The following is a 226331-nucleotide window of genomic DNA, read 5'->3' as shown; positions in this document are numbered from 1 at the left end:
CCGTTCTTCACGTCGGTCGTCTACTCGTTCCAGCGCTACCGGCTGAGCCAGCCCTGGGCGCGGCAGTTCAACTGGGGCGACAACTACATCTCGTTTTTCACCGACCCGAGGTTCTGGAACACGCTGGAGATATCGCTGCTCTATGCCGGCATCACCGTGCTGCTTGAACTGCTTCTCGGTCTCGGCATCGCCATGCTGCTGCAGAAGCGCTCGACGCTGAACAACTTCATCTCGATCATGCTGTTGATGCCGCTGATGACGGCGCCGGCGCTTGCCGCGCTGATGTGGAAGCTGATGACCAATCCCGGCTTTGGCGTCCTGAGCTACCTCGCCAGCCTGATCGGATTGCAGGATTTCCGCTGGGCTTCGTCGCCGTCGACCGCGCTTTTCACGGTGGTGCTTGTCGATATCTGGGTCTACACGCCCTTCATCATGATCCTGCTGCTTGCCGGCCTGCGCAGCCTGCCGACGCAGCCCTTCGAGGCGGCGGCACTTGACGGCGTGCCGCGGAGTTTTGTGTTCTTCCGCATCACCTTGCCGATGCTGACGCCCTACATCCTGACGGCGACGCTGTTTCGCCTGCTGGATTCCATCCAGCAGTTCGACATCATCTATGCCATGACCCAAGGCGGTCCGGGCGACACGCTGACCGTCTTCCAGGTCGAGGCCTACCTCAACTTCTTCCAGTCGACCAATGTCGGCCGCTCGGCGGCGCTGATGATCATCCTGTGGGCGATCACCTATTTCCTCTCGAACATCTTCATCAAGAACTGGCTGCGGCTGCGCGAACGCGCCCGCGGCCTGGCATAGGAGGCCGGGATGGAACACACCTCGCTTCTCGAACGCATCCTGCGTGGCATAGCGCTGACGCTGGTCGTGATCTTCTTCATGTTCCCGATCGTCTGGATCCTCATGATGTCGTTCCAGACCAACGAGACCATCCTGCGGATTCCGCCGCAGCTTGTCTTCAAGCCGACGCTGGCCAACTACACCGCGCTGATCACCGGCAAGCTGACCACGGCGGCCGGCACGCTCGACATCGCCTTCATGCGCAACCTGTGGAATTCGGTGTTCCTGTCGGTCACCTCGGTCGCCGTCGCGCTGCTGCTCGGCGTCCCCGCCGCTTACGCCTTTGCCCGGCACAAATTCCGCGGCTCGGAGGACATCGCCTTCACGCTGCTGTCGTTCCGGTTCGCGCCGGCGCTGCTGGTGCTGCTGCCGCTCACCCTCTATTTCCAGAAGCTTGGACTGGCCAACACCTATATCGGGCTGATCTGGGTCTATCAGCTGATCTGCCTGCCGCTGATCCTGTGGATCGTGCGCGGCTATTTCGAGGACATCCCGGCCGATATCGAATACGCCTATCGCATTGCCGGCCATTCCTGGTTCGCCACCTTCCGCAAGATCGCGCTGCCGCTCGCCGGCCCCGGCATCGCGGCTGCCGGCCTGCTCGCCTTCATCTTCGCCTGGAACAATTTCATCTTCGCGCTCGTGCTCGCTTCGGCCGACAAGCAGCCGGTGACGGTCGGCGCGCTCGCCTTCATCACCTCCTCCGGCATCCAGTACGGCCAGATCTCGGCAGCGATCGTGCTGTCGATCACCCCGACGCTGGCGCTCGCCCTTTACGCGCAGCGCTATCTCGTCGAAGGCCTGTCGCTCGGCGCGGTGAAAGGATAGCTCCCGATGGCCAGCCTCGAATTGCGAAATGTCGTCAAGCGCTACAAGAGCCAGACTGTGCTCGACAATCTGTCGTTGAGCGTCGCCGACGGCGAAACCCTGGTCCTGTTCGGACCGTCCGGCGCCGGCAAGACGGTGCTGCTGCGGCTCGTCGCCGGCGTCATCGACCCTGATGAGGGAAAAATCTTCATCGGCGGCGAGGACATGACCGAGCTTGACGCCGAGTTCCGCGGCGTCGGCATGGCATTCCAGAATTTCGCGCTGTTTCCGCACATGACCGCCTTCGACAACATCGCCACGCCGCTTCAGGCCAAGCGATCGTCGCAAAGCGCGATGAAGGCGGGTGTCGAGAGCGTCGCCAAGCTGCTGAAGATCGGCCACGTGCTCAGCCACAAGCCACGGGCGCTGTCCAACGGCCAGAAGCAGCGCACCGCGCTCGCCCGCGCTCTGGTCGGCTCGCCGCCGGTGCTGCTGCTCGACGATCCGCTGCGCAACGTTGATGCCAAACTGCGCTTCGAGATGCGGCTCGAACTGCCGAGGCTGCTGGCAGATCGCGGTGCGACCGTCGTCTACGTCACCCAGGACTACAAGGAGGCCATGGCGCTCGGCGATCGCATCGCGGTGATGTCGCAAGGCGTCATCAAGCAGCTCGGCACGCCCGAGCAGATCTATCGCGAGCCGGCCAACATCGAGATCGCGCGGCTGTTCGGCGATCCGACAATCAACCTGCTCGACGTCAAGCCGTCGCGGGATGCCAAGGGCATCTATGTCGGTCTGTCGAATGTCCAGGTCCATCTGACCGGCGCCTATGACGCCACGGTCGGCCGCGATTGCGTGATCGGCTTGCGGCCCGAAGCGCTGCGCTTCGTCGACGAAGGAACACCCGCGGCCATTCCGGTGACCGTCGAGGCGGAGACGCCGCTCAACGAAAAGATCGTCACGCTGGTGCGCACCGTGCGCGGTCGCGAAATCCTGGTCTCCCGGCCGGCCGGAACAGCGGGTCAAACCGAGGGCAGGGCCCATATCGCCGTCGACGGCAAAAGCGCCCTGCTGTTCGATCGTGCCAGTGGCGACCGCATCGGCTCGAAAAACGTCGTCAATTTGCGCAGCGGAGAAGCGGCATGAGCCAGAGCGCACTCACCATTTCCGGCGTCGACAAATTCTACGGCCCGATCGACCGAGGTGTGCACGCCGTTCAGAATCTGACGATGGAAATCGACAAGGGCGAGATCGTCGCACTGCTCGGCTCGTCCGGCTGCGGCAAGACTTCGACATTGCGCATGATCGCCGGCTTCGAAGAGGTCTCGCGCGGCAGCATTTCGGTTGCCGGCCGCAAGGTGCACACGCTGCCGCCGGTCAAGCGCAATGTGGCGATGGCGTTCGAGGGCTATTCGCTGTATCCGCCGCTGACCGTGCGCGAGAACATGGCGTTTGCGCTGAAGGCGGCCAGGCTGCCGAAAAGTCAGGTCGACGCGAAAGTTGCCAGCATCGCCAAGCTGCTCGAGATCGAGGACATTCTTGAGCGCTATCCGAGTTCCATCTCCGGCGGCCAGCAGCAGCGCGCCAGCCTCGGCCGGGCACTGATCCGCGAGGCCGACCTGCATCTGCTGGACGAACCGATGGGCCAACTCGAGCCGCAGCTTCGCGCGGTGCTGCGCGGCCGCATCAAGCACTTCATCAAGGAGCGCGGCTTGACGGCGATCCTGGTCACCCACGACCAGACCGAGGCCAACGCGTTGGCCGACCGGATCGCGGTAATGGAAGGCGGCGTGCTGCAGCAGTTCGATACGCCCGATATGCTCAAGCAGCGGCCGGCCAACCTGTTCACCGGCACGTTCGTCGGCGAGCCCCCGATGAATGTCTTCGAGGCCTATGTCGGCACGGCCGCCGACAAGATCAATCTGCGGCTGCCCGACGGACTTTCACTCGACTATGACAAGGACGCGTTCAGCGGCTCGGTTCGCGACGAATTGCTCAAACGGCAGCGGGTCGTCATCGGTGTCAGGCCCTATGCGGTTCGCCGCTCGAAGGACGGCGTGCCGGCGACGGTTTCGGCCAACCAATGGCTCGGCGACCAGACCCATATCGCGGCGGATTTCGCCGGCGGCTCGCTGGTCCTGGTCGAACATGACCGGACCCGGCTGGAGCTTGGCGCGCCGATCAACATAAGCATCGATCCGAAAAATCTGCACGTCTTCGATCAGTCCAGCGGCATGGCCATTTCGCACGGCATGGAGCTTGCCTGATGCGGGATGTGCTGATCGGCATCGACGCCGGCACGTCTGTCATCAAATCCGTCGCCTTCGACACGGCGGGCCGGCAGCTCGCGGCCGCGGCGGTACCGAACCGGTACGAGACCTTGCCGGGCGGCGGCGCCGAGCAGGATCTGGCACGCACCTGGACCGATACGGCGACCACATTGCGACAGCTTGCCGACAAGGTGCCGGACCTCGCCAGCCGCATCATTGCGATCGCCGTGACCGGGCAGGGCGACGGCACCTGGCTGATCGACAAGGACGGTGAGCCGGTCGCCAAGGGCTGGCTGTGGCTCGACGCGCGCGCTGCCGCCATCGTCGAGGAGATCCGCGCGCGCCCCGATGACCGGCTTCGTTTCGAAAAGACCGGCAGCGGGCTCGCCGCCTGCCAGCAGGGGCCGCAGCTTGCCTTCATGAAGCGCAACGCGCCTGACAGGCTTGCCGGCGCCGCGACAGCGTTCCATTGCAAGGACTGGCTCTATTTCAACCTGACCGGCGAACGCGCCACCGATCCTTCCGAGGGCACCTTCACCTTTGGCGACTTCCGCACCCGCGGCTATTGCGACGAGGTGCTTGAGGTGCTCGGCGTCGCCGACCTCAGGCATCTGCTGCCGCCGATCGTCGACGGCACCAGGCATAGCGCCGGCCTGTCGGCGGCGGCTGCTGAAGCGACCGGGCTGCTTTCCGGTACGCCGGTGGTGCTGGCGTATGTCGACGTGGCCTGCACCGCGCTCGGCGCCGGCCTGCTCGACCGCGAGCGCAAGCCTGGCTGCTCGATCATCGGCTCCACCGGCATGCATATGCGGCTTGCTCAGACGCCGGACGAGGTGCTGCTCAACGAGGCCCGGACCGGCTACACGATGACGATGCCGGCGCCCGGCGTCTTTGCGCAGATGCAGTCGAACATGGCAGCGACGCTCAACATCGATTGGATCCTTAGCCTCGCCTCCGGCATACTCGCCTCGCAAGGCATCACCCGCAGCAATGGCGAGATGATCGCGCTGGTCGACGAATGGATATCGTCATCGGAGCCGGCCTCGCTGCTCTATCAGCCCTATGTGTCGGAGGCCGGCGAGCGCGGGCCGTTCGTCGATGCCAGTGCCAGGGCCGGTTTCGTCGGCATTTCGTCGCGGCACGGTTATGCCGATATGGTTCGCGCTGTTTTTGAGGGGCTGGCATTCGCGTCGCGCGATTGCTACGCCGCCATGGGGCCGCTGCCGAGCGAAATCCGGCTGACCGGCGGCGCCGCCAGAAGCCCGGCTCTGCGCAAGATCCTCGGCGCTGTCGTCGGCGCCGACATTCGCACCAGCCAACGCGAGGAAGCCGGTGCCGCGGGCGCCGCAATGATCGCTGCGGTCTGCGTCGGCCAATACAGTTCGATGGACGAATGCGTCGGCGAATGGGTCACGCCGCTGCTGGGCGCGGCGGAACCGAGCGACCGAAAACTTGCCGCGATCTATGAGCGGGCGGTTCCGTCCTACACATTGGCGCATGAGGCGCTGCGGCCGGTCTGGCGGTCGATGGCCGCATCCAGGGCAAACTGAGAAGTCGAGCATGCGTAAGAAGATTGCAATCATTGGCGACCGCTTCATGCTTCCCGAGGTCTTTCGCGAGAAAATCGAGAAGGCCTGCGGCGCCGATCTCGACATTCGCACCCTTGAGGCGGCCTGGCCCGACGAGCCGATGGAATTCGGCAATGCAGCGCTCGGCCTCGACAAGGTGAAGGAGTATTTTGGCGATCCGGACGAGGTGGTCGATTTCATTGGCGACGCCGAGATCTTCGTCACCCAGCTTGCGCCGCTGTCCGAGACCATGATGCAGCGTCTGCCTGCGCTGAAGCTGGTTGCGGTCTCGCGCGGCGGCCCGATCAACATCGACATGGTTGCCGCCAGGGCCCACGGCATCACCGTCGTCAACGTGCCCGGCCGCAATGCAAGTGCTGTGGCCGAGTTCACCATCGGCGCGATCCTTGCCGAGACGCGGCTGATCCGGGTCGGGCACGAGGCCTTGCGCAAAGGGGAATGGCGCGGCGATCTCTACCGGGCCGACCGCACCGGCCGCGAGCTCAACGAAATGACCGTCGGCGTCATCGGCTACGGCAATATCGGCACCAAGGTTGTCCGCCTGCTGCGCGCCTTCGGTTGCCGCATCCTGGTCACCGATCCCTATGTGCAATTGAGCGCCGAAGACCGCAATGCCGGCGCCGAACTAGTCGCACTGGACGATCTCCTGTCCCGCTCCGACGTGGTCACGCTTCATCCCCGGGTGACCGAAGAGACCCGCGGCCTGATCAACAAGGACACCATCGCTCGGATGAAGCCGGGGGTGATTTTCGTCAACACCGCGCGCGGGCCGCTGGTCGACTACGACGCGCTCTACGATGCGCTGGTCCCTGGCCATATCGGCAGCGCCATGCTGGAGACGTTTGCGGTCGAGCCGGTGCCTGCCGACTGGCCGCTGCTGCAGCTTCCGAATGTCACCTTGACGCCGCATATCGCCGGCGCTTCCGTGCGCACGGTGACCTATGCGGCCGAGCAAGCGGCCGAAGAGGTGCGCCGCTTCATCGTCGGGCTCCCGCCGGTCAACCCGTGCTGAAGGTCGCGGCAGCCATGAAACGCAATCTAGGCATAGAGGATCCGGCGAGATGAGCGGCGCCACTGAAATCGTCGATCTGTTCGTCATCGGCGGTGGCGTCAATGGCGCCGGCATCGCGCGCGACGCAGTCGGCCGCGGGCTTTCCGTCATCCTGTGCGAAAAAGACGATCTCGCCGAAGGCACCAGTTCGCGATCGGGAAAGCTCGTCCATGGCGGCCTGCGCTATCTCGAATACTACGAATTCCGGCTGGTGCGCGAGGCGCTGATCGAACGCGAAGTGCTGCTTGAATCGGCGCCACATATCATCTGGCCGATGCGCTTCGTGCTGCCGCACAGCCGGGACGACCGGCCGGCCTGGCTGGTCAGGCTCGGTCTGTTCCTCTACGATCATCTTGGCGGCCGCAAGCGGCTGCCGGGCACCCGCACGCTCAACCTGCGCACCGCGCCCGAAGGCGCGCCGATCAAGGATGCGTTCAAGCGCGGTTTCGAATATTCCGATTGCTGGGTCGACGACGCCCGTCTCGTCATCATCAATGCGCTCGACGCTGCGGAACGGGGAGCCAGGATCTTCACCCGGACCGCCTGCACCGCCGCCCGCCGTGAAAACGGCCTGTGGTCGGTCGAGATGCGCGACAGCCGAACCGGCGTCAGGACCACGGTTCGGGCGCGTGCGCTGATCAACGCCGCCGGTCCCTGGGTCAACGACATCATCAACCGCGTGGCTGGCCAGAACTCCAAGCGGAATGTCCGGCTGGTCAAGGGCAGCCACATCGTCGTGCCGAAATTCTGGGAAGGGCGGCAGGCCTATCTGGTCCAGAACAGCGACAAGCGCGTGATCTTCATCAATCCCTACCAGAACGATCTGGCCCTGATCGGCACTACCGATATTCCCTATGAGGGGCGGCCGGAAGACGTGGCGGCGGATGCCAGCGAGGTCGACTACCTGATCAAGGTGGTCAACCGCTACTTCAAGCGCGAACTTGCCCGCGACGATGTCATCTACTCGTTCTCGGGTGTCAGGCCGCTCTATGACGACAACGCCGACAATCCGAGCGCGGTGACGCGCGACTATATTTTCGAACTCGACGCATCATCCGGGCAGGCGCCGCTGCTCTCCGTCTTCGGCGGCAAGATCACCACCTTCCGCAAGCTGGCCGAGCATGCGCTGGACCGGATCGCGCCGTTCTTTCCGAAAATGGGCAAGCCGTGGACGTCGAAAGGACATCTGCCGGGCGGCGATATCGCCAACGCCGACTTCGAGCAGTTTCTCGGCGACCTCGGCCGCGAATATCCCTGGATGCCGGCATCGCTGGTCAAGCAGTATGGCCGGCTCTACGGCACCAGGACGCGCGTTCTGGTCGGTGCGTCCAGGTCGCTCACCGAACTGGGCCGGTGCTTCGGCAAGGATTTTTTCGAACGCGAAGCCAGTTATTTGTTCGAGCATGAATGGGCGCTGACCGCTGCCGATATTCTCGAACGGCGCACCAAGCACGGCCTGCGTCTGTCCGCCGCGGAAAGAGCCGCCTTCGAGGACTGGTGCGTTGGCCGACTGGTGAGGGCAGGCTGATGACTTTTACGCTTTCCCTCAACACCAATCCGCTGGTCAACCGTTTTGCCGAACCGGACGATCTGATCGACGCGATCGCCTACGACATCGGCATCCGGGACGTGCAGCTCACGCATGAATTCGTCAATCCCGGCTGGCCGGCGGCGACGATCTCGAAATTCGTCCGCCTGTTCCGCACGGCGCTCGACCGCACCGGCGTGCGCGTGACGTCCGGGATGACCGGCCCTTACGGGCGGCTCAACCATTTCGGCCATCCCGACGCCGACGTGCGCCGCTACTACGTCGATTGGTTCAAGACCTTTGCCGACATTTCGGCCGAGCTCGGCGCCAGCGGCATGGGCACGCAGTTCGCGATCTTCACGCACCGGGATTTTGACGATCCCGAGCGTCGCGCGCGGCTTTTCGACATCGCGCTGGAATGCTGGCGCGACGTCGCCGAGCACGCCAGGGCGGCCGGTTTGACCTATCTGTTCTGGGAGCCGATGTCGGTCGGCCGCGAATTCGGCCATACGATCGAGTGCTGCCGGTCCCTGCACAACGAGATCGAAGCGGCCGGCATGGCCATCCCGTTGAAGATGATGGTCGATATCGACCATGGCGACGTCACCTCGAGCAACCCGGCCGACATCGATCCCTATGCCTGGGCCGAAGCCTTTCCCACGGTATCGCCGATCATCCACATCAAGCAGTCGTCGATGAACAAGGGCGGCCATTGGCCGTTCATCGCCGCCTACAACAAGGACGGCCGCATCACGCCGGAAAAATTGTTGGAGACGGTTCGCCGCGGCGGCGGCGTCGACAACGAGATCTGCCTCGAACTGTCGTTCCGCGAACGCGAGCCGGTCGACCACCAGGTCGTCGCCATGATCCGCGAGTCGGTCGACTACTGGGCGCCGTTTATCGAGACCGGCAGGGCGGCGATTTTGCCGCGAACAGGATAGAACCGGCGGCGAGTCCCCCTCACCCGGATTGCCAACCGAATTGCAAAGGGCAATTCGGGGCAATCCGAACTCTCCCCGAGGGGAGAGGAGATCGCCAGCGTTGGCGCTAAGCCTCTTCTCCCCAGGGGGAGAAGGTGGCCGCGAAGCGGCCGGATGAGGGGGAGCCTCACTCAGCCGAATTTCGGGTCGAGACTGCCCGACTTGTAGCGCTTGGCCATTTCCGAGACCGGCAGCGGCTTGATCCTGGGGGCGTTGCCGGCGGTGCCGAACTGCTCGAAGCGCTCCTTGCACAGCTTCCTCATCGCGGCCATTGCCGGCATCAGATATTTGCGCGGGTCGAACTCGCTCGGGTTCTCGGTCAGCACCTTGCGGATCGCGCCGGTCAGCGCCATGCGGTTGTCGGTGTCGATGTTGATCTTGCGCACACCGTGCTTGATGCCGCGCTGGATCTCCTCGACCGGCACGCCCCATGTCGGCTTCATCTGGCCGCCATATTTGTTGATGATCTCCTGCAGCTCTTCCGGCACCGAGGACGAGCCGTGCATGACCAGGTGCATGTTCGGCAGGCGGCGGTGGATCTCCTCGATCACGTTCATGGCGAGCACCGCGCCGTCCGGCTTGCGCGAGAACTTGTAGGCGCCGTGGCTGGTGCCCATTGCGACGGCCAGCGCATCGACATGCGTGTCCTTGACGAACTGCACCGCCTGCTCCGGATCGGTCAGCAGTTGGTCGTGGCTGACGGTGCCCTCGACGCCGTGGCCGTCTTCCTGTTCGCCGCCCCCCATCTCCAGGGATCCGAGAACGCCGATCTCGCCTTCCACCGACACGCCGCCCCAATGCGCCATGTCGACGACGCGTCGCGTGATGCCGGAATTATAGTCGTAATCGGCCGGCGACTTGCCGTCCTCCTTCAGCGATCCGTCCATCATCACCGAGGTGAAGCCGTACTGAATCGCGGTCACGCAGGTGGCTTCGTTGTTGCCATGGTCGAGATGCATGCAGACCGGGATATCGGGATGGATCTCGACCAGCGCGTCGATCAGCTTGGCCAGCACGACGTCGTTGGCATAGGCGCGGGCGCCGCGGCTCGCCTGCAGGATAACAGGCGATTTGGTCTCCTCGGCCGCCTCCATGATGGCAAGGCCCTGTTCCATATTGTTCATGTTGAAGGCAGGCACGCCATAGCCGTGTTCGGCGGCATGGTCGAGCAATTGTCTCAATGTGATGCGAGCCACCCAATGGTCTCCCGTATTTGGTTTCAAGCCTATGGTTTGCGAGCTGTCCGGTCGTCATTCAGCCCATTGATGCTTCTGGCCGGATTTCCGGAGAACCGCAACCTCTGGCCATGCCGGCGAGAGCAATTCTTGTTACAAGGCAGCGATCAGAAGCAACGAACATCCCAGGGAAACATAACACCATCACAAAAAATTTGGCATGCATGCGATTTTATCTGTTATAATAGCTTCTGTCAGCCGTTTCTGCCACGGCGGACGCGGCGACGCGAATTAAAGGAAACAGGCTGGACGATGAAGAGCGACGGCCGGCGGCAAGGCATCATGGATTTTCTGATGGACACCGGCACGGCCAGTGTCGATGACCTTGCCTCGCGCTTCGGCGTGTCGAAGATGACCGTCCATCGCGACCTCGACGAGCTCGAGGAAAGCGGCTTCCTGCGCAAGATACGCGGCGGCGCCTCGATTCAGCCGAGCGGCCTGTTCGAAAGTGATTTCCGCTACCGTCAGAAGCAGGCCGCCGAGGAGAAGCAGCGCCTGGCGGTTGCCGCCGTGGCTGTCATCGAACCGGGCCAGACGGTGATCATCGACGACGGCTCGACGGCGGGCGGCATTGCGCGCCACCTTGCGGATCTGCGCCCGCTGACCGTGATCTCCAACAATCTGGCCGTGATACAGGATCTGGCCGGCGTTGCCGGTATCACCCTGATCGCGCTCGGCGGCCAGTACAGCAAGAAATTCCACGGTTTCTTCGGCCTGCTTGCCGAGGACACGCTGAGATCGTTGCGCGCCGATGTCGCCTTCCTGTCGTCGTCCGCCATCCACGGCGTTTCCGCCTTCCACCAGGACCAGGAAGTGGTCCATACCAAGCGGTTGATGATGGCCGCGGCCGCCCGCAAATATCTGCTGGTCGATCACGGCAAGTTCGGCCGCACCGCCCTGCATTTCCTGACCGATCTCAAGGCGTTCGACGCCGTCTTCACCGGTCGAGAACTGGGACCGCTGATGCGCGAGGCGCTGGATGGCGCCGGCGTTTCGCTGACACTGGTCGAGAAGGACTAGACCATGATCCCGAAAAGTGGGAACCGGTTTTCGGAAAAGATCATGGTCAAAGAAGATAGAGCCCCATCCCGCCTCGCGGGATGGAACAGGCTCTAGAAGGAGGACGCGTGGCTTACTGGGTCGGCACAAGCTGGAAAATGAACAAGACGCTTGCAGAAGCGACTGACTTTGCCAGGGCGCTGGCGGGGTTCGTCCCCGGTTTCGACGACCGTATCCAGCCCTTCGTCATCCCGCCCTTCACGGCGGTCCGCGAGGTCAAGAAAGCGCTGGCATCGACGCGGATCAAGGTCGGTGCCCAGAACATGCACTGGGCCGACGCCGGCGCCTGGACCGGCGAGATCTCGCCGGTGATGCTGACGGACTGCGGGCTCGATCTCGTCGAGCTCGGCCATAGCGAACGGCGCGAGCATTTCGGCGAGACCGACAATACGGTTGGTCTCAAGACCGCAGCGGCGGTGAAGCACGGGTTGGTGCCGCTCATTTGCGTCGGCGAGACATTGGCGCAACGCAACAGCGGCCAGGCCGATGCGGTGCTGGCCTTGCAGGTGCACGGCGCGCTGCAATACCTCGAAGGCCAGGCCAAGGCGGCGACGATCCTGTTTGCTTACGAACCGGTCTGGGCGATCGGCGACAAGGGCATTCCGGCAAGTGCCGACTACGCCGACAGGCAGCAGGCGCTGATCAAGAAGATCGCCGGCGATCTTCTGCCGGCCATGCCGCCGGTGCTTTATGGCGGCAGCGTCAATCCGCAAAATGCCGCCGAGCTGATCGGCCAGCCGCATATCGACGGGCTGTTCATCGGTCGCTCCGCCTGGCAGGCGGAAGGCTATATCGACATCCTCGAACGCGCCTCGGCGGCGATCTAGAGCATGATCCCGAAAAGTGGAATCCGGTTTTCGGAAAAGATCATGCTCAAACAAAAGATAGCATGATCCCGAAAAGTGGAATCCGGTTTTCGGAAAAGATCATGCTCAAGCAAGAGATAGCATGATCCCGAAAAGTGGAATCCGGTTTTCGGAAAAGATCATGCCCAACAAAAGTTAGAGCCCCATCCCGATGCCATCGGGATGGAACAGGCTCCAGAGCAATCGAACAGGAAAGGACAGAAAAAATGAAAATAGCCATTGGGGCCGACAGCGCCGGCAAGCCGCTGCTCGACGTCATTGCCGCTCACCTGGCCACCAAACCCGGCCTCACCGTCAGCGACCTCAGCCAGGCCGGCTACTATGCCGACCTGTCGCAGCAACTCGCCCAGACCATCCTCGACGGCGAAAACGATCGCGGCATCTTGTTTTGCGGCACCGGCATCGGCGTTTCCATCTCGGCCAACAAGGTGCCCGGCATTCGCGCCGCACTCACCCATGACACCTATTCGGCGGAGCGCGCGGCGAAATCCAACAATGCCCAGATCATCACCATGGGCGCCCGCGTTATCGGCCCGGAACTGGCCAAGTCGATCGTCGATGCCTGGCTCGCATCGGAGTTCGACGAAAACGGGCCATCGGCCGGCAATGTCCAGGCGATCGACAGGCTCGACGCGGCGAAGCTGGGCTAATGCATGTCGCCCAAAAGCATGCCCTCGGGCGTGAACCGAGGGTGCGCAGCGGTTTTGGGATAACGACCATGTATAAAACAGGAGCTTAAGCACGTCGCATTCATGCGATGCGCTTAAGCCAGGCTTTTTCGCATCGCGCCGATAACGGTGACCGCCGACGCCGCGCCGGGGTCGATGTGTCCGAGCGACCGCTCGCCGAGCCGCGACGAGCGGCCCTTCGCGGCGATCATATCCTTGGTCGCCTCGGCGCCCCGTTCGGCTGCTTCGAGGGCGGCTGCCAGGCTTTCGGACAGGGTCTTGCCGGCGGCACGGGCAGCGGCCGCGGCTTGCGCCGCCGGCAGCCAGGCGTCGACCATCGTCTTCTCGCCGATCTCCGCCTTGCCGCGATCCTGGATGCCTTGCGCCATCGCCTGGAACAGGGCGACGACATCGGTGCCCGCCAAGGTCGCCTTGCCCTTGACGGCAGCCGCACCACGCATGAAGGCCGTCGCGTAGAGCGGGCCCGACGAGGCGCCGACGGCGTTGAGGAACGACTTCGCCGCAGTGTTGAGGAGAACAGTCGGCTCGGTTGCCGTGAGCTCCAGCGGCGCCAGCGCATCGCGCACCGCCCCAAAACCGAGCGTCATGGCGATGCCATGATCGGCGTCGCCGATGACCCCGTCGAGCTGACAGAGCCTGTCCTTGTCGGCTTCGATCGCCACCGCGATCGCATCGAACATTCTTTTCAGATCGGCTGCATCGATGGATGTCATGGATGCATCCTTTCAGCCGGCGCGGAACATGGCGCAGTCGCAAGGATGGTCGAGCATCGTCTGCAATTCGGCGTCGAGATGCATCAGCGTCACCGAGGCGCCGGCCATTTCGAGCGAGGTGCAATAATTGCCGACCCAGGTCGCGTGAACTGACACGCCGATGTCATCGAGCCGCTGCTTGACGCGCCGGTTCATGATGTAGAGCTCCATCAGCGGCGTCGAGCCGAGCGAATTGATGAGCACGGCGACCTTGTCGCCGCGTGCCGGCGCCATCTCGTCGACGATCTTGTCCAGCATCTCGTCGGTGATCTCGTCGGCGGTTTTCAATTTTCCGCGGGCGATGCCCGGCTCGCCATGGATGCCCATGCCGATCTCCATCTCATCCGGTCCGATCTCAAAATTCGGCCGGCGGGTCTGCGGCAGCGAACAGGGCGACAGCGCCACGCCCATGGTGAAGGTGTGATCATTGGCCTTCCTGGCGATACGCTCGCATTCGTCGAATGACAGCATCCGCTCGCAGGCGGCACCAGCGGCCTTGAAGATGAAGAAATTGCCGGCGACACCACGGCGCTTTTGCCTCTGGTCGCGCGGCGCCGATGCCACGTCGTCGGTGGTCAGCACGGTGCGCACTTCGATGTCATCCATCGCCGCCATCTCTGCAGCCATGTCGAAGTTCATCACGTCGCCGGCATAGTTGCCATACATGAACAGCACGCCGGCGCCGCCGCTGGCCGCCTTGGCGCATTCAAGGATCGGGTCCGGCGGCGGCGAGGCAAAGACATTGCCGATCGCCGCCGCGTCGGCCAGCCCCTTGCCGACGAAACCGAGGAAGGTCGGCTCGTGACCGGAGCCGCCGCCGATGACGAGGCCGACCTTGCCCTGGCGAGGTCCATCGCGGGCGATGATCGAGCGTGGGCTGCCCTCCATGCTTTTGAGATGGCGGGGATGCGCGGCCAGAATGCCTTCCAGCATCTCGTCGACAGTGCGGTTGCCGTCGTTGATGATCTTCTTGGTCTGCACCGGCAGCCTCCCGATTTCGGTAATTTCGCAGATAGTACAGCGTGTTACCGGAATTTCCACCCGGGGAGGGAGATTTCACGCGGCAATATGTTCCGGCGCGGCCAGTACCTGCACGCAGGGATTGGCCGCCGCTTGGTCCTTGAGCTTGAAATGCCCTAACAAGACTTGCCGCGTCAAATGGCGATCACCGGCAAGGCAGGCAGCAGCTTGTCCAGGGTGATGGGAAAGTCACGCACCCGCACGCCGGTCGCGTTATAGATGGCGTTGGCAACAGCTGCCCCCGCACCGCAGACGCCGAGTTCGCCGATCCCCTTCGCGCCGAATGGATTGGCCTTGTCGTCATGTTCCTCGAGGAAGACGACCTCCATCTCCGGGACGTCGCCGTTGATCGGGACGTGATACTCGGCAAGATCGTGATTGACGAAGTGGCCGTAGCGCCGGTCGAGCACCGTCTGCTCCATCAGCGCCGCACCGATTCCCCAAGTCATGCCGCCGATAATTTGCGAGCGCGCCGTCTTGGGGTTGAGGATACGGCCAGCGCCCATCACCGCCAGCATCCGGCGCATGCGGATCTCACCGGTATCGCAATCGACAGCGACCTCGGCGAAATGCGCGCCATAGGAATGCTGCGAGTAAGCCTTGTATGACGGGGTGGCTGCGCCGGCGGCTACGGAACCCTCGGCCTCGAACCCGTCGGGAGCGATCCGCCGGACGACGTCGGCCAGGCTTGCCGAACGCTGGCCAAGCCTGACCTCGCCGTCGGCAAAGCTCGCTTCGGTGGCGCCAGCGCCGCGCAACGGCGAGGCTTCGCTCGACCGCGCCGCCTGCAGTATCCGTTCCCTAAGGGCGTTGCAGGCGTTGTGCAGCGCCGACCCTGCACTTGCCGCGCCCCAGGACCCGCCGGAGCCGGCGGTACGCGGGAAGCGGCTGTCGCCAAGCTCCACTTTGACGGACGAGATCGGCACGCCGAGGCTGTCCGCGGCGATCTGGGTCAGGATCGTATAGGTGCCGGTCCCGATATCGGTCATGTCGAGCCGCGCCGTCACCCGACCGTCGCGGTCGATCGCAACCCGCGCCGTCGCCGCGCCGATGTAGTTCGGACGGATCGCCGCCGCCATGCCGTAGCCGATGAGCTTGCGGCCCTCTCGGGCGCGGCCCGGCGTCGGGTTTCTTCGCTGCCAACCGAAACGGCGGGCGCCTTCCTCCATGCAGGCGACGAGGTTGCGGGTGGAGAACGGCACGCCGCGCTCGGGATCCTGGGCCGGTTCATTGCGGATCCTGAGTTCGATCGGGTCCAGTCCGAGCCGCTCGGCGAGTTCATCCATGGCGCATTCGAAGGCCAGCATGCCGGGGGCTTCGCCGGGCGAGCGCATCCATTCGCCGCGGTTGATATCCAGCGGGACCAGGCGATGGCGGGTGACACGGTTCGGCGCCGCATAGAGCGAGCGGGCAAAAACTGCCGTTTGCTCGCAGTACTCCTCGAAGCTGGACGTTGCCGACCAGACGTCGTGCGCGATCCCGGTGAGCCGCCCGTCGGTGCCCGTGCTGAGACGTACCTGTTGGATCATCTCTGCGCGATGACCGGCATTGGCGAACATCTGTTGTCGCGTCAGCGCGATCTTGACGGGACGCTGCAGGACCTTTGCGGCAAGCGCGGCCAGGATCGTATCGGCATGGGCAATCAGCTTGGAGCCGAAGCCGCCGCCGATGAACGGGCTGATGATGCGCACACGCTCGGGCGGGATGCGGAGCGTGCTGGCGACCCCTGCCCGGAAATTCGCCAAGGTCTGCGCCGATGTATGGATCGTCAGCTCGTTGCCTGACCAGGCGGCGAGCGTCGCATGGGGCTCCATCGGATTGTGATGTTCGAAGGGCGTCCGGTAAGTGGCATCGACCTTGACCGGAGCTGCGGCAAAGGCGCTCTCGAAGTCGCCGATCACGCTGTCGGTCTCGAAGCCGGCATTGGTCCGCTTTGGTGCGTAGGCGTCGGCCACATGCGCCGGTAGATCGTAGAGGCCCGGCTCCTCGTCGTAGCGCACTTTGATGAGGCCGGCGGCAGCACGTGCCGCCTCGAACGTCTCCGCAACGACCAGCGCGACGGGCTCGTCGTAATAGCGCACCCGCTCGCTGTTGAGCGCGGGCCGGGCGCGCGTGAAGACCTCCGGCACCGTCGGCGTGACCGCCGGGCCGAAATCCGGCTGGGCCGGCGCATTCCGGTGCGTCATGACGAGCAGCACTGCCGGCGCCCGTTCGGCTTCGGCCGTGTCGATCTCGGCAATGCGCCCCTTGGCGACGGCAGCGCCGAGAATATAGCCAAAGGCTGTACCCTCCAGCGTATTCTCGTAGGCGTAGGTGGCATCGCCTCTCACCTTGAGCGGACCATCGATGCGATCGAATGGACGCCCGATGATGCCGCTGCGTGTTTCGCGAGGACGGTTTGAGGTCTTCGTCTCTGTCATCATGTCACCTCATGCACTCTCGGCGGCAGCAGCGAGCGTGTGCCGCATCGTCCGTTTCGCCAGCGGGATCTTGAAATCATTGCCGCCATATCCGACGGCTCCGGCGAGCGCGGCTTCGGCCGCGTCAGTAAAGGCGCCGTCGGACGCCGCCGCTCCAGCGAGGGTGCGCTCTGCCTCCGTCGCGCGCCAAGGCTTGGCGGCCACGCCGCCCATGGCGATCCGAGCGCTTTGGATACGATCGCCGCTTTTCTCAACGACTGCCGCCACCGATACCAGCGCGAAGGCGTAGGAGGCACGGTCGCGCACCTTGCGGTAAACCTGCCGGCCGGGCGGTGGCGGCGGCAGGGTGACGGCGGCGATCATCTCGCCGTGGTCGAGCACGGTTTCCACATGCGGCGTCGCCTCAGGCAATCGATGGAGATCGCCAATCGGGATCGTGCGGGTCCCGCCGCCGGGCGATATGGTCTCGATCCTGGCGTCGAGCCCGGCCATGGCGACCGCCATGTCGGAGGGATGGACCGCGATGCAGGCCTGGCTGGCGCCGAGCACGGCGTGCATGCGATTGAAGCCCTGCAGCGCCGCGCAGCCCGAACCTTGCTCGCGCTTGTTGCAAGGCATGTTGCGGTCGTAGAAATAGGGGCAGCGCGTGCGCTGTAGGAGATTGCCGCTGGTCGAGGCCTTGTTGCGTATCTGGCCGGACGCTCCCGCCAGCAGCGCTTGCGTGAGCATCGGATAGCGCGATCTCACCCGCGGATCGGCGGCAAGATCGCTGTTGCGGACCTGGGCGCCGACCCGAAGCCCGCCTGCCGCCGTCTCCTCGATCCGATCGAGCGGCAGCCGGCTGATGTCGACGAGATGCGCAGGGCGCTCGATCTCGAGCTTCATCAGGTCGAGCAGGTTGGTGCCGCCGCTGATGAACTTGGCGTCCGGCCGCTCCGCGACCGCGGCGGCTGCCTGCTCGGCACTTGCCGCACGTTCATAGGTGAAGGACTGCATTGCTCACGCCCCCTCTGCCGCGTCGCGGATTGCAGCGACGATGTTCGGATAAGCGGCACAACGGCAGATGTTGCCGCTCATCCGCTCGCGGATCTCGGCATCGGTGAGAGCGACGGGAACCGCTGCCACGTCGGCGCTCGCATGGCTCGGCCAGCCGGCCTTGGCCTCGCCAAGCATAGCGACCGCCGAGCAGATCTGGCCCGGCGTGCAGTAGCCGCACTGGAAGCCGTCGCGGGCAACGAAGGCGGCCTGCACCGGATGCAGCCGGTCGCCCTCGGCCAAGCCCTCGACCGTGGTGATCTCGTCGCCTTCATGCATTGCGGCAAGCGTCAGGCAGGAATTGATCCGGCGCCCATCGACCAGCACTGTGCATGCGCCGCACTGGCCGTGGTCGCAGCCTTTCTTCGAGCCGGTGAGGCCGAGATGGTTGCGCAGCGCGTCGAGCAGCGTCGTCCGCGGGTCGAGTTCGACGGCAAAATCCTTCGCGTTGATCCGCAGCGATATCGGCATCGTTGGCGCCGGCGTCGGCGACGCCGCCGCCGCAACAGCGCCGGCCGGCTCCGCGTATACGGGTATACCTGTAGCCAGAAGCACGCCGGTCGCCACGCCGCCCTCCAGCACCGTTCGACGAGTCAGCCCGCTCGTTGTGTCTGTTTTGACCATGCATGATCTCCCTGTCGCAGTTCTGTCACCCATCGACCTTGCAGGTGGGGAGGCGCGCGACGGCTTTCTTTCAAGAAACCGGCGGCAATATCAGGATTCCGGAGAAGAATTCACCCGATAGGCCCGAGGCGTCATGCCCCTGAGACGCCGGAATGTCGTGGTGAAGTGGCTCTGGCTTGAAAAGCCGAGCCGAAAGGCAATGCTGCCGATCGACAAACTCGTTTCGCTCAGCAGTATCTCGGCTCGCCGCACGCGTTCCTCGATCACATAGGCATAGGGTGCAAGCCCGGTCGTCGCCTTGAATCGGCGCGCAAAACTGTCGACGGCCATATCAGCGACGGCAGCCAACTCGCTTAGCGAAACGTCGGCATTCATATGGGCATCGATGTAAGCCCGAACGCGCCCAAGCGCGCGACGGCTGAGACAGCCGTGACGCACTGACGGGTGTTGCTCCCGGTTCAGGGTGGCCACGCGGAGGCTGACCAGGGCGACCAGATGCTCGATATAGGCAGTGTCCGGCTTGTGGCCGAGTGCCATCTCGTCGCGAAGCGAACTCAGCAGCGTGGCGATCACCACGTCTTTCCTGTTCACCAGGATCGGCAGCTCTCTCAGGCGTTCGCAGCCAGGAAGCCTGATATCGGGATCGATCCACAGGGCTGAGTAGGAGAGGTCTACATCGCGATAGAAGCCGTGCCGCTCGGCGCCTGCGGGGACGAAGGTGAGGGCTCCGGGACGGTCCATTCCGTCGTACAGCGATTTTGCCTCGTGCCGGATAGATGTATGGGAAGTTCCGCCTTCTTCGGTCAGCACGATCAGATGATGAGGGGCTGTCCAGCGCAGTTCCGCCTCGCGGCACGCCCACCGCCGGTTGTCGAAAACGATCGAAGAGCTGGCCCATGACGCGGTTTGCAGGGGCTCCGACTTCTCCTCCTGGCTCCGAACCCGTCCGTCACCAAGCAATGGTCTGAATGACATCGCGGCATCCCGCTGGTTCATTCGCGGAGCCGTGATCCAGCCCCGCTTGAGCGTTTACGCCGCCCCGCCGCTGCGCGTACGGCGCCTTATGTGGGGCAGCTATCGTGTGTTGGTAACCGCGCCGTGTTCAAGAAGTCGTGAGATCAGGCAAATCCAGCGCGCCTGCTGTCACCCGCCGAGCCCATCGCGGATGGCGCAGAAATAGCGATCGGTACCGACTTGCCCGCCCTTGAGCGCAATCTCCAGTCCGTCGATCGCCTTGACGCGCGAGTGGGCGACGCAAAGCGGCGAGCCCGGCGAGGCGGGCAGCGGCATCCTGACCGTCAGCGCATCGACGCCCATCTGGCCGAGCGCATGGCTCGACGTATCGCCGCCGGCAATGACCACGCGCTGCAATTTTTGTTCGATCGTCAGCTCGCGAAGAAGTTCGCCGAGGCCGCGGCCAAGCTTGTGGCGGGCGCCTTCCTGCCGATCGATCTCGGCGCCCCGATCGGCTGTGGGGCCGAGGGCGGTGTAGAGGACGACGCTGCGACCGGCTTCGAGGCTGGCACGCCCGCTTGCTGCCGCGCGCGCAATCGCATCGCTGGAGGCCTCGGAAACCAGTTCGACAGGGTCCACCTCGACCCCGTCGAAACCGTCCGTCAAAGCATGCCGGATCTGTCGTTCCGTCGTCGGCGAGCAGCTGCCCGAGACCACTGCGATCCGGTCGGCCGTACCCGGCGGCGAAAAGCTGGGCTCGGCACGGACGGTCCGGTTGGCGGCCCATTCGGCCAGCAGCGCATATTCGATGCCCGAAGAGCCGACGACGAATGTGCCGCCCGGCCGGCGAACGCGCCATATCTCCTTGCCGGCAAGCGCCTGACTTTCCAGGCTGTCGACATCCAACAGCACGATGCTGGTGCCATCGCCGAGCAAGCGATCGAACGCTTCCGATCGGGACGCCGACTGCAGCGTCGCCAGATCCACCAGTCCCGAGGTGAGGTCCGTCTGGCGCGACAGATGGATCAGCAGGTCGGATTCATCCATTGGCGTGGTCGGGTGTCGGCTCATCACCGGGTGGCGGTCGATACGGAAATATTTGTCGCGGTAAGCAGCAAACAGATTGCCGAAGGCGGTGTAGCGCTTGAGCTGCGGCGCGCCGACCACCAGCGGCACGCTGTCCTGGCTAAAAACCGAGCGGCCGATCTCGATAGCCCGGCCGATGCTGCCGATCGCCGGGCTGGAATCGAAGGTCGAGCAGACCTTGTAGTGGCAGATCTCGGCGTTCAGGGTGTTCAGCCAGGCGAAGGCGCGGTTGAGGTGCATGTCCATCCACTGCGGCGTCTCGCTTCGGCTGGTGCCGGCCAGGCCGATGGCACGGCAATGCCCGAACTGCGAAAGCATGGCCTCGTCCGGCTGACGCATGAACAGCACGGTCGGCACGCCGCCGAGCTCGAGCGCCTCCATGACGTCGGTCGAGCCGGTGAGATCATCGCCATAATAGCTCAGAAGCAGGCTTTGCATGGCGTCAGGCCGCTTTGCCGTCGCCGAATTTCTCGATCGACCGCGCCAGTTCCGGGTGGCTCAGGGCGAAGTCCGCCAACGGTATGCCATCGACGGCCGCCTGCCAGGCTTGCTGCACGGCGCGTACGCCGGCGCCCGGTCCGTCAGGATGGCTGACGATGCCGCCGCCGCAGAGATAGAGAAGATCGACCGTTCGGCCGGTTCGCCGGTAGGTTTCGGAGGCTTGTCCACCCCATTGGCCGGAGCCGGCGACCGGCAGCGCGCAATCCTCCGGCGAAAAGATCGGCGTGGTCACCGCCTCGAAGGAACTGATGAAGGACCAGTCCGGCTCCCAGTATTTCGAGGCGATGCCGTTGATCTGGAACTGGTCGACGCCGAGCAGCCGCCAGAACTGCTGCCAGACCTTGAAGTCCATGCCCAGACCGGGGTGGCGGGTGAGGATATCCCAGCCGTTGCGGTGGGCATGGAGCACCAGGCTGGAGCGCTTTCTCAGGTAAGCCATGCCGCCGAACCCGACGGAATTGATGTTGACCACGGCGCAATTGCCGCCGGCCTTCGCCACCAGATCATGGTTGCGCATCATCTCGTCCGGGTCGGCGTGCGAGATGCCAAAGGCATACATCACCTTTTTGCCGGTTTTCTGCTCATGGTCGAGGACGAGCGGCATGATCGCCTTCACCCGTTCCGACAGCGGCGAATAGGCCGGGCTCATCAACTTCTCGTCGTCCTTGATGAAATCGACGCCGGCGTCGATCAGCTCACCGACCATTTCGGCCGTCTCGTGCGGGCGCAGCCCAAGCGCCGGCTTGACAATCGTTCCGATGATAGGGCGATCCCTGACGCCGGTCAGCCTGCGACTGCCGGCGACACCGAATTGCGGACCCGGATGCGCACCCCGGTATTCCTCCGGCAGCTTCATATCGACGACGCGAATGCCGGACAGGCCCTTGATCGAAAAGGCGCCGCCAATGGCGATGGTCATCAATGCCGAAAGATCGGTGCCGATGGCATCAAGCGGAAATGCGATGTCGACATCCGCCCGCTTGAAGGGCCCGTCGCCGGCTTCGGGAAGGGACGGGCGATCGGCGTCCGGCAGAGGCCGTATCGCCAATACGCGCGCCGCCACCCGGGCCTTGAGCTCCTCGGTCTCGCCGGCCAGCGCGACGAAGGTTCCGGTCGACTGGTCGCTGGCGATCTTGGCCGCCAGCGCCTCGATGCTGCCTGGGGTTTCGATGCGATAGGTGAGGGTGATCATAGTCCGAAAAAAGTTCCCTGATCCTCGAAATCTGGTATAATGAGTACATAAGTATTGCAAGCGATATCCTGCTCGGCCGAGCATTCCGAGATTCGTGATGACGATGCTAAACAGAACCGGTCAAGGGAGTGATTCGCGACGATGAACCGTTCGGAGCCGATCGTCCGGCGCAAACTTTCCGACGAAGTGTTTTTGCGACTGAAGCGCTTGATCACCAGCGGCGAATTGCAGCCGGGCGACGACATGCCGTCGGAGCGCGAGCTGATGGAGCGCTTCGCGGTCGGCAGGCCGGCGATCCGCGAGGCGATGCAGGCGTTGAGCAATATGGGGCTTGTCGCGATCTCGCATGGCGAGCGGGCGAAAGTGCTGCAACTGACCGCCAAGTCGATCATCAAGCAGGTCGACGGCGCCGCCAAGATCATCCTGGCGTCATCGAAGGACACGCTGGAGCACCTCAAGAATGCGCGCATCTTCTTCGAGCGCGGCATGGTCCGGGAAGCCGCCGAAAAGGCCACCGCCGAGGACGTGCAGCGTTTGCGGGCAACAATTGCCGAACAGCGCAGCTTTCGCGGCGATTCCGAAGCCTTCATATCCGCCGACATGAAGTTTCATACCCAGATCGCGGCGATATCCGGCAACCCGATCTATGTCGCGGTCAGCGAAGCAATGCTTGGCTGGTTGAAGGAATATCACACCGAAATGCTGATCTGGACCGGCAAGGAAAATTTCACGCTGCTCGAGCACGAAGAAATCATCAGGCGCATCGAGCAGAAGGACGCGGACGGCGCCGAGAAGGCGATGATCAAGCACCTCGAGCGCTCGCGCGCGCTCTACGTGATGAATTCCGGCAGCTGATTCACCCGATCCGGGTGATCGCGTAAGGTGTCATCACCAGGCGGCGTCGTTCGAACCCGGAAATATCAACCGTCACTTCGCTCGCCGCCAGGTTCGCCAGCCACATGATGGTCTGGCCCGCGGCAGAACGGCCGGCCAGCGTGAGCACCCGCGTCTCATCGCTCGTCCTCGCCGCCACCTGCCTGAAGCCGGCCAGTTCGCAAAGCCCCTGCACGGCCTGGAAGATCGGCCGGGGTTCACCTTCGCCGACAGGTTCCCCGGATGCCGCCAGCACGCCGAACGGTCCGCTGAAGCTGGACAGCGTGAGCATCTCCAGCCCGGCCGGCGCGACCCGCGCGCCATAGCCGATCGTCCATGCTGCCGCGAACAGCCCGGCATGGCGGGGATCCCGGTCGGCCATGGCGATGCGCTGATTGTGCGGGTTGGCCTTGGTCGCGCCGCCATAGGGGTTCTGCCGCATGGCGATGGTCGATGGGCCGATCCGGTAGGGTTTTGCTCCGAAGATCGCCCGCGCCGATTGGGTGATGAAAGGCAGTGCCTCCAGCGATTGCATGACGCTGAGATCGTCGGCGGCGTGCACGATCGGGCAGGTGCAGTGGCTGACGAAATCGAGCAGATCGGCGGGAACGCGCTTGCGGTTGAGTTCGGTGAAATAGCTGAACATGCCGCCGCCGAGGCGGATGTCGGGAAAGGCGCGGCGCGCCGCGGCATAGACATCTTCAAGCGGCGGACATTCAGACCATGCGCTGCCCGGCGGCGTCGACTGCCGGTCGACCGAAGGCGAGACGGCAATAGCCGAGAGTTTCAGCCCGGCCTGACGCACCATGCCGGCGACGCCTGGGAACTCGGCATCGAGATCGCCAACGCAGGAAACGACGCATTCGAGCGTGGTCTCGACCGGGAAGGCTGCGGCGAGCCGGGCAAAGGACCGCAAGGCGTCGAGGCCATGGCCCCGCGTTGGATCGTAATGGAACATCAGCTGCTGCGGGCCGAGCGCGGACAGTGTCGGCAGGTTTGCCAGCGCCGTCTCGACCTCGTCCGGATAGATGATCACGCCGATATCCGGCAGCAGCGGTCCGGTTTCGCCGAGTTCGACTCGGACCGGCTCGGCTGCTGCTGCGGCAGCCGGCACCCTGCCGACGCCGGTCACACGCAGCCTGATCGTCTGGCGCACAGTCTGGCCAGCGGGCAGCATGTAGGGCCAAGGCAGCGCCAGCGGCCGGACATAGGTCTTGTAGGACGCGTCCGACCAATTGCGCTGGTCCTCCATCTCGAACGCATCGCCTTCCATCCGGCATTCCGCGGTGACGCCGGGCCGGACCTCATGCGTGATCGCCCGCAGATCCTTGAAAGGCTGCCAAGGGTCGATCAGCTCAGGAAGTTTCGTTGCGACGACGCTGCCGTCGGTGTGCTCGACAGTGACCGGGCTGCCAGCCAGGCCGGCGATCGGGTGCAGGATGCAGAAGCCGCAGCGATTGGTCTCGAAAGCGTTTTCGGGAAGCGCGCTCACGTCGAAAACCAGCTGGCCGTCGGCGGAACCTTTGATCGTCGCGCGAAAGTCGAGCCGGCTTCCTCCCGGCCCGACACAGCTTGCCGAATAGCTGACAGTGAAAGTGTCGGCGCCCTGGTCGATGACCAAATCCGTCAGCGCCGGCTCGTAGGTGCCCCAGTCGCGATCCCTGACGATGTAGGCGATGGCGCGCAGCACCTCGATGCCGCCATGGCGGATGGTGCGCAGATTGCCGTTGACGAAGTCGGCGCTGAGCGCGCCGGCGCGCAAGCTGACTGGCTCGGTCTCGACCGCGTGTGTGCCATAGAGGAGGAAGGCATCCGCGGTCATCTCAGCAAAGCGTCGAGCTGCACCGGTTCACCGCTTGCAGCACCGGCATAGGCGGCCTCGACCAGCGCCAAGGTCCTAAGATTGTCGGCGCCCGAGGTTGCCGGCTCGGTCCCATTCGCCAGGCAGGCGACCCAGTGCTTTTGGATGGCGACGACGCTTTCCTGGATGTTGTGCCACGGCCGCGATGCCCAGGGCAGCAGCGGCGGCGAGACGTCGCTCACCGCCGTTCCGTTCCTGCCGGTGACGGTGAGCCGGTAATCCTGCTCGAGCCGGATCGTGCCGTCGCTGCCGTCGATCTCGACCAGCGTCTGCGGAAACGGCTCGGTCGCGAGCTTGGTCGCATAGCTGCAGTCGACCACGGACGTTGCACCGCTCTTGTGGTCCATCAGCATGGTAGCGACGTCCTCGCCGGCAATGTTGGGGTTGATGCGAGCGGTTCGGGTCGTGATCGTCGAAACGTCGCCCAGCAGGAAGCGGGCTATGTCGAGACTGTGGATGCCGAGGTCTTCGATGATGAAGCGCTTTCCCGTCGCCAGATAGGGCTGCCCGGAAAACACGTCATAGGCCGAGCGGAACGAGATCCGGCCGAAGAAGGGCGTGCCGATGTCGCCGCTGTCGAGCACCGCGCGCACCGCCTGGATCGGCGACTGCCAGCGAAAATTCTCATGCACCATCAACGCCACGCCGGCATCGCTGCATGCCTTCACCATGGCCTTGGCGTCGGCAAGCGTCGGCGCAAACGGTTTTTGGCAGATCGCCGGAACGCGGTTTTGTGCCGCCATCTCGACAAGCGAACGATGGCTCGGCGCGGTGGTGGCGATATCGACGAAATCCAGGCTTTCGCCGGCAAACAGTGCCGCCGCGTCTGTGTAGCGTCGCTCAATGCCGAACTGGTCGCCGAGCACCTTGAGCCGTTCCGGGTCGCGGTCGCAGATGGCGACGATCGAGGCGCTGTCGATGTCGCGCCAGGCATGCATCTGGTTGACGGCAAAGAAGCCGCAGCCGATCAGCGCTCCTCGCAGTTCCGCCACGGGTCAGCCCGCCTTTGCCATCTGCATCAGCGTCACCCGGCTCTGCAGCCGGCGCTGCGCCTGGTCGACGACGACGGCGACGATGATGACCAGGCCCTTGATCACCATCTGCCAGAACGAGCTCACCCCCATCATCACCAGCCCGTCGGAAAGGATGCCGATGACGAAGGCGCCGACGATTGTGCCGCCGATCGTGCCGCGGCCACCCGACATCGAGGTGCCGCCGAGCACAGCCGCGGCGATGGCGTTGAGCTCGAAGCTTTCGCCGGTCGCCGGATGCGAGGCCATCAGTTCGGACGAGATGATCAGCCCGACGACCGCCGCGCAGAAGCCGGAGAACATGTAGACGAACATCTTCACCATATTGACCCTGACGCCCGAAATCCGCGCCGCCCGTTCGTTGCCGCCGACGGCGAAGATGTGGCGGCCGAGCGGGGTGTATTTGGCGAGATAGGCCGCCCCAACTGCTACGAGGACAAGAATCCATATCGAGACCGGCAGGCCGAGCAGCCGGCCGGCGCCGAGGAAGCCGAACCCGGTCGTGCCCAGATCGGGCTTGCCGACGAGGTTCGGAAAGGTGCGACCATCCGACGACAGCAGCGCCAGGCCGCGTGCGACATAGAGCACGCCGAGCGTGGCGATGAACGGCGCGACATTCAGCCTGGTGATCAGCAATCCGTTGACGGCGCCGATCAATATACCGACCGCCAGCGTGATCAGTGCGATCTCGAAGACGTTGAAATAGATCGTGTAGCCGACCTGCAGGTCGATGCCGTTGAGCACGAGATAGCCGGCGACCATGCCGCACAGGCCGACAATCGAGCCGACCGAGAGGTCGATGCCGCCGGTGATGATGACGAAGGTCATGCCCATGGCGAGGAAGGCGTTCAGCGCGACGTGCTTCGACATCAGGATCAGGTTGGCGGCCGAAAGGAAATTCGGCGCCGCGATCGAGAAGAAGATCAGGACGGCGATCAGCGCAATGAACGTCCTCGCCTTCATCAGCGTCAGCAGCACGGAGCCGCTCGAGGCGGAGGCAACCGAAGCCTTGGCCGGGATGTCAGTCATGGGCGTGGCTCTCCATGTGCGGGACCGGCCCGTGGCCAAGCGCCGATGCGGCGACAAGTGAAGCCTCCGTCGCCTCAGCGCGATCGAACATGCCGGTCAGTTTTCCATTGCTCATCACCGCGATGCGGTCGGACAGCGCCATCACCTCGTCGAGATCGGAGGTGGCGAACAGGATGCCCAGCCCGTCGCGGGACAGTTTGCGCATGGTGCGAAAGACGTCGGCCTTGGCGCCGACGTCTATGCCGCGGCTTGGCTCATCCATCAGCAGCACCTTCGGTCCGGTGAGCAGCGCCTTGCCGATCACCACCTTCTGCTGGTTGCCGCCCGACAGCGACGAGACCTCCTGTGCCGGATCGGCGACCTTGATCGCCAGTTCCCGCACCATCTGCGTCACCGCCTGGTTCTCCTTGGCGCCGCCGATATGGAACACGCGGACAAACCGCGACAGGCTGGCCAGCGTCAGATTGCTGGCGACCGAGAGGATCGACACCAGCCCTTCGCGCTGGCGGTCCTCGGGGATCAGCGCCAGCCCGCGCCGGATGCGCCGCGTGGTGTCGCGTTCCCTGACCTTCTTGCCGGCAATGAAGATCGCCCCGGTGGCATGGCCGTGGCGCCCCATGATGCAGTCGAACAGCTCGCTGCGTCCGGCGCCCATCAGGCCGTATATGCCGAGGATCTCGCCGGCACGCAGCGACAGCGAGACATGATCGACCGCAAGCCCGCCGGTCACGCGCGGCAGGCAGATATCCTCGGCGCGGAAGATCTCTTCGCCCGGAACATGGCCGTCGGGCTTGGCGAAGTCCTTGGCGTCGGAGCCGATCATCTGCCGCACGATCCATTGCGTGTCGACGTTTTTCATCCTCTCCTGGCCGGTGATGCGGCCGTCGCGCAGCACGGTGATGTAGTCGCCGATGCGGATCAGCTCCTCGAGCCGGTGCGAGATGTAGACGATCGCCACGCCGCGCGCCTTGAGGTCGGCGATCACCTTGAACAGGATCTCGACTTCCGCCGCACTCAGCGCCGAGGTCGGTTCGTCCATGATCAGGATGCGCGCATCGAGCGAAACCGCCTTGGCGATCTCGACCAGTTGCTGCTGGCCGATGCGCAAATCCTCGACCAGCATGTCCGGCCGGATGCCGGCCTGCAGGCGCTCGAGAAATTCCGCCGCGCGGCGCTCCTGTTCCCGGCTGTCGATCTTGCGGAACCGGTTGGTGATCTCGCGGGTGGCGAAAATATTCTCGGCCACCGTCAGGTTGCCGAACAGGTTCAACTCCTGGAACACCATGCCGATGCCGCGGTTCACCGCGTCGCCGGATGAGGAGAAGGAAACCTCTTCGCCCTCCAGGAGAATGCGGCCGAGCGTCGGCTGTTCGACGCCGGCGATGATCTTCATCAGCGTCGATTTGCCGGCGCCGTTTTCGCCGACCAGCACGTTGACCGCGCCCTTGCGCACTTCGAAATTCGCGCGCTTGACCGCGACTGTCCCCGAATAGACCTTGGAGACGTCTTCCAGCTTCAGGATGACATCACGATCGCCGGCGGCAGTCATGGCTTCGGCCCCACCTCTGCCTCCGCCGGGGTCACCAGCGGCAGGTCCTGGCCGCTGCCCATGACATAAGCGCCGACGACCCTGGCGCCGCGGCCCTCCAGCGCTTCGCGCGGCAGCTTGGAGAGCACCGTCTTGTCGGCATGGATGTTGAACGCCTTGCCGAACTGGGCGAAGTCGATCTGATTGGTGAAATCGTTGAACTGGATGAAGTCGAGGCTGTCGCGCAGCGCGGTGCCACGCATCGCGGGTCCGATCTGCACCCGTGCATCCGCCTTGCCGTCACCGTCGGCATCGACATCCATGGTTGCCGCGCGTGATTGTGTGTTCGCCGCAATAATCTTGCCTTCGAGGCGAACCGCGAAGGTCCACGGCGAATTCGCCTGCTTCTTCGGATTGCCATACTTGGCGCCGGCAGCCGCAGGATCGGCTTTCGCCAGGGCGTGAACCTCGGGAAACGATCCGGCCTTCTGCTGGAGATACGGCAGCATTTTGGCAGCCCAGATATCGCCGACCATCTTGTCCGCATTGAAGGCCGGTGCATTGCCGCCATTTTCCGCGGACGGTGTCGGCAGGATCTTGCAGGCAGTCAGGCTGATGCCAAATATCACGGCAACGGTCCCCCAAGCGAGGGTCGACCAGGCAACGGTCGGCCAAGTCAGCTTTTTCAACATGTCGGCTTGTTCGGCATGGCGGTCAGGGCACCCGGGAAATGGAAGCAAGGGACGAGCCGGAAGCTCGTCCCTTGCGATTGATGTCACACCGGCTCAGTTGGTCAGCGCGAAGGTTTCCAGCTTGGCGGCATTGTCGCCATTGATCAGGACGCAGTCCATCAGCTGCTTTTCCTCGGCCGGAGACTTCTTGTTCTTGATGAAGTCGTTGGCCTGCTCGACCGCCATCTGCGCCTGCGCATAGGCCGGTTGCAGGACCGTGGCCTTGATGCCGCCAGAGGCGATCGAGTCGCGCACGTCATTCGATCCGTCGAAGCCGACGACGATGACGTCCTTGCGGCCGGCGGCGGCAAGGGCGGCATGGGCGCCCATCGCCATCGTATCGTTGCCGGAGATCACGCCCTTGATGTCCGGGTTGGCCTGGAGGATCGATTCCATCTTGGCATAGGCCTCGGTCTGGCTCCAGTTGGCCGATTGCTGCGCCACCATCTTCAGGTCCGGATAGTCGTCGATGACGTCGTGATAGCCCTTGGAGCGGATGCCGGCATTGGTGTCGGATTCCTTGCCGACCAGCTCGACGTAATTGCCTTTCTCGCCCATCAGCTTGACGAACTCCTGCGCGCCAAGCTGGGCGCCCTGGTAGTTGTTGGAGACGATCTGCGCGACGGCGACGCCGGTGGCGTTGATCTCGCGATCGATCAGGAACGACGGAACGCCCGCGTCCTTGGCCTTCTGCACGGCGGCGACCGAGGCGTCGGCGCCGGCATTGTCGAGGATGATCGCCTTGGCGCCGCGGCCGATCGCCGTGTCGATCAGCTCGGACTGCTTGTTGGCGTCGTCGTCATGGACCAGAACCAGCGTTTCATAGCCGAGTTCCTTGGCCTTGGCTTCCGCGCCGACGGCTTCGGCCTTGAAGAATGGGTTGTCGTGCGAGGGCGTGATGATGGCAATGAGATCCGCCGCATAGGCGGGTGCCGCGGTGCCCAGCGCCAGCATGCCGGCAAAAGCCGCAAATGTCATTCTGCGAGTGAGTTTCATGAATTTCCTCCCATTTGAAAAAGCCTGTGCTTCCGCGGCCCCGGCTGAAATGCATTCCAGTTTGTCAGGCGGATCGCGTCCGGTGTCGCGGATCGGGTCATTTGCCGGCTCACCCGGGGCGGATCATCCGGCTCGGTCCCGTCTTCAGCTTGCCCCTCCACCTGCCGCCTGCCCAATTTTCAGCCCGGCCCCGGCTGGCCAAAGCCAATCCAACAGCTAAGCCAACTGGTATAATGAGTCAACCACAAATTCAGATGATATGTATCTGATGAGCAGCAAGCGCCACCGGAGAGTCATCCCACCAAGAGCGATACTTCGTTCCCTACGATGCGCCTGCAGCTGGCCAGGTCAGAGAACCACCACCTTAAGCGGTACGATACGCGGGCGAGGGCGCAATAAGTAAGTAAGGAGGAGACATTCCTAAGCCTTATTCGGTGCTCAGCGCTACGCGCAGGCTTTGCTAGTATCGCCTACTGGTTGTGGAATTTCTCCGCGGCCCCAGCCTGCGCGCGGTTTTTCTAAAAAATCCGTTCGCGGCAAGGGTCGCGTTGCCGGTGAGGTTCAGCTATGACTTTTGTGCAGAGTTTCAGGCCGCCATCCTGCAGCCCCGCGCCAAGCTTTGCTGACCGACGGCATTCGGCTTCATTGCGTGGCATGTGCGGCAGGAGCTGCAGCGCCGTGCTGTGCCTCATTTCGTTGTGTATCATCCTGCTGCTGGGATCTGCGGCACACGGTCGGCCGCAGGCTGACGACAGACTTGCTCCGCGAGACACGATCGAACTGCACGTTTGGCAATGGACTGCCTTGCGTGATGGCGTTCTGGAGGCGCTGCAGCTCAACCATAGTTTCACCATCGACTCGACTGGCACGCTTGACCTTCCATTGATCGGGAGCATTGCCGCGGCAGGTCTGCGTGAGGAGGAATTGGCAAAGCTGATTTCCGATCGCTTGCAAGCCAGGAGCGGCCGTCAGGAACGGGCTGACATAACCGTCAAACTGATACAAAGTTCGCCCTCGGACCTCACAGCTTCGGTGGAGGTCAAACAAGAAGCGCCCGAACCGCCGGCGAACGCAGCCAGCGACGGCTCTTCGGCCGTGGCTTCGGAACGCGCCAGTGTCGAGAACGGCCAGGCCGAGGCGCAGCCGGGCGTGCGCGGCCCCCACACATCTCGGCAGCCTGCTGCGGAGCAGCAGCAAACTCTGCAAGGGGCATTGCTGAATGAGCTAGCCGCAGCTCGCATGGAAATTGCGGCAGCGCGCGCGGAAGCACTTGCGGCTCGCCGGACTGCTCGCAACGATGCCGCGCGACACAATCAGGACCTTGCGACGGCGCGTCAACGGGCTGACGCCTTGGTGCGGGAACTCGATGCGATGCGGACTGGCCGCGGTACGCTGGAACAAAAGCTCTTTGCGGCGCTAAGGGAAGTCGACGCGCTCAGGAAGAGCGTGCAGCCGGCTCGCGGTGACCCGGCTCGCGCTGACCATGACGGCCGCGATTTGGCGGCGGCGCGAGCCGAACTGGCCGTGATGCAGCGCGGCGCCCGCGATGCCAGTGCGCAGGCGCGTGCGGTAGCCGACATGATGGCTGAACAAGCACGGGCGCTAAAACAGCAGCGGCGAAAAGCCGGAGAGCTCGCGCTCGATCTGGAAGTGGCGCAAAGCCAAGTGAAAGGCTTGAAGGCCAAAGCCACTCTCGCCGATCACGAGAAGGCCGCCATGCTTGAAGCGCGTCACTCCCTGGCGGCCTCTGCGGCAGAGGCGCAGCGAGCGCTGGATGAGGAGCGGCACAAGGCTGAGCGCTTCGGACGCGAACTCGCCGCGGCGCGCCAGACCATCGACGCGCTTAAGACAAGCGCGGATCTGGCTGCGGCTGCGCGGACCGACGCCATCAGGGAACGACAGGTGGCCGAGGCGGCTTTGAAGCGAGCTGGCGACGCACTCGAACTGGAGCGCGAACGGGCAGATTCAGCTGCTCGTGATCGCGACAGCGCCCGCCGGGAACGCGACGCGGCAAGGCAGGAAGCGAGCCGCGTCTCGATGGAGCTGAGCGTGGCGTTGGAGCAAGAGCGCAACAAGGCCGTCGGCCTGGCCCGCGAGCTCAGCGCCGCTCGAAAGGCGAGTGACGTTGAAAAGGCCCGGGATGAGCGTCGCAGCGAGCGTATCAACCGCGTTCCGAAAGCGCGTGCCGTCGCAGCTTCGCGTGCAGATGTGTCCGTGCGCTCGCGACCAGCCCGTAAATCGGGGTTGCGGGAAAACCACAAAGTGAAGGCCAAAAAACCATCGCGACCTGTTCTGGTGGCGACCATCGCGCTTCCCGACGCGTTGCTCCCGACGCGACCGCCGAAGCTCGGCGCTCCCTAGCGAGGGGTGATCGTGAAGGGCATTTCGGTGGGCCGAATCCATGCCGCAGGAGGAATATGGTGATGAACAAATACGTCGCAGCCGCATTGACCGTCGCGATCGCAATTTGCCCTGCCTCGGCTCTTGAGGCGGGGCTTGGCGGCAAACTTGGCGGTGTCGGGGTCGGTGCTGGCCTTAGCGCCGGCCCGAAAGGCGCCTCGGTGGCGGGCGGCTCGAGCGTCGATGGAGTAGGGGGAGCAAGCCTTGGCGGATCGCTCGGCGCGGGCAAGGGATCGCTCGGTGCCGGACTTGGCGTCAGCGGCAACCTCGGCGGCGCAAGCGGCGGCCTGTCGACAGGTGTCGGGGTGGGCGACCGTTCGTCCGCATCGGGCACCGCTCCAGGAGGTAAGCCAGGCAACCCGGCGCTGGGCGCCGGGCAAGCCGCGAGCAGCAATGCCGGCATCACGCCAGCCACCACCAAGGCCAAGGCCGCGAGTCAATTCGCCATCCTGCCCCGCAAGCTCAGGCCTTCCGCAACTGGTCGCAACGCGTCGGCGCGGATCACCTATGGCTATCCGTTTATGGCGCCACTGAAAGCCAAACCCGGTATCCCACCAGCTGTGGTGCGCGCCTGCCGCACGGCGATCGCGTCGGCCGCGACGCCGCTTGGCGCCGTGCTTGTTCACGCGGTAAGCGCGGGCCCGTTGCAGCAATTTCGGGGCGCGCTCACGGCGCCGATCGAGGTGCGCATACACTATGCAAGACAAGGCGGCGTCGAGGTTCGGCAGGCGCGAGTCGGCTGTCGCCTCGATGCGGCGGGTAGAGTCACTGCGGTGACATAGGACGCGCCTGTACCTTCTCCTACGAGAGGAGAAGGAAAGGAGGCTTCCGCCTTCAGGTGATGCGCTGGATGCTCGCTGCGATCTCTTCCGGCTCGAAGACCCGCTTCCAGTCCTCGCGCATCAGCACCGGCTTGCCGAACTCGATGGCCTTGTTGCAGGCGTCGGAGAACACCCCCTTGGTCTCGCCGAAGATGACGGCGCCGAGCACATTCATGTGGCCAAGCAGGAAGTCGAGCGCGGCCTGCTGGTCGACTCCGCGCGCGACGACCTCGTCGACCGCTTCCTTCATGACGACCAGCAGCGAAGCGCAGACGGTCTCCGAAAGGCCCGGCTCGAGCAGCGCCATCTGGTCGACGGTGACGCGATGCGACCGCATCACCGGGGCCCAGATGATCTTGGCGATCGCTTCGCCCTTGGCGAAATCCTCCTCCGGTCCCTGCATCAGCGCGCTGACCATATGCTGCTTGGCCTTGACGCCGCCGAAATAGTCCTTCTTGGCCGCCATGTCGGTCTCGTCGTTGAAGATCGGCGGATGGCAGGGATGGGTGACGAAATAGGTCAGGTCCGGCCGCTTCGGCAAATGACCGGCGAAAGGCGCTGCGGCGTCGAGCACGACCACCATTGTGCCGGACGCAAGCTTGCCCTCGATGCTGGCCGCGACCTTGCCGATATGGGTGTCGGGAACCGCCAGGATTACCACCTCGGCGCCGTTCAGGGCTTCATCGGCGCTGACCGCGTCGAGGCCCAGCCCGGTCTTCAGCCGCTCGCGGCCGGCGTCGCTGACCTCGACATGGCGTATGCTGTAGGGAGAGCCACGAAAATTGGTCGACAGGCGGTAACCCATTTTGCCGCCGGCACCAAACAGCGCAATCGTAGTCATCTGGCCCTACTCCTGATCTTCAACGATGACCCTGCCGATCGTCACCTTAGTAACTGGTATAATCACACTACCATGGATTGGCAACCCGTTTGGGACGAACGCGTTCACGAGAGCCAATTCCGCAGCCCCGCGCCGTCGGCTGCGCCAGCTGGTGGCGGCCTTGTCGGATCATGTGGTGGATCGACATCGCATTTGGCATTGCCGGCGAGGCCGGGTCTTTTCAGGGTTCCGGCGAGCCGTCAGTCTTGATAGTTAGGGTCCGCTGCCAACCGTCTCAGCAGTATCCGTGGGAGCAGGATCCATCAGCGTCCGGGAAACATCGCCTTCAAGCCGTCGCGCGACGCCCTGGCGACGCCGCGCTCGGTGATCAATCCGGTGACCAGCCGCGCCGGCGTCACGTCGAAGGCCGGGTTTGCCGCGGGCGTCGTCTCCGGCGAGATGCGGACCTGCGCAATCTCGCCACTCGCGGTCTTACCCCAGACCAGTGAGACCTCGTCGCTGGAACGCTGTTCGATCGGGATTTCGGCCAGCCCGTCACCCACCGTCCAGTCGATGGTTGGCGACGGCAGCGCGACATAGAACGGCACGTCGTTGTCGGCGGCGGCCAGCGCCTTCAGATAGGTGCCGATCTTGTTGCAGACATCGCCGTCGGCGGTGGTGCGGTCGGTGCCGACGATGACCATGTCGATCTGGCCGCGCTGCATCAGATGGCCGCCGGCATTGTCGACGATCAGTGTATGCGGCACACCGTGGCCGGCCATCTCCCATGCGGTCAACTGGGCGCCCTGGTTGCGCGGGCGGGTTTCGTCGACATAGACATGAACGGGAATGCCGGCTTCCGTTGCCAGATAGATCGGCGCCGTGGCGGTGCCGTAGTCGACGGTGGCCAGCCAGCCGGCATTGCAATGGGTCAGGATGTTGACCGGCTCGCCCGGTTGCTTGCGTGCTGCGATTTCCCTGATGATTTCAAGCCCGTTGACGCCGATGGCGCGGTTGAGGCCGACATCCTCGTCGGCGATTTCGCCGGCGCGCCGGTAAGCCGCCTCGGCGCGCTGTCCTGATGGAAGCGGCCGCAGCAAATTGCGCATCTCATCGAGCGCCCAGCGCAGATTGATCGCGGTCGGGCGGGTTTCGTGCAAGACCTCCCAGACGCCGTCGAGTGCCGCATCCGAAGGGTCGTCGGCCATCTGCATGGCGACGCCATAGGCGGCGGTGACGCCGATCAGCGGCGCGCCGCGCACCCACATGTCGCGGATCGCCGTGGCGATGCCGGCAACGGTGTCGACTTTTTCGACGCGGAAATCATGCGGCAGCCAGCGCTGATCGATGATCTCCACCGAACGGCCGTCGTCGCTCAGCCAGATGGTGCGGTAGTGGCGGTCGCCGACATTCAAATCCTGTTCTCCCGTTCGATCAGTGCGGCCAATTTGTTGACCTCGTCGATGCTGTGGATCTGGCGCCGGTTGACGGCGATGTGACGGCCGAATTTCAGCGCCTTTGCCTCACATGTGGCGCGCAGATCGGCGTCGGCAATGGTCTCGAAATCGGCATTGTGCGCGAGGCCCAGAATGCGCCTGTGCACCTCGACGCCGGCAAAGCCCAGCATGTCGGTCCACACCTGGTGCAGCATGTGGTCGAGCGCCTGTTCGGCGCCAAGCCTGTCGCCCTGATCCTCGAACAGGCTCTTCTGGTAGAGCATGCCGGTGCGCTCGGTTCGCCACAGATGCGAGAACTCGCTGCGGAACACCGACCATGTGTCGACCGTGACGTCGAGCAGATAGGCGCGCATGGTGTCGCGCTTCCCGTTCTGCTCGTGGCCACGCTGCGAGAAGAACGCCATCCAGAAATTGGCGAGCAGCATGCCGACGTCGAAGGCGATCGGGCCGTAGAAGGCGAATTCGGGATCGATCATCCGCGTTTCTGTCTCGGTGACCATGATCGAGCCGGAATGCAGGTCGCCGTGCAGCAGCGTCTCTGCATTGGCCGCAAAAATGTGCTTCAGCCGCTGCGCCTCGACCTTGAGGTCACGGTCGGCGCGCAATTCTGCAACGATGCTGTCGAGCTGCGGGCTCGTATGCCGGTTCATCTTGGCATCGAAATACGGGTCCGAGAACACCAGGTTCTCGGTGATGTCGCAAAGCTCGACATTGTCGGCGAACAGCGCCAGATCGGCCTTGCGATCCCTGGTCGCCATATGCAGGTCGGAGCCGCGAAACAGGGTGCGGGCCATGAACAGGCCGATGTCCCTGGCGATGTTGGGCAGTTGCCGGCCCTCGATCAGCGCCCGCCGCAGGATGATGTGCGGCGACAGGTACTCCATGATGATCAGCGCCTGGCCTTCGTCGAAGTGATGGATCGCCGGCACCGAACCGGGCGCTCTCGCCTGCTGCCGGGTCAGCGCGTGATATTCAAAGAAGGAGCGTTTTAGCGGCAGCGGCCAGCTGTCGCCGACCAGGCGGACATAGGGCAGGGCCTGCTTGACGACGGCCGCACCCTGCGCACCCTCGACGATGAACACCAGGTTCAGATTGCCGTCGCCGACCTCGCGAACCTTCCAGCGGCTCGTGTCCTTGCCGATATGCGAGCACAGCGCCGCGTTGGCGCCGAGGCGGGCCGCCAGTGTTTCGACCGACAGTGCTTCGAACGGCAATTTCCCAGTCATCCTCACCTCCCGTTTACGTGCTCTCATCTTAGTGGAGCCATCACGGTTGGTCCAAGCTAGGAAGCCCTCTGGCAATTGTCAATCGTGTTGACAATTGCCGGAACAGCCCATAGCGTCGTCGCCAGGGAGGAACGAATGGGCAATGATGCCGTGTTCCGCGTCGACGGCCTGAGGAAATCCTTCGGCCCTATCGAGGTGCTTGGCGGCGTCTCGCTCGATTTGCATGCCGGTGAATTGACCGTGCTGATGGGCGCCAACGGCGCCGGCAAATCCACCCTGGTCAAGATCATCAGCGGCGTTTACGAGCGCGGCGGCGGCACGATGAGCCTTGCCGGCCAAAACTTCGCGCCGCACGACTTCGCGCCGAAAACGCCGGCGGCGGCGATCCGCGCCGGCGTCGTCACCGTTCATCAGAACATCAATGACGGTGTCGTCGCCGATCTCGACGTCGCCACCAATTTGACGCTCGACAGGCTGAGCGGCAGCGGCGCGCCGACCCTGTTCAATCCGGGCCGGGTGCGCCGCGAGGCAAAGGCGGTTGCCGACCGCATGGGGCTGATGATCGACCTGAAGGCCCGGATCAGCGATCTCTCGCTGGCCGATCGCCAGATGGTGGCGATTGCCCGCGCCATGGCGCATCAGCCGAAGGTGCTGATCCTCGACGAGCCGACCTCGTCCTTGTCCAGCGCCGAGGCCGACCGGCTTTTCGCGCTGCTCGACAGGCTGCGCGAGCAGGGCGTCGCCATCCTCTACATCTCGCACCGCATGTCCGACATCAGGCGGCTTGCCGACCGGATCGTCTCGATGCGCGACGGCGTCGTCTCAGGCGTCTTCGACAGCAAGCCGCTCGATTATGAAGGCGCGGTCAACGCCATGCTCGGCCGCAAGATCCACCTCGAGCGGATCGTCGCCAGGAATTCGGCCAGGCCTGTCCTGACGATCGACAGGTTGCGCATTGCCGAAGGTTCCAGGCCGATCTCGCTGACGCTCGGCGACGGCGAAGTCGTTGCCATCACCGGCCTCGTCGGCGTCGGCAAGACAGCGCTCGCCGAGACGCTGTTTGGCGTCCGCAAGCCGCTGTCCGGCACCATGGTGCTGAACGGCAAAGCCTATGCACCGGGGTCGACAGGCGAGGCGATCGCCGCCGGCGTGTTTCTCGTCGCCAAGGACCGGAGCGAAAACGGGATCGTCGGCGACTTCAACATCCAGAAAAATATCAGCCTGCCGTTTCACAGGCGGATGTCGCGTCTGGGCGTTCTCAAGCGCCGCATCGAGCGCGCCACCGCCCGCCGGCAGATCAAGGAATTGGGCATCGTCTGCCGCTCGGAGAAGGACGAAATGTCAGCGCTTTCCGGCGGCAACCAGCAGAAGGTGATGGTCGCCCGCTGGATGTCGCAGGCGGCAAGACTGTTCATACTGGACGAGCCGTTTCAGGGCGTCGACATTTCAGCCAGGCGCGATATCGCGGCCAAGCTGCGGGCGAGCGCCAACGGCCGTGCGACGCTGCTGTTCGTCACCGAGCTCGACGAGGCGCTGGAGACCGCCGACCGCATCCTGGTGATGTCGGAGCAGACAATCGTCGGTGAGCATCGCAACGCCGACATCGACCTCGATCGCCTGCTGGCCGAAGTGGCGGGCGGGCCGCTGCACAGCGCAGCGTGAGGCGGGCAGATAATGGGACGTGGAATGGAGAGGGCATGAGTTCGGGTTGGGTAAGGATGGCAGCCGCGCGCGGCCATGCCATCCGCTATGGCTTCATCGTTCTGCTGTTCGGGTTGATCGCCTATTTCGCCATCGCCGCCGATGGCTTCGTCTCGCCGCAGAGCGCCGTCTTCATCTTCCAGTCCGTCGCCATCACCGGCGTGCTGGCGCTCGGCGTCACCGCCACCCTGGTCGTCGGCGGCTTCGACCTGTCGATCGGCTCCGTCGCCACCAGCGCCATGATGGCGGCCGCCTATGTCATGGTGGTGCTGGAGCAGAACGCTGTCGTCGCGGTTGTCGCCTGTCTCGCGATCGGCGTCATCGTCGGCCTCATCAATGGCTGGCTGATCGTCTATATGCGTGTACCGGACCTTCTGGCGACGCTCGGCATGATGTTCCTGCTCGTCGGCTTGCAGCGAATCCCGACCGAGGGCCGCTCGATCGCCACCGGCATGACGATGCCTGACGGCTCGGTCGCCAACGGCACGTTCGGCGCCGGCTTCCTGGCGCTCGGCCGCCACCGCTTCGATTTCTTCATCCCCAACCTCATCCCGGTTTCGGTCGTCGTCCTGCTCGTGCTTGCGGTGCTGATCTGGTTCTTTCTCGAATACACCCGTTTCGGCCGCATGATGTATGCGGTCGGCAGCAACCAACGGGCTGCCGAACTCGCCGGCGCGCCTGTCAAGGCATACAAAATCTGGGCATACGTTATTTCAGGGGTTTTTGCCTCGATCGGCGGCATTTTGCTCGCTGCCCGGCTTGGACGCGGCGACATCGCCTCGGGTAATAATCTCCTGCTGGACGCAGTGGCTGCGGCACTCATCGGCTACGCGGTTCTTGGCGCCGCCAAGCCGAACGCCTTCGGCACGGCTGTCGGCGCGGTGTTTGTCGGCGTGCTGCTGCAGGGCCTGACGATGATGAACGCGCCCTATTACACGCAGGATTTCATCAAGGGCGTGGTTCTCGTGGTTGCCTTGGTCTTCACCTTCGCCCTTTCCGACAGGGGCAACAGGTAGGATTTCGACGGACAGGATTTTCGACCGGCTGAAATTTGAATTCAACAAGTGGAGGAGACAACATGAAGATCACAAGAAGAGTTTTGGGGAAGGCAGCAATCGGGCTTGCCGGTGCTGCGCTGCTGATGCAGGTCCCGGCGATGGCGCAGGACAGGCCGGCGCCGTTCGACAAGCCCGGCGCCGTCAAGATCGCGCTGGTCCGCTATCTCTCGACCGGCGACTTCTTCCAGGCCTATCTGTCCGGTGTAGAAGCGCAGGCCAAGGCGCTTGGCGTCGATCTGCGCGTCCTCGACAGCCGTCAGGATGCCGCCCTTCAGGCGGACATGGTCGACCAGGCCATCGCGCTCGGCGTTCAGGGCATCATCATCCAGCACGGCTTGACGGAATCGATGAAGGAAGCCGCCCAGCGCGCGGTCGACGCCGGCATCAAGGTCGTCGCCTTTGACGTCAACCTCGAGAACCCCAAAATACCGCAGATCGAGCAGTCCGACCGCGACCTTGCACGCCTCGCTCTCGAGCAGGCAATCAAGGACAATGGCGAGGGCTGGAAGGCCGGCTACGTCTATGTCGCCGGCATCGCGCCGCTCGACCGCCGCAACGAGACCTGGGTCGAGTTCAAGAAGAAATATCCCGGCATCAAAGAGGCGGCGATGTTCGGCGCGCTCGACAACCCGATCGCCAATTCCGTCGCCAACCAGGCCCGTTCGGTGCTGTCGGCCAACCCCGACATCAAGGTGATGTTCGCGCCCTTTGACGAATTCGCCAAGGGGGTGAAGATCGCCGTCGACGAGGCCGGCCTGTCACAGGACATCAAGATCTATTCGGCCGACATCTCGACCTCCGACATCGCCGCGATGCGCGAGCCCGACAGCGCCTGGGCGGCGACGGCTGCCACCAACCCGGCCGTCGTCGGCCAGGTTTCGGTGCGCGCGCTGGCGCAGCTTTTGGCCGGCGAAGACCCCGGTCAAAACGTCATCGTGCCGCCGACGCTGATCAGCCAGAAGGACCTGATCGACAAGGACATCAAGAACATGGAAGACCTCTCGGCCAAGCTGCCGCAGTTCGCCCATGCCGATGTCGCGATGCCGGCCTGGATGCCGAACCCGAACGCCAAATAAGCGTACCATCGCAGGCCCAAGGGAAGAGCGGCTCGCGGGCGGGCCGCTCTTTTCCAGGTCTGAATGCCTGCTCCGTCAGGCTCGTGGTTTACAGCCAGTGCTCCGGATCGCGCATCCCGTGGACGATCGCCACGACCAGGATGCCTTCCAGCTGCGGTTCGTAGATGACGATGTAGCGGCCCTCGATGAGCACGCGGGCCGTCACACTCAACTCTGGCCTGGCTGTGCCCATCTTGGGGTGCTCCGCCGCCAGCTCCAGTTTGTCAAAAATGCGCATAAGCAGCTTGTCGGCTGCCTTTTCATTCTCGATTGCGATAGTGTGCCAAATATCCCGCAAATCTTGCGAGGCGCGCGGCGTGAGCCGATATCTAGCCACGGGCGCGGCGTTCTGCCTTCAAACCGCGTATGAACTCGGCGGGTTCGACTTCCACCGGCTTGCCGCTGGCCATGCCGTCGGCATAGGCCCGCTTCAAGTGTTCCAACTCCAAGGCGCGCAATTCCTCGCGCTGTTCCCACAGGCGCAGAGCGTCGCGGACAATCTCGCTGTTAGAGGCATATCCCCCGCCTTCGACAGCGCTTTGCAGGCGGGCCGCCTGTTGCGGGGTGAGGGATATGGTAAGGGTGCGCATGGGATGGGTTTTCATGCTTGGCCATGTATCATATCTCACAAGGTCTAACAATCTTTGTTAGGATTCTCCGGTGATCTCTCACCGCGAGAATGGCAAAGTTCCAAGCTACCGCAGCGCCGCCGCGATATTGCCGCCATCCACCGTCGTCACATTGGCGGTGGTGCGCTCTGCCAGCGCCTGATGCAGGAAGGCCTGGGCGACGTCTTCGGCCGTCACTTCCTGCCCGAGCAGATTGCCCGCCATATATTCCTTTTCCGAGACCCCGCGGGCGCTCGAACGGCTGGCGATCATCGCGTCGGTCAACAGCCCGGAACGGATGCGGTCGGCGTTGACCGCATTGGAGCGGATGCCGTGGGCGCCGTAGTCGACAGCATATTGCCTGGACAGGAAAAGCGTCGCCGCCTTTGGCATGCCATAGGCGCCGAACTTCGGACCCGGATTGATCGCCTGCTTGGAGGTGTTGAACAAAAGCACGCCGCCGGTGCCCTGCTCGAGCATGATGCGCACTGCGTTCTGCGCCGCCGACTGGTGGGCGAAGAAATTGAGTTCGAAGCTCTTGCGCAAAGTGGCGTCGTCGAGTTCGCCGATCCTGCCTTCCCAAGCCGCACCGGCATTCGAGACGAGGATGTCGAGGCCACCGTAGACGGCAACCGCCTTGTCGAAGGCAGCGCGCATCTGCGCCGGGTCGGTGATGTCGGCGCCGACGCCGATCGAACCGTTGCCGGCCTTTTTTGCCGCCTCCGTCGCCCTCGCCGCGTCGAGATCGACGACGACCGCATGAGCGCCATTGTCGGCGAACAGCTTTGCCGTGGCGGCGCCGATCGCGCCGGCGCCGCCGGTGACCAGCACAATTTGGCCGGTCAGCGGCTTCGGCTTGTTGGCGGCGAGCTTGGCCTGTTCCAGCGACCAGTATTCGAGCGGAAAAAGGTCGGCCTTGGACAGTGGATGGAAATCGCCGATTGCTTCGGCGCCGCGCACCGCCTCGATCCACATTTCACCGACGTCGGAGGCAATCTTCGCATCCTTCAGCGTGCGGCCATGGCCGAACATGCCGAGCCCCGGCACCAGCGTCAGGCGTGGCATCTGGTCGAGCATAGTGCGCTTCACGTCGTCGAGCGCGTCGTTGGTCTCGAAGTAGGCGCGATAGTCCCTAGCGAAGTTTTCGACATGCTGGCGAATGACGGATTTGTAGTCGCCGATCTTGTCCGCGTCGGGCGCCGGCAGCGCCATCGGTCCGGTCTTGATGCGGATCGACAGGTCGGGCGTCGACACGCCGCGCCCGGCATAGTCGGCAATGTCAGCCGAATTGATGAAATCGACGATCGCGTCCGAGGTGCGGAAATCGCTGATCATACGGTCGAAGCGGCCTTCGCCGCGCGCTACCGCCACCTCACCGCGCAGCATCGGCGCAATCTCCGCAGGCCTCGCCAGCCTGGCCGGCAAGGCAGCTTTTTCGCTGCGCGGCTTGCCGTGGCTGGCGATGAAATCCTCGGCGATATCAACATAATGGATCATCCGGTCGTAAGCCTGCTTGGCGTCGTCGCCGAACGTGAAAATGCCATGCTTGTCGAGGATCAGGCCTTCGACCGTCGGGTCGGCGTCGAAGACATCGGCAGCCGCCTTCGCCAGGTCGAATCCCGGCATGATGTAGGGCACGAACCCCATCTTATTGCCAAAAACCTTCTTGCTCAGCGCCTCGCTGTCGTCTTGGTCGACAATGGCCAGGATCGCGGTCGAGTGCGTATGGTCGACGAATTTATGCGGCAGGAAGGCGTGCAGCAGTGTCTCGACTGAAGGGTTGGGCGAAGACGGATCGATCAGGTTCACCCGCTGCAGCGCCACCATGTCTTCGTCGGAGAGTTTTTTGAGCGACCGCGCCTTGAGCAGCGCGCCGAGCTTGACCGCCGGCAGGCCCTGCGGCTCGATGATGCCCATGTCCCAGCCGCTGCCCTTGACGCAGAGCACGTCCCATTCGTCGCCGACGAGATCGATGGCCTTTGTCTTGCACGATGTGTTGCCGCCGCCATGCAGGACAAGCCGCGGTTCGCCGCCCAGAAGCCTGGTCGTGTAGACGCGCAGCGCCAGGTCGCGGGCCACACCCTTTGTTGCATAGTCGGCAACCAGCTTCTCCGCGTCGCCGTCATTCCACAGGTTCTTCATGTTCGCTTCGTCCGGTTGTTTTGTTGTGAAACAGGAATGCCGCGACGCCTTGATGACAATGCGTCCGCGGCTTGTGTTCTCTAGGCGACCTTTTCTGCTGCCGGTCCGGCATCGTCGAGCAGCCGTCGCGCCATCCGGGCGCCGACCACCAGATGCGTGCATAGCCGACCCGCGATCGCCGCCACCAGCGGTCCGAACTTGCTGTCCTCCTGCACCACCACGAGGCGCTTTTCAATCTTGCGCAGCGATGACAGCTCCGCCGAAATGATCCGCCTGTTGTAGCTGCAGTCGAGCGCCTTGCCTTGCGCGTCGATGATCTGACCGGCGATGACGCCGGCAGCCCCGGCACGACGCAGCACCTCCATTTCGCTGGCAGTCAGCGCGCCGCATTTGACGACATGGCTGTCGGCGTCGACGGTGCCGACTGAGTAAAGCGCCAGATTGCACGCACTGATGCCCGACAACTGCTCGCGGATCACCGGCTCGTCGCGCAGGCCGCGCGCCAGTTCCTCTGTCGTCAGCACCAGCGGCGCATAGAAATTGAGTCCCTTGGCATTGAGCCGGCGGGCGATTTCCATGGTGCATTGGTCGGGGCGGTAGGAATAGGGGGCTCCCAGATTGCCGCAGAGCTGCACCACCGTGACATCCTGCAGATCGGCATAGGACATGATGTCGGCGATCGTATAGATGGTCCTTCCCCAGGCGACGCCGATGCGATCGCCCTTCTTGATCAATTCGAGAAAGACGCTGGCCGCCAGCACCGCGATGTCGGTCGACGGATCGGCGACATGGCCGTTTTCCGGCGCTATCCAGACGGCATCGAGCTTCAATGCGTCTTCGAGTTTGCGCGCCATGACGTCGTCGGTGAAAAGCTGGGTCGAGGTCGAGATGTTGACGATGCCGGTCTCGCGCGCTTTGCGCAGATACATGGCGACCGAGGCGCGGGAAATCTTGAGCTGGCTGGCGACCTGGTCCTGGCGCAAGCCGTGGGCATAGTAGAGCCAGGCGGCCTTATGGATAAGCTGTTCTGCCGGTCGGATCGCCATGCCATCTCCTCGCTGACATTATTCACGGCTGTCGACAAAAGTCAAATTGTGGAATCTTGGTGAACTGCGGGCATTGTCGATGCCAGTGATTGCGCCATTTTTGTTATCGGGATAAAAACTGAACAGGAGGCCTGACAATGAACGTATCATTGGGTGAGCGCTGGGAAACTTTCGTGTCCAACATTGTCAAGCGGGGCCGCTACGGTTCTGCCAGCGAAGTCGTGCGCGAAGGCTTGCGCCTGGTCGAAGAACGCGAGGAAAAGCTAAAGGCGCTACGCGCCATGCTGGATAAGTCGTTTGCTGACGACGGCGAAGCGACCGAGCAGGACATTGACGCGGCTGTGGAAGCCAAGGCTGAGCAACTCGCAAAGGAAGGCTTCTAGGAGTGCCACGGCTGCGTATGTTGCCGTCGGTACAGACAGATTTGGTCAATATCTTTGAATACGTCGCTCGCGAAAGCGGCAGCCTGGTGCTTGGCCGCCGTTTTGTGGATGCTCTGCGCCAGAAATGCCGTGATCTGGCGAGCTTGCAGGCGACGCTCGGTCGTGCTCGCCCCGATCTCCGGCCGGACATCCGGAGTTTCGCTTTCCGGGGATACGTCATTTTCTTCCGCTATAATGGAGATTGCTTTGAGGTGGCGAACATCATCGAAGGGCATCGCGACATCAACGCGTTATGGTCAGAAGGCGAAGGCGGGCAGGGGCGCCAGGAGTAGCTGAGGCGGCCTCGCTCGCCAGCGTGCCGAAGCGTTCGATAAACATGGGGAGGACGGGATGGGCAATCCCTACGAACAGGATCTCGGCAGGAATCCAGCCAACCACCAGCCGCTGACGCCGCTCAGCTATCTGGAGCGGGCGGCAAGGACCTTTCCCGCCCATGTCGCGATCATCCATGGTCGCCAGCGCACGACCTATCGCGATTTCTGGCGGCGGTCGCTGAAGCTTGCTTCGGCGCTCTCCAGGCGCGGCATCGGCAAGGGTGACACCGTCACCGTCATGCTGTCCAACACCCCGCCGATGCTGGAAGCGCATTTCGGCGTGCCGATGACCAAGGCGGTGCTGCATTCGCTCAACACCCGCCTCGATGCCGCCGTCATCGCCTTTCAGCTCGACCATGCCGAAACCAAGGTGCTGGTCATCGATCGCGAGTTTGCAAATGTCGTCAGCGAGGCGCTGGCGCTGGCCAGGGTAAAACCGCTGGTCATCGACTATGACGATCCCGAATACGCCACTGACGCCCCTTATCCCAAGGGCGAGCGGATCGGCTCGCTCGATTACGAGACCTTCGTCGCGGGCGGCGACGAGGATTTCGCCTGGTCGATGCCGGACGACGAATGGGACGCGATCTCGCTCAACTACACCTCCGGCACGACAGGCAATCCGAAGGGCGTCGTCTATCACCATCGCGGTGCGGCACTGATGGCCTATGCCAACACCATCCATGCCGGCATGGGCAAGCATGCGGTCTATCTGTGGACGCTGCCGATGTTCCACTGCAATGGCTGGTGCTTTCCGTGGACGCTGGCCGTGCAGGCCGGCACCCATGTCTGCCTGCGCTGGGTGCGGCCGAAGCCGATCTACGACACCATCGCCGACCACGGCGTCACCCATCTGTGCGGCGCGCCGGTGGTGATGTCGGTGCTGATCAACGCCAGCGACGAGGACAAGCGGCAATTTCCGCAGACGGTCACCTTCAACACCGCCGCGGCACCGCCGCCGGAAGCGGTGTTGTCGGGCATGGCCGACGCGGGTTTTGCCGTCACCCACCTCTATGGCCTGACCGAGACTTATGGCCCGGCTGTCGTCAACGAATGGCATGGCGAGTGGGATGGGCTGGAGAAGGGACAGCAGGCGGCGAGGAAGGCCAGGCAAGGCGTGCGCTATGCCGCGCTCGAGGATCTGACGGTGATGGACCCCGAGACGATGGAGGCGACGCCGGCCGACGGCGAGACGATCGGCGAGGTCATGTTCCGCGGCAACATCGTCATGAAGGGCTATCTGAAGAACCGCAAGGCGAGCGACGAGGCCTTCGCCGGCGGCTGGTTCCACTCGGGCGACCTCGGCGTCATGCATCCCGACGGCTACATCCAGCTCAAGGACCGCTCCAAGGACATCATCATTTCCGGCGGCGAGAACATCTCCTCGATCGAGGTCGAGGAGGCGCTCTACAAGCACGGCGCCGTCGCCTCCTGCGGCGTCGTTGCCAGGCCCGACGACAAATGGGGCGAGGTGCCGGTCGCCTATGTCGAGCTGAAGCCGGGCAGGACGGCGACCGAGGCCGAGATCATCGACCACTGTCGCGCGCTGCTCGCCCGCTTCAAACTGCCGAAAGCGGTGATCTTCGCCGAAATCCCGAAGACCTCAACCGGCAAGATCCAGAAGTTCAGGCTGAGGGCGATGGTTAAGGGGTAGGTGGATCAGGACCGTCGGCGTCACGACGGTGCAGAGCGTTTGATGGCAGCAGGACAGAGGGGGGCGCGAAGGATCACGACAGATCAGAATTTAGCCTGAGCCGCCGCTCATGCCGGGAACCGGCAATGGGGGCCCGTTCAGTATTGTGAACAATTTTTTTGCCGAAGATGCGAGAGCACGTTGAGCAGCTTGCCGGTTGGGTCGGCAATGAAGAAGCGTCTTACGGTCAAATCATAGACCACTCTGCAACCGATCTCGTTCGCGCGCAGATAAACCGCGTCGACATTGTCGACCTCGATCGACAGATCAGCCACCGGGGTGCCTGAGCCGCACTCAACAACGTGCCTTGCAGCAGCTGGATCGGCTGAACGGAGCAAAAAGATCACTCCGTGTCGGATCGAGTGCCTCCCGATCGTCCTCGATACAGAACCGACTCGACGAAAGAAGATCTAGCAGGAGGAGCATTCTGATGGAGAACGCGGAGCGGGGCCCCAGGGCTACACGGCGCGAATGGATGGGGCTCGCGGTTATCGCGCTGCCTTGCCTGCTCTATTCCATGGACCTGACGGTCTTGAATTTGGCTGTGCCGCGATTGAGCGCAGACTTGAGGCCTTCGAGTTCGCAACTTCTGTGGATCGTGGACATTTATGGCTTTCTGCTTGCCGGATGCCTGATCACGATGGGCACGCTGGGCGACCGCATCGGCCGCCGCAGATTGCTTTTGATCGGCGCGGTGACATTTGCAATTGCTTCGGTCTTCGCGGCGTTCTCCACAAGCGCCGAAATGTTGATCGTCTCGCGTGCGCTGCTCGGGATTGCCGCGGCCACGCTTGCGCCGTCCACCCTCTCGTTGATCCGCAACATGTTCCTCGATCCGAGGGAGCGCACGGTTGCGATCGGCGTCTGGATCGCCAGCTTCTCCGCGGGCGCTGCCATCGGCCCGCTGGTCGGGGGCATCCTGCTGAGCTATTTCTGGTGGGGTTCCGTGTTCCTCGTGGCCGTACCGGTCATGGTCGCGCTGCTGGTGTTCGGTCCGATGGTCCTGCCCGAGTATCGCGATCCAGAAGCGGGTCGGCTCGATATCTTGAGCGCCGCGCTGTCACTTGCCGCGGTGCTTTCGGTGATCTACGGCATCAAGGAAATCGCCGAACATGGATTCGGCCTGGCGGCGGCCTTCGCCATTGTCTTCGGCGCGGCTGTCGGCGCCGTTTTCGTCTTGCGTCAACCACGGCTGAAAAATCCCCTGGTCGATCTGCGGCTCTTTCGCTCGCGCGCCTTCAGCGCTTCATTGGCGGTCAACGTTCTCGGCTTCTTCGTCGCGTTCGGCTCGTTTCTCTTCATCGCGCAATATCTGCAGCTGGTGCTCGGGATGGGACCCTTTGTAGCGGGCCTTTGGACGGTGCCTTCCGCCATCGCTTTCATCGCCGGTTCGATGCTGACGCCGATCGCGGTCGGTAAGGCTCGCCCGGGCTATGTGATGGCTGCCGGCCTTGCGCTCGCGGCAGTGGGATTCCTTATTCTCACCCGCAGTGGCGGCCGAGCCGATCTCGCGGTCATCGTCACAGGCTACAGCGTCTTCTCCCTGGGCCTTGCACCGGTGTTCACTTTGGCCACCGACCTCATCGTGGGCACCGTTGAACCCGGGCAAGCCGGTGCGGCCTCGGGCCTCGCGGAAACCAGCAGTGAGTTGGGCGGCGCGCTCGGCATCGCGATCCTTGGCAGCATCGTCACCGCCATCTATCGCAGCGGCGTGACCGGGATGGTCGCGGATGGGGTGTCCGCACAAGAAATCAGCGTTGCCAAGGACACGCTTGGAGGCGCCGTCGCAGTTGCAATCGCCTTACCGGAGACGCTCGGTTCCGATCTACTCGGCAAAGCGCGGGAGGCGTTCACTCAGGCGTTCCAGATGACGGCCGGTATCTGCGCGTTGGTGGCGCTGGCTGCGGCCATCCTTGCGGGGGTCCTGTTGCAAAAAGTACGGGGGCAGGTCTGAGGCTGGGCAGCAGCCAGCAAAAGCTGCGACACCAACCGACCCCTGAGGCCTAAGCACGACACGGAACAGAGGAGGAAACCCATGCCGATTTTCGGACTATCGCCTGGAGGTCAAGACGAGACCCTTTCTCGGCCATGGGCGCAAAGGCCGCCGCGGTCAGCGACTAGATCGAAAACGCCCCGCTCGCCACCACGATGCCACGTCCACACACGCTCACCGAGCCGGCATCGACATCGACCTCGATGATGCTGGTACGTCCGAGCGCCGTGCCTTGTTTGACCTTGATGACGCCGGGCTGCGCAACACCGTGTGCAACCAGATGTGCGGCGAGCGGACCAGCCGCCGTACCGGTTGCCGGATCCTCGGCAATGCCGACAGTCGGGTTGAAAAACCGTGCATACGCCGTGGTTTCGGGCTGCCGTGGATCGAGTGAGAAGACGTAGCAGCCTTCCCCGCCGATCTGGTTGAGCAGGTCGAAAAGCTGTTTGGCATCAGGCGAAATCCGGTCAACGGCTTGGCGATCGCGGATTGGCACAAGGAGATGGGCAGCACCGGTCGAGACCACCTGGCAAGGCACGACGTCCGTTATTTCTTCAGTATTTAGGCCAAGTGCCGCGGCAAGGGCACCAAGGTTTGAGATCTGCCGGCCGGCCACTGGGGCTTCTTGCCGCATAATGATCTTTTCGAGTTTTCCCTGGCTTTGCCAGATGGCCAATGGATATACCAAGTCGCCGATCTGTTGGTGAAACCATGTCGGGCCATCGCCCAGCTCGAGCCGCCCCGCCGCAGCGAGCCACCACCAGGCCCCTAGCGTGTTGTGGCCGCCTGCGCCGAAAACCTCCACGCCTTTCGGCGTGAAAGAGCGCAATTTCCAATCGGCGTCCGCCCGGGTCGCCGGCAGGACAAAAGTGGTCTCGGACTGGTTGAACTCACGGGCAATGTTCTGCATCAGCTCGAGCGCCAACTCGTCACCGCCATCGACCACCGCAAGGGAATTGCCGGTCAGCGGCTCTACCGCGAAGACATCGACGAAATGAAATGGAATTGTTCTGCTCATGGTTTTTCCTCCGAGAACCGCAATTGGGCCCGTTCAGTTTGCAGAACAATCTCTACCGAAAGAACAATCTCTACCGAAGATGCGAGAGCACGTTGAGCAGCTTGCCGGTCGGGTCGGCAATGAAGAAGCGTCTTACGCCCCACGGTTCGTCGGTCAAATCATAGACCACTCTGCAACCGATCTCGTTTGCGCGAAGATAAACCGCGTCGACATTGTCGACCTCGATCGACAGATCAGGCACCGGGGTGCCTGAGCCGCCCTGGCTGGCGATGTGATCTGGGGGACGGTGGTTTCGCTGGACGCCAGCGTGACGAGCCAGCCGTGATCCATGACGGCATCGAGCCCGAACAAGTCGGTATAGAACTTCCGAACATCCGGAATGCTGTCTGTTGCGATGTTCGAGACGATGCGCAGCACGGTCATTCCATGTCTCCTTCACAGCTTGGCGTATCTCCACAGCTTCGATGATAACGCATTGCTGCGCTGCGGGGACCCGCAGCAGGCTTCGTTAACGCTGTTCACGCCCAGGTTGTATCAACAGGTGTCGCCGGTCGCCCAGAAAGGTTAACATCACCTGTTGACAGGCGGGCGATTTCGAATTACGAGTGACGAAATTCAAAATTCGTCACTCGTAATGAGCTACTGATACATGATGCATGACACCCTCGACACGACGGCTGACCTGGTCCGGCAGGAGAATGTCGCGCGCATCCTCGATTGCGCAGAGCGACTGTTCCGCCACTACGGCTACGGCAAGACCAATGTCGCCGACATAGCCCGTGAACTCGGCATGTCGACGGCCAACATCTACCGTTTCTTCGCCTCCAAGGTCGAAATCCACCAGGCGGTGTGCGGCCGTATGCTCGCTACCTGCTACCAACTGACCTACGACGCCTGCCATAGTCCCGGAACGGCCAGCGACAGGCTGCGCCGCTACGTGCAAACGCACTATCAGTGGACCCGCGACACCATGCTCGACCAGGAGAAGGTGCACGAAATGGTCGTCGTCGCCATCGAGCGCGATTGGCATGTCATCGAGAAGCATATCGACAGGATCCGCGGCTTGGTCGAGGAGGTGATCCGCGAGGGAATCGCGGCCGGCGAGTTTGCCGACCAGGACCCGGAAGTCGCTTCGCGGTGTTTCGGCGCCGCTATCATCACCCTGTGTCACCCGCAGATGGTCGCCCAGTGCCTTGCCAAGAACAACCGGGCGATGCCGGACGAGCTTATCGAGTTTGCCATCAGGGCCTTGAAGAAATGACCGGCGGCGTCCGCCGGGCGTCGACAATCCATCTCCAGTTCGGGAGTACGCAAGTGTCTTTGTCCAAATCCATCATGAACAGGCTGCCGGCCATTGGTCCGGCTCTGGTCGTCGTCGCGGCGCTTGGGCTCGCCGGTTGCTCGCAAGAAAAAGTGGAAGTCAAGGACATCGTCCGGCCGGTCAAGGTCGTCGAGATCGCCAAGGCGAACGATACCCGTGAGCTCTCCTACTCCGGATCGGTGCGTGCCCGCACCGAGATGAATCTCGGCTTCCGCATCAACGGCAAGATCACCGAGCGCCTGGTCGACATCGGCCAGCGCGTCAAGCCGGGCGACGTTCTGGCCCGCATCGATCCCGCCGACTACGACCTTTCGGTCAACAGCGCCGAGGCCAGCCTCGAGGCCGCCGAGCGGCAGGTCGAGACAACGGGCCTTGCCCGCCGTCGTGCCGAACAGCTGTTTGCCAAGAAGTTCTCCTCGAAATCGCAGCTCGAACAGGCGACGCTCAGCTATGATCAGGCGGTCGCCACCCGCAATTCCGCCCGTTCAGCGCTTGACCAGGCGAAGAACCAGGTTCTCTACACCGACCTCAAGGCGGACAGGAATGGCATCGTCACGTCAGTCACCGCCGATGTCGGTCAGGTGGTCGGCTCCGGCACGCCGGTTGTGACCGTTGCCGTCGATGGCGAAAAGGAAGTGCTGATCGCCGTGCCGGAAACGGATATCGCCCAGTTCAAGCCGGGCAAGGACGTCAAGGCAAGCTTCTGGTCCGACGAAGCGCTGACGCTCGACGGCAAGGTCCGTGAAGTCGCCGGCAGCGCCGATCAGCAGTCGCGTACCTTTGCCGTTCGCGTCAGCCTGCCCAGCGATCCGCGCGTGCTTCTCGGCATGACCGCGAATATCGAGGCTTCGGCCGCCAACAACAGCCTGCAAAGCGTATCGATCCCGTTGAGCGCGCTGGCGCAAAAGGACGGCCAGCAGATCGTCTGGACCGTGGACCGCAACGGCGAGACCGTCCATGCGCGTCCGATCAAGGTCGCCGAGTTCACCGCCGACGGCGTGCATGTTGCCGAAGGATTGAAACCCGGCGATGTCGTCGTTGCGGCGGGCACGCAATTCATGACCGAAAATCTGAAAGTCAAGCTGGCCGGCGATGCGGTGCAACAGTCCGCATCGGCGGACGATGATGGCGACGCCGTCAAGCGCGTGCGCTGACGGCCAGGCAGAAAACGGCTTTTCCTCGCATCGGCGCAAGCCGCGAGGTCAAGCGGTTCACGGTTTCCGGGCGGCAGGCGCCCGATTGTCGAGACGTCAGGTCGATGTACCCCCCGACATCGATCCTGGCGCCCCACCGCGATGAGTGTCTCTCCGCTCGGAAAGCCTCGCCGCCCGGAAGCCAGCACTAGAAGCTCCGTGGGCATGCCATGTGCGTGCGCTGACGATCAGACAGATGGACTGGCGCTATGACCACCGACACCACCGACACCAATAAAAAACGGCCCTTCAATCTTTCGCGCTGGGCGATCGGGCACCCGAGCATTGCGCGGTTCCTGTTCGGCCTGATCATCGTTGCCGGTGCGCTCGGCCTGATGCGCATGGGCCAGAAGGAAGATCCGGATTTCACCTTCCGCGTCATGGTCGTCCAGGCGGTCTGGCCCGGTGCCTCGATCCAGGAGATGGAGGACCAGGTCGTCAACAAGATAGAGCGCAAGCTGCAGGAAACGCCGCATCTCGATTTCGTCCGTTCCTATACGCGCGCCGGCAGCGCCATCATCACCTTGCAGGTGGAAGGCGACACCAATCCGACCCAGGTCGCGGATGCCTTTTACCAGGTCCGCAAGAAGGTGGGCGATATCGCCAATGAGCTGCCCCAGGGGCTGCTTGGGCCTTACTTCAACGACGAATTCGGCGACACTTTCATCACCCTGCATTCGATCAGCGGCGATGGCTACAGCTATCCCGAGCTGAAGAAATTGGCCATCCAGGCGCGTGACATGCTGCTGACCACGCCCGGCGTCGAGAAGGCCGTGATCATCGGCGACCAGCCGGAAAAACTCTATATCGACGTTTCGTCCAAGGTGCTTGCCGAGCGCGGCCTGACACTCACCGATCTGCAGAACGCGATCAAGGGCCAGAACAATGTCGATCCGGCAGGCTCGGTCGACACCGGCCAGCGCTCTGTGCGCATCTCGGTCGAAGGCAGCGTGACGGAGGCGGCCGACATCCGCGAACTTCGCCTGCGCGCCGGCAATCAGGTGACGCGCCTCGGCGACATCGCAACCGTGACCACAGGTCTCGAGGATCCCTATCAGCGCAAATACCGCTTCAACGGCCAGGACAGCGTCCAGGTCGGCGTCGTCATGGCCAAGGGCTTCAACGTCACCGATGTCGGCAAGGAGGTCGAGGCGACCTATCACCGCTTCGAAGAGGCCTTGCCTTACGGCGTTTCAGTCGATCAGATCGCCGACCAGCCGGAAGTCGTGCGGGACGCGGTAAGCGAGTTCATGACGGCGCTCGGCGAGGCGCTGCTGATCGTGCTTGTCGTTTCGTTCCTGACGATCGGCTGGCGTTCGGGTCTGGTGATCGCAATCACCATTCCGCTCGTTCTGGCCGCCACCTTCGCCATCATGTACGAGATCGGCATCGATCTGCAGCGCATTTCGCTTGGCGCGCTGATTATCGCGCTCGGCCTGCTTGTCGACGACGCGATGATCGTCGTCGAAATGATGGAACGCAAGCTCGAGGAAGGAATGGTCAAGATCGAGGCGGCGAGCTTCGCTTACACCTCGACGGCCTTCCCGATGCTGACCGGCACGCTGATCACCACCGCCGGCTTCATCCCGGTCGGCTTCGCGGCTTCGACGGCCGGCGAATATGTGCGCACGCTGTTCTACGTCGTCGGCATCGCGCTGGTCGTCTCCTGGTTCGTGGCGGTCTATTTCACGCCGTGGCTTGGTCATATGATCCTCAAGCAGCGAAAACACGCCGGCAGCCATCATGATGTCTTCGGCACGCGCTTTTATCGCCGGCTTCGCGCCACCGTCAGCTGGTCCGTGCGCCACCGCATCATCGTGCTGGTCATGACGCTGGTGACCTTCGTCACCAGCCTGTGGGCGTTCCAGTTCATCCCGCAGAATTTCTTCCCGCAGTCGTCGCGTCCGGAAATCCTTGTCGACCTCTGGCTGCCGGAAGGCACCAGCATCAAGGAAGTCGAGACGCAGGCCAAGGCGCTCGAAACCAGGATGATGGACGACAAGGACAAGCGCTTCATCGCCACCTATATCGGCGAGGGCGCTCCGCGTTTCTTCCTGCCGCTCGACCAGCAGCTCCGCAATCCGAATTTTGCCCAGCTTCTGGTGATGGCCAATGACGAACCGGCCCGCGAACGGCTGATCGTCAAGCTGCGCACCATTCTGGCCGAGGATTTCCCGTCGGTCCGTGCCAAGGTCGACCGCCTGTTCCTCGGGCCGCCCACCGGCTGGCCGGTGCAGATGCGCGTCATGGGCCCGGATCGCCAGGAGGTGCGCCGCATCGCCGACGAGGTGAAGGCGAAGTTCCAGGCAAATCCGCTGCTCGGCGCCGTCCACGACGACTGGCTCGAGCCGGTGCCGGAGATGAAGCTGGTGATCGACCAGGATCGCGCCCGTGCGCTCGGCGTCACCTCGCAGCGCATCCGCCAGATGCTGCAGGCGACCATGTCGGGAGCGCCGCTCGATGATTTCCGTGATGGCGAGGAGACGGTTTCGATCGTCGCTCGCGAGCCGAAGGCAAGCCGCCACCTGCTGTCGGCGGTCGACTCGATCTCTGTCCCGACGGATTTCGGTGGCTTCGTGCCGCTGTCGCAGGTCGCCAAGGTCGTCCCGGTGCTGGAGCAAGGTGTCGAATGGCGCCGCGACCGTCTGCCGACCATCAGCGTGCGCGCCACGCTGCCGGACGGCGTGCAGTCGAACGATGTCGTCATGAAGATGTACAGCGAGATGCAGGGCCTGCGGGACGGTCTGGCGCCTGGCTACAACATCGAGATCCAGGGCGGCGCCGAGGATTCGGCCGAAAGCCAGGCCTCGATTGCTGCGAAAGCTCCAATCATGCTGGCCGTCATCGTCGTGCTGCTGATGATCCAGCTGCAGCATTTCGGCAAGGCGATGCTGGTGCTGGCGACTGGTCCGCTCGGCATCATCGGTGCTGCGGCGGCACTTTTGATCAGTGGCGCGCCGTTCGGCTTCGTCGCCATTCTCGGCGTCATCGCGCTGCTTGGCATCATCATGCGCAACTCGATCATCCTGGTCGACCAGATCGACCAGGACATCGCAGCCGGCATGGAACGCTCGGAGGCCATCATCGGCTCGGCAGTCCGCCGTTTCCGGCCGATCATGCTGACGGCGCTGACGGCGGTCTTGGCGCTGATCCCGATCTCGCGCGGCGTCTTCTGGGGGCCGCTCGCCTATGCCATGATGGGCGGCATCCTCGTTGCCACGGTGCTGACCATCCTCGTCCTTCCGGCAGGCTATGCCTTGTTCTTCGGCCGGGAGCGCAAGAAGGTCGAGGACGCGGCGCCGGCCGCCGAGCCGAAACTGGCGGAAAACGATGACCAGCCGCAACTGCCCCTGGCGGCCGAATAGCGGTCGAGGCAATCGCGCAGGTTGGCGCCGCCCCTCATCTGGCTGCCGCCATCTTCTCCCCGTATAGTGACGGGGAGAAGGACGCCTGCGCAAAGGATTTCGCCAATCTCCAGCGCTGCAAAAAAGCGCCGAGCGTGCGGCCAGCCCCTTCTCCCCGTCACTATACGGGGAGAAGGGCCCGGCAGGGCGATGAGGGGCGGCGCCGAGATCGATAATTAATCTCAAGTGAGGCTACCGCGCGCCGGAGGAGGACGTCATGACCATAGCTCAGGCACCGGTGGCGCTGCGCCGGCCGATCGACGGACGCCACCGCAAAATGTTCGTCGATGGCGCCTGGGTCGACGCCCGCTCTGGCAGGATCATGGAGACCCGCAATCCGGCCACCGGCGCGGTCATTGCCACGGTGCCGCGCGGCGACCGCCAGGATGTTGAGCTGGCGGTGGCCGCAGCGCGCAGGGCCTTCGACGGGCCGTGGAGCCGGTACAAACCCTATGAGCGGCAGGTGCTGCTGCTCAGGATCGCCGATCTCTTCGAAAAGCACTGGGAGGAGATCAGCCGCTCGGACACCACCGACATGGGCATGCCGATCGTGCGCACCCTGGCCAACCGCAATCGTGTTATCGGCATGCTGCGCTATTATGCCGGCATGGCGACCTCCCTGCACGGCGAGACGATCGAGAACTCGCTGCCGGGCGAAATCGTCTCCTTTACGGGCAAGGAGCCGGTCGGCGTCGTCGGCGCCATCATCCCGTGGAACGCCCCGACGGCCGCTTCGATCTGGAAGATCGGACCGGCGCTGGCGACCGGCTGCACCGTGGTGCTGAAACCGTCGGAAGAGGCGCCGCTGACGCCGCTTCTGATCGCCGACATCATGAACGAGGCCGGCGTTCCGCCAGGCGTCGTCAACATCGTGACCGGCACCGGCGCCGAGGCAGGCGCCGCCCTTGCCGAGCATATGGGCGTCGACAAGATCGTCTTCACCGGCTCGACGGCAACCGGCCAGTCGATCGTCCGCGCCTCGGCCGGCAACCTCAAGCGCGTCTCGCTGGAGCTTGGCGGCAAGTCGCCGGTCATCGTCTGCGCCGACGCCGATCTCGACAAGGCGGTGCCGGTGGCGGCGATGTCGGTGTTCGCCAATTCCGGCCAGATCTGCATCGCCGGCTCGCGCCTGTTCGTCGAATGCTCCATCCATGATGAATTCGTCGAGCGGCTGGCGACCTATGCCAAGGGTCTCAGGATCGGCGACGGCATCGATCCGGCGACCGAGATCGGCCCACTCGTCTCCGAAAAGCAGCTGCAACGGGTCGCCTCGTATCTCGAGGCCGGCGCGGCGGAGGGCGCGACCCTCGTCACCGGCGGTCAACGCCTCATGGAAGGTGCGCTGGCCGCCGGCAATTTCGTCGCGCCGACCGTCTTTGCCGATGTCTCGGACGACATGAGGATCGCGCGCGAGGAGATCTTCGGGCCGGTGATTTCGGCGCTGCCGTTCGATACGCTCGATGAGGCGGTCGAGCGTGCCAACAACACGCCCTACGGTCTTGCCGCCGGGGTCTTCACCCGCAATGTCGCCACCGCCCACCAGCTGTCGCGAAAAATCCGCGCCGGCTCAGTCTGGGTGAACACCTATCACGCCATCGATCCGGCCGTGCCCTTCGGCGGCTACAAGATGAGCGGCTACGGCCGCGAGGGCGGTGCCGAGCACCTCGACGAGTATCTCAACACCAAGGGCGTGTTCATCAAGATCGATTGAAAACGCGGCTCTCCCTTCTCCCCTTGTGGGAGAAGGTGGCCTCGCGAAGCGAGGTCGGATGAGGGGTGTTCCAGCTTGGCACGGACGGCACTCCGGCCAACACCCCTCTTCCGTCTTGGCGCTACGCGCCGATCCACCTTCTCCCACAAGGGGAGAAGGCAAGATCAGGACCGCGGCCTGGTCTTCTGCGGGTCGTAATGGGCAAAAGTCACGACGCGTGCCGGCAGCCGCTTGCTGTGGCCGTCGAGCTTGCCGATCTCGACCGCGGTGCCGATCGCAGCATGGGTGACGTCAAGCCTGGCCAGCGCGATGGTCTTGTTGAGCAGCGGCGAGCGCATGGCGGACGTGACCTCGCCGATCTGGGCGCGGCCGACATGGACGCAATCGCCATGCCCGACCGCGACATTGGCGTCGATGTCGAGGCCGACCAGTTTCCTCTGCGGGTTTTCCTTGCGCCGGATCAACGCCTCGCGGCCAATGAAATCGTCGGTCTTGCTCTTCAGCGGCACGGTGAAGCCGATGCCGGCCTCGAACGGATCGGTCTGGTCGGAAAATTCGTGAGCAGCAAAGATCAGCCCGGCCTCGATGCGTACCATGTCGAGCGCCTGCAGCCCCATCGGCTTCAAGCCATGCGGCTGGCCGGCCGCCCAGATGGCGTCGAACACCTTTTCGGCGTCGCGCGGGTGGCACCAGATCTCGTAGCCGAGTTCGCCGGTGTAGCCGGTGCGCGAGACGACGATTGGAATGCCGTTGCCGCCGCCGATGCGGGCGACGGCGAATCGGAACCATTCGAGCTCCTCGATCGACGGCTGCAGCGGCGAGGTCCAGATGATCTCCTTCAGGATGTCGCGGCTCTTCGGTCCCTGTACGGCGACATTGTGCATTTGGTCGGTCGACGAGCGCACCAGCACGTTGAGGCCGAGGCGCGTCGCGGTGTCGCGCAGCCATTCGCCGGAAAGATCGTCGCCGCCGACCCAGCGGAAATTGTCCTTGCCGAGCCTGAGCAGCGTGCCGTCGTCGATCATGCCGCCATGCTCGTAGCACATGGCGGAATAGACGACCTGGCCGACGCCGAGTTTTTTCACGTCACGGGTCAGCGTGTATTGCAGTAGCGCTTCCGAATCCGGGCCGGTGACCTCGAACTTGCGCAGCGGCGAAAGGTCCATGATGACGGCGGCCTGCCGGCACGCCCAGTATTCGTCGATAGGGCCCTCTTTTGCGAAGGAATTGGCCAGCCAATAACCCCTGTACTCGACGAAGTTGCGGGTGTGCTTGGCAAAGCTCGAATGAAATGATGTCTCGCGGGTCATTTTCGGTTCCGAATCGGGCGTCATGCGTCTGGCGATCGCTCGCGAGAATTTATGCTTACCGGAATAGGTCCGCACATGGATGTCGGTCAGGTTCCAGCCATTGGCCGGCGTCGTGTCGTCGGGACAGGCGGACGACACGCAAACGATGTCGGTAAGTGCCCGCAGCAGCACATAGTCGCCCGGCCGCGACCATGGCTCGTCCGACACCATGACGCCATGCGCGTCGATCGCCGTGTTGAAGAAGAAATTGATCGCCATCCAGCCCGCGCGAGGAGTTACACCCTTGTCGGCGAGCGCGTGGTTGAAGTTCTCCGAGCAGTTGGGGTGACCGGGATAGCCGATGTCGTCGTAATATTTGGCGGCGCAAGCGAGCGCGAACGCATCGTGCCGGCCGCAGGTGTCCTGCACCAGCTCGACCAGCGGCTCCATGTCCTGGTCGTAATATTTCGAATGCAGGCCTGGCATCGGATAGCTCGAACCCATCAGCGTGCGGGTCGTCGTCACGTCGAGCGGATGGTCGCGCCCCTTGTCGAGCTTGCGCGCCGAAAAGCACTGGAAGTCGGTGCATTGGCGCCCGTCGACATCGATGATCTGCAGATAGTCACCCGCCTTGACGAAGTAGGCTTCCGCGGTCGCCGAATGGACGCGCAAATCGAGCACCGGGTCGGCCAGCGGGTCGCCAAGCCTGGACTTCGCCGCCGGACGGATCGTGGCGCGGCGAACGATGACGTTGAGCGGCGTCGCCGTGTCGTGGCCGTCGACCGGCATCGGCCCGCCCGGGGCGGCGATCAGCATCGAGCCGTCGCGAGCGACGGCAAAACCCTGTTCGGTGCCGGCAGGGGTGGCGCCGCCGAAGATGCGAACCGCCTTTGCCTGATCGAACTGCACCTGGCGTCGCTCGAGCCCCCGGCGCAACGAAGCGAGGCTGTCGTCGCCATCGGCCAGCAGCGCCTTGATGCCGGCGGCATTGCTGTTCGATTTCTCGCCGAAAATGCCGGCATCAGGCACGCCGCTGCTGTCCCATGCCAGCAGCTCGCAGGCCTGCCCGCCTTCTACGTTGCGTACGCTGACGGTATCGCCGGCCTCGACATCGATGAGCACCGCCCCATTGCCTTGAACGGAATAGCGTTCCATGCCGGCCGGCAGCGCCATCTGGCCGGGCCGCAGGATCAGGCTCGGTCGTGGCGGTCCGGCGGCGACGGCGGGGTAGGGCGACTGGCTCATCTCGACCCGGGTCTCAAGAAACAAGTTTGCCTGTACGTAAAATTATTTTATCAGCAAGAATAGCAGTGCTTGTCGGTTTGGCAAGGCGAAGGTGGTGGGACTCCCCCTTCTCCCCTTGTGGGAGAAGGTGGATCGGCGCGTAGCGCCGAGACGGAAGAGGGGTGTTGGACGGAATGCTGTCGGTGTCAAGCTGGAACACCCCTCATCCGACCTCGCTTCGCGAGGCCACCTTCTTCCACAAGGGGAGAAGGGAAGAGGCAACCGCTACCCCAACTCCCCTGAATACCCGATGTCGACGCCATACTCGGCGGCTGCGTCGAGCATCGTGTGCCACAGGCTTTCGGCGAAACTTGCAAACACCAGAAGATTGAACACCGCCTGCCCGTCCGGCCGGTCATTGCCACGCCAGAGATTGACGCCGGTGTGGTCGATCGATGTGGCGGCAGCGGCGTCGATCGGAAACGCCGCCGGGTGCAGGTCGATCGACGACAGCTTCGCAAGCATCGCGCGCGCCTTTTCCCCGGATAGGCTGATCAGCGCCCGCGCATGCGATTGGTCGGACAGCGAGGCCGAGCCGGCGAAAGCGGAGCCAAGCGCCTCGGCCGAATGCTTGCCGGCTTTGGACAGGACGAAGAACTGGTCCGGTCCCGACCAGATCAGCGTCGCATCCGCCGTGCCGACCGCCTTCGGCAGATCCGGAGCCGCCATGCCGAAACGGGCCTTGGCGGCGTTTGCCAGTTCCGCCCCTTTGCCGCGCCGCGCCATCACCTGGATCAGGTCGAAATTGCGAATCTCGGTGAACGAAATGCCCGGCGCGACGTCGCGCGCGCCATGGGCGCCCACGACAAGGACATGCTCCAGCGGACTGCGAGAAAGCCACGAAAACTCAGCCACGCTGGCGCCCTCCATCCGGATCGTAGAAGACGGGGTTGCACAACTCGACGTCATAGTCCTCACTACGCAGGGGGTCATGCGCACGGACGATCTCGCCGATGCGCTCGCGGCCGCGTTCGACAAGCGCGAGCCCGATCCACTGGTCAAGCGTCGGCGAGAAACAGACCGAGGTGACATAGCCCTGATCGTTGTCGGGACCCGGTATCTCGGCCTTCGGGATGACATGCGCGCCGGAGCGCAGGCGGCGCGCTCTGTCCGTCGGCTTGATGCCGACCACGACCTGCCGATCCGGTGCGACCAGCGCCTCGCGTCCGGCCATGACGCGGCCGACAAAATCCTTCTTGGTCGACATCATCTTGCCCAAGCCGAGATCGACCGCCGTCGTCGTGCCGTTCAGCTCGGGCCCGGCGACATGGCCCTTTTCGATGCGCATGACGCCGAGCGCCTCGGTGCCGTAGGGCGTTACGCCGTATTGTTTGCCGGCTATCATCAGGTTGCGCACCAGCGCGTCGCCGTAGCGGGCCGGAACGGAGATCTCGAACGCCATCTCGCCGGAGAACGAAATGCGGAACAGCCGCGCCCTGATGCCGCCGCGAAGCGCGACTTGCCGCGCGCCCATGAACGGAAAGCCCTCGTTCGACAAATCCTCGGCCGGATCGACGATTTCGCGAAGCAGGTCCCGGGTCTTCGGCCCGGCGATCGAGAATTGCGCCCACTGGTCGGAGACTGACGTCAGTTGCACGTCGAATTGAGGAAACAGCACCTGCCGGCAGAATTCGAGATGCTGCATCACCGGCCCGGCCTTGGCGGTCGTGGTGGTCAGGAGATAGTGATCCTCGGCCAGCCGCGACGTGGTGCCGTCATCATAGACCAGGCCGTCCTCGCGCAGCATCAGCCCATAGCGGGCTTTTCCCACGGCAAGATTGGAGAAGGTGTTGATGTAGACGCGGTCGAGGAAGGCGCCGGCATCCGGTCCGTGCACATCGATCTTGCCGAGCGTCGAGACGTCGCAAAAACCGACGCCGCCGCGTACCGCGTTGACCTCGCGGGTGACCGTTTCCAGCCAGTCCTTCTCGCCGGCGCGCGGATACCATTGCGCCCGCTTCCACAGGCCGGTGTCGATGAACACCGCGCCCTGTTCAACTGCCCAGTGATGCGACGGCGTCAGCCTTGTAGCATGGAAGTTTTCGTCGCGATGATGGCCGGCAAAGGCGCCGATGGCGACCGGCACATAGGGCGGACGGTAGATCGTCGTGCCGGTCTCGGGAATGGATTTGCCTGATAGCGCCGCCATGATGGCGAGGCCGGCGACGTTCGAGGTCTTGCCCTGGTCGGTGGCCATGCCGAGCGTCGTATAGCGTTTCAGGTGCTCGACCGATTCAAAGCCTTCGCGCTGCGCCAGCTCGATGTCGGCAGCGGTGACGTCATGCTGGTAATCGACAAAGGCTTTGCCTTTGCCGGCAACATGCCAGAGCGGGGTCAGCGAAAACGCTTCGTCTTCGGCGACTGGCGGCGTGCCGGCACTGCCGCTGTGCCCGGCGTTCTTAGCCGCTGCCGCACCGGCGGCAAACCCCTGGCGCAGGCAGGCGCCGAGCCCAAAAGCGCCGTTGGCGGCACCGGCGGCCACCATGCCGGGAGGCGCGCCGTCCGGCACGAAGGCCGATATATCGTCCTGCCATTTCGGCCGGCCGCGATGGCATGAGGTCAGCCCGACCGCCGGGTTCCAGCCGCCGGAAACGGCAAGCCCGTCGGCTTCGACCTCGGCGCGTGCGCCGCCTGCCAGAGATATCGAGATTTTCCTGACACCGTCCTTGCCGCCGTCCACCCCGCTGACGAAACCGTTCAAAATGGCAAAGCCGGTTTTGGCGGCAAGCGCGCGATGCGCGGCCGATACGTCTGGACGCGCATCGACGACGGCAGCGATCTGCAATCCGGCGCCGAGTGCCGCCTCGACCGTGCGCCAGCCATCGTCATTGTTGGTGAACAGCGCAATCCGCTTCGCCGGGGTTGCCGCATAGCGCGCGATATAGCTCCGCATTGCCGAAGCCATCATCACGCCGGGCGTGTCGTTGCCGGCAAAGACGATCGGCCGTTCGATGGCGCCGGCGGCAACAATCGAGCGCTTTGCCACGATCCGCCACAGGCGCTGGCGCACCTGATGCTCCGGCGGCGAGGGCAGATGATCGTTGACCCGTTCGATGGCGCCATAAGTCCCGCCGTCATAGACGCCGAACAGTGTCGTGCGGTTCATGATGCGGACATCGGGCAGCGAGGCGAGCTCGGCCAGCGTGCGCGAAATCCATTCGGCTGCGGGCACCCCGTCGATCGTGCCGCCGTCGGCAAGCAGGCGGCCGCCAAGCGCAAAATCTTCCTCGCACAGGATGACGCGGGCACGAGATCGGCCGGCGGCAAGTGCTGCCGCCAGCCCGGCTGGGCCGGAACCGGCGATCAGCACGTCGCAATGCGCCCACATCTTGTCGTAATGATCAGGATCGGCAACGCCCGCGGCGCGGCCGAGACCAGCGGCGCGGCGGATCGCCGGCTCATAGACTGCTTCCCAGAATTTTGCCGGCCACATGAAGGTCTTGTAGTAGAAGCCGGCGACGAACATCGGTGAGAACAGCTGGTTGACCGCCATCAGATCGTGGCGCAGCGACGGCCAGCGGTTCTGGCTGGCGGCTTCCAGACCGTCATAAAGTTCGGCGGTGGTCGCCTTGGTGTTGGGCTCACGCCGGGCTCCGTTGCGCAGCTCGACCAGTGCGTTGGGTTCTTCCGAGCCCGCGGTCAGGATGCCGCGCGGCCGGTGGTACTTGAACGAGCGGCCGACCAGCTTGACGCCATTGGCGATCAGCGCCGAGGCCAGCGTGTCGCCCTGGAAGCCGGCAAAGGTTTTGCCGTCGAAGCGAAAGTTCAGCGGCAACGAGCGGTCGATGAGACCGCCGGATGGCAGACGATTGGGTTGGCTGGAAATCACGATGCCCGGCCCCCATGCACGAGCGTCGCGCTGCCCCTCATCGCCCTGCCGGGCACTTCTCCCCGTATAGTGACGGGGAGAAGGACGCCTTCACTGAGGGTTTCGCCAATCTCCAGCGTAGCAGGAAGGGCGCCGAGGTTGCGGCCATCTCCCTTCTCCCCGTCACCATACGGGGAGAAGGTGCCGGCAGGCGGATGAGGGGCGGCGCTGAGTTGGCTAAGAATACTCATTTTGCCTGCCTCGCCCCGACGCCCGCCGCCGGCTCGACCGAGGAGATCTTGTGCGTCAGCGTGTTGCGGGTGATCTTCAGCCAGGCCCGGCAGCCGCCGCCATGGTACCAATGTTCGCTCGTCTCGCCGGCAATGTTGTCGCGCAGATAGACATAGTCGAACACTTCGTCTTCCGAGCCACCGGCTGCCGGCCGCAGCGGCTTGGCGTCGCCGAGACAGGTGAACTCGCCGAGTTCGCGTTCGCCGCAGAAGGGACAGACAATACGCATGCTTTTCGGGCCGTCCTCAGTGCAGGTTCGGTTGGGCGCCGACGCCCTTTTCATCGATGACAGCGCCCCGCCGGAACCGGTCGAGGCGGAAGCGCGCCGCCTCCTTGTGCAGTTCGTCGCGGGCCAGAAGATGGGCAAAGACAAGGCCGGAGCCGGGCGTCGCCTTGAAGCCGCCATAGCACCAGCCGGCATTGAGATAGAGCCCGTCCACCGGCGTCTTGTCGATGATCGGCGAGCCGTCCATCGACATGTCCATGATGCCGCCCCATTGGCGCAACAGGCGCACGCGACCGATCATCGGCATCAGCGCCATGCCGCCCTCGCAGACGTCTTCCATCACAGGCATGTTGCCGCGCTGGGCATAGGAATTGTAGCCGTCTATATCGCCGCCGAAGACCAGCCCGCCCTTGTCCGACTGGCTGACATAGAAGTGGCCGGCGCCGAAGGTCATGACATTGGGGATCAGCGGCTTGATCGCCTCGGAAACGAAGGCCTGCAGCACATGGCTCTCGATCGGCAGCCGCAGGCCAGCCATCGCCGCGACGCGCGACGAACTGCCGGCGACGGCCATGCCGACCTTGCCGGCGCTGATTGTGCCGCGCGATGTCTCGACGCCGGTCACCTTGCCGTTGGCGTCGCGCCCAAAGCCGGTCACCTCGCAGTTCTGGATGATGTCGACGCCGAGCGCGCTCGCCGCATGGGCGTAGCCCCAGACCACGGCGTCGTGGCGTGCTGTGCCGCCGCGCCGCTGCAGCAGGCCGCCTTGCACGGGAAAGCGGGCATTGTCGAAGTTCAGGAACGGCATCATCTTCTTGACCGCGGCAAGATCGAGCAGTTCGGCATCGATGCCGTTGATGCGCATCGTGTTGCCGCGCCGCGCATAGGCGTCGCGCTGCGCATCGGAATGGTAAAGGTTGATGACGCCGCGCTGGCTGACCATCGTGTTGTAGTTGAGGTCCTGCTCCATCCGCTCCCATAGCTTCATCGACAGCTCGTAGAAGCCGGTATTGCCGGGCAGCCCGTAATTGGAGCGGATGATGGTGGTGTTGCGGCCGGCATTGCCGGAGCCGATCCAGCCCTTTTCGAGCACGGCGACATTCCTGATGCCGTATTCGCTGGCGAGGAACCATGCCGTCGCCAGGCCGTGGCCGCCGCCGCCGATGATCACCACGTCGTAGCGGTCCTTCGGGCTGGCGTCGCGCCAGGTGCGCTGCCAATTCTTGTGACCGGAAAATGCCGCACGGGCGAGGGAGAAGATCGAGTATTTCATGGTTCTATTCCGAGGTCGCTCGCGCCGCGCAGGACCATTCTTGACGCATCGGAATCGTCCGAAAACCGCTTCACACTTTTCGGTCCGATGCTCTAGATATCCAGCGTGTGGTCGCGCTCCCACTGGGTGAAGTGGGAAGCATAGGAATTCCATTCCTGATGCTTCAGCTTTAGATAAGCCGACGAGAATTCCTCACCCAGCGCCGCCTTGAGCGATTTGTCGTTGTCGAACTCGCGCAATGCATCGAGCAGGTTGAGCGGCAGCTTCGGCGCGCCCTCCACCGTATGCCCGAACTGGTACATGTCGATGTCGTAGCGCTTGCCGGGATCGGCCTTCGAGCGGATGCCGTCGAGGCCGGCGGCGATGATGACCGCCTGCAGCAGATAAGGGTTTGCCGCGCCGTCGGGCAGGCGCAGCTCGAAGCGTCCGGGGCCGGGCACGCGCACCATATGGGTGCGGTTGTTGCCGGTCCAGGTCACCGAGTTCGGCGCCCAGGTGGCGCCCGAAATGGTGCGCGGCGCATTGATGCGCTTGTAGGAATTGACGGTCGGGTTGGTGATCGCGGCAAGTGCCGAGGCATGCTTCATGATGCCGCCGAGAAAATTCCTGCCCTTCGCCGACAGGCCGAGCTCCATGGCGTTGTCGGCAAAGACATTGGTCTTGCCGTCCTTGTCCCACACCGAGATATGGGCGTGGCAGCCATTGCCGGTCAGGCCGGGGAATGGTTTTGGCATGAAGGTGGCGCGCAGGCCGTGCTTTTCTGCAATGGACCTCACCATGAACTTGAAGAAGGAATGCTTGTCGGCGGTCGCCAGCGCATCGTCGAAGGCCCAGTTCATCTCGAACTGGCCGTTGGCGTCCTCATGGTCGTTCTGGTAGGCGCCCCAGCCGAGCGCCAGCATGTGGTCGCAGATCTCGGCGATGACATCATAGCGCCGCATCACCGCCTGCTGGTCGTAGCAGGGCTTTGACGCCGTGTCGTATTCGTCGGAAATCGTCTTGCCGTCCGGCGAGATCAGGAAGAATTCGGCCTCGACGCCGGTCTTGACATGCATGCCGTCGCCCGCCGCCTCGTCAATCAGCCGCTTCAGCGTGTTGCGCGGCGCCTGGGCGACCGTTTTTTCGTCCATCATGCAATTGGCGGCAATCCAGGCGACTTCCGGCTTCCACGGCAGCTGGATGACCGAATCCGGATCCGGCACCGCCAGCATGTCTGGATGCGCCGGCGTCAGGTCGAGCCAGGTGGCAAAGCCGGCAAAGCCGGCGCCGTCCTTCTGCATGTCGGCGATGGCCTGCGTCGGCACCAGCTTGGCGCGCTGTCCACCGAACAGGTCGGTGTAGGAAATCATGAAATATTTGACGCCATTCCCTTTGGCGAAGGCGGCGAGATCGTTCCCCATTATAGTTCCTCGCTTATTGGTTTTTTTTGGTAGTTTGGTATCAGAAGCCGTTCTTCCCCGGTATCCAGTTGGTGCCGGCCAGCGGCACACCGGCCATGGCGGCGGCTTCGATCGTCAGCGCGACGAGATCCTCGGGCTCGAGATTGTGCAGGCTGTTCTTGCCGCAGGCGCGGGCGATCGTCTGCGCCTCCAGCGTCATCACCTTGAGATAATTGGCCAGCCGTCGCCCGGCCGCTATCGGATCGAGCCGTTTCATCAGCTCGGGGTCCTGCGTGGTGATGCCGGCCGGATCGCGGCCCTCGTGCCAGTCGTCATAGGCGCCGGCGGTGGTGCCGAGCTCGTTGTACTCCGCTTCCCAGCGCGGATCGTTGTCGCCAAGCGCGACAAGTGCGGCGGTGCCGATCGACACGGCGTCGACGCCGAGCGCCAGCGCCTTGGCGACATCGGCGCCGTTGCGGATGCCGCCGGAGATGATCAGCTGCACCTTGCGATGCATGCCGAGATCCTGCAGTGCCTGCACCGCCGGCCGGATGCAGGCAAGCGTCGGCTGGCCGACATTCTCGATGAACACTTCCTGGGTTGCGGCGGTGCCGCCCTGCATGCCGTCGATCACGACGACATCGGCGCCTGATTTCACCGCAAGGGCTGTATCGTAATAGGGCCGCGCGCCGCCGACCTTGACGTAGATCGGCTTTTCCCAGTCGGTGATTTCACGCAGTTCCAGGATCTTGATTTCGAGATCGTCGGGCCCGGTCCAGTCGGGATGGCGTGAGGCTGAGCGCTGGTCGATACCCTTGGGCAGCGTGCGCATTTCGGCGACACGGTCGGAGATCTTCTGGCCAAGCAGCATGCCGCCGCCACCGGGCTTGGCACCCTGGCCGACGACGATCTCGATCGCATCCGCCCGGCGCAAGTCGCGCGGGTTCATGCCGTAGCGCGACGGCAGGTACTGGTAGACCAGCGTCTTGGAATGGCCGCGCTCTTCCTCGGTCATGCCGCCGTCGCCGGTCGTCGTCGAGGTGCCGGACAGCGTCGCGCCGCGGCCGAGCGCTTCCTTGGCCGGGCCGGACAGCGAGCCAAAACTCATGCCGGCAATGGTGATCGGGATTTTCAGCTCGATCGGCTTTTTCGCATGGCGCGAGCCCAGCACGACACTGGTGTCGCAGCGCTCGCGATAGCCTTCGAGCGGATAGCGCGAGATCGAGGCGCCGAGGACAAGCAGGTCGTCGAAATGCGGCAGCCTGCGCTTGGCGCCGGCGCCGCGGATATCATAGATGCCGGTCGCAGCGGCGCGACGGATCTCGGAAAGCGTGTAGTCGTCGAAGGTCGCGGATTTGCGCGGCGTCGTCGGCGGGTTGCGATAGGTCATTGAGCCTCAATACGCGTCGGCGTTGTCGATGTTGAAATTGTAGAGGGTGCGCGCCGAGCCGTAACGCGTGAACTCCGCCGCCTTGACGCCGGTCACCCCGGCGCGGTCGAGCAGGTCCTGCAGCAATGCCAGATGCTCGGGCCGCATCTCCTTGGCGATGCAGTCGGCGCCGAGGCTGCCGACCTTGCCGCGCACGAACAGCCGCGCCTCGTAGATGGAATCGCCGAGCGCATCGCCGGCATCGCCCAGCACCACCAGATTGCCGGACTGCGCCATGAAGGCCGACATATGGCCGATATTGCCGTGGACGACTATGTCGATGCCCTTCATCGAGATGCCGCAGCGCGATGACGCGTTGCCCTCGATGACCAGCAGCCCGCCCCTGCCGGTGGCACCGGCATATTGGCTGGCATCGCCTTTGACCGTTATCGAGCCCGACATCATGTTTTCGCCGACGCCGGGTCCGGCCGAGCCATGCACCGTGATGGCGCTGCCGTCGTTCATGCCGCCGCAATAATAGCCGACGCTGCCGCGGACATCGACGGTGACCGGCTGGTCGACGCCGACGGCGACCGAATGGCTGCCTTTCGGATTGAGCACTTCCCAGGCGGTCTGGTTCGAACCGGGAGTCAAATCGTGAAGCGCCTGGTTAAGCTCGCGCAACGGCATCTCGGCAAGGTCGAACACCCCTGATGCATGGCTCTGGTCGAGTGCCTTGGAGACGTTGATTGCCGGCATGAACTCAATGCTCCCAGAAATAGACGGTTGCAGGCTCGGGTTCCCAGACCCTCGCATTGTCGATGCCGGGCAGTTTGGTGAGCGCACGATACTCCGAGCCGAAGGCGACATATTGCTCGGTCTCGGCCATGACGGCAGGCTTGCAGGCGATCGGATCGCGCACCACGCCGAAGCCGTTCTTGGTGCCGACGACGAAGGTGAAGAAGCCGTCGAGGTCGCTCAGGGTGCCCTCCAGCGCCTCGCCGAGATTCTTGCCATGCGCCATCTGCGAGGAGAGATAGGCGGCCGCGACTTCAGTGTCGTTCTCGGTCTCGAATTTCATGCCTTCGCGGATCAGCTCGCGGCGGACATTGTTGTGATTGGACAGCGAGCCATTATGCACCAGGCATTGGTCGGCGCCGGTCGAGAACGGATGCGCGCCCATCGTCGTCACTGCCGATTCCGTCGCCATGCGGGTATGGCCGATGCCGTGCGTGCCGGTCATGCTGCGCACGTCGAAGCGATCGACCACCGTTTCGGGCAAGCCGACTTCCTTGTAGATTTCGACCACGTCGCCAGCGCCCATGATGCGGATGTCGGGGCGCAGCGCCTGGATCGCCTCGCGCACTTCGTCGATCTTGGCAGGCGCGGTCCTGACCACCGCATGCGTCGATTTCACTGCGATGCTTACTGGCGCTCCGATCGCCTTGGCGAGTTCGGCGTCAAGGTTGCTGAAATCCTGCTCCGGCTTTGCCGACTGGATGGTGATCTTGGCCTCGTTGCCTGATGGCGCGCCATAGATGGCGATGCCGGCACTGTCGGGACCGCGATCGCTGAGCGAGATCAGCATCTGCGAAAGCATCGAGCCGAGCTGGGGCTCGAGCGCCTTGTCCTTCAAAAACAATCCGACGATTCCGCACATGTCAGGCTCCCGCGGTGAGGTATGATTTCGGTGCTACCAGCTTCATATCAAGAATTCAACTGGTATGAAAGTTTTTTTCATCTTGGACAAGTCGTCCGGCGCAATTTGAGGCGCCAGACGACCTTATTCCGGTCTAATGGCGATCGATCGCCTTTCTGGTCTCCTCGCCGCTGCGATCCGCCGCCAAATCGGCCTCGATCTCAGCGTTCTCCTGGCGCGTCTGGAGGACGTGCCACCCGATCCAGAAGACGAGGCCGACGATCACCATCACCACTTCAGAACCCTGGAAAGGGTAGATCGCGCCGATGTCCTTGAGGTCCACGGCCCAGCTTTCCATTCCATTGGTCGACATTGCGGTTCTCCCTGTCGGTTGACTAGTTGTCGGTTGACTATTTGATCATGGCCTTTTCGGCGGTTCCCAGTTCGCGGACCGACGCCTCGAACGCATGGTTGAGGGCAAAGTCGACGCCCTCGAGTTCGACCTTTTTCGGTACGCGCAGCAGGTTCATGCTGTTGAGGATCTTGCAGACGACGAAGGTCGGGACGAAGCCGAGCGCGAACATCAGCACCGCACCAGCGAAATTGCCGAGCGGGTTGATGTGCGCGAAGCCCTCATAGGGCGAGGACGGCTGTCCCCACAGCATGAAGCCCGCCACCACGACGCCGAGGAAGCCGCCATAACCGTGCACCGCAACGGCGCCGACCGCATCGTCGATCTTGAAGCGACGCTCGACGAAATAGTGCAGCTTGTAGCAGATGCTCGGGACGATCGCGCCGATCAGCATCGCCTGGATCGGGTGATAAAGGTCGTTGCCGGCCGAGGCGGAGATAATGCCGCAAAGCCCCATCGAGAACGTCCAGAACGGGTCGCCTTTCGAGACGATGTAGCCGGCCAGCATGCCGCCCGACAGCGACATCAGGAAGTTGAAGGTGATCGCCGAGAGCGTCGTCGGCGCGAGATAGATATTGGTCGCCGTCCAGGTCTCGCCGGTGATCTGGCCAGCAATCGTGGCCGGGCTGATCAGCGGAATGTTGCACGCGGCATAGAAGCCCCAGAAGCCGGTGAAGATCAGGAACAGGCCGATCGTGACCAGCCAGACATTGTGGGGCGGGATGTCGCGCGCCGTGCCGTCGGGCCTGAACTTGCCGATGCGCGGGCCGAGCACGATGAGAAAAGCGAGCGCCGCTCCGCCGGCGATCGCGTGCACGACCCCCGATGCATACGCATCATGGTAGCCCCAGAGTTTCACCATCCAGCCTTGCGGATGCCAGCCCCAGGACGCGTCGAGGATCCACAGGACCGAGCCGATCAGGACCGCGACGATCCAGAACGCGCCTGAGCGCGCGCGCTCTATGATCGAGCCCGAGATGATCGACGCCGTCGTGATGGAAAACAGCAGAAAGGCGCCCCAGAACACGCCGTTGAGGCGATGCCACAGCGCGGCGTCGGTAGGGGTGACCCCCGTCTCGCCCGGATTGACACCGGAGAGGTGGGTGCCCATCAGCGGATTCCATGGTTCGGCAAATGGTGCGGTGACAAGTCCGCCGGCGATGCCCGGCCCGTTGGGGAAGCCGAAATAGATCCACCAGCCGAAAAAATAGAAGGTGATCGTGACGAGCGGAATCGCCATCGCGTTTTTCATCAGCGTTTTCAGATGATTGCGCCTACGCGACACGCCGACCTCGTACATGCAGAACCCGACATGGATCAGGAACATCATGACGATGGTCACCCAGTAATAGAACTCCGTGAAAATGGTCGTTAGAGCGTTGAGATTCCCTTCCATTGCATGTCCCCTCCGTTCAGTTGCGTTCCTTGCCTCTCAGTAAAACTTTTTGCATCTTAGTATTGCGCGCTTTTGGAGTTTTGAGTCAATATGGCGCGGACCGTCGCATGGCCTCAGTGCCCTTGAGCGGCGAACGCCGGCAATCTTGTGAGGAGAAGCAAGTCCATGACCGCATCCTGGAGATTTTCGACCTTGGCGGATCGCCATCGTGCGCTCGGTTCGAAGCTCGAAGACTGGAGCGGGATGGGCACCGCCTGGACCTACGACAAGGACGCCGACGAGGAGTACATCGCCATCCGCACCAAGGCCGGGCTGATGGACGTGTCGGGCCTGAAAAAGGTCCACATCACCGGGCCGCATGCCTCGCACCTGATCGACCTCGCCACGACGCGCGACGTCGAGAAAATATATCCCGGCAAGTCGGCTTATGCCTGCATGCTCAACGAGGCCGGCAAGTTCACCGACGATTGCATCCTCTACCGGACCGGTCCGAATGCCTGGATAGTTGTGCATGGTTCGGGCACCGGCCATGAGGAGTTGCAGCGCGCCGCCATGGGCCGCGATGTCTCGCTGCGCTTCGACGACAATCTGCACGACCTTTCGCTGCAGGGACCGATATCAGTCGACTACCTGGCCAAGCATGTGCCTGGCATACGCGACCTCGCCTATTTCCATCACATGCAGACCCGGCTGTTCGGTTTTCCGGTGATGATCTCGCGCACCGGCTACACCGGCGAACGCGGCTACGAGATCTTCTGCCGTGGCCAGGATGCCGGCACGATCTGGGACACCATCCTCGACGAGGGCAAGAGCGCCGGCATCATCCCGTGCCGGTTCACCACGCTCGACATGCTGCGCGTCGAGAGCTACCTCCTGTTCTACCCCTACGACAATTCGCAGAAATATCCGTTCGAGAACGAAGGCCCCGGCGACACGCTGTGGGAACTCGGCCTCGATTTTACCGTCAGCCCCGGCAAGACAGGGTTTCGCGGCGCCGAGGAGCACTACCGCCTCAAGGGCAAGGAACGCTTCAAGATCTTCGGCGTGCTGCTCGAAGGCAAGGAGCCGGCCGACGAGGGCGCACCGGTCTATCGCGACGGCAAAAGGGTCGGCGTGGTGACCTGCGCCATGTATTCGCCGCTGGTCCAGAAATCGATGGGCATTGCCCGGCTCGACGTCGACTGCGCCGTCAAGGGCACCCGGCTCGAGATCCGCAACCAGAGCGGCGCCATCAGCGCAACGGCCGAGCCGCTTCCATTCGACGATCCGAAGAAGACCAAGCGCACGGCAAAAGGCTGAGGCATACTGAGAGGATGGCAGCGAAAAGCATCATCAGCCGGCCGGTCTACGGAACCCTGTCGCCGCAGCCCGGCAAGCACCATCTTTTCGTGGCCGATGCAGACGGCGCGCTAGCGATAACGGACTTGGCCCGCAAGGCGCCCGACGGTTTTTTTGCCGATGCCCATATTATTTTCATCCCCGGCAATGAGGGCCAGCATGTCGCCGCGCTCGAAGCGCTGAAGCCGGCCCAGCTCTATCAGGGGCCTTCCTTCGCCAGCGCCCTGCCGCGGCTGAAGCAGACGCTGGCCAACGCGCATATGGGCCTGCGCCTCTATCTCGCCGGCACCGAGGGGCTGATCGGTCAGGCGATGCAGGCGGCGCTCGAAGCCGGCATCGACCACACGTCGATCCAGACCGAGCATCGCGGCTCGCTGGCGCGCCGCGTCCAATGCGTCCATTGCAAGGGCATCACCGAAAACGTGACGACGCAGCCGGCGACCTGCTCGCATTGTGGCCTGCTTCTTCTGGTACGCGATCACTATTCCAGGCGCCTCGCCGCATTCCAGGGCGTCTGCATCAACGCGGAAGACCGCAGCGAAATTCCTCCGGCGGAGGAGATCTTTCGATGAGCACCGGCACCACCAAGCTTGACATCGTGGTGAGCGATGTCGTCCCGGTCAACGAACTGGTGACGCGCTTCCATTTCCGCCGGCGCGACGGGCAGCTTTTGCCGACATTCTCCGGCGGCGCCCATGTTGTGGTGGAGATGCGCGACGGCGAGCGGACCAGGCTCAATCCCTATTCGCTGATGGGCTCGCCGCTCGACACGCGCGAGTACACCATCTCGGTGCGCCGCGACGACGCCGGCCGCGGCGGCTCGCTGTTCATGCACAGCACTGTCAAGCCCGGCCATGAGATGGTGATCAGCTATCCGGTCAATCTGTTCTCGCTCGACCTGCGCGCGAGGAAACATTTGATGCTGGCCGGCGGCATCGGCATCACGCCGTTCATGGCGCAGACCGCGCAGCTGGCGGCGGATGGCGGCAATTTCGAGCTGCATTACACCTGCCGCACCGCCTCGCTCGGCACCTATGCCGATGTGCTCAGGGAGCGCTACGACCGCCGGGTCAGGCTCTATCACGACGATCGCGACGAGCGCATCGAGCTCGACCGGCTGCTGTCGTCGCAGCCGCTCGGCACGCATCTCTACGTCTGCGGCCCGTCGGGCATGATCGGCTGGGTGCGCGATCGCGCCGCTGCGCTGGGCTGGCCGGCGGAAACCGTGCATTTCGAGCATTTTGCCGCCCCGCAGCCCGGTGCCCCGTTCGAGGTGACGCTGGCGGTCAGCGGCAAGACCATCCGCGTCGGCGAGCAGCAGAGCCTGCTCGAGGCGATCGAGGCGGCAGGCGTCGATCCGCCCTATCTCTGCCGCGGCGGCGTCTGCGGTCAGTGCGAGACCAATGTCATCGCGCATGACGGCAACTTCATCCACAACGACCACTGGCTGAGCGAGGAAGAGCACCGTTGCGGCAAGAAGATCATGCCTTGCGTCTCGCGCTTCGAGGGCAGGTCGCTGGTTCTGGAAAGATAGGAGGCGAGCCTGGGCATCACCTTTCGTAACGAAACGTTCCGTAACGACTTCACCTTCAGGAACAGCCCGGAGCACATCAGGCGGTTCCCGTTCCCGTTCCACGAGGACAGCTACATGTATGCGGTCAACATCGAGCCGCACGTCGTCGGACCGAAGGGCAGCGCGCTCGAAAACCTGATCGACGTCGACGAGCACTATGTCTCCGAGATGCAGGACCGCGCGCTGGTGCTGGCGGAAGACCCGCTGCGCTGCCAGTCGCTGCCGCACATGACGCTGGCCGGCTGGGACCTGCTCGAACTTCTGATGGAACAGCAGGCGCTGGGCTATCCCGAGCATTTCACGCTGACGCGCGACGGCGACAAATGGCGCTGGATCAACCGGCCGCTCGGCATCGACGACAGCTTCACCTTCGGCGATGTCTCGACGCTGCCCTACGGACCGATGGAATACATCACGCGGCAAAGCCAGGGCGATTTCTGCATCCTCGACCAGCGTGACGGCAATCTGTGGATGGATGCCGGCATGGTCACCACCCAGGCCGACTGGTCGCTGGATTTCGACATCGGCATGAACTTCTTCGAATGGCACGCGCCGGTGCCGCTGGCGCATGAGAAGGGGATTTTCACCCGGGCGCTAAAATTCCTCACCAACATCCAGCAGGGCAAGCCGGCGCGGCGGCTGAACTGGACGATGACCATCAATCCGCGCCTCGACACCAGTCCGGAAAATTATCATAAATGGGGTCCGGACCGGACGACGGTGACGTCCGAAAACGTCGGCGACAAGGTCCACCTGCGCGTTGAGCTGCAAAGCTTCTGGCGGCTGCCGCGCTCGAACGGCATCGTGTTCCCGATCCGCTGCTACCTGATCAAGATGGACGAGCTGGTGACGCAGCCGATATGGGCGCGGCGCCTGCATCGCGTCATTCGCGACCTGCCCGAAGAACTCGCCAATTACAAAGGCTTGACGCGCTATCGCGCGACGCTGGTCGAGTGGCTGTCGAAGCTCGACGACGGCAGCCCGACATCGCCGGGCTTCGGGCCGGATTAAGCAAGTCCCCTTCATCCGGCCGCTTCGCGGCCACCTTCTCCCCGCTGGGGAGAAGAGGTAGGCACCGGCGCGGCCAAACTCCTCTCCCCTTGGGGAGAGGTCGGATTGCCCCGAATTGCCCTTCGCAATTCGGTTGGCAATCCGGGTGAGGGGGGCTGCTTGCGTCCCGCTCAACCGGCGCTGGCCTGCGGATAGCAGATGATCGAGAGATAGCGCATCGGCAGGACGGTCAGCACCTCCGGCCCGTGCGGCGCGTCGGCGTCGAAGAACAGGCTGTCGCCGGGTTTCATCGGATAGAGATTGCTGCCGTGCCGGTAAACCACCTCGCCTTCGAGCATGTAGAGGAACTCCATGCCCTCGTGCTGAAAAGTCGGAAACACATCAGAATCCTCGGTCAGCGTGATCAGATAGGGTTCGACGACGACGCCGCTGGTGTTGGAGCCGATATGGCCGAGCAGATTGTACTGGTGGCCGGCGCGCGTGCCGCGGCGCTCGACGTCGAGGCCTTCGCCGGCCCTGACGAAGACGGCGCTGCGCTCTTCCTCGAAACGGCGGAAGAAGGCGGTGACCGGAACGCCGAGCGCCCGCGACAGCGCCTGCAAGGTGGTCAGCGACGGCGAGGTGATGCCGTTTTCGATCTTCGACAGCATGCCAAGCGAAATGTCGGTGGCTGCGGCAAGATCGGCAACGGTGATGCCGAGTTTCTTGCGAAACGCGCGCACCTCGCGGCCGATCGCGACCTCGAGGACCTTTTCGCGGGTGTCGCGAACGGCGTGCGGGTCCTGGGTCAGCGGCGTCCGGATCGTTGCCACGCTTTTCGGCGATGGCTTGGCCTTGGCGGCGGCTGCCCCATTCCTGAAACTGGAAGCCTTCTTCGCCATGTCGCCACCCCGTCTGCAAAATTTATTTCACTCGGGGTGAACGTATTCGCTGCGGATACAGAGCGCAACAGTGACAGCAAGCCACTTTAACTCGAATGGCACGCTCTCTCGGAGTTTCCGCCATCAGCGCTTTTGCCGAAAATCCAATCGGGTGAACCGTCGTTTCGGCAGAAGGCCTGTTGACAGCATCGAAGGGGCAATTACTGTCCTGTCAGTGAAATTTGTTTCGTTAGGGAAATGAGACCGGGAGGCTCGCAATGAAAAGTCGTGTTGCCGTCATCGGAGCCGGACCGTCCGGCATGGCCCAGCTTCGAGCCTTCAAGTCGGCAGCCGACAACGGCGCGGATATTCCGGAAATCGTCTGCTTCGAAAAGCAGTCCGACTGGGGCGGCCTGTGGAACTACACCTGGCGCACCGGCCTCGACGAGCATGGCGACCCGGTGCACGGCTCGATGTACCGCTACCTCTGGTCGAACGGGCCGAAGGAATGCCTCGAATTCGCCGACTACACGTTCGAGGAGCACTTTGGCCGGCCGATCGGCTCCTACCCACCGCGCGCCGTGCTGTGGGACTACATCAAGGGCCGCGTCGAAAAATCCGAGGTGCGCCAATGGGTGCGCTTCAACAGCCCGGTGCGCATGGTGACGTTCTCCGACGCGACGAAAAAGTTCACCGTCACCGCGCATGACCGCAGCAACGACGTCACCTATTCGGAGGAGTTCGACAACGTCGTCGTCGCCTCGGGGCATTTTTCCGTGCCCAACGTTCCCTATTTCGAGGGTTTTTCGACCTTCAACGGCCGCATCCTGCACAGCCATGATTTCCGCGACGCCATGGAATTCAAGGATAAAGACATCCTGATCATCGGCCGCTCCTATTCGGCCGAGGACATCGGCTCGCAATGCTACAAATACGGCGCCAGATCGATCACCTCCAGCTACCGCTCGAAGCCGATGGGTTTCAAATGGCCTGACAACTGGCAGGAAGTGCCGCTGCTGCAGAAGGTCGTCGGCAAGACCGCGCATTTCAAGGACGGCAGTACCAGGGACGTCGACGCCATCATCCTGTGTACCGGCTACCTCCACTCCTTCCCGTTCCTGACCGAAGATCTGAAGCTCAAGACCGCCAACCGGATGTGGCCGGACGGGCTTTTTGAGGGCGTCGTCTGGGAGAAGAACCCGCAGCTGTCCTATATCGGCATGCAGGACCAGTTCTACACCTTCAACATGTTCGACGCGCAGGCCTGGTTCGCCCGTGACGTCATCATAGGTCGGATAAAACTGCCCTCGGCCGAGGCGATGGCCGAACATGGCGCGAAATGGCGGGCGCGTGAGGAAACGCTGGAAGACGCCGAGCAGATGATCTGGTTCCAGGGCGACTACACCAGGGAGCTGATGGAGCAGACCGATTACCCGGGCTTCGACGTCGAGGCTGTCAATCAGACCTTCATGGAATGGGAGCACCACAAGGTGGAGAACATCATGGGTTTCCGCGACCACGCCTACCGCTCGCTGATGACCGGCACGATGGCGCCGCTGCACCATACGCCCTGGCTGCAGGCGATGGACGATTCGATGGAATCCTATCTCGAGGTGAAAGGCGTCGCGGCGGAGTAGCGGATTCCTCGCCACTCACTTTTGCGCGCATGCACTAGCTGCGCGCCTCGCGCACCTCTTTCGTCGCCTCGATGATCCGGCCGAGCAGGGCATGGAGATCGTCGCGGTGGCCGCTGCGGCCGGCGGGGCCGTTTTCATCTGAAGTCATGACCACGGTCAACGCGCGCCCGGGCACGACATAGACCATCTGCCCGCCATAGCCCCAGCCGTAGAAGACCGTTTCGCCCGCGATCTGACGGATGAACCAACCATAGCCATAACCGTCACCGGTGAAACGCGAGGCGGTGCGTGGCTGCCAGGAGAGCTTGATCCAATCGGCCGGCACGAGCTGCCGTCCGCTGCGGCTCTTCCCGCCGCTGCGGTAGAGCTCGCCAAAGGCCAGCAGCGAGCGCGGGCTCATCGCCATCTGGTTGCCGCCGAGATAGATGCCCTGTGGGTCGCGGTCCCAGGCGGCGATGGAAAAGCCCTGCTGCGGCCCCAGCCATTCGCGCGCCAGTTCCAGCGTCGAGCGGCCGGTCCGCCGCGTCAGGATCGCCGAAAGCAGATGCGTCGAGCCGGTGGAATAGAGCATGGTACCGCCCGGTTCGTCGTCGAAAGGCATGGCGAGCGCTGCCCGCACCCAGTTGTCGCTTGCCACCCAGCGCCCGTAGTTTGGGCCTGAGGTCCGACCGAGCCCCGCCTGCATGGAAAGCAGATGACCGATCGTAACCTGCTGGAGACGCGGATCCGCGTCGGCTGGCAGGTTGGCCTGAAGAAGCGGAGCGATCTTCTGGTCAGTGCCTTGCAGCACGCCCTTGTCGATGGCGATGCCGACGAGCGCCGAGATGATCGACTTGGAGGCGGATTTTATGTTGGCCGGACGTGCCGGGGAGTGGCCGCGAAAACCGCGCTCAGCCACCACCGCACCCTGATGCGCGATGGCAACCGTGCGCAGCGGCGCCAGGTGCTCGGCCTCGTCAAGCAGCTTTCCAAGCCGCTGCTCCAGGCCGTCGGCAGCGTGAGCAGCGACGGAAAGGATGAGGAGAAAGGCGAGAATCACGGTGGGGCGCTTCAGCATGAAGCCAGCTTGGGACGCATTTTGGGCAAGACGAAGGTAGGACGCGCGATCCACTATTTCACGGCTATCCCAGCCTTGCCCGTGCCTTGGCCGTCCAGGCGTTGAACAGCCGGTCGGCGACGATGCCGATGAAGGCGATGGCGAGGCCCGCGACGATGCCGCGGCCTGAATCGGCCTTGGACAGCGCGATGAACACCTCCTGGCCGAGATCGCGGGTGCCGACCATGGCGCAGATGATGATCATCGCCAGCGCCATCAGGATGGTCTGGTTGACGCCGAGCATGATCTCAGGCAACGCCAGCGGCAGTTGCACCCGCAGGAACGTCTGGCGCTTGGTGCAGCCCGACACCTTTGCCGCCTCGATCAGCGCCGTCGGCACCTGCCTGAGGCCGTGATTGGTGTAGCGGATGGCCGGCACTACGGCAAAGGCGACGGTCGCGATCATCGCCGTCACGTCGCCCACTCTGAACAGCATCACCACCGGGATGATGAAGCAGAACGACGGCAGCACCTGCAGCGTGTCGATAACAGGGGTGACGATCTTCTCGACACGGTCGCTGCGCGATGCCATCAACCCGATCGGAATGCCGATCAGGCAGGCGATGAAGGCCGAGATGCCGCAGAGGTAGACCGTCGCCATGGTCTTTTCCCAGAGGCCGGTCACCGCGCAGAAGACGGTCAGCGCCGCGACCAGGGCAGCGAGGCGCAGGCCGCCGAGCTGGTAGCCGGCAAGGCCGAGCAGGAACACCGCGCCCAGCCACGGAAAACCCTCGCAGAAGGCGCGCACCGGGTTCAGCATATTGAGGATCAGCGCCACGCGGAAGGCTTCGATCGTGTCGAAGAAGTTGATCGTGATCCAGCTCACCGCTGTCTTCCACATCGGCGCGGTGGTGAAGGTGATCGCCTTTGGCACCGCGGCGAAGGCCGGCACGAACAGACCAAGCAGTGTCGTGACGGCAAGGATGGCGACGGCCAGCGTCAGATTGGGGTAGCGCCGCCAGAAGCTCGGGCTGACCTCCTGATAGACATGGCCCTTCGCGTGATTGCGCGCGATCGCCTGGCTCAGCCGGTCGAGCGCGATTGCCAGCGCCACTATGGCAAGGCCGGCTTCCATCGCCTCGCCGACTTTTAGCGCCCTGAGCGCCAACAGCACGTCGTAGCCGAGGCCGCCGGCGCCGATCATCGAAGCGATGATCACCATATTGAGCGCCAGCATGATGACCTGGTTGACGCCGACCATCAATGTCGGACGCGCCGAAGGCAGCAGCACGCGCCACAGTTTCTGGCGCGCCGTGCAGCCGGCCATCTCGCTGAAATCGTCGATCTCGGACGGCACCCGCGACAGCCCCAGCATCGTCGCGCGCACCATCGGCGGCGTCGCGAAAATGGCCGTCGCGATCATCGCCGAAACCGAACTGTTGCCGAACAGAAGAAGCATCGGAATCAGATAGGCGAAGGTCGGGATGGTCTGCATCAGATCGAGGGCAGGGGAGATCAGCAGCCTCTCCGCCCATGGCTGGCGCCACGCCCAGATGCCGACGAACAAACCGGTGACGATGCAGAACGGCACGGCGATGGAGATCAGCCCGAGCGTCAGCATGGCGCTGGTCCACTGGCCGAACAGCGCGATGTAGAGGAAACAGCCGCCGACCAGCGCGCCGAGCTTCCAGCCACCGGCGGCACGTCCGGCCAGGAATGCGGCGATGCAGACACCGACCCAGGACAGGCGCGGCAGGACGAGCATGTCGGCGCCATGGCCGATCTTGAAATTCTTGGCGAGCAGACCGAGCGCAAAATCGAGCGGCACGCCGAGCGCCGCGGTGATCGAGCGCGTCAGCCAGGAGAAGTTCGACTTCACCCAACTCATCAGCGCGCTGACCCAGTCGGCGACCGGAATGATTGCGCCGGCCGGATAGTTGACCGCCCAGGGCAGCCTGTCCTGCAGCAGGAACACGGCAAGCACGGCGGCAAGGGCGCAGGCCCAGACCACCAGCCAGAGCTGAACCGGCCGCGATCTCGCCTCGCTGGCGCTTGCCGTCACCGTCATGCATTGGCCTCGGAACGCTCGATGCCGGCCAGAAGATCGATCACGGCTTGCGGCGTGACTTCGCCGATCGGCTTGCCGGTGCCATTGACGACGGCGAACGGCTTGCCGGCCGAGACGATATCAGCCGAAAAACTCGATATCTTGGCATCCGGCGCGACCACGCCGCCATGCTCGGCGCCGGCGCAGGCGCGCATCAGGCTTCGCGCCGAGATCACCTTGGCGCGGTCGACGTCGCGGGTGAACTCGGCGACATAGTCGGTCGCCGGGTTGACCACCAGCTGTTCCGGGGTGCCGATCTGGATGACCTCGCCGTCCTTCATGATGGCGATGCGGTCGGCCAGCCGGATGGCCTCGTCGAAATCATGGGTGATGAAGACGATGGTCTTGTGCAGCATGGTCTGCAGCCGCATCAATTCGTCTTGCATCTCGCGGCGGATCAGCGGATCGAGCGCCGAGAACGGCTCGTCGAGAAACCAGATTTCCGGCTTGGTGGCGAGGCTGCGGGCGATGCCGACACGCTGCTGCTGGCCGCCGGAAAGCTCACGCGGATAGAAATGCTCGCGGCCGCGCAGGCCGACAAGCTCGATCACTTCGCGCGCGCGCTTCTCGCGCGTCGGCCGGTCCTGCCCTTGGATGCCCAGTGGAAAGGCGATGTTCTCCAGCACATTCAGATGCGGCAGCAGGGCGAAATTCTGGAACACCATGCCCATGCGGTGGCGCCGCAGCTCGATCAGCGCGGCATCGGAGATTTTCAGGAGATCCTTGCCCTCGAACTCGACCTTGCCATGCGTCGGCTCGACCAGCCGCGACATGCAGCGCACCAGCGTCGACTTGCCCGACCCCGAAAGCCCCATGATGATGAAGATCTCGCCCTGGCGGATTTCGAGGTCGACGGCGCGCACCGCGCCGACCAGCCCGGCCGCGGCGACCTCCGCCATGCTGGCCTTGCCGTCGCGCTGGCGGATGAAATTGGCCGCGTTCGCGCCGAACAGCTTCCAGACGTTGCGGCAGGCAAGTTTTATCGGTCGGGCATCCTTCGGCGTGCCTGCCGTTTGCGGCACCTGTTCAGTCGTATCGGCCATGCAGTCGTCCTTCTGGAATCCAAGGAAATCGCTTCGGCAAAGACCCCTCATCCGGCCGCTTCGCGGCCACCTTCTCCCCGCTGGGGAGAAGAGGCAAATGCCGGCTCTAGCGACCTCTTCTCCCGTGGGGAGAAGGTGGCCCGAAGGGCCGGATGAGGGGGCCTCATATGCGCGAACCTTCTCCTGGAACGGAGTAGATACCCGGCTGATCAACAGCCGGGTCTCGCAGTTTCCAGTTGGAACGATCACTCGGCCCAGGCTTTCCAGTCGGCTTCGTGGGCGGCGATCCAGGCGGCGGCGACGTCTTCCGGCGTCTTGCCTTCGAGATCGATCTGGCCGCTCATCTTGTTGAGCTCGTCGGTGTCGATCGTGTAGTTCTTCGCGACCTTGTAGGCGACCGGCCATTTGTCCTTCATGCCGGCCCAGGAATATTTCCAGATCTCGCCATGCGGCTTGCCGCAGTCATACTTTGCCTCGGGGTTCACACCCCATTTCGGATCGGTGTAGCATTCCGGCGTATAGTCGGGGAATTCGACCCATTCGCCCTTGTACTTGGCCGGCGCCCAATGCGGCGAATAGACCCACAGCATGATCGGCGCCTTGCGCTGATAGGCCGAATCCAGCTCGGCGAACATCGCCGCGTCGGTGCCGGCATGGATGACGGTGAAGGGCAGGTTCAGCGCCGCGGCACGCTCGTCGTCAAAACCTTCCCATGTCACCGGGCCGCCGAGATAGCGGCCGTTCGGCGCCGTTTCGGCGGTCGAGAAGGCCTCGGCGCATTTCGGGTCCTTCAGCGCCTCCCAGTTCGGCAGGCCCGGGCATTTTTCCTTCATGTATTCGGGATACCACCATTCTTCCTTGGCCTTGGGCCCGAGCGGGCCGAGGCGTTCGGTCTGCCCGGTCGCATCCGAGGCCTTCATGGCTTCGCCGGCCGTCGTGTCCCAGAATTCCATGGCGACGGCGAGATCGCCATTGGTAAGGCCGGTGGTCAGGCTGGAGAGATAATCGGCGGTCGGATACTCGACCGTGTATCCCAGCTTTTCAAGAATGCCGCCGAGGATCTTTGCGTTCAGATTGACGCTGGTCCAGTCGAACAGCGCGATCTTGATAGGGTCGTTCGATTCTGGCGCCGCCGCTTGGGCCGAAGGCGTCAGTGCACTTGCCGCGGCAAGTGTTAAGGCTCCCATTGATAATCTCGAAATCAAACTCCGAAGTGACATGCCTGTGCTCCTGTCAAGCTCTGGTGGAAGTTATCGTTCGTTCCCTTCTTGCGTCTTTTTGATTGTGTTGGAAAAGCTGGTCGTTGCGCAAGTCCATTGGCAGCAAATTGCTGTCGGCGCTGAAGTAGGCGCAGACGGGAATGATGCCCAATTCGATGAAGAGGTCGTGCGACCGCGTCATGGCTGCCGTGCTGCCGAAGCAGTGATCCGCAGATCGATCGCCGCTCTTGCGGCGCCCTCAAGCTTGCGAGCCATCAAGGTCCCATGCTGTCGGCTCTCGGCAGTCGCCGAAGCCATTTTCATGAGATGAAATTATATATACCAACATTCATGTCGCGCAACGGCTAATGCGCCTCTTCCTTCTCCCCTTGTGGGAGAAGGTGGCCTCGCCCACGGGTCTTGCCTCCGGCAAGCCCGAGAACAGGCTCCGCGAGGGTCGGCCAACACCCCTCATCCGTCTCGGCGCTGCGCGCCGATCCACCTTCTCCCACAAGGGGAGAAGGCAAGAAGCGGTGGCGCCTCACGACATGATCAGGCCGCCATCGACATTGATCGTCTGGCCGGTGATGTAGGCGGCGTCGTTGCTGGCCAGGAAGCTGACCAGGCCCGAAACATCCTCGCCGCTGCCGGCGCGGCCCATCGGGATGTTCTTCACCCATTCGGCCATCAACTCACCCGGCTTGTAGTCGCCCATCAGTCTGCCCCATGCCGCGTCGTTGTAGGCCCACATGTCGGTATCGATGATGCCGGGACAGATCGCGTTGACGGTGATCTTCTCCTTGGCCACTTCCTTGGCGAGGCTCTGGGTGATGCCGACGACGCCGAATTTCGAGGCGGCATAGTGCGGCGTGTAGATAAAACCCTGGCGCGCCTGGCCGGAAGCGGTGTTGATCAGCCGGCCGCCGTCGCCATGCTTGCGGATGCGCGCGATCGCCTCCTGGCAGCACAGGAACACGCCCTTGGTGTTGACCGCCATCACCTTGTCCCATTCGGCCTCGGTCATCGCCTCGATCCTGGCGATGGTGATGACGCCGGCATTCTGCACGGAGATGTCGACGCGGCCGAACTGCTGTTCGGCCAGATCGTAGAGGGCGGCGACCTCGTCCTTCCTGGTCACGTCCATACGCAGCGATGCGACCTTGGCGCCCTCCGCCTTCAGTCCGGCGGCGACCTCGTCGACGCGCGGGTCGATGGCGCTGACGACGACAGCAGCACCCTCAGCCGCGAAGCGCCTGGCCATGGCCGCGCCAATGCCGCCGCTGGCGCCGGTGATGACCGCCGTCTTTCCCTCGAACCGGTTCTGCATGTTCTCTCCTACCAGCAGACGAAGCCGCCATCGACGATCAGGTCGATGCCGGTTACGAAACTCGAGGCGCGGCTGGCCAGGAACACGGTCGGGCCGACCATCTCTTCCGGCGCCGCCATGCGCCCCATCGGCGTGTCGCGCTCGAAGATCCTGACCTGGTCGGCGACCTCCGGCCGCTTGTTCATCGGCGTCAGCGTGTAGCCGGGGCTGACGACGTTGACGCGCAGGCCGCGATCGGCCCATTCCATGGCGAGACTCCTGGACATGTGGATGACGGCGGCCTTCGACGAATTATAGTGCGCCTGGGTCAGGCCGCGATTGACGATCGAGCCCGACATCGAGGCGATGTTGATGATCGAGCCCTTGCGCCGCGTCAGCATTAAGCGCGCTTCGGCCTGGCAGGACAGGAACACGCCGCTGACATTGACGTCGTAGAGCTTCTGCCATTTCTCCAGCGACAGCGTCTCGGCCGGCTCGGCCCCGGCGACGCCGGCATTGTTGACGGCGATGGTCAGCGCGCCGAGTTCCTTCTCCGTGCGTTCGATCGCCGCTGCCAAATCGGCCTCTGAGGTCACTGTGCCGGTCAGCACCAGTGCCTTGCGGCCGAGCGCCGAGATCCTGTGCGCGGTCTCGTCCAGCCCGCCCTTCGAGGCATGGCCGAAACAGGCGATATCGGCGCCGGCCTCGGCCAGACCGATGGCGATTGCTTGCCCGATGCCGCTGCCGGCGCCGGTGACGAGAGCAACGTCGCCATGAAGATCGAATAGTTTCATCGAAATGTTTTCCTGTTGAGCCGCCGGCGCTGCCCTGGGGAGGAAGGGGCGCCAGTCCTGACTGGCGCCCCGCGCGGTCCGGTGCCTGGGAGGATACCACCTGCTGCGCTCTATTCCGATCCTTTATGCCGCCCTCAGCTTGTGGCGAGCTCCATGACGGCGACGTTGCTTGCTTCGCTGCGGTCGAGAATGCCACGCTGGCGGCCACGGCTCAGCACCAGCACGCGATGCGACAGGCCGAGCACTTCCTCGAGGTCGGAGCTCACCACCACCACCGCCATGCCGGAGCGGGCGAGTTCGGCGATGACATCGTAGATCGCGGCGCGGGCGCCGACGTCGATGCCGCGTGTCGGCTCGTCCAGGATGAACACCTTGGGCGGCCGTGAGATCCATTTGGCGATGATCACCTTCTGCTGGTTGCCGCCGGAAAGCTTGCTGATCGCCTGGTTAGGCCGGCCCTTGACGCCGAGCCGGCCGATGCCGGCCTCGGCGAATTTCTGCACCGCCTTGGGAAACACCCAGCCATTCGGCGCGACATGGTCGAAATTGCCGATCGCCAGATTCTCGCCGATGGTCTGGTCGAGCACCACGCCTTGCGCCTTGCGGTCTTCCGGCACCAGCACGACGCCGGCCTTGATCGCCGCCGCCGGGCCAGTGAGGTGCACCGGTTTGCCGGCGATACGCACCGACCCCGAGGAAATCGGATCGGCGCCGGCAATCGCCCGCACCAGCTCGGTGCGGCCTGCGCCGATCAGCCCGGCGATGCCAAGGATTTCGCCGGCCCTTACCGAAAAGCTGACATTCTGAAAACTGCGTTCCGGCGAGGACAGGTTCTCGACCTCGAGCAACGCCTCGCTGCCCGGCTTCGACAGCGGCGGGAACATCCGCTCGACGCTGCGGCCGACCATCTGCTCGACGATCGTGCGCACCGGAACGTCGGCGCGCTCGTGGCGGGCGACAATGCGCCCGTCGCGCATCACCACGACGCGGTCGGCGATCTCAGCGACCTCGTCCAGCCGGTGGCTGATATAGATGAAGGACATGCCTTCCGCCTTGAGCTTGCGGATCTGCTTGAACAACAGCTCCGTTTCCTCGCTGCCAAGTGCCGCTGTCGGTTCGTCGAAGATCAGAAGCTCGGCATTGAGCGTCAGCGCCTTGGCGATCTCGACTTGCTGCTGGGCGGCGATGCGCAGCGTGCCCACCTTGCGTTCCGGCGAGACATCGAGGCCGAGCCGCTTCAGTTGGGCCGATGCCCGCGTATTCATGGCCGCGCGGTCGATGCGGCCGCCGCGCATCAGCAGGCGCCCGACATAGACGTTCTCGGCGACCGACAGATCCGGCAGCAGCTTCAGTTCCTGATGGATCATGCCGACGCCGGCGTCGATGGCCGCGGCGGGAGAGGCGGGGGAATACGGCTTCCCCCGCCATGCGATGCTGCCGGCATCGGGTTTGGTCGACCCGGCGATGATGTTCGAAACGGTGGACTTGCCGGCGCCATTTTCTCCAAGCAGCGCCACGACCTCTCCCGGCCGCACCTCGAAGCTCGCATCGGCCAGGACCTGCACCGGTCCGTAGCTCTTGCAGAGGCCGCTGACAAAGAGCCCCAGATGCGGGGTCTGCGTATGGCTGGGATCCAGGGACATCGTTCCGCTCGTCAACTGCCGGACTCTTTTGGGATCAGGGATGCCTGATATTAAGGATGCTTGGCGATGAACTGGTCGACGTTGTCCTTAGTGGTCAGCGTCGCATCCTGCAGCTGTTCTGCGGGAACGGTTTCGCCGGCCACCAGCTTGATCGCCGCATCGACCGAAAGCCGGCCCATGCCTTGTGTCTGCTGCGTCGCGGTCACGTCGAAAACGCCGCCCTTCAGAGCCTTGAGCGCCGCCACGTCGCCGTCGAAACCGGCGATCCAGACCTTGTGGCCGGGATTGGCGACCTTGACCGCCTGCGCCGCACCGAGCGCCAGCGCATCGGCCTGGCCGATGACGATCGATACGTCGGGATGCGACTGCAGCAGGTCCTGCGTCAGCTTGAAGCCCTCGTCCTGGTGCCAGCCTTCGCTCCATAGCTCGCCGACCACCTTGATGTCGGGATAGGCGCTCAGCGCTTCGCCGCAGCCCTTCGACCGGTCGACCTCGGGCGTCGTGCCTTTCTGGCCATGGATGATGATCAGCTCACCCTTGCCGCCGGCCTGCTTGGCGATGTAGTCGCAAACCGCCTTGGCCGATGCCACGCTGTTGGTGGCGATGAAGGTGTCGCCGGGTGCGCCCTCGGCGTTGCGGTCGACATTGATGACCGGGATGCCGGCAGCCTTGGCCGTCTTGGTCGGCACGGTGGCGGCGGTGGCGCCGGCCGGGATGTAGATCAGCGCATCGATGTTTTGCGTGATCAGGTCCTGCACCTGGCTGACCTGGGTCGCCGAATCGCCCTTGGCGTCGACGGTGACGATCTCGATGCCTTTTTCCTTGCCATAAGCCTCGACGGACTGCTTGATCTGGTTGAAGAAATCGGCCTGCAAATTGGCGACGGCAAGACCAAGCTTCTTGGCCTCCTTGGCCGAGGCCATATCGGACAGTCCGAGCAGCGGAACGACGGCCGCGGCAGCAAGCAGCAATGAACGTTTGGTCAGCATGTGTTTCCTCCGTTGATGTTCAAATCTGTCCCGCCGGCGCATCACGGCGCCCTTGGCCGAACAACTCCAGTTTCGGATCACCGATCCGTGTTCGCCCGGACATCCGGGTGAATTCTTTAATGCGCCCCACTCTTCATTGCGCGCCAGTCTTCATTGGGCTCTGCGCCGCCATGTATCCGTGGCCACCGCCAGCGCGATCACCACGCCGATCACCACCTGCTGGATGAAGGGCGACACACCAAGCAGGTTCAGCCCGTTGCGCAGCACGCCGATGATGAGCACGCCGATGGCGGTGCCGCCGATCGAGCCGACGCCGCCCGACAGGCTGGCGCCGCCGATCACCACCGCCGCGATCGTATCCAGCTCGTAGCCGAAGCCGGAACTCGGCTGGACGGAATCAAGCCGTGCCGCAAGCACGATGCCGGCGAGCCCGGCCAGAACGCCGCAGACAGCATAGACCCAGTTGGTCAGCGACTTGACCGGTATGCCGGACAGCCTGGCGACCTCGGCGCTGCCGCCGATCGCGTAGAGGCTGCGACCGGTCGCGCGATAGTTGAGGAAGATCGCGAAGATGATGGCCAGAACGATCATCAAGCCGACGGTGACCGACAGGAAGCCGAAATGGCGGATGATCGACAGGCTGGTGAACCAGTCGGGGAAGCCGATGATCTGCGAGCCGTCGGTGATCATGTTGGCAAGACCGCGCGCCACCGACATCATCGCCAGCGTGGCGATGAAGGGTGGCAGCTTGGTGACGGTCACGAGCAGGCCTGAAACCAACCCGCAAAGCCCAGCAACGACAAGCGCTGTGACGATGCCGGCAGGCATGCCGAGATTGAGGTGGTCGGGATGGGCGACGAAGCCCATCACCATGGCGGCGAGCGCCAGCACGGAACCGACGGACAGGTCGATGCCACCGATCAGGATGACCAGCGTCATGCCGATCGCCATGATGCCGAGCACCGTGACCTGGTCGAGCACGTTGAGGATGTTGCGGACAGTCAGAAACGTGTCGGTGGTCAGCGACAGCGCAAGGCACAGCAGCACCAGCCCGATTAGCGGTCCCATGGTTCCGGCGAACAGGGCCGAAAGCTTCGCGCCCGCCGCGGCCTGTGCATTTGCGCCGGCCTTCAACTCGCTTGCACCGTTGCTCACAGCCATTTTGTCTCCTCCATCAGCGATCCGGCGATGCGTCGTCGGCTCACTCTTGTTCACCAGGCACCTCCCTGTGAACAATTTATCTTTGATATGCAATTTTGTTCAGCTAAACTGTTCGTCGGAAAATTGTCAAGGCCCGCCGCATCATTCCACGCCGGTTTGCGCCGCCAGCCGGTTTGCCTTACGAAAGGGCATGAAATGCCGCGTTCTCAGGTCCGGTCGCATCCTGCGAATTCATGTCGGCTGCTTGAGCAGGGCAGGACGGCCAAGACGAAGTAAATGTTGACCATTTTGGCTTTCATTCACGTTGTAGAGATATCCTGTCGATGTCCTGAATCTCGAATCCTGGGCACAGCACGATTTCGCGTCGTTTGGTCGGATAACGCCATTTGAATGGCATTTAAGGATTCAGACGACCGCGGGAGGGCAAAAAGATGGCGATGACAGACAATGACAAGGCCTCGCGCTTCCCGGATGCCGAGCTGAAGGCGCGTGCCGCGTGGCACTATTATGTCGAGGGTCTGACGCAGGAGAGGATTTCGGAGATCCTCGGCATCGGCCGCATCAAGGTGCATCGCATCCTGTCCGCCGCGCGTGAGGAGGGCGTCGTCCAGTTCCGCATCCGTGACAGCGTCGTCGAATGCCTGGTGCTGGAAGAGGCTCTAAAACAGCGTTTTGGGCTCAGCCAGGCCGTTGTGGTGCCGTCGGCCGCCGACCGAAGCAACGCGCCGCTGATGATCGGCCATGCCGCGGGCGCCTATCTGGCCGACAATGTGAATGCCGGCGATGTCATCGCACTGGGCTGGGGGCGCACGCTGAAGTTCGCCATCAATGAATTGCCGCGGCGGCCGATCGCCAGGACGACGGTGGTTTCCATGCTGGGCGGCCTCACCCATGCCCAGCCGCTCAACCCGACCGAAAGCGCCTGGGAATTCGCCGAAAAGATCGGCGCCGAGTGCTTTCTGCTGCCGGTGCCGGTCTATGCCGACAGGCCGGAGCAGCGCGAAGCCTTCATGAGCCAGCGCAGCGTTCAGGACGTCGTCTTCCGCGCGCGCCGGGCAAACATCGCCGTGCTCAGCGTCGGATCGTTTTCCACTGACAGCCCGATCGCCAATTACGGCTTCATCAAGCCCAGCGAACTCGAAGAGCTTCAGGCGGCCGGCGCAGTTGGCGATATTTTATGCCATTTCATCGACGCCGACGGCCATCTCGTCGACCATGAGGTCAACCGCCGGGTCTGCGCCTATCCGCTGCAGGACCTGTCGGACATCCCGGCCATCATCCTGGTCTCGGGAGGGCAGGAAAAAATCGCCATCATGCGGGCGGCGCTTGCCAACACCAGGATATCGGTTCTGATCACCGACGAGGACGCCGCCAAGGGCCTGCTCAACCGCTAAACCTGCCCGACTTCACCGAGCCGCACATGGGTCTCGCGCGTCGCCTGGTAGAGGTCGCGGTAGATTGCCTTGCGCGCACGGTAACTGGAGACCAGGCCGTCGACGGGGTCGACATGCCTGGTCGGCGGCGCGGCCATCGCCTCAGCCGCCGTTTCAGACGAGGCAAACCATCCGATAGCGGAAGCCGCCAACATGGCGGCGCCGAGCGCTGCGGCTTCGTTGACCGGCGAGACGGAGAGCGGCCGCTCGAGCACGCTTGCCATGATCCGCATCAGCAGGGCGCAGTTGGTGCCGCCGCCGGCGGCGATCATCGCCGCCGGTTTGCCGCCGGCCTGCGTTTTCGCCGCTTGGGTTTCCGCTGCTTGAGTTTCCATTGCCTCGCTGGCTATGGCCTGCTCGAAGGCGATGCCTTCCAGAACCGCTCGAAAAAGGTGCTTCGGCTCATGGTCGAGCGACAGGCCGACAATGGCGCCGCGCGCCGCGCCGTCCCAATAGGGGCTCATGACACCGGCCCAATACGGCAAGACGAGCAGGCCCTCGCTGCCGGCGGCAACGTCGACCGCTGCATTCTCCAGGGCTGCAGCCGACGGCGAGCCGGTGGTGCGAACGATCCAGTCGACCAGTTGCATGCCCGAGCGCAGCACGGTCTCCAGCATGAAGCCCGAGCCGGTCGGCGAGACCAGCGTTCGAAACGCGTCCGACGTCGTGATCCCATGGGAGTAACAGCCGCTGACGATGCCCGAGCCGAGCGAAAGATAGTTTTTGCCTTCGCCATAGACGCCCATGCCAAGGCCCATCGCCTGGCCGTCGCCGGCGCCGGCGACAACAGGCGTGCCAGCCTTCAACCCGATCAGCCGGGCCACGCTTTCGCCAAGCCCGCCACAGATCGCGCCGGGCGCGACCAGTCGCGGCAACTGGTCCGGGCGCAGTCCTGCGGCCGCGACGAGTTCAGGACGCCAAGTGCCATTCTTGACGTCGAGCAGCCCGAGCGGATCCGCACTTGCCGTGCTGGTGACCAGACTTCCGGTCAGCCGGTGGACGAAGAAGCCGTGCACGTCGACGAGTGCGGCCGCGTCATCAAGCGCTTGCGGCTGGTGCTCGGCAAGCCAGGCGATCGCATAGAGCGCCGGCGTCGGGTCCGGCGGCTTGCCGCTCCAGTCGCGGATCGTCTCGCGGCCGAGCTCCGCCGAAAGCCTGATGACTTGCGGGCGCGCCCGCTCGTCCAGCCACAGGATCGCCGGAATGGGCGGCTTGCCGGCATGATCGATCAGCGCAAATGTCTCGCGCTGGTGGGCGATAGCGATCGCCGCCACCCGGGCAGCGCCAACCGCCTCAGCGACCTGCTTCAAGGCGCCGAGCAGCGCGGTCCACCAATGTTCGGCATCCTGCTCGAAATGGCCGGGCCTGGGATTTGAAAGCGGATAGGCTTCGCGCGCCTGGAACAGCTCCTTGCCGTCGCGCGTGAAGGCAATCGCTTTCACGGCCGTGGTCGAGGCGTCGATCCCGATTACGACATCGTCCATCAGGCGGGAATCCAGCGGATCAGGCGGCGTTCGTAACGAACCGTCCGTCCGACTGGTCGAGACGACGGCGGATCTGGGTTATCACCATCGAATCGTCGGGTACACAATTTTCATAGGTGAGGAAATCGCCTGTCTTGACCGGCTTGACCACCTTGGCGCGTTCGGCGAGGCCGAGCGGCAGGGCGCCGCGGGCGCGCGCGTCCTCCCAGGTCATGGCGAAGCCGCGATAGTCGTTCTCGCCGATCATGCCGAGCAACTGGCCAGGGGCAAGCTCGCTCTTGGCGACCGCCACCGCCTCGGCGACCGGATGGTCGAGCGGCTCCATGTCGGCGCGCTTGTAGACCACGGCGCGCGCCGCCGACAGCGGCACTTCCAGGCTGGTCAAATGATAGGGGCGGAAGATCGTGAAATACGGGCCCTTGCCGACCTTGAGGTCGATCATGCGCTCCAGCACGCGCGGATGCCTGGTCTCGATGATGCAGAACACGCCGGGCGCCACGCCCTTGCCGATCGAATAGTCGACGACGCCCTTGCGGTGCAGCACGCCGCCATCCTCGCGCGGGCAAAGCACGCCGGCGAGTTCCTCCAGCGTCGCGGTCGGGCCGTGCATGCCCGGCACGTCGGGCACCAGGCCGGTGGCGTTGGCGATCGCCACCATCTCGATCGCCGTCTTCGAGCCGTCGACGAACTCGACCAGCATGCGCGCATTCATGTTGCGCTCGGCCGCCTCCTTCTCGTAGTCGGCCGGCATGGCGTCGATCTTCAGCGGATTGTTCTTGCCCTTGCCGGCGGCGATGATGTTGAAGCCGAGGCTCCTGGCAAAGCCGATGATCTCCAGCGTGCAGGCCGGCTCGTCGCCGGCCGCACCGGTATAGACGACGCCGGCCTTGCGCGCCTCCTCCTTGAGGAAGCGGCCGATGGTGATGTCGGCCTCGACGTTGAGCATGACGATATGCTTGCCGTTCTTCATCACTTCAAGCGCGAACAGCGTGCCGATGTTGGGATTTCCTGTCGCGTCGATGATGACGTCGATGCGGCCGGCCGCAGCCAACGCATGCAAATCTTCGGTCACCGCGATCTTGCCGGCCTCGATGGCGCGGTCGATCGCCGCCGCATTGCCGGCCTGCACGATATCCGAGCGGTCGTGGCCGGCGAGCAGCGCCGCATCGATCGCCGCCTGCGGCCTGACCTCGGAAATGGCGCCGATCCGCATGCCCGGCATCAGCGCGACCTGGACGACGATGTCGGTGCCCATCTGCCCGGCGCCGGCAAGCCCGATGGTGATCGGTCCCTGCTGTTCAGCGCGCTGCAAAAGTTCCGCTGCAAATTGCGGATGGGCCATGTCGCTTCCTCCAGTTCCTGACGCGCCGCAGCGTCGAAGTCATCATTTTGAACATTCCTATTTCCAAATGAAAAATATTTCAACCGGCAATTCGGCAGCCGTCCCCGCAAACATTCTGTGATTTAATTTGTGCAAGCCTTGGCTTGCGGCTTGGCAGCGCGGTCAGCGAGGGCGCAGAAGGCGGTGATCTCTTGGGATGCAGGCGGCGACGACCGTGACATTCCTTCTCGCAAGCAAGCGAGTGCGACGAAAAAACTGTTTCACGACCGCTCAGCTGCCGCTGCGCCTATCGCCAGCGACGAAGCCGCGCAACAGAGAGCGCCAGCCGGAATGCTGGCGCATGCCAGTATATCAGTCAGCTGCCGACCTCGAAGAAGGGCGCGCCAAGCAGGTCGGGAACAACGTCGATGCCGAGGCCCGGCCCGTCCGGAATGCCCATGCGGCTGCCCGAAACCGGCGGCTTGTTCGATGCGGTGCGCACCGTCACCCATTCGTGGAAGGCAATGGCGTGCAGCCGGCGCTCCTCCGGCGTCGACAGCGACAGATGCGCCATGGCTGATGTGTCGATCTCGGCGCCGCCGGTGTCCTCGACGGTGATCATGAAGCCCAGGTCGACGGCAAGGTCGCGGATCTGGCGCGTCCTGGTCACGCCGCCGAGCCGCGAGATCTTCAGCGTCAGCCCGTCGGCCGCCCCCTTGCGGTGGATGTCGAGCATGTCGTCCAGCGAGGCGACGGATTCGTCGAGCACCATCGGCTTGTCGAGCGAGCGGCGCACCGACATGCATTCGTCGATCGTGGTGCAGGGCTGCTCGAACGTGTAGTCGATGGCGCGCGTCGCGTCAGCGAACTGGCGCGCCTGATAGGGCGTCCAGCCGGCATTGGCGTCGCAGAAGATGACGGTGCCCCTCGGCACTGAAGCGGCGACCGCGGTGACGCGCTCGATGTCGTCATGGACGTTGCCGCCGACCTTGACCTGCAGCCGGTGAAACCCGTCCCTGACGATGCGCTTGGCCAGTGCGGCCATCGCGTCGACGGTGCCATGGGTGACGACCTTGTAGAGTTCCGCCGTCTCGCTCTCGCGCCCGCCGAGCAGCGTCACCAGCGGTATGTCGGCGGCGCGTGCCGCGAGATCCGAGCAGGCCATGTCGAGCGCCGATTTGATGTAGGGATGGCCCTTGAACACCGTGTCCATCAGCCTGCCGATACTGGCCAAGGCGCTAGGATCGTGGCCGAGCAGATGCGGCGCAATTTCGATGACGCCGGCGCGAGTGCCGGCCGCGAATGCCGGCGAGTAGAAATTGCCGAGCGGCGCCATCTCGCCCCAGCCGGTCAGCCCGCTGTCGGAGGTGATGGCGACGATCACCGCGTCGAACGCGTCGGCGACACGCCCCTTGGACATGCGGTAGGGCCCGTCCAAAAAGGGCTGCACGACATGGTAGGCCTTAATGGTTTTGATCCGCAATTTTTCTGTCCGTCGCTGTGACGCCCTGACGAAGCCGCCAACCGGCATCGTCCGCTGGGCTCAACTGCCGTCAGGCCGGTTGCGCGTCAGGCCGGCGCGATCGGCCTTGACGCCTCTGAAGCACACTGTTCGAGGCAGCGCGCATAGGCAAGCAATTCTTCGAAGCTGTGCCGATGTCGCCGGCCTTGTCGAACTGCTCAGCAAAACGGCGCCCTCGGCATAGCCGGGGGCGCCGCTGGACCGGGCCTGATGGGGGGTATCAGGTGGCAGGTTTCTGTGGCAGCGGCGAGACAGGCATTCCCGGGCCGATCTTCTGCAGATTGCCTGTTATCACCTGGTCGCCTTCCGCTACGCCGCTCGAGATCGCCACCAGGTCGCCGTTGGTCGGCCCCAGCGAAACAATGCGCTGGTCGACAGTATTGTCCTTGCCGACGACGTAGAGATACTTACCGAGTTGGCTCGATCCCAATGCCGTCTGCGGCACCATCAGTGCATCTGGCTGCTGCTTGATATGCAGCCTGACACGAACATATTGGCCCGGCAGCAGCGTGAACTTGGCATTGCCGATCGTCGCGCGTGCGGTGATGGTGCCGGTCGAGCGATCGACCGTGTTGTCGATGAAGGTGAGCTGACCTCTCTGGCGCGGTTCCGTATCGCCGGGAAGCAGGACGTCGACATCGATGGGTCCCGTCGCGCGGGCTTCCTCGATCTGTGCCAGATCCGTTTCGCTCGGATTGAAGGTGACATAGATCGGGTCGAGCTGCACCAGCGTGTTGAGCACTGTGCCGGCGACGCTGACCAGCGTTCCGACCGAGGCCTGGTTGCGGCCGACGCGCCCGGCGAACGGCGCCTTGATTTCCGAATAGCTCAGATTGAGCTCGGCGGTCCGCACAGCCGCCTGGTTGACGGCGAGTGATGCCTGGGCCTCGCGCAAGCTGCTGGTGCGCTGGTCGAACGCATCCTTGGCGATGTATCCGCTCTTGGCCAGCTCGGTGCCGCGACCAAGGTTGGATCGTGCATAGTCGAGCGTTGCCTCGTCGCGCTGGACCTGAGCCTTCGCCTGTTCAAGGGCAGCCTGGAAATCCTCTGGAGCGATCTTGTAGAGAAGGTCGCCCTTCTTGACATCGCTGCCGTCGGGCGCGACCTGCTCCTGCAGATACCCCGGCACGCGCGCCTGCAGCGTGATGCTGCGGATCGGCTCGGTGCGAGCGGCATAGTCGAGATAGATCGGGATCGTCTTCTTGACGACGCTCACCACTGGCACCGGCATGACAAAAGCCGCGGGCTCGGGCGCCGCGGACTCAGGCGTTGCCGCCCCTGCCGTGCCGGCGTTGAGGCCGAAATTTCCCATGTCGAGCAAGTGGACGCTGGCCATCGAGACCGCCCCCACGGCAACAGCCGCTCCCAACGCAATTTTCCATTTACGCATGATCATTCTCCAATTCTATTCGGCCGCTTCGGCCAATCGCTCGAAAGCGGGTTCGGCAGTTGGTTCAGTCGGTTCGGCGACAGGCTCGCTCTTGCTGCCGCGCTCGCGCAGCTGCTCGATCACCGCGTAGAAGACCGGCACGAACACCAGCGACAGGATCGTCGCTGCGACCATGCCGCCAAAGACGGTGGTGCCGATCGACTGGCGGCTGGCTGCACCGGCACCTGTCGAGAACATCAGCGGCAGCACACCGAGGATGAACGCGAAGGCGGTCATCAGGATGGGCCGCAGCCGCAGGCGCGCCGCTTCCATTGCGGCGTCGACGATGCTGAGACCTTCCTCGCGCCGGCGCCGGGCAAACTCCACGATCAGAATGGCGTTCTTCGCCGCCAGCCCGATCAGCATGACGAAACCGATCTGCGAATAGACGTCGATCTGCATGCCGCGCATAAGTAAGGCGACAAAGGCGCCGAACAGGGCAAGCGGCACTGCGAGCAGGACCATGAAGGGCATGGCCCAGCTCTCATATTGGGCGGCAAGGATCAGGAAGACGAAGACCATGGCGAGACCAAAGACGATCGAGGCGATCGATCCGGCCTTGAGCTCCTGATAGGTGATGCCCGTCCATTCATAGCCGAAATCCTTCGGCAGCGCCGTGGCGGCGGCACGCTCCATCGCAGCGACCGCCTGGCCCGAGGAGAAGCCGGGTGCGGCACCGCCATTGATCAGGGCCGACGCATTGTTGTTGTAGTGCGGGACGGTTTCCGGGCCGACGATAGGCACCAACTTGCCGAGCGTGCTCAACGGCACCATGCCGCCGGAGGCATTGCGGACATAGAGCCGCGAAATGTCGGCGGCACCCGCACGCGCATCCTTGTCGGCCTGGATCGTCACCCGGAAGGTGCGGCCGAACAGGTTGAAGTCGTTCACATAGAGCGAGCCGAGATAGATCTGCAGTGTGTTGAACACGTCGGGCAGGCTGAGGCCGAGCAGCTTCGCCTTGTTGCGATCGAGGTCGTAGTTGAACTGCGGCGTCGAGGTCGAGAACGACGAGAACAATTGCTGCGGGTTGAGTTCGGGCTGCTTGCGCGCTTCGGCGAGCACGGCCTGCGTCGCGTCGTTGAGCGCAGCGCTGCCGCGACCGGTCAGGTCCTCCACCTGGAATTCGAAGCCGCCGGTCGTGCCGATGCCTGGAATCGAAGGCGGATCGAAGCTCAGCGCGAACGCTTCCGGAAGTTCCATGAGCTTCGAGCGCACGTCGGCGACGAGCTTCGAGGCGCTCTGGTCAGGGCCGCGTTCGTCCCATGGCTTCAGGATGGCGAATTCCACCGCCGAGTTCGACTGGGCGGCACTGGTGAGGAAGTTCAAGCCGCTGATCGAGCCGACGATATCGACACCAGGCGTGTTCTGCAGGATGTCGCGCGCTTTGCGGGCCACCGCGTCGGTGCGCTCCAGGGACGCGCCGTCCGGCAACTGGATGACCACGAAGAAATAGCCCTGGTCCTCGACCGGAAGGAAGGTCGAGGGCAGGCGCTGCCAGACGAAATAGGTCGCGACAAGCCCAGCCGCGAATATGCCGAGCATGATCCAGCGCAGGCGGATGAGGAAGCGCACACCATTGGCATAGGCATGCGACAGCCGATCGAAGCCCGTGTTGAACCAGCGGAACAGCACGAATTGCGTTGCCGGGCGGTGGCGCAGGAAAGCGGCGCTGAGCGCCGGGGTGAGCGTCAACGAGACGAAGGCGGAGATGCCGAAGGAGATCGCCACCGTCAGGGCAAACTGGTTGTAGAGCCGGCCGGAAACGCCGGGTATGAAGGCGACAGGCACGAACACGGCCATCAGCACGGCGGTTGTGGCGATGATCGGGCCGGTGACCTCGGCCATCGCCGCGCGCGTCGCAGCCAGCGGTTTGAGGCCGGCCTCCAGCTGGCGTTCGACATTCTCGACGACGACGATCGCGTCATCGACGACGAGGCCGATCGCCAGCACCATGCCGAGCAGGCTGAGCATGTTCAGCGAGAAGCCGAACATGTACATGACGACGAGGGTGGCCACCAGCGACACGGGAATCGCGATCGTCGGGATGATCGTGGTGCGCCAGCTCTGCAGGAAGATGAACACCACCGCGACAACCAGGACCAGCGCCTCGCCGAGCGTGACCAGCACGTCGTGCATCGATGCCGAAACGAAACGTGTCGTATCGTAATGCATGGCGTAGCTGACGCCCTTCGGGAAGCGGGCCGACAGTTCCTGCATCTTGTCTTTGACGCGCTGCTGCAGATCGAGGGCGTTCGAGCCCGGCATCTGGTAGACCGCGAGCACCACGGTCGGGTCCTCGCCGAAGAACGCCGACGACGAATATTGCAGGGCGCCGAGTTCGATGCGCGCGACGTCGCGCAACCGCACCAGCGAACCGTTCCCGGCATCGGCGCGCACGATGATATCGCCAAATTCCTTGGGGTCGCTCAGTCGGCCGACGGCATTGACCTGCATTTCGAAAGCGGTGCCGGCCGGCGCCGGCGACTGCCCGATCTTGCCGGCCGCAACCTGGACATTCTGCTCGGCGATGGCGTTTTGGACATCGACGGCGGTGATGCCGAGATTGGCGAGCTTGTCGGGATCGAGCCATACGCGCATCGAATAGCGCCGCTCGCCGAAGATCTGCACGTCGCCGACGCCGGGCAGGCGCTTCAGCGGGTCGACCACTTGCAGGTAGGCGAGGTTGCTGAGCGCGACCGGATCGACAGAGCCGTCGGGCGAGGTGAGGTTGACGATCAGGACGAAGTTCGGATTCTGCTTTTTGATCGTCACGCCGCCCTGGTTGACGATGGCCGGCAGCGAGGACGCCGCCTGTGAGACGCGGTTCTGGACATCGACGGCGGCGGTGCTCAGGGGATAGCCGACCTCGAAGGTGACGGTGATCGTCGAGGAGCCGTCATTGGAACTCGACGACGACATGTAGGTCATGCCTTGAACGCCGTTGATCTGCTGTTCGAGCGGCGTCGTGACGGTGTCGGCCACGACTTGCGCACTGGCGCCCGGGTAGTTGGCGCTGACCACCACCTGGGGCGGCGTGATGTCGGGAAACTGCGAGACAGGCAGCAGGAAATAGCAGATCGTCCCGGCGAGCACCATGATGATGGCGATCGACGATGCGAAGATCGGACGGTGGATGAAGAAATTTACCATGACACGCACGCCTCACCCGATGCTCTTGCTTGGCCAAAGGCCTTGGCTACCCTGGACAGCCGCCGGCTGCGGCTTTGCCCGGAATCCTCCAGGAAACGAGGCGGCGCCTTGCGGCTGCGGCCTTGCGCATCCGCAAGGGTACGCAGCATCGTCTCGAAAGAGCGCGGGTCGACACGGTCGGCCTGCATCAGCATCCGGATCATCGGATCCTTCACAACTTCGTCGATCGTCAAATCTTTGCGCTGCGACATCGTAGCGGCTCCTGGCTTTGGCGATCTGTGGCGTACGCCGCCGCAGATCGGGTGGTCTTCCTTTTCGCGGCCAAAGTCGCCTGGGGCGCAGTTTCATGCCTGGGCCGATTTGGCGGAGGCTGTTCACAGGCGCCTGCGAGATTGACACGAGGCAATGGGGGTGTTACCAGTAAGTAACATCTAGAAGTTACAGACCGGTAACACCCTAGTCAAGAGGTGTGCCGAGGGATTTTTCGGAAATCCCGGAAACCAAGGAGGTTTTGATGGAAGACGGCACTGCGGAACGCATCCGCCCCCGGGATCGCATCCTGGAGACGGCACGGGATATGTTCCACAAGCATGGCATCAAGGGCGTTGGCGTCGACGCGATCACTGAGGCCGCCGGTACCAACAAGATGACGCTCTACCGTCATTTCGAGTCCAAGGACGATCTGGTCATCGAGTGCCTGCGGGCGACCGCATGCAGCGCCAACGCGATGTGGCAAAAGTTCGAGGCGGAGCATCCGGGCGACAAGCTTGCGCAACTGCATGCCTGGGTTCGGATGGCAGCCGATTGCCTGATGATGGACGGCCGCGGTTGCGACATGGCCAACGCCGCCATCGAGTTGAGCGAGACCGACCATCCGGCCCGTCGGGTAATCAAGGAACTCAAGCAGGCTCAGCGCGACCGCCTCGTCGGCCTGTGTCGGGATGCCGGCATCGGCCAGGCAGAGCTTCTCGCCGATACATTGTCGCTGCTGCTTGAAGGCGCCCGTGTTAGCCTGCAAAGCGTCGGAGCCGAAGGCCCCAGCGCGCAGTTTGTCCGCATGGCGGAAGGCCTGATCACCTCGTTCAAGGCTAGATAGTCTCGCAAGCGGCGAAACGATCGCTGGCGTGTTCATTGCAAGCCGCGCCGCGAGTGCTCTTTTGCCTTGGGATGTGCTGTCATCTCACGTCTCCGTTGCCGGTCTGTCGCCGCGCTCTTGCGCGCGGCGGTCGCTGCTGGTTGTGAGCAGGCTAGGCCCGATGGCGAATTGGTGAGAGTGACAAGTGTGGCGGGATTCCGATGGGGCTGCGGCACTGCCCGAACCAGCCATTGGCGATTGCCGCCGCCTTGCCCGACACCCAAGAACAAAAAAAGCCCGCTGCCGGGAGGAGGTGGCAGCGGGCTCGATTTCGAATACGACGCGGGAGGAGGTGCGCCGCACTCAGCGTCGGCATCGCATCTGGGAGGAGTAGATGGCCGACACCTGCGAAACTATCAATTGCCCAATGATTCGGCAATAGCAAAGGATGCATAGCAGATGTGCAGATTCGCGGTATCAACCGAATATTAACCATCGCGGCGACCAACCGTGGCGCTTGCGTGGCATCACTGGACCGGAACGTTCTCCTTGAAGATCAGGCGCGGTTCGATGAATTTCCGCGTCAGATAAGGCGCCGAGGAAGCGATCGAGCCGAGCAGGCGAATGACTGATTGCTCGGCGATCAGCCGTGCATTCTGGTCGATGACGACATCGAGCAGATCGTCGACGAGATAGCTGCGTGTCGCTCTTGTCAGGTCGTGACAGATGAACACCGGCTTCCTTTGCGGCTTGGCTTCCAGCAGCGCTTTCGCCACGCCAGAGCGTCCGGCGCCGACGCAATAGATGCCGAGCAGTTCCGGCTCGTTGTGCAGCGCCTTCATCGTCGCCGTGTAGCTGATATCAGGCTCGTCGTTGATCTCGACGGCGCTGGTCACGGTCAAATTGCGGAACTCCTCGCTGAGCACCGAGCGAAAGCCCATTTCGCGTTCTTCATGCCCGCGATAGGAGCGTGAGCCGACGATCATTGCCAGATGGCCCGTGCGGCCGCCCAGGAAACGTCCCATCAAAAGGGCTGCGGTGCGCCCGGCGACACGGTTGTCGATGCCGACATAGGCCGATCGCGGCGCGCCCGGAACGTCCGACACCAGCGTGACCAGGCGGATGCCGGCTTCGACGATCTCGCGCAGGATGTTGCGCGTTCTCGGGTGATCGATGGCGATGACGCCGACGCCGTTCGCCCTAAGCGAGAGGTTTTCGACCGCCGCCTGCAACGCGTTCGGCGAGATCCCGGCGAGTTTGTGGATCCGACAGGAGGCGACAAGCGGCAGGCGTGCCGCATAATCCTCGATATGATTTGCCAGATCCATCATGAAGGCATTGGAGCCTATCGGCAGGAAGAACTCGAGATGCGCCGGCCGCGAGGGCAGCGTGACCTGATCCACGACCGGCAAATAGCCAAGCTGCTTGGCCGCCTCCATCACCCGCTGCCGGTTGGCGGCGCTGGCGCCCGGCCGGTTGTTCAGCACCCGGTCGACCGTCGCGGTCGACAGCCCGCAGCTTCTGGCGATGTCCGCAACGGTGGCTTTCATAGTCGCAGTCATAGGAGCCGATGTGATCCTGTGCCAGAGATACGGCCAACCCGGCTTCCAACTGGCCACTCAGCCTTGTGGTTGCTTCCCCTGCACGATGGCGTCACGGATCTCCTTGTCGGACATGCCGGTGATGATCCGTTCGACTTCCGCGACGTTGGTGTTCTTCGGATCGATATCGTCGGCAACCACCTTGCCGCGGCGCATGACGACGATGCGGTCGACCACCTGGAAGACATGATGGATGTTGTGGGCGATGAAGATGCAGGAATGGCCCGAATCGCGGGCGCTGCGCACGAAGCTCAGCACACCTTGCGTCTCGGCGACGCCGAGATTGTTGGTCGGCTCGTCGAGGATGATGAGGTCGCTGTCGAAATGCATGGCGCGCGCGATTGCCACGGCCTGCCGCTCGCCGCCGGAGAGCGAGCCGATTGGTGTGGTCGGCGGGATGTCCTTCGAGATGCCGACCTGCTTGAGCAGGTTCCGGGCGACCACGTTCATCGCCTCCTGGTCCATACGGTTGAGGAAACGCGGCGGCTTGATCGGCTCGCGCCCGAGGAACAGGTTGCGCGCGATCGACAATTGCGTGACCAGTGCGGAGTCCTGGTAGATCGTCTCGATGCCGTGGGCGATGGCGTCGCTGGTGCTGCGCAAGTCCACCTTCTTGCCGCGGATGAAGATGTCGCCGCTGGTCAGCGGGACCGCACCCGACAAGACCTTGATCAGCGTCGACTTGCCGGCGCCATTGTCGCCGAGCAGACCGACGATCTCCCTTTCGTTGACATGGAAATTGGCGTCCACCAGCGCCTGCACGCGCCCGTAGGACTTGCGGATGTTTTCCATGCGGACAAGCGGCTCAGCCATGGTTCAAGTCCCCGCCTGATGCCGGCGTTCCAGCCATGAATGGAGCGCCATCATGCCGAGGATGATCGCGCCGATGAAGATGTTGTAGGCAAGCCCAGGCACGCCGATCAGCACGATGCCGTTGCGCATCACGCGCAGGATCAGGATGCCGAGCACGGTACCGATGATGGTGCCGCGTCCGCCGGTCAGCGCCGTGCCGCCGATCACCACCATGGCGATGACTTCGAGCTCGTAGCCAGTGCCGCTGTTCGGGTTGGCCGCCGAAGTGCGCAGCGAGCTGATGACGCCGGCAAGCGAAGCCATGATCGACGACAGGATGAACAGGCCGATCTTGACGCCGCTGACATTGACGCCGCGCGCCCTTGCCGCATTGGGGTTGCCGCCGGCCGCCTGGATCCAGTTGCCGGTCCGGCTCTGCGTCAGCACGTAGCCAAGTGCGATCGCGGCTGTGATGAACCAGAACAGCGACATGTAGATGCGGAACGGCCCGATGAAGAAATCACCGACCAGCGCCTCGGCGAGCCAGCTGCCTTCGGCGCTCCAGGTCCGTTGCGGAAATCCGCTGGTGACGAACAGAGCGGTGCCGCGCACCACCAGCAGCATGCCGAGCGTCACCAGGAAGGATGGAATCTTGAGTTGCGTCACGAACCAGCCATTGACCAGCCCGATGAAGGCGGCAACCAGCAAGGCCAACACGAAGCCGGCCTCCAGCGAGGTGAGGCCGCTGTTGAAGAGCGTCCACATCAAGACGGGCGAGAAACCGAACAGCGAACCGACGGAGAGGTCGAATTCGCCTGAAGTCATCAACAGCGTCATCGCCAGCGCGATCAGGCCGAGCTCGACCGTGAAGGCGAGTATGTTGCTGATGTTCTGCGGTGACAGGAAGTCGTGGTTGAACCCCCAGAACACCGCGAGCTCGACCACAAGCAGCACGAAGGGCCCGAATTCCGGCCTGGCGATCGAGCGTTGGATGATGGAACTGTTTTCCACGTTGGACCCGCGACATGGTTGGAACTGGCCAAGCCCGGCGCCGCATGAGGCGGTTCGAGGCTCAGCGGGATGATGGGGATGATCGCTGCGGCAAGCGCCGCCGCGACCATCCCGATCGCGGTTTTATTTGCCGGACAGGATGTCGTCGTAGACCTGCGCGGTGTCCTTTTCGTACAGCGCGCCGGTGATCACGTCGAAGCCGGGCGGAATGCCGCTGGCGGCCATGTTGGCGATCGAAAGCGCCACATAGCTGGTCGCCTGCGGATCCTGCCACTGCGCGGCATTGACGTAGCCGGTCAGAACCTCCTGGGTGGTGTCGAGCGAGTTGCCCCAGCCGACGACCGGGATTTCGCCCGGCTTGATGCCGGCCTGGTCGAACACCCGCTTGATCGAGCCGGTCACCAGGTCGCCAAGACCGATGATCGCCTTGACCTTGGCCCTGTTGGCGGTGAGATAGTCGACCATGCGGTTGATTGCTTCGGCCTGGTCGAGCGTGGCTTCGGTGATTTCATAGGTGATGCCGAACGGCTCGAAGACGCTCTTGATGCCCTCTTCTTCCTGGACGCCATAGGTGGCGCCGGGGATTTCAACCGGCATCCAGACAAAATCGCCCTTCTTCACCAGGCCCTTGTCGACCAGATACTGAGCCCAGTTCTTGCCGAAGGTGACGTTGTCGCCGCCGACATAGGCGTTGAAGTCCGCCTTCGGATCGGGCGTGTTGAAGTTGATGATCGGGATGTTTGCCGCTCGTGCCTCCTTGACGAGCTCGATAAGGCTGCCCGGGTCAGGGCTGGTGGTGGTGATGCCGTCGGCCTTTGCCGCGATGGCGGCGCGAACAGCCTCCTGCTGGGACGACACGTCGCCATTGTGGAACGAGGTGTTGACGGTGTTGCCGGTGTCCGTCGCCCATTGCTTGGCGCCGGCGAGGAAGTAGGTCCAGACCGGGTCGGCCGGGCCGCCATGCGAAATCCAGTAGAAGGTCTTGGCCTGTGCCGCCGCCGGAATCGCCAGCGCCACGATCAAGCCGAATACAAATAGTCGTAGCCTCGTCAGCATTTGATTTCCTCCCATTTTGAAAACGTCCTCCAGCTCCGGCGACGATCACGGCAAGCCTGACCGTATTCTTGCCAGCGGCGATCTGGATGCATCAGAGCATCCGCTTTTTCGATCAATGGCAAGCCTCCATTTGCCAGTGGTAGTTGGCGCACGACCACGCGCCATCAGCCATCCCATCAGATCGCATCAGTTTGGCTGATATCTTTTGCGGCAAGCGGTACGCGGCGCCGAAGACGAGGCGCAGGCGGGACGGAAGCTAGATCAGGTCGGCCCTGGCAAGGTCGCGCATGAGATGGCTGGCGCCGTAGGTCCAGTGGGGACAGTCGGGCGACAGCCGCACCCGGTTGATCAGGGCGCCGAATTTCTCCGATGAGATGGTGACGATGTCGCCGACCTTGTGCGTGAAGCCCTTGCCCTTTTCGCCGCGGTCCTTCGACGGCACAAACATGGTGCCGAGATAGAGCGCCAGCCCGTCCGGATATTGGTGATGCGGACCCATGGCGGCGGCGACCAGCTCTTCCGGCGAGCGGCTGATCTCGGCCATCGAGCTGGCGCCCTCCAGCGAGAAACCGTCCTCGCCCTCGACCTTCAGCCGCACGGTGGCCTGCTTCACCTCCTCGATGGTAAAGTTATCGTCGAACAGCCGGATGAACGGGCCGAGCGCGGCCGAGGCGTTGTTGTCCTTGGCCTTGCCGAGCAACAGCGCCGAGCGCCCCTCGACGTCGCGCAGATTGACGTCGTTGCCGAGCGTAGCACCGACGATTTTGCCGCTGCCGGCGGCGATCATGGCGATCTCCGGCTCCGGATTGTTCCAGGTGGAGACCGGATGCAGGCCGACATCGGCGCCGAAGCCGACCGACGCCATCGGCTGGCATTTGGTGAAGATTTCGGCGTCGGGGCCGATGCCCACTTCCAGATATTGCGACCAGGCGCCGCGCTGGATCAGCTTGGCCTTGATCTCCATCGCCTCCGGCGAGCCTGGCTTGAGCTTCGACAGATCGTGGCCGATCAGCCCGGCAATGTCGGCGCGAATGGCGTCTGCCTTCTCGGCCGAGCCGCGCGCCTGCTCCTCGATGACCCGTTCGAGCAGGCTGACGACGAAGGTGACGCCCGATGCCTTGATCGCCTGCAGGTCGACCGGAGAGAGCAGGTATGGTTTTTGCGGATCGCGCGCGGCCTGGAAACTGTTGGCGGCGATTGCATCGAGCGATCCGATCGGTTCGCCCGCGGCGGCGTGGACGTAGCCTGCTGGATCCGGCATCTCGCAGACATCGCGCACGGTTGGTGCCATGCTGGAGGTGATGTCGAAGACCGTGCCGCCGCGTACCGTGACCACCAGCGGATGCGATGCTTCGCTCGTCCGGGCGCGGCCGATGAAGAGGCCCTCGTCGGGCAGGAGGGTGGCGTTCGTCATGGCTTGCGGTCCTCTGCTATCTTGTTCTGCGTCGTCCCTGCGGACCGATGGTTCATCAAAAGCCTGGCCGCGGCGGCGGCACTTTCAACAAATTCCCGACAAAGGTCTATCCCGTTCCTCGCGGTCGAGCCCCTGCGCTGCATTTCGCAGTGGCGGACGCCTTCCTCTTCAATCCCCCCTGATGCCGAGATCAAAGGCTCTTTCAAAATCATGAAATCGTCACTAGGATTTTCATTTGACGAAGTACATTCAGGTGACTCTTGCCCCTACCGTTTTCCGATCCGATCTGGCGGAAGCCGCCGGCGGCCCCTGCGTTCCGGTCGCTTTTTCCCGGCCGCCAGCGTGCCGGTGTCGTCATTGTCGGTGGCGGGATTCTCGGTCTGTCGACAGCCTTGCATGCAGCCCGGTTCGGCCTTGCCGTGCAGGTGCTGGAAGCCGGCGAAATCGGCCAAGGCGCATCGGGTCTGAATGGCGGTCAGGTCATCCCCGGCCTGAAGTATGATCCGGAATGGCTGCTGGAGCATTTTGGCCTCGAACGCGGTGAGATCCTCGTCAATTTTGCCGCCTCAACGGCGGACGCCGTCTTCGAATTGATCCGCGACGAGAAACTGGCGGTGCCGTTCGTCCGCAACGGCTGGATCCAGGCAGCGCACACCGAGACGGCGCTGGAGGCGGCGGCGAACAGGGACCGGCAGTGGCGGAACCGTGGCGCCGATGTCCGGCTTCTGAGCCAGACCGAGATCGCCGCGTTGACTGGCGCGCAGGGCTATCTCGGTGGCTGGCTCGACCGCCGGGCCGGCGTGATTGATCCGCTTGCCTATACGTCGGAACTCGCACGGATCGCCTCGGCCGCGGGCGTGAAGATCGCCGAACACCAGAAGGTGATGCGCCTCGATTACAACGCCGGCATTTGGCGCATCTCGACGGAGGGCGGCGCCGAATTGCAGGCGAAGGCGGTCATTCTGGCGACGAACGCCTATACCGGCGACCTGCTTCCCGGTCTCGCCGAGACGATCGTTCCGCTGCACTCCTTCCAGATCGCGACAGCACCGCTGCCGCCCGATCTGGCGGCCGGGATTCTACCGGAACGGCAAGCAGTATCGGACTCACGTCGCATCCTCGTTTATTACCGCAAGAGTGCCGACGGGCGGCTGGTGCTCGGCGGGCGCGGCCGAATGGCGCTGCCGACCAGCGAAAGTGATTGGGCGCATCTCGAGCGCGCGCTGCTCCGGCTGTATCCGGCGCTATCCGGAGTCGCCATCGAAAAGCGCTGGTTTGGCGGGGTGGCGATGACGCCGGATCACCTCCCGCATATCCACGAGCCTCAGCAGGGCCTGATGGCCGTGGTCGGCTGCCAGGGCCGTGGCGTCGGCCTCATGACCGCGCTTGGCGAGCGCATTGCTGGCTATCTGGCGAGCGGCGACGCCAGGCAATTGCCGTTCCCGGTCTCGCCGATCCGGCCGATCCCATTCCACGTCTTTCGGCAGGTCGGCGTCGCCGCGACGATCGCCTGGTATCGTATGCTGGATGCATTCGAGCGCTGATTTTATGCCGATGCAGGAATCAGCTTGACAGTTTCACGATTCTGAAAAATTCTTAAGTGATTTCAAATTTCGATGGGCAACCCCGATGTCGACCATCGTTGCAAGGCAGCCGCTGCCGGAGTCCCGGTCCTCGACGGGTTTCCGGTTGGCCATGCTGCTGCCGGGCGGGCTGGTCACCTTCTTCCTGATCCTGTTTGCCCTCGGCCTCGTGGTTTTCCTTGCCCTTCGCGGCAATGACGGTTCGCTGCTGGGCTACGGCTTCACTTTTGCGAATTTCATCACCGTGGCATCCGACCCGCTGTACTGGACGGTAACGCTGCGCTCGCTGGCCATTGCCGGCCTGGTGACGCTGGCGACGGTCGTCACCGCCTATCCCGTCGCCTACTACCTGGCCTTCCATGCCGGACGGCGGCGCGGGCTGCTGCTGTTTCTGGTGACGCTGCCGTTCTGGACCAGCTATCTCTTGCGCGTTTTCGCCTGGAAGATCGTGCTTGCCTACAATGGCGTGCTGAATTCGGCGCTCATCGAAAGCGGCATCTGGTCCGAACCGACACTGGCGTTTCTCAACACGCCGGCCGCCGTCGTCGTCACGCTGGCTCACGCCTATGCGCCGTTCGCCATCCTGCCTATCTATGTGGCGCTGGACACGATCCCGAAATCGCTGCTCGAAGCTGCTTCCGATCTCGGCGCCAGACCGTTCACCAGCTTTCGCCGCGTCGTGCTGCCGAATTCGATGCCGGGGGTGCTGGCGGCGGCTCTCGTCGTCTTCGTGCCGACGGTCGGCGATTATGTCACCCCCGCGCTGGTCGGCGGCCCTGCCAGCACCATGATCGGCTCGCTGATCCAGGCCCAGTTCGGCAAGGCAAATGACTGGCCGTTCGGCGCAGCACTCGCCGTTGCCGTCATGCTGGTCATCCTTGCCGTGGTGCTGGTCGTGCGTTCCGCCGACCGCAGATTTGGCAGCCGGACATGAGCGCCGCGCGGAAAGACGCTAAGAAAGGTGGGAGTTGGCTCGGCGCCTACGTCCTTGTCTACCTGGTATTCCTCTATTTGCCGATCTCGCTGATCCCGCTGTTCTCCTTCAACGATTCGATCCAGGCGGCGTTTCCGCTGCAAGGCTTCACGTTTGAATGGTACACGACGCTGTCCGGCAATTCGGCGCTGTCCGGCGCGCTTGCCAACAGCTTGGTCATCGGTGCAATTGCCGCCACCGGTGCCACGCTCTGCGGCATCACCGTGTCCTACATGGATCTCTTCGGCCGTTCGCCGCTTGCCTTTACGATCAGCGCCATCGCGCGGCTGCCGATCCTGATCCCCGGCGTCATCGTCGGCATCTCGCTGCTGATCCTGGTCAACCTCATTGGCTTCGGGCCGTCACGCACCGCCATCGTGCTCGGCCACATATTGGTGGCGCTGCCGACGACGGTGGTGATCATGAAAAGCCGCTTCGCCGCTATCCCCAAGACCATCCACGAGGCGGCACTCGATCTCGGCGCCTCCGACTTGACGACATTCAGGCGGGTCATGCTGCCGCTCAGCCTGCCCGCCATTGTATCAGCGTTCATGCTGGCCTTCCTGACCTCATTCGACGAGTTCATCGTCGCCTTCTTCCTCGCCGGCACCGAACCGACCTTACCGCTTTATATCTGGAGCCAGCTGCGTTTCCCGAAATCGCTGCCGACCGTCATGGCACTGGGCACGGCCATCCTGGCCGTGTCCTTCGTCATCGCGGCAATTGCCGAAATCCTGCGCCATCGCGGGCTCGCCGCCGCTCAGCGGCCAGTGCCCGCCAACCTGTCCAAACCAGAAGAAACCGAAAGAGGAGAACTGCAATGGCATTCGACCTGAAATCGATAAATCGCAAGACAGTCCAAGCCGGATTGGCAGCCTTCGCGCTGGCGCTTTCGTCTACCGTCGCGCTTGCGGCCGACAAGCTGCAATATTTCACCTGGTCGGGCTACGAACTTCCCGACTTCAACAAGAGCTTCCTCGCCGCACACCCCGATGGCGTCGAGGCCTCGATGTTCGGCGACGACGATGACGCCTTCACCAAGGTCAAGGCCGGTTTCCGTCCTGACGTCGCGCATCCCTGCTACGACAAGGTGGCGCGCTGGAACAAGGAAGGCCTGCTGCAGCCGATCGACACCAAGCGCATCAAGAACTGGGATTCGATCTTTCCGGTTTTCAAGAACCTGCCCGACCTGCAGGCCGGCGACGGCAAAGTCTGGATGGTGCCGTGGGACTGGGGCAACACCTCGATCCTTTACCGCACCGATCTGGTGAAGAACCCGGAGCCAAGCTGGAATCTTTTGTGGGACAAGCAATATGCCGGGCGCATGGCGACGATCGATGCCGTCCACGACACGCCGGTGGTGGCGGCGCTTCTCGCCGGTGTCAATCCGTTCGACATGACGCCGGAACAGATGGAAAAGGTGGCTGAAAAACTGCGCGAGCAGCGCCCGCTGCTCTCCAACTACACCACCGACATGACCTCGGTGGAACAGGCGCTGGCGAGCGGCCAGTTGGTCGCCGCCATGACCTGGAACGCGTCGGCCACCTCGCTGAAGAAGCAGGGCGTGCCGGTCGAGTTCATGAAGCCTAGGGAAGGCATGCTGACCTGGTCGTGCGGCTTCGTCATGCTCAAGGACGCCAAGAATGTCGACCTCGCCTATGATTTCATCAACAGCCGGCTGGAGACGGATTCGGGAAAATACCTGATTCAGACCTATGGTTACGGCAGCTCAAACAGCTCGGCCTTCGCCGGGGTGCCGAAGGAGGAACTGGAAAAGCTGCAACTGCCGTCCGATCCGGAAGTGATACTGAAGACTACCGTCTTCACCGGGCCGATGAAACAGAATGACGAACTCGCCAAGATGTTCGAGAAGGTCAAGGCAGGCGGCTGAGTTCGCTCTTCCTTCTCCCCTTGTGGGAGAAGGTGGCCGAGCCCACGGGTCTTGCCTTCGGCAAGCCCGAGGACAGGCTCAGCTCCGTCGGATGAGGGGTGGTCCAGCTCGGCACAACCGCGCTCCGGCCAGCACCCCTCAACCGTCTCGGCGCGCGCCGATCCACCTTCTCCCACAAGGGGAGAAGGGAGAACCGCGAAGCGCCGCTCCAGGATACCGAAAACGAGGTCGGGAAACAGATGGATGTACTGGACCAAGCGGCTGAAAAGCTGAAAGACGACGCCGATGTGCGGGTCGGCCGGCGCGTGCGGGCGCTCAGGCTGGAACGCAGTCTTTCGCTGGCCGAGCTTGCCGCCAAGGCCGGCGTTTCGATCGGTGCGCTCAGCCAGATCGAGCGCGGCTTGTCCTCGCTTCGCGTCAAGGTGATCTGGCCGCTCGCCGCCGCTCTCGACATCGAGCCGTCGGCGCTGATTGCTGACGGCAACAATGCCGTCAGCGATCTCTATTGCGTGCGCGCCAACAGTCGGCGCCAGATCCCGGTGAAGTCGGAAGGCATTGCCAAGGCGCTGCTGTCGCCGCCGGCCGCTACGCTCACCGGCATGCTGGTGACGGTAGAAGCCGGTGGCGGCACCGTCGAAGCCTACGCCCATCCCGGCCACGAATTCGGTTTCATCTTGTCGGGCGAGGTCGAACTCGTGATCGATTCAACCACCTACGGGCTGAAGACCGGCGACAGCTTCGCCTTCAAAAGCACCTTGCTGCATGCCTTCCGCAATCCGGGCACCGAGCGCTGCCAGATCCTCTGGGTCAACACGACCAAAGCGTCCGAGGTCCGCGATGGCGCCTGATCCTCTCGTCCGGCTGGATGCGGTATCGAAGATTTTCCCCGGCGGCATCGTCGGTCTCGACGCCGTCGATCTCGACATCGCCCGCGGCGAGTTCCTGACCTTGCTCGGCCCATCTGGCTGCGGCAAGACCACTAGCCTGCGGGTGATCGCAGGATTTGAAAGCCCATCCAACGGACGGGTGCTGCTCGACGGCCGTGACGTTACTTCGCTGCGGCCGTTCGACCGTCCCGTCAACACCGTGTTCCAGGACTATGCGCTGTTTCCGCACATGGACGTCGCCGAAAATGTCGGCTTCGGCCTGTCGCTGCGCAAGCTTTCCGGGGCAGAACAGGCAAAGCGCGTCGGCGAAGCGCTCGACATGGTTGGCCTTGCCGAGAAGCTCGGCGCCCGCGTGTCCGAATTGTCGGGCGGCCAGCGTCAGCGCGTCGCGCTTGCCCGTGCGATTGTCTGCGAACCACGTGTGCTGCTGCTCGACGAGCCGCTGTCGGCGCTCGATGCGCATCTGCGCGAACAGATGCAGGTCGAATTGAAGCGGCTGCAGTCGCGGCTCGGCACCACCTTCGTCATGGTCACCCACGACCAGACCGAGGCGCTGTCGATCTCCGACCGTATCGTCGTCATGAACAAGGGCCGCATCGAGCAGATCGCACCGCCGGCCACGCTCTACGACCGGCCCGCCACAAAATTCGTCGCCAGTTTCATCGGCACGATGAACCTGCTGCAGTCGCGCTTTGTCGGCCGTGACGGCGATCGGTTGCGTTTCAGCGCCGGCGCCCTGCCGCTCGAAGCCACATCGGAAACCGGCGAAGTGCCGGGAGAAGGCGCGGTGCGAACCATCGGAGTGCGTCCGGAGGATCTTTTGGCGGCGACCGAAGCAGCGATCGGCACCGCGCCGGTGCGGGTGAGCAGCATCGTCTTTCACGGCCGCACCTTGCGCCTGCACGCCGAATTGGGGCAGGGGATACCGGTGGTGATCGATGCGCCACGCCGGGCGGAAGGTTTTCAATTCCGCGTCGGCGACGTGGCGCATATCAGCCTGCGCCGCGGCGCTAACTGCCCTATGCTGCCCAGCTAATCCGACCCTCATCCTTTCCAGAAAACCGGAGCACTACCCATGAGCAATCACCTGAACTTCTTTATCGACGGAAAGTGGGTCGCGCCCGTGGTGCCGGCGACGCTGGATGTGATCGATCCGTCCACCGAAGAGGCCTACACCAAAATCTCCGTCGGCTCGAAGGCCGATGTGGATCGCGCCGTGGCGGCGGCGAAGGCGGCCTTTCCGGCCTTTTCGCAAACCAGCAAGGCCGAGCGCCTGAAGCTGCTGAAGCGCATCCTCGAAGTCTACAACGAGCGCTACGAGGACATCGCCCAGGCTGTCAGCCAGGAGATGGGCGCGCCGATCACCTGGGCGCGCGAGGCGCAGGCATGGGCGGGCAGGGCTCATATGGAGTCCACCATCAAGGCGCTGGAGGATTACGAATTCAGCGAGAAGCGCGGCGCCACCATGGTGGTCAAGGAGCCGATCGGCGTCTGCGCGCTGATCACGCCGTGGAACTGGCCGCTTAACCAGATCGTCTGCAAGGTGGCGCCGGCGATCGCCGCCGGCTGCACGGTCATGCTGAAGCCTTCCGAGATCGCGCCGATCAGCGGCATCGTCTTTTCGGAAGTGATGGAAGCGGCCGGCACGCCGAAGGGGGTCTACAACATGGTCAACGGCACCGGTCCGGATGTCGGACAGGTCATGGCCGGACATCCCGATGTCGACATGGTTTCCTTCACCGGCTCGACCCGGGCCGGCATCATCGTCGCCAAGACGGCGGCCGAGACGGTCAAGCGCGTGGCGCAGGAACTCGGCGGCAAATCGCCCAACATCGTGCTTGCCGATGCCGACTTCGAGAGAGCCGTGCGCAAGGGCGTCAACGCCTGTTTCGGCAACAGCGGCCAGTCCTGCGACGCGCCGACGCGCATGCTGGTGCCGGCCGCCCGCCACGATGAGGCGCTGGCGATCGCCAAGAAGGCGGCCGAGGCGCACAAGGTCGGCGATCCGCGCTCGGAAGAGACCAGGCTCGGGCCGGTGGTCAGCAACATCCAGTTCGACAAGATCCAGCGGCTGATCGAGGCCGGCATCGCCGAGGGTGCAACGCTGGTCGCCGGCGGTCCCGGCCGGCCGGAGCATCTTAATCGCGGTTATTACGTGCGGCCGACGGTCTTCGGCCACGTCACGCCGGGCATGACCATCGAGAAGGAGGAGATTTTTGGGCCGGTGCTTTCGGTCATCTCCTATGATGACGACGATGACGCGGTGAAAATCGCCAACGACACCGTCTATGGCCTAGCCGCCTATGTGCAATCAGGGGATGTCGACCACGCGCGAAAAGTCGCCGGCCGGCTGCGCGCCGGGCAGGTCTCGATCAACTATCCGGAGTGGGACACCTTCGCGCCGTTCGGCGGCTACAAGCAATCCGGCAACGGCCGCGAATATGCCGATTGGGCGATCCACGATTTCCTCGAGATCAAGGGCATCATCGGCTACGGCGCGTAGGGCTTAACCCGAACAGCGCCGCGCATCCAAGAAGGTCGCTGTAGCGGGTCATCTGAGCTATTCGGCGGCTTCGCGGACAGGGATCAGGCGCCGCTCGACTTGTTGGAGATGCAGGCGCATCGCTGCCGCCGCACCGCCGAGGTCACGCTCGGCGATCGCCTCGACGATCCGTTCATGGTCGGCGAAGCTGTGATGGTCTGCCGGAGGACGGACGCCTTCTGAACGGAGACGTCCCCAGACCACGGTGCGGCGCACGGCGTTCAGCACGTCGAACAGGCCGAGCAGAACATTGTTGCGGCTCGCCTGCGCAATCTGCCGGTGGAGCAGATTGTCGACATTCTCATATTGCCGCCATGTGACGGCTTCCCGCGTCTGCACCAGCGATTGCCGCATCGCGGCGATATCCGAAAGCGTGGCGTGCAGCGCCGCTTCGCGCGCAATCTCCGGCTCGAGGATGAGCCGTGCGCGCATCACATCGGCCGGATTGGTGCGCCCGGCGATTTCCGAAATGCCGATCGTCTCCTCGACCGGCCCGCTGCCGACGAAGGTGCCCCTGCCGACGTGACGCCAGATGCGGCCGTCCTTCTCGAGAACCGCCAGCGCCTTGCGGAGATCGCCGCGCGATACGCCGAGGCTCTCCGACAGTTCCCGCTCGGCAGGCAGCCGCGTCTCACCGGCATGATCCATCTGGGCAAGATAGGCCTGCAGCTGAACCAAGGCGGCGTGGCCGCCATTACCGGGATCGTCCATCAATTTAACCAATCCGCATATGATTTCCCTTTGTCGGTGTTAAAACGATTAGCTCAAACCGTCAACTGCCGAGTTTTCTGGGCACGCCCGTTCGATACGGTGCAGTTTCTCCTTGACCAATCCGTCCCGTAGTCTTAACCAATCAAGGAAATGGTTACAAAAAACGGGAGGAATGACAATGGCCGGCGTGTCCAGACGTACCATCCTTGCCACCGCTTTCGCCGCGGTCCTGGCATGTGCAGCGCCCTTGTCGGCCGCAAATGCGGGCGACATGCGCATCGCATTCGGCGACCTTCCGGGCATTGAATCCATTCAGACGCTCGCCGCGATAGAGCGGGCCAAGGAGCGCGGCGTGAATGTCGAGCTCATTGTTCTCAATGACGAGGATCTGGCTGCCCAGGCCATTGTCGGCGGCCAGGCCGATGTCGGCATTGGCGCGCCCTATACCTTGATCCAGAAGGTCGGCGTGCCGATCCGCATTTTCGCGCAGATATCGACGCTGCGCTTCTTTCCCGTCGTCAACAGCGAATTCTACAAGGAATGGAAGGATCTCGACGGGCAGGAGGTCGCCGTGCAGGCGCGCGGCTCCGGCACCGAGGCGGTCATGCTGCTGATGGCGAAAAACCACGGCATCAAGCTCGGCAACATCAGCTATGTCCCGGGTTCCGAGGTTCGCCGCAATGCGCTGCTCCAAGGGACCATCAAGGCGTCGATCGTCGATGCCGCCAACAGGCGCGCGCTCGAGGCCGAAGCCCCCGGCAAGTTCATCGTCTTGCCGGTCGAGGATCTCGGCGCCTCGGACGAAGCGCTTTTCGCGACCGCGGACTATCTGAAGAACAACGCCGCCGACGTCGACATCCTGGTCGAGGAACTGATGAAGACCGCGCGCGAGATCACCGCGAACCCCGCGGTCGCGGTCGAGCTTCGCAACAAATACAAACTGCTGCCGGATCTCGGCGCTGAAGCCGACAGCGAAATCACCGAATACTACAAGGAAACCGCGGAAGCTGGCAGTCTTGCGCTGAACGGCGGCGGAGCCGATGCGGCCAAGGACGACTTTGCCTTCTTCAGCCTTGCCGGCCAGATCGAAGGCGATCCCGCCAGCCTCAAGGTCGAGGACTTCTGGGACGTCTCCGCAATCGACCGCGCCGTCGCCAAGCTCGGCAAGAAATAGGCGGCCTGCCGGATGGCCGTAAGCATCAGAACCGACGGCGAGGCTGCCGGCCTCGCTCCTCTTTCCAATCGCAGCGCAACGGGCGCATCGTGGGACCAGCCGGTCCTGCTTAGGCTGGTGTCGATCGCCCTGTTCGCGGGAATCTGGGAGGTGGCTGGGCGCATTCCGGTCAGCTTCGCCTTCCCGACCTTTTCCGACACGGTCGTCGCGTTCTTCGGACTGCTCGCCGACGGCAGCCTGGCGACCGCCTACCTTTCGACGCTGCAGCCGCTGGTGCTTGGCGTTGTCCTGTCGGCGTTCCTGGGTGTCGGCCTCGGCACGATCTGTGGTCTGTGGCGCACCGGCGAATGGCTGGTGATCCCCGTGTTCATCGTGCTTCAGGCAGCACCGGTCGCCGCCTTCATTCCGATGGTCACCTTTGTCTACGGAATAGGCATGACCGCCAAGACGCTCGCCGTCATGATCCTGGCGCTGCCGGTCATCGTGCTCAACACCTACAAGGCCGTGCGCAACGTCAACGAGTCGCTGCTGGTCATGTGCCGATCCTTCCTCGGCACCCGCTGGCAGACCGTCGCCAAGATCATCCTTCCGGACGCCAGCCCGGTGATTTTTGCCGGCTTGCGCCTCGGCGTCGCTGCCGGCTTCGTCGGCGTGGTGCTCGCCGAACTGCTGATCACCCCGACCGGCATCGGCGACCTCATCACCTTCCACCGCTCGCGCGCCGACTACGCCGAGATGTACGCAACAATCGCCTCGATCATTGCGCTTTCCACCCTGACGCTCGTCTTTCTGCAGTGGGTGGAAGTCCGCGTTTTCAGGCCCGAGAGCAGAGGTGCTTAAGATGGGCGCGACCGCATTGCGAAATGGACCGTCGCCGGTTCCCGCACCGATCGATTCAATCGTGGAAGTGAGGGGAATCTCCAAGACCTACGGCAATGTCGAGGCGCTGCGCGGCATCGACCTCGACTTTCCCAGGGGCAAGCTGACCAGCCTTCTCGGACCCAGCGGCTGCGGAAAGACGACGCTGCTGAAGATCATAGCGGGGCTGATACGGGCCGATGGCGGCACCGTCGCGATCAACGGCAAGCACGTCACCGCACCCGGCCCCGAACGCGCTTTCGTGTTCCAGGATTTTGCGCTGATGCCGTGGGCGACGGTGATGCGCAACGTGGCCTTCGGACTGGAGTTGCGCGGCACCAACAAGGCCGAGCGCGAGGAGATCGCCCGACGCTACATCGCCGAGGTGGGTCTCGCCGGCTTCGAGGACAAATACCCGCACGAACTGTCGGGCGGCATGCGCCAGCGCGTCGGCCTGGCGCGAGCCTTGTCGGTCGATGCCGACGTCCTGCTGCTCGATGAACCGTTTTCGGCGGTCGACGAGCAGAACCGGCGGAAATTCCAGGAAGACCTGATCCGGCTGCGCACCAACCAGAACAAGACCTTCATCTTCGTGACGCACTCGATCGAGGAAGCGGTCTACATCTCCGACCGCATCGTCTTGCTGTCGCCGAGACCCGGCCGGGTTTCGCAGATCATCGAACCGGAAATCGATCGCTCCGGCGACCCCGAGCGCATCCATCGCGACAGGCACTATCTCGATACTGTCGAGGAGATCTGGCAGGGGCTGAAGCAGTATGTGGAGTGAGCGGCCGTGACCTTGTTTGGCCACCGTGTGCCCATGATGGCGTCCCTGCTGGTCTGGTGCGTCGTATGGGAAATCGTCGGCCGGCTCGACCTTGTCTTTCTGCTGCCGCCGTTTAGCGACGTGCTGGTTGCAGCGGTCAGCCTGGTGCAGACGCCGTCCTGGCAGAGCGCGACAGTCACGACCCTTCGCGCCTTCGCGACGGGCATGGCCCTGTCGATCGTTGTCGGCGTGCCATTGGGTATCCTGATGGGACGCGTCAAGATCGCCGACGACCTGCTCGGCATGTGGGTCAACATCTTTTCAAGCGCACCGCTCTCGGCGATCGTCCCGGTGCTGATGATCCTGTTCGGCTTCGGCGAGAAGACGATCGTTGCGGCGGTGTTCCTGTTTGCGATCTGGATCATCGTTCTCGACACCCGCGCCGGGGTCCGTCATATCTCGCCGTCGCTGATCGAGATGGCGCGTTCCTACGGCGCCTCGCGCCCGGCGCTCTATAGCAAGATCATCCTGTGGGCGGCCCTTCCGGAAATCTTTGCCGGCATTCGCCTCGGCCTCATACGCGGCGTCAAGGGCGTCGTCATCGGCCAGTTGCTCGTCGCCATCGTCGGCTACGGTGCACTGTTCGAAACCTTCTCGCGAAATTTCCGCATGGCCGAATTCTGGGCCTTGACCATCATCCTTTTTGCCTTCGCCCTGCTGATCGCCGAACTGATCGAACGGGCCGAAGCCAAGGTCGAATACTACGCAGGAGCAAGACAGTGAACATGCACGGCACGACTTCAAGCTACGTCATCGAACCAACCGCAATCCCGAGCATCCCGGTGGCGGGAACCGACAAGATGTTTCCGGTGCACCGGGTCTATTGCGTCGGGCGGAACTATGCCGCGCATGCCGTCGAGATGGGACACGACCCCAACAAGGAGCCGCCATTCTTCTTCCAGAAGAACCCCGACAACCTCGATACGACAGGAGAATTTCCGTACCCTCCGGCCTCCAACGATGTTCATCACGAGATCGAAATGGTCGTGGCGCTGAAGAGCGGCGGTACCGACATCCCGGTCGAAAAGGCTCTGGACTGCGTGTTCGGTTATGGCGTAGGTCTCGATATGACGCGGCGCGACCTGCAAGGGAAGGCGAAGGACATGGGCCGTCCATGGGAGGTCGGCAAGGCTTTCGAGGCATCGGCGCCATGCACGCCATTGGTTCCGGCAAGCTCGACCGGCCATCCCAGCCAGGGCGCGATCTGGCTGGACGTCAATGGTCAGCGAAAGCAGACCGGCGACCTCAACCAGATGATTTGGAAGGTTCCGGAAATGATCAGCTATCTGTCAGGTCTGTTCACGCTGATGCCGGGGGACATCATTCTTTCCGGCACGCCGGCGGGCGTCGGCGCGATCGTGCGCGGTGACGTTCTTCGCGGTCATATCGATGGCGTCGGCGACCTAGAGGTTCGCGTTGTCTGAAGCAGCCTCGATCATTGAGCGGCTTGCCGCCGGAGCCGACGATGCGCCGGCGATTTCGGCACCCGACAGGATCACGCTCACGCATGGCGGGCTGCGCCAGCTGATCTCCGAGACGGCAGCGCAATTGCATGCACTGGGCCTCGGCTGTGGCGACCGGGTGGCCATCGTGCTGCCGAACGGGCCGGAGATGGCGACGGCCTTTGTCGCGGTGGCGGCGGCGGCGTCGACGGCGCCGCTCAATCCGGCCTACCGGGCCGACGAGCTCGATTTCTATCTCTCCGACATCGGCGCCAAGGCGATCCTCGTCGCCGAAGACGAAAGCGGCCCGGCGGTGACCGTGGCCGAGCGCCTCGGCATAGCGGTGCTCAGGCTCACGGCACTGCGTGACGCGCCAGCCGGCAGTTTTGAGATCAAGGGCAAACCGGTTGGTCCGTCTGTTTCGCCGGGCCTGGCTGAAGACGGCGACATCGCGCTGTTGCTGCACACGTCCGGCACCACGTCACGACCCAAGCTGGTGCCGCTCAGCCACGCCAATCTCGCCGCCTCGGCCGCTCATATCGGCGCGACGCTCGGTCTGACGGCCGGCGATCGTTGCCTCAACATCATGCCGCTGTTCCACATCCATGGGTTGATCGCGGCGGTGCTGTCCTCGCTCGCCGCCGGCGGCAGCGTCTTCTGCACGCCGGGTTTCAACGCGCTGCGCTTCTTCCATTGGCTGGGCGAGGCGCGGCCGAGCTGGTACACGGCCGTGCCGACTATGCATCAGGCGATACTGCCGCGCGCAACGCGCAATGCCGAGGCATTGGCCGACGCGCCTCTTCGCTTCATCCGCTCGTCCTCGGCATCGCTGCCGCCGCAAGTGATGGCCGAGCTTGAGGCGACCTTCGGCTGCCCGGTGATCGAATCCTACGGCATGACCGAGGCCGCGCACCAGATGGCTTCGAACCGGCTGCCGCCGGGCCTGCGCAAGCCGGGCAGCGTCGGCGCCGCGGCCGGACCGGAGGTGGCGGTGATGGCGCCGGACGGGCAATTGCTGCAGCCCGGTGACACCGGCGAGATCGTCATTCGCGGGCCTAATGTCACCGCGGGCTACGAGAACAATCCGGACGCCAATGCCACGGCTTTTGCGCATGGCTGGTTTCATACCGGCGACCAGGGCGTGCTCGATGAAGACTTCTATCTGCGCGTCACCGGCCGGCTCAAGGAGATCATTAACCGCGGCGGCGAGAAGATCTCGCCGCTCGAGGTCGACGACGTGCTGATGGACCATCCGGCGGTGGCGCAGGTCGTCACCTTCGCCACGCCGCACGACAAGCTCGGCGAGGAGGTCGCGGCTGCGATCGTGCTGCGCGAGGGCATGGCCGCCACAGAAGGCGAAATCCGCAGCTTTGCCGCGACACGGCTTGCCGACTTCAAGGTGCCGCGCATTGTCCTGATCCTGGACGAAATCCCGAAGGGCGCGACCGGCAAGCTGCAGCGCATCGGCCTCGCGGCCAAACTCGGTCTTGCAAAACCTGGGCTGGGATAATGCGGATCAGCATTTTTGGCGCCGGCGCGATCGGCGGCTATCTCGCGGCCAAGCTTGCCATGGCCGGCCGCGTCGATCTGTCGATCGTGGCGCGCGGCGCGCATCTCGACGCGATCATGGCAAACGGGCTCCGCCTGATCGAAGACGGTCATGAATCCGTCGCCTCGGTCAGGGCCGCCGCGCAGGCGCAGGAGCTAGGCGCCCAGGATTATGTCGTGCTGGCGCTCAAGGCCCATTCGGTTGCGCCAGCGCTCGACCAGATCGCGCCGCTGCTGGGCGAGGGGACGGCCGTCGTCACCATGCAGAACGGCGTGCCTTGGTGGTATTTCCACAGCATCGGCGGGCCGCTCGAAGGCACGCGGTTGCAAGCGGTGGATCCCGGCGGGCTGATCTGGGACCGGCTTGGGCCGGATCGCGTCATCGGCTCGGTCGTCTATCCCGCGGCCGAGGTGGATGCGCCCGGCCTGGTCCGCCATATCGAGGGAAAGCGGTTCTCGCTTGGCGAGCCCTCGGGCGAGAAGAGCGAGCGTGTCACGCGGCTTGCCGAGGAGATGATTGCGGCGGGGCTGCAGGCGCCGGTTCGCGATGACATCCGCAGCGAGATCTGGGTGAAGCTGTGGGGCAATCTCTCCTTCAACCCGATTTCCGCGCTGACCGGCAGCACGCTTGCGGCAATTGTTGCCGACGAGGCCACCCGCACGCTCTCCCGCACCATGATGCTGGAGGCGCAGGCGATCGGCGAAAGCCTCGGCGTTCGTTTCCCGATCTCGGTCGACCGCCGCATCAAGGGCGCCGGCGACGTCGGCGAGCACAAGACCTCCATGCTGCAGGATCTTGAGCGTGGCCGGCCGATGGAGATCGATGCGCTGGTGACGGCGGTCCAGGAGCTTGGCCGGCTGACCGCCCAGCCGACGCCGACCATCGACAGCCTGCTGGCGCTGGTGCGCCGCCTCGCCATCGAGCGCGGCTGCTATCCGGTGTGAGACAATTTTATCAGGCGCTCGCCTTTAGGAGGCGGGTGGAATGCCCTTTACATTCGTATCAGCCGTGATCTTCATTCCTTGCCGGCCCCGGCGGCCGCACCAGCCTCGGCAATTGCCTCATTGATTTCCTCAATAGTGAGAACCTGGCCATTCGTCTTGCCTTTCAGGAAGCCATGAAGGTCCCGAAACGATCCCTTCGGCTGCGATGCCCTTAGCTCTGCCCGGCCATCCGGCAGCAAATCCAGTTCGATTTTTTCTCCCGGCTTGATGCCGAGGTGTTGAAGCACTTCTTTCCGAAAAGTGACTTGCCCCCGTGCTGTTACGGTCAGTGTCGTCATGGCAGAATCTCCTGAGTAAAACAGACATAATGCAAAACTGCATTACATTCGAGCGCCGGCCTTCCCCGGCCGGCTCGATCTCCACTTGACTCTCCAGTTTGTTCCTGTTTTGTTCACGCGTTCGTCGCATCATAATTGGTTGAGGGCAGGGGCTGGCACGCGCTATTCATCGTGGCAGGCCAGCAAGTGCCCTACTTGGAATTAGTCTGAACAGGAGGAACATATGACCACCGCGGAAATTGCCAAGGATTTCACAGATCTGCTCAAGCAGGGTCAAAACGATGTTGCGGCTGAGAAGTACAATGCCGACGACATCGTCAGCTACGAAGCGATGGAAGGGCCGATGGCCGTCTGCCGTGGCAAGGAAGCCGTGAGGCAGAAGGGCCAGTGGTGGGAAGAGAACCACGAAGTTCATGGCGGCGCGGTCGAGGGCCCATATGTCAACGGCGACCAGTTCGCAGTGCGCTTCAAGTTTGACATAACGCCCAAGGCTACAGGCGAGCGTGTCAGCATGGATGAGGTTGGTCTGTACACGGTCAAGAACGGCAAAATTGCCGAAGAGCGCTTCTATTATTGAGGCTGAAACCGGATTTCGGAAGCTCTGTCACTCGCTGCATCGTTGGTGATCAGGCATGGCGGCCAGGACGATGCCCTGGCCGCCATGTGAGCAAGCTCAAATCCTCTTCACATATGGCAGCTGGCAATGCTTGAACGGTGGTTTAGGGTGCGGCAGATTCGATGAGCGACCAGCCCGAGGGCCAAAATATTGACGATCACCATGTACGGCATCACCAATTGCGACACGATCAAAAAGGCGCGCATCTGGCTGGAAAGCCACGATGTCGCCTATCGTTTTCACGACTACAGGGTCGAGGGGCTGGAGGCGGATAGGCTCGACGGCTGGTCCGGCAAGGTCGGCTGGGAAACCCTGCTCAACAAGTCGAGCACGACGTTTCGCGAACTGTCGGACACGGACAGGCTGAGCCTCGACGAGAGGAAGGCCAAGGCGCTGATGCTGGCCAAACCGACGATGATCAAGCGGCCGGTCCTCGATCTCGGCGATCGTATCCTCGTCGGCTTCAAGCCTGATGTCTATCAGCAGGCGGTAGGTGGGTTGAAGTAGCCGGACGGGATGCTTTTCACGCTCCGGTTCGCCAGGCGAATCGGGTCGCGGAAAAGACCTTGGCCTGCCTGGCCGAGAGCGCGTCCCACGCTGCGCGGCAGCCGGGGTCGGGCTCGATTGTCTCGGCGATGCTCGTCATCGCATCGGCAGCCTCGGCAAAACCCTCGAACCATCCGATGCCGACCGCCGCGCTGATCGCTGCACCGAGCGACGAGGCTTCGGCATTGTGACCCTTATGGATCGCGATCCCGGTTGCGTCCGCGATCATCTTTGTCCAAAGCTTGCTGTTGGCGCCGCCGCCGATCGCCACCATTTGCGCCGGCGAAAGACCATGGCTGCGCATCTCTTCAAGAGCCCGGGCGGTTTGCAGCGTCATTGCCTCGAGCCCTGCACGATAAAAATGACCGAGCGTGTGCGAGGGGTGCATGCCGATGAAGCTGGCGCGTGCGCTCGGATCCCAGTGCGGGTCCATGCAGCCGACCAGGGTGGTGCCGGCGAGAAGTCCGTCCGAGCCGATCGGCACGGCCGCCGCTTCCCTTTCGAGGCGGTCGAAGATCGCCGGATCGGAGCGCCCGCCGGCAAACATGTCGACGAACCAGTTGACGAAATAGACGCCCGCCCGCTGCACGGCCTCGAGGAAATAGCCATCGCCGGTTGGCGAGGTCATGGTGCGCCAGAAGGCGCCGACCACCGGTTCTGGCGACCAGATTCCCGCGATGATCGCGGTTCCGAGATTGAGATAGACGACGCCGTCGCGCATGGCATTGACGCCGAGCCCGGCGCATTGCCCATCGCCGCCGGCGGCAATCACCGGCGTTCCTTCCGAAAGGCCGGTTGCGGCGGCGGCTGCGGCATGAACGGTCCCGACTCGCGTGCCGGACCGCACCGCATTGGGAAGTTGCGACGGTTTGATGCCGAGATGATCGAGGATCGGCTGCGACCATGCCTTGCGCGAGATGTCGAAGAGACCGAACGGATCGGCGCTGGTCCAGCTCGCGCTTGGCGTTCCCGTCAGTCTCAGCGTCAGATAGCCATGCACGTCGAGGATTTTGTTCGCCTGGTCCAACCGTTCCGGCTCGTTCTCGCGCAGCCATTTCAGGCGATAGACGACCGGCGTCACGTCGATCGGCTTGCCGGTGATCTGGTGCAGTCGCTCACGGCCGATCTCCGCCGCGAAACGGTCGACCAGCCCGGCGGCGCGTTCATCGAGCCACAGGCTGGCGGGTCCGATCGGCGCGCCGGCGCCGTCGATGAGGGCAACGGTCTCGCGCTGGTTGGAGATCGCGATCCCGGCGATGCGTGTCGCGTCGACCGCGTCGACAAGCTGTCGCAGCGCCGCTGTTGCGGCCCGCCACCAGTCGGTGACCTCCTGCTCGACATAGTCCGGCCTCGGCTTCATCAGTTCGAGCGGCGCCCGGCCTTCCGCCACGGCTCGTCCGTCCCGGCTCCAGGCAATCGCCTTGCAGGATTGGGTGGAACTGTCGAGGCCGACGACAAGAGGTCCGTCGCTGCTGCCCATGATTGTCCTCCCGAGACGATGAGTTCCACCGGTGCTGGTTACCGGCTATTCCAAGAGACTGTTCGCGGTGGCCATGTCGGTGACAAAATGTGTCGCATATCCGCCGCCGAGCCCGGCCCTGATCGCCGCCATCTTGCGGGCGCCACCGGCGGCGCAGATGCGGACCGGCACCGCTTTCAGTTCGTCCAGCGTGATGCCGACGGTTCGTCCGTCGAGCGGCGTTGCGAAAGCGGCTCCCTGAGCGTCGATGAACCGCCCGATGATGACCCCGAGCGCGCCCTGCTCGATCATGCCGGCAAGTGCGGCGGCATCCGATATCCCGGCTCGGGCATAGGTGCTCTCCGGCCCGATATCGCCGATCCCGAAGATGACTTTGCCGGCGGCATGGATCATGCGGAACTGGTTGACGAGCATCGGCTCCTGCATGAGTTGGTCGTGCAGTTCGTCGGTGGAGACGATCGCCGGGGCAAGCAGGTTGATGCAGCGGGCGCCGAGCCGATTGGCCATCAGCGAGGTGCAGAATTCCGGCGAGAAATCGCTGGTCCCGATCGAGCTTCCCGAGAGCTGGACGACGGTGAGGTTCCGGTCATGCCGTAGTCGTGGGATCGAGCGGGCGGCAGCGAGCACCGTTTTTCCCCAGGCAACGCCGATCGTGTCGCCCGGATCGACCATCGACGCCAGCAACCGTCCTGCCGCTTCGCCGATGCGGCGGTCGGCGTCGTTGGGATCGAGGTCGGGGATGACCGCTGCGCCGCGAAGCCCGTATTTTTCCATGAGACGCCGCGAGGTCAAGGTGCGGGCAAAAGCGTCGTGATCGACCTGCACGGCGACAAGTCCGCTTTCGCGCGCCTCCTGCAGATAGTGCACCACGCTCGCCCTGGAGACGTTCATGACCTTGGCCACGTCGCTCTGGTTGAGCTGGTCGACATAGTAGAGCCAGGCGGCCCACGCCACCGCGCTGTCGAATTCGGGCGGCAGTGCCGAGAGCCCAGATGGTCGGACTACGTCAATGTCGGCGTTGGCATTCATGTCCCTTTTTCCGCAGGTTTGCAGAACGAAGTCAAGCGTCGCGGGCAAATGCTTGACAAAAGACAGTGACAGGTGACTATTGTTTGTAACGCCAACGCTCCTGCGCCTCGATTACAGGGTCGCCAGCATGAGGACGTCATGACCAATCCGGCAGCCGGATCCTGGACGGCATTGATCGACGACATTCTGGACGGGCGCTGGACCAACCCGGAGACCGGGAAAAAGGCCGTGGTGCCGTATGACCGGATTGTCATCGAAGAAAGCCTCGACGGGCGGGCGGCCGATCTGGTTTCGGAGCTCGATCTGGGCGAGCGGTTCACGGTTGTTGCGGATGCCGCCACCTATGGGGCGCTTGGCGAGCGCGTTGCGCGCGAACTGAAGACGCTCGGCCCTGTCGATGTGGTGATCCTGGATCACCCGCATGCCGACATGGCCAATGTCGAAAGCCTGGCCGTCAAACTCGCCGATGCGGATGCCGTGGTCGCGGTCGGTTCCGGCACCATCAACGATCTCTGCAAGTTCGTCACGGGAAGGAATGGACGGCGCTATTGCGTGTTCGGGACGGCCGGTTCGATGAACGGCTACACATCGACGACCGCGTCCATCACACTGGAAAGCGGCCTGAAGGTATCGCTGCCTTCCCACGCCCCATCAGGCTTTTTCGTCGATCTTGGCGTCTCCGCTGCCGCCCCGACCTATCTGTCTGCGGCGGGGTTCGGTGACTGCCTTTGCCGCTCGGTCGCCCAGATCGACTGGTGGATGTCGCACCGCTTGCTTGGCACGGCCTACCATCAGGTCCCGTTTCTCATCCAGGAAAAGGATGAGACGGCGCTCAACAAGCGTGCCGGAAATCTTGCCGAACACGACATCGAGGCCAATGGCTACCTCTATCGCGTGCTGACGCTCTGCGGTCTCGGAATTTCCTTCACCGGCGTCTCCAATCACGGCTCCATGGGCGAGCATCAGATATCGCACTACATCGACTGTTTCGCCGGCGAGCGTCACCCCGGCACGCTGCACGGCACCCAGGTCGGCGTCGCTTCGCTCACCATGGCGCGATTGCAGCAGGCAATGCTTGCAAGCGACAAGCCGCCGTTGGTGAAGGCGACGAAGATCGATCCTGACGACATGAACCGTCGCATGGGCCCGGCTGTCGCCGCACAATGTCTCGACGAACTGAAGAAGAAGGCCTTCGACGAGACTGCCGCCGCGGCATTCAACGAGCGGCTGCAGGAGCTGTGGCCGACACTCAGGCAGGAGCTCAAGCAATTCATGGTGCCTGTCGACGAGATGCAGCGCCTGCTGAAATCGACCGGCGGGCCGATTTCAGCGGCCGAATTGGGCACGCCGGCCGATTTCTATCGCGAAGCCGTCGTTCATTGCCGGGAGATGCGCAATCGCTTCTCGTTCCTCGACATTGCTGCGGATGCAGCAATGCTGGAGGATTTTGCGCGTGGGGAAGCCTGACCGGATGCGCGACCTCGCCGAATTCGGACCCGAAACTGCATCGCGCATTCGCGGCGTCTTCTGCGATATCGACGACACCTTGACCACCGAGGGTCGTCTTCCGGCCGACGCCTACCGTGCGCTCGAACGCCTGCACGAGGCGGGCCTTGTCGTTGCTCCCATTACCGGGAGACCGGCAGGCTGGTGCGACATGATTGCCCGGTTCTGGCCGGTCACCGGCGTGGTCGGCGAAAACGGCGCTTTTTACTTCGCTTATGACCAGGCAACGCGAAAGATGATCCGGGTTTTCGCGGCGAGCGCTGACGAACGCCGGGAAAACAGGCGCAGGCTCACCGAACTGGAAAAGCGCATTGTCGAGGAGGTGCCGGGTTCGGCGGTATCCGCCGACCAGCAATATCGCGAAGCCGACCTGGCCATCGACTTTTGCGAGGATGTACCGGCGCTGCCGCTGTCCGATGCCAGGCGCATCAAGCAGATTTTCGAGGAGGCCGGCGCTGTCGCCAAGATTTCGTCGATCCATGTGAACGGCTGGTTTGGCCGATACGACAAACTGGCGATGACGCGCCGCTTTGCAAGCGAGAGGCTGGCAACCGATCTCGATGCTGAAAGGCAGGCCTATGCTTTCGTCGGGGACAGCCCGAACGACGCCCCGATGTTCGGGTTCTTTCCGAACGCGTTCGGGGTCGCGAATGTGGTGGATTTCCAGGGACAGATCGACGCCGAACCCGCTTTCGTCGCCAGGTCGCGGGGTGGCCGCGGCTTCGTCGAGATTGCCGACGTGATCCTGGCGAACCGGAGGTCGGGATTGGGCTGATCGGCGGGCGCGAAAAATGCGGACTGCAAAAGACGCAAAGGATGTTCTGCAGGCGATGGAACCGAACCAGGGACGGCTTAGGCAAGCGGGCGCGATGCGCCAGGCAACATCGCACGGCAGCTTCGGCTGCCGCCGCAACCCCGGCCGGTCACAGCGAACTGCCCGTCCCCTGGTCGGTGATAAGGCCGGTGAAGAATCCCTTTTCCAGGAGCTTGGTCATGATGCCGACCTTGTTCTTTCCGCCGGAAACGAGGATGCGCTTGGGAATGTTCAGCGTGTCGCTGGGATAGACCCCGACAATGCGTTCGTTGACGGGATGGTCGACGAGTTCGGCGTCCCGGTCGAAGAAATAGCCGAGAAAGTTCCCGATCGGCTTCAGTCTCAGGACATCGTCGAATTCCTCGTCGGTCATGTAGCCGACGCTCCGCAGCGTCGAACTGGTTGTGCCACCGACGCTCATCAGCGCCAGGTCGGCGTTCAGCGCCTTCTGGATAACCTCGCGCGCGCTCGGTTGCTGCAGGATCGTCTCGCGGCTTTCGCGGCTGTCGCAGATGATCGGTCCGGGGAGATAGTAGGATTCGGCCTGGGTGCGCTGGGCAAAGACGGCGGCCGCGTCGTATTTGTCGATCGACGACCGGCGCGACAGCGAGCCGAGAAGCGGCACGACGGTAACGTTCCTGAGCGCCACCGGCTCGATGTTGGAAGCGAGCCATCGCATGGTTCGGCCCCACGCCATGGCGACCGTCATGTCGTCCCTGAGCAGCGTCTCGACCGTCTGCGCGGCATAGATGCCGATCACTTCGGAGAGCCCGAGTTCCGACCCGGTGTCATCAGGTGTGACGCTGCATATGTCGAGCCGGTACTTCCGCCTGAGCTGTTCTTCCATTTCGAGCGCCTGGGACGTCCCGGCATTGATGCGGATCGAGACGATGCCGCGCTCCTTCGCCTCGGCCAGCAGCCTGTGGATCTTGGTGCGGTTGATCTGCAGCCGCTCGGCGATGGCCTGCTGCGTTTCGCCCAGCACGAAATACTGATGGGCAACCCGTGCCAGCAGACCGATCGACGTCATGAGGGTCCTCCGATGCTTGTGGCGCACCCATCCGAATGCCGCTGTAGCCGGCCAACAAGTGCTTGCCACAGACAGGGCGACGATATAGCATTTGAACAAATGCACAAGATATGAACATTTGTGCATCGCAAAACGAAGCGGTTCGGGAGGAACGCGTGCGGGTTGCCCAAGCCAGACGTTTCGTCATTTCGGATCACCCGCTGCCCTGGCTGCTGCCGCTGGTGGCCATCCTGCTTGTCTTCACGGTTTACCCCCTCATCTACAACATCTGGCTGAGCTTCCACGAGTTCGTCCCGCGCCGGCGGGCGCTCGAATTCGTCGGAACGGAAAACTGGGTGCAGCTGTGGAACGACACGCGGTTCTGGCAGTCGCTCGTCATCACCTTCACCTATTTCGCCATCGCGCTGATCTTCGAGCTGGTGCTCGGCATGGCGATCGCGCTGCTCCTCGACAGCGACGGCTTCGGTTTCGGATTCCTGCGCGGCGTGCTGACGATGACGCTCGTCATCCCGCCGGCCATTGTCGGCATGATGTATCTGCTGATGGAGGATCCGCAGTTCGGCGTGATCAGCTATCTCCTGCAGTCGATCGGACTGCTCAATTCGAACAACCCCATCCTCGCCACCGCGTCGACCGCGCTTGCCGGCGTTCTCGTCGCGGAAATCTGGCAGTGGACGCCGTTCATGGTGCTCATCTTCCTCGCCGGTCTCAGGGCGCTTCCGCCGGAGCCTTACGAGGCCGCGATGATCGACGGCGCGTCGTCGTTCCAGATCTTCCGGCGCATCACCCTGCCGATGATGTCGAAGGTGATCGCCATCGCCGTGTTGGTCCGCGGCATCGATCTGTTCCGCGTCTTCGACTACGTCTTCGTCATGACCTCCGGCGGGCCGGGAGCGTCGACCTACTCGCTGTCCCTCTATGCATGGCAGCAGACGTTCAGCTTCGTAAAATGGGGCTATGGAGCCACGCTCAGCCTCGTCACCCTGGTGATCATCCTCATCATTGCCAACCTCTTCATCCGTATCGCCAAGGTGAGGTGGTAGAATGAACGGCTCCTTCTCGACCCGCATGCTTCGCACCATCGCCGCCTGGGTTGTGGTCGCGATCTTCTTTTTTCCGATCTACTACTGGACGTCGGTGGCGTTCAAACACGGCAACGACATCTTCAACCGGCCGCCGAAACTGTTCGCCTTCACGCCGACCTTCGACAATTTCCAGAAGGTGTTCGGGATTTCGCTGGGCAGCGGCGGCATCACCGTGACGCCGGGCGGCGGCAATTTCTACATGGCGCCGCGCGTCTGGGATTCGATTGTCATCGCGACGCTGTCGACCGTGCTCGCTGTCGCCATTGCCACGCTTGCCGCCTATGCCCTGTCGCGCATGAACTTCCGCGGCCGGCACAGTTTCGTCGGCTGGGTGTTGTCGACGCGCATGATGCCGCCCGTCGCGGTCGCGGTGCCGATGTTCTTCATCTACAAGAATTTCGGTCTCATCGACACCTATACCGGCATGGTGCTGATCCACGCGCTGATGAACCTGCCGCTCGCCGTCCTCCTGATGAAGAGCTTCTTCGACGACATTCCTTCCGAGATCGACGAGAGCGCCATCGTCGACGGCGCCAGCCGCTTCATGATTTTTCGCAGGATCGTGCTGCCGATGGCCAAGGGCGGCATTGCCGCCACTGCGGTGCTCTGCTTCATCTTCAGCTGGACCGAATTCCTGTTTGCGCTGACCCTGACCACCACGTCGGTCAAGACCGTGCCTGTCGTCTCGTCGACCTTCGTCACCTCGATCGGCACCGCCTGGGGCAACATGGCCGCGCTTGGCGCCGCCTCCATCATTCCCGCTTTCATCTTCATTCTGTTGGTTCAGAAGCACCTCGTGCGCGGTCTCACGATGGGATCGTTGAAACAATAGATGGGAGGCTCGAATTCGCAGCCTTGAGAAAATCGCGAATTAAACCGGAGGAGTAGACAATGAAAGACAGCATCAGAAAGACGCATCTTGCCTCTGTCACCGACCGCTTCGTTCGCGGACAGATGGACCGCCGCTCGTTTCTTCGCGCAGCAGGCATTCTCGGCCTCGGCGCCGGCGCGCTCGGCATGGGCCTGGGACGGCGTCCGTTCTACGGCATCAGCCAGGCATCGGCTCAGGAACAGGAACTGAAGCCCAGCGCCGAAATCACCAAATGGCTCTCGGATGTCGGCAAGCCCTTTGCCGGAACGACGCTTCGTCTCGCCACCGAATCGACACCGCCGTCGAATGCCATCGCCACGCAGCTCAAGCAGTATTTCGAGGAGGCTACCGGCATCAAGGTCGAGATCGAAGTGCTGCCGCTCGAGCAGGTGCTGCAGAAGCTGACCCTTGACGTGGCTTCGAGCCTCGGCACTTACGACCTCTACTATATCGACCAGAGCTGGGCGGCGAGCTTCAGCCAGGACGTCTTCGATCCGCGCGAGCAGCTCAAGAACGCCGACCTGGCGATGCCGAACTACAACATCGACGACTTCCTGAAGCCGCTCGTCGACGGTATCGCCATGTACGAGGACCGCATGGTCGGCGTACCCTACGACATCCCGATCTTCATCATGCAGTACCGCAAGGACGTCTGGGACGAGCTCAAGCTGCCGCCTCCGGCGACGCTGGACGATTTGCTGAAGGCGTCTGCGGCGATCACCGACGCCAAGGGCCCGAACATGTACGGCACCAGCGGCCAGATGAAATCGGGCCATTACAGCCTCGAATGCGATTGGACGGCGTGGCTTTGGGGCCATGGCGGTTCGATTTTCGGCCCCGACGGCAAGTTCACCGGCAATGACGACGCCGGCTTGGCCGCCATGGCCTACTGGGACAAGCTCAAGGCGACGATGCCGCCCGGCGTCGACGGCTGGACATGGGATGGCGAGGGCCAGTCGGTCGGCCAGGGCGTCGCCGCCTCGATGCTGTCCTGGGGCGAATTCTTCCCGTTCTTCGACGATCCCAAGGCCTCCAAGGTCTCGGGCCTGATGGAAGCGATGGTTCCGCCGAAACCTGCCGCGACGCTGCGCACCGTCGAGCAGACCGGGTTCGGCGAGATTCCGGGCGTTGGTCACCAGGGCGGCTCTTCGCTCGCGGTATCGAAATACTCGAAGAGCCCGGACGCCGCCTGGATATTCATGCAGTGGGCGACCTCAGCCGATACCCAAGCGCTGATAACGGTTCTGGGTGGCGGTACCGGGCCAACGCGCACCAGCGTCTATGACGATCCGCGCGTGCTGGCCAATGCGCGTGTCGGCGCCGGCACGACCCGCCACTTGCCGGTCGTGCGCGACACCATCGCCAACTACATGGGATCCGAGCCCGACCTGCCGGCATGGGCAGAACTCTCGAGCGACATGATCCCGGTTGCGCTGGGCAAATACTTCGCCGGCCAGTCGGGCTCGGCCAAGGAGTCGCTCGACGCCCTGAAAACCCAGGTCGACGATCTCGTCGCCAAGGGCTGAGTCTTCCCCCGGGCTGGCTGCCCGAAGGCCGCCAGCCCGGGGTATCGACAATTTCGATTGAGGAAAGCCATGGCTGGAAAACAGCTCGTAGCAGTGACAGGAGCCAGTTCAGGTATCGGCGAGGCGGTCGCCAAGGCGTTTTCCCGCGCCGGCCACCCTGTTTTGATGATGGCCCGCCGTCTGGAGCGCATGGAGGCGCTGAACCTGCCCGACAGCATGGCTCGGCAGGTCGATGTCCGCGACCGCGCCGCGATCGCGGCTGCCGTGAAGGAGGCGGAAGCCGAATACGGACCGGTCGACATGCTGTTTGCCAATGCCGGCATTGCGCGGCTTGCCGACATAGGCCGCCAGCCGCCCGAGGAATGGGACGAGATGATCGACATCAACACCAAAGGCGTGCTGAATTCGGTCCACGCCGTGATGTCGGGCATGATGGAGCGCCGTCATGGAACGCTGTTCATGATGAGTTCGATCGCCGGCCGAAAAGTCTATCCGGATCATACGGTCTACTGCGGGACGAAATTCTTCGTTCACGCCGTGTCGGAATCGCTGCGCGACTATCTTTCCGACTATGACGTCCGCGTCGTCGTGCTTTCGCCCGGGGTGATCGAAACCGAGGTTCTGAGCGGTGTCCTCGATCCGCAGACACTCGCCAACTACAAGGCCAACAAGCTCAAGATCGGCGGCGGCATCGGCCCGGAGCACGTCGCTGACCTCATGCTGCACACCTACCAGCTGCCACAAAACGCTCTCGTGCAGGAAATCGTCATCACGCCGACCAGGCAGAAATACTGACGACCCTGACCCGGGCGTCTGGAGACAGAGAATGGCCACCGTAGAATATAAGAACATCGCCAAGAGTTTCGGCCATGTCGAGGTGATGAAGGATATCTCCTTCGGCATTGCCGACCGCGAATTCGTCGTGCTTCTTGGGCCGTCGGGCTGCGGCAAGACCACGCTCCTTCGCATGACAGCCGGGCTCGAGCGTGTGACCAACGGTGACCTTTTGATCGGCGACAGGCGGGTCAATGACGTTCACCCGCGCGATCGCGACATCGCGATGGTGTTCCAGAACTACGCGCTCTATCCGACAATGAAGGTGTTCGACAATATCGGCTTCAGCCTCGAAGTGGCGAAAGTGCCAAAGACGGAGATCAGGAAGAAGGTCGAATGGGCGGCGGAAATCCTGAACCTTACGCCCTACCTCGGGCGCTATCCCAAGGAACTGTCGGGTGGCCAGCGCCAGCGCGTCGCCATGGGCCGCGCCATGGTGCGCAATGCCGCCGTCTTCCTTTTCGACGAGCCGCTCTCCAATCTCGACGCCAAGCTGCGCACGCATATGCGCGTGGAAATCCGCCAACTCCACAATCGTCTCGGCACCACCACGATCTACGTCACCCACGACCAGATCGAGGCGATGACGATGGCCGACAAGATCGTGCTGATGCACGCCGGCAGGATCATGCAGATCGGCACGCCCGACGAGGTCTACGAGCGCCCGAATTCGAAATATGTCGCTGATTTCATCGGCTCGCCGTCGATGAACTTCATCGCCGGCGCTGTCGAGACCACAGGCGGCAGTCCTCGCTTCGTCGCCGAAGGCGTGTCGATCGGCCTGTCACCGCAGATCAAGGCAAAACCAGGCCAAAAAGTCATCATGGGGGTGCGGCCACACGATCTCGGCATTTCGGATACGGGTGAGATCAAGGGCGAGGTCGTGCTGTCCGAAACGACCGGCGCCGATGTCCAGATTCATTTGCGCGTGGCCGGATACGACGCCGTCGCCGTGGTGCCGCGTGACGAGCGCCGCAACGCCGGCGCCGCGATCAATCTTTCGGTGCTGCCGGGCAAGGTGCACCTCTTCGATGCGGCCACGGAACTGCGTGTCGCCTGAGACCAGCGACGGCGGCGTCGATGCGACCTCGGCAACGACTACGTGTTCGCTGGCACGAAGAAGGGTCAGGCGGTCGGCGAGACGGCGCTCAACGACATGATCACCAAGGACCGCTCGCGCGGCGGTCTGCTGGCCCTGCAGGGCATCGCCACCCAGCATGGGCATGCGCGCCTCGTTCCGCACATGGGCGAAGGAGCACAAGTTCGATAACGATGCCGCCGAGCTTTGCCTTGCGCACGTCGTCGGCACCAAGACCCAGCAGTCCTATGACCGCGCCGAAATGTTTGGGGAGCGCATCAAGATCATGCGGGCTTGGGGCAATTACTGCACGGGCGTTTCGAACGTCGTGCCTCTGCAAGTGGCGGCATGATGAGCACCCCCAAGCGCGAAACGGTCGAGATGCTCGACGTCTACTCGGACGACAACTGGGCGACTGGTCCATCTAGGACCAGGTCGCAAAGAGGTCTGCCCAACAGCGGACGTTGTGTCGGCGGCCAAGTGAGGTATCGTCCAAATCCAACGTCCCGCAACAATGGAAATTCGATACTTAGATCAATGCTTTCATTACCTCGCGTTTGCCGGTTTCTCATCTTTGTCGCGCTGACAATCGTGACCCAGATCGGTGGCCTTGCCTATCTTCTGGCTTTGCTCGCAACCCACGCTTTGGGTACGCGGCGCCTCGCGGCAAAATTTGGGATGTTCATCCTTTTCTACGCCGCTACAGCATTTGCCGCGAGCTTTGTTGCACCGATATTCGGGCGGGTTCCTCTATCCTGCTTTCCAAACGAGATGGTCCGTCTTGTCGTGAAGTCGCCGATCTATTGCTTGCTCAACCGCAACTACGTGGCGCCGCCCATGCATGATCTCGTCACGGCGCTTGCGGAAGATGTGGACCGCGAATTCCCTGGCACTACCACAGTCGCACTGGATGGAAACTTTCCCTTTTGGGACGGTTTTCCGCTGCTTCCACATCTTTCCCATGCCGATGGCAAGAAACTCGATCTCGCATTCTACTATAAGACCCCGCAAGGCAACTTCCTGAATGGCGTAGCGAGGTCCCCGATCGGGTATTTTGCCTTCGAGGAACCGGCGGCGGGCGACGAACAGCCCTGTGAAGGAAGGAACGACTTCATCACTGCGCGGTGGGATCTCGAGTGGCTGCAGCCATTCTTTCCCGGCTATCAAATCGAAAAGCGGCGCACGGCCTTCTCCCTCCATTGGCTTTCCACGAAAGGCGTCGAAAGGTTCGGGCTGGATAAGATCTTCCTGGAACCGCATATTAGGAATGCGCTGGGCACGACCGACAGCCATATCCGGTTTCAGGGATGCCGCGCCGCCCGCCACGACGACCATATTCATATACAGATCAGGTAGTGATGATGGCGGGCAGATGGCAGCGGCAGAGCGCGCTCTATTGGGCTGAGCTGGTCTGGGGAGCACCAAATGTGGAAAAGAGAGCCAACTGAGTTGCAAAAAAGAATTGAACTCCAATTCAAAGAGGACACCCGCGTCGATCCATTACACCCCGTCGAAAGCAGCGAACGTTTGCAGCGGGCGTTCGAGAAATACGGGCTCACTCCAATTCTAAAACGCGGGATCGCTGTCATGTTTGTTCTGATGCTCGGGTTGCTCATTTGGGAAGCCCTCCGTCACTGACGGGCGCGTCCCTTTTTGCCCTCCGTGCGGAACAATGGCACCGGCTGAAGGTTCGGCCCGTGCAGCATCTCCTACGCAGACCTGCTGCGAGATCGGATTGCATCGCCGCGAGGCTGGCGTTTATCCCCCCGATGGAGTCCACGCTGGTCGCCAAGCCGCCCGAGGGTGAAAACTGGATTCACGAAATCAAGCTCGACGGCTACCGTTCCCAGATCGTCATCAACAGCCCCGAGGATATCCGCGTCTATACGAAAACCGGTGCGGACTGGACGAAGAAGTATGCAGGGCTCGTGGACGCAGCGCTGGAGCTTGATGTCAAGAACGCGATCATCGACGGCGAGGCGATTGTCATCAATGAGGCCGGTCTGCCCGACTTCAATGCGCTCCAAAATGCCGTCCACAACAACCCCTATGCCATGTATCTCGGTGCCTTCGACATTCTGCACCTGGACGGCCACGATCTGCGCGACCTCGGCTGTAAAGCGCGCCGCGAAATTCTCCATGGCATCATCCAGCCGAACAGCCGGATTCAGTTCAGCGAGGCCATGCCTGGCGACGCCAAGGCGATCTTCTACCTCGCCGACCAGGCTGGGTTCGAAGGGATCGTCTCGAAGCGCGCTGACAGCAAATATCGCAGCGGTCCAACGACGAACTGGCTGAAGACCAAGAGCTTCACGGAAGATGAATTCGAATTGCTCGGTGTCAAGCGCGAGCGAGGTAAGGCGGCATTCGCCTATTTGGCCGAGCCCGGCACCGGGAAATATCGTGGCTCGGCCTTCATCACCTTGGGCCGAGACATGAAGGATCGGCTGTGGAAGCGTGTCCAGGATCATGCCGGGTCGAGGCCGGAGGTGATGAAGGAGAAGCCGGAGGCTCAGTGGGTCAAGCCCGGCATAAAGCTGCGTGTCAAACATCTTCGCGGCGACCACGCCCACATACGCCACGCGTCACTGCTGGGTTTCAGTGACGAATAGGCGACCTATTGTACTGCCGGAAGCGGTTCGTGCTCCGGCTGGGCATGATGAAGCACCTGCCCCAGTTATGGAGCGAAGTTGCCGGTGACGATTATGAGAAAGAGAACAACACGCTGGAACACCTCCCAAGCTATCATCAAGCCGAGGCAGATCACCACAGCCCACGCAACCAGATTACCCCAATTCTTTCCGGCAGTTTGGCCAGCAGGCGGCTTTCTTTCCCCTTCGGTCATAATCTCGCCCTTCGGTTAAGTTTGCCAACGGTTGCCTTTGTCCCGCCTGGCTGACTGACTGCGGCCGCTATCGAATCATAGATGGGAACACCCAGATTGGCTTCGCGCGGTGCTGACATCTGCGACATGAGAGTGATTGTTGGCAGCCAGATGATAAGTCATCCCGCACTCCCTAGAGATAGGCAGCACGCGCTGCCTCAGCCCTTCAGGCTGAGATAATCAGCCAAAGCCACTGCGTTGTTGTGCATGTCGTCCTGGGCGCCGTAGAGCAGCGTCACCCGGCCGTTGTCGAGCAGGGCGCGCAACTGGCCGACCGCCTCGCTGTTCCTGTCGAGCTCGCCGCGATAGCGCTGCTGGAACTCCATCCACCGCGTCGGATCGTGGCCGAACCATTTGCGCAATTCATCGCTTGGCGCGACGGTCTTCAGCCATAGCGTCAGCGCGGCGTCTTCCTTGCGGACGCCGCGCGGCCATAGGCGGTCTATGAGCACCCGCTGCCCATCGCCAGGCGAGGGCGGCTCGTAGATGCGTTTGACCCTGATATCGAGTTTCATTGCCAACTCCGGGGTTGGCCGCCATGTCGTCTTGCTGGCCATGTCGTCTTGCTGGCCATCACGGCTTGCTGGCGGCTGCTTACGCCCCCACTCGCCCTTACGCCCACTCGCCCTTGCGCATGACCGGCACGCGGCCGCCGTCCTTGCCGACGCCGTCGATGTCGATCTTGTCCGAACCGATCATCCAGTCGATATGGATGAAGCTCTTGTTGCCGCCACGCGCCGCGATCTCGTCCTGAGTGAGCGAGGCTCCGTCGACAAAGCACTTCGAATAGCACTGGCCGAGCGCGATATGGCAGGCGGCATTCTCGTCGAACAGCGTGTTGAAGAACAGCAGGCCGCTCGCCGCGATCGGCGAGGAATGCGGCACCAGGGCGACCTCGCCGAGCCGGCGTGCGCCTTCATCGGTGTCGAGCACTTTTTTCAGCACATCCTCGCCCTTCGAAGCCTTTGCCTCGACGATCCTGCCTTCCTCGAAGCGCACCGATATCTCGTCGATCAGCGTGCCCTGGTAGGACAACGGCTTGGTCGAGGAGACATGCCCCTCGACGCGCCTTGCATGCGGCGTGGTGAAAACCTCCTCGGTCGGGATGTTCGGGTTGCAGGTGATGCCGTTCCTGGCAGTCGAGGCGCCGCCCATCCATTCATGGCCGTCGGCCAGGCCGACCGTCAGGTCGGTGCCGGGTCCGGTGAAATGCAGCGCATGGAAATTATGGCCGTTCAGCCATTCGGTGCGGCTGCGAAGCGCCGCATTGTGCGCCTTCCAGTTGCCGATCGGGTCGTCCACATCGACCCGTGAGGCGGCAAAGATCGCGTCGGCGAGCTTCGCCATCGCGACGTCGTCGCTATCGCCCGGAAACACCTGCCTGGCCCAGGCCAGGTCGGGGTAGGCGACGATGTTCCAGTTGATGTCGAAGCCGGTGATCTTTTCCAGTGCCGGCTGGTAGGCGATCGAGTTCGCCTTGTTGGCGCGCGCCACTTTCGCCGGGTCCTGTGCCGACAGCAGCGACGGATCCTCGCCGCGCACGGCCAGCCGCGCCGCGTTGTTGGCGAAGGCCTTCGCCATGCCCTCATAGAGCCAGCCGGCGGCGTGGTCGAAGCCGGCGTCAGCGCCATGGCGAAAACGTGCCAGCGTCATCTCGTCGTCGTTGAAGATCGGCGTCACCAGGCCGGCGCCGGCCTTGTAGGCTTGCTCGACGATCCGTCGCGTCAAAGGCAGCGCTGCGATCGACGATGTCAGCACCAGGTCCTGTCCCGGCTGCAATTGCAGCCCGACCTTGATGGCGACTTCTGCCAGCCTGTCGAGCTTCACCGGGTCGATCGTTGCGGAAACGTCGCGCGAATGTGTGGTCATGATCCTGCCTGTCGCGATGTGGGAGCCTGGTTCTTACATAGACCGGTGCCATCGGTCTTTCCACCGTGATCGACCGGGGCCTGCTCAGGCCGCGCCGGCGAGCGCGCCGAACTGCGCCATCGTCGCCTCGATCTCCTCGCGGATCCAGATCTTGAAATCGCGCAGCTTGCGGCTCTCGCTCTTGCTGGCCGAGGTCACCAGCCAGTAGCCCAGCCCGCTCTCAGCGCGGACGCCGAACGGCGCGACCAGCCGGCCGTCGGCGAGAGCGTCAGCCGTCAGCAATTGCCAGCCGAGCATGACGCCGTGGCCGGCGATCGCCGATTCCAGGCACAGCATCGGGTCGGTGAAGCGCGCGCCCTTGAGGAAGCTGACCGGCTTCACCCCGGCCGCCTCGAACCAGCTTTCCCAGCTGATCATCGCTCTTTCGTCGGTGATCGCGCAGGTCAGGGCGAGATCTTCGATCGATTTCAGTTTGTCGGCGATCGCCGGGGCGCAGACCGGGAAGACTTCCTGCGCCAGCAGCAGCTGCGCGCGCACGCCCGGCCATTTGCCGTCGCCAAGCCGGATGGCGATGTCGATGTCCGAGCGATCGAGATCGGCAATCCGCACCGAGGCGTCGATGCGCAAAAGCACATTCGGATGCCGGGCGAAATGACGTGACAGTCGAGGCAGCAGCCACTTCGAGGCAAAGGCCGGCGCGACCGAGACCACCAGCGTGCATTCGGAGGCCTCGTCGGCGAGCGCCACGGCTTGGGCGAGCTCGCGGAAACCTGCCCCGAGCCGGGCGGTGAAGACGGTGCCGAATTCGGTCGGTACCAGACCGCTTGCCGTTCGTTCGAACAGCGCCTGGCCAAGTTGCGCTTCCGCCCGCTTGACCTGCTGGCTGACGGCGCTGGCGGACACGTTGAGTTCGCTCGCCGCAGCCGAAAGCGATCCCAGGCGGGCGACGGTTTCCACGGCGCGCAGGCCGTTGAGGTGGACTCGGTTGAGCATGGCCATACAGTTTTTCTAAACTGGCACGGTTGAAATCTCAATTGAAATACGGGGAGGAACGGCAAATTTTAAGGAACAAGCAGACCTGTAGAGGAAAAATACGATGAAGATTTTGTTACTGCTCGGGGTCTTTTCCGCTGCCGGCGCGCGGCAAAGCCGGTCGCATGAAAGCGAGGCCATCCGATGGGCCACCGATCCGCTGTCGCATCCTGTGCTCGACACCATGTCGGAGCGCGAACTCGGCGACCTGCCGTTCCGGATGACAGCCCGGCGCACGGCCTACGAGACCGGCACCGGCCAGGCTGGCTGCGGCTGAAATCCTCCGCACAGAGGATTTGACCTTATAATTAGACCCGAAAAGGACTGCGGACGGTCGCTGCCGAAACGTTGGCGGGACAGCGCCCCCCTCTGTCCTGCCGGACATCTCCCCCACGAGGGGGGAGATTGGCCGTCATCTTCGCTTTCGCCAATCTCCAAAAGTTGAAGAAGGAGAGCCGGCGCCGAAGCTGCCGATCTCCCTCCTCGTGGGGGAGATGCCCGGCAGGGCAGAGGGGGCGCGAAGGATCGCCGACGTTCGTTCTGTACCGCCGCGGCGCTCGGATACGTCCTCGCAACCCGTTCTGGCCCAACAACAAGCGGATTGTTTCACCCGCTCGTGCACCTATTGTGCACCGCAATGAAAGCCGCTTCGCCGTCCCCTTTGCGCCTCGCCTTCGCCGGCACGATTGCCCTTGCCGTTGCCATGGGCATCGGCCGCTTCGTCTATACGCCGATCCTGCCCGGCATGATGGAGGAACTTGGCCTGACGCCGGCCGATGCGGGCTGGATCGCGTCCGCCAACTATCTCGGCTATCTCGTTGGCGCGCTCGCAGCCGTCGGCGGCTGGGCGCATGGTCGCGAGCGCCTGCTGATGCTGGCCGGTCTTGCCGCCACCGCAGTCCTCACCGGGCTGATGGGCCTGGCCGACACGATGGCGGCCTTTCTCGTCATCCGCTTTCTTGCCGGTGTGGCCAGCGCCTTCGTCCTTGTGTTCACGTCCAGCATCGTTTTCGGCCATCTCGCCGCGGTCGGCCGAAACGACCTGCAGGCGCTGCATTTCGGCGGCGTCGGCCTTGGCATAGCGGCGTCCTCGGCGCTGATGGCAATACTCGTCACCCAACAGGCCGGCTGGCCGGCGGGCTGGTTCTGGTCCGCCGCGATCTCGGCCTGCGCCATTGCCGTCGTGGCCTTGCTGCTCGGCAGCACTGCGACCGCCAACGGGGCCGATGGCCGCGAACCGGCGCTGCCAAAGGACCGGTCACTGGTGAAGGTCATAGCCGCCTACGGGCTGTTCGGCTTCGGCTATATCGTGACGGCGACGTTCCTGGTCGCCATCGTCCGGCAGGGCGGCGGCGGCCGCGTCTTCGAGGCCGTGGTGTGGATGGTCACCGGCCTTGCCGGAATTCCCTCGGTCTGGCTTTGGCAGAAGATCGCGGCAAAGATCGGGCTCTACCGGGCTTATGCCTGGGGGTGCCTCGTCGAGGTGGTCGGCGTCAGCGCGAGCGTCACCATGGGCGGACACATTGGGCCGCTGCTCGGCGGGTTTCTGCTTGGCGGCACCTTCATCGCCATCACCGCGCTCGGCCTTCAGACCGGAAGGCAGCTTGCCCCGCAGGCGCCACGCCGGATCCTGGCATCGATGACGGCGTCCTTCGGCCTCGGTCAGATCATCGGTCCGATCGTCGCCGGCCTGCTTGCGCAAGCCTCCGGCGACTTCTTCCTCGCATCGATCGTGGCCGCCGCGGTGCTGCTGGTCTCCGGCGCGGTCATCTGGTCGGCTGCGCCAAAATCGCCATGATTGTGGTCTTGCTCGGTGCCGGGCATCACGCACCGGCCATTTTCATTCCGATCGATGTGTGACCTTATGCCCGCTGAACAGCAACGCCGCTGATTTGCGCATCGACCGAGGATTTCCCAACAGTGTTCGTATCCTTCTTCCCGCAGCCGAAGTTGTTTTTCACTTCGGCCGTCGCCTGGAGCCTTCTGCTCGTCCTCCTGTGGTTTTTCGGCGGCGAGCACCTTGGCACGATGCTCGGCATGCCGCCGGTCGACCCGCAGGCAGCACCAGTCATCAGCCCGATAAGATTCCTGACGCCGGCATTCCTCTGGTTTTACGGATATTTCTTCGCCGGCATGGGCGTATTCTACCTTTTCTGGGCGCTGTATTCCCCGCATCGCTGGCAGAACTGGTCGATCCTTGGCTCTGGTTTGATTATTTTCGTCACCAATTTCATCGTGCAGATCAGCGTGGCGCTCAATGACTGGCGCGGCATGTTTTACGATATGGTGCAGAAGGCGCTGACCACGCCGGGCTCCGTTTCCCCTGCCGAGCTGTACTACGGAGTATGGCAGTTTCTGTCCTTGGCCCTGGTCTATATGAGCATTGCCGTTCTGAACGTCTTTTTCGTCAGGCACTATGTGTTTCGCTGGCGCACCGCGATGAACGATTATTTTACCGCTTACTGGCCGAGGCTGCGCCATATCGAAGGGGCGTCGCAGCGCGTTCAGGACGACACGATGCGCTTCTCCGGCACAATGCAGGGGCTCGGCGTGAACTTCATCGACTCCATCATGACCCTGATTGCATTCCTGCCCTTGCTGGCCTCCCTTTCTCTCCATGTCTCAACGCTCCCAATCGTCGGCGCAATCCCTTATCCGCTGGTCATTGCGGCGATCGCCTGGTCGCTGTTTGGCACCGGCTTGTTGGCAGTCGTCGGCGTCAGGCTGCCCGGGCTGGAGTTTCGCAATCAGCGGGTTGAAGCCGCGCTGCGCAAGGAACTTGTCCTCGGCGAGGACGATACGGCGCGAGCGCAGCCACCAACGCTGGCCGAGCTTTTCAGAAATGTTCGCAAGAACTATTTCACGCTCTATGCACACTATGTCTATTTCGACATGGTCCGCTATCTATACCTTCAAGTCGACAACGTATTCGCTACGCTTATTCTTGTTCCGACCTTGGCGATCGGCAAGATAACATTTGGCGTTTTCCAGCAGATTGTTACCGCCTTTTCACAAGTTGCCACTTCGTTCCAGTATCTCGTGAATTCCTGGCCGACCATCGTCGAGCTGATATCCATCTACAAGCGCCTGCGCGCCTTCGAGGCGACACTTGAAGGGGCGCCGCTGCCGGAAATCGACCAGGCCTATCTGGAGCGAGAGCGAGCCGGCCTGCGGCCTGAGGATCAGCCGGTAAGTTGAGAGTGACGGGGCGGCGAGCGCTTTCGGTTCAGCCGCCCACCGACGCCCACTTCTGCCGGCGTTGGCGCGAAACATAGTCGCGATAGCTGATGCACTCGACATCGGGCCTGGTGCAGACCTCGCCGGCAAAGCGCTCGAGCGCCTTCCAGTAGGCGCCGTCATTCATCAGTGTGAAATGGAAGCCGAGTTCCAGCGGAATGCGTTTGCCCTGATATTGCGCGTCGAAGGCGGCGCGAAAGGCGTCATGGGTCCGGTTGGCGAATTCGTCCGCCTGGCTCGGCCGCTCGAAGCCGCCGGAATGCCTGACATAGAGATTGTAGTCCATCGCGATCACCGGCCTTGTGTCAGGACCTTCCGGAATCTTCGGCAGTGAGAAGCGCGTGATGCCGTCGCTGGTCGGTGGCCGGGCAGGGCCGCGCGACACACCGCTCGCGTCGAACCAATAGCCAGCCTTTGGCAGCGCCTCGTAGAGCGCCTTGTTTGCCGACAGATAGGGTGCGCGAAAGCCAACCGCCTTACGTGCAATTTCGCGCCAGCCTGCGGGTTCAGAGGTAATAGCGTTGATCGAATAGGCATTTTCGAGAATGCGCTTGAACGAACCGAACTCGCTCAGCCAGTCGGCCTTGTTCCAGTCCTTGCCGTCGAAATGGCCGCAAGCGTGGCTGCCGATGTCATGTCCTTCCGAGGCGGCAAGGTTTATCTGCTCGAGCCGGTCAGCGATTTCCTGTTTCGAGGCGGCGAAGCCGATATTGGATTTGCCTGATGCCTTGCCGGGCGCCGTGTATTGCTTGCGGGTCTCCGGCGAGAGCAGGAAGACGCAGGACACGAAGTAGGTGAAATGGGCGCCGGTGCGCTGGGCCAGCGCCCGGCTGCGCTTCCATTGCAAAATATCGCGGGCGCTGTCGAACGAGATGAGGACGGCCTGCTTTGGCTTTGCCGGCGCTGGCGGGTCGGCGACAGCAGCGCCCGCCGCAGCAAGCGACGCGATCGAAAACGCAACAGCGCGGGACAAACGAGGCATCAGTGTCGGATCTGGATTTTGAGGAGGGTTCGCGCACCGGCTATCGGCGAAATGTGGCGCGGGTGCGGTCGCCCTTTGCAGTCATCCTTTACATCGTCGTCCGGCGATTAGCCGATTTTCCGGTCGAACCCCTTCCATGCCGGCAAAATTTCGCTAAAACGCGGGCTACCGCATCGGCCTGAAGTGCAGAATTGATTTTTTTCAGGAAACACGATGCGCAAATTCAAAGTGTTAGAGCGTACTTTCCATGGACGCACGTCGCTCTAAACCGCCCTGAGGCGGGCAGGATGGTTTTGAGATGTCGGACGACAGTTTTATCCGCGAAGTCAACGAAGAGATGCGTCGCGATCAGGCGCATGCGCTGTGGGACCGTTTTGGTCCTGCCTTGCTTGCGCTCGCGATACTGGTGGTGGTCGGCACCGCCGCCTTCGTCGGCTATCGCTATTGGGACGAGACCCGCGCCAATCGCTCGGGCGACGCCTTCTCGCAGGCGCTGAAGCTTGCCAATGAGGGCAAGAGCGACGAAGCGCTGGCGGCCCTCGATGCGCTGGAAAAAGATGGCTACGGCGCTTATCCGCTGCTCGCCCGCATGCGGGCGGCAACCGTCAAGGCGGATAAGGGCGATGCCGCCGCCGCCGTCAAGGACTTCGACGAGGTCGCCGCCGATACGGACATTCCATCAGGCCTTCGCGATATGGCGCGCCTCAGGGCAGCGCTGCTGCTCGTCGACCACGGTTCGTTCGCCGATGTCTCGAGCCGCGTCGAGACGCTCACCGCCGACACCAATCCGCTGCGCCATACCGCGCGCGAGGCGCTCGGCCTTGCCGCCTGGAAGGAAGGCAAGGCGACGGACGCACTGAAACTGTTCGACCAGATTGCCTCGGATGACAGCGCCCCGCGCAACGCGCGCGAGCGGGCCACGTTGATGTCCGAGCTGATCCGTGGGTCGGGCGGCGTGTCGTGACAGATGACGTTCAAAGTCGCCATCATTGGCCGGCCTAACGTCGGCAAATCGACCCTTTTTAACAGGCTGGTGGGAAGGAAGCTGGCGCTTGTCGATGATACGCCGGGCGTCACCCGCGATCGTCGCGTCCATGCCGCCAAACTCTACGATCTGCATTTCGACGTCATCGACACTGCCGGCTTCGAAGATGCCGCTGCTTCGACGCTGCCGGGCCGCATGCGCGCCCAGACCGAGATCGCCATCCGCGAAGCCGACCTGATCTTTTTCACCATCGATGCCAAGTCCGGGCTGATGCCTGACGACAAGACCTTCGCCGAGATCGTGCGCAAGTCCGGCAAGCCGGTTGTCGTCGTCGCCAACAAGGCCGAGGCGCGCGGCGCCCAGGGCGGCATGCTGGAGGCCTGGGAACTCGGCCTTGGCGAGCCGATCCCGGTCTCGGCCGAACACGGCCAGGGCCTGCCCGATTTGCGCGATGCGGTGATATCAGCACTGGGCGAGGCGCGCGCCTTCGGCGAAGAAGAAGATGCAGACGAGGAGGCCGCGGCCAGCGAGGTGCTGATCGGCGAGGACATCACCGACCCGGATGCCGAGCCGAGCTATGACGATACCAAACCGCTGCGCATCGCCGTCGTCGGCCGTCCGAACGCCGGCAAGTCGACGCTGATCAATGCGCTGATCGGCGAGGAGCGGCTCCTGACCGGTCCGGAAGCCGGCATCACCCGCGATTCCATCTCCGTCGACTGGGACTGGCATGGCCGCCGCCTGAAACTGTTCGACACCGCCGGCATGCGCCGCAAGTCCCGGATCCACGAAAAGCTGGAAGTCATGTCGGTGCAGGACGGCTTGCGCGCCATCCGTTTTGCCGAGATCGTCATCATCGTGCTCGACGCCACCATTCCCTTCGAGAAGCAGGATCTGCAGATCGCCGACCTGATCATCCGCGAGGGCCGCGCGCCGGTGATCGCCTTCAACAAATGGGATATGATCGACCACCCCCAGGAACTCCTGGCGGAACTGCGCGAGAAGACCGAGCGGCTGTTGCCGCAGGCGCGCGGCATCCAGGCGGTGCCGGTCTCGGCCGAGACCGGGCGCGGCCTCGACAAGCTGATGGATGCCGTCATCAAGACGCACAAGGTGTGGAACAGCCGCGTCTCGACCGGCAAGCTCAACCGCTGGCTGGAAGGCATCCTGGCGCATCATCCACCGCCTGCCGTCGCCGGTCGCCGGCTGAAGATCAAATATGTCACCCAGGCCAAGACGCGCCCGCCGGGCTTCGTCGTGTCCTGCTCACGGCCGGACGCGATGCCGCAATCCTATGTTCGCTATCTCTCCAACAGCCTGCGCGAAGCCTTCGACATGCCAGGCGTGCCGATCCGCATCGCCTTGCGCACCTCGGAAAATCCGTTCGCCGGCAAGGCGAAGAAACGCCGCTGAGCGCCGCGTCTCCGGGCGCCGGCATCAGCTGCGCTCCGCAGGCGGCTCGCGGGCAGCGACGCGCTAATGGGCGGTGTAAGCTCCGTCCACCAGATGGTAGCTCCCGGTGATAAAGCTGGCCTGATCGGACAACAGGAAGCACACAAGAGCCGCTACCTCTTCCGGTTTGCCGCGCCTGCCCATCGGCTGAAGAGCTGCCATGCGCCGGGTGGCTAATGTCTCCACTTGCTCCGATAGAAGAGGCGTTTCGATCCAGCCGGGGCCGACGGCATTGATCCGGATGCCCATCCTCGCATATTCAATCGCCGCAACCTTGGTGAGTCCAACGACCCCGTGTTTCGCTGCCGTGTATGCGGACGCAGTCGGCAAGCCGACGGAACCGAGAATCGAGGACATGTTCACGATGGCGCCTCCGCCTCGATCCAGCATGGCGGCGATTTCGTACTTCATGCTGTAGAAAACGCCATTTAGATTGACGTTTATCAGCTGGTGCCAGTTGTCGAGCGGATAGTCTGCCGTCGCTTTTCGAACGCCGTCGACACCTGCATTGTTTACCGCCATATCCAGTCCGCCGCATTTCTGGACGGTGAACTCGATCAGCTTTTCCACGGCTGCCGCATCCGTGACATCGACCGCAAAGTCGTGGGCCCTGCCTCCTTGCGCGGTTATTTCGGCGGCTCTGCAGCGCGCGGCCTCGGCGTCAAGGTCGGCGACGACAACCTCGGCTCCTTCTTGCGCGAGTTGCCGTGAAACAGCCGCTCCTATTCCGGAGCCTGCGCCGGTCACAATCGCGACTTTACCATGGAAGTCAGGCTTCATCGTCTCTGTCCTATGCCCATTGTGGCCTAACCGAACAGAGGCGGACGGTTATCGCAAGAAGTTTCGCTCCAATTCGCTCGTCAATCCTGTGAATTCATTTTGCCACCCCACAGCGAGACTTGGCCCGCAGGCCTTGCAATGGTAGAGACGAGGAAGGGCGGTAGATTGACCAGTTTCCTAGCAGGTAGAAATGGAAGAACACAACATTGCGCGCCGGGGGCTCGTGCTGGGAAGTCTGGCTCTGATGCTCTCCGGGTGTACGTCGACGTTACAGCAGGTGACGGAGCCGATTTCATCCGCGTTCGGACCAGGGGATGGCATCAATCCTCGTTTCCGACGAAGGCAGGTGCGGTACGACGGAAACGAGCCGCCTGGAACGATCGTCGTCGATACTTCGCAACGTTTTCTCTATGCCGTCGAGGGCGACGGGTGGGCGACGCGCTACGGCGTCGGCGTCGGCGAGCAGGGACTTTCGTTCAAGGGTACAGCGACCGTCGCCCGCAAGGCGGACTGGCCGTCGTGGACACCCACCACCAGCATGATGAGGCGCAAGCCTCGCCTGGTGAAATATGCAGGCGGGGTCCCTGGCGGACCAAACAACCCGCTTGGTGCGCGTGCCCTTTATCTCTATCGCAACGGGCGCGACACCTACTTCCGGATACATGGTACAAACGAGCCATGGACGATAGGCACAGCGGTATCGAACGGGTGCATCCGTTTGACAAATGACGACGTCATCGACCTCTACGAACGGACTCCTTTGGGCACGACGGTGGTGGTGGTTTGATGGTGGGCAGGCCTGATCTCCGTTGCATGGTCGACCCTGCCGGCACGTCACCGCAAGGATTTCGGCTGCAACCGAATGCCAACTGTGTCATTTCTGCACTAGGCTTTGGTGTAGATCGCAGCTAACTTGGCGGGGCTGCATGTAATTTTTTATTTGTGGCGATTCTATAGGCTGTTCCGCCCCTGGGGAAAGGATTGCTTGATGAGCAGAATGTTGATTGTAATGGTTGCTACCCTCGCCGTTACCAGCCTGAGCGGCTGCGCGAACGGGATCGGTAAAGGAAAGGGGAAGGCTCCTCCGCCGGAACCCGTTGCCGTAGAAGAGCCAGTGATTAAGTAAGCATCGGCTTTCGAAGATTTGGGAAGGGCCGCCAGGCCCTTCCCTATCGATATGCAGGGGCCACCGGATTCGCAGCCTACCTGCGGTTAACGGGCATAGGCTGGCAGCAGGTATGCGGTCCTCGGAGTTCTGGATGAGATGACGCTTGTAAGTGGCCGTTCAACAATTGTGGCCCTGCTCGCGCTTGTCGCGGCGTCATGTCAGTCGCAGGACAACAAACCCCAGCCGACTTTTGTGTCCAATAATCGGGCACTGAGTACCGCGGCGATGCCGGCGCGGGCGGCCCAACGGCATTTCATCGAGTTCCGCTCCCGGTACGCCCTTACCTACGGCCATTCCTACGTGATTTTTGGACGACTGAACCAGGCGGGACGGATGGTCAACCCCGAAGTTGCGGGGCTCGCTCCGAAGTCCGATGATCCCAATGTCTATGTTCTCGGCCATTTGGCGCCTGTGCCAGCCACGACCGGGTGGACGGACGGCGACCTCGAAGATGCCTACCGGTCGGCAAGCTGGCGCGTTTTACTTTCCGAAGCCGAATATAGGAAAGTCGTCGCGAGCATACGAAAGCTGCAGGCCAGTTCTCCTCTTTGGCACGCCTCGCTCTACAACTGCAACGCATTCGTAGCGGACATCGCCAAATCGATGGGGTATAAGACCCCCGGTACCTGGCTCCGGCCGCAACAATTCATAACCAACCTTCGGGAGATGAACGGCGGTTGAAATGCGATTGGCAAACCGCTTTCGCCTCATTCGCCCGGTCAACTCCGAAAGGAGCGCGCTCTGAATGTCTATCGGTCGACATTTCGGACGCTGGCGTCGCTGCGACGGTCTATCGTGGTCCCAGATCGAGAAAAGGCTCCGGTGACCTGAAGTGACCATTTCTGTAGCTTCACTTGGCGAGATCATATGGGTGATCGGCCTCGTTGCCTGGTATGTGATCCGGTATCCGTTCGAGCGCCGGGCAAGGCGCGTGCGGATTGTAGCTGGCGGCCGCTCGAGTTCCGACACCGTCGGGCTTGCATCGGCTCTCCTTGGCCTGGCGATCCTGCCTGGCTTCTATGTCGCCACCGGCATCCCCGCAGCGGCTGACCACCCGTCCAGCGTGTGGTCGGTGGCGCTCGGAACCATCATCTTCTGCTCCGCGCTGTGGATTTTTCGCATGTCCCACAAGGAACTTGGCCGTAACTGGTCGATCACGCTCGAGATTCGCGAACGGCACGAACTGGTTAGCGCCGGGCCGTACGCTTTGGTCCGTCACCCGATGTACACCTCGTTCCTGCTTATGGGGCTCGGCCAGCTCTTTCTGCTGCCGAACTGGGTTGCGGGCATATCCGGCTTGATTGGTTTCGCCGTGCTTTTCCTGCTGAGAGTGGATAAGGAAGAGCGTATGATGCTGGAGACTTTAGGCTTGCAATACCGTGCCTATATGGAAAGGACCAAGCGAATAATCCCTTATCTTTATTAGAGGTCGTTTGATGCGAGGCCGAGCCCTCAAGCTTTCGGCGCCCCGGCGCCTTGTTGGCGATCTGATGAGGTTTTCGATCGGCGTGCCACGCGTCGCGGTGCAGCGTCAGATGAACCTCGGCCCACTTCTAAGGGCCAGAATGGCGCAGCAGACCAGGCCTTCGTGGACCGCGATCTTCCTGAAAGCATATGCCCTTCTCGCCCTGGAGATGCCGGAGCTGCGGCGCGCCTATGTCAAGTTGCCCTGGCCGCAGCTTTACGAGTATCCGGCAAGCGTAGCCTCGATTGCCCACGAGCGCGAATATGAAGGCGAGCCGGCCGTTCTGCTGAGCTGCATCAAGTGCCCGGAGCGCTACTCCATCACGCAACTTGAGGCGGCCATCCACGCGGCTCGGTCACGGCCGGTCCTCGAGGTCCCGGAGTTCCGGCGTGCCTTGCGGATGGCAGCTGCGCCCGCGCCGGTCAGGTGGCTGCTTATGTGGCTGGGGTTGAACATCGCCCGGCAAAGGGCAAATTACTTCGGTACCTTCCAACTGTCCGTCTATTCTGGTCTCGGCGCGGAATCACTCAACCCGCTGACACCATTGACCACGCTTCTGAACTACGGTCCGATCGGCAACGACGGATCGGTGAATGTCCGCATCCACTACGATCACCGGGTCATGGATGGAGCGAACGTCGCACGAGCACTGGAGCGATTCGAAAAGATCCTGAACGGCACTGTCGCCAATGAAGTGGTGCTGCTCGGTCAGGATGTTGTCGCTCCCGCAATACGAAGGAACGCGACGTGATTTCGCACCATGAATTGCGGCCGGCCGTCGTCGTGATTGGCGGCTCGGGTGGAATTGGCCGGGCAATTGCAGGCGTCGCTGCACGGGAGCGCGGCGCGATCGTGCTGGTTGCCCGCTCGCCCGAGGGCTTGGCCGCCGCGGCGTCTGAGGTTCGGGAGGCGGGTGGCGAGGCATTCACGCTCGAATTGGATCTCGTGGCAGGCGACGCGCCAACGCGCCTGGAGGGCTTTCTGTCCGCACATGGCCTGGTCTGCGATGTCCTGGTCAACAGCGCCGGCTATGGCTTGCGCGGCGCGACGACGGCGCTGCCTGTTGATGGTCAACTCGGCATCATCGATCTCAACATACATTCCCTCACAGAACTGACCCTCCATTTTCTGCCCGGAATGGTGGCGCGCCGACGGGGCGGGGTGCTCAATCTCAGTTCCGTGGCCGGGTTCCTCCCCGGGCCTTATATGGCTCTGTACTTCGCCAGCAAAGGTTTCGTGCGCTTCTTCTCAGAGGCGCTTCACCAGGAGGTGCGCCGAACCGGTGTGACGGTCACATGCGTGGCGCCTGGCCCGGTGTCGACGGAGTTTCTCGCAAGGTCAGGCGCCAATCAGACGGTGCTCTTCAACGTCTTGCCCAAGGTGGATGCGCAGTATGTGGCCGAACGGGCGTGGCGAGGGTTCAAATCGGGTCGTCGCTTGGTCGTGCCGGGAATCTCGGCCAAGTTGGTGGCCCTTGCGGCGACGCTCCTGCCTTCCGCAGCGATGCTGCCCCTGGTCGGCCGGCTGCAACGCAGCGGCAATGATCAATGTCCTTGCGGTTCAGGGTTGAAGTTCAAGAAATGCTGCGGTGCCCGCCAGATCCAGCTGCGCCGGGGCCCTCGGGGAATTACCCCCTGACCTGACCGGACCAGCACGCCACGGAAAAACCTCATTGAAGCAAGAGACCGCTCGCCGATGGCGGGCCGTTAAGCATGTACGTGGCATAGCCGTTAAGCATGTTGATGGCATGGAGGAGGCTCCTGCATCTCTCAACAGCGCTCTGCGGAGCAAGTTATTGCGACCGTTGCAGCCGTTCTCCAACAACGCCTTTGAAATGATTGCCGCTGTCGAGTTCCGTTAACGCCCCATCAAGGTTAATGCATCATCGTGCCTCTCCAGTGGGGTCCGTTGCGTTTCTGGAGAGTTCCGTGCATCGACGTGTTTTGAAGCGGCTTGTCGCTTTCGCCGGTGAGAAAAGACGTTCCTTTCTGTCTCCTCTGGTCATTGGACTTGGCATCTGGGTCGGCTTTCCCAATGTCATCGCCTATCAGGACATGACGAGCCTGGTCTCCGGCCTCAAGGGGCCGAGCGCCCGCTGGAACGCCTATGTCGAGAAGTCCGTCGCCGGCTCGGTCCATGCCGCCGAAATGCCTTTCCTCGATTCGGATGCCACCGGCTCGATCTCGGGTTCCGGCGTCCGCTTGCCCGGGATCGGCGCCGTATCGTTTCGCGGCAAGGGCAGCGTGGCCGGCACGACGCCCGACGAGGACCGCATCATGCGCGCCGACAAGAAGGGCCGCATCATCATCGTCTCGCCGGTCGCGCCGCCGAAGAATTTTAATGCCGGCTCGGTGTTTGAGCGCTCCTCCTCACTGCTTCGCCCGAGCATGGACAGCGGCCTGAAAATGGCTTTCGCCAGGCCCGAGATCAAAGGCAAGGAGATCCAGATCGCCGCCGCGTTTCATAGGCGCGTCGACAAGAAGCCGGATCCCGGCGTGCCGGCCATGCTGGCCGCACTGGTCAACAACGACCGACCCGACGTCCTGGCGACCGCCTACGCAGCGGCCGCGCCTGACTATGCCCAGGCTTCGCCCTTCGAGGCCTTGCTTCAGGACGAGAAGCCGAACGATGGCCGCTTCATTCCGCCGGTGGCCAAGGGCGATCATTCGTGGATGCAAACTCCGCTGCCGGCGAGCGTCTTCTCCAAAGCGGAACAGACTTGCCTCGCCAACGGCATCTATTTCGAGGCGCGCGGGGAAACGGTGCGCGGCCAAGCCGCCGTCGCCCAGGTCATCCTCAATCGCGTTCGCAATCCGGCCTATCCGAACTCGATCTGCGGCGTCGTCTATCAGAACGACAAATGGTTCAACCGTTGCCAGTTTTCCTTCGCTTGCGACGGCAGGAAGAAGCGCATCCAGAGTCCCGCCCACTACAAGACCGCGCAAGACATCGCCATGGCGGTCACTGCCGGCAAGATCTTCATCCCGGAAGTCGGATCGTCGACCCATTACTACGCCAACTACGTCAACCCGGGTTGGGCGCGGACGATGAAAAAAATGACCAGGATCGGCCTGCATATCTTTTACCGCACCTACGGCGGCGGCTGGAGCTGAGCGCCCCGGCAAGGCCCCGGGCGCGGCCGATCCAAGACCCGTCGCCGCAGGGATTCGGCTGCGGCACGCCAGCAGAGGTAGCGGGCACGATGTCGCACCCTGGCAAGCTCTTGATTTTCATGGGAAAAATACTTGACGCTGAAGTCCTGCCCGTGGCTTGACGGGCGGGGACCCTCTAACTATGTTGCCGGCGACTTAAGAGCGGACGGACGGTGACGATCTGACCGGGCAAGGGGGTTGCGATGGCCGACAAGAATGGGCCAGACGGAACCGGAGAAACCGGCCGCGGCAAACAGCGTCAAGCCGATATCCGCGACGACGATCTTGAGCGCCGCCGGCGCGACCTTGAAGCATCGCTTGCGACAAGGCGGCCGGACCGGCTCGAGGGGAAAGACGACGCGAAAGCGGGCAGTGCGGCCGGATATGGCCAGGCGCTCAAGCTATCCAGCGAATTCATCGCCGGGATAGTGGTTGGTGCGGGTCTTGGCTGGATCATCGACCGTGTGGCGGGGACATCGCCATGGGGTCTGATTGTTTTTTTGCTGCTCGGTTTTGGCGCCGGCGTGCTCAATGTCCTGCGCTCCGCGGGACTTATGGCGGAATTCGGACAGGGCGACAAAGCCCGCGATCCGAAAGAATGACTTGAGGCGCCGCTTGCCGGCGCAGTGAACAGGACACTAAAGCCGCGCGCGGCTTTGATGGGGATTTAAAGTGGCTGCTGACAAGGTCGATCCGATCCACCAGTTCCATATCAACAAGCTGATTCCGATCGAGATCGGCGGCTACGACCTGTCGTTCACCAATTCGGCGCTCTTCATGGTCGCGACCGTCGCCGTTGCCTCGGCGTTCCTTTATCTCAGCACCTCGAGCCGCAGCCTCGTTCCCAGCCGTCTTCAGTCGGTCTCGGAAATGGCCTACGAATTCGTCGGCAACATGCTGAGGGACGCAGCCGGAACCCAAGGCATGAAGTTTTTTCCCTTGGTATTTTCGCTGTTCATGTTCGTTCTCGTTGCCAATCTGCTCGGTCTTTTTCCATATTTCTTCACCGTCACAAGCCATATCATCGTCACCTTCGGCCTTGCCGCGCTGGTGATCGGAACCGTCGTCGTCTACGGCTTCATGAAGCATGGCCTTGGTTTCCTGAAACTGTTCGTGCCGCATGGCGTGCCGGTTTACCTGCTGCCGCTGGTGGTGCTGATCGAGGTGATTTCCTTCGTATCGCGCCCGGTCAGCCTCTCGGTTCGTCTGTTCGCCAACATGCTGGCCGGCCACATCACGCTGAAGGTGTTCTCGGGCTTCGTGGTGAGCTTGAGCGCGCTTGGCACGCTCGGCATTGCCGGATCGGTCCTGCCGCTGGCGATGGCCGTGGCGCTGACGGCGCTGGAGCTGCTGGTCGCCTTCCTGCAGGCCTACGTCTTTGCCGTGCTGACCTGCATGTATCTGAACGACGCCCTGCATCCCGGGCACTGACCCAGGTTGACCCAAGAGTTTCCGGCCCTGCTGCCGGGATAGAAATCGCAACGGAATTTTTAGATCCAAAGGAGTTGAACACATGGAAGCAGAAGCAGCAAAGTTCATCGGCGCCGGCATCGCATGCCTCGGCATGGGTGGCGCCGGTATTGGCCTTGGCAACATCTTCGGCAGCTATCTGGCGGGCGCGCTGCGCAACCCGTCGGCCGCGGATGGCCAGTTCGGCCGCCTGATCTTCGGCTTCGCCGTGACTGAAGCGCTGGGCATCTTCTCCCTGCTCATCGCGCTTTTGGCCCTGTTCGGCTGAGCCCCTGTTCGGCTAACATTGGGAATTGGAAGGGCCGGCCGCAAATCGGCGGCAGGCCTGACATCAGGGGATAGTCCATGTTCGTGACATCTGCCTTTGCGCAAGAGTCCGCGCCTGCCGTCGAAGGCGGCCATACCGGCACGGAAGGCGATACGCATTCCAGCACCGGTGTGCCTGCCGAGGCGCACGGCGTGTTCCCGCCATTCGATCCGGCGACATTCCCGTCGCAGCTTGTGTGGCTGGCGATCACCTTCGGGCTGTTCTACCTGTTCCTGAAGAAGGTGGTGATGCCGCGTGTTGGCGGCATCATCGATGTCCGCAACGACCGCATCACCCAGGACCTCGACCATGCCGCCAGGCTGAAGGGCGAGGCCGATGCCGCCGTTGCCGCCTATGAGCAGGAACTGGCGGAGGCCAAGACCAAGGCCAATGCGATCGGCCAGCAGGCCAACGATGCCGCCAAGGCGGAAGCCGAGGCCGCCCGCAAGAAGGTCGAGGCAGCGCTTGACCAGAAGCTTGGCGAAGCCGAGGCTCGCATTTCGACCATCAAGGCCAATGCCATGAAGGAAGTCGGCACGATCGCCGAGGACACGGCTTCGGCTATCGTCGAGGCGCTTGTCGGCGGCAAGGCCAGCAAGGCCGAGATCGCGGCAGCCGTCAAATCCGTGGCCCGGTGAGGAGCGCATCATGGACGCCACATCACTCGCGACGCTTTGGGCCACCGTTGCCCTCGTCATTTTTCTGGCCATTGCCGTCTACGTCAAGGTGCCTAAGCTGATCGCCAAGGCGCTCGACGCCCGCGCCGACAAGATCAGCAACGAGCTTGAAGAAGCGCGCCGGCTGCGCGAGGAGGCCCAGCAACTGCTCGGCCAATACCAGCGCAAGCGCAAGGAAGCCGAGCGGGAGGCCGCCGACATCGTCGCCGCCGCCAAGCGCGAGGCGGACATGCTGGCTGCCGAGGCGCACAAGAAGACCGAGGACTATGTCACCCGGCGCACCGCGCTTGCCGAACAGAAGATCGGTCAGGCGGAGCGCGAGGCGATCGGCGAAGTGCGCGCCAGTGCCGTCGATATTGCCGTCGAAGCCGCCCGCACGCTGCTCGCCGCCAAGATTGACGCCAAGGCGGGCGCCGACCTGTTCCAGGCCTCGCTTCAGGACGTCAAGTCCAGGCTGAATTAAGCCGGGTAATCTCCCCCCTTGAGGGGGAGATGTCGCCGAAGGCGACAGAGGGGGTCGCCTCGGCGTCGCGACGCCCTGTCAGACAACACGTTGAATGAAAGAGGAGGTTGGCGCTTCATGCGCGGCGACCCCCTCTGGCCTGCCGGCCATCTCCCCGTCAAGGGGGGAGATTACCCGCTCAGCCGTCGCCTCAATCCAGACCGGAAAAACTCTCTTCGTCGAGCACTTCGGTTCCGCCAAGCCGGAACGGTGCGAAGGACGCGCGGTGCAGCCGCGCCACCGGTCCATGCACCTCGATCGCCGTGCGGTGGCGGACCGTGGCGTAGCCCATATGGAGCTCGAAACCGTAATCCGCGTGATGGCTGCCGCAGCCGCACATCATGCGGTCGCGCATCACCTTGGCGACGATCGAGGCGGCGGCGATCGACTGCGAGCGCTGGTCGCCCTTGATCAGCGCTCTGCCTTCGCATGGCAGTCCGGGCGGCACGTCGCGGCCGTCGGCCAGGGCCAGCTTTGGCTGCACCGAGAGCCCGACCAAGGCGCGGCGCATCGCCTCGAGGCTGGCCTTGAGAATATTGCTGCAATCGATGCCTTCCGCGCTGACCGACGCCATCGACACGGCAAGAGCGGAGCCGAGGATTTTCAGGAACAGCGCCTCGCGCTGCAGGTGGCTGAGGCGCTTGGAATCGTCGAGACCGTCGGGAATGTTGGCGGGATCGAGCACTACCGCTGCCGCGACGACCGGTCCGGCGAGCGGGCCGCGCCCGGCCTCGTCCATTCCCGCCACCGGCCACAGGCCTTCGGCCATCGCCTTCGTCTCGAAGGAGAAATCGGGTCTCTCAACGATTTCGAAGAGAAGCGGAGAATCAGAACGCGCGCGAGCCATGTTGCGGCGAGGTTCGCATCGGCTCCGATTCTCCGCAAGCCCCTCCGGGTCGGGTGAGGCACCGGACCCGGAGGGCACCGTCTGCAAGCCCGGGGACAGGACAGGCCGGACGGGATTTTTTTCATCTGCCGCCGGCGTCGGCGGCAGACGATGTCTTCAAAGCAGCATCAGTTGCTCGGTTGCCTTGGCTGCGGCGACGAACTGGTCGGTCCTGAGCGACCGCCGCTCGGCGTTGAGGCCAAGCCGTTTGGCGGCAATCTCGAAGCGCCGGCCGATCTGCCAGGCATAGGGGCCGGAGCCTTTCATGCGCTTGCCCCATTCCGAATCGTAATCCTTGCCGTCGCGCATCGAGCGGATCAGCGACATGACGTGACGGTAGCGGTCCGGATAATGACGCAGCAGCCAATCCTTGAAGATCGGCGCGACCTCCAGCGGCAGGCGCAGCAGGACGTAGCCGGCCTCGCGCGCTCCTGCCGCACGTGCCGAATCGAGGATTCGTTCCATCTCCTGATCGGTCAGGCCGGGGATGATCGGAGCGACCATGACCGAGGCCGGAATGCCGGCATCCGAAAGCTGCCTGATCGCCTCCAGCCGCTTGGTCGGCGTCGACGCGCGCGGCTCCATCGTTCTGGCCAGCATACGGTCGAGCGTCGTCACCGACAGCGCCACCTTGGCCAGCCCGCGTTCGGCCATGCGCGACAGAATGTCGATGTCACGCGTCACCAGCGCGGATTTGGTGACGATGCCGACCGGATGGCCGCGCGCCTCCAGCACTTCGAGGATCTCGCGCATGATCCGGTACTGCTTCTCGATCGGCTGATAGGGATCGGTGTTGGTGCCGATGGCGATGGTGCGCGGCTGGTAGCCGTCCTTCGACAATTCCTTGTCCAGCAGCCGCGCCGCATCCGGCTTGGCGAACAGCTTCGATTCGAAATCCAGTCCCGGCGACAGGCCCATGAAGCTGTGCGTCGGCCGCGCGAAGCAATAGACGCAGCCATGTTCGCAGCCGCGATACGGGTTGATCGAGCGGTCGAAGGAAATATCGGGCGATTCGTTGCGGGTGACGATGGTGCGCGGCTTCTCGACCTGCACCTCGGTCTTGAACTGCGGCAACTCCTCAAGAGAATTCCAGCCATCGTCGAACACATGCCGACTGACCGGTTCGAACCGGCCGGACGGGTTGATGCCGGCGGACCGGCCGCGATTGCGCTCCGGACGGATACGGACGCCGCTCTGCTCGATCATTGCATTGGCCATCTCGGCTCTTCCAGCCCCGAAGGCAGCAATGTCGGCACGCACGATCTGTTCCATTTTCGCCCTCTCCCAGGGACTGTCGGCTGGCTGTCGAATCGCTCTGTTCATGAAAATAATCCTATTTTATCCGTTGGAACAAAGCAAGAACATTTTTATGGAGCGACGCAAAAACTGGCGCTGTGCCCGGCTTTCCGCTATTCGGCTAACGATGCTCAGCGTGCTCATCCAGACCCTGAATGACGAGGAAAGGCTTGCCCGCACGCTCGCCTCGCTGATCGGCGGCGCGGTCGAGGGCGTGGTGCGCGACGTTATCGTCTGCGACACCGGCTCGACCGACCAGACGCACCGCGTTGCCGAACATGCCGGCTGCCTTTATGTGGCGAGCGGCGGCATCGCTGCCGGCATCAGGCAGGCCAAGGGCGACTGGCTGCTGCTGCTGGAGCCGGGCGCGCGATTGGGCGAGGGCTGGATCGACGAGGTCGTCGCCCACACCGCCAGGCAAACCATGCCGGCGCGGTTCTCGCGGGCGCGCGGTAGCCGCGTGCCGTTCCTGTCGCGGGTGCTTTCGCGAAACCGCGCACTGGCCGAAGGGCTGGTGATCAGCAAGCGTCAGGCCGCGGCTCTATCGAAAAACGCCCGCAGCGCCGAAGCCATCGCCCGCGGCCTTGCGACCAGGCGGCTCGACGCCGAGATCTGGGTGGCGCCGGTGAAGTGACGGTCGTTTCTTTGCCGGTAAGCGGGCGAGGACGGTCGCGTCGTCTGTGTTCCTCCGAAGGAGCCATGCGACCGCAACGGACGCATCAAGGACGAAGACCATTAGTAGCGATGGCTGTCATGCTTCCAGGCCAGAACCTCCTCGGCGGTGACGGGCTTGGCCCTGGACCGCGCGGCGCGGACTTCTTCGATCAGGGCGCCCAGGTCGTTAATTTTGGGAATTCGGCTCAGTTTCGCGATCGGTTCGTTGCCGCGCGAAATGATGACTTCTTCGCCGGCTTCGACCTTGGCCAGCAGATTTGACAGGTGTGTCTTGGCCTCTCCGACCTTGACGGTGATGGTCATGGTTCTCTCCTGAGGTCGCGCGTCAGCGCCGTCGTCGAGCGGCGTGTGGACAGAACGGCAATCGGGAACTTTAGACGACGGCAACGCGATTTTTCCGTGTTGGTCAACGCTTGATCTTACGACAATTATCCGGAGCGATTGAAGCAAATTGAATCAGCCGACGAACTCCTGCATGCGGTGATGGCCGGGCATGATGGAACCGCATTGGCGCGATATTCGTGGGAGGGATGCACATGCTTGTCGTCCCGCGGGAAACTCGCGATACTCGGCGAGATTTCGGGGAGATCGCAGATGAATATATCCAAATTCGTTCGTATCGCCTTGCTGGCAGCCGCTTGCTCAGTGCCAACGATCGTGGTGGCGCAGGAGTTGTCGCTTTGGTCGGTTTATGAGAACACGCTCAAATCGGCCAAGTACATCGATCTGACCCATGCCTTCGAGCCGGTGCAGCCGGTATGGCCGGGCTTCGCCAACGCCAGGTTCAAGCCGGCTGTCGCCGGGAAGGATATCGAGGGCTACGTCAAGGCCGGCGAAGAGTTCACTTACGACAAGCACGGGTTTGTCGCGAGCGCCTACGAGTTGGCGACGGACCAATATGGCACGCAGCTCGATCCGCCCTCCCACTGGAACCCGCTCGGCGCAACGATCAGCGACCTGCCGGCCACCTATGCCGTGCGGCCGCTCGTCGTCATCGACATCAGCAACAAGGTGCAGGCTGACGAAGGCTATCACCTCCAGGTCGCCGACATCGAAGAGTGGGAAAAGCAGCACGGCCGCATACCGGAAGGTTCAGTCGTCTTCGTGCGTTCGGATTGGTACAAGAAATGGTCCGATGCCGCGCGCTTCAACCAAAAACCGTTTCCAGGCGTCAGTTTGGACGCACTGAAATTCCTGCATCTGGAGCGGAAGATTCTGTTTCATGGTCATGAACCGCTCGACACCGACACCACGCCCAATCTCGAAGGCGAACACTGGCTGCTTCACAACGATTTCACTCAGGCAGAAGGCGTTGCAAATCTCGACAAGGTGCCAGAGGCCGGTGCGTTGGTCACAATCGGCTTCGCCAAGCCGCTCGGCGGGTCAGGCGGATATGCGCGTTACATCGCGATTGCACCCGCCGACTGGACCGAGGGCGTCTCGGTCACCGAAGCGCCTGGTGCGCCGCTTTCCCGGCAAACCGCGCCGCTCAAGCGCGACGAGAGCGGCGTCTTCCGTCCGACGCCCTGATCACTGGGCGTTAGCAATCGGGGCGGCCTGGGGTGTGGCGGGTCCCTTTCCATGCGATTTGTCTGCAAGTCGGGACAAGGTCCAGACGACCGGTCCCTCCGGCGCTCGCGAAAACGTGACTGTCCCGACGATAGCCACCACGATTGCTAGCGCTATCGTGGCACGCGTGCCAATCCTGCCACGGGAGACAGCCTTGCTCCGCCTGTCCGCCGCTGTTCTGCTGACTGTGGCTTTCTGGCCGTTCGCCGCTTCGGCCCAGGAAGAGCCGCCGCCGTCGAGATGCGTTGCGATCGCTGAAGCGCTGCCGTCGGCCACCTTTGCCAGCTTCACGGCGCCAAAGGCGCAGACGTCTCGGCTGGCCCAGGCTTTCGTCGATGGCGACGTTACGATCACCTATGCCGGCCATTCGACCTACGTGATCGAGACACCCTCCGGCGTCAGGATCGCCACTGACTTTTCCGGCGTCTATGGCGCTGACCCGCTGCCGCGCGTCGTGACTATGAACAAGGCCCACCGCACCCACTATTCGGACCATGTCGATCCCGGCATCGAATATGTGTTGCGCGGCTGGAATCCGGACGGCGGTCCGGCGCGCCACGCGCTTGTCGTCGACGATGTCTATATCCGCAACGTGCCGACGGATATCCGCAATGGCGGCGATCTCGGCAAGGACGGCAATTCCATCTTCATTTTCGAAGTGGCTGGACTCTGCATCGGCCATCTCGGCCATCTGCATCACCGGCTGGAGGACGCGCATTACGGCGCCATCGGCAGGCTCGATATCCTTATGGTGCCGATCGACGGCGGCATGACGCTGTCGCTCGACCGGATGACCGAAATCACCGCGCGGCTCTATTCCTCGATGATCCTGCCGATGCATCGCCATTCGACCCCGATCAGCGAGTTCACAGGCAGGATGGGCGACGATTTCGCGGTGGAATTTCTCTCCGGCCGGTCGCTGACAGTCTCACTGAAGACGCTGCCCGACCGGCCCACGATCATCATTCTCGAAGGTGTATGATCGCTTCGGCTCGATCCAATCCGCCATGCGTGGCCTTTTGCTAACTTGTCTTGGTGCCGCCGCGCCGCAGATGTTCGTCCAGGCGCGGCATGATCTCGACGAAGTTGCAGGGCATGTGCCGGTAGTCGAGCTGCGGCTTCAGGATGCCGTCCCAGGCGTCTTTGCAGGCGCCGGGCGAACCCGGCAGCACGAAGACGAAGGTCGCGTTGACGACGCCGCCGGTTGCCCGGCTCTGGATCGTCGACGTGCCGATCTTGTCGTAGGAAATGCGGTGGAACACTTCGGAAAAGCCGTCCATGCGCTTTTCGAAGATCGGCTCCAGCGCCTCCGGCGTTACGTCGCGGCCGGTAAAACCGGTCCCGCCGGTGGTGATGACGACATCGATCGCTTCGTCCCTCGACCAGGCCAGAACCTTGTCGCGGATTTTCTCGCGGTCGTCGGTGACGATGTCGCGGCCGGCGAGAATATGGCCGGCCTCGACGATTCGGTCGGCCAGCACGTGGCCGGATTTGTCGTCGGCAGGGCTGCGCGTATCGGAAACGGTCAGCACCGCGATGCGCACGGGAATGAAGGAACGGCTTTCGTCAATCCTGGCCATATGCGTCAGGCTCCGATGTCATGCTTCGCGTCGCGGCGACGAACCAGTCGGGATGGCGGCTGCGGATATCGACGGCGGCCCGCTTGGCGACATTGCCGGTCTCGAACAGCCCAAAACAGGTCGCACCGGAACCGGACATTCGCGCGAACCCCGCTCCGGCCTTGTTAAGCACCGAAAGCGCCTTGCCGATGATCGGTTGGATCGCCCGTGCCGCAGGCTCGAGATCATTGCGGGTGATCTCCAGCCAATTACGGATACTGTGGAAGTCGAGGTCGCGCGGCAGCGGCGGCAGTCCCTCATTGTCGCGATCAGAAAGCGCATTGAACACTTCGGCCGTGGAGATGGCAGTGCCGGGATTGACGAGAACCAGCCCGAGCGCGGGAAAGCCCGGCACGGCCGACAGTTCGTCACCGACGCCGCGCGCGATCAGCGGCCTTGCCATAAGGCACATGGGAACGTCGGCGCCCAGCGAGAGGCCGAGCCGCGCCAGGTCGGCATCGTCGAGGTCCAGCCTCCATGTCTCAACCAGCCCGCGCAGCGCCGTTGCGGCGTCGCTCGACCCGCCGCCGACCCCGGATGCGACCGGCAGGTTCTTTTCGAGCCTGATTGCGACCGGCGGCGTATGCCGCGCACCAGCCTGTTTTCGCAGCGCATCGCGCGCTCTCACGACCAGATTGCTGTCGTCGAGCGGGACTGCGGAGGCATATCGGCCCGACACGAAAAACCCGTCGTTGTCGGCGAGCTCGATGTCAACCCGGTCGCCGAAGCGCGTGAACACCGCCAGGCTCTCGATCGTGTGATAGCCGTCGGCACGCCTGCCGGTGACGTGCAGCGCGAGATTTAACTTGGCATGCGCATGCAAAGCCCGGACCCTATTGCCGGAAGCTACTGTCTCAGCCACGAGGGGGATGATGTCAGTCCTTGGCCAGGCGGTATTCGCCGGTCTTCGGGTCCCTGACCAGCGTGCCCATTGTGCCGTTGCTAGCCTGCTTTTCGGTGCGCCGTATCTTGGCCGTCACGCGCTCGGCTTCCCTGACGAAGGAGCGATAGCCGAAATAGGCGAGCAGGCCGACTGCGATAAAGAAAATGATCTGTGGCATGTCAAACTCCTCCCTCGCAAGGCCGACTGCGGCGCCCGTCGGGCCGATCAAGCTTTCAAGTTAAACGCTTTCGCCGGTTTTTCAAAGCCCGAAGCGCGCCCACAGCGCGCGCTCTTCCGCCGCATCGATCACGCCGCTTGCGGCAGCAGCGGCGATCTCGGGCGCCGAAAAGCCGCCTCTGTTTGAGCCGAACCAGCCGAAGCGGCCGAACAGGCCGCGCGGCGCCGTGATCAGCTTGAGCTGGGTTTTCGGCCCGAAGCGAGCCCTCAGCACGCTGCGCATATCGCCGAGCGCATCGACAAGGCCGAGCTCCAGTCCCTTCTTGCCGGTCCAGAACAGGCCGGTGAACAGGTCCGGGTCGTCCTTGAGCTTGGCCCCGCGCCGGTCCTTGACGAGGTCGATGAAGGTCTCGTGGACCTCGAGTTGCAGCGCCTTCAGCCGCTCGATATCTTCCTTCTTCTCTGGCTTGAACGGATCGAGCACCGCCTTGTTCTGGCCGGCCGTATGGACGCGGCGCTCGACGCCGATCTTCTTCAACAGCTCGGGAAAGCCGAACGAGGCCGACACCACGCCGATCGAACCGACGATAGACGACGGATCGGCAAAGATCTCGTCGCCGGCGACCGCGATCATGTAGCCGCCCGATGCTGCCACGTCCTCGACGAAGACCAGGACCTTTTTGTTCTTCTCGCTCGCCAGGTCGCGGATGCGTCTGAAGATCAGCCGCGACTGCACCGGCGAGCCGCCCGGCGAATTGATGGAAATGGCGACCGCGGGCGCGTCGAAGGAAAACGCCTTCTCGATGGGGCCGGCGGTGGATGCCAGCGACAGGCTCGGCCGGAACGGGCCGCCGCCGGGCATGATGGTGCCGTGCAGCCGGATGACGGGAATGGTGACGATGTCGGAGCGCCAGGATTTCGGCAGCAGGCGGTTCAGGAAGCGTTTCACGGGGTCTCCGGTCAAATTGGCTTGAAGGCATGTAGGGATTCGCCGGCCAACGGCAATGCCGCGACGCGGGGCCGGCCAAAAAGGCTCAGTCGCCGAACAGCGAAGCCATCCCGTTGTTGATCATCTCGGTCCGCTCCGTGGGGCCGTCACCGGATTGCGCGTGCAGCATCAGCGGCGGGCGGATCGACAGTTTTCCGCGTGCGCCGAGGATTGCCCTGACGACGATGCGGATCGCCGCTGCCTCGGGGCGGGGGTGGACGGCCAGCATCTCGGTGTCGCCGAAGCGGCCTGATATCGCATCGAGGATGGCGCCGAGCTGATCGGGCCTGGCAATCACGGCAAGACCGCCGCGCGGCCTGACCACAGCAGCCGCGCTTCGGATCCAGCTGTCGAACAGCCCGTCCTCCATCACATGCGCCGCCTTCCTGAGCGGGTCGGGCGTGGCGCGATCCTCGGCGGCGTTGAAGGGCGGGTTCATGATGACGAAATCGAAGGAATTGTCGGCAAGCCCGGTGGCGGTTCGCGCCTGGCCCGACAGCGCGACGTCGGCGGCGAGCACCGAGGCGCGGTCGTTGAGATGCGCATTGCCGGGGTGGGCAAGCGTCGTTGCGGCGAAGGCCGCCATTTCCGGAGACCGTTCGATGAGCACGGCCTCGGCGTCAGGACAGCGCGACAGCACGGCCAGTCCTGCGGCGCCAGCACCCGCGCCGAAATCGGCAAGGCGCCCGGCGAAGGAGGACGGCACTGCAGCCGCCAGCATCATGGCGTCCATGCCGGCGCGATGGCCTGCCTGTTTCGGCTGCACCAGCCAGAACCGCCCGCGATGGAAAGCATCGACCGTATGGGCCGGCGTGTCCTGGACAAGGGTGGCGCGCGCCGCGGACATTACTTCTGGCGCATCTCGTTGGCGATGCCGGCATCCGTCAGGATGCGCCGCGCCGCATCGGCCTGGTCGGCTTCGACCATGATGCGCCTGGGCAGGATGCCGATCGAACCGTCGAGCACGCTCATGTTCTGGTCGGCGACGAAACAGCCGATGCCGGCATCGCGCATCAGCGATTCGACAAAGGAGATGATCACGGCGTCGTTGGTGCGGATAAGCTCTATCATAGGACGAAACTCGCAGGTTGCAGCGTCTATGTAAACGTGGCTGGCTTCCGTCGCCACCTCGACCGCGCCAAGACGGCGAGACTGCCGTGGGGATCTCCTAAGCAGCGCCGGGTCAATTCGTTGGCAAAACTGATGTGGAGAGTTGAGCCGGCAAGTGGCTCGATCAGCGGAAAGCCGCCCGAAATTCAGCCGGAGCCTGTCCAACGTTCGCTCGGAAGAATTTGGAAAAGTTGGTAGCCTCGTCATAGCCGAGGCCCTCAGCGATCAGGTAGACCGGCCGATCCGTATGCGCGAGGAGCCGCTTGGCCTCCAGTGCAATGCGCCGTGCAATGCAGTTCTTGGCGCTGAGCCCCGCCGCCTCTCTCGTCGCCCGATTGAGACTCTTTTGCGTGCAGCCGAGCGCGTCGGTATAAGGGCCGACCTGGTGCCAACCGGCAAAGTTCGCTTCAAGCAATTCCTGAAACCTCGCAAACCGCTTCAAGGCGGGTTTGTGGCGGGTGGCAGCGGCGCGCTGCCTGCCGCTGAGCAGGTCAAGTCGCAAGATAAGCATACATAGCTGGTGTCTGAGGAGTGTGTGAACGACCTCGACCGGCGTCGCATCGGCCCGAGCGTCGGCTGCCATGGTGACGATCGCCTCGGAAGTCGTCCGAAAATCCCGCTCGTCCAGCACAAGATGGTCCGGCATGCGGTCGAGCATGCGTCCAGGCAGGAGGTCCGCGGGGACGTCGGAGGCGGTCGGCAGGAAGTCCGAACGGAAGAGGATCAGCCAGCCTTCCCACTGTATTTCGTGGCCAAAACTGTGCACCTGGCCCGGGCGCAATACCAGGATCGACCCGGGCGAACAGCTCACCGGTTCGAAGTCAACGATTTGCCTGGGCGCCCCCTCGGTCACCAGAAGGAGCATGTGGAAATCGTAGCGATGCGTCGCCCGCACCCTTGCCGGCGATGATCGGCGACGAATGTCGGAGAATGGGAAGATTTCTACGTCGAGCATGCGCCCGGAGGGTGTGTAGCCCATCCAGGTGAGATTCGCGGAAGACTTCCGCATGGCGAACTCCGGCGCGCGCAACTCCAAGAATGTCCAATATGTATCTGAAATGCGCCAGATTCAACCGAGAGTCAGGCGTATTGTTCGCATAGTTATCCGGCATCGGCTTTTCAGGAACGTGGAGACCGATCCCGAAACCGGAAAGTATCGGTTCGGTGGGCGCGGTTGGAGATGCCTGTCGCGTCAACGTCAAAGCAGCAGAGGTAAAAAAGATGAGCAATATCGATATCGCGAAGGCGTATTTCAAAGCTGTCCAATCGGGCGATCAGGCCGCCCTCGGCGGGATTCTTGCGCCCGAAATCGTCTGGCATCAGCCTGGAACCAACCGATTTTCCGGCGCCAAGAACGGCATGGCCGAGCTTGGGGCGATGCTGGGGGGCATGATGGAGGCTTCGGGCGGCAGTTTCGCCATCACCAAGGTCAATCGGTACCTTACCAACGGCGATCTGGTGGCGGTTGAACTCGAGTTCGCCGGCGAGCATGGCGGCCTGAAACTGTCGCAGTCCGGCATCGACGTCCTGCGCATCAAGGACGGCAAGATCGTTGAAGTGTGGCTGTTCTCGTCCGACCCCGAGCAGGAAGACGCCTTCTGGGGGCGTTGATCCAGGGAACTTGGGCGGCAAGGGGGCGCCTGGCAACGGCTGCATCAGGCGCTCCTGTAGCCAGGCTGCCCGTCTCATCCCCAGCCTCCGTTCGCTGCAGATCAAACCGGACAACTCGTCTGCTTAGGACACCGCGCCAAATCGCCTCTTGCCGTGCCTGTGGGTAGCGCCCTAGAGTCTGCGGCGGTATCGGGGTGCCGTCGTGCGCGTGACATAAGACGGGAGTTTGTCGTGGGTGTCGTTCTCAACATCGAAAACGGAAAGCGGGAAGCCGCCTCCATTAAGGATCTCATCGACCTGACTTCGGCCGATATGGGGCGCGTCAACAAATTGATCCTGTCGAAGGCCGGTTCCGACGTCGAGATGATCCCGGAGATTGCCAACCACCTGATCTCTTCGGGTGGCAAGCGGCTGAGGCCGATGCTGACGCTCGCCTCAGCGCAGATGTTCGGCTATTCCGGCGAGGGCCATGTCAAGCTCGCCACATCAGTCGAGTTCATGCACACCGCCACGCTCCTCCACGACGATGTCGTCGACGAGAGCGGCATGCGGCGCGGCAAGAAGACCGCCCGCATGATCTGGGGCAACCAGGCGAGCGTGCTGGTCGGCGATTTCCTGCTCGGCCAGGCTTTCCGCATGATGGTCGATGTCGGTTCGCTGGAAGCGCTCGACATCCTGTCCAGCGCCGCCTCGATCATTGCCGAGGGTGAGGTGATGCAGCTCGCCGCCGCCAAGAACCTCGAAACCACGGAGGATGAGCATTTCGCGGTGATCAAGGCCAAGACCGCTGCCCTGTTCTCGGCCGCCGCCGAGGTCGGTCCGGTCATCGCCCAAGCGACGCGAAACGATCGCGCGGCGCTGCGCTCCTATGGCATGAATCTCGGCCTTGCCTTCCAGCTGATCGACGATGCGCTGGATTATGGCGGCACCAGCAAGGATCTGGGCAAGAATGTCGGCGACGACTTTCGCGAAGGCAAGGTGACGCTGCCGGTGATCCTCGCCTACCGGCGCGGCACCAAGGCCGAACGCAGCTTCTGGAAGCGCGCCATCGAGGACAATGTCACCGATGACGCCGGGCTGGAAAAGGCGATCGGATTGATGACCCGCCACGGCGCTATCGCCGACACCATCGGGCGCGCCGGCCATTTCGGCGAGATCGCCCGCGACGCGCTGGCGCCGCTTGAAGCGACGCCGCAGAAATCGGCGCTGCTCGACGTCATCGATTTCTGCATCAGCCGGGTGAACTGAGAGACATCGCCGCCATTTGGCCGGCACGGCGCCGGCCCGTGATTTTGGTCTTCCCCGATGAACCATTGCGGCGGTGAAATCATGCACGTTCCGCAGCAGCATGGTTAGCAGCAGGGCAGGGCTCCGTGACGGTCAGCGCGCCCGGCAAACTGTCGAGGTCATGAAAATGACCACGCGCTCTTCAGCAGCGCCACGAGCTCGCTCTGACGGCTGGTTTCGGTTTTCCGGAAGATTCGCTCGAGATAGGTGCGGGCCGATTTGACGGCGATGCCGATTTCCATGGCCGCCTCCTGCACCGAATGGCCGGAGGCCAGCTCGACGGCGAGCCGGGCTTCCGCCGGCGTCAGGTCGAACAGGCCTGAAAGCACATTGGGCGACGGAACAGTGGCGCCGGTACCGACCGTGGTTGCGACAACCAATACATCTGCACCCGAAAAAATATCGTATGCGGCGCGGCGCAGCGGCAACAGCTGAATGACCAGCGCGGGCCGCCCTTTGATGGCCGCAACCGGGATGGACCGCACGACGCGGTTATCCCGGTTCTGCGCGATGGCCTGCTGGAAAAGCGCGTTTGCAGTTTGATCGGCAATCGCCATACCACCATGGGCTGTGGGAAGGAAGACGTCCGCCATGCCTTCGAAAAGCGGATTGGCCGTCAGCACACGGCCCGATCCACTCATGATTGCGGCCGGCAGCCCGATTTCCCGGAGAATGGATACGGCGGTCCTGGCCCGTTCCAGACCCAGGCGCCCGGCGACGAGGCCGGCCCGTGCGACGTGCGGACGCAGTCCGTTCAACAGATCGATTGCGGCCTGGTCATAACTCCCGTCCTTCAGCCAGCGCTGGAAGACAAAAAGGACAAGCTCGCCGCCAGGCATGGGGATGGCTGTGCATAGATGCGGCCCGATGCCAAACGCGGTGGCACTTTTGCGAACGGGATCGCGCTCGATCTCCTCGCAGGTGATGAAATTATCGACCCGCACAAAGCTTGCTGGCTGCGCGGCGCACATGCGCTTCACGCTCTCGGAAAACCGCCAAGTATCCCGCTTCATGAATTCGTCGAGCAAAGGCTGGAGATGCGTTTCGGTGATGGCGCGGACCGGCGAATGATCGCTGACTACAAAGATCGCGCCGTTTGCCGAGCGGGAGATCGCGCCTGCCGCCGCCAATACCTCCGGCCACAGCTCGGTCGCGAACGCCGCTTCGTAGATTCGATCGACAATGGCGAAGGCCTGCTGGCCCTGCGGCATTTCCAGCATTGGCATCTTCCTGGGCGAAGCAACGGCATCCATCTGCACGGTTCCACGCATCATTCCGCTGCGGAAACTATCGACGCCCGCCGCTTACGGATCGCTTACGGCATCGCGGCGCCGATGCTGCAGCAGGACAGGCCGGCAGCGCGTCAGGCCGGCAAATCGCGGTCGACGGTCGCAATTTGGCGCCTTTCCGCGTTGTTTTTGATAGCATTACCCGATTGTGAATTCGGGCCGGGTTGAAGCCTCACCCCAAAAAGGCCATGCTTAACGTGGAAAAGATCGAGTCAACGGCGATCCCGCTGACGCGGGTATGGCTTCGACTGAAAGGGATATGATGCGGCAAGGATGTGCGCGCTGGCTGGCAGGGCTGGCAATTGTGACGGGCATGGCGGTCTCCGGTCTGCCCGCCTATGCCAAAGAGACCACCGAGCCAGTCAATATCACGTCGTTCTCGGGGGCCTATCTTGCCGCGCGGGTCGCCGAAGTCGACAATGATCTCGACAGCGCCATCGCCTACTACAAGCAGGCGCTCGCCTTCGCTCCCGGTGACACCTCGTTGCAGCAAAGCCTGATGCTGTCGCTGATCGCGCAGGGGCGCTTCGAAGAATCCCTGGTCTATGCCGACAAGCTCAAGACGGTTCCCGACGTCGAGCGGTTCTCGCGCCTGGCGCTGGCCGTCGGCTCCTTTCACAAGAAGGACTTTTCCAAGGCCGAATACTGGCTCAAGCTTTCGCTCGAATCCGATCTCGACCGGCTGATCTCCGGCGTCATGACCGGCTGGGCCAAGCAGGGCGCCGGCGACCCCGGCGAGGCCATGGCCTCGATCGAAAAGCTGCAGGGCCCGGACTGGTTCGGCCTGTTCAAATCCTTCCATCGCGGGCTTATCGCCGATGCCTCGGGCCTGCCCGAAAAGGCGGATGCGATCTACGCCGCCACCTTGCAGGACACCGCGACCGGCGCCGCCGCGCCCGAAACCTGGATGCGCAACGCGCAGGCCTATGCCTCCTTCCTTGCCCGCAAGGGTGACAAGGACAAGGCGCTGTCCGTGCTCGATCAGGCCGAGGCATTTGCACCCGGCAAGGTCGAGATATCGGCGCTTCGCGACAGGATCACCAAGGGCGAGAAGATCGAACCCTTCGTTGCCGGCCCGTCCGACGGCGCCTCGGAAATTCTGCTCGATCTCGCCACCGCGCTCAATCGCGGCGGCGGTGAGCCGTTCGTCCGCCTCTATCTGCAATACGCCCTGGCGCTGAGGCCCGACAGCGACGCGGCCCTCGTCCAACTCGCCGCCGTCTCCGAGCAGTTGAAGGACGGCGAGGGCGCCATCGCCTTCTATCGCCGCATCCCGGCCGGTTCGCCGCTGAAGACGCTGTCGGAACTGCAGCTCGGCCTCAACCTTGCAGATCTCGACCGCTATGACGAGGCCATCGCCCATCTGAAGGCCCTCGTCGAAGCGCGTCCCGACGACATGCGCGCTTATCAGGCGCTCGGTGGCGTCTATGCCTCGAAGGAGGATTTCCGCTCCGCGGCCGGTCTCTATGACAAGGCGGTGGCGATGCTGAAGGCCCCGACCCGCGCCGATTGGAACATTTTCTACCAGCGCGGCATCGCCTATGAGCGACTGAAGGAGTGGCCGAAGGCCGAGCCGAATTTCCGCAAGGCGCTGGAATTGTTCCCCGACCAGCCGCAGGTTCTGAACTATCTTGGCTATTCCTGGGTGGACATGAACACCAACCTCGAGGAAGGCCTTCAGATGATCCAGAAGGCCGTCGAGCTCAGGCCGAGCGACGGCTACATCGTCGATTCGCTGGGCTGGGCCTATTTCCGCCTTGGCCGATTCGACGATGCGGTTCGCGAATTGGAACGTGCCGTTTCGTTGAAGCCGGAAGATCCGGTGCTCAACGATCATCTTGGCGATGCCTATTGGCGCGTCGGCCGCAAATTGGAAGCCACCTTCCAGTGGAACCAGGCTCGCGACCTCAAGCCGGATCCCGGCGTGCTCGCCGCCTTGCAGCAGAAACTGCTGAAGGGCCTGTCGCCGATCGAATCCAACACGGCGCAGGAAACCCCGAAGGTCAAGCCCGAACCGACGACTGCGCCAAAGGGCTGAATACTTCTGAATTCGATTATGCGGGGCTCGTCGCCGCTGTCGCTAAGGGTCTGGACTATAAGCCATGCTAATCGCGAGCGGTGCCGAGCACCGCTCGGAGCCCTGAGTCGTTCTGTTCCTCGATCCATCGGGTCGTACGGTCGTAGGCATCCGAAAACAACTCGGAATGCCGACTCCAATCCATGAAGCTGATCGTGTTGGAAACCTCCGGACAGATCAGGATGTCCTCTTCGCCGACGGCAATGTCCTGCGGCCGGTGTGCCAGCATGCTCGAGGCAATGACCTGAAGCATGCTGGGAACCCGAGGCAAGCGGGCACGACTGAAAGGGTTCAGCAAGGCCAATGCCAGTTCGGAAGCTCCGGGGATACGGTCATAATCTATGTCGTATTTCTGCGGTGCACTCGACCCGAAGGTAACGATGACATTGGGTCCGGTCTTGAGCTCCTTCATCTGCTCCAGCGGCAAATTGTTCATGATAGCGCCGTCCACCAGCATATCGCCGTCATCCGTAAAGAACGGCGGCAGGACGCCCGGGATGGAGCCGGACGCCCGAACGGCGTGCCAGAGCTTTCCACGACGGTGGAAATGGGGCTGACGGCTGCTCAGATTGGTCGAAAGCGCAAAGAACGGAAGCCAAAGATCCTCGATCAGAACGTCGCCGTATTCCAGCTGAAGGGCCCGATCAAACGCTTTGTGATCCAGAAGCGCGAAATGCGGCAAGGTGGGACGGCGAAACGCCCGGCTCTTGATAAATATGTTGTGGGTGCCTCGGTCGATCTGGTCGGCATCCAAGCCTCTTGCGAAGCCGGCCATCATCGCCGCGCCGGAACTTGTCCCGCCGAGATAGTCGAAGCAAGCGCCCGCCTCAACGAAAGCCTTGTAGACGCCTACATGAGCGCTGCCGAGGGACCCACCCCCTGCCGCGACGAAGCCCAGTGCCTTGCCCGAAATAAATCGGACCAGGCGCTGGAAATCGGACGCGTCGCCCAGCGCAACATGATGATGCTGGTCAACATAGGGTCGCTCATCGAGCCATGCAGAGGTACCGGAGACCGCAGCCGAGCGAGTGTCGTGAATCAGGACAAGCCGACTGGTCGATGGCCGATGGACCGATAGCGTCAGTTCCTCAGACGGGTTCAGGCGAGGCGAGCAGGACGCGTTGGCCAGCAACAGGACGGTATCGGCCTGGCGAATGCAGACTTGGGTCCATTCATTAGGTTCCTCATCGGCAACATAGACGATGAATTGGGCTTCCGCCTCCAGTTCGTTCAACCAGTTAAAGATCGGCTGGTCGTCGATCGGAAGACCTGGGAACTTCGCTTGGATGTCAAGCCGGGAAACGAACCGAGCGCGCGTGGCCGCGCCGAACGCTTGCCGCAGGTGCTGGATGAACACCGGTGAGATGCGACTTCCGCCGGCTGCAATGATCGCAAGCGTTCGGATCTTGGCAGGTTCCTTGAGACGCGACGAACTCGGAGATTGGATGGCAAACCGGCGCGCCAGAAATACCGTGACCGCCTCCCTCAGGCTCGGCAATGTCTCGGCCGCCTTCTCGAAATGATTGCGACCGATTTCAAGGACGATCGAATCGCGCGCTGCAAGGACAGTGGCCATGCGGGGTAGTCCCGCGAAGAAACCGATTTCACCGATGAGTTCACCCTGCGCGATCTCGGCGACCGATCCAGTCGAATCTCCTTTGTGTACCGTAAAGCGTCCAGACAGCACGATGAAAAACCTGTCCGACGCATCGCCTTCGCGAACCAGGACCTCACCGCGTCTCAGGACCCGACGGTCCGATTCGGCAGCTAAAGCCTCGAGCGCCAGCAACGACGCCCGATCGAACATCAATGTTGCCGACAATAAACTCGCTGCAAGAGAATCGACGGAGGACATCTGAGCCATCCCTTGGGAATTCATGACTTTGTCTCCTCGAGGGTGCTGGACGCCCCGCCGGATGATACCACACATGAGAGCCGCCGACGGCTGAGGCGCGGGGCTGATCGCTGGGCGCTCTCATCTCTGGCTCCCAGGAAGGGCCACGATCAGGCCGCCACGTCCCTGCCGTTTCGCCGTATGTCACGCGTTAACTCACCCGATTGCCTTGGCTGCGGCCGGCTCCTTGCCTTGACGCTTGCCGGTGGGCGCTCTAGGGAGGGCCGCATCCCCGTCTTTCCCGTCGAGGCCGCCGTGACAGTTGATATCCCAGCCCATATGCATCCCAGCCGCTCGTTCCAGGGGCTGATCCTGACTTTGCATAACTACTGGGCGGACTATGGCTGCGTCGTTCTCCAGCCCTATGACATGGAAGTCGGTGCCGGCACGTTCCACCCGGCGACGACCTTGCGCGCGCTGGGGCCAAAGCGCTGGAACGCGGCCTATGTGCAGCCTTCGCGCCGGCCGAAGGACGGGCGCTACGGCGAGAACCCGAACCGGCTGCAGCACTATTACCAGTACCAGGTGATCCTGAAGCCGAACCCGCCCAATCTGCAGGAACTTTATCTCGGCTCGCTGGCGGCCATCGGCGTCGATCCGCTTCTGCATGACATCCGCTTCGTCGAGGACGACTGGGAAAGCCCGACGCTCGGCGCCTGGGGGCTGGGCTGGGAGTGCTGGTGCGACGGCATGGAAGTGTCGCAGTTCACCTATTTCCAGCAGGTCTGCGGCATCGAATGCGCGCCGGTGGCGGGCGAGCTCACCTACGGGCTGGAGCGGCTGGCCATGTATGTGCAGGGCGTCGACAATGTCTACGACCTCAACTTCAACGGCCGCGACGGCGCCGACAAGGTGACCTATGGCGAGGTCTTCCTGCAGGCCGAGCAGGAATATTCGCGGCACAATTTCGAATTCGCCAATACCGCGATGCTGCTTCGGCATTTCGAAGACGCCGAAGCCGAGTGCAAGGCGCTGCTCGATGCCGGCGCGCCCCTCTCCCCCCTCGAGGGGGAGATGCCCGCGGAGCGGGCAGAGGGGGTCGCCTCAGAAGGCACCGCAAGCAAGGTCCCAGCGACTCCTCCCGCGTCTGGCCACCCCCTCAAGGGGGAGGGGAACCACCGTCTGGTATTTCCCGCCTACGACCAGTGCATCAAGGCCAGCCACGTCTTCAACCTGCTCGACGCGCGCGGCGTGATTTCGGTCACCGAGCGGCAGAGCTACATTTTGCGGGTGCGCAATCTGGCGAAAGCCTGCGGCGAGGCGTTTTTGCTGACGCAGGCAGGTGGACCGGCGGCTTAGCGGCGACTTTCAAGTCGAACGTGCCGCCGGGTCCGATGCTCTAACTCCAGAGGCTGTTTGCGATTTCGACTGAAGCGATGATTGGCAATACGCCTTGGCCGCTGGAGCCAGCCATTGTCCGCAGCGCTTGTCTAACGCCAGGCATCGTGAACGTGCCATGAGCCTGCGCCGCAAAGCAGGCGCTGAGCGCGAGGATCTGCAGGAATGTCGATGCCGTCTTCATGGTCGTTCAGCCAATAGTTCTCTGCCTGAGCGTTGGTCGCTTCAGCGCTGCGTTCGGTTCATGGAGATCTTTGACCCAAGGACGGACGACCCCGCTTCGACCCGACAGACAGCGGAATATTTTGGCAAACGTCCGTGGATGCGCCGATTGCATGGGGCCAGCCGAGTTGCTATGCCGCCTGGACCATTTCGCCGCGTGAGCACAATTTATGCCCGACCTGCTTTTAGAACTCCGTTCGGAAGAGATCCCCGCGCGCATGCAGCGCAAGGCGGCGGGCGACCTGAAGAAGATGATGACGGACGGTTTGGTCGAGGCCGGGCTGACCTATGAGGCGGCGCGCGAATATTGGACGCCGCGCCGGCTGGCGCTCGACATTCGCGGCGTGACCGCGCGCTCGAAGGACATAAGCGAGGAGATCAAGGGACCCTCGACCAAGGCGCCAGAACAGGCGGTCCAGGGTTTTCTGCGCAAGGCCGGTCTTTCCTCGATCGCCGAGGCGCATGTCCACGCCGATCCGAAGAAGGGCGACTTCTATGTCGCCCATATCTCGAAGCCGGGCCGGGCGGCGGAGACGATAATCGGCGAACTGGTGCCGGGCATCATCCGCGACTTTCCATGGCCGAAATCGATGCGCTGGGGGCCGGCCTCGGCGAAACCGGGATCGTTGCGCTGGGTGCGGCCGCTGCAGTCCATCCTCTGCACCTTCGGCCCGGAGACCGAGGAGCCGGTGGTCGTCGATTTCGAGATCGACGGCATCCGCTCGGGCAACATCACCTACGGCCATCGTTTTCATGCGCCGGGCGCCATCAGCGTGCGCCGTTTTGACGACTATGCCGCCAAGCTGGAGGCGGCGAAGGTCGTGCTCGACGCCGACCGGCGCAAGCAGATCATCCTTGCCGACGCCAGGAATCTCGCTTTCGCCAACGGGCTCAACCTTGTCGAGGACGAGGGGCTGCTTGAGGAAGTGTCAGGCCTGGTCGAATGGCCGGTCGTGCTGATGGGCGAATTCGAGCAGGACTTTCTCGCCATTCCGGCCGAGGTGATCCGGCTGACGATCCGCGCCAACCAGAAGTGTTTTGTGACGCGGCCGCAGGGCGCCGGCGAGGAGCTTTCCAACCGCTTCGTCCTGACCGCCAACATCGAGGCCAGCGACGGCGGCAAGGAGATCGCCCACGGCAACGGCAAGGTGGTACGCGCCCGCCTTTCCGACGCGCTCTATTTCTGGAAGACCGACCAGGGCGATTTGCCCGACCTCGACCAGTTGCAGGCATCGGCGGAAAAGTTCGGGCTCGATCTCAAGAAGCCGCTCGACCAGCGCATGGCCCGCCTCGACCATCTCGGCGTCACCTTCCACGCCAAGCTCGGCACGCAGGGTGAGCGGGTGGAGCGGATTGCCCAACTGGCTGAAGAATTGGCGCCGATAGTGGCGAGCGGAATCTCCCCCATTGAGGGGGAGATGCCAAGTGGTGGCAAGGAGGGCAGGCCAGAGGGGGTCGTTGCGCGTGGGTCAGCGACCCCCTCTGTCGCCTTCGGCGACATCTCCCCCTCAAGGGGGGAGATTACCGCGCTCGCACGTCGCGCTGTCGTCCTGGCCAAGGCCGACCTCACCACCGAGGTGGTCGGCGAGTTCCCGGAATTGCAGGGCGCCATGGGCCGCAAATACGCGCTGCTTCAGGGCGAGCATCCCTCGGTTGCCGCCGCCGTCGAGGAGCACTATAAGCCGCAGGGCCCGTCGGACCGCGTGCCGACCGATCCGGTATCGGTGGCCGTAGCGCTCGCCGACAAGCTCGACATGCTGGTCGGCTTTTGGGCGATTGACGAAAAGCCGACCGGGTCGAAAGACCCCTATGCGCTGAGGAGGGCGGCGCTGGGAGTGATCAGGATTTTGGTCGAGAATCGTGTCCGGCTTGCGCTGACATCTCTCTTCGACCGCGCTTACCAGATGGCGAACTATCTTGCGTCCGGACGGCCCTTTAGCGCCGACCTCCTGTCCTTCTTCCACGACCGCCTAAAAGTCTATCTCCGCGACCAGGGCGCGCGGCATGATTTGATCGATGCTGTGTTGGCCGGTGGCGCTGCCCCCTCATCCGGCCCTTCGGGCCACCTTCTCCCCGCTGGGGAGAAGAGGATGGCACCATCGTTGGCGACCTCTTCTCCCCTCGGGGAGAAGGTGGCCGCAGAGCGGCCGGATGAGGGGGCTTCGCGGTCCAACGACGATCTCCTGCAAATCGTCCGCCGTGTCAAAGCCCTTGGCACCTTCCTCGACACCGAGGACGGCAAGAACCTGCTTGCCGGCACCAAGCGCGCGGCCAACATTCTGGCGGCCGAAGAGAAGAAGAAAACGACGATCGCCGAAAATGTTGAGCCGGCTCTATTCCGGGAAGATGCCGAGAAATCGCTGTTTGCCGCGGTGAATCAGGCCGAGAAGGAAGCCGGCCAAGCGATTCACAACGAAGACTTTTCCGCCGCCATGCTGGCGCTTAGCGCGTTGCGTGAACCGGTTGATTCATTCTTCGAACGCGTTCTTGTGAATGATGAGGACCAGGCCGTGCGCGCCAACCGCCTGGCGTTGCTGGCGCGCATCCGGGCAGCGACCGACCAGGTCGCGGATTTCTCGAAGATCGCCGGCTGAGGCTTGGCAGTTCAGGCGAGCGTCCCGCGAACTTCTATCTGGCCTGGTCGATCTCGGGGATGGGCGTTGGTTGCGGCGTTGCGGGCTCAGGCGGGCTGTTCGTTGCGGTAATTTTTTTGTCGGATTTCGTGGCCGCCGCAGGTGCTGCGGCAGCGGTTGTCGCGGCAGGTGCGGGGCTGGGCGCCGGTGTTGCGAAGGCGTCGCCGACGATGCCGCCGCGAATGATCATCGGGCTTTGCGTGAAATCATGCTTGGGCTTGGGCTGGCTCGGGATCGCAGAAACTTTTTCATAGGTGACATCGGGCACTGGTTCGCCGAGCGCCACGATCGAAGGCGTCGAGGAGTTGCCAGCCACCTTCGCCGGTTCAGGCGCACCGAGGCTGATGACGGACGGCGTCGAGGATGGTGCACCGGGAACAACGAAGGACGAAGCCTGTGCTGCGCCCGCCGCCAGAGTGAGGCCAAGCGCCCCCAAAATACGCACCCAGACCATGATAGTTCCCCTTGCCCAACAAGCCGGCACCATAGCGTCCGGAAATTGATGCGGGCTTGCCAGGAAAGCCAGCATTTTAGCGATTGGCAATTCGCTTCCGCCGGACTTGCCCCGTGAACGTCACCGTATTACGCACCCACATCTGTGAGGTGATGAGAGTGGCTGAGATACTTGCCGCCGGCGAGGCGATGGAGCGGGCGCTGGCGCTGCTCGAAGGCGGCGATGTCGTCGCCATTCCGACCGAAACCGTCTACGGGCTGGCCGCCGACGCCACCAATGGCGTTGGCGTGGCGCGCATCTTCGAGGTGAAGGGCCGGCCGCGCTTCAATCCGCTGATCGCCCATGTCGCCGATCTGGCGATGGCTGAGCGCATCGCGCTGTTCGATCCCGTGTCGAAAAGGCTGGCGCAGACATTCTGGCCGGGACCGCTGACGCTGGTGCTGCCGCAGCGGCCCGGCAACGGCATTCATCCGCTGGTCACCGCCGGGCTCGATACCATCGCGCTGCGCATGCCGAAAGGCTTTGGCGGCCAACTGATCGCCAGGCTCGGACGCCCGCTTGCAGCGCCCAGCGCCAATTCCTCAGGCAGGATCAGCCCGACGACGGCGGAGGCAGTGGCCGCCGATCTCGGTCCAAAAATCAAGCTGGTGATCGATGGCGGCGCGACGTCGGTCGGGGTCGAATCGACAATCGTGAAGATAGAGGGCGAAAAGCTGCAGCTGCTGCGGCCGGGCGGCATTGCCGCCGACGAGATCGAAGCGGCCGCCGGCATGAAGCTGCGGCGCGGCGCGGCGGGCATCGAGGCGCCGGGCATGCTCGCCTCGCATTACGCGCCGGTTGCTGCGGTGCGGGTCAACGCCGCAAAAGTCGCAAACGGCGAAGCCTTGCTGGCGTTCGGCCCGCGTCGCGCAGAAGGCTGGCAGGGCGCCGCCGCCTTGCGCAACCTGTCCGCAACCGGCGACCTGCGCGAGGCCGCGGCCAACCTCTTTGCCCACATGCAGGATCTCGATCGCAGCGGCGCCAAGACAATCGCCGTCGAGCCGATCCCCTCCGACGGGCTGGGCGAGGCGATCAACGACCGGCTTTCGCGCGCCGCCGCCCCTCGTGACAAGATCGATGGAGCACCATAGTTTCGCATCCATGAACGACATCTCAAGGGATATCGACCCCGCCATCATCGACCGCTTTGCGGCACTCGTCGGCGACAAATATGCGCTTCGCGACCAGCAGGATATCGCGCCTTACCTCACGGAGAGGCGTGGCCTGTGGCATGGCCGGACGGCGCTGGTGCTGAGGCCCGGCAGCGTCGACGAGGTCAGCCGCATCATGCAGCTGGCAACCGAGACGGGAACGCCGGTCGTGCCGCAAAGCGGCAACACCGGGCTGGTCGGCGCGCAGGTGCCGGACACGTCCGGCCGCCAGATCGTGCTGTCGCTGTCGCGGCTGAACCGCATCCGCGAGATCGACGTCCTGTCCAACACGGTCACCGTCGAGGCCGGAGTCATCCTGCAGACGCTGCAGGAAGCGGCCGATGCCGCCGACCGGCTGTTTCCGCTGTCGCTTGCCGCGCAAGGCTCCTGCCAGATCGGCGGCAATCTCTCTTCCAATGCCGGCGGCACCGGCGTTCTTGCTTATGGCAATGCGCGCGAGCTGTGCCTCGGCGTCGAGGTGGTGCTGCCGACCGGCGAGGTGTTCGACGATCTGCGCAAGCTGAAGAAGGACAACACCGGTTACGATCTAAAAAACCTGTTCATCGGTGCGGAAGGCACGCTCGGCGTCATCACCGCCGCCGTGCTCAAGCTTTTCCCAAAGCCCAAGGGGCGCGAGGTGGCCTTTGCCGGCCTGTCGTCACCTGAGGCGGCACTGTCCCTGTTCAGCCTGGCGATGGATCGCGCCGGTGCCGCACTCACTGCTTTCGAGCTGATCGGCCAGAGGCCCTACGATTTTACGCTGCTGCACGCGCCAGGCGTCGTGCGGCCGCTGTCCGGCGATTGGCCATGGTATGTGCTGATGCAGATCTCTTCGGGTCGCTCGGCTGAGGATGCGAGGGCCCTCATCGAGGAGGTGCTCTCAGCCGGCCTCGAGCAGGAGATCGTCGGCGATGCGGTGATTGCGGCGAGCATCGCGCAGGGCGATGCCTTCTGGAGTTTCCGCGAGCTGCTGCCCGAGGCGCAGAAGCCCGAAGGCGCCTCGATCAAGCACGACATTTCTGTGCCGGTGGCGGCCATCCCGCAATTCATCGAAAAGGCAGCCGGCGCCGTTCAAGCGGTCAGCCCCGGTGCGCGCGAGGTGTGTTTCGGCCACATGGGCGACGGCAATCTCCACTACAACATCTCCCGGCCGATCGGCGGCGATGACGAAGCGTTTCTCCGGCTCTACCACGCCATGAACAAGGCCGTGCACGATGTCGTGCGCAGCCTTCACGGCTCGATCTCGGCCGAGCACGGCATTGGCCAGCTGAAGCGGGATGAATTGATCGCGACAGCGCCGCCGATGGCGATCGAACTGATGCGCAGGGTGAAGACGGCCTTCGACCCGGCCGGGATCATGAATCCCGGTAAGGTTATCTGATCCTTTCGCCGTCTTGTGAATGGTTGCATTCCGATAACCATCGCCTCGAGATCAGCAAAATTTAACCGACTTTCTTAAGCGCTGCGATAAGAAGCCCGCGCTAATGTTTCCCCACAACGAGGCTGGAAAAACCGGCCCGGAGAACCGGAAGACCGGCTCTCAGGAGAGACAGGAAAGGCACGATATGAACACTGGACTGAAGCCAGTCTGGGCTGGGCGCAATATGCGCCTCGACCCACTCCGCCTGCCGCAGGTGGTGAGCTACGCGACGCGCGACGACTTTGGCGACGTTACCTTCACCATCGACCATCGTGGCGCCGTCATTCGCCGCGTGCTGGAGATGAGCGGCCTGCCGGCGTTCATCGCTCTGCCCGCCAATGCGTTTCGTGGCGTGGCAGCCCGCGCAATGGAGGGCCCGGACGGCAATGTCACGGTGACGCTGGAGCTTCTGCACAATGATCCGATGCTGTCGGTGCCGCTGCTGGTGGCCGACGATCTCGAGGATGTCGCCGCCGACTGGCGCGCCTGGGCCGATGCCTACCGTCTGCCGATGCTTCTGATCGAATCCGACGGCATCGCCCGCACCCTGGAGGAATCGCTTGGCGTCGCCATCAAGACATTACCCGCGCAGGACCGTCGCAGGGGTCGGCTTTCGACCATGCGTCGTCCGCGCTTCCTCGCCCGCCGCAGGGCCGGCGCCCTCGGCCTCAGGCTGGTGATCGGCGGCCAGGAGATTATTTCGCGCGACGAATAGTGCATGTCGCGCAAAAGTCCGTTGAAACGCGACGCGCTTAGGGTGTGTTGAGATTCAGGTCAGCCCGAGCCGAAAATGGTGGTTTCCGAGAACCGGAGCGGAGCGTACTTTTGTACGTGAGCACCGGAAGCGGAGGAAGCCGCCGTTTGCAGGCCGGGATCACCTGAATATCGACATACCCTAAACCAGCGGCTTCAGCGCCACCCATAGCGCACCGCCGATCAGGCCGAGGAAGACCAGCCAGCCGACCTGGTTGTTCGACCTGAACAGAAGCATGCACTGGTCGGGATCGTCGATGTCGAGCACGGTGATCTGACGCGCCATATGGGCGCCGGCGGCGACCAGCCCGGCCAGCGCCGGCACCGGCGCCTGCGCCGCCGCGAAGGCGACGGCGAAGCAGACCAGCGCTCCGCCATAAAACCCGACGAGCCAGGTCTTGGTGTTGTCGCCGAACAGGCGTGCGGTCGAGCGCACGCCGACGATGGCGTCGTCTTCCTTGTCCTGATGCGCATAGATCGTGTCGTAGCCGATTACCCACAGGATCGAGCCGATATAGAGCATGACGGCCGGGCCATCGAGATTGCCGAACTCGACCGCCCATCCCATCAGCGCACCCCAGGAAAAGGCAAGCCCGAGAACCAGTTGCGGCCAATTGGTGAATCGCTTCATGAACGGGTAGATGGCGACGACGGCGAGCGAGCAGATGCCGAGCAGGACGGCAAAGCTGTTGAACTGCAGAAGCACGGCGAGTCCAACCAGTGCCTGGATCAAGAGAAACGCCCAGGCCTGCCGGCGCGTGACCTTTCCCGCCGGCAGCGGCCGCGAGCGCGTGCGTTCCACCTGGTTGTCGATGTCTTGGTCGACCAGGTCGTTGTAGGTGCAGCCGGCGCCGCGCATGGCGACGGCGCCGATCAGGAACAGCACGAGATACCATGGCGCCGGCAGCAGCGAGAGCAAGGGATCAGCAGGGCGTGGATAGGCACTCGCGGCAAGGGCTGCCGACCACCAGCACGGCCACAGCAGCAACTGCCAGCCGATCGGCCGGTCCCACCGGGCAAGCTGCGCATGAGGCCACAGCCAGCGTGGCAGAATGCGGTAGACCCAGTGGCCGCTCGGCGCATCGGCGACGCGGCCCTGGGCTGCTTTCGACTGGATCGGTTCCATCGTGCTGAAGTGGCAGCAGCGGCGAACGCCGTCAAGCGTCAAGCGGGCCGAACCATTCCCCGTTCCCGTGTGGAATTGCGCTCAAAGTCTTCCAAATGTCTTGACCCATCGTACGGGGCGCAATAGCGCAGTCCTGATCGTGGAATGGCAAGGGACCTGGGCATGCGCGTATTGTTGATCGGCTCCGGCGGCCGCGAACATGCTTTGGCCTGGAAGATCGCGGCCTCGCCGCTGCTGACCAAGCTCTACGCGGCGCCCGGCAACCCCGGCATCGGCCGCGAAGCCGAACTGGTGACGCTCGACATTGCCGATCATGCGGCGGTGGCCCGGTTCTGCACGGAGAAAAAGATCGACCTCGTCGTGGTCGGGCCGGAAGGGCCGCTGGTCGCCGGCATTGCCGACGACCTTCGCGCTGAAAACATTCGCGTCTTCGGCCCGTCCAGGGCGGCGGCGCGGCTGGAAGGTTCTAAGGGTTTCACCAAGGATCTCTGTGCGAAATACGACATCCCGACCGCCGCATATGGCCGCTTCGGCGATCTGGCGTCGGCCAGGGCCTATGTCGAAAAGACGGGCGCGCCGATCGTCATCAAGGCCGACGGCCTCGCCGCCGGCAAGGGCGTTACCGTCGCCATGAATTTGGCCGAGGCGCTGGCAGCGCTCGATGCCTGTTTCGACGGGTCCTTCGGACAGGCCGGCGCGGAGGTGGTGGTCGAGGAGTTTCTCACCGGCGAGGAGGCGAGCTTCTTTTGCCTGTGCGACGGCGTTACCGCGCTGCCGTTCGGCACCGCGCAGGACCACAAGCGCCTCGGTGACGGCGACGTCGGTCCGAACACCGGCGGCATGGGAGCCTATTCGCCGGCCCCGGTGATGACCCCGGAGATGATCGACCGCACCATGCGCGAGATCATCGAGCCGACCATGCGCGGCATGGCCGAGCTTGGTGCGCCGTTTTCCGGCGTGCTGTTTGCCGGGCTGATGATATCAGGCGATGGGCCGAAGCTGATCGAATACAACACCCGTTTCGGCGATCCGGAATGCCAGGTGCTGATGATGCGGCTGAAGGACGATCTCCTGGTCCTGCTCAACGCTGCCGCCGACGGCCAGCTTGCACATACCTCAGTGCGCTGGCGCAACGAGGCCGCGCTCACCGTGGTGATGGCGGCAAGGGGTTACCCCGGCACGCCGGAAAAGGGCTCGGTCATCCGCGGCGTCGAACAGGCCGTGGGCGAAGGCGTCGAGATCTTTCATGCCGGCACCGCCATCGACAGCGGCGCGCTGGTCGCCAATGGCGGCCGTGTGCTCGGTGTCACGGCGACCGGCGGCACAGTCGGCGAGGCGCAGCAACGAGCCTACGCCGTGCTCGACCGGATCGATTGGCCGCAAGGTTTTTGCCGCCGCGACATCGGCTGGCAGGCCGTGGCCCGCGAGCAGGCGCGCTGACGTACAGGATTTAGCGGCAAGATTAGCGGGACAGGGCGCTACGATCCAACTCGGTCGACGCTGTGCTGACCGCATCGGTGGGCACGGCATCAACGGCCGATGCGGAGGGCTTTTCTTTTGGCAGCCACCCCAGATAATCGGCGATCCGGCGCGGAAGACGCAGCGCTATCTCTACGGCAGGCATTTGCAAGCTGCCGCGGAACTTGGCCCAGCCCGCGCTGAACATGGCGACCATTTCGGTGAAGCTCGGCGGCGGCGCCACGGTCGCATAGGTAAGGGTGACATTGCCGGCAAGGCCGGCCGCCCGCGAGAGAGGCAGCGGTATCGAGGCGAGGTAATCCGGCTGCGCGTCGATCAGGCCGCCGAACGGCCATTGCGCGCGCAACGTCGCGGCATCCATCGGTGCGACATTGACATCGATGTCGTTGGGCGTGCCTGCCACCCGATAGGGGCAGCGGAACCGCCCGCAATTGGCTTTTGCCGAAAACTGCCAGAGTGCGTAGCCTTGCCAGTTGCCCATCGGAAAATGCACGCCGATGTCGGGCTTGTAGCGCGCATACCAGAGCGGCAGCCGTGACAGCAGCCGATATTTGTACTTGTTGTCGGCGATGTGCTTGGCGGTCTTGCCGTTGGTGTAGAGCACCGGAAAACGGCCAATCCGCCGATGCACATGGCGCACGAACTCCTCTGCATCCTCGAGCGACATCCATTTCGTCGGGTCGTCATCCTCGATGTCGAGGGCGAGCAGGTCGTCCGGACCAGGTTTCGCGAAATTGATGAAATTATTGGCCTGTCCGACGGGGTTGCCGGGGCGGGCGAGATGGTAAGCGCCCCATTTCAGGCCGAGCGCCTTGGCCACCACCTTGCGCGTCTGGAACAGTTCCTGTGCCACCGCATGGCGCTTCCACAACGCCTTGCAGAGCCGCGTCGCGGTCTCGTCGCCGAAACAGAAATACGCTGGTGGCATCCCGTCGGACGCCTTGTTGATGAAGCCGACGATGCGCTTGTCGGTGGCAAGCTCGGTCCAATCGATGGGATTGTATTCGTAGGCGTCGATCACCAGCGCCCGGTCGGCATTCTTCCAGGGCGCGGAGAAGTCCGAGGCTTGTGCCGGCGCCAACGCCATTGCCATCGCGGTCGCGACGGCGAGGAGTCCTGGGCGGCGAAGAGGGTGCGCCGGCGGCTTCAAACAGCAGATCCTTGCTGGCCAAAGCCTGATCCTGAACCGCCATGGTTAAGGAAATACTTTCGGCGGCCCGCGGCGACCGCCGCAATCGTGCCGGGGATGGCTTTGCTGGTCATCAACGGAGGGCGAGCGGGTGGAACGGGTCGGGCGCCGGCGCTTGCGGCAGCGTCCCCTCAGCCTGGCGCTTGCGGTGATGGGCCAGCGAGCATTGCGGCGAACACAGGATGCCGCGATCCGACCAATAGGCGGCGCCGTCCTCGATCTTGCCCCGATGGTGCCAAAAACCTGCCGCTCGATAGGGCAGGCCGCATTCGGTGCAGCGATAGGCGTCAGGTCTGGCGAGCACGGGCGGTCCCCTCCGGTATTCTTGATCGGTCGCCGGTCGACTTGTCCGGCTTTTTGCCGATTTTAGCGTGAACAATTCCAATTGCAAAATCTGCGTGACAAAATTTGACGTTTACGTAAAAAATGTCCCCGCTTCGCATTCATGATTGCCGAGCGTTTTCGTGTGTTCACATGTGTTCAATCTAGACGCTTGAATCTATTGCATCTTTAGCGATGCCCGCCTATGTTGCGTTCACGTGTGTTCACACGTGCTCGGCAACGTGCAGTCGCATTTTGTGGGGTCAATTGTAGGGCGGCGAAAGGATTCACGAATGAGCAGAGGAATAAATCGTCTCACGGATCGCGAAGTTCGCGCATTCAAGGGGCCGGGCAGGATCGCCGACGGCGGCGGGCTGTATTGGAATGGGGCGACCTGGTCGTTCCTCTACACGTCTCCCGTGACGGGAAAACGTCGAGAAGCCGGGCTTGGTTCGGTCACATTGGCGCAAGCCAGAACGAAGGCTTCGGCGCATCGGGACACGCTGGCTGACGGGAATGATCCGATCGAGGCGACCCGATCGGCGAAGGCGGCCGGCGTCACGTTCAGCGAGTTGGCCGCCGAGACGTTGGTCGTGCTCAAGCCGCGTTGGCGTCATGTCGAGCGCGAGATCGTCAAATGGGATCGCGCCATCGAAGCGTGCCGCTCTATTGCATCGAGTGCGGTCAAGGACGTGTCGGTTGAGGACATCCGCTCCGTGCTGAAGCCGTTCGATGACCGCGTACCGCAAAAGCGTTTCGTGCTCAGCGTCATTCGCCGGGTGCTCGATGTCGCGGTCGCCAAGGAATTGCGAGGCGGCAACCCTGCCGTCGCCCGCATCATGGACAAGGTGACGCCGCTCGATCACAAGACCAAGCACAATGCGTCACTGCCTTATCAGGACGTTCCGGCCTTCGTCGCCGGATTACGCACCAAGGACACGGTTGCGGCTCGATGCCTGGAATTCATCATCCTGACCGGCGTCCGCAAGTCCGAAGCGACGCAAGCCACATGGGACGAGTTCGACATGGATGCATGTGTCTGGCACATTCCGGCATCACGAATGAAAGCCAAGCGCCCGCATGACGTTCCCTTGACCCCTCGCGCCATCGAAATTCTCCATGCACAATCGAACACACTTCGTCAGCAAAGGGGGTCGCGTCGCCCGGGTGATGTCGTGTCGCCCCTCGACCCTGCCGCGCGCCCACTGACGGGCTACGTGTTTCAAGGTACTGGGAAAGCCAAGCACGTCTCGGCGGCGTCTTTCCTGCACATGACGCCCGACGGCGTGACCGTCCACGGCTTCCGCTCGTCGCTGCGCGAGTACCTGGGCGACGAGACGGACGTGAGCTACGAGACGGCCGAGGAAACGATCTCGCATCGTGTCGGCGATCGCACAGCGTCAAGCTATCGCCGCGCCTCTGGCCTCGCTAAGCGCCTCGCCGCGCTGACCTATTGGCACGACTTCGTGACAGGCGCGCGGCCTCACGTTTCACAGCAAAACAGCAACCAGGCGGCAATTGCGCCGCAGATTCAACTCGTTAAGGAAGCATCGTAATGACTGCCCCCACAAAGCGTCCCACAAACACGGCGTCCGATGCCGCCACGCTCAACGCAAAACAGGCTGCGGCTCTACTCGGCGTCGGCCGCACTCGGTTCTGGCAACTGCGCAAACAATTCGCCCTGCAGCGCGTCGCTTGGTCGAGCGAGGGCAGGCCGCGCTATCTGCGTGAGGACGTGCTGACGATCCGGCACAAAGTCCCGCGCCAGGACGGCTTGATTGAAGGCTCTCCCGAATGGGTGGCCGAGATGCACCGGCTGGCGAGGGAAGCGGCGGGCCTGTGAGCGCGGTCGTTGGTTCGAGTGTGTCACCAATCAGCTGGCACATCTAGGTGCGCGACGATTGTGGCGGCCGCATTAATGAACGCCGCTAAGATGACCGAGTCACCTTTGGGCAGCTCCCGCATTGTTGTCTCGGCAAGCTTGTTATGCTCTTCCAGATGGTGGTGGGCGGCATATACCACCATCTGCATCTTCTTGCGGAATAGGTGGTTGGCACGATCGCGTTGATCTTCGCGCAGCTGCGCAGCAAGTACTGAGGGATCCGGGCTGTAGTCAGTCATTGGTGGTCTCCTTTCGAAACGGGTCACATTCGCGTTGGGGGCGTGTAATGGGAGACTGGTAGGTGGCCGTCCCTTTACCCTTACGCCATCGAATTCGAGTGTGTTGCAGCGGCATCCCGTTCGGCTCCGCGAGGCTGGCGGATCGATCGGGCCACACTCGCATTCGGTCCCTTTCAGGGGAAAGCGCGCCCTGTTGATCGCTGATCGGCTGTGCCTTTTCGAGCGATTTCGAGACGCTTTGATGCCGAAGCATCAAGATTTTCCCTGTGACCCCATTGTGACCCCCTTGTGACACCCTGAAAAACCCCGCAAGCCCTTGTTGTGATTGCTGTGATCGCTGTGACCCCGTAATTTTGTAAAGGGCATTAGGGGAGGGAGAAGGTGATTATATATCGGGGCCTTACGAAAGGTGCGTGTGACCCTGTGATCACGTCACACAGCGGTCACAGACGGGGTCACAGACGTGGTCACAGATACAATCTCGTTTTAAAACGCCAAAATTATGCATGATTGATAGTCCGATTGTTTTGCAGCCGCTTCGCAATTTCTTTTGCTTTTTCGTAGCTGACGCCGCTTTTAGGGCCGCGCCACCAACCAACCTGTGAAAGCACAGCGCCTTCGCCCGTTCTCGGACCCTCGGGCCAAACGGCCTTTTTCTCGAACCCGAGCGACCGCAAAATGCCGATCATGGTCGATGCATCTTTCTTGTCCATCGAACCGATCTGCGCATTCACCGCGTGCTGCAAGACGTGTGTCACATTGCGAATATAGGCCATGTCCTGAGTCCAAAGCTCGACAAGGGGCAACCAAGGATGCTGTTGCTGACGTTCGCCCGTTACCTCATTCATTATCTCCCAAAGGTCGGGCTCGTCACGGCCAATCCAATAAACGAACGATGGGTTCGTCTTGAAGATATGCACTGCCTCGGCGTAAAGCTGTGCGCGATCCTTTACCAAGGCATCCAGCGCGATCATCTCGGCGACGAAGGGCCAGAAACGACGAGCGCCGGTAGGATCGTTGATGTACTCAAGCTCGTTGTTCGTTGACGCCCACCCGTGCGAGCGTTTTATTTTGCTCGGCAGGCGCCCGTATGGTGGACGGTAATCGTCTTCGGTCGCGGTGATGAAATCCTTCTGCGTCCCGATGTCGGCCTTCGATACCGCGACGCCCTCGGCGAAATCCATCAGCATCTTGCCGCGCATTTTGAGCAGGTTGTCTTTGTCCGTGAACGAACCGGTGAAAGTGCCATAATAATGGTCGAACCCGAGCGCCCGCAGCATGGCGGTTTTGAAGACGCCTTGTTCGCCGTCGATGCAGAGCACGCTGTCGTGTTGGCATCCGGGGTGGTAGATGCGAAAGACGTTGCCGACAAGCCAACGTTTGCCGATCTCGCGATTGAACGTCGTATCCTCGGCACCACAATAATCAATGAGCCATGAGCCCAGACGCGGTTTCTTGTCCCATGTGAGCTTGTCGAAATAATCGCGGATAATGTTCTTCGGGTTATCGTGTGCGACCGCTGCAATGCATTTGAGCACCATTTCCTCAGATGTGATGCGCGGCATGCCGTTGTCTTGCAGGTGCATGGTGATTTTGGTAACGAGGTGATCGTTGATCACCGTCCATGCCCGAGACGGCTGGGACCCATCCTCAATCGCGGTGTTCTTCGTGAACATGCAATGGATTTCCTGCATGAATTCATCGAACCGGAACATGCCCTTGAGCTCGGGCAAGTTCTTCAACATCTTGTCTATATTGGTTTGAATGGCGAGGACCTCACCGAACATGCTTCGGTGAAGGGTTGCACGCCAATCGCCTGCGACGCGACGCTTGTTCCAATGATCCTTGACCGCTGCAGCCATAAGGCTGTCAAACACCATGACGCCGCAACCAGGAATCTTCTTGAGACCGATTTCCTGTCTAACAAATGCTATGGCGTCCTCGCCGGCCTCATTCTCAGCGAGCAACCTGCAAATGTCGGTTAGCTCGGTCGTCCTGGATTCTTTGTGCAGAGCTTCGACCAAGGTCGCGACGGCATCACCGGGGCTCTTCAATTCATCGCGTTCGGTATCTCTGCGCCGTTTATGCTCGGCTGCTGCTGCGGCCGCCCTACGGGCAGCAAAACAAGCATTAATCTCGACCGAAGTATACCCGTCCTTCATTAACCACGAGCGCAAAGCATCGTAGTTGGTTACATCGCGTTCCAGTGAGATATACTGTTGGATCTGTTCATCAATAGTCATGACGACACCTTGACGGCGACGAATTTATTGTATAGGGTCATGATCGTACCTTGAAGTGAGCCCCGCTTTTGTGACCTGACCAGTCGAGCGGGGCTTTTCTTTGCCGGTAATGGTGAAGCGGTTCCGGTTTTCGCGATCGGCTTGGTGCATGGATTGCAGGACACAGAGCCGCCCTTATGTGGCTGATACGGTGGCTGGCGCAATAGGTCGCGAAGCGCCGGTCGCCTTGCCGTCAATGATCTCCCATTCCTTGCCGGGGTAGCCCGGAGCCTCGACCCAGATCGCCGGCGGCTTTGGCACGCGCACAGCGCAGACAATAGGGGCGGTATCGATCGGCGCCACAGCGATCTCGTAGCCAGGTGCGAAGTACGCCAACAACCTGCTGAGCGTGCTGAAGTGCGGGGCAACCGTTTGGCCGCGCTTGAAGGCGTAAAGCATGTGGTACGTGACCCCGACCTCCGCCGCCAACTCCTTGAGGCAGTCACCGTCAACGTCAATGACGGCATCGCGGATGCGTTCCACGACTTCTTCCGCTCTCGCTTGAGCGATAAGTTTAGTCTTTTCAGGATCAATACAGTGTAGCATTAAACGTAACCTTTCACGTTACTGTGATTTATTTAAACAATGATAGGGAACCCCCCTTTCCCTTGTCAATTGCATTTGTTTTAATGTACGCAGTAAATCGCGCATTTCTCTTGCGCCGTTGTTGAAAAACCGAAAGGAAACACTATGGGTGAGGCCAAACGAAAGCGCGATGCAGCCGGCAGCAAACCAAAAATGCGAACATGGCAGGAGATGCTCGCTATTACGCCGCGACACCTTCAGTGGACGGCAAAAGTATTAAGCGAAAATTCTCCTGACTATTTTGCAGGTGTAACGTTAGGGCATTTGCTTGGTCTCAATCGCAAACACTTCCCGGGCATGCTGACTAAAGAACGCAGGCTCTCATTCTATTCGTTTTCTAACTGCCCTGATTTTGGGGTGGTTGTTGAACTCCTACCGGAAAAGTTTCTCATTTACCGACAGCAACGTTCTGAACTGACCCGTCACGAATATCTGGAGTATCCTCCGCTTCCAGAAAAAGAACTTGTGTGGATGCGAACTGAATTTGATGGCGTGTTTACATTCACTAAGGAAATGGTGCAGTGACCACGTTTCAGCAAAAGCACGCTTTCGCCAAAGCCTTGATCCTTCACCTGCGCAACAACCCGAACCGCTTAATAGCCAGGACCCCGCTTATTCGCGCAATCCGCGCAACCGCCCCATCTGGATCGAAAATGTTCCCGCGCTCGGTCGTCTGCACCCGAATGCTCAAGGGCATGCCGGCAATGCCGTTCACCGGCCTGCCGATCTCGCAATTCAATCACCCGGCGCGCTACGGCAACGGGCACATCCATTATTTCGGATGGCTCGGCGACATCACATTGCCTGACGCATCGCCGCCCGAACTGGCTGCGATCCTTGCCCGTGCCGAACAGGACAAGCGCATCGCACAGCAGGTCAGGGCGATGCCGCGCACCGCGACGCCAAACCGTTGGAGCGACATCGGCGTCCTTTGGGACGAGGCTCCGCGCGTCACCGATCCGACGTTGGTCGAGTTGCGAAACGCGCCCTTTGCGGCCGAGTGCTGCATGACAAGATCCGCCGTGCTTCAGGGCCGCCCGTGTAATCAATTCCTACGCGTCGACCGCGTGCTTCATCGCCTGTGGCGAAACGGCGAATGCATCAATCTCGCAGATGCCATTGATGCTGGAATCAGCCGCCATGACGCCCTTTGGGTCATTCAGAAATTGGCATATTACAGCACGGATGTCCGCGAGAAATACAGCGCTTGGCGCAAACACACTCGAACTAACGCCCTGTCAGGGTACCCTTACAACCATCAGATTCGAGTGTGACGCATGACCGATCTCGCAGCCCGACACCATGACATCGCCCGCACACTCGCGGCGAAGGGCATCTTCATCTTCCCGGTCGATGCCAACAAGAAACCGCCGAGCAATTTCGGCTGGCGAGACAGCGCGACCAACCTGCCCTTCATGGTGGATGCTTGGTGGGGACCAGGAGGCATCTACGAAGGCTGGCCGGTGGCGATCGATCTCGGCCGCTCCGGCTTGTTCGTTGTCGACTGCGATCGGCATCCAGGTCAGCCGGACGGGGTTACCGCGTTCGCCGACCTGCGAGGCACGAACCCTTGGCCACCTGAAGCCGTGCGCACGCCGCAGGATGGACGACACCTTTACTATCGGCAACGGCCAGGACAAATCTTGCGTAGCGCAGGAACGACCGTTGGTATCGATTTCAAGGGGTCAGGCGGCTACGTCGTGGCGCCGGGATGCACCATTGCACTCGGCATGTATTCCGGTGTCGCGCTGCATGATCTCGATCTCGTTCCCGAATGGCTGCATTCGCGCCTGTGGCAAAAGCAATGCGAACAGGATGCCGCTGCTGCAGCGCGAGCCGCGAATCCAGCGCCGTCCGCCGACACCGACGAACTGGCCGCGCTGATCGAAGCGATACCGAACCATGACCTGCCTTACGACGATTGGGTCGGCGTCGTCATGGCTCTCCACGACGCCACCAGCGGAGGCGCTGACGGTCTCGCCCTCGCGCACGAGTTCAGCAAGCGAAGCGCGAAGTACGACCCGGACAACCTCGACTACATTTGGCGCAAGCTCAAAGGCAAGGGTCGCACCATCGCCACGCTGCGAATGCTGGCCGCTCAGTCGAAAGGGATAGCGCATAACGTCCCACTCGTATCTTCCGGCGACAGGGTCCAGCAATGGCGCGAACTGGCGCTTGACATCATCTGCGCAGCCTTCCCAGACGCTGTCCGTGCCGTGCTGGCGGGATATGACGACGCGACCCTCTCCGCGACGCTCGAAAAGGTGCCGGCGAGCAAGCGGTCAAGACCGTGGTGAGCGTCACGCCGGCATCGCTTTACACCGACGCCGCTTGTGGTGTCATTGCAACCGCGGATTGCGTATAAAAAATCATCGAAACGGAGCACGCAAATGACCTTCAATCTCAATACCATTCGTACCGACGTCCGTTCGAAAGCCACCACCGACGGTGACATCTGCTGGGCATTCAATTCGCATCCAATGATCCGCGCTCGTGCACTGACCATCGGGGCGCGCGCCGACCTGCTCGTGAATGTGTTCAAAATCAAACGTTCCAACGCGCTGATCGAAACGCGTGGCTACTACCATTCGCGGGGCAATCGCCATGCCGCCAAACAAAACTTCGCGCATGACATCGCGGGCCGTGAGAACGGGGGCCGCGTTGCAACCGAAAGCGACGTGATCGACTTTTGATCGCCCCAACCTGCACACCTTGACGCCCCTGCTCGATGCGGGGGCGTTTTGCTGTGCGTCACCGCCCCCACACAGGCGAGGTGTGGGCGGGGCGAAGCGATTTGCGCGACGTGACATCACCCGACGCGAAACACGCTCACACCGCCCCTATTCGTTCGGCATGCTCGATCCAAAGGTTCGCCCCAGCCGGCGCTTTGGCTGACCTGGACGCGGAGGTTGGCGGCTGCACCTGCGATTTTGCCGGCGATGGCATCGGCCACCGGCTGCTAGGGCTGAGCGGATCATCTCGGCCGCCGAGACGCCACCGGACATGAAACCGCCTTGCGCCGATGTAGCGGCCGCCGCACCGCCCTCTTGACCGGCTGTGCTCGCCGCAGTACCGCCATCGCCGATAGCAGCCTTGATAATCGCCGGCGGTCGTGTCCATACCCTGCAGCATGCGCTCGATTGTGCCAGGACCGGCTGTATCGGGCGCCATGTCCGCGTCTTTGCGATCGCGGATCGCTTGCGCGGCAGCCTCGCCGATCCGCTTCAACTCAGCCGCGACGCTGTCCGTTTGCGGGCCTGCGATGTTAAGGTCGGCGTCTTTGCGCTTGCGCATGTCGGAATCAACGATGTTCTTTAGCTCAGCAAGGGCGCTTGAAGAAGCAGAGAGGACACTTTCTGACTATCGGTAACTCCGGATCGCGCCCTCGCCAATAACCACGAACACCCTGACACAGTTGGACCCGTCAATCTTTGTGTGTTCATGCTCTATCAAAGACAGCGCCACTTTAATGCGTTCTGTCGCCCTTGGTTTCGGACATTCGAAACGGAGGAGACCCATGGTCTTAAATTGTGCAGGAGTGATACCGTGGCCTTTGGCGAGGGTCTTCATATCCGCGTCGGCCGCAACAAGAATGGCGTTGCCCGACTGTGCTGCTGAACAAACGACGGCATCGGGAGTGCCCTTTGTCAGTCCGCTCTTATCGAAGAAAATTACCTCATGACCCCCGTCTTCTAGAACGCGACCCACAGAAACTGGAACCCCCTCATCCAGTAAAAACTTCATGCTGCGTGACGCTTGTCCTCAAAGGCTATCGCTGCCTCAACATCTTTTTCATCGAGGGACGGATATTCCAGTAGAATTTGCGGGACGGAATAACCTGCCTCGGCAAACTCCTTAATCGCAGAGACTGGGATTCTTGTCCCAGCAATCACTGCCTGATTGTGAACCACACCGCGCTTGCGTTCGATGTGCCCGAACTCATCATCATCACGCTTGTTGAGTTCGCGAATCCGTTCTCTCATTCCACCGACGACGACCCGGAGCGGGATCTGAAAAACTTCTTGCCCGGAACCTGCTTCAAATCGGGTGTCGTCGTCGCGTTCGATCACGACATTCTTGCCCCTCAAATAAAGCGTGCTTTCAACCCACATGGTCTCGCCGAGGTGCGCCAGATCGCGCTTGACCTCATAGAGGTGATCCATCGACACGCGGGTGTGGTTGCGAAGCTGATTAAGGACTTTTAGCGAAAGCAGGTCGTGAAAAGAGTATAGACGCGCGTAGGCCCCGCCGCCTGAAAGGCTGGGCGTGAAAAATCCTTTGCGGTCCCAAGCGCCAAGTTGCCGTCTGGATACACCGGTAAGACGCGCCGTCTGATCAATTGTGAACGCGGCGACGACATTTTCTGATTCGCTGCGCATCATTCGCTCCCGAAAACACACCGTAAACTTTGAACCTAAACGCGCAAGGTGTCATTTTGCCCAGTCTGAATAGTGGCAATTATCGCTTACCGAAGCGTTGAAAAGGCAATCAGAGGAATTTATTCTCTGATCCGTGCGTACGGTCGCGGGTGTCTGCGTTTTTGCCCGCGTACCAGACCACAGGGAACCCGTGATACGTTCGACACGTTTCGACGTGCAATGATGACCCCCGACACCGAACGTCCCTGCCGACTCATGCTTGCGAGATGACGTAGGGAATCATGAGCTCGGCGCAGCCGCCATGGGGTCATACGCCTTTCAATTTGGTGAAGTTTCGAAAATAGCGGCCGCTGGAATCGCTGACCTGAACTACTGGCGCGGGATGCTTACGCGACACGGGAGCGAGACGCTTCGTCTCAAAGCTCTTGAGGAGTTCCTGCTCCTCAAGACGCTCAAGATCATCCATCAGATGTCGAGATGTGCGGTTCATTGCGGCACCCGCATAACTACCAAGATCGAAACAACCCACAACGCCATAACCGCCGCAGCAAGGGCCATCACCGCGAGGAACGCTGGTATCGCAGTGCGCGACTTACGAGACGGGTCGCGGGCTCGGGTCATTGCGCTCGCCTCGACACAACTGGCATTAGCCCGAGCGCGATGCTTCGAAGCGCGAGATCGAAGGCCGCTTCTCCGTCTTCGTCATCGATCACGCCGGGGTAAGCCGCCCTGATTCTCGCCTTGATAAGATTGGTCAGGTCATCGATCGACTGCCGGATCATGGCGTCGTACTCGTCCAAGGTTGCAGATCGATCGCCGAGCATGATCATCGGCCTACCCTCGCACTCGATGGCGTCGCTGGACCCTGACAGGCCTTGAGTGCGAGGGTGTTCATCATCTTGCACCAACAACCGGGTGATCCACCATGCCGCTCATGCTGACGGTCGGCCGCCAAGGGTCAACCCACGTGCGGCCCTGACCGTCGCTGCCCATCTTGTGTCCGAGCCACACGTGCAACGCGGTGTTTGCTTCCTTCGGCAGGGCCTTGCCCGTTTCCAAGAATGCGGCGACGGCGGCGACATCTTCGCACTTGATCGTCTTTGCGAGCACGTCGGCAGGGTAGCCGGCGTCAGCGATGGCGACGTGAAGCATTGAGGTGCCCCGCCAGGTCATGACTTGTGGTTCCTCATCCCGAAGATGCCGCCGCCGCTCGGCTTCTCGTCCGGCAATGTTGGCATGTCGTCCGCGGCGACGACGTTTTTCGCGCCGATCGGTGGCGAACGCAAAAGCGGCGCATCGTCCTGCGGCTCAGGTACAGGGGCTGCGGCGCCGAGTGGGTTCTCATAGGTGCGTCCCGACACCGGCAGAGGAGGGTACACCGTGCTAAGCTTTTCCGTTTTCGGCGGTGCGAACCCGCGCCGAACCCATTTGTTGTCGATCCCGCGGAGAGAGTACTCGCCGAGAATAAAGCCGGTGATCTTGTCCAACTGTTCCTCATCGACCGAACCGCCTGCCATGAAGCGTTCCACGATCACCGGAGATATCCCGGTCGCTTCGACGCATTGCGGCACGCTGAAATTGGTCGCGTTCATCACGGCACGGATGCGGTCCTGGCCCTGACCGAGCTTCGATGCGCCAACATGGGTGTGGTCACTGCCGCTCGGGAATGATGCCGGCACGGTGTCGCTGCCGGTTCGGGTGTTGACGGGATACATTATTTGGATTCCTCGTTTGCTTTCGGTTTCGCTTGCGGATCGGCGATCACCACAGGATTTTGCTCGACCCACGGTGCGCCTTTGTATTCCGGGCCGGCCGCTTGAATTGTTGAGTCTGCTGGCCTGACAGGGTTGCGCGTTGAATTGGTTGCGAGATGAAGTTTCATCAGATTAGACCCTCGATGGCTCGGCGGATTAGGTCGGCCTTGGCTGTCAGCAGATCGATATGCGCGGCGTTCGCTTTCATCAGCGGCCGCAGGTCGATCGGTTCGGCGTAAGGTTCGCGTGTCAGCACGACCGCTTCGCTGTTGCAGGGATTATCGGTGATGCTCAATTCCCGAAGGATCGCGCCTGTCACCGACGAATATGCGTCTTTTCCGCGACCGATCGTGGCAAAAGATTCAACCGCGCAGCGGACGCTGAACGCCTTCACATCCCTGTGGCAATCGTCAACGAGCACGTCAGCGTGCAATCCTTGCGGTCGCCATTCGAGCGACAGGATGCGGCCTGCGGTACGCGTTTCGTCATGCGAGACATACAGCGGCGGCATGCTTTTTGGGATGACGATGCTGCGAAGCTGTATGGCACAGCCGTCGGCGTCAACAGCCGGGGTCGATGCCCATCCGCTGAGACGCCACATGATCAGCGACCGAACCGGATCGGCGCCATCGCATCGCGAGAATGCTTCGCCGCCGCCTTGCTGTCGAATTTTTCGGTGGGATCGTAAGTGTCGGCGCGGGCTCGGTCGAGGTCGCGCTGCATGAGCAGCGCATTCATCTTGATCAGGGAGCCGGAACAATCCGGACATCCGCAGCCGGGCTTGCATACGTATCTTTTCATCGCGGTCGTCCTTTGGCTTCAGGAGCCGGACACCCCGCATCGAGGTTTACTGCAAGAGTTCACCCCAACGCGGGGGCCGACATGCTACGCGCTCAACGCCTCGTGAAAGGGGATCCGACGGAGCACGATCTTCGAGCAGGAGCATTTGTGTGATTGTTTTTGCATCTTACACCTTCCCGGCGATCCGAGCGGGTGGGACGCCGGCTAAGCCTTGAGGCAATGACCGGCGTCCCGGGGTGCGGATCGCAGGGTCGACATTGGGGTGATTTGCAAACAACGTCAACAGAAATTTTGAGATACGCTTGCATTTTGCAACGATTTGACGCATCGATGTACAATGACACCTTCGAATACGAGTGTACATCATGCCATTTGCCCTCAATTACTCAGTCCCGGTCATCAAAGTTGTTATCGTTCATGGCGAATACAACCAGATCTATTGCGATCAGGTTGTCGGTCGCTTGGCGACTGGCGTCGGTATATTGTCATTCGCCCGCTCGATCGGCGCGACCAAAAAAATAATCACGAAATGGGCGAAAGAGCATCCCGAGTTCGCCGAAGCGCTCGAACGGGCCTACGCCGCACGGGGTGCTTACTGGGAAGATCAAATCGTCGCCTTGTCAGCGGCCGGCAAGCCAACGGTATCGGCGCAGTGGATGCTGAAGAACATCGATCCGGATGAATACAAGGACAAGACCGAAGTCCAATCCACAAATCTCAACATGAATGTGAACCGAGATGACACCCGAAAAGCCATCGAGACCAAATTTGCGCGGATTCGACAAATCGAGCCTGCCAATGATGCGACAGTCCAAAGCGTCCCAGCTGGTCGCGATGGGACCCCAAGCGCAGGCTGAATTCTTCGCGTCTCTGTCCGACGACGAACTGGCTTTCCTGGAACACGATTGGAGCTTCTGGGGTCGCCCTGACCAGCAAATGCCGCGCGGCGAATGGTTCATCTGGCTGATCATCTCCGGTCGCGGCTGGGGCAAGACCCGCACCGCCGTCGAGAACATCGCTGAAATGCTGCGCGGCCCGTCGCCATCAATCGCACCCGACGGCGCACCGCGCTTCCTCACGCTCATTGCGGATTCGCCGAAGGATATGCGCGAATACAGCATTGAAGGGCCGAGCGGGTTCCTCAACATCGGACCGCCTGCACACCGCCCGCTTTACGAGCCTTCCAAATCAACCCTGACCTGGCCGAACGGCGCCAAGGCTGTGCTGTACTCGGCCGAAGACCCGGAATCGCTTCGCGGCGCATCCGGATCGTTCTTTTGGTGGGACGAACTTGCGAAATCGCGGTACGCCGCGCTCGGCTGGGATAACCTCATGTACGGGATGCGTGAGCACGATCCGCACGGCATCGTCACCACGACGCCGAAGCCGATCAAGCTGCTCAAAGAATTGATCGCCAGCCCTTCGACCGTCATCACCAAGGGCAGCACCTGGGACAATCAAGAGAACCTTGCCGCTGAGTACATCAAGAATGTTATCGCCCCGCGTGTCGGCACCCGCATGGGTCGGCAGGAGATCGACGGCGAAATCCTGACCGATGTCAGCAACGCGCTTTGGACGCACGAGATGTTTGACGGTCACCGGGTCAAGCGTGCACCGGAGATGCAGCGCATAGTCGTATCTGTCGACCCGTCCGGTGGCGGTGACGATATCGGCATTGTGGCCGCCGGCCTTGGCATTGATGGACGCGGCTACATTCTCGCCGATCTGACCTGCTCTCTGTCGCCTGCCGGCTGGGGTAAGCGCGCCGTCGATGCCTACCACCGGTTCGAGGCCGATCTGATCGTCGCCGAGAAGAACTTTGGCGGCGACATGGTCGAATCTACAATCCGCGTTGCCGACGCCAAGGTCCCTTACAAAGCCGTGACCGCTTCGCGCGGCAAGATCGTGCGCGCTGAGCCGGTGGCCGCCCTCTACGAGCAGGGCCGGATTTCGCACGTCGGCGAAATGAACGAACTAGAGGATCAGGCGTGCTTGATGTCCACCACCGGCTTCGCTGGCGAGGGATCGCCCGATCGCGTTGACGCTAAGGTCTGGGCGCTCACGGAATTGATGCTCGGCGAACACGACGATTCCGACGACTGGGTGCCTGTGGTCAGGAACGGGGTGATGAACTGGGTCCACAAGTCCCAGCTTACCGCCCCGGCTCCCGTTACCCCGACGCCATCAGATACGAGTGTGGACGATGCCACATCCGATCGGCCTTACGAGGGCACCCGCTCGCTGGTTGAAGACATGTTGAGAAGCTTGAGAGGCACAAATTGAGCGACAAGCCCGAAGAACTGTCCGAATGGCAAAAGCACCAACTGAAATGTGGCGCAGGTCCGCTCAGGCCGGCCGATCCTCCCACCACCTTGAAAAAGGGCATGTCGGCCTCTAGGCAGCATGACCTGAATCTGATCAATCGAGCCATTGGCAAGAAGCTGGCGCGAGACGCCGCAAAGCGAGATGCCAAAGCGCACGATGCCGAACTGCGTCGGCGAACGCAGGTCACCCCGGTCGTGTCGCCGCTCAAGGCGTTGGTGGATGCCCTGCTGGCGCGATTGAAAGGCGAGAGCGGCGAGGACGAGCAAGAGCTTGAGGTGTCATGGTGAGGGTAGCACAAGGCATCGGCGATGAACGTCACCGTCTCGCGCAACTCGAAGCACGCCGTCGCCGGCCGAGCATCCGCTCTAGCGTCGGCGCTCATTGACCGGATAAAGCCGGGCTTGTCGCTCGATGCCAAACGGGTGGCCCTTCTTGAGATGCTCGTCCGGCGTGGCGCCTCGCCGACCGTCGCCGTCGGCCTCGCCGGGACGTTGCTTCGTTGAACACTTTACCCTTACGCCATTTAGTTCGAGTGTGTTGATGGCTCGCAAGCGCTGGATCGTTCAATACCGGGATTGCGCGGTGTGCTGCAAAGCCATGGCGCTGACGACCAGACATAAAGGCAACAAACGATATTGCGGGAAGCGCTGCACTCGTGCCGCCGCTGCCTATCGCGCCGAGCAATGCCGCGCTGCCCAGCTTGCGGCGTCCGGCCACGTCGAGAGGCGTTTGCCCGAACCGATGTTTATTTAAGCAGCGCGCCGATTAAGCGGTGCCGAGGGCGGTGCAACCGTGGATTGTGTTCATGCCGCGATTGGCGCGGCGCAACGCAACGGAGCATACCAATGACCATTTACACCGACAAGAAAGAAGCCGTCGCCGCCCTTCGCGCTGCGGTCAAAGCTGGCCTTTACGAAGCCGGCACCCGCGAGCTTTATGGGACGCGTTCGCCCGATGGTATCGACCAATACGAGATTCGCGAGAAGGCCAAGCCTGTCGCACCTGCCGCCAAGGCCAAGGGCAAAGCCGCGCCTGTGGCAACGGACGCCGATCTCGGCCCGTGCGCGATCATTCGCGCCGCGACGATCAAACTGCATCCGAAGCTCGACCGCAAAGCGATCGTTGCAAAGCTGGTCGAAATGCATCCGACGCTGCATCGCACGACGATCGCCATCCAGGTAAAAAAGCAGCTGGACCGTCTCGCCAACGCTTGACCGTCCTGCGCTTCGGCAACAAAAGGGTCGCGATGCGGCCCTTTTTTAATGCCTATGTTTTGGGGGCGCATTGTGGGGTCACCTCGACCTCAGTTCTGTAACCAGTTGAAGTCATTCGCTTTTAGTGTTCACTCGACGTTTACGTAAAAAGAACATGGAGAGGCGACCCAAAAGCGGATGGTCTTGTGTCGGCACGGATCTTAAGTTGGCTTGCCGGACAGAGGAGGAGCGAGCGGCATGTACCGGGCACCAGTCGAGGAAATCGCCTTCACGCTGAAGCATGTGGCTGGCTTGAAGCCGGCGCTTGACGCCGGCACCTTTGGCGACCTTGGCGAAGACCTCGTCGACGCCATTCTGGCGGAAGCCGGCCGCTTTGCCAGCGAAGAGGTCGCGCCGCTCTACAAGATCGGCGATGAACAAGGCGCGGTGCTGAGCGGCGCTGCCGTCACCATGCCGCCCGGCTGGAGGGAACTTTATCACCGCTGGATCGACGGCGGCTGGAACGCGCTGTCAGCGCCGGAGGAATTCGGCGGCCAGGCGCTGCCGACCATGCTGGGCGTCGCCGCGCTCGAAATGTGGAACTCCGCCGCCATGGCCTACGGCATCGGCCCGACGCTGACCATGGGGGCGGTCGAAGCGCTCGACAAGCATGCCTCACCGGCGCTGAAGGCCAAATACCTGGAAAAGCTCGTCTCAGGCGAATGGATGGGCACGATGAACCTGACCGAGCCGCAGGCCGGCTCGGATCTGAATGCCTTGCGCACCCGCGCCGAGCCGGCCGGCAACGGCACCTACCGCATCTTCGGCCAGAAGATTTTCATCACCTATGGCGAGCACGATCTTACCGACAACATCATCCATCTGGTGCTGGCGCGGCTGCCCGACGCGCCGGCCGGCACGCGCGGCCTTTCGCTGTTCCTGGTGCCGAAATTCCTTGTCGGCGACGACGGCGCGCCTGGCGCACGCAACGACGTCTTCTGCTCCGGGCTGGAGCACAAATTGGGCATCCACGCCTCGCCGACCTGCACCATGATCTATGGTGACGGTTTCGAAGGGACCGCCCCCGGCGCGATCGGCTGGCTGATCGGCGAGGAAAACAAGGGCCTCGCCTGCATGTTCACCATGATGAACAATGCGCGGCTCGCCGTCGGCATGCAGGGTGTTGCGGTCGCCGAAACGGCCACGCAGAAGGCGCTCGCCTACGCCAATGACCGCCGGCAAGGCAAGGCCGCGAGCTATGATGGCAGCGGCATGGCGCCGATCGTCCATCACCCCGACGTGCAGCGCAATCTTCTGACCATGAAGGCGCTGACCCAGATTGCGCGCGCCATCAGCTATTGCTGCGCGCACGCCATTGACCACGCGCGCGTATCCGTCGGCGATGAAGCCATCCATTGGCAGGAGCGCGCCAATCTGCTGACGCCGCTGGCCAAGGCCTTTTCCACCGATGTAGGCGTCGAGGTCGCCTCGCTCGGGCTGCAGGTTCATGGCGGCATGGGATACATCGAGGAGACCGGTGCGGCAGCACTTTATCGCGACGCGCGCATCGCGCCGATCTACGAAGGCACCAACGGCATCCAGGCGATAGACCTGGTGGCGCGCAAGCTGCCGCTTGGCGACGGCGAGCATGTGCATGGCTACATCGCCGAACTGAAAGCCGTCGCCAATCAAGCGCGGACCTCGAACCTTCAAGGTTTTGGCCGCACCGCCGATGGCCTCGACCAGGCGCTCGACGATCTCAGCCAGGCGACGCGCTTCCTGCAAGGGCTGCTCGCCGACGGCCGCTCGGACGCGGCGCTGGCCGGCGCGACGCCGTATCTGCGGCTGATCTCGCTGGCGGCGGGCGGCGCCTATCTGGCGCGCGGCGCGCTTGCCGACCCAAGCCGCATCGCCGTTTGCCGTTTTTACGCCGAAAACCTGCTTGGCGAGGCGGGCGCGCTGAAGGAGCGTGTCATCGGCGGCGCCGAGAGCCTTGCCGCTGCCGGCCAGACGCTGATTTCTGCCTGACAGCCACCAGGTTGACGTTTCACGACGTTCACAAAGGATCACCCGTGACAGACCACATCCTCGTCGAGCGCCAGGGCGCCATCCAGATCATCCGCATCAACCGTCCGGACAAGAAGAACGCCTTGACGCGGGCCATGTATGCAACAATGTCCAAAGCCCTTGCCGAGGGCGACGCCGATCCGGCGATCCGCGTCCATGTCTTCCTCGGTGTTCCAGGCGCCTTCTCGTCGGGCAATGACCTTGCCGATTTCATGGTCGTCGCCACCGGCGGCGAGGGCGGCACCGAAGTCTGGGATTTCCTGATGGCGCTGGCCAGGACGGAAAAGCCGATGATCTCCGGCGTCGACGGCATTGCGGTCGGCATCGGCACAACGCTCAACCTGCACTGCGACCTGACCTTCGCCACGCCGCGCACACTATTCCGCACGCCCTTCGTCGATCTCGGCCTGGTCCCCGAGGCGGGGTCGAGCCTGCTTGCGCCGCAGATTCTGGGCCGGCAAGGCGCCTTCGCGCTGCTTGGCCTCGGCGAAGGCTTTTCGGCCGAGCGGGCGAAAGCCGCCGGACTGATCTACGCAGTGGTCGAGGAGGACGAACTCGAAGCCGCCGTGCTTGCCGCTGCCGGGCAGGTTGCTGCCAAGCCGCCGCAGGCACTGAAGATCGCGCGCGACCTGATGCGCGGCTCGCGTGAAGACCTCGTTGACCGCATCAGCCAGGAAAGCGAGCATTTTCGCGCGCGGCTCAAATCCGACGAGGCCCGCGCCGCCTTGATGGCGTTCATGACCAGGAAGAAGGGATAGCTGGGCTATTAGTTCCCACCACGTCTTCGTCATCCCAGGGTCTGCGCCGCGTCGCTTCGCTCCTTGCTTTGCCCTGGGATGACGAAGGGAGGGATGTTTCAGCCAATCCTAGAGGTTTGCGATTTGCCACTGAAATTGGCTGAGAGGAATTGTCGACGGTCGCTGCCGATCGGCCCAACCTGTCAAAACCACTGTGCAGAGGAACTAGACGCGCCGACCAAGAGCCTGGCACATGTCATGCAAATGCATTACATTGTCTGCCATGGTATCGAACGCACTGGTCCAGACCCGAATTGACGCTGAGGTGAAGGAACGCGCCACGGCGGTTCTGGAAAACATGGGGCTCACGGTTTCCGATGCCGTCCGCATCTTGTTGACGCGCACCGCCAATGAGGGCGCCTTGCCGCTCGAACTCGTCAGCAACAGTGACGCCCACGATGCCTGGTTCCGGGCGAAAGTTCTGCAGGCGCTCGAGGATACCCGGCCGGACGTTGAAGACGCTGACGCCGAATCCCATTTTGCTGGACGGCGGGCGGCAGCGCTTCGCAAGGCCGAGGCAGGTGAGTCTTGAGGCTGGGCACGGCTTGCGCTCTGCGATCGTGACGACATCTTCACGTATATCGAAGCCGAAAATCGCAAGGCCGCCGTTCACGTCGATCAGCAGATCGTCTCGCGAGGATTGCCCAGGCTCCTTGATGAAGTCGCTTAAGGGACCAGCCGCTCAGGGATAAAGCCTTGTCTTGTCCCAGCCGCCCTCAGGGTTGCGCGAGAAGACAATGCGATCGTGCAGCCGGAAAGGCCGGTCGTGCCAGAACTCGATCGTCTGCGGCACGATGCGAAAACCCGACCAGTGTTTGGGTCGTGGGATCTCGCCGATCGCATGGCGCGCCGTGTATTCGGCAACGGCTTTTTCCAGTGCGAAGCGGCTCTCCAGCGGCCGCGACTGTTTCGACGCCCATGCCCCGATGCGGCTGCCGCGCGGACGTGTCGCGTAATACGCGTCCGCTTCCGCCTCGGTAACGATCTCCACCGGCCCCCGTGCACGCACCTGCCGGCGCAGCGATTTCCAGTGAAAGCACATCGCCGCCTTCATGCTGCCAAGAATCTCGCGGCCTTTGGCGCTCTCGAAATTCGTGTAGAACACAAATCCGCTTTCATCGAACCCCTTGAGCAGCACCATCCGCACATTCGGCATGCCCTCGGCATCGACGGTCGCCAGCGCCACGCTGTTGGGATCGTTGATCTCGCTCTTCGTCGCATCGTCGAGCCATGCGGCAAACAGGCGGAATGGCTCGGCAGCCTCGGCAAAGTCACCGCTTGTTAACTCAGTTTCGCTCATAGTTTTTCCAAATTCTATTGCCGGCCGGGGGAGATTGCCGATTGTCGCGCATCGCGCAACTTTTTGACAGCAGGCAATGGCGCCTTATTGCTTCGGCCAATGCGCAAGGTGCGGTCAAGGCGGCCGCGATCGTGCTGGTCGCCTTGCCGCTTGCCGCCTGCGGTGCCGGCGGCTTCAGTTTGGAGCAGGCGGAGGTCGACCGTACGATCCTGACCAGCAGCACGCCTGCCTCTGCCATGCCGATCGACCAGGATCGCGCCTCGGACCAGGCGACGATCCGCAACGCGGTGTCTTCAGCCGATATCCAGGAACTTGGCGGGCAGGCCGTTCCCTGGGCGAATTCCGATACCGGTTCGCGCGGCTCGATCACCGAACTGGCGGAGTCCAGGGACAACGGTCAGCTTTGCCGCCGCTTCACCGCCTCACGCGAAAGCTTCGACGGCGTCGCCCTGTTCAAGGGCGAGGTGTGCCTGGCCGGCGCCGGCGCCTGGCGGATGCAGGACTTCAAAGCGCTCTGATTTTCCGCCATCATATGACCGTAAGCTACTGGAATTTCTTCCTATGCGAGCGCATATAGATGGCAATCATGGACTCACTCCTTCTCCAGGGCAGGAAGCATGCGCGACCCCTATGAGGTGCTGGGCGTTGCCAAGAACGCATCGGCCAAGGATATAAAATCGGCATACCGCAAACTTGCCAAGGAGTATCATCCGGACCAGAATCCGGATCCCAGGGCGAAGGAGCGGTTTGCCGCGGCCAACCAGGCCTACGAGATCGTCGGCGACGAGAAGAACCGTGCGGCTTTCGATCGTGGCGAAATCGACGCCGAGGGCAAGCCGCGCTTTCAAGGCTTCGAGGGCGCCGCCGGCGGCGCCGATCCGTTCGCCGGTTTTCGCCGGCAGCAAGGGCCGGGCGGCTCGCGTTTCGAGTTTCGCTCAGGCCGTCCGAGCGGCGATCCGTTCGACGGCAGCAGCGACATCTTCAGCCAGATTTTCGGCGAGACCTTCTCGCGCGGCGCCGGCATGGGTGCCGGCCGGCAGGCGCCGACCGGCGCCGACCTGAACGTGACGCTCGACATCACCATCGAAGAAGCGGCGACTGCCGAGAAGGTAACGGCGATGTTCCCCGACGGGCGCAAGGTCGCAGTCAAGCTGCCAGCCTATGTCGAAGACGGCCAGACCATCCGGCTGAAAGGCCAGGGCGAGCAAGGGCCGGGGCAACCGGGCGAGGCGCTGGTCAAGATCCGCTTCCGGCGGCATCCGCGCTACCGTGTCGAAGGCCGCGACCTCCACGCCGACCTGCCGATTGCGCTGGCGGATGCCGTGCTCGGTGCCAAGGTGGCGGTCGAAACGCCGACCGGCAAGGTTGCAGTCAATGTCCCCGCCTGGTCGAGCTCGGACAAGGTTCTGCGGCTGAAGGGCAGGGGCCTGCCGGAAAAAGTCGGCGGTCACGGCGATCTCTACGCGCATGTGCGGCTGATGCTGCCTGAGGGTGGCGACAGCGATCTCGAAGCGTTGATGCGCAACCGCAAACGTTAGCTTGGCGCGTCAAAGCCGCGCTGCGCCGCAAACGCTCCTGTCTCTCACCTGTCCGTCTTGTTCGACTGCAGGGCTCAGCCGCATTCCGCGACATCGCTCGATGGCGAACGCCCGCCCGCAACGTGGCCGGCTTGCGCCAGGCGGGTCAATCGCTCGTCGCCGAGAGCGTTTTCTTTTGCTCGGGCGGAATAAACCCGCGGCCGCCCCGTTTTCCAGACCATGCCGGACCGAACTCAGCCGGGCGGGCTGAACGTCGACGGGCGGTCCAGAAGCACGTCCTGCCCCAATCTTGACCTCTTGGTTGACTAACGAAATTGTCCGTCAAACGAAGAGCTACGAAGGAGCGCGTCGGATTGCTGGGTCATGCGTTATCGAGTTTGGAAAGTGCGTTCGGGGAAATCCGGGCGATGTATCGAAACGACAGGTTCAGCAGGGTTTTCGCGCTGATAGTAATATGCCTGAATATCCTCGTCATCACCGTTCCCTTCGCGATCGAGGCGCTTCGATCTGTCGGAATTTCACACTACGATCTGCCTGCGCGTCTCAACATCAGCAGGGATGGATCGCTGCCCGAGATGTTCAACTACGGGCAGGCCGCGCTTTGCGCCCTGTTTCTGTTCGGCATCTGGCTTCGAACCAGGGAGCATATGTTTCTTGCCTGGTCGCTGATTTTCAGTTTTGTGACGCTCGACGACGCCACCCGTTTCCATGAGCACGGCGGCCTGCTGCTGGCAGCGACATTCGACCTCGTTTCGCTGCCGGGCATGCGGGCTCGCGACACCGGGGAAATCATCACCTGGTCGGCGGTCGCGCTCGGCCTGCTGGCGCCGCTGTTGTGGTCATTCTGGCAAAGCAGACCGAGGCAACAAGCCCTTGGATCGGTGTTTTTGCTGCTGTTCGCGTGTCTTGTGGGTTTTGCCGTGGTGGTTGACATGCTGCACTTCCTGACGGGCTCGAAGCTCGTTGGCTACGCGGAAGACGGCGGCGAGATGCTGTCGATTGCCGTCGCCTGTTGCTGTGCGTTCATCCTCTATCGCGGGCTGGGGCGTGATGCGGATCTTCACGCAATGGATCCGGGCCTGCCATTCTCAAAGCGGACATAACCGAATTGCGGAAACGGCCGCGCGAACGGGAGGAATAAGTTTGGCTCCGGCCCGTTACCCCCGGGATCATTCCGGGAGGAGCCAATGCTGTCGCACCTGTTTCCGTCCGTTCCAACGCGCTGGTTCCGGCGTCGTTCAGAACACCAGGGTGTGAAGTCGAAGCCTGCCATGCCGGCGAAACCTTGCCGCTGGCGCGCCCTTCACCTCGCCCTGCCACTGATGGTCTTCCTGTGCGGCGCTTCGCCAGCGGCCAACGCGGTCGTGCCGGGCACCGACGCCAATGTCGTCACAGCAATCGACGTCTCGGACTCGATCGGCCGATATGAGGAATGGCTCCAGCAAACCGGGCTCGTGCGGGCGCTCGTCCACCCCGACTTCCTGCGCGCCGCCACCGCCGGCCCGCGGCGTCGGATCGGGTTCGCCGTCTTTACATGGTCAAGCGATGGCAAGTTCGACCTGTTGGTGCCCTGGACCGTCATCGACTCGGCCGAGGACGCCGCGCGCGTGTCTCAGGCGCTCGCTTCGGTGACGCTCATCGACCGAACCCATTACGGAGGCGGCGATATGGAGCAGGACGGCAACGCTGATCCCGCAGCGATGCACGATCGTCTGACAGACATGTCGGAGGCGATCGCCCTTGCTTCGCTCCTGTTGGCGTCATCGCCGCACGCGACGCAGCGCGCGGTCATGAACATCTGCGCCAACGGAACCGACAATTTCGAGCGCGGAACAGAATCCTCGCGAGACGCGGCGCTGGCGCAAGGTTTTACGATCAACGGATTGGTCCTGGGGCAGGATGCGGAACTTGCGCAATATTTCCGCTCCAGCGTGATCGGCGGTCCGGGAGCGTTCGCCATGGACATCTCGGATGCGAAAGATGCCGGTGAATTCATGACGAGGAAACTTGTTCGCGACCTATTGGCGTCGGCGCCGGCAGATGCGCCTCGTTTTAGGATCGAGTGACCGCTTCGACGCACAACCACGCTCGCAGAACTGCTACATGGCATCCAGGTCGGAAGGTCAGCCGGGCGGGCACTGTCCGTTTTGAGCGCTTGAAGGGGCTCTGTGCCTGTGCGATAGCCACTCACGAAGCAGCAAATCTTGCGGAGAGCGCTCACATGGCGGGTGGACAAGGCATTATGGCCGGCAAGCGCGGGCTTGTCCTGGGCGTCGCGAACAATCGGTCGATCGCCTATGGCATCGCCAAGGCCTGCGTCGACCATGGCGCCGAGATCGCGCTGACCTACCAGGGCGAGGCGTTCAAGAAGCGCGTCGAGCCGCTGGCGGCGGAACTCAACGCCCATGTCGCCGGCCATTGCGATGTGACCGATCCGACAACGCTCGATGCGGTCTTCGACGACATCGCCAAGCGTTGGGGCAAGCTCGATTTCCTCGTCCACGCCATCGCCTTTTCCGACAAGGACGAACTGACAGGCCGCTATGTCGAGACGACGCGCGACAATTTCCTGCGCACGATGGACATCTCGGTGTTTTCCTTCACCACCATCGCCAAGCGCGCCGAGGCGCTGATGACCGATGGCGGCTCGCTGCTGACGTTGACTTATTACGGTGCGGAAAAAGTGATGCCGCACTACAACGTCATGGGTGTTGCCAAGGCAGCGCTCGAAGCCAGCGTGCGCTATCTGGCCGTCGACCTCGGCGCCAAGAAAATCCGCGTCAACGCCATCTCCGCCGGTCCGATCAAGACGCTGGCAGCCTCCGGCATCGGCGATTTTCGCTACATCCTGAAGTGGAACGAATACAATTCGCCGCTAAAGCAGACGGTGACGCAAGAGGAGGTCGGCGATTCAGCGGTCTATTTCCTTTCAAACCTTTCACGCGGCGTCACCGGCGAGATCCACCATGTCGATTCCGGCTACCATGTCGTCGGCATGAAGGCGGTCGACGCGCCTGATATTTCGACCGTCAAGGAATAGACCCGCCTGGAATATACCCTCCCGCCTGCTCTCGGCCGCTCTCCGGATGACCTGATGTATCCGCTCGTCTACATCGCGCGCCATGGCCAGACGGTGTGGAACGCCGAGTCCCGGCTGCAAGGACAGGCCGACACCGATCTCAACCCGCTCGGCCGCGAGCAGGCGACCGGCAATGGCCATCGGCTGGCCGAATTGGTTCATAATCCCGAAGATTTCGATTTTGTCGCCAGCCCGATGCGGCGAACGCGTGAGACCATGGAACGCATTCGCATGGCGATGGGGCTCGATCCCAGGGCTTACCGCACCGATCCCCGCCTTGTCGAAATGAGTTTCGGCGACTGGCAGGGTTTCACCTTTCCCGAACTCGAGGCCCGGCATCTCGGCTCGGCCAGGGAGAGGCGCCTCGACAAGTGGAATTTCCTGCCGCCCGGCAAGGGCGCCGAAAGCTATCAAATGCTGCTCGAACGGGTAAAGCCGTGGTTCGACGCGCTGGACCGCCGGACGGTCTGCGTGACTCATGGCGGCGTCGTGCGCGTCCTGTTCCGCATGGTGCTGGGAATGCCCGAGAAAGAAGCCGCCAGGCTGAATGTGCCGCACGATCGCTTGCTCAGGCTGGAGGGCCGGAGCCTGGACTGGCTCTAATGCATGTCGCCCAAAAGCATGCCCACGGGCCCGCCTTCTACTGGCCCAACGATCTCAATGCCGCCGCCTCGTCTTCCCGTGACAGAGGCTCATGCGCTCCGGTTGCCGCGAGATAGGAATCGAGCGCTTCCGTAGACGAGGCCGGTGCATATCCGCCATCGCGTGCGGGCGCAACGACGGCAAAATTCACCGCCCAACCATCATCCGAGTGGCACGCCACGGATATGACGGTCGAGCGGTTGGCGGAATCGATTTCAAATTCGCGGCACAAGGAACCGGTTCCATCGCGAAACGTGGCTACGGCACGGATCCTGTCGGTGGAGCCTGTCAGCACGGTTTCTTCGCCGGACGCCACCTGCCCGAGCGCCTCTGAAAGAGGGCTGTCCTGCCCTGCCACCTCAAGTCCATGCGGCTGGTTTTGGATGGCAAGCCCAAAAAAATATCCGCCGAACCCAAAAGCGACTGCAACCAGCGAAGCAGCCAGCGGCATGATCCAGGATGCCTGGGGGCGCGGCATTGCCTGATTGTGCCTCGCCCTGAAGGCAACGACACGCGCGGCCTCGCCGGCGTGCGATGGAACGCTGCGCCGCCTGGCCTCGTCGATCATTCGCTGCACGGACTGGCTGAGTCGGTCGGGAACGGGTTCATCGAGAACCGGCGTCAGTGCCTCTTTGACCTGAATGCGGGTTTCCAGGAACAGGGCGACCCGGTTGGCGATTTCCGGTTGCATGGCTTTCTCGATGGCTGCGGCAGTCGCGTCGTCAAGTTCGCCGTCTGCAAAGGCCATGAGCGTTTCGTCAGCAAACTCGCATCTTATCATTTCTGTTCTCGCCCTTCATGACCGGTGAACGTGGCAAGCCAGGATTTATTCCGACTGCCTCGGCGAGATTCTTTCTGGCGCGCGCCAGCCGGCTCATCACCGTTCCGATCGGAATCCCGAGAACGCCGGACGCCTCCCTGTAGGAAAGGTCCTCGACGCAGACCAGGAGAATGATTTCGCGCTGATCGTCCGGCAGGTCGGTGATCGCCTGGGCAACGCTGTTCAGTGTAAAGCGTGCTTCGACATCTCGCTCGCCACAGGCGCCGACGAGGTCCTGCCGTTGCTCAATGTCCTCCTGCGGGCCGGCCGTGCGCTGCCTTCTGATGTGGTCAATCCACAAATTTCGCAGGATCCGGAACAACCACGCATCAAGACGGGTTCCAGGTTCAAAGCGCTCGGTGTTGGCAAGCGCGCGTTCGCAAGCCGCTTGCACCAGATCGTCGGCAAGATCGCGGGAACGGCAAAGGGAAATCGCAAAGCGGCGCAGGTTCGGAAGAAATGCAACAAGCTGCTTTCCGAATTGATCAGTCTCAATCACGTCGAAGTTTCCGGTTTCATGAGGACCAGGCGAAGTCAGCCGCCTCCGCACGCATTCGGGGTGGGTCGGTATCTTCATATGGCAGCATATGACCACGGCGGCTAAACCAGCGTGGGAGTCCGGCTAGATTTCGGCAAGGCCAGGATTAGACTATGGCAAGCATCAGGTTAGAGCTTGGTGAGAGAACTGCCTATTTCCTGAAAACGAAGGTGACCGCTGGCTTCAAGCCGATATCACGTAGCCGAAGCCCCGCACGGTTTTTATGAGCGGCTTTTCGTCCACGCTTTCGATCTTGCTGCGAAGGTAGCGGATGTAGACATCGACCACCTTCGTTTCCGGGTCGAAGCTCAGATCCCAAACATTGTTGAGCAGCCGGGTTCTGCTGATCACAGCGCCGGAGTGCGACATCAGATACGCGAGAAGCCTGAATTCCTTAGCCGTAAGGCTGATCTCGCGTTCGCCGCGCCAGACCTTCTTGCCGACCGGATCAAGCGCCAGATCGCCAACTCTGAGGACTGGGTCCGTGCCGGTGCTGGAGCCGCGGCGAAGCAGCGCCTCCATGCGCGCGATCAGCTCGTCGAAGGCGAAAGGTTTGGTCAGGTAGTCGTCGGCGCCCCCCTTCAGCCCTTCGACCTTGTCCTGCAGGCTGTCTCTGGCCGTGAGCATCAGGACAAGATGCTGGTGCTGCTCGCGCCGCAGCATGCGACATACTTCGAGGCCGTCGATTCCTGGAAGCATTCGGTCGAGAACGATCAGCGCATATGGCGTCTCCCGCACCATCGCCAGCACATCCCCGCCACTGTCGGTCACGTCGACAACGTAACCCTCGGCTTCGAGCCCTCGCTTGATGAAGCCGACGATGCGATCGTCGTCCTCTACCAGCAGAATCCTTGACATTTACACCACCTTCTCCCCAGGTCGTATTGCGGGGAGTGAGAGAATTCCCCGCCTCGCGGTGGGCGCGGTCATTCCGCCAAGCTCCCGCCTCAACAATCGTAATCCATGAAACGAAGGAGGTCGTTCTTTATTCCGAGCCGGTTTTTGCACGCAGCCTCTTTTTCAAAACGACCACGGCGGCACCTGCATTCGCAACCGCAGACGCGGTTGCGTCAGCGTGTGGAAGCCGGACCACGACCTCAGTAAAAGACCCGACCTCGCTCGTGAGCGCAATCTCGCCACGATGCTTTTCGATGAGCCATTTCGCGATCGCCAGACCGAGGCCACTGCCAAGTTGGCGCGACGCCCTTGGGCTTCGGCCACGGTAAAATCGCTCGAACACCTTGGGTATTTCCTCGGCTGGAATGCCCAAACCCTTGTCGCGTATCGCAATCTCCGCATGCCCGTCCATAACGGTCATGCTCAAGTTCACCGAGCGATCGCGCGGAGAATATTTTATGGCATTGTCCAGAATTATCACGAGAGCCTGTTTGAGACGTTGCGCGTCGGCAGTGATCCAGACCGGACGGGTGCTGTAGGCCGCCTTGATCGAGATGCCCTTGGCGCGCCCCAAGATTTCGCCCTCATGGACCGCATCGGCGACGATGGTAACGAGGTCCGTTCGGCGGGGCTCGAAGCGTATTGTATCGGTTTCCGAACGAGAAAGAAAAACCAGATCGTCGACGAGGCGTCCCATCTCCAGGCTCTGAGTGACAATCCGTTCGAGCGCATCGCGGTACACTGCCTCTGGCTTTGAACCATGGCGCAGCGGAATTTCCGCTTCACCGCGAAGCGCCGTCAGTGGAGTGCGCAGTTCATGGCTGATGTCGGCGAGGAACTGGACGCGCAACCGGTCGAGCTCCGTCAACCGCTGGTTGGCCGCGGCAAGCTCGGCGGTCCGTGTGGCAACTTGCTGCTCGAGTTCTGCTTTGGCATTGAGCAGCCGGTCGCGCTGGTCTTGCTGATGCGTGGCCATTTCGTTGAACCGCCTGGCGAGCGCACCAAGTTCGTCGCGGCCATCAAAGGCGATCCGGTGGTCGAGATCACCACGACTGATCGCCTCTGTGCCTTCGGTCAGCAGGCTGATCGGGCGCATCAATGATCGGGCGAGAAGGAAAGCAGCGACAAAGCAGAGAACCACAGCAGCCAATGCAAGCGCGGCCGTCATCCAGGTCAGGCGTCGCCACAGTGCTTCTGCCTGCAGTTCGGTTCGCACAACCTCCTCCTCTTCGTCGCGCCGCGCGGCTTCCAGGATGTTTTCGAACTCGGCGTCGAAACGATTCTCGATGTCCCGGCGAAAAATCCTGACCGCGTCCTCCTGGCGCCCCTGGTTGCGAAGATTGATTGCGTCCGACGTGGCTTTGGCGATTTCTCCGTAGAGCGTGCGCATCCGCGTGATGCGGAAGATCTCGTCACCGCTGTCCTCCTGTTCGCTGCTGCGCCCGAGAAACTCGGCTTCTCCCCTGGTCAGCTGCGCGAGCTTTTCGAATCCGGCCTCAAGTTCGGCGCGGGCGCTCTCGTAGTCGGGACGCTCCGGTTCGCCAATTAACAGGAACTCGGCGATCTGCTCAGAATATCGGTTGGCGTTGACCGTAAGCGCGGTGACGGCTTCCAGTTGGTTGTTGGCCCATTGCACGCGCTGTGTGTAGTAGGTTGTCGAGCGAATTGTGATGTAGACGATAGCCGCCATAATCACGACTGCCCCCACGACAATGAGCTGAAATACAAGAATGCGAGACCTGATGCCCATCGGTGTCCATCGGCGTTGAGAACCCGAAACCGATCGGATTCAAGAATACCCCCTTCGCGGCAGAGAAGGCCACCGTGCAGGATGGCTCGCGCAGATCGGCGCAACATTTCCGCGACGCCGTTTCAGCACGGAGCAACCATAGAGGACCCGCTATTAAGGATACGAGAGATTCAGGTTAGAAATTGGTGAGAATGCAGTCCTGCCGTCCGAATTTAGCGGCTTCACCCCGTGAGAGGCTAAGTCCAGCCGAACGCCTCAAGCCGAGGCAAGACTGGCTTGCCGGGTTTGATCGGGCGCGGAGTTGAAGCTTTCGCGGGTGACTTGCGAGTCACTTGCTGAACCGCCAGGAACCGAGACCCATCGCGAAACTGGTCGCGTTGCTCGCCAAAATAGCCAGCACCGCCCTGACTGAATGAGTCTATTCGGTTGAATCGCTTTCCGGCAATTGCATGTCGGTGATGATGTTCTCGCCGTTTGTCTCGTCGTAGGCGATCACGATGTCCATGCCGGGTTTCAGCGCTTCGAGATCGGTTTCGGCATTCAGCTTGTAGGATTTGCCGTCGTCGAGTGTCAGCGTCAACGTCTCCTTGTCGATCTCTTTGATCAGGCCTTCGGTCTGGCCGGCAAAGGCGGCGGTGGAAATCAGCAACATGGCGGCAACGGCGCCGATCGGGATACGCATCATCGTCCTCTTATCATTGCGCCGGCTCGGTGGCGGCGGGTGTTCAACAGACGGTGTTCAACAGACGGGTCGAGGGAAGCAGAAACCAACCGAATGTGTCAAAACTAAATCCGCCAGATCACAGTTTGACCGCTGCGGAAAACGCCAATAGAACGCAGCTACGGCGCCGCGCGTCCTGACGCAGAAACGACGCTGTGGCACGTTTGTTTTTGCGCATGATCCTTCCCGAAAATCGCTCCGATTTTCGGGGTCATGCGCTAAGCCGGCTCGGTGCCGGCAGGGCTGGTTTTCATGTCTCACAATACGTTTGGCCATCTTTTCCGTGTCACCACCTGGGGCGAAAGCCATGGCCCAGCGCTCGGCTGCGTCGTCGACGGCTGTCCGCCCGGCATCCGCTTCACGCGCGCCGAGGTCCAGGCCGAACTCGACAAGCGCCGCCCGGGTCAATCGCGTTTTGTGACGCAGCGTCGCGAACCCGACGAGGTCAAGATCCTGTCCGGCTTCATCCTGGATGACGACGGCGAGACCATGATCACCACCGGCACGCCGGTGTCGATGCTGATCGAGAATGTCGACCAGCGCTCCAAGGACTATGGCGAAATCGCCCGCCAGTACCGGCCTGGTCATGCCGATTACACCTACGATGCCAAATACGGCCTGCGCGACTATCGCGGTGGCGGCCGTTCTTCGGCCCGCGAGACGGCGGCGCGGGTGGCGGCCGGAGCCTTGGCCCGCAAGGTCGTGCCCGGCATGATCGTGCGCGGCGCGCTGGTGTCGATGGGGGAAAAATCGATCGACCGCGCCAACTGGAACTGGAATTTCGTTGGCGACGCCGAAAATCCATTCTTCACGCCCGATCCGGCATCGGTCGCCGTCTTCACCGCGTATCTTGACGGCATCCGCAAGGCGGGTTCCTCGGTCGGCGCGGTAATCGAGATCGTCGCCGACGGCGTTCCGGCAGGCCTGGGCGCACCGATCTACGCCAAGCTCGACCAGGACATTGCCTCGGGCTTGATGTCGATCAATGCCGTCAAGGGTGTCGAGATCGGCAACGGCTTCGAGGCCGCCCGCATCACCGGCGAAGAAAATGCCGACGAGATGCGTATCGGCAATGACGGCAAGCCGGTCTTCCTGTCCAACAATGCCGGCGGCATCCTCGGCGGCATCTCGACCGGCCAGGCGATCGTCGCGCGCTTCGCCGTCAAGCCGACCTCGTCGATCCTGAGCCCGCGAAAGTCGATCGACAAGGACGGCAACGACGTCGAGATCATGACCAAGGGCCGGCACGATCCGTGCGTCGGCATCCGCGCCGTGCCGATCGGCGAGGCGATGGTTGCCTGCGCGATCGCCGATCACTATTTGCGTCATCGGGGACAAACGGGAAGGCAGTAGGGCAGTAGGGCAGTAGGGCAGTAGGGCAGTAGGGCAGTAGGTTATCCCGCCGAAGCAGCCAATTTTTTCCTTTTCCCTAATCCCTTACTGCCCTACTGCCTTACTGCCCTATTCCCTGCGAGAGCGAAGCGAGCGTCCATGCCTTACGACCAGAAGAAGATCGTCGAAGCCCTGCGCGCCTTCGAACGCGGCGAGATTGTCGTCGTCATGGACGATGACGGGCGCGAGAACGAGGGTGACCTGATCGTCGCCGCCGTCCATTGCACGCCGGAAAAGATGGCGTTCATCGTCCGCAATACCTCTGGTATCGTCTGCACGCCGATGCCGCGCGACGAGGCCAAGCGCCTCAACCTGTCGCCGATGGTCGCCGACAATGACTCGGCGCACACCACCGCCTTCACCGTCAGCGTCGATTTCAAGCACGGCACCACGACCGGCATTTCGGCTGACGACCGCACATTGACCGTGCGCAACCTTGCCAACGGCAATGTCGGCGCCTCCGATTTCGTCCGCCCCGGCCACATCTTTCCGCTGATTGCGCGCGAAGGCGGTGTGCTGATGCGTTCGGGCCATACAGAGGCTGCGGTCGATTTGTGCAAGCTTGCCGGCCTGCCGCCGGTCGGTGTCATTTCCGAGCTGGTCAATGATGACGGCACCGTGATGCGCGGCCCGCAGGTGCAGGCCTTCGCCGAAAAGAACGGTTTGAAGCAGATTTCGGTCGCCGACCTCATCGCCTATCGCCAGCGCAAGGAAACGCTGGTCGAGCGTGTCGCCTGTTCGGAGATCGACACGCCCGGCGGCAAGGCGCAGGTCTTCACCTACACGCTGCCCTGGGACTCGATGCACCATGTGGCGATCGTCTTCGGCGACATCCGCGACGGCGAGGAGGTGCCCGTGCGACTGCATTCCGAGGATGTTGTGACTGACGTCTTCGGCACCGGCCACAGGCTGGACGGCATCATGAAATCGATGGGCGAGCGTCGGCGCGGCGTCATCGTCTATCTGCGCGAAGGTTCCGTCGGCGTCGCCCATCAGGAGCGCAACCGGCCGGCCGCCGGCGACCGCGAGGACCATGAAGAGGCGCGCCGCCGCGAAAGCGAATGGCGCGAGATCGGCCTCGGCGCGCAGATCTTGAAGGATCTGGGCATTTCCTCGATCAACCTGATCGCCTCGCGCGAACGCCACTATGTCGGCCTCGAAGGCTTCGGCATCCACATCGCCAAGACCGAGATTCTCTAGGACTGGTTTAGCGGATCGCCGGCATGCGTCCGGTCCCGCTTGGCACCGGACGCATGGAGACTATTCGGCAGGAACCGCGGCTGTTTCGCGCGCGGAGATGTCACTATCGCCCGTGGCAAGGCTGCGCTGGCCGGCGAGCACGGTGACCAGCGCGACAGTGCCCGCCGCCACCGACACCAGGAAGCCGCTCTGGGCACCGAAGGCGTCCACCACCCATCCGGCGGCAAAGGAGCCGAGCGCCATGCCGATGCCAATGCCGGTCATGACCCAAGTCACGCCCTCGGTCAGCATCGCCTCCGGCACGCGCCGCTCGATCAGGCCGAATGCCGTGATGAAGGTCGGCGAGATCGCCACACCGCTAACGAAGACAGCCAGCGCCAAAAGCGGTACCGTGTCTGCGACAAGCAACGGCAGCGTGGTGAGCGCGATGATGGCGATCGCGATGGCAAGCTGAATTTGCAGCGGTGTTTTCAGGTTCAGAGCGCCGAGGACGATGCCGACGACGAACGATCCGAGGGCATAGACGCCGATGACGAGGCTGGCGGCGCCCGGCTGGCCGAGCTCCTTGGTGATCGCCACGGTGCTCACCTCCGTGGTTGCGAAGGTCGCGCCGATGAAGATCAGGGCCAAGGTGATGATTTGGACCGGCCGCAGGCGGATTGCCGATCCGCGCGAACCCTGGTCGACCGGTCGCACGCGCGGCTCGGTCGAGCGTTGCAGGATGAGGGCTGTCGAGCCGAAGGCGAGGAACAATGTGCTCGCCAGCATTCCCGCTTCCGGGAAAAGCGCGACGCTCAGGCCAACCGACAGCGAAGCCCCGGCGATGTAGACCAGCTCGTCCGCCGCCGATTCGAAGGCGAACGCCGTGTTCATCTCGGGGCGATCCCGGAAGAGCTCTGTCCAGCGCGCGCGCACCATCGCTGGGATGCTGGGCATTGCGGCGGCCAGCAGCGCTGACACGAACAGTGTCCATATCGGCAAGTCCTGATTGGCCGCCGTAATCAGCACTACGAAGGCGAGCACGGAAATAACGGTGGTGGGCGCCACAATCCGCGCCTGGCCGAGGCGGTCCACCAGCCGCGATATCTGCGGCGCGACAAAAGCATTGGCCAGCGCATATGTCGCGGAGACGGCGCCGGCCAGCCAGTACTCGCCATGCGTCTGCGACAGCATCGCGACGATTCCGATCGGAGCCATGGCCATCGGCATCCGGGCGACGAAGCCGGCTGCAGCGAAGCCCTTGGCTCCCCTTGCCTTGAATATTTCGCGATAAGGATTGGGCATGGGAACACTCCTGGATTTTTGAGGCCGAGCCACTTATATACGCGGCGTATGCAAATCAGATAATGACATACGACGCGTATGTCAAATAATATACGAGGCGTATGTGAAGGAATGAGTGAATGGGGCACAAACCACGCAGGGAGATGATCGCCGAAACCCGCGCCAAACTGGTCGCGGCGGCGCGCCATGCCTTTGGCACTGTCGGCTATGCCGAGGCCTCGATGGACGACTTCACCGCATCGGCCGGGCTGACGCGTGGCGCGCTTTATCATCACTTCGGCGACAAGAAGGGCCTTCTCCAGGCGGTCATCGCCGAGATCGACGCGGAGATGTTGGCCCGGTTGAAGATCGTCTCAGTCAGGGCGGACACTCTCTGGCAGGGCTTTGTCGACGAATGCACCGCCTATATCGAGATGGCGCTGGAGCCGGAGATCCAGCGTATTGTCCTTCGCGACGGACCGGCGGTGCTCGGCGATCCTTCGCAATGGCCGAGCCAGAACGAATGCTTCCGCTCGATGAGCGAGAACCTTCAAAAGCTGAGGGACGAGGGAACCATCGTTGCCGTTGATCCCGAAGCCGCAGCAAGGCTGGTCAGCGGCGCCTCGCTACATGCCGCGCAGTGGATCGCAAATTCGGAAAATCCAGAAGCGACGTCGAAAAAGGCGGTGAAGGCGTTCAACGTGCTTTTGGAGGGACTGCTCAGGCAAGGCCGCAGCACTGGTCGTTCACAAGCACCGGCTGAGGTGGACAAATCGCCGGCCTGAGCCTGTATCAAGACCACCAAAGGCAAGGCGCGACCTCGAATGGGACGGGCGAAGCGCGCCTCAAGATTCGGGCAGCTCGCGCCGGACCCAACCAGCACCCAACGCCTAAACCCTGTTGAACGTCTGCCTTTGGCGGTTGCAAAACATGGTCAAAGCCGCCGGGCGCGCCTATATCGGGGGCATGGTCACAAGGCTTTATACCCACCCGATCTTCCTCGAGCATATAACGCCGCCCGGTCATCCGGAGCGGCCGGACCGCCTGCGCGCCATCGAGCGCGTGCTCGACGACGAGGCCTTTGCGGCCCTTGATCGTGCCGAGGCGCCGGAAGGCGACGAGGCCACCATCCTCTACGCACACCCGCAGGAATTCGTCGAACGGGTCCGCGCTATGATACCGGACACCGGTATCGCTCGTGTCGACGCCGACACCACGGCCAGCCCGAAAAGCTGGCAGGCGGCCGTGACGGCGATCGGCGCTGCCAACGCCGCCGTCGACGATGTCTTTCGGGGCGACGTGGCCAATGTCTTTGTCGCCGCCCGGCCGCCCGGCCACCACGCCGAAAAGACCACGTCCATGGGCTTCTGCCTGTTCAACACCGCGGCGATCGCGGCGCGCTACGCGCAAAGGCAGCACCAGGCCGAGCGTGTTGCCATCGTCGACTGGGACGTCCACCACGGCAATGGCACGCAGGATATTTTCTGGGACGATCCGTCGGTGCTCTATTGCTCGACGCACCAGATGCCGCTTTACCCGGGGACCGGGGCGGTGAGCGAAACCGGCGCCGGCAACATCGTCAACGCGCCGCTGGCGCCGCAGACCGGCAGCGAGGTTTTCCGCGACGCTTTCCTGTCGCGGATCTTGCCGGCGCTCGACAATTTCGCGCCCGACCTCATCATCATTTCCGCCGGCTTCGACGCGCACCACCGCGATCCGCTGGCCGAGATCAACCTGACCGAGGACGATTTCGACTGGGCAACCGGCCAGTTGATGCAGCGCGCCGGTCGCCACAGCGACAACCGGCTCGTCAGCCTGCTCGAGGGCGGCTACGATCTGCAGGGATTGGCATTTTCGGTCGCCGCCCATGTCGGGCGACTGATGAAAGGATAGACGATGGCTGGTGAGAGCAACGAAGACGTCAAGGCGATGAGCTTCGAGCAGGCGCTCGACGCGCTGGAGAAAATCGTCGATGATCTGGAGCGCGGCGACGTGCCGCTCGACCAGTCGATCCGCATCTATGAGCGCGGCGAGGCGCTAAAACTCCATTGCGACCGGCTGCTCAAGGCGGCCGAGGACAAGGTCGAGAAGATCAGGCTTTCGCGCGACGGCAAGCCGGTGGGGACCGAGCCGCTGGATGCGGAGTAAGGCACGGTCCCGGACGATAATTTCGCCGTGCGGCTTTCGACATGATCATGATTGAGGATAATACTCATCCCGCTTGAAACGGCTCCAGGACGAGAGGAGATTGCGAACGATGTGCAGAAACATCAAGACCCTGTTCAATTTCGATCCGCCGGCAACCGATGACGAGGTCCGCGATGCCGCACTTCAGTTTGTCCGCAAGCTGAGCGGAACGACACGGCCGTCGAAACAGAACCAGCATGCGTTCGACCACGCCGTCGAGGCCATAGCCGCGTCTGCGCGCGAATTGCTGGACAGCCTCGAGACGACACAGCATCCGCGCAATCGCGACGAGGTGGCGGCCAAGGCGAAAGCCAGGTCTGCACTCCGCTTCGCCTGAGGAAGACCGCATGAGCTTCTTCCCCGGAAACGACCCTCTGCCCGGTGACGCCTTCGCCAGCGACCAGATCGAACTGATGGTTATTCCGAACGCCAAGGACATTGGCGGCTTTCAGGTTCGCCGTGCCTTGCCGACCGCCAGGCGTCGGCTGGTCGGTCCCTTCATCTTCTTCGATCGCATGGGACCGGCGATTTTGCGGGCCGGCCAGGCGCTCGATGTCCGCCCGCATCCCCATATCGGCCTGTCGACGGTCACTTACCTGTTCGACGGCAAGATCAGGCATCGCGATTCGCTCGGCACCGAAATGGTCATCCAGCCCGGCGACGTAAATTTGATGACCGCCGGTCGCGGCATCGTCCATTCCGAGCGTACGCCGCAGGAACTGCGTGGTGCGCCGATGTCGGTTTCCGGCCTGCAGACATGGCTGGCGCTGCCGGACGATAAGGAGGAGGTCGACCCGATCTTCGAGAATACGGCGGCCATGCGTCTGCCCGAAATCGACGCTGAAGGCGTCAGCGGACGCGTTGTCATTGGCGCGTTTTCCGGGTTGCGGTCACCGGTCGTGACCGCTTCGGACACGCTCTATGCAGACCTCAGCCTGGCGCCCGGCGCCAGCGTGAAAATCCCAGCCGATGCCGAGGAGCGCGCCATCTATACGTTGGAAGGCGAGGTATCGATCTCCGGTGACCGCTTTCCAGCAGAGCGGCTGCTGGTGTTCCGGCCCGGCGACGAGATCGTCGTGTCGTCGGAGGGTGGAGCGCATTTCATGCTGTTCGGCGGCGCCTCGCTCGGCTCCAAGCGCTACATCTGGTGGAATTTCGTGTCTTCGTCGAAGGAACGCATCGAACAGGCGAAAGAAGAATGGAAGACAGGCCGTTTCGATATCGTTCCGGGGGATGAAGAAGAGTTCATTCCGCTGCCGGACAATTAATGCATGTCGCGCAAAAGTGTGCAGCGGTTTTGCGTTAACGACATGCATAAAACAACAACCTAAAGCGCGTCGCGTGAGGTCGGTCGACCGCGACGCGCTTTAGAGCGCCGCGCGTCCTTTTGGACGCGTAAAGGAAACCCTAACAGTTTGAAGCTATGCCGCGTCACTCACACGCATTTACATTCGCCGGCCGGCAGCCTATTTCGCAGATGAATAAAAAGCAGGCCCCAGCACCAGTGAACGCAAAGCTCCATACGCCACTTCTCGACAAGGTCCGCATCCCGGCCGACCTCAGGACGCTTGACGAACGTGCTCTGCCGCAATTGGCATCGGAGCTTCGCACCGAGTTGATCGACGCCGTGTCCCACACCGGCGGACATCTCGGTGCTGGCCTTGGCGTGGTCGAACTGACGGTGGCGTTGCACTATGTCTTCAACACGCCAGACGACCGGTTGATCTGGGACGTCGGCCACCAGGCCTATCCGCACAAGATCCTGACCGGCCGCCGCGACCGTATCCGCACGCTGCGGCAAGAGGGCGGCCTGTCCGGTTTCACCCAGCGCGCCGAGAGCGAATACGATCCGTTCGGCGCCGCCCACTCCTCGACCTCGATTTCCGCCGGCCTCGGCATGGCAATGGCACGCGATCTCTCCGGGGGCCGCAACAATGTCATTGCCGTTATCGGCGACGGCGCCATGTCGGCCGGCATGGCCTATGAGGCGATGAACAATGCCGGCGCGCTCGATGCCCGGCTGATCGTCATCCTCAACGACAACGACATGTCGATCGCTCCGCCGACCGGGGCGATGAGCGCCTATCTGGCCCGCCTGGCGTCGGGCAAGGCCTATCTGGGCTTGCGCGATTTCGGAAAGAAGCTGACCTCCTATCTCGGCGAGCGCGCCGATCGCGCCATCAAGCGGGCGGTCGAGCATGCGCGCGGTTACGTCACCGGCGGCACGCTGTTCGAGGAAATGGGTTTTTATCACATCGGCCCGATCGACGGTCACAATCTCGAGCACCTGATCCCGGTGCTGAAGAACGTCCGCGACAATGCCGACGGTCCGGTGCTGATCCACGTCGTGACCCAGAAGGGCAAGGGCTATGGACCGGCCGAGGCGGCCGCCGACAAATATCATGGCGTCAACAAATTCGACGTCATCACCGGCGCGCAGGCCAAGGCGCCGGCCAACGCGCCGAGCTACACGAAAGTCTTTGCCGACAGCCTGATTCAGGAAGGCCGCGAAGATGATCGCATCGTCGCCATCACCGCCGCCATGCCGAACGGCACCGGCCTCGACCTCTTCGGCGAGGCGTTCCCGGCGAGGACTTTTGATGTCGGTATCGCCGAGCAACATGCGGTGACTTTTGCCGCCGGCCTTGCCACCGAAGGCTTCAAGCCTTTCGCGGCGATCTATTCGACCTTCCTGCAGCGTGCCTACGACCAGGTCGTCCACGACGTGGCGATCCAGAAACTGCCGGTGCGCTTCCCGATCGATCGCGCCGGCTTCGTCGGGGCCGACGGGGCGACCCATTGCGGCGCCTTCGACACGACTTTTTTAGCGACGCTGCCCGGTTTCGTCGTCATGGCCGCGGCAGATGAGGCGGAACTGCGACACATGGTGCGCACGGCGGCAAGCTACGATGACGGCCCCATCGCCTTCCGCTACCCGCGCGGCAACGGCGTCGGCGTCGACCTGCCGGAGCGTGGCTCGGTTCTCGAAATCGGCAAGGGCCGTATCGTCAGGGAGGGCACCAAGGTTGCGCTGCTTTCCTTCGGCACGCGGCTGCAGGATTGCCTGGCTGCGGCCGAGGAACTCGGCGCGGCCGGGCTTTCCACCACGGTCGCCGATGCTCGTTTCGCCAAGCCGCTCGACGAGGACCTGATCCGGCGCCTGGCCCGTTCGCACGAAGTGTTGGTGACAGTGGAAGATGGCGCGGTCGGCGGCTTCGCCAGCCACGTGCTGCAATTCCTGGCCCATGAAGGGCTGCTGGAAAACGGCCTGAAGGTACGCCCGCTTGTGTTGCCCGACAGCTTCGTCGATCACGCCAAGCCCGAAAAGATGTATGCCGACGCCGGGCTAGATGCCGCCGGCATCGTGCGCACTGTCTTTGTGGCGCTGGGACGCACCGCCAGCGCGCAAAGCGCCTGAATCAAAATCTCAACGGCTTGCATCAGTTTGCCGACCGGCGGTCGTAACTGACTGTTTGCGTTGTCATTTGGCATTCGCCTACGCAAGCGTTTGTGCGAGTTCAGGATCCGCCAGCGTGCCTTCGAGGAACGGCATTCATGATGGCCTCCGCCAGTCCTTCGAGGACGGAAGTATCGCCTTTCGATGCGGCAAATAGCCTGAACTGCGCTTCTGGCAACTCTGGCAGACCGTAGCTTTCGGGTACCCTGACCAGGCCGTTTCTCAGCTGACTGACGATCATCGGCGCTACAGCGAAGCCTGACATGGC

Annotated in this window: 221 protein-coding genes and 3 pseudogenes (2 of these 224 only partly in view); 121 read left to right on the top strand and 103 right to left on the bottom strand. The window is 62.8% G+C overall.

Translation table 11 applies throughout. The features are described 5' to 3' along the window. The 8 genes in view from AC0L2R_RS11455 to AC0L2R_RS11420 are tightly spaced (at most 49 nt apart) and all read left to right on the top strand, a layout consistent with a single transcriptional unit that may run on beyond the window. Positions 1-810: the 3' portion of a carbohydrate ABC transporter permease gene (locus AC0L2R_RS11455; protein ID WP_091599904.1), read on the top strand. 114 nt of this gene lie to the left of the window's left edge; 810 of the gene's 924 nt are visible here — the last part of the coding sequence; its start codon lies off the left edge, out of view; the stop codon is at positions 808-810. A gap of 9 nt (positions 811-819) precedes the next feature. Next, a complete protein-coding gene (locus AC0L2R_RS11450; RefSeq protein ID WP_023800184.1) occupies positions 820-1677 on the top strand; it encodes a carbohydrate ABC transporter permease in 858 nt (285 codons plus the stop codon). Between the two features lie 6 nt (positions 1678-1683). Further along, the gene (locus tag AC0L2R_RS11445) at positions 1684-2802 is read left to right on the top strand and encodes an ABC transporter ATP-binding protein (RefSeq protein WP_473508911.1); all 1119 of its coding nucleotides are present in this window, start codon (positions 1684-1686) and stop codon (positions 2800-2802) included. After that, positions 2799-3923, top strand: coding sequence for an ABC transporter ATP-binding protein (locus AC0L2R_RS11440; RefSeq protein ID WP_287172282.1), 1125 nt, complete (start codon positions 2799-2801; stop codon positions 3921-3923). Before AC0L2R_RS11445 ends, AC0L2R_RS11440 begins: the two co-directional genes overlap by 4 nt. After that, the gene (locus tag AC0L2R_RS11435; RefSeq protein ID WP_473508909.1) at positions 3923-5476 is read left to right on the top strand and encodes an FGGY family carbohydrate kinase; all 1554 of its coding nucleotides are present in this window, start codon (positions 3923-3925) and stop codon (positions 5474-5476) included. Before AC0L2R_RS11440 ends, AC0L2R_RS11435 begins: the two co-directional genes overlap by 1 nt. 10 nt (positions 5477-5486) lie before the next feature. After that, positions 5487-6527: a 2-hydroxyacid dehydrogenase gene (locus AC0L2R_RS11430; RefSeq protein WP_473508907.1), complete on the top strand. Its 1041-nt coding sequence runs from the start codon at positions 5487-5489 to the stop codon at positions 6525-6527. 49 nt (positions 6528-6576) lie between these two features. Next, complete coding sequence (locus AC0L2R_RS11425) at positions 6577-8094, top strand: glycerol-3-phosphate dehydrogenase (RefSeq protein ID WP_473508905.1); 1518 nt, start codon at positions 6577-6579, stop codon at positions 8092-8094. Further along, positions 8094-9035 carry a sugar phosphate isomerase/epimerase family protein gene (locus AC0L2R_RS11420; protein WP_473508903.1) on the top strand — a complete coding sequence of 314 codons (942 nt, stop codon included), beginning with the start codon at positions 8094-8096 and terminating at the stop codon, positions 9033-9035. The genes AC0L2R_RS11425 and AC0L2R_RS11420 overlap by 1 nt, the downstream gene beginning before the upstream one ends. Positions 9036-9205: 170 nt before the next feature. Here AC0L2R_RS11420 and fba read toward each other — a convergent pair whose 3' ends face one another. Continuing rightward, positions 9206-10270 carry a class II fructose-bisphosphate aldolase gene (gene fba / locus AC0L2R_RS11415; RefSeq protein ID WP_473508901.1) on the bottom strand — a complete coding sequence of 355 codons (1065 nt, stop codon included), beginning with the start codon at positions 10268-10270 and terminating at the stop codon, positions 9206-9208. A 291-nt stretch (positions 10271-10561) separates the two neighbouring features. On the opposite strand from fba, the gene AC0L2R_RS11410 reads away from it, so the two are divergent. From AC0L2R_RS11410 to derI, 3 genes are all read left to right on the top strand, one after another. Further along, a complete protein-coding gene (locus AC0L2R_RS11410) occupies positions 10562-11329 on the top strand; it encodes a DeoR/GlpR family DNA-binding transcription regulator (protein WP_473508900.1) in 768 nt (255 codons plus the stop codon). 80 nt (positions 11330-11409) lie between these two features. After that, positions 11410-12195: a triose-phosphate isomerase gene (locus tag AC0L2R_RS11405; RefSeq protein WP_287073374.1), complete on the top strand. Its 786-nt coding sequence runs from the start codon at positions 11410-11412 to the stop codon at positions 12193-12195. Positions 12196-12440: 245 nt separating this feature from the next. Next, positions 12441-12884: a D-erythrulose-4-phosphate isomerase gene (gene derI / locus AC0L2R_RS11400; protein ID WP_128179734.1), complete on the top strand. Its 444-nt coding sequence runs from the start codon at positions 12441-12443 to the stop codon at positions 12882-12884. 113 nt (positions 12885-12997) lie between these two features. On the opposite strand, the gene dhaL is transcribed toward derI, so the two are convergent. From dhaL to oiaX, 8 genes are all read right to left on the bottom strand, one after another. After that, positions 12998-13636 carry a dihydroxyacetone kinase subunit DhaL gene (dhaL, locus tag AC0L2R_RS11395; RefSeq protein WP_473508898.1) on the bottom strand — a complete coding sequence of 213 codons (639 nt, stop codon included), beginning with the start codon at positions 13634-13636 and terminating at the stop codon, positions 12998-13000. A 12-nt stretch (positions 13637-13648) separates the two neighbouring features. Then, positions 13649-14656 (bottom strand): dihydroxyacetone kinase subunit DhaK, encoded by a 1008-nt coding sequence (locus AC0L2R_RS11390; protein WP_091599882.1) that lies wholly within the window; start codon positions 14654-14656, stop codon positions 13649-13651. A gap of 173 nt (positions 14657-14829) precedes the next feature. After that, complete coding sequence (locus AC0L2R_RS11385; RefSeq protein ID WP_473508972.1) at positions 14830-17115, bottom strand: xanthine dehydrogenase family protein molybdopterin-binding subunit; 2286 nt, start codon at positions 17113-17115, stop codon at positions 14830-14832. Positions 17116-17124: 9 nt separating this feature from the next. After that, positions 17125-18111 carry an FAD binding domain-containing protein gene (locus AC0L2R_RS11380; RefSeq protein ID WP_473508896.1) on the bottom strand — a complete coding sequence of 329 codons (987 nt, stop codon included), beginning with the start codon at positions 18109-18111 and terminating at the stop codon, positions 17125-17127. 3 nt (positions 18112-18114) lie between these two features. Further along, entirely contained in the window at positions 18115-18774 is a 660-nt protein-coding gene (locus tag AC0L2R_RS11375; protein WP_473508895.1) for a 2Fe-2S iron-sulfur cluster-binding protein, read from the bottom strand. A 90-nt stretch (positions 18775-18864) separates the two neighbouring features. Next, on the bottom strand, positions 18865-19749 hold the full coding sequence (locus tag AC0L2R_RS11370; protein ID WP_473508893.1) for a helix-turn-helix domain-containing protein: 885 nt from the start codon (positions 19747-19749) through the stop codon (positions 18865-18867). Positions 19750-19917: 168 nt separating this feature from the next. Continuing rightward, positions 19918-21252: a four-carbon acid sugar kinase family protein gene (locus AC0L2R_RS11365; RefSeq protein WP_473508892.1), complete on the bottom strand. Its 1335-nt coding sequence runs from the start codon at positions 21250-21252 to the stop codon at positions 19918-19920. 4 nt (positions 21253-21256) lie between these two features. After that, a complete protein-coding gene (gene oiaX, locus AC0L2R_RS11360) occupies positions 21257-22507 on the bottom strand; it encodes a 3-oxo-isoapionate-4-phosphate decarboxylase OiaX (RefSeq protein WP_473508890.1) in 1251 nt (416 codons plus the stop codon). Positions 22508-22648: 141 nt separating this feature from the next. Between oiaX and AC0L2R_RS11355 the strand changes: the two genes are divergently transcribed. Further along, positions 22649-23362, top strand: a complete 714-nt coding sequence (locus AC0L2R_RS11355; protein WP_473508889.1) for a transcriptional regulator NanR — start codon at positions 22649-22651, stop codon at positions 23360-23362. Position 23363: 1 nt separating this feature from the next. Here the strand turns inward: AC0L2R_RS11355 and apnL are convergent, their stop codons facing one another. From apnL to AC0L2R_RS11325, 6 genes are all read right to left on the bottom strand, one after another. Further along, the gene (apnL, locus tag AC0L2R_RS11350; protein ID WP_473508887.1) at positions 23364-25202 is read right to left on the bottom strand and encodes a D-apionate lactonase; all 1839 of its coding nucleotides are present in this window, start codon (positions 25200-25202) and stop codon (positions 23364-23366) included. Next, positions 25199-26233, bottom strand: coding sequence for a Gfo/Idh/MocA family protein (locus tag AC0L2R_RS11345; protein ID WP_473508886.1), 1035 nt, complete (start codon positions 26231-26233; stop codon positions 25199-25201). Before AC0L2R_RS11345 ends, apnL begins: the two co-directional genes overlap by 4 nt. 3 nt (positions 26234-26236) lie before the next feature. Next, positions 26237-27301, bottom strand: coding sequence for an ABC transporter permease (locus AC0L2R_RS11340; protein ID WP_473508884.1), 1065 nt, complete (start codon positions 27299-27301; stop codon positions 26237-26239). Then, positions 27294-28850 carry a sugar ABC transporter ATP-binding protein gene (locus tag AC0L2R_RS11335; protein WP_473508882.1) on the bottom strand — a complete coding sequence of 519 codons (1557 nt, stop codon included), beginning with the start codon at positions 28848-28850 and terminating at the stop codon, positions 27294-27296. Before AC0L2R_RS11335 ends, AC0L2R_RS11340 begins: the two co-directional genes overlap by 8 nt. After that, entirely contained in the window at positions 28847-29521 is a 675-nt protein-coding gene (locus AC0L2R_RS11330) for a DUF2291 family protein (protein WP_473508881.1), read from the bottom strand. The genes AC0L2R_RS11335 and AC0L2R_RS11330 overlap by 4 nt, the downstream gene beginning before the upstream one ends. A gap of 93 nt (positions 29522-29614) precedes the next feature. Next, the gene (locus AC0L2R_RS11325; RefSeq protein WP_031255363.1) at positions 29615-30556 is read right to left on the bottom strand and encodes a D-ribose ABC transporter substrate-binding protein; all 942 of its coding nucleotides are present in this window, start codon (positions 30554-30556) and stop codon (positions 29615-29617) included. Between the two features lie 567 nt (positions 30557-31123). Between AC0L2R_RS11325 and AC0L2R_RS11320 the strand changes: the two are divergent. The 3 genes and pseudogenes from AC0L2R_RS11320 to AC0L2R_RS11310 all read left to right on the top strand — a co-directional run. After that, positions 31124-31489, top strand: a pseudogene (locus tag AC0L2R_RS11320) (polysaccharide biosynthesis/export family protein); the annotation flags it as partial. Positions 31490-32080: 591 nt separating this feature from the next. Continuing rightward, the gene (locus tag AC0L2R_RS11315) at positions 32081-32917 is read left to right on the top strand and encodes a hypothetical protein (RefSeq protein WP_473508978.1); all 837 of its coding nucleotides are present in this window, start codon (positions 32081-32083) and stop codon (positions 32915-32917) included. Positions 32918-32979: 62 nt separating this feature from the next. Further along, complete coding sequence (locus AC0L2R_RS11310) at positions 32980-33738, top strand: hypothetical protein (RefSeq protein ID WP_473508880.1); 759 nt, start codon at positions 32980-32982, stop codon at positions 33736-33738. A 52-nt stretch (positions 33739-33790) separates the two neighbouring features. Here the strand turns inward: AC0L2R_RS11310 and AC0L2R_RS11305 are convergent, their stop codons facing one another. From AC0L2R_RS11305 to mtnK, 3 genes are all read right to left on the bottom strand, one after another. Continuing rightward, positions 33791-34618, bottom strand: a complete 828-nt coding sequence (locus AC0L2R_RS11305) for a phosphogluconate dehydrogenase C-terminal domain-containing protein (RefSeq protein WP_473508878.1) — start codon at positions 34616-34618, stop codon at positions 33791-33793. Positions 34619-34920: 302 nt separating this feature from the next. Then, on the bottom strand, positions 34921-36012 hold the full coding sequence (mtnA, locus tag AC0L2R_RS11300) for an S-methyl-5-thioribose-1-phosphate isomerase (RefSeq protein WP_473508877.1): 1092 nt from the start codon (positions 36010-36012) through the stop codon (positions 34921-34923). Beyond that, positions 36009-37280, bottom strand: coding sequence for an S-methyl-5-thioribose kinase (gene mtnK / locus AC0L2R_RS11295; RefSeq protein ID WP_473508876.1), 1272 nt, complete (start codon positions 37278-37280; stop codon positions 36009-36011). Before mtnK ends, mtnA begins: the two co-directional genes overlap by 4 nt. 135 nt (positions 37281-37415) lie before the next feature. Between mtnK and AC0L2R_RS11290 the strand changes: the two genes are divergently transcribed. The 3 genes from AC0L2R_RS11290 (at position 37416) to AC0L2R_RS11280 (ending at position 41115) form a co-directional block, all read left to right on the top strand. Then, the gene (locus AC0L2R_RS11290) at positions 37416-38942 is read left to right on the top strand and encodes a sugar ABC transporter ATP-binding protein (RefSeq protein WP_473508874.1); all 1527 of its coding nucleotides are present in this window, start codon (positions 37416-37418) and stop codon (positions 38940-38942) included. A gap of 35 nt (positions 38943-38977) precedes the next feature. Continuing rightward, positions 38978-39997 (top strand): ABC transporter permease, encoded by a 1020-nt coding sequence (locus AC0L2R_RS11285; RefSeq protein ID WP_473508872.1) that lies wholly within the window; start codon positions 38978-38980, stop codon positions 39995-39997. A 62-nt stretch (positions 39998-40059) separates the two neighbouring features. Then, a complete protein-coding gene (locus AC0L2R_RS11280) occupies positions 40060-41115 on the top strand; it encodes a substrate-binding domain-containing protein (protein WP_473508870.1) in 1056 nt (351 codons plus the stop codon). Positions 41116-41203: 88 nt separating this feature from the next. Here the strand turns inward: AC0L2R_RS11280 and AC0L2R_RS11275 are convergent, their stop codons facing one another. The 4 genes from AC0L2R_RS11275 to AC0L2R_RS11260 form a co-directional block, all read right to left on the bottom strand. After that, a complete protein-coding gene (locus tag AC0L2R_RS11275; protein WP_091599850.1) occupies positions 41204-41491 on the bottom strand; it encodes a type II toxin-antitoxin system RelE/ParE family toxin in 288 nt (95 codons plus the stop codon). Next, positions 41484-41744: a type II toxin-antitoxin system ParD family antitoxin gene (locus AC0L2R_RS11270; RefSeq protein WP_413468400.1), complete on the bottom strand. Its 261-nt coding sequence runs from the start codon at positions 41742-41744 to the stop codon at positions 41484-41486. The genes AC0L2R_RS11275 and AC0L2R_RS11270 overlap by 8 nt, the downstream gene beginning before the upstream one ends. Positions 41745-41849: 105 nt before the next feature. Then, on the bottom strand, positions 41850-43904 hold the full coding sequence (locus AC0L2R_RS11265) for a bifunctional aldolase/short-chain dehydrogenase (RefSeq protein WP_473508868.1): 2055 nt from the start codon (positions 43902-43904) through the stop codon (positions 41850-41852). An 80-nt stretch (positions 43905-43984) separates the two neighbouring features. After that, positions 43985-44950 carry a sugar-binding transcriptional regulator gene (locus AC0L2R_RS11260; protein ID WP_473508867.1) on the bottom strand — a complete coding sequence of 322 codons (966 nt, stop codon included), beginning with the start codon at positions 44948-44950 and terminating at the stop codon, positions 43985-43987. Between the two features lie 137 nt (positions 44951-45087). Here AC0L2R_RS11260 and AC0L2R_RS11255 point away from each other — a divergent pair, with 137 nt between their 5' ends. From AC0L2R_RS11255 to AC0L2R_RS11245, 3 genes are read left to right on the top strand one after another with little or no spacing between them, the layout of a single operon-like run. After that, complete coding sequence (locus AC0L2R_RS11255) at positions 45088-45333, top strand: type II toxin-antitoxin system ParD family antitoxin (RefSeq protein ID WP_077381476.1); 246 nt, start codon at positions 45088-45090, stop codon at positions 45331-45333. Between the two features lie 2 nt (positions 45334-45335). After that, positions 45336-45665, top strand: a complete 330-nt coding sequence (locus tag AC0L2R_RS11250) for a type II toxin-antitoxin system RelE/ParE family toxin (RefSeq protein ID WP_473508865.1) — start codon at positions 45336-45338, stop codon at positions 45663-45665. 58 nt (positions 45666-45723) lie between these two features. After that, positions 45724-47361, top strand: coding sequence for an acyl-CoA synthetase (locus AC0L2R_RS11245; RefSeq protein WP_473508863.1), 1638 nt, complete (start codon positions 45724-45726; stop codon positions 47359-47361). Between the two features lie 137 nt (positions 47362-47498). Here the strand turns inward: AC0L2R_RS11245 and AC0L2R_RS11240 are convergent, their stop codons facing one another. Beyond that, positions 47499-47738 carry a VOC family protein gene (locus tag AC0L2R_RS11240; RefSeq protein ID WP_473508861.1) on the bottom strand — a complete coding sequence of 80 codons (240 nt, stop codon included), beginning with the start codon at positions 47736-47738 and terminating at the stop codon, positions 47499-47501. Positions 47739-47830: 92 nt separating this feature from the next. Between AC0L2R_RS11240 and AC0L2R_RS11235 the strand changes: the two genes are divergently transcribed. Then, positions 47831-49354: an MFS transporter gene (locus AC0L2R_RS11235; RefSeq protein ID WP_473508859.1), complete on the top strand. Its 1524-nt coding sequence runs from the start codon at positions 47831-47833 to the stop codon at positions 49352-49354. Positions 49355-49517: 163 nt separating this feature from the next. Here AC0L2R_RS11235 and AC0L2R_RS11230 read toward each other — a convergent pair whose 3' ends face one another. Further along, positions 49518-50411, bottom strand: a complete 894-nt coding sequence (locus AC0L2R_RS11230; protein WP_473508857.1) for a PhzF family phenazine biosynthesis protein — start codon at positions 50409-50411, stop codon at positions 49518-49520. Between the two features lie 70 nt (positions 50412-50481). Beyond that, positions 50482-50834, bottom strand: a pseudogene (locus tag AC0L2R_RS11225) (VOC family protein). A gap of 229 nt (positions 50835-51063) precedes the next feature. Between AC0L2R_RS11225 and AC0L2R_RS11220 the strand changes: the two are divergent. From AC0L2R_RS11220 to AC0L2R_RS11205, 4 genes are all read left to right on the top strand, one after another. Next, positions 51064-51672 (top strand): TetR/AcrR family transcriptional regulator, encoded by a 609-nt coding sequence (locus AC0L2R_RS11220; RefSeq protein WP_091599945.1) that lies wholly within the window; start codon positions 51064-51066, stop codon positions 51670-51672. A gap of 74 nt (positions 51673-51746) precedes the next feature. Beyond that, a complete protein-coding gene (locus AC0L2R_RS11215; RefSeq protein ID WP_413468478.1) occupies positions 51747-52886 on the top strand; it encodes an efflux RND transporter periplasmic adaptor subunit in 1140 nt (379 codons plus the stop codon). 248 nt (positions 52887-53134) lie between these two features. Further along, positions 53135-56290, top strand: coding sequence for an efflux RND transporter permease subunit (locus AC0L2R_RS11210; RefSeq protein ID WP_473508855.1), 3156 nt, complete (start codon positions 53135-53137; stop codon positions 56288-56290). A gap of 256 nt (positions 56291-56546) precedes the next feature. Next, positions 56547-58040, top strand: coding sequence for an aldehyde dehydrogenase family protein (locus AC0L2R_RS11205; protein WP_473508853.1), 1494 nt, complete (start codon positions 56547-56549; stop codon positions 58038-58040). Between the two features lie 164 nt (positions 58041-58204). On the opposite strand, the gene AC0L2R_RS11200 is transcribed toward AC0L2R_RS11205, so the two are convergent. The 11 genes from AC0L2R_RS11200 to AC0L2R_RS11150 all read right to left on the bottom strand — a co-directional run bounded on the left by AC0L2R_RS11200 (position 58205) and on the right by AC0L2R_RS11150 (position 72406). After that, positions 58205-60574 carry a DUF1989 domain-containing protein gene (locus AC0L2R_RS11200; RefSeq protein WP_473508852.1) on the bottom strand — a complete coding sequence of 790 codons (2370 nt, stop codon included), beginning with the start codon at positions 60572-60574 and terminating at the stop codon, positions 58205-58207. Between the two features lie 264 nt (positions 60575-60838). After that, a complete protein-coding gene (locus AC0L2R_RS11195) occupies positions 60839-61468 on the bottom strand; it encodes a sarcosine oxidase subunit gamma (RefSeq protein ID WP_473508850.1) in 630 nt (209 codons plus the stop codon). Continuing rightward, positions 61461-64439 carry a sarcosine oxidase subunit alpha gene (locus tag AC0L2R_RS11190; RefSeq protein ID WP_473508970.1) on the bottom strand — a complete coding sequence of 993 codons (2979 nt, stop codon included), beginning with the start codon at positions 64437-64439 and terminating at the stop codon, positions 61461-61463. Before AC0L2R_RS11190 ends, AC0L2R_RS11195 begins: the two co-directional genes overlap by 8 nt. 229 nt (positions 64440-64668) lie before the next feature. Beyond that, positions 64669-64941: a sarcosine oxidase subunit delta gene (locus AC0L2R_RS11185; protein ID WP_473508848.1), complete on the bottom strand. Its 273-nt coding sequence runs from the start codon at positions 64939-64941 to the stop codon at positions 64669-64671. A 16-nt stretch (positions 64942-64957) separates the two neighbouring features. Continuing rightward, entirely contained in the window at positions 64958-66211 is a 1254-nt protein-coding gene (locus AC0L2R_RS11180) for a sarcosine oxidase subunit beta family protein (RefSeq protein WP_473508847.1), read from the bottom strand. 92 nt (positions 66212-66303) lie between these two features. Next, complete coding sequence (glnT, locus tag AC0L2R_RS11175; RefSeq protein ID WP_473508846.1) at positions 66304-67611, bottom strand: type III glutamate--ammonia ligase; 1308 nt, start codon at positions 67609-67611, stop codon at positions 66304-66306. A gap of 40 nt (positions 67612-67651) precedes the next feature. Next, positions 67652-68980: an FMN-binding glutamate synthase family protein gene (locus tag AC0L2R_RS11170; protein WP_128171957.1), complete on the bottom strand. Its 1329-nt coding sequence runs from the start codon at positions 68978-68980 to the stop codon at positions 67652-67654. Between the two features lie 6 nt (positions 68981-68986). Further along, positions 68987-69718 (bottom strand): protein GlxC, encoded by a 732-nt coding sequence (locus tag AC0L2R_RS11165; RefSeq protein WP_473508844.1) that lies wholly within the window; start codon positions 69716-69718, stop codon positions 68987-68989. Positions 69719-69722: 4 nt separating this feature from the next. Then, positions 69723-70619, bottom strand: a complete 897-nt coding sequence (locus tag AC0L2R_RS11160; RefSeq protein ID WP_473508842.1) for a class II glutamine amidotransferase — start codon at positions 70617-70619, stop codon at positions 69723-69725. Positions 70620-70752: 133 nt separating this feature from the next. Further along, on the bottom strand, positions 70753-70971 hold the full coding sequence (locus tag AC0L2R_RS11155; protein WP_473508841.1) for a hypothetical protein: 219 nt from the start codon (positions 70969-70971) through the stop codon (positions 70753-70755). Between the two features lie 37 nt (positions 70972-71008). Further along, a complete protein-coding gene (locus AC0L2R_RS11150) occupies positions 71009-72406 on the bottom strand; it encodes an ammonium transporter (protein ID WP_023799478.1) in 1398 nt (465 codons plus the stop codon). A gap of 165 nt (positions 72407-72571) precedes the next feature. Between AC0L2R_RS11150 and AC0L2R_RS11145 the strand changes: the two genes are divergently transcribed. Genes AC0L2R_RS11145 through AC0L2R_RS11130 form a run of 4 tightly spaced genes read left to right on the top strand, consistent with a single transcriptional unit; the run spans position 72572 to position 76328 of the window. Beyond that, a complete protein-coding gene (locus tag AC0L2R_RS11145) occupies positions 72572-73705 on the top strand; it encodes an aminomethyl transferase family protein (protein ID WP_473508840.1) in 1134 nt (377 codons plus the stop codon). 14 nt (positions 73706-73719) lie between these two features. Then, entirely contained in the window at positions 73720-74316 is a 597-nt protein-coding gene (locus AC0L2R_RS11140) for a dimethylamine monooxygenase subunit DmmA family protein (protein WP_473508839.1), read from the top strand. Continuing rightward, the gene (locus AC0L2R_RS11135; RefSeq protein ID WP_473508838.1) at positions 74313-75278 is read left to right on the top strand and encodes a PDR/VanB family oxidoreductase; all 966 of its coding nucleotides are present in this window, start codon (positions 74313-74315) and stop codon (positions 75276-75278) included. Before AC0L2R_RS11140 ends, AC0L2R_RS11135 begins: the two co-directional genes overlap by 4 nt. Positions 75279-75287: 9 nt before the next feature. Next, on the top strand, positions 75288-76328 hold the full coding sequence (locus tag AC0L2R_RS11130; RefSeq protein ID WP_473508968.1) for a heme-dependent oxidative N-demethylase family protein: 1041 nt from the start codon (positions 75288-75290) through the stop codon (positions 76326-76328). A gap of 170 nt (positions 76329-76498) precedes the next feature. Here AC0L2R_RS11130 and AC0L2R_RS11125 read toward each other — a convergent pair whose 3' ends face one another. Continuing rightward, a complete protein-coding gene (locus tag AC0L2R_RS11125) occupies positions 76499-77209 on the bottom strand; it encodes a helix-turn-helix domain-containing protein (RefSeq protein WP_473508837.1) in 711 nt (236 codons plus the stop codon). A 257-nt stretch (positions 77210-77466) separates the two neighbouring features. On the opposite strand from AC0L2R_RS11125, the gene AC0L2R_RS11120 reads away from it, so the two are divergent. Beyond that, entirely contained in the window at positions 77467-78825 is a 1359-nt protein-coding gene (locus tag AC0L2R_RS11120; RefSeq protein ID WP_473508835.1) for an NAD(P)-binding domain-containing protein, read from the top strand. A 34-nt stretch (positions 78826-78859) separates the two neighbouring features. On the opposite strand, the gene AC0L2R_RS11115 is transcribed toward AC0L2R_RS11120, so the two are convergent. The 9 genes from AC0L2R_RS11115 to AC0L2R_RS11075 all read right to left on the bottom strand — a co-directional run bounded on the left by AC0L2R_RS11115 (position 78860) and on the right by AC0L2R_RS11075 (position 90103). Beyond that, positions 78860-79882, bottom strand: a complete 1023-nt coding sequence (locus AC0L2R_RS11115) for a serine hydrolase domain-containing protein (RefSeq protein ID WP_473508834.1) — start codon at positions 79880-79882, stop codon at positions 78860-78862. 64 nt (positions 79883-79946) lie between these two features. Next, on the bottom strand, positions 79947-81929 hold the full coding sequence (locus AC0L2R_RS11110) for an ABC transporter permease (protein WP_473508833.1): 1983 nt from the start codon (positions 81927-81929) through the stop codon (positions 79947-79949). Further along, a complete protein-coding gene (locus tag AC0L2R_RS11105) occupies positions 81926-83011 on the bottom strand; it encodes a quaternary amine ABC transporter ATP-binding protein (protein WP_473508831.1) in 1086 nt (361 codons plus the stop codon). The genes AC0L2R_RS11110 and AC0L2R_RS11105 overlap by 4 nt, the downstream gene beginning before the upstream one ends. A 245-nt stretch (positions 83012-83256) precedes the next feature. Then, the gene (locus AC0L2R_RS11100) at positions 83257-84231 is read right to left on the bottom strand and encodes an ABC transporter substrate-binding protein (RefSeq protein WP_473508829.1); all 975 of its coding nucleotides are present in this window, start codon (positions 84229-84231) and stop codon (positions 83257-83259) included. A gap of 520 nt (positions 84232-84751) precedes the next feature. After that, complete coding sequence (locus AC0L2R_RS11095; protein ID WP_473508827.1) at positions 84752-85537, bottom strand: SDR family oxidoreductase; 786 nt, start codon at positions 85535-85537, stop codon at positions 84752-84754. A gap of 8 nt (positions 85538-85545) precedes the next feature. Continuing rightward, positions 85546-86310: an SDR family oxidoreductase gene (locus AC0L2R_RS11090; protein WP_441338722.1), complete on the bottom strand. Its 765-nt coding sequence runs from the start codon at positions 86308-86310 to the stop codon at positions 85546-85548. A gap of 134 nt (positions 86311-86444) precedes the next feature. Continuing rightward, positions 86445-87953: a sugar ABC transporter ATP-binding protein gene (locus tag AC0L2R_RS11085; protein ID WP_473508826.1), complete on the bottom strand. Its 1509-nt coding sequence runs from the start codon at positions 87951-87953 to the stop codon at positions 86445-86447. A gap of 50 nt (positions 87954-88003) precedes the next feature. Further along, complete coding sequence (locus tag AC0L2R_RS11080) at positions 88004-88942, bottom strand: substrate-binding domain-containing protein (protein WP_473508824.1); 939 nt, start codon at positions 88940-88942, stop codon at positions 88004-88006. A 150-nt stretch (positions 88943-89092) separates the two neighbouring features. Then, positions 89093-90103, bottom strand: a complete 1011-nt coding sequence (locus tag AC0L2R_RS11075) for an ABC transporter permease (protein WP_473508823.1) — start codon at positions 90101-90103, stop codon at positions 89093-89095. Positions 90104-90534: 431 nt separating this feature from the next. Between AC0L2R_RS11075 and AC0L2R_RS11070 the strand changes: the two genes are divergently transcribed. After that, the gene (locus AC0L2R_RS11070) at positions 90535-91497 is read left to right on the top strand and encodes a sugar-binding transcriptional regulator (protein ID WP_473508822.1); all 963 of its coding nucleotides are present in this window, start codon (positions 90535-90537) and stop codon (positions 91495-91497) included. Here the strand turns inward: AC0L2R_RS11070 and AC0L2R_RS11065 are convergent. From AC0L2R_RS11065 to AC0L2R_RS11040, 6 genes are all read right to left on the bottom strand, one after another. Next, a complete protein-coding gene (locus AC0L2R_RS11065; protein ID WP_473508820.1) occupies positions 91494-93020 on the bottom strand; it encodes a xylulokinase in 1527 nt (508 codons plus the stop codon). The two genes, AC0L2R_RS11070 and AC0L2R_RS11065, sit on opposite strands and share 4 nt — an antisense overlap. Positions 93021-93039: 19 nt before the next feature. Further along, entirely contained in the window at positions 93040-94362 is a 1323-nt protein-coding gene (locus AC0L2R_RS11060) for an NAD(P)H-dependent oxidoreductase (protein ID WP_473508818.1), read from the bottom strand. Positions 94363-94717: 355 nt separating this feature from the next. Next, positions 94718-95824, bottom strand: a complete 1107-nt coding sequence (locus tag AC0L2R_RS11055; RefSeq protein ID WP_473508817.1) for a mandelate racemase/muconate lactonizing enzyme family protein — start codon at positions 95822-95824, stop codon at positions 94718-94720. Between the two features lie 259 nt (positions 95825-96083). Continuing rightward, positions 96084-97253 carry an efflux RND transporter periplasmic adaptor subunit gene (locus AC0L2R_RS11050; RefSeq protein ID WP_473508815.1) on the bottom strand — a complete coding sequence of 390 codons (1170 nt, stop codon included), beginning with the start codon at positions 97251-97253 and terminating at the stop codon, positions 96084-96086. A gap of 15 nt (positions 97254-97268) precedes the next feature. Then, positions 97269-100445: an efflux RND transporter permease subunit gene (locus tag AC0L2R_RS11045; RefSeq protein WP_473508814.1), complete on the bottom strand. Its 3177-nt coding sequence runs from the start codon at positions 100443-100445 to the stop codon at positions 97269-97271. After that, complete coding sequence (locus tag AC0L2R_RS11040; RefSeq protein ID WP_473508813.1) at positions 100439-100696, bottom strand: hypothetical protein; 258 nt, start codon at positions 100694-100696, stop codon at positions 100439-100441. Before AC0L2R_RS11040 ends, AC0L2R_RS11045 begins: the two co-directional genes overlap by 7 nt. 263 nt (positions 100697-100959) lie before the next feature. Between AC0L2R_RS11040 and AC0L2R_RS11035 the strand changes: the two genes are divergently transcribed. Next, positions 100960-101541: a TetR/AcrR family transcriptional regulator gene (locus AC0L2R_RS11035; RefSeq protein WP_091596146.1), complete on the top strand. Its 582-nt coding sequence runs from the start codon at positions 100960-100962 to the stop codon at positions 101539-101541. A gap of 506 nt (positions 101542-102047) precedes the next feature. On the opposite strand, the gene AC0L2R_RS11030 is transcribed toward AC0L2R_RS11035, so the two are convergent. The 5 genes from AC0L2R_RS11030 to AC0L2R_RS11010 form a co-directional block, all read right to left on the bottom strand. Further along, the gene (locus AC0L2R_RS11030; RefSeq protein WP_473508812.1) at positions 102048-103070 is read right to left on the bottom strand and encodes a LacI family DNA-binding transcriptional regulator; all 1023 of its coding nucleotides are present in this window, start codon (positions 103068-103070) and stop codon (positions 102048-102050) included. Positions 103071-103139: 69 nt separating this feature from the next. Continuing rightward, complete coding sequence (locus tag AC0L2R_RS11025; protein ID WP_287049588.1) at positions 103140-103934, bottom strand: ATP-binding cassette domain-containing protein; 795 nt, start codon at positions 103932-103934, stop codon at positions 103140-103142. Positions 103935-103937: 3 nt separating this feature from the next. Next, a complete protein-coding gene (locus tag AC0L2R_RS11020; RefSeq protein ID WP_473508811.1) occupies positions 103938-104924 on the bottom strand; it encodes an ABC transporter permease in 987 nt (328 codons plus the stop codon). A 123-nt stretch (positions 104925-105047) separates the two neighbouring features. Then, positions 105048-105980: a substrate-binding domain-containing protein gene (locus AC0L2R_RS11015; RefSeq protein WP_473508810.1), complete on the bottom strand. Its 933-nt coding sequence runs from the start codon at positions 105978-105980 to the stop codon at positions 105048-105050. Between the two features lie 256 nt (positions 105981-106236). Next, positions 106237-107394, bottom strand: coding sequence for a fumarylacetoacetate hydrolase family protein (locus AC0L2R_RS11010; RefSeq protein WP_473508809.1), 1158 nt, complete (start codon positions 107392-107394; stop codon positions 106237-106239). 260 nt (positions 107395-107654) lie between these two features. Here AC0L2R_RS11010 and AC0L2R_RS11005 point away from each other — a divergent pair, with 260 nt between their 5' ends. From AC0L2R_RS11005 to AC0L2R_RS10975, 7 genes are all read left to right on the top strand, one after another. Further along, entirely contained in the window at positions 107655-108938 is a 1284-nt protein-coding gene (locus AC0L2R_RS11005) for an NAD(P)/FAD-dependent oxidoreductase (protein ID WP_473508808.1), read from the top strand. Positions 108939-109023: 85 nt separating this feature from the next. Then, a complete protein-coding gene (locus AC0L2R_RS11000) occupies positions 109024-109911 on the top strand; it encodes an ABC transporter permease (RefSeq protein WP_473508807.1) in 888 nt (295 codons plus the stop codon). Then, entirely contained in the window at positions 109908-110786 is an 879-nt protein-coding gene (locus AC0L2R_RS10995) for an ABC transporter permease (RefSeq protein WP_473508806.1), read from the top strand. The genes AC0L2R_RS11000 and AC0L2R_RS10995 overlap by 4 nt, the downstream gene beginning before the upstream one ends. Further along, positions 110771-111841 carry an ABC transporter substrate-binding protein gene (locus AC0L2R_RS10990; protein ID WP_473508805.1) on the top strand — a complete coding sequence of 357 codons (1071 nt, stop codon included), beginning with the start codon at positions 110771-110773 and terminating at the stop codon, positions 111839-111841. Before AC0L2R_RS10995 ends, AC0L2R_RS10990 begins: the two co-directional genes overlap by 16 nt. A gap of 239 nt (positions 111842-112080) precedes the next feature. Next, positions 112081-112689, top strand: a complete 609-nt coding sequence (locus tag AC0L2R_RS10985; protein ID WP_473508804.1) for a cupin domain-containing protein — start codon at positions 112081-112083, stop codon at positions 112687-112689. Then, positions 112679-113764, top strand: a complete 1086-nt coding sequence (locus AC0L2R_RS10980) for an ABC transporter ATP-binding protein (protein WP_473508803.1) — start codon at positions 112679-112681, stop codon at positions 113762-113764. Before AC0L2R_RS10985 ends, AC0L2R_RS10980 begins: the two co-directional genes overlap by 11 nt. A gap of 39 nt (positions 113765-113803) precedes the next feature. Next, on the top strand, positions 113804-115231 hold the full coding sequence (locus AC0L2R_RS10975; protein WP_473508802.1) for an aldehyde dehydrogenase family protein: 1428 nt from the start codon (positions 113804-113806) through the stop codon (positions 115229-115231). Between the two features lie 57 nt (positions 115232-115288). Here the strand turns inward: AC0L2R_RS10975 and AC0L2R_RS10970 are convergent, their stop codons facing one another. Continuing rightward, the gene (locus tag AC0L2R_RS10970) at positions 115289-115981 is read right to left on the bottom strand and encodes a FadR/GntR family transcriptional regulator (RefSeq protein ID WP_128167736.1); all 693 of its coding nucleotides are present in this window, start codon (positions 115979-115981) and stop codon (positions 115289-115291) included. A 178-nt stretch (positions 115982-116159) separates the two neighbouring features. On the opposite strand from AC0L2R_RS10970, the gene AC0L2R_RS10965 reads away from it, so the two are divergent. Genes AC0L2R_RS10965 through AC0L2R_RS10935 form a run of 7 tightly spaced genes read left to right on the top strand, consistent with a single transcriptional unit; the run spans position 116160 to position 122774 of the window. Beyond that, positions 116160-117155: an ABC transporter substrate-binding protein gene (locus AC0L2R_RS10965; protein WP_473474898.1), complete on the top strand. Its 996-nt coding sequence runs from the start codon at positions 116160-116162 to the stop codon at positions 117153-117155. Positions 117156-117167: 12 nt separating this feature from the next. Then, a complete protein-coding gene (locus AC0L2R_RS10960; protein WP_023799435.1) occupies positions 117168-117995 on the top strand; it encodes an ABC transporter permease in 828 nt (275 codons plus the stop codon). Between the two features lies 1 nt (position 117996). Further along, entirely contained in the window at positions 117997-118800 is an 804-nt protein-coding gene (locus AC0L2R_RS10955; RefSeq protein WP_473508801.1) for an ABC transporter ATP-binding protein, read from the top strand. A 6-nt stretch (positions 118801-118806) separates the two neighbouring features. After that, positions 118807-119562, top strand: a complete 756-nt coding sequence (locus AC0L2R_RS10950; protein ID WP_473508800.1) for an ABC transporter permease — start codon at positions 118807-118809, stop codon at positions 119560-119562. A 2-nt stretch (positions 119563-119564) separates the two neighbouring features. Continuing rightward, positions 119565-120263, top strand: a complete 699-nt coding sequence (locus tag AC0L2R_RS10945) for a fumarylacetoacetate hydrolase family protein (RefSeq protein ID WP_473508966.1) — start codon at positions 119565-119567, stop codon at positions 120261-120263. Further along, positions 120256-121791 (top strand): acyl--CoA ligase, encoded by a 1536-nt coding sequence (locus tag AC0L2R_RS10940; RefSeq protein WP_473508799.1) that lies wholly within the window; start codon positions 120256-120258, stop codon positions 121789-121791. Before AC0L2R_RS10945 ends, AC0L2R_RS10940 begins: the two co-directional genes overlap by 8 nt. Next, on the top strand, positions 121791-122774 hold the full coding sequence (locus AC0L2R_RS10935; RefSeq protein ID WP_473508798.1) for a 2-dehydropantoate 2-reductase: 984 nt from the start codon (positions 121791-121793) through the stop codon (positions 122772-122774). The genes AC0L2R_RS10940 and AC0L2R_RS10935 overlap by 1 nt, the downstream gene beginning before the upstream one ends. A 71-nt stretch (positions 122775-122845) precedes the next feature. On the opposite strand, the gene AC0L2R_RS10930 is transcribed toward AC0L2R_RS10935, so the two are convergent. Next, positions 122846-123112, bottom strand: coding sequence for an AbrB/MazE/SpoVT family DNA-binding domain-containing protein (locus AC0L2R_RS10930; RefSeq protein ID WP_473508797.1), 267 nt, complete (start codon positions 123110-123112; stop codon positions 122846-122848). A gap of 223 nt (positions 123113-123335) precedes the next feature. Between AC0L2R_RS10930 and AC0L2R_RS10925 the strand changes: the two genes are divergently transcribed. Further along, positions 123336-123689, top strand: a complete 354-nt coding sequence (locus AC0L2R_RS10925; RefSeq protein WP_473508796.1) for a SnoaL-like domain-containing protein — start codon at positions 123336-123338, stop codon at positions 123687-123689. Positions 123690-123878: 189 nt separating this feature from the next. Then, on the top strand, positions 123879-124235 hold the full coding sequence (locus AC0L2R_RS10920) for an ArsC family reductase (protein ID WP_473508795.1): 357 nt from the start codon (positions 123879-123881) through the stop codon (positions 124233-124235). A 16-nt stretch (positions 124236-124251) separates the two neighbouring features. Here AC0L2R_RS10920 and AC0L2R_RS10915 read toward each other — a convergent pair whose 3' ends face one another. Continuing rightward, positions 124252-125754, bottom strand: a complete 1503-nt coding sequence (locus AC0L2R_RS10915; RefSeq protein WP_473508794.1) for a xylulokinase — start codon at positions 125752-125754, stop codon at positions 124252-124254. 45 nt (positions 125755-125799) lie between these two features. Next, on the bottom strand, positions 125800-126783 hold the full coding sequence (locus tag AC0L2R_RS10910) for a sugar-binding transcriptional regulator (RefSeq protein WP_091596103.1): 984 nt from the start codon (positions 126781-126783) through the stop codon (positions 125800-125802). A gap of 138 nt (positions 126784-126921) precedes the next feature. Between AC0L2R_RS10910 and AC0L2R_RS10905 the strand changes: the two genes are divergently transcribed. Together AC0L2R_RS10905 and AC0L2R_RS10900 are read left to right on the top strand one after the other, a co-directional pair. Then, positions 126922-128250 carry a sn-glycerol-1-phosphate dehydrogenase gene (locus tag AC0L2R_RS10905; RefSeq protein ID WP_473508793.1) on the top strand — a complete coding sequence of 443 codons (1329 nt, stop codon included), beginning with the start codon at positions 126922-126924 and terminating at the stop codon, positions 128248-128250. A 4-nt stretch (positions 128251-128254) separates the two neighbouring features. Next, positions 128255-129064 carry an HAD-IIB family hydrolase gene (locus AC0L2R_RS10900; protein WP_473508964.1) on the top strand — a complete coding sequence of 270 codons (810 nt, stop codon included), beginning with the start codon at positions 128255-128257 and terminating at the stop codon, positions 129062-129064. Positions 129065-129212: 148 nt separating this feature from the next. On the opposite strand, the gene AC0L2R_RS10895 is transcribed toward AC0L2R_RS10900, so the two are convergent. Continuing rightward, entirely contained in the window at positions 129213-130133 is a 921-nt protein-coding gene (locus tag AC0L2R_RS10895) for a sugar-binding transcriptional regulator (RefSeq protein ID WP_473508792.1), read from the bottom strand. A gap of 155 nt (positions 130134-130288) precedes the next feature. Between AC0L2R_RS10895 and AC0L2R_RS10890 the strand changes: the two genes are divergently transcribed. From AC0L2R_RS10890 to AC0L2R_RS10840, 11 genes are all read left to right on the top strand, one after another. Then, on the top strand, positions 130289-131176 hold the full coding sequence (locus AC0L2R_RS10890) for a carbohydrate ABC transporter permease (RefSeq protein ID WP_473508791.1): 888 nt from the start codon (positions 130289-130291) through the stop codon (positions 131174-131176). Between the two features lies 1 nt (position 131177). After that, positions 131178-132050 carry a carbohydrate ABC transporter permease gene (locus tag AC0L2R_RS10885; protein ID WP_077381408.1) on the top strand — a complete coding sequence of 291 codons (873 nt, stop codon included), beginning with the start codon at positions 131178-131180 and terminating at the stop codon, positions 132048-132050. Positions 132051-132109: 59 nt separating this feature from the next. Further along, positions 132110-133615, top strand: a complete 1506-nt coding sequence (locus tag AC0L2R_RS10880) for an ABC transporter substrate-binding protein (protein ID WP_287049622.1) — start codon at positions 132110-132112, stop codon at positions 133613-133615. 69 nt (positions 133616-133684) lie between these two features. After that, the gene (locus AC0L2R_RS10875) at positions 133685-134410 is read left to right on the top strand and encodes an SDR family oxidoreductase (protein ID WP_473508790.1); all 726 of its coding nucleotides are present in this window, start codon (positions 133685-133687) and stop codon (positions 134408-134410) included. 31 nt (positions 134411-134441) lie between these two features. After that, positions 134442-135509: an ABC transporter ATP-binding protein gene (locus AC0L2R_RS10870; protein WP_473508789.1), complete on the top strand. Its 1068-nt coding sequence runs from the start codon at positions 134442-134444 to the stop codon at positions 135507-135509. Positions 135510-135551: 42 nt separating this feature from the next. Beyond that, positions 135552-135719 (top strand): hypothetical protein, encoded by a 168-nt coding sequence (locus tag AC0L2R_RS10865; RefSeq protein ID WP_473508788.1) that lies wholly within the window; start codon positions 135552-135554, stop codon positions 135717-135719. Continuing rightward, positions 135673-135879, top strand: coding sequence for a hypothetical protein (locus AC0L2R_RS10860; protein ID WP_473494420.1), 207 nt, complete (start codon positions 135673-135675; stop codon positions 135877-135879). The genes AC0L2R_RS10865 and AC0L2R_RS10860 overlap by 47 nt, the downstream gene beginning before the upstream one ends. Before the next feature lie 185 nt (positions 135880-136064). Further along, positions 136065-136883 carry a hypothetical protein gene (locus AC0L2R_RS10855; RefSeq protein ID WP_473508787.1) on the top strand — a complete coding sequence of 273 codons (819 nt, stop codon included), beginning with the start codon at positions 136065-136067 and terminating at the stop codon, positions 136881-136883. A gap of 69 nt (positions 136884-136952) precedes the next feature. Beyond that, positions 136953-137165 (top strand): hypothetical protein, encoded by a 213-nt coding sequence (locus AC0L2R_RS10850; RefSeq protein ID WP_473508786.1) that lies wholly within the window; start codon positions 136953-136955, stop codon positions 137163-137165. A gap of 131 nt (positions 137166-137296) precedes the next feature. Continuing rightward, entirely contained in the window at positions 137297-138139 is an 843-nt protein-coding gene (locus tag AC0L2R_RS10845) for an ATP-dependent DNA ligase (RefSeq protein ID WP_473508785.1), read from the top strand. Positions 138140-138168: 29 nt separating this feature from the next. Continuing rightward, positions 138169-138426, top strand: a complete 258-nt coding sequence (locus AC0L2R_RS10840; RefSeq protein WP_473508784.1) for a hypothetical protein — start codon at positions 138169-138171, stop codon at positions 138424-138426. A 143-nt stretch (positions 138427-138569) separates the two neighbouring features. Here AC0L2R_RS10840 and AC0L2R_RS10835 read toward each other — a convergent pair whose 3' ends face one another. The 3 genes from AC0L2R_RS10835 to AC0L2R_RS10825 form a co-directional block, all read right to left on the bottom strand. Continuing rightward, positions 138570-138926, bottom strand: coding sequence for a DUF488 domain-containing protein (locus AC0L2R_RS10835; RefSeq protein WP_473508783.1), 357 nt, complete (start codon positions 138924-138926; stop codon positions 138570-138572). Positions 138927-139023: 97 nt separating this feature from the next. Next, positions 139024-140280, bottom strand: coding sequence for an aminopeptidase (locus tag AC0L2R_RS10830; protein ID WP_473508782.1), 1257 nt, complete (start codon positions 140278-140280; stop codon positions 139024-139026). A gap of 84 nt (positions 140281-140364) precedes the next feature. After that, positions 140365-141279, bottom strand: coding sequence for a LysR substrate-binding domain-containing protein (locus tag AC0L2R_RS10825; protein ID WP_473508781.1), 915 nt, complete (start codon positions 141277-141279; stop codon positions 140365-140367). Positions 141280-141376: 97 nt separating this feature from the next. Here AC0L2R_RS10825 and AC0L2R_RS10820 point away from each other — a divergent pair, with 97 nt between their 5' ends. From AC0L2R_RS10820 to sbmA, 3 genes are all read left to right on the top strand, one after another. After that, the gene (locus tag AC0L2R_RS10820; protein ID WP_473508780.1) at positions 141377-141589 is read left to right on the top strand and encodes a hypothetical protein; all 213 of its coding nucleotides are present in this window, start codon (positions 141377-141379) and stop codon (positions 141587-141589) included. Between the two features lie 360 nt (positions 141590-141949). Continuing rightward, positions 141950-143110 (top strand): YbfB/YjiJ family MFS transporter, encoded by a 1161-nt coding sequence (locus tag AC0L2R_RS10815; protein ID WP_473508779.1) that lies wholly within the window; start codon positions 141950-141952, stop codon positions 143108-143110. 122 nt (positions 143111-143232) lie between these two features. Beyond that, a complete protein-coding gene (gene sbmA, locus AC0L2R_RS10810) occupies positions 143233-144510 on the top strand; it encodes a peptide antibiotic transporter SbmA (protein ID WP_023799410.1) in 1278 nt (425 codons plus the stop codon). A gap of 28 nt (positions 144511-144538) precedes the next feature. Here the strand turns inward: sbmA and AC0L2R_RS10805 are convergent, their stop codons facing one another. Continuing rightward, entirely contained in the window at positions 144539-145531 is a 993-nt protein-coding gene (locus AC0L2R_RS10805; protein ID WP_473508778.1) for a polysaccharide deacetylase family protein, read from the bottom strand. A gap of 298 nt (positions 145532-145829) precedes the next feature. On the opposite strand from AC0L2R_RS10805, the gene AC0L2R_RS10800 reads away from it, so the two are divergent. Both AC0L2R_RS10800 and der read left to right on the top strand, forming a co-directional pair. Beyond that, positions 145830-146495, top strand: a complete 666-nt coding sequence (locus AC0L2R_RS10800) for a tetratricopeptide repeat protein (protein ID WP_473508777.1) — start codon at positions 145830-145832, stop codon at positions 146493-146495. 3 nt (positions 146496-146498) lie between these two features. Continuing rightward, positions 146499-147929: a ribosome biogenesis GTPase Der gene (der, locus tag AC0L2R_RS10795; protein WP_473508776.1), complete on the top strand. Its 1431-nt coding sequence runs from the start codon at positions 146499-146501 to the stop codon at positions 147927-147929. A gap of 63 nt (positions 147930-147992) precedes the next feature. Here der and AC0L2R_RS10790 read toward each other — a convergent pair whose 3' ends face one another. After that, complete coding sequence (locus tag AC0L2R_RS10790; protein WP_473508775.1) at positions 147993-148748, bottom strand: SDR family NAD(P)-dependent oxidoreductase; 756 nt, start codon at positions 148746-148748, stop codon at positions 147993-147995. A 190-nt stretch (positions 148749-148938) separates the two neighbouring features. Between AC0L2R_RS10790 and AC0L2R_RS10785 the strand changes: the two genes are divergently transcribed. The 12 genes from AC0L2R_RS10785 to AC0L2R_RS10730 all read left to right on the top strand — a co-directional run bounded on the left by AC0L2R_RS10785 (position 148939) and on the right by AC0L2R_RS10730 (position 157450). Continuing rightward, entirely contained in the window at positions 148939-149535 is a 597-nt protein-coding gene (locus tag AC0L2R_RS10785; RefSeq protein ID WP_473508774.1) for a L,D-transpeptidase, read from the top strand. Between the two features lie 201 nt (positions 149536-149736). Further along, positions 149737-149874: an ABC transporter gene (locus tag AC0L2R_RS10780; protein ID WP_084646669.1), complete on the top strand. Its 138-nt coding sequence runs from the start codon at positions 149737-149739 to the stop codon at positions 149872-149874. Positions 149875-150012: 138 nt separating this feature from the next. Next, positions 150013-150597: a hypothetical protein gene (locus AC0L2R_RS10775; protein WP_473508773.1), complete on the top strand. Its 585-nt coding sequence runs from the start codon at positions 150013-150015 to the stop codon at positions 150595-150597. 157 nt (positions 150598-150754) lie between these two features. Further along, positions 150755-151342 (top strand): protein-S-isoprenylcysteine O-methyltransferase, encoded by a 588-nt coding sequence (locus AC0L2R_RS10770; RefSeq protein WP_473508962.1) that lies wholly within the window; start codon positions 150755-150757, stop codon positions 151340-151342. A 10-nt stretch (positions 151343-151352) separates the two neighbouring features. Further along, the gene (locus AC0L2R_RS10765) at positions 151353-152132 is read left to right on the top strand and encodes a hypothetical protein (RefSeq protein WP_473508772.1); all 780 of its coding nucleotides are present in this window, start codon (positions 151353-151355) and stop codon (positions 152130-152132) included. Beyond that, on the top strand, positions 152129-153019 hold the full coding sequence (locus AC0L2R_RS10760; RefSeq protein ID WP_473508771.1) for an SDR family NAD(P)-dependent oxidoreductase: 891 nt from the start codon (positions 152129-152131) through the stop codon (positions 153017-153019). The genes AC0L2R_RS10765 and AC0L2R_RS10760 overlap by 4 nt, the downstream gene beginning before the upstream one ends. 290 nt (positions 153020-153309) lie before the next feature. Continuing rightward, positions 153310-154494: a cell wall hydrolase gene (locus AC0L2R_RS10755; RefSeq protein ID WP_473508770.1), complete on the top strand. Its 1185-nt coding sequence runs from the start codon at positions 153310-153312 to the stop codon at positions 154492-154494. Between the two features lie 242 nt (positions 154495-154736). Continuing rightward, entirely contained in the window at positions 154737-155135 is a 399-nt protein-coding gene (locus AC0L2R_RS10750) for an AtpZ/AtpI family protein (RefSeq protein ID WP_023799399.1), read from the top strand. A 70-nt stretch (positions 155136-155205) separates the two neighbouring features. Next, positions 155206-155964, top strand: coding sequence for a F0F1 ATP synthase subunit A (locus AC0L2R_RS10745; protein ID WP_077381387.1), 759 nt, complete (start codon positions 155206-155208; stop codon positions 155962-155964). Positions 155965-156046: 82 nt separating this feature from the next. Beyond that, the gene (locus AC0L2R_RS10740) at positions 156047-156271 is read left to right on the top strand and encodes a F0F1 ATP synthase subunit C (RefSeq protein WP_023799397.1); all 225 of its coding nucleotides are present in this window, start codon (positions 156047-156049) and stop codon (positions 156269-156271) included. Between the two features lie 77 nt (positions 156272-156348). Next, entirely contained in the window at positions 156349-156948 is a 600-nt protein-coding gene (locus AC0L2R_RS10735) for a F0F1 ATP synthase subunit B (protein ID WP_473508769.1), read from the top strand. A 10-nt stretch (positions 156949-156958) separates the two neighbouring features. Next, the gene (locus tag AC0L2R_RS10730) at positions 156959-157450 is read left to right on the top strand and encodes a F0F1 ATP synthase subunit B (RefSeq protein WP_473508768.1); all 492 of its coding nucleotides are present in this window, start codon (positions 156959-156961) and stop codon (positions 157448-157450) included. A 190-nt stretch (positions 157451-157640) separates the two neighbouring features. On the opposite strand, the gene AC0L2R_RS10725 is transcribed toward AC0L2R_RS10730, so the two are convergent. Both AC0L2R_RS10725 and AC0L2R_RS10720 read right to left on the bottom strand, forming a co-directional pair. Further along, on the bottom strand, positions 157641-158336 hold the full coding sequence (locus AC0L2R_RS10725; protein ID WP_473508767.1) for a ribonuclease HII: 696 nt from the start codon (positions 158334-158336) through the stop codon (positions 157641-157643). Positions 158337-158492: 156 nt separating this feature from the next. Beyond that, positions 158493-159647, bottom strand: coding sequence for a PA0069 family radical SAM protein (locus tag AC0L2R_RS10720; protein WP_473508766.1), 1155 nt, complete (start codon positions 159645-159647; stop codon positions 158493-158495). A gap of 151 nt (positions 159648-159798) precedes the next feature. Here AC0L2R_RS10720 and AC0L2R_RS10715 point away from each other — a divergent pair, with 151 nt between their 5' ends. Then, positions 159799-160305: a glycosyltransferase gene (locus AC0L2R_RS10715; protein WP_473508960.1), complete on the top strand. Its 507-nt coding sequence runs from the start codon at positions 159799-159801 to the stop codon at positions 160303-160305. A gap of 101 nt (positions 160306-160406) precedes the next feature. On the opposite strand, the gene AC0L2R_RS10710 is transcribed toward AC0L2R_RS10715, so the two are convergent. Next, positions 160407-160649 (bottom strand): type II toxin-antitoxin system Phd/YefM family antitoxin, encoded by a 243-nt coding sequence (locus AC0L2R_RS10710; protein ID WP_091596052.1) that lies wholly within the window; start codon positions 160647-160649, stop codon positions 160407-160409. Positions 160650-160940: 291 nt separating this feature from the next. Between AC0L2R_RS10710 and AC0L2R_RS10705 the strand changes: the two genes are divergently transcribed. Further along, entirely contained in the window at positions 160941-161876 is a 936-nt protein-coding gene (locus AC0L2R_RS10705) for a cyclase family protein (RefSeq protein ID WP_473508765.1), read from the top strand. 193 nt (positions 161877-162069) lie between these two features. Continuing rightward, complete coding sequence (locus AC0L2R_RS10700; RefSeq protein WP_473508764.1) at positions 162070-162897, top strand: MBL fold metallo-hydrolase; 828 nt, start codon at positions 162070-162072, stop codon at positions 162895-162897. A gap of 40 nt (positions 162898-162937) precedes the next feature. Here AC0L2R_RS10700 and moaB read toward each other — a convergent pair whose 3' ends face one another. The 7 genes from moaB to AC0L2R_RS10665 form a co-directional block, all read right to left on the bottom strand. Continuing rightward, positions 162938-163495: a molybdenum cofactor biosynthesis protein B gene (gene moaB / locus AC0L2R_RS10695; RefSeq protein ID WP_473508763.1), complete on the bottom strand. Its 558-nt coding sequence runs from the start codon at positions 163493-163495 to the stop codon at positions 162938-162940. Further along, entirely contained in the window at positions 163482-164405 is a 924-nt protein-coding gene (locus AC0L2R_RS10690) for a 4-(cytidine 5'-diphospho)-2-C-methyl-D-erythritol kinase (protein ID WP_473508958.1), read from the bottom strand. The genes moaB and AC0L2R_RS10690 overlap by 14 nt, the downstream gene beginning before the upstream one ends. Positions 164406-164409: 4 nt before the next feature. Then, positions 164410-164595, bottom strand: coding sequence for a membrane protein (locus AC0L2R_RS10685; protein WP_027152312.1), 186 nt, complete (start codon positions 164593-164595; stop codon positions 164410-164412). Positions 164596-164676: 81 nt separating this feature from the next. After that, a complete protein-coding gene (locus tag AC0L2R_RS10680; RefSeq protein WP_473508762.1) occupies positions 164677-165543 on the bottom strand; it encodes a S49 family peptidase in 867 nt (288 codons plus the stop codon). Positions 165544-165628: 85 nt separating this feature from the next. Continuing rightward, complete coding sequence (locus AC0L2R_RS10675; protein WP_473508761.1) at positions 165629-166429, bottom strand: tRNA1(Val) (adenine(37)-N6)-methyltransferase; 801 nt, start codon at positions 166427-166429, stop codon at positions 165629-165631. Then, on the bottom strand, positions 166429-166653 hold the full coding sequence (locus tag AC0L2R_RS10670) for a putative signal transducing protein (RefSeq protein ID WP_023799382.1): 225 nt from the start codon (positions 166651-166653) through the stop codon (positions 166429-166431). Before AC0L2R_RS10670 ends, AC0L2R_RS10675 begins: the two co-directional genes overlap by 1 nt. A gap of 163 nt (positions 166654-166816) precedes the next feature. Beyond that, positions 166817-167722 carry an AraC family transcriptional regulator gene (locus AC0L2R_RS10665; protein ID WP_473508760.1) on the bottom strand — a complete coding sequence of 302 codons (906 nt, stop codon included), beginning with the start codon at positions 167720-167722 and terminating at the stop codon, positions 166817-166819. 191 nt (positions 167723-167913) lie between these two features. Between AC0L2R_RS10665 and AC0L2R_RS10660 the strand changes: the two genes are divergently transcribed. Both AC0L2R_RS10660 and AC0L2R_RS10655 read left to right on the top strand, forming a co-directional pair. Continuing rightward, the gene (locus AC0L2R_RS10660) at positions 167914-168303 is read left to right on the top strand and encodes a nuclear transport factor 2 family protein (protein ID WP_473508759.1); all 390 of its coding nucleotides are present in this window, start codon (positions 167914-167916) and stop codon (positions 168301-168303) included. Positions 168304-168534: 231 nt separating this feature from the next. After that, positions 168535-169551, top strand: coding sequence for a polyprenyl synthetase family protein (locus tag AC0L2R_RS10655; protein ID WP_077381375.1), 1017 nt, complete (start codon positions 168535-168537; stop codon positions 169549-169551). Between the two features lie 158 nt (positions 169552-169709). On the opposite strand, the gene AC0L2R_RS10650 is transcribed toward AC0L2R_RS10655, so the two are convergent. Next, positions 169710-170618, bottom strand: a complete 909-nt coding sequence (locus AC0L2R_RS10650; protein WP_473508758.1) for a helix-turn-helix transcriptional regulator — start codon at positions 170616-170618, stop codon at positions 169710-169712. Positions 170619-170657: 39 nt separating this feature from the next. Here AC0L2R_RS10650 and AC0L2R_RS10645 point away from each other — a divergent pair, with 39 nt between their 5' ends. Continuing rightward, complete coding sequence (locus tag AC0L2R_RS10645; protein WP_473508757.1) at positions 170658-171047, top strand: hypothetical protein; 390 nt, start codon at positions 170658-170660, stop codon at positions 171045-171047. 94 nt (positions 171048-171141) lie between these two features. Further along, positions 171142-172917: a tetratricopeptide repeat protein gene (locus AC0L2R_RS10640; protein ID WP_473508956.1), complete on the top strand. Its 1776-nt coding sequence runs from the start codon at positions 171142-171144 to the stop codon at positions 172915-172917. Positions 172918-172984: 67 nt separating this feature from the next. On the opposite strand, the gene AC0L2R_RS10635 is transcribed toward AC0L2R_RS10640, so the two are convergent. After that, positions 172985-174811 (bottom strand): patatin-like phospholipase family protein, encoded by a 1827-nt coding sequence (locus AC0L2R_RS10635; protein ID WP_473508756.1) that lies wholly within the window; start codon positions 174809-174811, stop codon positions 172985-172987. Positions 174812-175105: 294 nt separating this feature from the next. On the opposite strand from AC0L2R_RS10635, the gene AC0L2R_RS10630 reads away from it, so the two are divergent. Continuing rightward, on the top strand, positions 175106-176149 hold the full coding sequence (locus AC0L2R_RS10630; protein ID WP_473508755.1) for a glycine--tRNA ligase subunit alpha: 1044 nt from the start codon (positions 175106-175108) through the stop codon (positions 176147-176149). A gap of 431 nt (positions 176150-176580) precedes the next feature. Further along, positions 176581-179004: a glycine--tRNA ligase subunit beta gene (gene glyS / locus AC0L2R_RS10625; protein ID WP_473508754.1), complete on the top strand. Its 2424-nt coding sequence runs from the start codon at positions 176581-176583 to the stop codon at positions 179002-179004. A gap of 34 nt (positions 179005-179038) precedes the next feature. Here the strand turns inward: glyS and AC0L2R_RS10620 are convergent, their stop codons facing one another. After that, the gene (locus AC0L2R_RS10620; protein ID WP_287245136.1) at positions 179039-179497 is read right to left on the bottom strand and encodes a hypothetical protein; all 459 of its coding nucleotides are present in this window, start codon (positions 179495-179497) and stop codon (positions 179039-179041) included. Positions 179498-179655: 158 nt separating this feature from the next. On the opposite strand from AC0L2R_RS10620, the gene AC0L2R_RS10615 reads away from it, so the two are divergent. From AC0L2R_RS10615 to AC0L2R_RS10605, 3 genes are all read left to right on the top strand, one after another. Then, positions 179656-180627 (top strand): L-threonylcarbamoyladenylate synthase, encoded by a 972-nt coding sequence (locus tag AC0L2R_RS10615; RefSeq protein WP_473508753.1) that lies wholly within the window; start codon positions 179656-179658, stop codon positions 180625-180627. 10 nt (positions 180628-180637) lie between these two features. After that, on the top strand, positions 180638-182068 hold the full coding sequence (locus AC0L2R_RS10610) for an FAD-binding oxidoreductase (RefSeq protein WP_473508752.1): 1431 nt from the start codon (positions 180638-180640) through the stop codon (positions 182066-182068). 184 nt (positions 182069-182252) lie between these two features. Beyond that, positions 182253-182822 (top strand): DUF6101 family protein, encoded by a 570-nt coding sequence (locus AC0L2R_RS10605; RefSeq protein ID WP_473508751.1) that lies wholly within the window; start codon positions 182253-182255, stop codon positions 182820-182822. Between the two features lie 180 nt (positions 182823-183002). On the opposite strand, the gene ubiA is transcribed toward AC0L2R_RS10605, so the two are convergent. Then, positions 183003-183986: a 4-hydroxybenzoate octaprenyltransferase gene (gene ubiA / locus AC0L2R_RS10600; RefSeq protein WP_473508954.1), complete on the bottom strand. Its 984-nt coding sequence runs from the start codon at positions 183984-183986 to the stop codon at positions 183003-183005. Positions 183987-184148: 162 nt separating this feature from the next. Here ubiA and purD point away from each other — a divergent pair, with 162 nt between their 5' ends. After that, on the top strand, positions 184149-185426 hold the full coding sequence (gene purD / locus AC0L2R_RS10595) for a phosphoribosylamine--glycine ligase (RefSeq protein ID WP_473508750.1): 1278 nt from the start codon (positions 184149-184151) through the stop codon (positions 185424-185426). Positions 185427-185448: 22 nt separating this feature from the next. Here the strand turns inward: purD and AC0L2R_RS10590 are convergent, their stop codons facing one another. Both AC0L2R_RS10590 and AC0L2R_RS10585 read right to left on the bottom strand, forming a co-directional pair. Then, positions 185449-186552, bottom strand: coding sequence for a glycoside hydrolase family 25 protein (locus AC0L2R_RS10590; RefSeq protein WP_473508952.1), 1104 nt, complete (start codon positions 186550-186552; stop codon positions 185449-185451). A gap of 175 nt (positions 186553-186727) precedes the next feature. Then, positions 186728-186958: a hypothetical protein gene (locus AC0L2R_RS10585; protein WP_473508749.1), complete on the bottom strand. Its 231-nt coding sequence runs from the start codon at positions 186956-186958 to the stop codon at positions 186728-186730. Between the two features lie 247 nt (positions 186959-187205). On the opposite strand from AC0L2R_RS10585, the gene AC0L2R_RS10580 reads away from it, so the two are divergent. Together AC0L2R_RS10580 and AC0L2R_RS10575 are read left to right on the top strand one after the other, a co-directional pair. Then, positions 187206-188531: a tyrosine-type recombinase/integrase gene (locus AC0L2R_RS10580; RefSeq protein WP_473508748.1), complete on the top strand. Its 1326-nt coding sequence runs from the start codon at positions 187206-187208 to the stop codon at positions 188529-188531. Further along, positions 188531-188818: a hypothetical protein gene (locus AC0L2R_RS10575; RefSeq protein ID WP_473508747.1), complete on the top strand. Its 288-nt coding sequence runs from the start codon at positions 188531-188533 to the stop codon at positions 188816-188818. Before AC0L2R_RS10580 ends, AC0L2R_RS10575 begins: the two co-directional genes overlap by 1 nt. A gap of 23 nt (positions 188819-188841) precedes the next feature. Here the strand turns inward: AC0L2R_RS10575 and AC0L2R_RS10570 are convergent, their stop codons facing one another. The 3 genes from AC0L2R_RS10570 to AC0L2R_RS10560 all read right to left on the bottom strand — a co-directional run bounded on the left by AC0L2R_RS10570 (position 188842) and on the right by AC0L2R_RS10560 (position 191861). Next, on the bottom strand, positions 188842-189096 hold the full coding sequence (locus AC0L2R_RS10570; protein WP_473508746.1) for a hypothetical protein: 255 nt from the start codon (positions 189094-189096) through the stop codon (positions 188842-188844). A gap of 500 nt (positions 189097-189596) precedes the next feature. After that, positions 189597-191339, bottom strand: coding sequence for a VapE domain-containing protein (locus AC0L2R_RS10565; RefSeq protein WP_473508745.1), 1743 nt, complete (start codon positions 191337-191339; stop codon positions 189597-189599). A 174-nt stretch (positions 191340-191513) separates the two neighbouring features. Next, a complete protein-coding gene (locus AC0L2R_RS10560; RefSeq protein WP_473508744.1) occupies positions 191514-191861 on the bottom strand; it encodes a hypothetical protein in 348 nt (115 codons plus the stop codon). 207 nt (positions 191862-192068) lie between these two features. On the opposite strand from AC0L2R_RS10560, the gene AC0L2R_RS10555 reads away from it, so the two are divergent. The 4 genes from AC0L2R_RS10555 to AC0L2R_RS10540 all read left to right on the top strand — a co-directional run bounded on the left by AC0L2R_RS10555 (position 192069) and on the right by AC0L2R_RS10540 (position 194656). After that, complete coding sequence (locus AC0L2R_RS10555; protein WP_473508743.1) at positions 192069-192488, top strand: hypothetical protein; 420 nt, start codon at positions 192069-192071, stop codon at positions 192486-192488. Beyond that, positions 192485-193237 carry a hypothetical protein gene (locus AC0L2R_RS10550; RefSeq protein WP_473508742.1) on the top strand — a complete coding sequence of 251 codons (753 nt, stop codon included), beginning with the start codon at positions 192485-192487 and terminating at the stop codon, positions 193235-193237. The genes AC0L2R_RS10555 and AC0L2R_RS10550 overlap by 4 nt, the downstream gene beginning before the upstream one ends. Positions 193238-193240: 3 nt before the next feature. After that, on the top strand, positions 193241-194260 hold the full coding sequence (locus AC0L2R_RS10545; protein WP_473508741.1) for a bifunctional DNA primase/polymerase: 1020 nt from the start codon (positions 193241-193243) through the stop codon (positions 194258-194260). A 93-nt stretch (positions 194261-194353) separates the two neighbouring features. After that, complete coding sequence (locus AC0L2R_RS10540) at positions 194354-194656, top strand: hypothetical protein (protein WP_473508740.1); 303 nt, start codon at positions 194354-194356, stop codon at positions 194654-194656. A gap of 667 nt (positions 194657-195323) precedes the next feature. On the opposite strand, the gene AC0L2R_RS10535 is transcribed toward AC0L2R_RS10540, so the two are convergent. From AC0L2R_RS10535 to AC0L2R_RS10495, 9 genes are all read right to left on the bottom strand, one after another. Then, positions 195324-195707 (bottom strand): DUF5615 family PIN-like protein, encoded by a 384-nt coding sequence (locus AC0L2R_RS10535; RefSeq protein ID WP_473508739.1) that lies wholly within the window; start codon positions 195705-195707, stop codon positions 195324-195326. After that, positions 195704-196342, bottom strand: coding sequence for a DUF433 domain-containing protein (locus tag AC0L2R_RS10530; protein ID WP_473508738.1), 639 nt, complete (start codon positions 196340-196342; stop codon positions 195704-195706). Before AC0L2R_RS10530 ends, AC0L2R_RS10535 begins: the two co-directional genes overlap by 4 nt. Positions 196343-196649: 307 nt before the next feature. After that, entirely contained in the window at positions 196650-196808 is a 159-nt protein-coding gene (locus AC0L2R_RS10525) for a hypothetical protein (protein ID WP_473508737.1), read from the bottom strand. A gap of 151 nt (positions 196809-196959) precedes the next feature. Beyond that, entirely contained in the window at positions 196960-197172 is a 213-nt protein-coding gene (locus tag AC0L2R_RS10520) for a hypothetical protein (protein ID WP_473508736.1), read from the bottom strand. 64 nt (positions 197173-197236) lie between these two features. Further along, positions 197237-197515 carry a hypothetical protein gene (locus AC0L2R_RS10515; protein WP_473508735.1) on the bottom strand — a complete coding sequence of 93 codons (279 nt, stop codon included), beginning with the start codon at positions 197513-197515 and terminating at the stop codon, positions 197237-197239. Beyond that, the gene (locus AC0L2R_RS10510; protein ID WP_473508734.1) at positions 197512-198057 is read right to left on the bottom strand and encodes a hypothetical protein; all 546 of its coding nucleotides are present in this window, start codon (positions 198055-198057) and stop codon (positions 197512-197514) included. Before AC0L2R_RS10510 ends, AC0L2R_RS10515 begins: the two co-directional genes overlap by 4 nt. Next, positions 198057-198224, bottom strand: a complete 168-nt coding sequence (locus AC0L2R_RS10505; RefSeq protein ID WP_473508733.1) for a hypothetical protein — start codon at positions 198222-198224, stop codon at positions 198057-198059. The genes AC0L2R_RS10510 and AC0L2R_RS10505 overlap by 1 nt, the downstream gene beginning before the upstream one ends. Further along, the gene (locus AC0L2R_RS10500) at positions 198224-198697 is read right to left on the bottom strand and encodes a hypothetical protein (RefSeq protein ID WP_473508732.1); all 474 of its coding nucleotides are present in this window, start codon (positions 198695-198697) and stop codon (positions 198224-198226) included. The genes AC0L2R_RS10505 and AC0L2R_RS10500 overlap by 1 nt, the downstream gene beginning before the upstream one ends. Before the next feature lie 2 nt (positions 198698-198699). After that, positions 198700-198897, bottom strand: a complete 198-nt coding sequence (locus AC0L2R_RS10495; protein ID WP_473508731.1) for a hypothetical protein — start codon at positions 198895-198897, stop codon at positions 198700-198702. A 365-nt stretch (positions 198898-199262) separates the two neighbouring features. Here AC0L2R_RS10495 and AC0L2R_RS10490 point away from each other — a divergent pair, with 365 nt between their 5' ends. The 9 genes and pseudogenes from AC0L2R_RS10490 to AC0L2R_RS10450 all read left to right on the top strand — a co-directional run. Next, positions 199263-199754 (top strand): hypothetical protein, encoded by a 492-nt coding sequence (locus AC0L2R_RS10490; RefSeq protein ID WP_473508730.1) that lies wholly within the window; start codon positions 199263-199265, stop codon positions 199752-199754. Continuing rightward, positions 199696-201180 (top strand): DNA-packaging protein, encoded by a 1485-nt coding sequence (locus AC0L2R_RS10485; protein WP_473508729.1) that lies wholly within the window; start codon positions 199696-199698, stop codon positions 201178-201180. Before AC0L2R_RS10490 ends, AC0L2R_RS10485 begins: the two co-directional genes overlap by 59 nt. Then, positions 201177-201509 carry a hypothetical protein gene (locus tag AC0L2R_RS10480; RefSeq protein WP_473508728.1) on the top strand — a complete coding sequence of 111 codons (333 nt, stop codon included), beginning with the start codon at positions 201177-201179 and terminating at the stop codon, positions 201507-201509. The genes AC0L2R_RS10485 and AC0L2R_RS10480 overlap by 4 nt, the downstream gene beginning before the upstream one ends. Positions 201510-201530: 21 nt before the next feature. Further along, a complete protein-coding gene (locus AC0L2R_RS10475) occupies positions 201531-201725 on the top strand; it encodes a hypothetical protein (RefSeq protein WP_473508727.1) in 195 nt (64 codons plus the stop codon). A 342-nt stretch (positions 201726-202067) separates the two neighbouring features. Further along, entirely contained in the window at positions 202068-202436 is a 369-nt protein-coding gene (locus tag AC0L2R_RS10470; protein WP_473508726.1) for a hypothetical protein, read from the top strand. Between the two features lie 237 nt (positions 202437-202673). Then, a complete protein-coding gene (locus AC0L2R_RS10465) occupies positions 202674-204443 on the top strand; it encodes an acyl-CoA dehydrogenase (protein WP_473508725.1) in 1770 nt (589 codons plus the stop codon). Between the two features lie 44 nt (positions 204444-204487). Next, positions 204488-205240: a crotonase/enoyl-CoA hydratase family protein gene (locus AC0L2R_RS10460; protein WP_473508724.1), complete on the top strand. Its 753-nt coding sequence runs from the start codon at positions 204488-204490 to the stop codon at positions 205238-205240. 262 nt (positions 205241-205502) lie between these two features. Next, on the top strand, positions 205503-205811 hold the full coding sequence (locus AC0L2R_RS10455; RefSeq protein WP_473508723.1) for a type II toxin-antitoxin system RelB/DinJ family antitoxin: 309 nt from the start codon (positions 205503-205505) through the stop codon (positions 205809-205811). 36 nt (positions 205812-205847) lie between these two features. After that, a pseudogene (locus tag AC0L2R_RS10450) lies at positions 205848-205937 on the top strand (type II toxin-antitoxin system mRNA interferase toxin, RelE/StbE family); the annotation flags it as partial. Positions 205938-205961: 24 nt separating this feature from the next. Here AC0L2R_RS10450 and pdxH read toward each other — a convergent pair. After that, positions 205962-206579: a pyridoxamine 5'-phosphate oxidase gene (gene pdxH / locus AC0L2R_RS10445; protein WP_473508722.1), complete on the bottom strand. Its 618-nt coding sequence runs from the start codon at positions 206577-206579 to the stop codon at positions 205962-205964. 41 nt (positions 206580-206620) lie between these two features. Between pdxH and AC0L2R_RS10440 the strand changes: the two genes are divergently transcribed. From AC0L2R_RS10440 to AC0L2R_RS10415, 6 genes are all read left to right on the top strand, one after another. After that, positions 206621-207097, top strand: coding sequence for an RT0821/Lpp0805 family surface protein (locus AC0L2R_RS10440; protein WP_473508721.1), 477 nt, complete (start codon positions 206621-206623; stop codon positions 207095-207097). A gap of 99 nt (positions 207098-207196) precedes the next feature. Further along, positions 207197-208117, top strand: a complete 921-nt coding sequence (locus AC0L2R_RS10435) for a DnaJ C-terminal domain-containing protein (protein ID WP_473508720.1) — start codon at positions 207197-207199, stop codon at positions 208115-208117. A gap of 575 nt (positions 208118-208692) precedes the next feature. Further along, on the top strand, positions 208693-209220 hold the full coding sequence (locus tag AC0L2R_RS10430) for a hypothetical protein (RefSeq protein ID WP_473508719.1): 528 nt from the start codon (positions 208693-208695) through the stop codon (positions 209218-209220). A gap of 84 nt (positions 209221-209304) precedes the next feature. Further along, positions 209305-210183, top strand: a complete 879-nt coding sequence (locus AC0L2R_RS10425) for a DUF1194 domain-containing protein (protein WP_473508718.1) — start codon at positions 209305-209307, stop codon at positions 210181-210183. 155 nt (positions 210184-210338) lie between these two features. Then, complete coding sequence (gene fabI, locus AC0L2R_RS10420; RefSeq protein WP_128179857.1) at positions 210339-211157, top strand: enoyl-ACP reductase FabI; 819 nt, start codon at positions 210339-210341, stop codon at positions 211155-211157. A gap of 54 nt (positions 211158-211211) precedes the next feature. After that, entirely contained in the window at positions 211212-211799 is a 588-nt protein-coding gene (locus AC0L2R_RS10415; protein ID WP_473508717.1) for a histidine phosphatase family protein, read from the top strand. 37 nt (positions 211800-211836) lie between these two features. On the opposite strand, the gene AC0L2R_RS10410 is transcribed toward AC0L2R_RS10415, so the two are convergent. The 5 genes from AC0L2R_RS10410 to AC0L2R_RS10390 form a co-directional block, all read right to left on the bottom strand. Further along, entirely contained in the window at positions 211837-212586 is a 750-nt protein-coding gene (locus AC0L2R_RS10410) for an anti-sigma factor family protein (protein ID WP_473508716.1), read from the bottom strand. Between the two features lie 10 nt (positions 212587-212596). Next, the gene (locus AC0L2R_RS10405; RefSeq protein ID WP_473508715.1) at positions 212597-213235 is read right to left on the bottom strand and encodes an RNA polymerase sigma factor; all 639 of its coding nucleotides are present in this window, start codon (positions 213233-213235) and stop codon (positions 212597-212599) included. Between the two features lie 144 nt (positions 213236-213379). After that, a complete protein-coding gene (locus tag AC0L2R_RS10400; RefSeq protein ID WP_473508714.1) occupies positions 213380-214054 on the bottom strand; it encodes a response regulator transcription factor in 675 nt (224 codons plus the stop codon). A 127-nt stretch (positions 214055-214181) separates the two neighbouring features. Beyond that, on the bottom strand, positions 214182-215843 hold the full coding sequence (locus AC0L2R_RS10395) for a sensor histidine kinase (RefSeq protein ID WP_473508713.1): 1662 nt from the start codon (positions 215841-215843) through the stop codon (positions 214182-214184). A 418-nt stretch (positions 215844-216261) separates the two neighbouring features. Beyond that, entirely contained in the window at positions 216262-216525 is a 264-nt protein-coding gene (locus tag AC0L2R_RS10390; RefSeq protein ID WP_287209946.1) for a DUF1344 domain-containing protein, read from the bottom strand. Between the two features lie 291 nt (positions 216526-216816). Between AC0L2R_RS10390 and aroC the strand changes: the two genes are divergently transcribed. Both aroC and ribB read left to right on the top strand, forming a co-directional pair. Then, a complete protein-coding gene (gene aroC / locus AC0L2R_RS10385) occupies positions 216817-217917 on the top strand; it encodes a chorismate synthase (RefSeq protein ID WP_473508712.1) in 1101 nt (366 codons plus the stop codon). 138 nt (positions 217918-218055) lie between these two features. Beyond that, positions 218056-219156 (top strand): 3,4-dihydroxy-2-butanone-4-phosphate synthase, encoded by a 1101-nt coding sequence (gene ribB, locus AC0L2R_RS10380; protein ID WP_091596005.1) that lies wholly within the window; start codon positions 218056-218058, stop codon positions 219154-219156. 60 nt (positions 219157-219216) lie between these two features. Here the strand turns inward: ribB and AC0L2R_RS10375 are convergent, their stop codons facing one another. Continuing rightward, positions 219217-220440, bottom strand: coding sequence for an MFS transporter (locus tag AC0L2R_RS10375; protein ID WP_236369615.1), 1224 nt, complete (start codon positions 220438-220440; stop codon positions 219217-219219). Between the two features lie 119 nt (positions 220441-220559). Here AC0L2R_RS10375 and AC0L2R_RS10370 point away from each other — a divergent pair, with 119 nt between their 5' ends. From AC0L2R_RS10370 to dxs, 6 genes are all read left to right on the top strand, one after another. Next, positions 220560-221204, top strand: a complete 645-nt coding sequence (locus AC0L2R_RS10370) for a TetR/AcrR family transcriptional regulator (protein ID WP_473508711.1) — start codon at positions 220560-220562, stop codon at positions 221202-221204. Between the two features lie 181 nt (positions 221205-221385). Further along, on the top strand, positions 221386-222312 hold the full coding sequence (locus tag AC0L2R_RS10365; RefSeq protein WP_473508950.1) for a histone deacetylase family protein: 927 nt from the start codon (positions 221386-221388) through the stop codon (positions 222310-222312). 3 nt (positions 222313-222315) lie between these two features. Next, the gene (locus tag AC0L2R_RS10360; protein WP_023799340.1) at positions 222316-222567 is read left to right on the top strand and encodes an exodeoxyribonuclease VII small subunit; all 252 of its coding nucleotides are present in this window, start codon (positions 222316-222318) and stop codon (positions 222565-222567) included. Between the two features lie 109 nt (positions 222568-222676). After that, a complete protein-coding gene (locus AC0L2R_RS10355; RefSeq protein ID WP_023799339.1) occupies positions 222677-222943 on the top strand; it encodes a DUF2277 domain-containing protein in 267 nt (88 codons plus the stop codon). Between the two features lie 10 nt (positions 222944-222953). After that, positions 222954-223874: a pirin family protein gene (locus AC0L2R_RS10350; protein ID WP_023799338.1), complete on the top strand. Its 921-nt coding sequence runs from the start codon at positions 222954-222956 to the stop codon at positions 223872-223874. A gap of 209 nt (positions 223875-224083) precedes the next feature. Beyond that, the gene (dxs, locus tag AC0L2R_RS10345; protein WP_473508710.1) at positions 224084-226024 is read left to right on the top strand and encodes a 1-deoxy-D-xylulose-5-phosphate synthase; all 1941 of its coding nucleotides are present in this window, start codon (positions 224084-224086) and stop codon (positions 226022-226024) included. 100 nt (positions 226025-226124) lie between these two features. On the opposite strand, the gene AC0L2R_RS10340 is transcribed toward dxs, so the two are convergent. Next, positions 226125-226331, bottom strand: partial view of a LysR family transcriptional regulator gene (locus AC0L2R_RS10340; RefSeq protein ID WP_473508709.1) — the end only. 657 nt of this gene lie beyond the right edge of the window; the window shows 207 of its 864 coding nt (coding positions 658-864); its start codon lies off the right edge, out of view — the gene reads right to left on this strand; its stop codon occupies positions 226125-226127.

It is taken from the genome of Mesorhizobium sp. WSM4820 (assembly GCF_055811075.1).
Note: the sequence above shows the minus strand (reverse complement) of the source record. Positions and strands in the feature narration are given on the sequence as shown.

Bases quoted from the DNA above. Each gene is read 5' to 3' on its own strand.
- AC0L2R_RS11450 (WP_023800184.1), top strand. From the start codon at position 820: ATGGAACACACCTCGCTTCTCGAACGCATCCTGCGTGGCATAGCGCTG.
- AC0L2R_RS11445 (WP_473508911.1), top strand. From the start codon at position 1,684: ATGGCCAGCCTCGAATTGCGAAATGTCGTCAAGCGCTACAAGAGCCAG.
- AC0L2R_RS11440 (WP_287172282.1), top strand. From the start codon at position 2,799: ATGAGCCAGAGCGCACTCACCATTTCCGGCGTCGACAAATTCTACGGC.
- AC0L2R_RS11435 (WP_473508909.1), top strand. From the start codon at position 3,923: ATGCGGGATGTGCTGATCGGCATCGACGCCGGCACGTCTGTCATCAAA.
- AC0L2R_RS11430 (WP_473508907.1), top strand. From the start codon at position 5,487: ATGCGTAAGAAGATTGCAATCATTGGCGACCGCTTCATGCTTCCCGAG.
- AC0L2R_RS11425 (WP_473508905.1), top strand. From the start codon at position 6,577: ATGAGCGGCGCCACTGAAATCGTCGATCTGTTCGTCATCGGCGGTGGC.
- AC0L2R_RS11420 (WP_473508903.1), top strand. From the start codon at position 8,094: ATGACTTTTACGCTTTCCCTCAACACCAATCCGCTGGTCAACCGTTTT.
- AC0L2R_RS11410 (WP_473508900.1), top strand. From the start codon at position 10,562: ATGAAGAGCGACGGCCGGCGGCAAGGCATCATGGATTTTCTGATGGAC.
- AC0L2R_RS11405 (WP_287073374.1), top strand. From the start codon at position 11,410: ATGGAACAGGCTCTAGAAGGAGGACGCGTGGCTTACTGGGTCGGCACA.
- derI (WP_128179734.1), top strand. From the start codon at position 12,441: ATGAAAATAGCCATTGGGGCCGACAGCGCCGGCAAGCCGCTGCTCGAC.
- dhaL (WP_473508898.1), bottom strand. From the start codon at position 13,636: ATGACATCCATCGATGCAGCCGATCTGAAAAGAATGTTCGATGCGATC.
- AC0L2R_RS11385 (WP_473508972.1), bottom strand. From the start codon at position 17,115: ATGACAGAGACGAAGACCTCAAACCGTCCTCGCGAAACACGCAGCGGC.
- AC0L2R_RS11380 (WP_473508896.1), bottom strand. From the start codon at position 18,111: ATGCAGTCCTTCACCTATGAACGTGCGGCAAGTGCCGAGCAGGCAGCC.
- AC0L2R_RS11375 (WP_473508895.1), bottom strand. From the start codon at position 18,774: ATGGTCAAAACAGACACAACGAGCGGGCTGACTCGTCGAACGGTGCTG.
- AC0L2R_RS11370 (WP_473508893.1), bottom strand. From the start codon at position 19,749: ATGTCATTCAGACCATTGCTTGGTGACGGACGGGTTCGGAGCCAGGAG.
- AC0L2R_RS11365 (WP_473508892.1), bottom strand. From the start codon at position 21,252: ATGCAAAGCCTGCTTCTGAGCTATTATGGCGATGATCTCACCGGCTCG.
- oiaX (WP_473508890.1), bottom strand. From the start codon at position 22,507: ATGATCACCCTCACCTATCGCATCGAAACCCCAGGCAGCATCGAGGCG.
- AC0L2R_RS11355 (WP_473508889.1), top strand. From the start codon at position 22,649: ATGAACCGTTCGGAGCCGATCGTCCGGCGCAAACTTTCCGACGAAGTG.
- apnL (WP_473508887.1), bottom strand. From the start codon at position 25,202: ATGACCGCGGATGCCTTCCTCCTCTATGGCACACACGCGGTCGAGACC.
- AC0L2R_RS11340 (WP_473508884.1), bottom strand. From the start codon at position 27,301: ATGACTGACATCCCGGCCAAGGCTTCGGTTGCCTCCGCCTCGAGCGGC.
- AC0L2R_RS11335 (WP_473508882.1), bottom strand. From the start codon at position 28,850: ATGACTGCCGCCGGCGATCGTGATGTCATCCTGAAGCTGGAAGACGTC.
- AC0L2R_RS11330 (WP_473508881.1), bottom strand. From the start codon at position 29,521: ATGTTGAAAAAGCTGACTTGGCCGACCGTTGCCTGGTCGACCCTCGCT.
- AC0L2R_RS11325 (WP_031255363.1), bottom strand. From the start codon at position 30,556: ATGAAACTCACTCGCAGAATGACATTTGCGGCTTTTGCCGGCATGCTG.
- AC0L2R_RS11310 (WP_473508880.1), top strand. From the start codon at position 32,980: ATGAACAAATACGTCGCAGCCGCATTGACCGTCGCGATCGCAATTTGC.
- AC0L2R_RS11305 (WP_473508878.1), bottom strand. From the start codon at position 34,618: ATGACTACGATTGCGCTGTTTGGTGCCGGCGGCAAAATGGGTTACCGC.
- mtnK (WP_473508876.1), bottom strand. From the start codon at position 37,280: ATGACTGGGAAATTGCCGTTCGAAGCACTGTCGGTCGAAACACTGGCG.
- AC0L2R_RS11290 (WP_473508874.1), top strand. From the start codon at position 37,416: ATGGGCAATGATGCCGTGTTCCGCGTCGACGGCCTGAGGAAATCCTTC.
- AC0L2R_RS11285 (WP_473508872.1), top strand. From the start codon at position 38,978: ATGAGTTCGGGTTGGGTAAGGATGGCAGCCGCGCGCGGCCATGCCATC.
- AC0L2R_RS11280 (WP_473508870.1), top strand. From the start codon at position 40,060: ATGAAGATCACAAGAAGAGTTTTGGGGAAGGCAGCAATCGGGCTTGCC.
- AC0L2R_RS11270 (WP_413468400.1), bottom strand. From the start codon at position 41,744: ATGCGCACCCTTACCATATCCCTCACCCCGCAACAGGCGGCCCGCCTG.
- AC0L2R_RS11265 (WP_473508868.1), bottom strand. From the start codon at position 43,904: ATGAAGAACCTGTGGAATGACGGCGACGCGGAGAAGCTGGTTGCCGAC.
- AC0L2R_RS11260 (WP_473508867.1), bottom strand. From the start codon at position 44,950: ATGGCGATCCGACCGGCAGAACAGCTTATCCATAAGGCCGCCTGGCTC.
- AC0L2R_RS11255 (WP_077381476.1), top strand. From the start codon at position 45,088: ATGAACGTATCATTGGGTGAGCGCTGGGAAACTTTCGTGTCCAACATT.
- AC0L2R_RS11245 (WP_473508863.1), top strand. From the start codon at position 45,724: ATGGGCAATCCCTACGAACAGGATCTCGGCAGGAATCCAGCCAACCAC.
- AC0L2R_RS11235 (WP_473508859.1), top strand. From the start codon at position 47,831: ATGGAGAACGCGGAGCGGGGCCCCAGGGCTACACGGCGCGAATGGATG.
- AC0L2R_RS11230 (WP_473508857.1), bottom strand. From the start codon at position 50,411: ATGAGCAGAACAATTCCATTTCATTTCGTCGATGTCTTCGCGGTAGAG.
- AC0L2R_RS11220 (WP_091599945.1), top strand. From the start codon at position 51,064: ATGCATGACACCCTCGACACGACGGCTGACCTGGTCCGGCAGGAGAAT.
- AC0L2R_RS11215 (WP_413468478.1), top strand. From the start codon at position 51,747: ATGAACAGGCTGCCGGCCATTGGTCCGGCTCTGGTCGTCGTCGCGGCG.
- AC0L2R_RS11210 (WP_473508855.1), top strand. From the start codon at position 53,135: ATGACCACCGACACCACCGACACCAATAAAAAACGGCCCTTCAATCTT.
- AC0L2R_RS11205 (WP_473508853.1), top strand. From the start codon at position 56,547: ATGACCATAGCTCAGGCACCGGTGGCGCTGCGCCGGCCGATCGACGGA.
- AC0L2R_RS11200 (WP_473508852.1), bottom strand. From the start codon at position 60,574: ATGAGCCAGTCGCCCTACCCCGCCGTCGCCGCCGGACCGCCACGACCG.
- AC0L2R_RS11185 (WP_473508848.1), bottom strand. From the start codon at position 64,941: ATGCGTATTGTCTGTCCCTTCTGCGGCGAACGCGAACTCGGCGAGTTC.
- AC0L2R_RS11180 (WP_473508847.1), bottom strand. From the start codon at position 66,211: ATGAAATACTCGATCTTCTCCCTCGCCCGTGCGGCATTTTCCGGTCAC.
- glnT (WP_473508846.1), bottom strand. From the start codon at position 67,611: ATGGGGAACGATCTCGCCGCCTTCGCCAAAGGGAATGGCGTCAAATAT.
- AC0L2R_RS11170 (WP_128171957.1), bottom strand. From the start codon at position 68,980: ATGACCTATCGCAACCCGCCGACGACGCCGCGCAAATCCGCGACCTTC.
- AC0L2R_RS11165 (WP_473508844.1), bottom strand. From the start codon at position 69,718: ATGCCGGCAATCAACGTCTCCAAGGCACTCGACCAGAGCCATGCATCA.
- AC0L2R_RS11160 (WP_473508842.1), bottom strand. From the start codon at position 70,619: ATGTGCGGAATCGTCGGATTGTTTTTGAAGGACAAGGCGCTCGAGCCC.
- AC0L2R_RS11155 (WP_473508841.1), bottom strand. From the start codon at position 70,971: ATGTCGACCAATGGAATGGAAAGCTGGGCCGTGGACCTCAAGGACATC.
- AC0L2R_RS11150 (WP_023799478.1), bottom strand. From the start codon at position 72,406: ATGGAAGGGAATCTCAACGCTCTAACGACCATTTTCACGGAGTTCTAT.
- AC0L2R_RS11145 (WP_473508840.1), top strand. From the start codon at position 72,572: ATGACCGCATCCTGGAGATTTTCGACCTTGGCGGATCGCCATCGTGCG.
- AC0L2R_RS11140 (WP_473508839.1), top strand. From the start codon at position 73,720: ATGGCAGCGAAAAGCATCATCAGCCGGCCGGTCTACGGAACCCTGTCG.
- AC0L2R_RS11135 (WP_473508838.1), top strand. From the start codon at position 74,313: ATGAGCACCGGCACCACCAAGCTTGACATCGTGGTGAGCGATGTCGTC.
- AC0L2R_RS11125 (WP_473508837.1), bottom strand. From the start codon at position 77,209: ATGGCGAAGAAGGCTTCCAGTTTCAGGAATGGGGCAGCCGCCGCCAAG.
- AC0L2R_RS11120 (WP_473508835.1), top strand. From the start codon at position 77,467: ATGAAAAGTCGTGTTGCCGTCATCGGAGCCGGACCGTCCGGCATGGCC.
- AC0L2R_RS11115 (WP_473508834.1), bottom strand. From the start codon at position 79,882: ATGCTGAAGCGCCCCACCGTGATTCTCGCCTTTCTCCTCATCCTTTCC.
- AC0L2R_RS11110 (WP_473508833.1), bottom strand. From the start codon at position 81,929: ATGACGGTGACGGCAAGCGCCAGCGAGGCGAGATCGCGGCCGGTTCAG.
- AC0L2R_RS11105 (WP_473508831.1), bottom strand. From the start codon at position 83,011: ATGGCCGATACGACTGAACAGGTGCCGCAAACGGCAGGCACGCCGAAG.
- AC0L2R_RS11100 (WP_473508829.1), bottom strand. From the start codon at position 84,231: ATGTCACTTCGGAGTTTGATTTCGAGATTATCAATGGGAGCCTTAACA.
- AC0L2R_RS11095 (WP_473508827.1), bottom strand. From the start codon at position 85,537: ATGCAGAACCGGTTCGAGGGAAAGACGGCGGTCATCACCGGCGCCAGC.
- AC0L2R_RS11090 (WP_441338722.1), bottom strand. From the start codon at position 86,310: ATGAAACTATTCGATCTTCATGGCGACGTTGCTCTCGTCACCGGCGCC.
- AC0L2R_RS11085 (WP_473508826.1), bottom strand. From the start codon at position 87,953: ATGTCCCTGGATCCCAGCCATACGCAGACCCCGCATCTGGGGCTCTTT.
- AC0L2R_RS11080 (WP_473508824.1), bottom strand. From the start codon at position 88,942: ATGCTGACCAAACGTTCATTGCTGCTTGCTGCCGCGGCCGTCGTTCCG.
- AC0L2R_RS11075 (WP_473508823.1), bottom strand. From the start codon at position 90,103: ATGGCTGTGAGCAACGGTGCAAGCGAGTTGAAGGCCGGCGCAAATGCA.
- AC0L2R_RS11070 (WP_473508822.1), top strand. From the start codon at position 90,535: ATGGCGATGACAGACAATGACAAGGCCTCGCGCTTCCCGGATGCCGAG.
- AC0L2R_RS11065 (WP_473508820.1), bottom strand. From the start codon at position 93,020: ATGGACGATGTCGTAATCGGGATCGACGCCTCGACCACGGCCGTGAAA.
- AC0L2R_RS11060 (WP_473508818.1), bottom strand. From the start codon at position 94,362: ATGGCCCATCCGCAATTTGCAGCGGAACTTTTGCAGCGCGCTGAACAG.
- AC0L2R_RS11050 (WP_473508815.1), bottom strand. From the start codon at position 97,253: ATGCGTAAATGGAAAATTGCGTTGGGAGCGGCTGTTGCCGTGGGGGCG.
- AC0L2R_RS11045 (WP_473508814.1), bottom strand. From the start codon at position 100,445: ATGGTAAATTTCTTCATCCACCGTCCGATCTTCGCATCGTCGATCGCC.
- AC0L2R_RS11040 (WP_473508813.1), bottom strand. From the start codon at position 100,696: ATGTCGCAGCGCAAAGATTTGACGATCGACGAAGTTGTGAAGGATCCG.
- AC0L2R_RS11035 (WP_091596146.1), top strand. From the start codon at position 100,960: ATGGAAGACGGCACTGCGGAACGCATCCGCCCCCGGGATCGCATCCTG.
- AC0L2R_RS11030 (WP_473508812.1), bottom strand. From the start codon at position 103,070: ATGAAAGCCACCGTTGCGGACATCGCCAGAAGCTGCGGGCTGTCGACC.
- AC0L2R_RS11025 (WP_287049588.1), bottom strand. From the start codon at position 103,934: ATGGCTGAGCCGCTTGTCCGCATGGAAAACATCCGCAAGTCCTACGGG.
- AC0L2R_RS11015 (WP_473508810.1), bottom strand. From the start codon at position 105,980: ATGCTGACGAGGCTACGACTATTTGTATTCGGCTTGATCGTGGCGCTG.
- AC0L2R_RS11010 (WP_473508809.1), bottom strand. From the start codon at position 107,394: ATGACGAACGCCACCCTCCTGCCCGACGAGGGCCTCTTCATCGGCCGC.
- AC0L2R_RS11000 (WP_473508807.1), top strand. From the start codon at position 109,024: ATGTCGACCATCGTTGCAAGGCAGCCGCTGCCGGAGTCCCGGTCCTCG.
- AC0L2R_RS10995 (WP_473508806.1), top strand. From the start codon at position 109,908: ATGAGCGCCGCGCGGAAAGACGCTAAGAAAGGTGGGAGTTGGCTCGGC.
- AC0L2R_RS10990 (WP_473508805.1), top strand. From the start codon at position 110,771: ATGGCATTCGACCTGAAATCGATAAATCGCAAGACAGTCCAAGCCGGA.
- AC0L2R_RS10985 (WP_473508804.1), top strand. From the start codon at position 112,081: ATGGATGTACTGGACCAAGCGGCTGAAAAGCTGAAAGACGACGCCGAT.
- AC0L2R_RS10980 (WP_473508803.1), top strand. From the start codon at position 112,679: ATGGCGCCTGATCCTCTCGTCCGGCTGGATGCGGTATCGAAGATTTTC.
- AC0L2R_RS10975 (WP_473508802.1), top strand. From the start codon at position 113,804: ATGAGCAATCACCTGAACTTCTTTATCGACGGAAAGTGGGTCGCGCCC.
- AC0L2R_RS10970 (WP_128167736.1), bottom strand. From the start codon at position 115,981: ATGGACGATCCCGGTAATGGCGGCCACGCCGCCTTGGTTCAGCTGCAG.
- AC0L2R_RS10965 (WP_473474898.1), top strand. From the start codon at position 116,160: ATGGCCGGCGTGTCCAGACGTACCATCCTTGCCACCGCTTTCGCCGCG.
- AC0L2R_RS10960 (WP_023799435.1), top strand. From the start codon at position 117,168: ATGGCCGTAAGCATCAGAACCGACGGCGAGGCTGCCGGCCTCGCTCCT.
- AC0L2R_RS10955 (WP_473508801.1), top strand. From the start codon at position 117,997: ATGGGCGCGACCGCATTGCGAAATGGACCGTCGCCGGTTCCCGCACCG.
- AC0L2R_RS10945 (WP_473508966.1), top strand. From the start codon at position 119,565: ATGCACGGCACGACTTCAAGCTACGTCATCGAACCAACCGCAATCCCG.
- AC0L2R_RS10935 (WP_473508798.1), top strand. From the start codon at position 121,791: ATGCGGATCAGCATTTTTGGCGCCGGCGCGATCGGCGGCTATCTCGCG.
- AC0L2R_RS10930 (WP_473508797.1), bottom strand. From the start codon at position 123,112: ATGACGACACTGACCGTAACAGCACGGGGGCAAGTCACTTTTCGGAAA.
- AC0L2R_RS10925 (WP_473508796.1), top strand. From the start codon at position 123,336: ATGACCACCGCGGAAATTGCCAAGGATTTCACAGATCTGCTCAAGCAG.
- AC0L2R_RS10915 (WP_473508794.1), bottom strand. From the start codon at position 125,754: ATGGGCAGCAGCGACGGACCTCTTGTCGTCGGCCTCGACAGTTCCACC.
- AC0L2R_RS10910 (WP_091596103.1), bottom strand. From the start codon at position 126,783: ATGAATGCCAACGCCGACATTGACGTAGTCCGACCATCTGGGCTCTCG.
- AC0L2R_RS10905 (WP_473508793.1), top strand. From the start codon at position 126,922: ATGACCAATCCGGCAGCCGGATCCTGGACGGCATTGATCGACGACATT.
- AC0L2R_RS10900 (WP_473508964.1), top strand. From the start codon at position 128,255: ATGCGCGACCTCGCCGAATTCGGACCCGAAACTGCATCGCGCATTCGC.
- AC0L2R_RS10895 (WP_473508792.1), bottom strand. From the start codon at position 130,133: ATGACGTCGATCGGTCTGCTGGCACGGGTTGCCCATCAGTATTTCGTG.
- AC0L2R_RS10885 (WP_077381408.1), top strand. From the start codon at position 131,178: ATGAACGGCTCCTTCTCGACCCGCATGCTTCGCACCATCGCCGCCTGG.
- AC0L2R_RS10880 (WP_287049622.1), top strand. From the start codon at position 132,110: ATGAAAGACAGCATCAGAAAGACGCATCTTGCCTCTGTCACCGACCGC.
- AC0L2R_RS10875 (WP_473508790.1), top strand. From the start codon at position 133,685: ATGGCTGGAAAACAGCTCGTAGCAGTGACAGGAGCCAGTTCAGGTATC.
- AC0L2R_RS10870 (WP_473508789.1), top strand. From the start codon at position 134,442: ATGGCCACCGTAGAATATAAGAACATCGCCAAGAGTTTCGGCCATGTC.
- AC0L2R_RS10860 (WP_473494420.1), top strand. From the start codon at position 135,673: ATGCGCGCCTCGTTCCGCACATGGGCGAAGGAGCACAAGTTCGATAAC.
- AC0L2R_RS10855 (WP_473508787.1), top strand. From the start codon at position 136,065: ATGCTTTCATTACCTCGCGTTTGCCGGTTTCTCATCTTTGTCGCGCTG.
- AC0L2R_RS10850 (WP_473508786.1), top strand. From the start codon at position 136,953: ATGTGGAAAAGAGAGCCAACTGAGTTGCAAAAAAGAATTGAACTCCAA.
- AC0L2R_RS10845 (WP_473508785.1), top strand. From the start codon at position 137,297: ATGGAGTCCACGCTGGTCGCCAAGCCGCCCGAGGGTGAAAACTGGATT.
- AC0L2R_RS10835 (WP_473508783.1), bottom strand. From the start codon at position 138,926: ATGAAACTCGATATCAGGGTCAAACGCATCTACGAGCCGCCCTCGCCT.
- AC0L2R_RS10830 (WP_473508782.1), bottom strand. From the start codon at position 140,280: ATGACCACACATTCGCGCGACGTTTCCGCAACGATCGACCCGGTGAAG.
- AC0L2R_RS10825 (WP_473508781.1), bottom strand. From the start codon at position 141,279: ATGGCCATGCTCAACCGAGTCCACCTCAACGGCCTGCGCGCCGTGGAA.
- AC0L2R_RS10820 (WP_473508780.1), top strand. From the start codon at position 141,377: ATGAAGATTTTGTTACTGCTCGGGGTCTTTTCCGCTGCCGGCGCGCGG.
- AC0L2R_RS10815 (WP_473508779.1), top strand. From the start codon at position 141,950: ATGAAAGCCGCTTCGCCGTCCCCTTTGCGCCTCGCCTTCGCCGGCACG.
- AC0L2R_RS10805 (WP_473508778.1), bottom strand. From the start codon at position 145,531: ATGCCTCGTTTGTCCCGCGCTGTTGCGTTTTCGATCGCGTCGCTTGCT.
- AC0L2R_RS10800 (WP_473508777.1), top strand. From the start codon at position 145,830: ATGTCGGACGACAGTTTTATCCGCGAAGTCAACGAAGAGATGCGTCGC.
- der (WP_473508776.1), top strand. From the start codon at position 146,499: ATGACGTTCAAAGTCGCCATCATTGGCCGGCCTAACGTCGGCAAATCG.
- AC0L2R_RS10790 (WP_473508775.1), bottom strand. From the start codon at position 148,748: ATGAAGCCTGACTTCCATGGTAAAGTCGCGATTGTGACCGGCGCAGGC.
- AC0L2R_RS10785 (WP_473508774.1), top strand. From the start codon at position 148,939: ATGGAAGAACACAACATTGCGCGCCGGGGGCTCGTGCTGGGAAGTCTG.
- AC0L2R_RS10780 (WP_084646669.1), top strand. From the start codon at position 149,737: ATGAGCAGAATGTTGATTGTAATGGTTGCTACCCTCGCCGTTACCAGC.
- AC0L2R_RS10775 (WP_473508773.1), top strand. From the start codon at position 150,013: ATGACGCTTGTAAGTGGCCGTTCAACAATTGTGGCCCTGCTCGCGCTT.
- AC0L2R_RS10765 (WP_473508772.1), top strand. From the start codon at position 151,353: ATGCGAGGCCGAGCCCTCAAGCTTTCGGCGCCCCGGCGCCTTGTTGGC.
- AC0L2R_RS10750 (WP_023799399.1), top strand. From the start codon at position 154,737: ATGGCCGACAAGAATGGGCCAGACGGAACCGGAGAAACCGGCCGCGGC.
- AC0L2R_RS10740 (WP_023799397.1), top strand. From the start codon at position 156,047: ATGGAAGCAGAAGCAGCAAAGTTCATCGGCGCCGGCATCGCATGCCTC.
- AC0L2R_RS10735 (WP_473508769.1), top strand. From the start codon at position 156,349: ATGTTCGTGACATCTGCCTTTGCGCAAGAGTCCGCGCCTGCCGTCGAA.
- AC0L2R_RS10730 (WP_473508768.1), top strand. From the start codon at position 156,959: ATGGACGCCACATCACTCGCGACGCTTTGGGCCACCGTTGCCCTCGTC.
- AC0L2R_RS10725 (WP_473508767.1), bottom strand. From the start codon at position 158,336: ATGGCTCGCGCGCGTTCTGATTCTCCGCTTCTCTTCGAAATCGTTGAG.
- AC0L2R_RS10720 (WP_473508766.1), bottom strand. From the start codon at position 159,647: ATGGAACAGATCGTGCGTGCCGACATTGCTGCCTTCGGGGCTGGAAGA.
- AC0L2R_RS10715 (WP_473508960.1), top strand. From the start codon at position 159,799: ATGCTCAGCGTGCTCATCCAGACCCTGAATGACGAGGAAAGGCTTGCC.
- AC0L2R_RS10710 (WP_091596052.1), bottom strand. From the start codon at position 160,649: ATGACCATCACCGTCAAGGTCGGAGAGGCCAAGACACACCTGTCAAAT.
- AC0L2R_RS10705 (WP_473508765.1), top strand. From the start codon at position 160,941: ATGAATATATCCAAATTCGTTCGTATCGCCTTGCTGGCAGCCGCTTGC.
- moaB (WP_473508763.1), bottom strand. From the start codon at position 163,495: ATGGCCAGGATTGACGAAAGCCGTTCCTTCATTCCCGTGCGCATCGCG.
- AC0L2R_RS10685 (WP_027152312.1), bottom strand. From the start codon at position 164,595: ATGCCACAGATCATTTTCTTTATCGCAGTCGGCCTGCTCGCCTATTTC.
- AC0L2R_RS10675 (WP_473508761.1), bottom strand. From the start codon at position 166,429: ATGTCCGCGGCGCGCGCCACCCTTGTCCAGGACACGCCGGCCCATACG.
- AC0L2R_RS10670 (WP_023799382.1), bottom strand. From the start codon at position 166,653: ATGATAGAGCTTATCCGCACCAACGACGCCGTGATCATCTCCTTTGTC.
- AC0L2R_RS10660 (WP_473508759.1), top strand. From the start codon at position 167,914: ATGAGCAATATCGATATCGCGAAGGCGTATTTCAAAGCTGTCCAATCG.
- AC0L2R_RS10645 (WP_473508757.1), top strand. From the start codon at position 170,658: ATGATCGCTGACTACAAAGATCGCGCCGTTTGCCGAGCGGGAGATCGC.
- AC0L2R_RS10640 (WP_473508956.1), top strand. From the start codon at position 171,142: ATGCGGCAAGGATGTGCGCGCTGGCTGGCAGGGCTGGCAATTGTGACG.
- AC0L2R_RS10635 (WP_473508756.1), bottom strand. From the start codon at position 174,811: ATGTCCTCCGTCGATTCTCTTGCAGCGAGTTTATTGTCGGCAACATTG.
- glyS (WP_473508754.1), top strand. From the start codon at position 176,581: ATGCCCGACCTGCTTTTAGAACTCCGTTCGGAAGAGATCCCCGCGCGC.
- AC0L2R_RS10620 (WP_287245136.1), bottom strand. From the start codon at position 179,497: ATGGTCTGGGTGCGTATTTTGGGGGCGCTTGGCCTCACTCTGGCGGCG.
- AC0L2R_RS10610 (WP_473508752.1), top strand. From the start codon at position 180,638: ATGAACGACATCTCAAGGGATATCGACCCCGCCATCATCGACCGCTTT.
- AC0L2R_RS10605 (WP_473508751.1), top strand. From the start codon at position 182,253: ATGAACACTGGACTGAAGCCAGTCTGGGCTGGGCGCAATATGCGCCTC.
- ubiA (WP_473508954.1), bottom strand. From the start codon at position 183,986: ATGGAACCGATCCAGTCGAAAGCAGCCCAGGGCCGCGTCGCCGATGCG.
- purD (WP_473508750.1), top strand. From the start codon at position 184,149: ATGCGCGTATTGTTGATCGGCTCCGGCGGCCGCGAACATGCTTTGGCC.
- AC0L2R_RS10590 (WP_473508952.1), bottom strand. From the start codon at position 186,552: ATGGCGTTGGCGCCGGCACAAGCCTCGGACTTCTCCGCGCCCTGGAAG.
- AC0L2R_RS10575 (WP_473508747.1), top strand. From the start codon at position 188,531: ATGACTGCCCCCACAAAGCGTCCCACAAACACGGCGTCCGATGCCGCC.
- AC0L2R_RS10570 (WP_473508746.1), bottom strand. From the start codon at position 189,096: ATGACTGACTACAGCCCGGATCCCTCAGTACTTGCTGCGCAGCTGCGC.
- AC0L2R_RS10565 (WP_473508745.1), bottom strand. From the start codon at position 191,339: ATGACTATTGATGAACAGATCCAACAGTATATCTCACTGGAACGCGAT.
- AC0L2R_RS10555 (WP_473508743.1), top strand. From the start codon at position 192,069: ATGGGTGAGGCCAAACGAAAGCGCGATGCAGCCGGCAGCAAACCAAAA.
- AC0L2R_RS10545 (WP_473508741.1), top strand. From the start codon at position 193,241: ATGACCGATCTCGCAGCCCGACACCATGACATCGCCCGCACACTCGCG.
- AC0L2R_RS10540 (WP_473508740.1), top strand. From the start codon at position 194,354: ATGACCTTCAATCTCAATACCATTCGTACCGACGTCCGTTCGAAAGCC.
- AC0L2R_RS10535 (WP_473508739.1), bottom strand. From the start codon at position 195,707: ATGAAGTTTTTACTGGATGAGGGGGTTCCAGTTTCTGTGGGTCGCGTT.
- AC0L2R_RS10530 (WP_473508738.1), bottom strand. From the start codon at position 196,342: ATGCGCAGCGAATCAGAAAATGTCGTCGCCGCGTTCACAATTGATCAG.
- AC0L2R_RS10525 (WP_473508737.1), bottom strand. From the start codon at position 196,808: ATGGATGATCTTGAGCGTCTTGAGGAGCAGGAACTCCTCAAGAGCTTT.
- AC0L2R_RS10520 (WP_473508736.1), bottom strand. From the start codon at position 197,172: ATGATCATGCTCGGCGATCGATCTGCAACCTTGGACGAGTACGACGCC.
- AC0L2R_RS10515 (WP_473508735.1), bottom strand. From the start codon at position 197,515: ATGACCTGGCGGGGCACCTCAATGCTTCACGTCGCCATCGCTGACGCC.
- AC0L2R_RS10510 (WP_473508734.1), bottom strand. From the start codon at position 198,057: ATGTATCCCGTCAACACCCGAACCGGCAGCGACACCGTGCCGGCATCA.
- AC0L2R_RS10505 (WP_473508733.1), bottom strand. From the start codon at position 198,224: ATGAAACTTCATCTCGCAACCAATTCAACGCGCAACCCTGTCAGGCCA.
- AC0L2R_RS10500 (WP_473508732.1), bottom strand. From the start codon at position 198,697: ATGTGGCGTCTCAGCGGATGGGCATCGACCCCGGCTGTTGACGCCGAC.
- AC0L2R_RS10495 (WP_473508731.1), bottom strand. From the start codon at position 198,897: ATGAAAAGATACGTATGCAAGCCCGGCTGCGGATGTCCGGATTGTTCC.
- AC0L2R_RS10490 (WP_473508730.1), top strand. From the start codon at position 199,263: ATGCCATTTGCCCTCAATTACTCAGTCCCGGTCATCAAAGTTGTTATC.
- AC0L2R_RS10485 (WP_473508729.1), top strand. From the start codon at position 199,696: ATGATGCGACAGTCCAAAGCGTCCCAGCTGGTCGCGATGGGACCCCAA.
- AC0L2R_RS10475 (WP_473508727.1), top strand. From the start codon at position 201,531: ATGAACGTCACCGTCTCGCGCAACTCGAAGCACGCCGTCGCCGGCCGA.
- AC0L2R_RS10470 (WP_473508726.1), top strand. From the start codon at position 202,068: ATGACCATTTACACCGACAAGAAAGAAGCCGTCGCCGCCCTTCGCGCT.
- AC0L2R_RS10465 (WP_473508725.1), top strand. From the start codon at position 202,674: ATGTACCGGGCACCAGTCGAGGAAATCGCCTTCACGCTGAAGCATGTG.
- AC0L2R_RS10455 (WP_473508723.1), top strand. From the start codon at position 205,503: ATGGTATCGAACGCACTGGTCCAGACCCGAATTGACGCTGAGGTGAAG.
- pdxH (WP_473508722.1), bottom strand. From the start codon at position 206,579: ATGAGCGAAACTGAGTTAACAAGCGGTGACTTTGCCGAGGCTGCCGAG.
- AC0L2R_RS10435 (WP_473508720.1), top strand. From the start codon at position 207,197: ATGCGCGACCCCTATGAGGTGCTGGGCGTTGCCAAGAACGCATCGGCC.
- AC0L2R_RS10430 (WP_473508719.1), top strand. From the start codon at position 208,693: ATGTTCAACTACGGGCAGGCCGCGCTTTGCGCCCTGTTTCTGTTCGGC.
- AC0L2R_RS10425 (WP_473508718.1), top strand. From the start codon at position 209,305: ATGCTGTCGCACCTGTTTCCGTCCGTTCCAACGCGCTGGTTCCGGCGT.
- fabI (WP_128179857.1), top strand. From the start codon at position 210,339: ATGGCGGGTGGACAAGGCATTATGGCCGGCAAGCGCGGGCTTGTCCTG.
- AC0L2R_RS10415 (WP_473508717.1), top strand. From the start codon at position 211,212: ATGTATCCGCTCGTCTACATCGCGCGCCATGGCCAGACGGTGTGGAAC.
- AC0L2R_RS10410 (WP_473508716.1), bottom strand. From the start codon at position 212,586: ATGGCCTTTGCAGACGGCGAACTTGACGACGCGACTGCCGCAGCCATC.
- AC0L2R_RS10405 (WP_473508715.1), bottom strand. From the start codon at position 213,235: ATGAAGATACCGACCCACCCCGAATGCGTGCGGAGGCGGCTGACTTCG.
- AC0L2R_RS10400 (WP_473508714.1), bottom strand. From the start codon at position 214,054: ATGTCAAGGATTCTGCTGGTAGAGGACGACGATCGCATCGTCGGCTTC.
- AC0L2R_RS10395 (WP_473508713.1), bottom strand. From the start codon at position 215,843: ATGGGCATCAGGTCTCGCATTCTTGTATTTCAGCTCATTGTCGTGGGG.
- AC0L2R_RS10390 (WP_287209946.1), bottom strand. From the start codon at position 216,525: ATGCGTATCCCGATCGGCGCCGTTGCCGCCATGTTGCTGATTTCCACC.
- aroC (WP_473508712.1), top strand. From the start codon at position 216,817: ATGTCTCACAATACGTTTGGCCATCTTTTCCGTGTCACCACCTGGGGC.
- ribB (WP_091596005.1), top strand. From the start codon at position 218,056: ATGCCTTACGACCAGAAGAAGATCGTCGAAGCCCTGCGCGCCTTCGAA.
- AC0L2R_RS10375 (WP_236369615.1), bottom strand. From the start codon at position 220,440: ATGCCCAATCCTTATCGCGAAATATTCAAGGCAAGGGGAGCCAAGGGC.
- AC0L2R_RS10370 (WP_473508711.1), top strand. From the start codon at position 220,560: ATGGGGCACAAACCACGCAGGGAGATGATCGCCGAAACCCGCGCCAAA.
- AC0L2R_RS10365 (WP_473508950.1), top strand. From the start codon at position 221,386: ATGGTCACAAGGCTTTATACCCACCCGATCTTCCTCGAGCATATAACG.
- AC0L2R_RS10360 (WP_023799340.1), top strand. From the start codon at position 222,316: ATGGCTGGTGAGAGCAACGAAGACGTCAAGGCGATGAGCTTCGAGCAG.
- AC0L2R_RS10355 (WP_023799339.1), top strand. From the start codon at position 222,677: ATGTGCAGAAACATCAAGACCCTGTTCAATTTCGATCCGCCGGCAACC.
- AC0L2R_RS10350 (WP_023799338.1), top strand. From the start codon at position 222,954: ATGAGCTTCTTCCCCGGAAACGACCCTCTGCCCGGTGACGCCTTCGCC.
- dxs (WP_473508710.1), top strand. From the start codon at position 224,084: ATGAATAAAAAGCAGGCCCCAGCACCAGTGAACGCAAAGCTCCATACG.